Source organism: Corynebacterium sp. LK33 (assembly GCF_014334955.1).
GTDB classification, from domain to species: domain Bacteria; phylum Actinomycetota; class Actinomycetes; order Mycobacteriales; family Mycobacteriaceae; genus Corynebacterium; species Corynebacterium jeikeium_D.
Genome location: NZ_PDGU01000018.1, coordinates 1 through 204,703 on the forward strand (window position 1 = coordinate 1; position 204,703 = coordinate 204,703).

At 59.3% G+C, this 204,703-nt stretch carries 166 protein-coding genes, 6 tRNA genes, 1 other RNA gene, 3 pseudogenes and 1 riboswitch; of the genes and pseudogenes, 104 read left to right on the forward strand and 72 right to left on the reverse strand.

The window, feature by feature from the left end; translation table 11 throughout:
* Positions 1 to 364 precede the first annotated feature (364 nt).
* On the forward strand, positions 365 to 1,180 hold the full coding sequence (locus tag CRD20_RS05300) for a hypothetical protein (RefSeq protein WP_048731909.1): 816 nt from the start codon (positions 365 to 367) through the stop codon (positions 1,178 to 1,180).
* A gap of 38 nt (positions 1,181 to 1,218) precedes the next feature.
* Here the strand turns inward: CRD20_RS05300 and CRD20_RS05305 are convergent, their stop codons facing one another.
* On the reverse strand, positions 1,219 to 1,635 hold the full coding sequence (locus CRD20_RS05305) for an iron chaperone (protein WP_187404988.1): 417 nt from the start codon (positions 1,633 to 1,635) through the stop codon (positions 1,219 to 1,221).
* 59 nt (positions 1,636 to 1,694) lie between these two features.
* Between CRD20_RS05305 and CRD20_RS05310 the strand changes: the two genes are divergently transcribed.
* Positions 1,695 to 3,077, forward strand: a complete 1,383-nt coding sequence (locus tag CRD20_RS05310) for a DHA2 family efflux MFS transporter permease subunit (protein ID WP_187404989.1) — start codon at positions 1,695 to 1,697, stop codon at positions 3,075 to 3,077.
* On the opposite strand, the gene CRD20_RS05315 is transcribed toward CRD20_RS05310, so the two are convergent.
* Together CRD20_RS05315 and CRD20_RS05320 are read right to left on the reverse strand one after the other, a co-directional pair.
* Positions 3,061 to 3,753 carry an AAA family ATPase gene (locus tag CRD20_RS05315; protein ID WP_187404990.1) on the reverse strand — a complete coding sequence of 231 codons (693 nt, stop codon included), beginning with the start codon at positions 3,751 to 3,753 and terminating at the stop codon, positions 3,061 to 3,063. The two genes, CRD20_RS05310 and CRD20_RS05315, sit on opposite strands and share 17 nt — an antisense overlap.
* The gene (locus CRD20_RS05320) at positions 3,750 to 4,763 is read right to left on the reverse strand and encodes an App1 family protein (protein WP_187404991.1); all 1,014 of its coding nucleotides are present in this window, start codon (positions 4,761 to 4,763) and stop codon (positions 3,750 to 3,752) included. Before CRD20_RS05320 ends, CRD20_RS05315 begins: the two co-directional genes overlap by 4 nt.
* A gap of 93 nt (positions 4,764 to 4,856) precedes the next feature.
* On the opposite strand from CRD20_RS05320, the gene CRD20_RS05325 reads away from it, so the two are divergent.
* A complete protein-coding gene (locus CRD20_RS05325) occupies positions 4,857 to 5,183 on the forward strand; it encodes a transglycosylase family protein (RefSeq protein ID WP_005511827.1) in 327 nt (108 codons plus the stop codon).
* Here CRD20_RS05325 and CRD20_RS05330 read toward each other — a convergent pair.
* Positions 5,180 to 6,409, reverse strand: coding sequence for an HNH endonuclease signature motif containing protein (locus CRD20_RS05330; protein ID WP_187404992.1), 1,230 nt, complete (start codon positions 6,407 to 6,409; stop codon positions 5,180 to 5,182). The two genes, CRD20_RS05325 and CRD20_RS05330, sit on opposite strands and share 4 nt — an antisense overlap.
* A 296-nt stretch (positions 6,410 to 6,705) precedes the next feature.
* On the opposite strand from CRD20_RS05330, the gene CRD20_RS05335 reads away from it, so the two are divergent.
* Entirely contained in the window at positions 6,706 to 7,227 is a 522-nt protein-coding gene (locus tag CRD20_RS05335; RefSeq protein WP_187404993.1) for a GNAT family N-acetyltransferase, read from the forward strand.
* Here the strand turns inward: CRD20_RS05335 and CRD20_RS05340 are convergent.
* Positions 7,184 to 8,101, reverse strand: a complete 918-nt coding sequence (locus tag CRD20_RS05340; RefSeq protein ID WP_187404994.1) for an FAD-dependent oxidoreductase — start codon at positions 8,099 to 8,101, stop codon at positions 7,184 to 7,186. The genes CRD20_RS05335 and CRD20_RS05340 overlap by 44 nt on opposite strands.
* Positions 8,102 to 8,155: 54 nt before the next feature.
* On the opposite strand from CRD20_RS05340, the gene CRD20_RS05345 reads away from it, so the two are divergent.
* Positions 8,156 to 9,154: an LLM class oxidoreductase gene (locus CRD20_RS05345; protein ID WP_070602192.1), complete on the forward strand. Its 999-nt coding sequence runs from the start codon at positions 8,156 to 8,158 to the stop codon at positions 9,152 to 9,154.
* Here CRD20_RS05345 and CRD20_RS05350 read toward each other — a convergent pair.
* Positions 9,138 to 10,175, reverse strand: coding sequence for an aldo/keto reductase (locus tag CRD20_RS05350; RefSeq protein WP_070642774.1), 1,038 nt, complete (start codon positions 10,173 to 10,175; stop codon positions 9,138 to 9,140). The genes CRD20_RS05345 and CRD20_RS05350 overlap by 17 nt on opposite strands.
* A gap of 145 nt (positions 10,176 to 10,320) precedes the next feature.
* Here CRD20_RS05350 and CRD20_RS05355 point away from each other — a divergent pair, with 145 nt between their 5' ends.
* The 3 genes from CRD20_RS05355 to CRD20_RS05365 all read left to right on the forward strand — a co-directional run bounded on the left by CRD20_RS05355 (position 10,321) and on the right by CRD20_RS05365 (position 12,657).
* Positions 10,321 to 11,649: a PepSY domain-containing protein gene (locus CRD20_RS05355; protein WP_187404995.1), complete on the forward strand. Its 1,329-nt coding sequence runs from the start codon at positions 10,321 to 10,323 to the stop codon at positions 11,647 to 11,649.
* A gap of 79 nt (positions 11,650 to 11,728) precedes the next feature.
* Positions 11,729 to 12,214: a hypothetical protein gene (locus tag CRD20_RS05360; RefSeq protein ID WP_187404996.1), complete on the forward strand. Its 486-nt coding sequence runs from the start codon at positions 11,729 to 11,731 to the stop codon at positions 12,212 to 12,214.
* Positions 12,215 to 12,321: 107 nt separating this feature from the next.
* Positions 12,322 to 12,657: a YciI family protein gene (locus CRD20_RS05365; protein ID WP_049189837.1), complete on the forward strand. Its 336-nt coding sequence runs from the start codon at positions 12,322 to 12,324 to the stop codon at positions 12,655 to 12,657.
* A 1-nt stretch (position 12,658) separates the two neighbouring features.
* Here CRD20_RS05365 and CRD20_RS05370 read toward each other — a convergent pair whose 3' ends face one another.
* The 3 genes from CRD20_RS05370 to CRD20_RS11165 are packed head-to-tail and all read right to left on the reverse strand — an operon-like array spanning position 12,659 to position 14,725.
* A complete protein-coding gene (locus CRD20_RS05370) occupies positions 12,659 to 13,510 on the reverse strand; it encodes an SDR family NAD(P)-dependent oxidoreductase (RefSeq protein WP_187404997.1) in 852 nt (283 codons plus the stop codon).
* Positions 13,507 to 13,998, reverse strand: a complete 492-nt coding sequence (locus tag CRD20_RS11160) for a hypothetical protein (RefSeq protein WP_255468732.1) — start codon at positions 13,996 to 13,998, stop codon at positions 13,507 to 13,509. The genes CRD20_RS05370 and CRD20_RS11160 overlap by 4 nt, the downstream gene beginning before the upstream one ends.
* Complete coding sequence (locus CRD20_RS11165) at positions 13,940 to 14,725, reverse strand: trans-acting enoyl reductase family protein (protein WP_255468733.1); 786 nt, start codon at positions 14,723 to 14,725, stop codon at positions 13,940 to 13,942. Before CRD20_RS11165 ends, CRD20_RS11160 begins: the two co-directional genes overlap by 59 nt.
* Positions 14,726 to 14,831: 106 nt before the next feature.
* On the opposite strand from CRD20_RS11165, the gene CRD20_RS05380 reads away from it, so the two are divergent.
* Complete coding sequence (locus tag CRD20_RS05380) at positions 14,832 to 16,040, forward strand: MFS transporter (protein ID WP_049193393.1); 1,209 nt, start codon at positions 14,832 to 14,834, stop codon at positions 16,038 to 16,040.
* A gap of 200 nt (positions 16,041 to 16,240) precedes the next feature.
* Positions 16,241 to 17,455: a Fic family protein gene (locus CRD20_RS05385; protein WP_070642790.1), complete on the forward strand. Its 1,215-nt coding sequence runs from the start codon at positions 16,241 to 16,243 to the stop codon at positions 17,453 to 17,455.
* 14 nt (positions 17,456 to 17,469) lie between these two features.
* Here CRD20_RS05385 and CRD20_RS05390 read toward each other — a convergent pair whose 3' ends face one another.
* Both CRD20_RS05390 and CRD20_RS05395 read right to left on the reverse strand, forming a co-directional pair.
* Positions 17,470 to 17,856 (reverse strand): Rieske (2Fe-2S) protein, encoded by a 387-nt coding sequence (locus CRD20_RS05390; protein ID WP_049172555.1) that lies wholly within the window; start codon positions 17,854 to 17,856, stop codon positions 17,470 to 17,472.
* 30 nt (positions 17,857 to 17,886) lie between these two features.
* Entirely contained in the window at positions 17,887 to 18,609 is a 723-nt protein-coding gene (locus tag CRD20_RS05395) for a YggS family pyridoxal phosphate-dependent enzyme (protein ID WP_070642767.1), read from the reverse strand.
* An 84-nt stretch (positions 18,610 to 18,693) separates the two neighbouring features.
* Here CRD20_RS05395 and CRD20_RS05400 point away from each other — a divergent pair, with 84 nt between their 5' ends.
* Complete coding sequence (locus CRD20_RS05400) at positions 18,694 to 19,860, forward strand: glycosyltransferase 87 family protein (protein WP_255468736.1); 1,167 nt, start codon at positions 18,694 to 18,696, stop codon at positions 19,858 to 19,860.
* 12 nt (positions 19,861 to 19,872) lie between these two features.
* Here the strand turns inward: CRD20_RS05400 and CRD20_RS05405 are convergent, their stop codons facing one another.
* Complete coding sequence (locus CRD20_RS05405) at positions 19,873 to 22,290, reverse strand: ATP-dependent RNA helicase (protein ID WP_187404999.1); 2,418 nt, start codon at positions 22,288 to 22,290, stop codon at positions 19,873 to 19,875.
* Between the two features lie 43 nt (positions 22,291 to 22,333).
* On the opposite strand from CRD20_RS05405, the gene CRD20_RS05410 reads away from it, so the two are divergent.
* The 4 genes from CRD20_RS05410 (at position 22,334) to CRD20_RS05425 (ending at position 25,463) form a co-directional block, all read left to right on the forward strand.
* Positions 22,334 to 23,227, forward strand: a complete 894-nt coding sequence (locus tag CRD20_RS05410) for a cation diffusion facilitator family transporter (RefSeq protein WP_187405000.1) — start codon at positions 22,334 to 22,336, stop codon at positions 23,225 to 23,227.
* Positions 23,228 to 23,336: 109 nt separating this feature from the next.
* Positions 23,337 to 24,284 carry an alpha/beta fold hydrolase gene (locus CRD20_RS05415; RefSeq protein ID WP_147719279.1) on the forward strand — a complete coding sequence of 316 codons (948 nt, stop codon included), beginning with the start codon at positions 23,337 to 23,339 and terminating at the stop codon, positions 24,282 to 24,284.
* Positions 24,285 to 24,296: 12 nt separating this feature from the next.
* A complete protein-coding gene (locus CRD20_RS05420; RefSeq protein ID WP_150961297.1) occupies positions 24,297 to 24,797 on the forward strand; it encodes a methylated-DNA--[protein]-cysteine S-methyltransferase in 501 nt (166 codons plus the stop codon).
* Positions 24,798 to 24,800: 3 nt separating this feature from the next.
* A complete protein-coding gene (locus CRD20_RS05425) occupies positions 24,801 to 25,463 on the forward strand; it encodes a nitroreductase family protein (RefSeq protein ID WP_187405001.1) in 663 nt (220 codons plus the stop codon).
* A gap of 11 nt (positions 25,464 to 25,474) precedes the next feature.
* Here CRD20_RS05425 and CRD20_RS05430 read toward each other — a convergent pair whose 3' ends face one another.
* Positions 25,475 to 27,535: an FAD-dependent oxidoreductase gene (locus tag CRD20_RS05430; protein WP_049193381.1), complete on the reverse strand. Its 2,061-nt coding sequence runs from the start codon at positions 27,533 to 27,535 to the stop codon at positions 25,475 to 25,477.
* Positions 27,536 to 27,718: 183 nt separating this feature from the next.
* On the opposite strand from CRD20_RS05430, the gene CRD20_RS05435 reads away from it, so the two are divergent.
* Complete coding sequence (locus tag CRD20_RS05435; RefSeq protein ID WP_187405002.1) at positions 27,719 to 28,480, forward strand: SDR family oxidoreductase; 762 nt, start codon at positions 27,719 to 27,721, stop codon at positions 28,478 to 28,480.
* Positions 28,481 to 28,504: 24 nt separating this feature from the next.
* On the forward strand, positions 28,505 to 29,236 hold the full coding sequence (locus CRD20_RS05440) for an SDR family oxidoreductase (RefSeq protein WP_187405003.1): 732 nt from the start codon (positions 28,505 to 28,507) through the stop codon (positions 29,234 to 29,236).
* Positions 29,237 to 29,318: 82 nt separating this feature from the next.
* On the opposite strand, the gene CRD20_RS05445 is transcribed toward CRD20_RS05440, so the two are convergent.
* Positions 29,319 to 31,016: an AMP-binding protein gene (locus CRD20_RS05445; RefSeq protein WP_016421788.1), complete on the reverse strand. Its 1,698-nt coding sequence runs from the start codon at positions 31,014 to 31,016 to the stop codon at positions 29,319 to 29,321.
* Between the two features lie 540 nt (positions 31,017 to 31,556).
* Complete coding sequence (locus tag CRD20_RS05450; protein WP_083307899.1) at positions 31,557 to 32,414, reverse strand: HNH endonuclease family protein; 858 nt, start codon at positions 32,412 to 32,414, stop codon at positions 31,557 to 31,559.
* 314 nt (positions 32,415 to 32,728) lie between these two features.
* Between CRD20_RS05450 and gltB the strand changes: the two genes are divergently transcribed.
* Together gltB and CRD20_RS05460 are read left to right on the forward strand one after the other, a co-directional pair.
* Positions 32,729 to 37,351, forward strand: coding sequence for a glutamate synthase large subunit (gene gltB, locus CRD20_RS05455; protein WP_187405078.1), 4,623 nt, complete (start codon positions 32,729 to 32,731; stop codon positions 37,349 to 37,351).
* The gene (locus CRD20_RS05460; protein WP_187405004.1) at positions 37,344 to 38,885 is read left to right on the forward strand and encodes a glutamate synthase subunit beta; all 1,542 of its coding nucleotides are present in this window, start codon (positions 37,344 to 37,346) and stop codon (positions 38,883 to 38,885) included. Before gltB ends, CRD20_RS05460 begins: the two co-directional genes overlap by 8 nt.
* A gap of 8 nt (positions 38,886 to 38,893) precedes the next feature.
* Here the strand turns inward: CRD20_RS05460 and CRD20_RS05465 are convergent, their stop codons facing one another.
* Positions 38,894 to 41,461 (reverse strand): multicopper oxidase domain-containing protein, encoded by a 2,568-nt coding sequence (locus CRD20_RS05465; RefSeq protein WP_255468738.1) that lies wholly within the window; start codon positions 41,459 to 41,461, stop codon positions 38,894 to 38,896.
* A gap of 651 nt (positions 41,462 to 42,112) precedes the next feature.
* Between CRD20_RS05465 and CRD20_RS05470 the strand changes: the two genes are divergently transcribed.
* From CRD20_RS05470 to CRD20_RS05495, 6 genes are read left to right on the forward strand one after another with little or no spacing between them, the layout of a single operon-like run.
* On the forward strand, positions 42,113 to 43,990 hold the full coding sequence (locus CRD20_RS05470) for a polysaccharide biosynthesis protein (RefSeq protein ID WP_187405006.1): 1,878 nt from the start codon (positions 42,113 to 42,115) through the stop codon (positions 43,988 to 43,990).
* A gap of 18 nt (positions 43,991 to 44,008) precedes the next feature.
* Positions 44,009 to 45,253, forward strand: a complete 1,245-nt coding sequence (locus CRD20_RS05475; RefSeq protein WP_187405007.1) for a hypothetical protein — start codon at positions 44,009 to 44,011, stop codon at positions 45,251 to 45,253.
* Positions 45,254 to 45,256: 3 nt separating this feature from the next.
* A complete protein-coding gene (locus CRD20_RS05480; protein ID WP_187405008.1) occupies positions 45,257 to 46,447 on the forward strand; it encodes a glycosyltransferase family 4 protein in 1,191 nt (396 codons plus the stop codon).
* The gene (locus CRD20_RS05485) at positions 46,447 to 47,625 is read left to right on the forward strand and encodes a DegT/DnrJ/EryC1/StrS aminotransferase family protein (RefSeq protein WP_187405009.1); all 1,179 of its coding nucleotides are present in this window, start codon (positions 46,447 to 46,449) and stop codon (positions 47,623 to 47,625) included. Before CRD20_RS05480 ends, CRD20_RS05485 begins: the two co-directional genes overlap by 1 nt.
* Entirely contained in the window at positions 47,622 to 49,190 is a 1,569-nt protein-coding gene (locus CRD20_RS05490; RefSeq protein ID WP_187405010.1) for an O-antigen ligase family protein, read from the forward strand. Before CRD20_RS05485 ends, CRD20_RS05490 begins: the two co-directional genes overlap by 4 nt.
* Before the next feature lie 10 nt (positions 49,191 to 49,200).
* On the forward strand, positions 49,201 to 49,851 hold the full coding sequence (locus CRD20_RS05495; RefSeq protein ID WP_187405011.1) for a sugar transferase: 651 nt from the start codon (positions 49,201 to 49,203) through the stop codon (positions 49,849 to 49,851).
* On the opposite strand, the gene CRD20_RS05500 is transcribed toward CRD20_RS05495, so the two are convergent.
* Both CRD20_RS05500 and CRD20_RS05505 read right to left on the reverse strand, forming a co-directional pair.
* The gene (locus tag CRD20_RS05500; protein WP_187405012.1) at positions 49,835 to 50,530 is read right to left on the reverse strand and encodes a NeuD/PglB/VioB family sugar acetyltransferase; all 696 of its coding nucleotides are present in this window, start codon (positions 50,528 to 50,530) and stop codon (positions 49,835 to 49,837) included. The two genes, CRD20_RS05495 and CRD20_RS05500, sit on opposite strands and share 17 nt — an antisense overlap.
* A gap of 58 nt (positions 50,531 to 50,588) precedes the next feature.
* Positions 50,589 to 51,116: an HPP family protein gene (locus CRD20_RS05505; RefSeq protein WP_187405013.1), complete on the reverse strand. Its 528-nt coding sequence runs from the start codon at positions 51,114 to 51,116 to the stop codon at positions 50,589 to 50,591.
* Positions 51,117 to 51,279: 163 nt separating this feature from the next.
* On the opposite strand from CRD20_RS05505, the gene CRD20_RS05510 reads away from it, so the two are divergent.
* Both CRD20_RS05510 and CRD20_RS05515 read left to right on the forward strand, forming a co-directional pair.
* Complete coding sequence (locus tag CRD20_RS05510; protein WP_005510922.1) at positions 51,280 to 51,573, forward strand: RNA-binding S4 domain-containing protein; 294 nt, start codon at positions 51,280 to 51,282, stop codon at positions 51,571 to 51,573.
* A gap of 3 nt (positions 51,574 to 51,576) precedes the next feature.
* Positions 51,577 to 52,458 carry a VOC family protein gene (locus tag CRD20_RS05515; protein WP_005510913.1) on the forward strand — a complete coding sequence of 294 codons (882 nt, stop codon included), beginning with the start codon at positions 51,577 to 51,579 and terminating at the stop codon, positions 52,456 to 52,458.
* Between the two features lie 3 nt (positions 52,459 to 52,461).
* Here the strand turns inward: CRD20_RS05515 and CRD20_RS05520 are convergent, their stop codons facing one another.
* From CRD20_RS05520 to CRD20_RS05530, 3 genes are all read right to left on the reverse strand, one after another.
* The gene (locus CRD20_RS05520) at positions 52,462 to 53,226 is read right to left on the reverse strand and encodes an NYN domain-containing protein (RefSeq protein ID WP_070652688.1); all 765 of its coding nucleotides are present in this window, start codon (positions 53,224 to 53,226) and stop codon (positions 52,462 to 52,464) included.
* Positions 53,227 to 53,345: 119 nt separating this feature from the next.
* Positions 53,346 to 54,530: an isocitrate/isopropylmalate family dehydrogenase gene (locus CRD20_RS05525; RefSeq protein ID WP_187405014.1), complete on the reverse strand. Its 1,185-nt coding sequence runs from the start codon at positions 54,528 to 54,530 to the stop codon at positions 53,346 to 53,348.
* A 45-nt stretch (positions 54,531 to 54,575) separates the two neighbouring features.
* A complete protein-coding gene (locus CRD20_RS05530) occupies positions 54,576 to 55,124 on the reverse strand; it encodes a neocarzinostatin apoprotein domain-containing protein (RefSeq protein ID WP_187405015.1) in 549 nt (182 codons plus the stop codon).
* A 203-nt stretch (positions 55,125 to 55,327) separates the two neighbouring features.
* Between CRD20_RS05530 and CRD20_RS05535 the strand changes: the two genes are divergently transcribed.
* Genes CRD20_RS05535 through CRD20_RS05550 form a run of 4 tightly spaced genes read left to right on the forward strand, consistent with a single transcriptional unit; the run spans position 55,328 to position 58,995 of the window.
* A complete protein-coding gene (locus CRD20_RS05535) occupies positions 55,328 to 56,401 on the forward strand; it encodes a hemin ABC transporter substrate-binding protein (protein WP_187405016.1) in 1,074 nt (357 codons plus the stop codon).
* Positions 56,402 to 56,412: 11 nt separating this feature from the next.
* Entirely contained in the window at positions 56,413 to 57,492 is a 1,080-nt protein-coding gene (locus CRD20_RS05540; RefSeq protein WP_187405017.1) for an iron ABC transporter permease, read from the forward strand.
* On the forward strand, positions 57,492 to 58,316 hold the full coding sequence (locus CRD20_RS05545) for a heme ABC transporter ATP-binding protein (protein ID WP_016421809.1): 825 nt from the start codon (positions 57,492 to 57,494) through the stop codon (positions 58,314 to 58,316). The genes CRD20_RS05540 and CRD20_RS05545 overlap by 1 nt, the downstream gene beginning before the upstream one ends.
* Complete coding sequence (locus CRD20_RS05550; RefSeq protein WP_187405018.1) at positions 58,309 to 58,995, forward strand: heme oxygenase (biliverdin-producing); 687 nt, start codon at positions 58,309 to 58,311, stop codon at positions 58,993 to 58,995. Before CRD20_RS05545 ends, CRD20_RS05550 begins: the two co-directional genes overlap by 8 nt.
* Positions 58,996 to 59,039: 44 nt before the next feature.
* On the opposite strand, the gene CRD20_RS11170 is transcribed toward CRD20_RS05550, so the two are convergent.
* The 4 genes from CRD20_RS11170 to CRD20_RS05570 form a co-directional block, all read right to left on the reverse strand.
* Positions 59,040 to 59,513: a hypothetical protein gene (locus CRD20_RS11170; RefSeq protein ID WP_255468739.1), complete on the reverse strand. Its 474-nt coding sequence runs from the start codon at positions 59,511 to 59,513 to the stop codon at positions 59,040 to 59,042.
* Positions 59,514 to 60,150: 637 nt separating this feature from the next.
* Positions 60,151 to 61,914, reverse strand: a complete 1,764-nt coding sequence (locus tag CRD20_RS05560; RefSeq protein ID WP_187405020.1) for a phospho-sugar mutase — start codon at positions 61,912 to 61,914, stop codon at positions 60,151 to 60,153.
* 10 nt (positions 61,915 to 61,924) lie between these two features.
* Entirely contained in the window at positions 61,925 to 62,575 is a 651-nt protein-coding gene (gene deoC / locus CRD20_RS05565; protein ID WP_187405021.1) for a deoxyribose-phosphate aldolase, read from the reverse strand.
* A gap of 106 nt (positions 62,576 to 62,681) precedes the next feature.
* A complete protein-coding gene (locus CRD20_RS05570; protein ID WP_070862555.1) occupies positions 62,682 to 63,968 on the reverse strand; it encodes a thymidine phosphorylase in 1,287 nt (428 codons plus the stop codon).
* Positions 63,969 to 64,137: 169 nt separating this feature from the next.
* Here CRD20_RS05570 and CRD20_RS05575 point away from each other — a divergent pair, with 169 nt between their 5' ends.
* Positions 64,138 to 64,557 (forward strand): cytidine deaminase, encoded by a 420-nt coding sequence (locus tag CRD20_RS05575; RefSeq protein ID WP_049189792.1) that lies wholly within the window; start codon positions 64,138 to 64,140, stop codon positions 64,555 to 64,557.
* 45 nt (positions 64,558 to 64,602) lie between these two features.
* Positions 64,603 to 65,820: a NupC/NupG family nucleoside CNT transporter gene (locus CRD20_RS05580; RefSeq protein WP_048732023.1), complete on the forward strand. Its 1,218-nt coding sequence runs from the start codon at positions 64,603 to 64,605 to the stop codon at positions 65,818 to 65,820.
* Between the two features lie 35 nt (positions 65,821 to 65,855).
* On the opposite strand, the gene CRD20_RS05585 is transcribed toward CRD20_RS05580, so the two are convergent.
* The 3 genes from CRD20_RS05585 to CRD20_RS05595 all read right to left on the reverse strand — a co-directional run bounded on the left by CRD20_RS05585 (position 65,856) and on the right by CRD20_RS05595 (position 70,508).
* Entirely contained in the window at positions 65,856 to 67,049 is a 1,194-nt protein-coding gene (locus CRD20_RS05585) for a YihY/virulence factor BrkB family protein (RefSeq protein ID WP_370545976.1), read from the reverse strand.
* Positions 67,050 to 67,258: 209 nt separating this feature from the next.
* Positions 67,259 to 68,215, reverse strand: a complete 957-nt coding sequence (locus CRD20_RS05590; RefSeq protein ID WP_187405022.1) for a sugar-binding transcriptional regulator — start codon at positions 68,213 to 68,215, stop codon at positions 67,259 to 67,261.
* 259 nt (positions 68,216 to 68,474) lie between these two features.
* Positions 68,475 to 70,508, reverse strand: a complete 2,034-nt coding sequence (locus CRD20_RS05595) for a M13 family metallopeptidase (protein ID WP_187405023.1) — start codon at positions 70,506 to 70,508, stop codon at positions 68,475 to 68,477.
* A gap of 106 nt (positions 70,509 to 70,614) precedes the next feature.
* Here CRD20_RS05595 and CRD20_RS05600 point away from each other — a divergent pair, with 106 nt between their 5' ends.
* On the forward strand, positions 70,615 to 71,565 hold the full coding sequence (locus tag CRD20_RS05600) for a glycoside hydrolase family 25 protein (RefSeq protein WP_187405024.1): 951 nt from the start codon (positions 70,615 to 70,617) through the stop codon (positions 71,563 to 71,565).
* 27 nt (positions 71,566 to 71,592) lie between these two features.
* Here CRD20_RS05600 and CRD20_RS05605 read toward each other — a convergent pair whose 3' ends face one another.
* From CRD20_RS05605 to CRD20_RS05640, 8 genes are all read right to left on the reverse strand, one after another.
* Positions 71,593 to 72,621, reverse strand: a complete 1,029-nt coding sequence (locus CRD20_RS05605; RefSeq protein ID WP_187405025.1) for a TIGR00730 family Rossman fold protein — start codon at positions 72,619 to 72,621, stop codon at positions 71,593 to 71,595.
* 40 nt (positions 72,622 to 72,661) lie between these two features.
* Positions 72,662 to 76,060, reverse strand: a complete 3,399-nt coding sequence (locus CRD20_RS05610) for an arabinosyltransferase domain-containing protein (protein WP_187405026.1) — start codon at positions 76,058 to 76,060, stop codon at positions 72,662 to 72,664.
* 132 nt (positions 76,061 to 76,192) lie between these two features.
* Entirely contained in the window at positions 76,193 to 78,226 is a 2,034-nt protein-coding gene (locus CRD20_RS05615; protein WP_187405027.1) for a galactan 5-O-arabinofuranosyltransferase, read from the reverse strand.
* A gap of 74 nt (positions 78,227 to 78,300) precedes the next feature.
* Entirely contained in the window at positions 78,301 to 79,755 is a 1,455-nt protein-coding gene (locus tag CRD20_RS05620) for an MATE family efflux transporter (protein ID WP_070429115.1), read from the reverse strand.
* Positions 79,737 to 80,798 (reverse strand): cysteine synthase family protein, encoded by a 1,062-nt coding sequence (locus CRD20_RS05625; protein WP_187405028.1) that lies wholly within the window; start codon positions 80,796 to 80,798, stop codon positions 79,737 to 79,739. The genes CRD20_RS05620 and CRD20_RS05625 overlap by 19 nt, the downstream gene beginning before the upstream one ends.
* Before the next feature lie 18 nt (positions 80,799 to 80,816).
* The gene (locus CRD20_RS05630) at positions 80,817 to 82,205 is read right to left on the reverse strand and encodes an alanine racemase (RefSeq protein WP_076772194.1); all 1,389 of its coding nucleotides are present in this window, start codon (positions 82,203 to 82,205) and stop codon (positions 80,817 to 80,819) included.
* Positions 82,199 to 83,191, reverse strand: coding sequence for an ornithine cyclodeaminase (locus CRD20_RS05635; RefSeq protein WP_070429116.1), 993 nt, complete (start codon positions 83,189 to 83,191; stop codon positions 82,199 to 82,201). Before CRD20_RS05635 ends, CRD20_RS05630 begins: the two co-directional genes overlap by 7 nt.
* Positions 83,188 to 84,156 (reverse strand): TauD/TfdA family dioxygenase, encoded by a 969-nt coding sequence (locus tag CRD20_RS05640; RefSeq protein WP_069359687.1) that lies wholly within the window; start codon positions 84,154 to 84,156, stop codon positions 83,188 to 83,190. Before CRD20_RS05640 ends, CRD20_RS05635 begins: the two co-directional genes overlap by 4 nt.
* A 164-nt stretch (positions 84,157 to 84,320) precedes the next feature.
* Here CRD20_RS05640 and CRD20_RS05645 point away from each other — a divergent pair, with 164 nt between their 5' ends.
* The 5 genes and pseudogenes from CRD20_RS05645 to CRD20_RS11310 all read left to right on the forward strand — a co-directional run.
* Positions 84,321 to 85,853, forward strand: coding sequence for an ABC transporter substrate-binding protein (locus tag CRD20_RS05645; protein ID WP_035010183.1), 1,533 nt, complete (start codon positions 84,321 to 84,323; stop codon positions 85,851 to 85,853).
* Between the two features lies 1 nt (position 85,854).
* Positions 85,855 to 86,802: an ABC transporter permease gene (locus tag CRD20_RS05650; RefSeq protein ID WP_069359686.1), complete on the forward strand. Its 948-nt coding sequence runs from the start codon at positions 85,855 to 85,857 to the stop codon at positions 86,800 to 86,802.
* The gene (locus CRD20_RS05655; RefSeq protein ID WP_187405029.1) at positions 86,799 to 87,590 is read left to right on the forward strand and encodes an ABC transporter permease subunit; all 792 of its coding nucleotides are present in this window, start codon (positions 86,799 to 86,801) and stop codon (positions 87,588 to 87,590) included. Before CRD20_RS05650 ends, CRD20_RS05655 begins: the two co-directional genes overlap by 4 nt.
* A gap of 20 nt (positions 87,591 to 87,610) precedes the next feature.
* Positions 87,611 to 88,097 (forward strand): annotated as a pseudogene (locus CRD20_RS11305) (ATP-binding cassette domain-containing protein); the annotation flags it as partial.
* Positions 88,098 to 88,462: 365 nt separating this feature from the next.
* Positions 88,463 to 89,053: pseudogene (locus CRD20_RS11310) on the forward strand (ABC transporter ATP-binding protein); the annotation flags it as partial.
* 41 nt (positions 89,054 to 89,094) lie between these two features.
* On the opposite strand, the gene CRD20_RS05665 reads toward CRD20_RS11310, so the two are convergent.
* The 3 genes from CRD20_RS05665 to CRD20_RS05675 all read right to left on the reverse strand — a co-directional run bounded on the left by CRD20_RS05665 (position 89,095) and on the right by CRD20_RS05675 (position 91,692).
* On the reverse strand, positions 89,095 to 89,856 hold the full coding sequence (locus tag CRD20_RS05665; RefSeq protein ID WP_069359684.1) for a decaprenylphospho-beta-D-erythro-pentofuranosid-2-ulose 2-reductase: 762 nt from the start codon (positions 89,854 to 89,856) through the stop codon (positions 89,095 to 89,097).
* 25 nt (positions 89,857 to 89,881) lie between these two features.
* Entirely contained in the window at positions 89,882 to 91,351 is a 1,470-nt protein-coding gene (locus CRD20_RS05670) for an FAD-binding oxidoreductase (RefSeq protein WP_005510894.1), read from the reverse strand.
* Between the two features lie 113 nt (positions 91,352 to 91,464).
* A complete protein-coding gene (locus CRD20_RS05675) occupies positions 91,465 to 91,692 on the reverse strand; it encodes a hypothetical protein (protein ID WP_048761551.1) in 228 nt (75 codons plus the stop codon).
* 19 nt (positions 91,693 to 91,711) lie between these two features.
* Here CRD20_RS05675 and CRD20_RS05680 point away from each other — a divergent pair, with 19 nt between their 5' ends.
* The 6 genes from CRD20_RS05680 (at position 91,712) to CRD20_RS05705 (ending at position 98,463) form a co-directional block, all read left to right on the forward strand.
* Positions 91,712 to 92,365: a hypothetical protein gene (locus CRD20_RS05680; protein WP_049189782.1), complete on the forward strand. Its 654-nt coding sequence runs from the start codon at positions 91,712 to 91,714 to the stop codon at positions 92,363 to 92,365.
* Between the two features lie 51 nt (positions 92,366 to 92,416).
* Positions 92,417 to 93,400 (forward strand): hypothetical protein, encoded by a 984-nt coding sequence (locus CRD20_RS05685; RefSeq protein ID WP_049189781.1) that lies wholly within the window; start codon positions 92,417 to 92,419, stop codon positions 93,398 to 93,400.
* A 78-nt stretch (positions 93,401 to 93,478) separates the two neighbouring features.
* Complete coding sequence (locus CRD20_RS05690) at positions 93,479 to 94,012, forward strand: GtrA family protein (RefSeq protein ID WP_053093006.1); 534 nt, start codon at positions 93,479 to 93,481, stop codon at positions 94,010 to 94,012.
* A gap of 18 nt (positions 94,013 to 94,030) precedes the next feature.
* A complete protein-coding gene (locus CRD20_RS05695) occupies positions 94,031 to 95,953 on the forward strand; it encodes a glycosyltransferase (RefSeq protein ID WP_016421829.1) in 1,923 nt (640 codons plus the stop codon).
* A gap of 10 nt (positions 95,954 to 95,963) precedes the next feature.
* Positions 95,964 to 97,178: a hypothetical protein gene (locus CRD20_RS05700; RefSeq protein WP_187405030.1), complete on the forward strand. Its 1,215-nt coding sequence runs from the start codon at positions 95,964 to 95,966 to the stop codon at positions 97,176 to 97,178.
* 154 nt (positions 97,179 to 97,332) lie between these two features.
* Positions 97,333 to 98,463 (forward strand): hypothetical protein, encoded by a 1,131-nt coding sequence (locus CRD20_RS05705; RefSeq protein WP_187405031.1) that lies wholly within the window; start codon positions 97,333 to 97,335, stop codon positions 98,461 to 98,463.
* Positions 98,464 to 98,783: 320 nt separating this feature from the next.
* Here the strand turns inward: CRD20_RS05705 and CRD20_RS05710 are convergent, their stop codons facing one another.
* The 3 genes from CRD20_RS05710 to CRD20_RS05720 all read right to left on the reverse strand — a co-directional run bounded on the left by CRD20_RS05710 (position 98,784) and on the right by CRD20_RS05720 (position 101,842).
* On the reverse strand, positions 98,784 to 99,890 hold the full coding sequence (locus CRD20_RS05710) for a glycosyltransferase (protein ID WP_070429125.1): 1,107 nt from the start codon (positions 99,888 to 99,890) through the stop codon (positions 98,784 to 98,786).
* A gap of 154 nt (positions 99,891 to 100,044) precedes the next feature.
* Positions 100,045 to 100,827 carry an ABC transporter ATP-binding protein gene (locus tag CRD20_RS05715; RefSeq protein ID WP_187405032.1) on the reverse strand — a complete coding sequence of 261 codons (783 nt, stop codon included), beginning with the start codon at positions 100,825 to 100,827 and terminating at the stop codon, positions 100,045 to 100,047.
* Positions 100,828 to 100,873: 46 nt separating this feature from the next.
* A complete protein-coding gene (locus CRD20_RS05720) occupies positions 100,874 to 101,842 on the reverse strand; it encodes an ABC transporter permease (protein ID WP_224433580.1) in 969 nt (322 codons plus the stop codon).
* A gap of 471 nt (positions 101,843 to 102,313) precedes the next feature.
* Between CRD20_RS05720 and CRD20_RS05725 the strand changes: the two genes are divergently transcribed.
* On the forward strand, positions 102,314 to 103,582 hold the full coding sequence (locus CRD20_RS05725; RefSeq protein ID WP_187405033.1) for an aminotransferase class V-fold PLP-dependent enzyme: 1,269 nt from the start codon (positions 102,314 to 102,316) through the stop codon (positions 103,580 to 103,582).
* A 16-nt stretch (positions 103,583 to 103,598) separates the two neighbouring features.
* Here the strand turns inward: CRD20_RS05725 and CRD20_RS05730 are convergent, their stop codons facing one another.
* Complete coding sequence (locus CRD20_RS05730) at positions 103,599 to 104,567, reverse strand: NAD(P)H-quinone oxidoreductase (RefSeq protein WP_048732059.1); 969 nt, start codon at positions 104,565 to 104,567, stop codon at positions 103,599 to 103,601.
* 197 nt (positions 104,568 to 104,764) lie between these two features.
* Here CRD20_RS05730 and CRD20_RS05735 point away from each other — a divergent pair.
* From CRD20_RS05735 to CRD20_RS05755, 5 genes are all read left to right on the forward strand, one after another.
* Positions 104,765 to 104,849: transfer RNA gene (locus tag CRD20_RS05735), tRNA-Ser, on the forward strand.
* A gap of 540 nt (positions 104,850 to 105,389) precedes the next feature.
* A complete protein-coding gene (locus CRD20_RS05740; RefSeq protein ID WP_187405034.1) occupies positions 105,390 to 106,163 on the forward strand; it encodes a hypothetical protein in 774 nt (257 codons plus the stop codon).
* Between the two features lie 62 nt (positions 106,164 to 106,225).
* The gene (locus CRD20_RS05745; RefSeq protein WP_187405035.1) at positions 106,226 to 106,954 is read left to right on the forward strand and encodes a hypothetical protein; all 729 of its coding nucleotides are present in this window, start codon (positions 106,226 to 106,228) and stop codon (positions 106,952 to 106,954) included.
* A gap of 286 nt (positions 106,955 to 107,240) precedes the next feature.
* On the forward strand, positions 107,241 to 107,984 hold the full coding sequence (locus CRD20_RS05750; RefSeq protein WP_187405036.1) for a hypothetical protein: 744 nt from the start codon (positions 107,241 to 107,243) through the stop codon (positions 107,982 to 107,984).
* A complete protein-coding gene (locus tag CRD20_RS05755; RefSeq protein WP_224433578.1) occupies positions 107,977 to 108,870 on the forward strand; it encodes a hypothetical protein in 894 nt (297 codons plus the stop codon). The genes CRD20_RS05750 and CRD20_RS05755 overlap by 8 nt, the downstream gene beginning before the upstream one ends.
* Positions 108,871 to 108,884: 14 nt before the next feature.
* Here CRD20_RS05755 and CRD20_RS05760 read toward each other — a convergent pair whose 3' ends face one another.
* Complete coding sequence (locus CRD20_RS05760; protein WP_187405037.1) at positions 108,885 to 110,024, reverse strand: histidinol-phosphate transaminase; 1,140 nt, start codon at positions 110,022 to 110,024, stop codon at positions 108,885 to 108,887.
* Between the two features lie 211 nt (positions 110,025 to 110,235).
* Between CRD20_RS05760 and CRD20_RS05765 the strand changes: the two genes are divergently transcribed.
* The 5 genes from CRD20_RS05765 (at position 110,236) to CRD20_RS05785 (ending at position 116,287) form a co-directional block, all read left to right on the forward strand.
* Positions 110,236 to 110,327 (forward strand) — tRNA-Ser (locus CRD20_RS05765).
* A gap of 3 nt (positions 110,328 to 110,330) precedes the next feature.
* Positions 110,331 to 110,406 (forward strand) — tRNA-Arg (locus CRD20_RS05770).
* Between the two features lie 604 nt (positions 110,407 to 111,010).
* Complete coding sequence (locus tag CRD20_RS05775) at positions 111,011 to 114,658, forward strand: phosphoribosylformylglycinamidine synthase (protein ID WP_187405038.1); 3,648 nt, start codon at positions 111,011 to 111,013, stop codon at positions 114,656 to 114,658.
* Positions 114,659 to 114,890: 232 nt separating this feature from the next.
* Positions 114,891 to 114,963: transfer RNA gene (locus tag CRD20_RS05780), tRNA-Arg, on the forward strand.
* 334 nt (positions 114,964 to 115,297) lie between these two features.
* Positions 115,298 to 116,287 carry an LLM class flavin-dependent oxidoreductase gene (locus CRD20_RS05785; protein ID WP_187405039.1) on the forward strand — a complete coding sequence of 330 codons (990 nt, stop codon included), beginning with the start codon at positions 115,298 to 115,300 and terminating at the stop codon, positions 116,285 to 116,287.
* 47 nt (positions 116,288 to 116,334) lie between these two features.
* Here the strand turns inward: CRD20_RS05785 and CRD20_RS05790 are convergent, their stop codons facing one another.
* Positions 116,335 to 117,183 (reverse strand): CoA transferase, encoded by an 849-nt coding sequence (locus CRD20_RS05790; protein ID WP_187405040.1) that lies wholly within the window; start codon positions 117,181 to 117,183, stop codon positions 116,335 to 116,337.
* 9 nt (positions 117,184 to 117,192) lie between these two features.
* Positions 117,193 to 118,218, reverse strand: a complete 1,026-nt coding sequence (locus CRD20_RS05795; protein ID WP_187405041.1) for a prephenate dehydrogenase — start codon at positions 118,216 to 118,218, stop codon at positions 117,193 to 117,195.
* Between the two features lie 38 nt (positions 118,219 to 118,256).
* On the opposite strand from CRD20_RS05795, the gene CRD20_RS05800 reads away from it, so the two are divergent.
* From CRD20_RS05800 to CRD20_RS05810, 3 genes are all read left to right on the forward strand, one after another.
* The gene (locus tag CRD20_RS05800) at positions 118,257 to 118,814 is read left to right on the forward strand and encodes a tRNA adenosine deaminase-associated protein (RefSeq protein WP_187405042.1); all 558 of its coding nucleotides are present in this window, start codon (positions 118,257 to 118,259) and stop codon (positions 118,812 to 118,814) included.
* Positions 118,756 to 119,334, forward strand: coding sequence for a tRNA adenosine(34) deaminase TadA (gene tadA / locus CRD20_RS05805; RefSeq protein ID WP_370545991.1), 579 nt, complete (start codon positions 118,756 to 118,758; stop codon positions 119,332 to 119,334). The genes CRD20_RS05800 and tadA overlap by 59 nt, the downstream gene beginning before the upstream one ends.
* A gap of 135 nt (positions 119,335 to 119,469) precedes the next feature.
* Positions 119,470 to 119,658: a CsbD family protein gene (locus tag CRD20_RS05810; RefSeq protein WP_005510930.1), complete on the forward strand. Its 189-nt coding sequence runs from the start codon at positions 119,470 to 119,472 to the stop codon at positions 119,656 to 119,658.
* A gap of 108 nt (positions 119,659 to 119,766) precedes the next feature.
* Here the strand turns inward: CRD20_RS05810 and CRD20_RS05815 are convergent, their stop codons facing one another.
* Positions 119,767 to 120,747, reverse strand: coding sequence for a diaminopimelate dehydrogenase (locus tag CRD20_RS05815; protein WP_070603636.1), 981 nt, complete (start codon positions 120,745 to 120,747; stop codon positions 119,767 to 119,769).
* 233 nt (positions 120,748 to 120,980) lie between these two features.
* On the opposite strand from CRD20_RS05815, the gene CRD20_RS05820 reads away from it, so the two are divergent.
* The 5 genes from CRD20_RS05820 to CRD20_RS05840 all read left to right on the forward strand — a co-directional run bounded on the left by CRD20_RS05820 (position 120,981) and on the right by CRD20_RS05840 (position 127,929).
* Positions 120,981 to 121,071, forward strand: a tRNA-Ser gene (locus CRD20_RS05820).
* Positions 121,072 to 121,497: 426 nt separating this feature from the next.
* A complete protein-coding gene (locus CRD20_RS05825; protein WP_187405043.1) occupies positions 121,498 to 124,542 on the forward strand; it encodes an MMPL family transporter in 3,045 nt (1,014 codons plus the stop codon).
* A gap of 61 nt (positions 124,543 to 124,603) precedes the next feature.
* Positions 124,604 to 125,905 (forward strand): tRNA guanosine(34) transglycosylase Tgt, encoded by a 1,302-nt coding sequence (tgt, locus tag CRD20_RS05830; RefSeq protein WP_187405044.1) that lies wholly within the window; start codon positions 124,604 to 124,606, stop codon positions 125,903 to 125,905.
* A 268-nt stretch (positions 125,906 to 126,173) separates the two neighbouring features.
* On the forward strand, positions 126,174 to 127,136 hold the full coding sequence (locus tag CRD20_RS05835; RefSeq protein WP_187402556.1) for an ABC transporter ATP-binding protein: 963 nt from the start codon (positions 126,174 to 126,176) through the stop codon (positions 127,134 to 127,136).
* Positions 127,137 to 127,149: 13 nt separating this feature from the next.
* Positions 127,150 to 127,929, forward strand: a complete 780-nt coding sequence (locus tag CRD20_RS05840; protein ID WP_187405045.1) for an ABC transporter permease — start codon at positions 127,150 to 127,152, stop codon at positions 127,927 to 127,929.
* A 60-nt stretch (positions 127,930 to 127,989) separates the two neighbouring features.
* Here the strand turns inward: CRD20_RS05840 and CRD20_RS05845 are convergent, their stop codons facing one another.
* Positions 127,990 to 128,766, reverse strand: coding sequence for a queuosine precursor transporter (locus CRD20_RS05845; protein WP_187405046.1), 777 nt, complete (start codon positions 128,764 to 128,766; stop codon positions 127,990 to 127,992).
* Positions 128,767 to 128,892: 126 nt separating this feature from the next.
* A complete protein-coding gene (locus CRD20_RS05850; RefSeq protein ID WP_224784318.1) occupies positions 128,893 to 129,036 on the reverse strand; it encodes a hypothetical protein in 144 nt (47 codons plus the stop codon).
* Between the two features lie 315 nt (positions 129,037 to 129,351).
* Between CRD20_RS05850 and gluQRS the strand changes: the two genes are divergently transcribed.
* A complete protein-coding gene (gluQRS, locus tag CRD20_RS05855) occupies positions 129,352 to 130,293 on the forward strand; it encodes a tRNA glutamyl-Q(34) synthetase GluQRS (protein WP_187405047.1) in 942 nt (313 codons plus the stop codon).
* Between the two features lie 264 nt (positions 130,294 to 130,557).
* Here the strand turns inward: gluQRS and CRD20_RS05860 are convergent, their stop codons facing one another.
* A complete protein-coding gene (locus CRD20_RS05860) occupies positions 130,558 to 130,905 on the reverse strand; it encodes a DUF4288 domain-containing protein (RefSeq protein ID WP_016421859.1) in 348 nt (115 codons plus the stop codon).
* Between the two features lie 142 nt (positions 130,906 to 131,047).
* Between CRD20_RS05860 and CRD20_RS05865 the strand changes: the two genes are divergently transcribed.
* From CRD20_RS05865 to recR, 16 genes are all read left to right on the forward strand, one after another.
* A complete protein-coding gene (locus CRD20_RS05865; RefSeq protein WP_016421860.1) occupies positions 131,048 to 131,500 on the forward strand; it encodes a flavodoxin family protein in 453 nt (150 codons plus the stop codon).
* A 68-nt stretch (positions 131,501 to 131,568) separates the two neighbouring features.
* Positions 131,569 to 132,807 (forward strand): Nramp family divalent metal transporter, encoded by a 1,239-nt coding sequence (locus CRD20_RS05870; RefSeq protein WP_187405048.1) that lies wholly within the window; start codon positions 131,569 to 131,571, stop codon positions 132,805 to 132,807.
* Positions 132,808 to 132,922: 115 nt separating this feature from the next.
* A riboswitch (SAM riboswitch) is annotated at positions 132,923 to 133,043 on the forward strand.
* A 10-nt stretch (positions 133,044 to 133,053) separates the two neighbouring features.
* On the forward strand, positions 133,054 to 133,407 hold the full coding sequence (locus CRD20_RS05875) for a hypothetical protein (protein WP_187405049.1): 354 nt from the start codon (positions 133,054 to 133,056) through the stop codon (positions 133,405 to 133,407).
* A gap of 94 nt (positions 133,408 to 133,501) precedes the next feature.
* The gene (locus CRD20_RS05880) at positions 133,502 to 135,022 is read left to right on the forward strand and encodes an AMP nucleosidase (protein WP_187405050.1); all 1,521 of its coding nucleotides are present in this window, start codon (positions 133,502 to 133,504) and stop codon (positions 135,020 to 135,022) included.
* A 120-nt stretch (positions 135,023 to 135,142) separates the two neighbouring features.
* A complete protein-coding gene (locus tag CRD20_RS05885; RefSeq protein ID WP_187405051.1) occupies positions 135,143 to 136,321 on the forward strand; it encodes an HNH endonuclease signature motif containing protein in 1,179 nt (392 codons plus the stop codon).
* Between the two features lie 37 nt (positions 136,322 to 136,358).
* Entirely contained in the window at positions 136,359 to 136,568 is a 210-nt protein-coding gene (locus CRD20_RS05890) for a heavy-metal-associated domain-containing protein (RefSeq protein ID WP_070603629.1), read from the forward strand.
* 20 nt (positions 136,569 to 136,588) lie between these two features.
* Positions 136,589 to 138,799 (forward strand): cation-translocating P-type ATPase, encoded by a 2,211-nt coding sequence (locus CRD20_RS05895; RefSeq protein WP_187405052.1) that lies wholly within the window; start codon positions 136,589 to 136,591, stop codon positions 138,797 to 138,799.
* Positions 138,792 to 139,139, forward strand: a complete 348-nt coding sequence (locus CRD20_RS05900) for a metal-sensitive transcriptional regulator (protein ID WP_065421667.1) — start codon at positions 138,792 to 138,794, stop codon at positions 139,137 to 139,139. Before CRD20_RS05895 ends, CRD20_RS05900 begins: the two co-directional genes overlap by 8 nt.
* A 174-nt stretch (positions 139,140 to 139,313) precedes the next feature.
* Positions 139,314 to 139,399 (forward strand) — tRNA-Ser (locus CRD20_RS05905).
* A gap of 233 nt (positions 139,400 to 139,632) precedes the next feature.
* Positions 139,633 to 139,727, forward strand: an RNA gene (gene ffs / locus CRD20_RS05910) — signal recognition particle sRNA small type.
* A gap of 317 nt (positions 139,728 to 140,044) precedes the next feature.
* The gene (locus CRD20_RS05915; protein ID WP_187405079.1) at positions 140,045 to 141,514 is read left to right on the forward strand and encodes a SulP family inorganic anion transporter; all 1,470 of its coding nucleotides are present in this window, start codon (positions 140,045 to 140,047) and stop codon (positions 141,512 to 141,514) included.
* 125 nt (positions 141,515 to 141,639) lie between these two features.
* Positions 141,640 to 142,911, forward strand: coding sequence for an aminotransferase class I/II-fold pyridoxal phosphate-dependent enzyme (locus CRD20_RS05920; RefSeq protein WP_187405080.1), 1,272 nt, complete (start codon positions 141,640 to 141,642; stop codon positions 142,909 to 142,911).
* A gap of 34 nt (positions 142,912 to 142,945) precedes the next feature.
* Positions 142,946 to 143,671 carry a suppressor of fused domain protein gene (locus tag CRD20_RS05925; protein WP_187405053.1) on the forward strand — a complete coding sequence of 242 codons (726 nt, stop codon included), beginning with the start codon at positions 142,946 to 142,948 and terminating at the stop codon, positions 143,669 to 143,671.
* 30 nt (positions 143,672 to 143,701) lie between these two features.
* Positions 143,702 to 146,725, forward strand: coding sequence for a DNA polymerase III subunit gamma and tau (locus CRD20_RS05930; RefSeq protein ID WP_187405054.1), 3,024 nt, complete (start codon positions 143,702 to 143,704; stop codon positions 146,723 to 146,725).
* Between the two features lie 114 nt (positions 146,726 to 146,839).
* Positions 146,840 to 147,163 carry a YbaB/EbfC family nucleoid-associated protein gene (locus tag CRD20_RS05935; protein ID WP_005511884.1) on the forward strand — a complete coding sequence of 108 codons (324 nt, stop codon included), beginning with the start codon at positions 146,840 to 146,842 and terminating at the stop codon, positions 147,161 to 147,163.
* Positions 147,164 to 147,200: 37 nt separating this feature from the next.
* Positions 147,201 to 147,827: a recombination mediator RecR gene (gene recR / locus CRD20_RS05940; RefSeq protein WP_005511888.1), complete on the forward strand. Its 627-nt coding sequence runs from the start codon at positions 147,201 to 147,203 to the stop codon at positions 147,825 to 147,827.
* Positions 147,828 to 147,869: 42 nt separating this feature from the next.
* Here the strand turns inward: recR and CRD20_RS05945 are convergent, their stop codons facing one another.
* Genes CRD20_RS05945 through CRD20_RS05955 form a run of 3 tightly spaced genes read right to left on the reverse strand, consistent with a single transcriptional unit; the run spans position 147,870 to position 151,418 of the window.
* Positions 147,870 to 148,682 (reverse strand): type 1 glutamine amidotransferase, encoded by an 813-nt coding sequence (locus CRD20_RS05945; protein ID WP_070429221.1) that lies wholly within the window; start codon positions 148,680 to 148,682, stop codon positions 147,870 to 147,872.
* Positions 148,683 to 150,032 carry a MurT ligase domain-containing protein gene (locus CRD20_RS05950; protein ID WP_187405055.1) on the reverse strand — a complete coding sequence of 450 codons (1,350 nt, stop codon included), beginning with the start codon at positions 150,030 to 150,032 and terminating at the stop codon, positions 148,683 to 148,685.
* Between the two features lie 60 nt (positions 150,033 to 150,092).
* The gene (locus CRD20_RS05955) at positions 150,093 to 151,418 is read right to left on the reverse strand and encodes an exonuclease domain-containing protein (RefSeq protein WP_187405056.1); all 1,326 of its coding nucleotides are present in this window, start codon (positions 151,416 to 151,418) and stop codon (positions 150,093 to 150,095) included.
* Between the two features lie 365 nt (positions 151,419 to 151,783).
* Here CRD20_RS05955 and CRD20_RS05960 point away from each other — a divergent pair, with 365 nt between their 5' ends.
* The gene (locus CRD20_RS05960; RefSeq protein WP_187405057.1) at positions 151,784 to 152,824 is read left to right on the forward strand and encodes a hypothetical protein; all 1,041 of its coding nucleotides are present in this window, start codon (positions 151,784 to 151,786) and stop codon (positions 152,822 to 152,824) included.
* Between the two features lie 118 nt (positions 152,825 to 152,942).
* Here CRD20_RS05960 and leuA read toward each other — a convergent pair whose 3' ends face one another.
* Positions 152,943 to 154,760: a 2-isopropylmalate synthase gene (gene leuA / locus CRD20_RS05965; protein ID WP_048733191.1), complete on the reverse strand. Its 1,818-nt coding sequence runs from the start codon at positions 154,758 to 154,760 to the stop codon at positions 152,943 to 152,945.
* Positions 154,761 to 155,154: 394 nt separating this feature from the next.
* Between leuA and CRD20_RS05970 the strand changes: the two genes are divergently transcribed.
* Together CRD20_RS05970 and CRD20_RS05975 are read left to right on the forward strand one after the other, a co-directional pair.
* Positions 155,155 to 157,788, forward strand: coding sequence for a YhgE/Pip domain-containing protein (locus tag CRD20_RS05970; protein WP_187405058.1), 2,634 nt, complete (start codon positions 155,155 to 155,157; stop codon positions 157,786 to 157,788).
* A complete protein-coding gene (locus CRD20_RS05975) occupies positions 157,788 to 160,085 on the forward strand; it encodes a YhgE/Pip domain-containing protein (RefSeq protein ID WP_187405059.1) in 2,298 nt (765 codons plus the stop codon). Before CRD20_RS05970 ends, CRD20_RS05975 begins: the two co-directional genes overlap by 1 nt.
* A 6-nt stretch (positions 160,086 to 160,091) precedes the next feature.
* Here the strand turns inward: CRD20_RS05975 and CRD20_RS05980 are convergent, their stop codons facing one another.
* Positions 160,092 to 161,129 (reverse strand): class C sortase, encoded by a 1,038-nt coding sequence (locus CRD20_RS05980; RefSeq protein WP_187405060.1) that lies wholly within the window; start codon positions 161,127 to 161,129, stop codon positions 160,092 to 160,094.
* A 156-nt stretch (positions 161,130 to 161,285) separates the two neighbouring features.
* Positions 161,286 to 162,323, reverse strand: coding sequence for a DMT family transporter (locus tag CRD20_RS05985; protein WP_370546004.1), 1,038 nt, complete (start codon positions 162,321 to 162,323; stop codon positions 161,286 to 161,288).
* Between the two features lie 473 nt (positions 162,324 to 162,796).
* On the opposite strand from CRD20_RS05985, the gene CRD20_RS05990 reads away from it, so the two are divergent.
* The 6 genes from CRD20_RS05990 to CRD20_RS06015 all read left to right on the forward strand — a co-directional run bounded on the left by CRD20_RS05990 (position 162,797) and on the right by CRD20_RS06015 (position 169,768).
* Entirely contained in the window at positions 162,797 to 164,062 is a 1,266-nt protein-coding gene (locus tag CRD20_RS05990) for an aspartate kinase (protein ID WP_048733180.1), read from the forward strand.
* A 9-nt stretch (positions 164,063 to 164,071) separates the two neighbouring features.
* A complete protein-coding gene (locus CRD20_RS05995) occupies positions 164,072 to 165,112 on the forward strand; it encodes an aspartate-semialdehyde dehydrogenase (protein ID WP_070601293.1) in 1,041 nt (346 codons plus the stop codon).
* 812 nt (positions 165,113 to 165,924) lie between these two features.
* On the forward strand, positions 165,925 to 166,881 hold the full coding sequence (locus CRD20_RS06000; protein ID WP_016421885.1) for an iron-siderophore ABC transporter substrate-binding protein: 957 nt from the start codon (positions 165,925 to 165,927) through the stop codon (positions 166,879 to 166,881).
* Between the two features lie 51 nt (positions 166,882 to 166,932).
* On the forward strand, positions 166,933 to 167,928 hold the full coding sequence (locus CRD20_RS06005) for an iron ABC transporter permease (RefSeq protein WP_222865141.1): 996 nt from the start codon (positions 166,933 to 166,935) through the stop codon (positions 167,926 to 167,928).
* Positions 167,925 to 168,977, forward strand: a complete 1,053-nt coding sequence (locus CRD20_RS06010) for an iron chelate uptake ABC transporter family permease subunit (protein WP_016421887.1) — start codon at positions 167,925 to 167,927, stop codon at positions 168,975 to 168,977. The genes CRD20_RS06005 and CRD20_RS06010 overlap by 4 nt, the downstream gene beginning before the upstream one ends.
* Positions 168,974 to 169,768 (forward strand): ABC transporter ATP-binding protein, encoded by a 795-nt coding sequence (locus CRD20_RS06015; RefSeq protein ID WP_016421888.1) that lies wholly within the window; start codon positions 168,974 to 168,976, stop codon positions 169,766 to 169,768. The genes CRD20_RS06010 and CRD20_RS06015 overlap by 4 nt, the downstream gene beginning before the upstream one ends.
* On the opposite strand, the gene CRD20_RS06020 is transcribed toward CRD20_RS06015, so the two are convergent.
* Together CRD20_RS06020 and CRD20_RS06025 are read right to left on the reverse strand one after the other, a co-directional pair.
* On the reverse strand, positions 169,765 to 170,688 hold the full coding sequence (locus tag CRD20_RS06020) for a siderophore-interacting protein (RefSeq protein ID WP_016421889.1): 924 nt from the start codon (positions 170,686 to 170,688) through the stop codon (positions 169,765 to 169,767). The genes CRD20_RS06015 and CRD20_RS06020 overlap by 4 nt on opposite strands.
* A gap of 111 nt (positions 170,689 to 170,799) precedes the next feature.
* Positions 170,800 to 172,054 (reverse strand): annotated as a pseudogene (locus CRD20_RS06025) (IS3 family transposase).
* Between the two features lie 455 nt (positions 172,055 to 172,509).
* On the opposite strand from CRD20_RS06025, the gene CRD20_RS06030 reads away from it, so the two are divergent.
* From CRD20_RS06030 to CRD20_RS06065, 8 genes are all read left to right on the forward strand, one after another.
* Positions 172,510 to 173,157 (forward strand): hypothetical protein, encoded by a 648-nt coding sequence (locus CRD20_RS06030; RefSeq protein ID WP_016421892.1) that lies wholly within the window; start codon positions 172,510 to 172,512, stop codon positions 173,155 to 173,157.
* Between the two features lie 927 nt (positions 173,158 to 174,084).
* Positions 174,085 to 177,096, forward strand: a complete 3,012-nt coding sequence (locus tag CRD20_RS11235) for a VaFE repeat-containing surface-anchored protein (RefSeq protein WP_187405062.1) — start codon at positions 174,085 to 174,087, stop codon at positions 177,094 to 177,096.
* A 9-nt stretch (positions 177,097 to 177,105) separates the two neighbouring features.
* Positions 177,106 to 177,873 carry a class F sortase gene (locus CRD20_RS06040; protein ID WP_187405063.1) on the forward strand — a complete coding sequence of 256 codons (768 nt, stop codon included), beginning with the start codon at positions 177,106 to 177,108 and terminating at the stop codon, positions 177,871 to 177,873.
* A gap of 175 nt (positions 177,874 to 178,048) precedes the next feature.
* Positions 178,049 to 178,408 (forward strand): hypothetical protein, encoded by a 360-nt coding sequence (locus CRD20_RS06045; RefSeq protein WP_005511660.1) that lies wholly within the window; start codon positions 178,049 to 178,051, stop codon positions 178,406 to 178,408.
* Between the two features lie 669 nt (positions 178,409 to 179,077).
* On the forward strand, positions 179,078 to 180,712 hold the full coding sequence (locus CRD20_RS06050) for a SpaH/EbpB family LPXTG-anchored major pilin (protein WP_049190894.1): 1,635 nt from the start codon (positions 179,078 to 179,080) through the stop codon (positions 180,710 to 180,712).
* Between the two features lie 237 nt (positions 180,713 to 180,949).
* Positions 180,950 to 181,963: a class C sortase gene (locus CRD20_RS06055; protein WP_222866229.1), complete on the forward strand. Its 1,014-nt coding sequence runs from the start codon at positions 180,950 to 180,952 to the stop codon at positions 181,961 to 181,963.
* A complete protein-coding gene (locus tag CRD20_RS06060) occupies positions 181,956 to 182,885 on the forward strand; it encodes a prealbumin-like fold domain-containing protein (protein WP_187405064.1) in 930 nt (309 codons plus the stop codon). The genes CRD20_RS06055 and CRD20_RS06060 overlap by 8 nt, the downstream gene beginning before the upstream one ends.
* Complete coding sequence (locus CRD20_RS06065; protein ID WP_187405065.1) at positions 182,885 to 186,115, forward strand: SpaA isopeptide-forming pilin-related protein; 3,231 nt, start codon at positions 182,885 to 182,887, stop codon at positions 186,113 to 186,115. The genes CRD20_RS06060 and CRD20_RS06065 overlap by 1 nt, the downstream gene beginning before the upstream one ends.
* 107 nt (positions 186,116 to 186,222) lie before the next feature.
* Here the strand turns inward: CRD20_RS06065 and CRD20_RS06070 are convergent, their stop codons facing one another.
* Both CRD20_RS06070 and CRD20_RS11190 read right to left on the reverse strand, forming a co-directional pair.
* On the reverse strand, positions 186,223 to 186,855 hold the full coding sequence (locus tag CRD20_RS06070) for a trypsin-like serine protease (protein ID WP_187405066.1): 633 nt from the start codon (positions 186,853 to 186,855) through the stop codon (positions 186,223 to 186,225).
* Positions 186,856 to 187,208: 353 nt separating this feature from the next.
* Positions 187,209 to 187,343, reverse strand: a complete 135-nt coding sequence (locus CRD20_RS11190) for a hypothetical protein (RefSeq protein WP_255468742.1) — start codon at positions 187,341 to 187,343, stop codon at positions 187,209 to 187,211.
* Between the two features lie 324 nt (positions 187,344 to 187,667).
* On the opposite strand from CRD20_RS11190, the gene CRD20_RS06080 reads away from it, so the two are divergent.
* The 5 genes from CRD20_RS06080 to CRD20_RS06100 all read left to right on the forward strand — a co-directional run bounded on the left by CRD20_RS06080 (position 187,668) and on the right by CRD20_RS06100 (position 190,500).
* Positions 187,668 to 188,195, forward strand: coding sequence for an Asp23/Gls24 family envelope stress response protein (locus CRD20_RS06080; RefSeq protein WP_016421902.1), 528 nt, complete (start codon positions 187,668 to 187,670; stop codon positions 188,193 to 188,195).
* 65 nt (positions 188,196 to 188,260) lie between these two features.
* Positions 188,261 to 188,458, forward strand: a complete 198-nt coding sequence (locus tag CRD20_RS06085; RefSeq protein ID WP_005511694.1) for a hypothetical protein — start codon at positions 188,261 to 188,263, stop codon at positions 188,456 to 188,458.
* On the forward strand, positions 188,455 to 189,510 hold the full coding sequence (locus CRD20_RS06090) for a hypothetical protein (protein ID WP_187405067.1): 1,056 nt from the start codon (positions 188,455 to 188,457) through the stop codon (positions 189,508 to 189,510). The genes CRD20_RS06085 and CRD20_RS06090 overlap by 4 nt, the downstream gene beginning before the upstream one ends.
* Positions 189,497 to 189,952: a hypothetical protein gene (locus tag CRD20_RS06095; RefSeq protein WP_049192916.1), complete on the forward strand. Its 456-nt coding sequence runs from the start codon at positions 189,497 to 189,499 to the stop codon at positions 189,950 to 189,952. The genes CRD20_RS06090 and CRD20_RS06095 overlap by 14 nt, the downstream gene beginning before the upstream one ends.
* Positions 189,949 to 190,500, forward strand: coding sequence for a hypothetical protein (locus tag CRD20_RS06100; protein ID WP_049192917.1), 552 nt, complete (start codon positions 189,949 to 189,951; stop codon positions 190,498 to 190,500). The genes CRD20_RS06095 and CRD20_RS06100 overlap by 4 nt, the downstream gene beginning before the upstream one ends.
* 59 nt (positions 190,501 to 190,559) lie before the next feature.
* Here CRD20_RS06100 and CRD20_RS06105 read toward each other — a convergent pair whose 3' ends face one another.
* The 4 genes from CRD20_RS06105 to CRD20_RS06120 form a co-directional block, all read right to left on the reverse strand.
* Positions 190,560 to 191,138, reverse strand: a complete 579-nt coding sequence (locus CRD20_RS06105) for an RNA polymerase sigma factor (protein WP_070606938.1) — start codon at positions 191,136 to 191,138, stop codon at positions 190,560 to 190,562.
* A gap of 109 nt (positions 191,139 to 191,247) precedes the next feature.
* The gene (locus CRD20_RS06110) at positions 191,248 to 192,681 is read right to left on the reverse strand and encodes an ABC transporter permease (RefSeq protein WP_187405068.1); all 1,434 of its coding nucleotides are present in this window, start codon (positions 192,679 to 192,681) and stop codon (positions 191,248 to 191,250) included.
* Positions 192,668 to 193,405, reverse strand: coding sequence for an ABC transporter ATP-binding protein (locus CRD20_RS06115; protein WP_187405069.1), 738 nt, complete (start codon positions 193,403 to 193,405; stop codon positions 192,668 to 192,670). The genes CRD20_RS06110 and CRD20_RS06115 overlap by 14 nt, the downstream gene beginning before the upstream one ends.
* 9 nt (positions 193,406 to 193,414) lie before the next feature.
* Positions 193,415 to 194,488, reverse strand: coding sequence for a hypothetical protein (locus CRD20_RS06120; protein ID WP_187405070.1), 1,074 nt, complete (start codon positions 194,486 to 194,488; stop codon positions 193,415 to 193,417).
* Positions 194,489 to 194,849: 361 nt separating this feature from the next.
* Here CRD20_RS06120 and CRD20_RS06125 point away from each other — a divergent pair, with 361 nt between their 5' ends.
* Complete coding sequence (locus CRD20_RS06125; RefSeq protein ID WP_187405071.1) at positions 194,850 to 196,379, forward strand: catalase; 1,530 nt, start codon at positions 194,850 to 194,852, stop codon at positions 196,377 to 196,379.
* A 155-nt stretch (positions 196,380 to 196,534) separates the two neighbouring features.
* On the opposite strand, the gene CRD20_RS06130 is transcribed toward CRD20_RS06125, so the two are convergent.
* The 8 genes from CRD20_RS06130 to CRD20_RS06165 form a co-directional block, all read right to left on the reverse strand.
* Positions 196,535 to 196,891, reverse strand: a complete 357-nt coding sequence (locus CRD20_RS06130) for a hypothetical protein (protein ID WP_038627405.1) — start codon at positions 196,889 to 196,891, stop codon at positions 196,535 to 196,537.
* 139 nt (positions 196,892 to 197,030) lie between these two features.
* Complete coding sequence (locus CRD20_RS06135; protein WP_187405072.1) at positions 197,031 to 197,330, reverse strand: hypothetical protein; 300 nt, start codon at positions 197,328 to 197,330, stop codon at positions 197,031 to 197,033.
* Between the two features lie 599 nt (positions 197,331 to 197,929).
* Positions 197,930 to 198,271 (reverse strand): monovalent cation/H(+) antiporter subunit G, encoded by a 342-nt coding sequence (locus CRD20_RS06140; RefSeq protein WP_187405073.1) that lies wholly within the window; start codon positions 198,269 to 198,271, stop codon positions 197,930 to 197,932.
* A gap of 24 nt (positions 198,272 to 198,295) precedes the next feature.
* Positions 198,296 to 198,586: an MnhF protein gene (locus tag CRD20_RS06145; protein ID WP_187405074.1), complete on the reverse strand. Its 291-nt coding sequence runs from the start codon at positions 198,584 to 198,586 to the stop codon at positions 198,296 to 198,298.
* Entirely contained in the window at positions 198,586 to 199,065 is a 480-nt protein-coding gene (locus CRD20_RS06150; RefSeq protein ID WP_187405075.1) for a Na+/H+ antiporter subunit E, read from the reverse strand. The genes CRD20_RS06145 and CRD20_RS06150 overlap by 1 nt, the downstream gene beginning before the upstream one ends.
* Positions 199,065 to 200,606: a monovalent cation/H+ antiporter subunit D family protein gene (locus CRD20_RS06155; protein WP_255468745.1), complete on the reverse strand. Its 1,542-nt coding sequence runs from the start codon at positions 200,604 to 200,606 to the stop codon at positions 199,065 to 199,067. The genes CRD20_RS06150 and CRD20_RS06155 overlap by 1 nt, the downstream gene beginning before the upstream one ends.
* A 23-nt stretch (positions 200,607 to 200,629) precedes the next feature.
* On the reverse strand, positions 200,630 to 201,112 hold the full coding sequence (locus CRD20_RS06160; protein WP_070546318.1) for a sodium:proton antiporter: 483 nt from the start codon (positions 201,110 to 201,112) through the stop codon (positions 200,630 to 200,632).
* Positions 201,109 to 204,273, reverse strand: a complete 3,165-nt coding sequence (locus CRD20_RS06165) for a DUF4040 family protein (protein ID WP_187405077.1) — start codon at positions 204,271 to 204,273, stop codon at positions 201,109 to 201,111. Before CRD20_RS06165 ends, CRD20_RS06160 begins: the two co-directional genes overlap by 4 nt.
* Between the last annotated feature and the right edge of the window lie 430 nt (positions 204,274 to 204,703).

A 204,703-nucleotide genomic window follows, 5' to 3' on the forward strand; every position in this document is an offset into this window, starting at 1 on the left:
CCATAAGTCGTCGGATGCGTCGGCCAGCTAGCATCGCAGCCAGCTCGCGAGAAGAGGAGCAAAAACCTCAAAAACTGATTTTGTATTGAAAGCAGTAGAAAACTTGAATAGTTTTGAGATGTGCACGAGGGTAGTCGGCCCTATCTCTTAGCTGGCTGTAATGCGGTGCGCATCCCCATCTGGGGCATTGATATAGCGATGTTCAGTCATGAAATTGATTCACGGTCATATTTTGACGATCATTTGGTACCTGTTTATATCGTGAAAAATCAACCCAAGAATGTGTAAGAAGTATTAAGAGAGCTTGCATGGTGAGGAATCTTCTTCCGGGGAAAACCTGACAATTCATAATCGGAGGGCAAGCGTGAAAAGTGTATTTAGAGCAATACTGTTTACCGCAATTATTTTTGAAGGAGTTCTTTTCCTTCTTATGAATGTGGTATCTGGTTTGCCGGGTTGGGTATTCCTGTTGCCGCTGGTGGTGATGGTTGCGGCTTTTCTCTTGCTGTTTGGGGGTATGTGGCAAGACTATCTCAGAAATGGCAGGTCATGGGCTGCTTCACTGTCCGAGACGGCGAAGAAATTTGGTGTACCTCGAAAAATACTAGCGCTACTCGTTTCGGAAGTTGGTTCACTGATAGCTGCTTTCGCATTCTTTAGGCCTCAGAAAAATGTCGACAGTGAAGTCAGAGCCTTCACTGTACATAGAAACCTTCGAACTGTTGTTTTTATGATACTGGCGCTAAGCGTTGTAGAAATCAGCATTGTGCATTTTGCCATTTCTAATGCACTTTGGCGATATTTATTGCTGGTAATTAGTGTTTATGCCGTAGTTCTTCTATCTGGATTTTACGTAACTGTTCGGGACCATCCGCATCTCATAACACCGCAAGGACTCGTACTGCGAAATGGGCGAAGGCTTATTTGCGAAATTCCGTGGTCACAGTTACGTCATGCGAGCTCCGTAACGGCAGGTGAAGGAGGGGACATAGCAATTGACGAGGACGGCAATCTCAGGGTGCCTGTTTTGAGTGAAGTGAACGTCAGATTAGAAGTGGATTCGCAAGTCGTGGCAGAAGATCTTTACAAGGGGCTAATGACCGTTTTCTCGATTGAGATTTACTGCGACGACAAAGACGCATTCCTCCGCAATCTCGCTGAGGAAAGGAATGCTCATTAAATGCTTGGCAGCTTCCAGGTCTGGTAATCAATCCCGGCCTATCGCCAAAACTTGGTCATCCCGCGCTTGTCCTCGATGTTGAACTCAATCATCTTGGCCAGCAGGTCCAGCGGCATCGACTCGGCCTTGCCATCTTTTGGCCAGGGGAAACGGACCATCATTTTTCCGTAGGAGAGGCCGCGGGCATCGAAGTCGTCGGAGAACTTTTCAATGCCGTCGCGTTCCGGGGCGATCGCCATGTGTTTCTTGGCGTAGGAGAAACCGATGATAAAAGTGCCATCGAGCGTGAACATCGGCTGATTCCAAGCAATGCGAACGCCCAGTTCCGGGTACTTTTCATGGACCCATTCCAGGACCTCGAGAGCGACAGCGCGCTGCGTGTCATCATCTACCCGCGAGAGGTGATCGGCGAAGAACTCGGCGATGGTTTCTTCGGTCATATGCTGAACAGCCATGCCTTGGATTTTACTGTGCCCTCAACTAATAGCCGAGCCATCAACTAACATGACTCCGAGTGGCTACAGATTTGAATACTCAGTTTGATCCCAAAAAGGCGTGGCCAGCGCTATGGACCGTTTTGCTCGGCTTCTTCATGATTCTGGTCGACGCCACCATTGTCACCGTTGGTATCAACACCATCCAGCATGAACTGGGCGGTGAGCTCAACCAGGTCATGTGGGTGACCAGTGGTTATCTGCTGGCCTATGCCGTGCCGTTGCTCATTACTGGCAGGCTCGGTGACCTCTGGGGAGTCAAGCACACCTATGTAGCGGGCCTGGTTATCTTCGTGTTGGCGTCGCTGGCGTGTGGGTTGGCGCCGTCGTTAAGCATGCTGATCATTGCCCGCGTGGTGCAGGGACTGGGGGCCGCGCTGCTGACGCCGCAGACGATGGCGCTGATTACGCAGATGTTTCCGCCGGCGCATCGTGGCGCGGCGATGGGCCTGTGGGGTGCGGCGGCCGGAATTGCCTCGCTGACGGGGCCGCTGGCCGGTGGCGTGTTGATTGAGCTGCTGAGTTGGCGCTGGATTTTCCTCATTAATGTGCCGATTGGGCTGATCGGGCTCGTCTTTGCGTTCCGCTATCTGCCGACATTTGAGACACACCGCAACAAGATTGATTATCTCGGTGTTGTACTCAGCGCGATTGGTATGTTCCTGCTGGTCTTCGGCATTCAGGAGGGGGAGAGTGCCGGCTGGTCCGGTTGGATCTGGGCACTGATTGCCGGTGGCGTGGTGGTTCTTGGACTATTCACCGCGTGGGAGGCCAAGACCACGGCCGAACCGTTGATGCCACTGTCCCTTTTTAAGGATCGCAACTTCACCATCTCCTCGCTGGCGATTGCTGTGACGGGGGCGCTGGTGGTCGCGGTTGGTTTCCCAATCATCCTCTTCGCCCAGAATGCTCGCGACCTATCGACCATCCAGGCCTCACTACTGCTCGTGCCGCAGGCGGTCATTTCCGGTGTCATGGCACCGTGGACTGGGCGAATGCTGGACCGGCTGGAGTTCCGCGAGTTCGCGCTGATTGGTTTTGGGTCCTCGCTGGTGGGCATGCTTGGGTTCCACTACCTCATCCACGAGGACCTCTCCGTGCTGTGGCTGCTGCTGCCGGGCGCCGCATTCGGTGTGGCAAACGCGTTTATTTGGGGCACGCTGTCGACGGCTGCCACCCGCAACATCGACCCGTCCCTCGCTGGTGCCGCCTCCGGTGTGTACAACACCATCCGCCAGATTGGCAGTGTGCTGGGCAGCGCGCTGATTGCTACCGTCATGGCCGCAGCTCTCAGCAGCAACCGTGGCGACTTCACCACCGCCATGAGTGACGCGATGTGGTTGCCGGTGGCACTGTCGGCCCTGGGTGTCGTGGCGGCGCTGGGGCTTAAGAATCCGAAGTAAAACGCTCCACCATGTAGTCCGCGATGCCGACGGGATCGGCTAGGAAATCCCTGGTTGCCCGTACCGCGAGGGTGTCTTCGAAGTGGGTGGTGTCGGCGTCGTCAAGCGAAATAATCGTTGCTTCTGGCGCGGCGAGCAGGATGGGGGAATGCGTCGCCATGATGATTTGTGCGCCGGCTTCCGCGAGCGCGCCGAGGCGGCCGAGGAGTTCCAGCTGGCGCAGTACCGACAGGCCGGCTTCGGGTTCGTCGAGGAAGATCAGTGATTCGGGGCTGAGGCGGCGTTCGGCTAGCGCCATGATGGATTGGCCATGGCTCATTTGGGTGAGGTCGGCCATTTCTCTGCCACCTGGTAGCTGCCCAAGCGACTCGTAATAGCGCGCGAGGTTCAGATGCGCGTCGCCGCGAAAGAAGAACGTGTCCGGGGGATTGCGCCTGGTCAGCGCCAGCGGGACCGGGGAGGTGCGCTCTTGCGTCTTGTACCGCGAGCCGCCGTCCGTATCGACACCCATCGCCGACGCCAACGCCTCCAGCACCGTCGACTTTCCCTTGCCGTTTTCGCCGGTCAGGATGGTAATCGGCGTGGTGAAGGTCATGGGGAAGGGCAGCGCGAGCTTTACGACGTACGCCGGGAGCTCGGCATCATCGTGAATACGGGCATGACGGAGATAGATCATGGTTGCGGCAGCTGGTCAATCTGTTTGAGCAGTTCATAGCCGTCGGCGCCCTCGATGAACGGGACCTCCTTGTTCTCCAGTTTTTCAATTGGCACCGCCGTGCCGTGAGAGAGCACGTGCTCGCTGGGAGTGAGGTTGCGGATTGCGATGGCCGCGACCTTGTCGGGATGCTCCGCCGCGGCCGTGCCGTAGATGAGCGGGTCGTACTGGCCATCATCGCCGACGAGAATCCAGTTGATTTCGGGGAAGTCAATAAACAGGTCGCGAAGTCGCACCTTCTTGTGTTCCTTGCCCGAGCGGAACAGGCCGGTGGGCGTTGGCCCCCAATCGGTGAGAAGCAGTGGGCCCTTCGGCAGGTTGTTGCGGTGCAGGAACTTTTTTAGGGTGCTGAAGGTGTTCCACGCTCCGGTGGAGAGATAGATGACGGGAACGTCCGTGTCCTCGTCGGTTTTGCTCGCGTAACGACGACGGAGTTGCGCATAAAACTCGCTGAAGCCAGCGACGGCCTTGCGCTCGTCTGTCTCCTTGACCCAGGAGTTGTAGGCGGCGATGAGGGCGCGCGGCAGCATGGTGACCAACACGGTGTCATCAATATCGGAGACGATGCCGTATTTGGTCTCCGGGGAGAGGATGAGGACCTCTGCAGGAGTGTCGTTGATGGTGATTTCGTGCCAGCCGGGTTCCAGGCCGTGATTCCGAATCAGCACCTCGATGTAGCCGTTGCTATCCGTGGTGGTTTCCACGGTGCGATTGCCGGCAGTGATGGTGACGGGAAAGTCCGCGAGTTCGACGGTAAAGAACTGCCAAAATCCGCGTTTTTTGTTTCGTTCTTCGTCTCGTTTATTGGCCGGATCCTTCAGGAGGACACGGCCGAATACGCGAACGCGCTCTGCATTTCCGTACCCGGTGAAACCGATGATTTCCGGTTCCCAACCAGCGTTTTTGGAACGCTTGGCGGCCAGCGCGTTGATCCTTCTTTCGGTCTTGCGGACGACATCTGCCACGGACATGCTTTCCAGGATACGGGTTGACAGGACGGGGGAGGGTGCGCGTAGGTTGGTCGCCCAAGAGAAAAGTCAACCCTTTAGGAGTGTTCTCTCTTTATGCGTTTTTCCGGTAAGTTCATCGCATCCGCCGCTGTGGCAGCAGGCATGATTGCTGCCCCGACCGCCGCCGCTAACGCTGCATCAGTCAGCGCCTGGGATCAGGTTGCGGCTTGTGAGTCCGGCGGAAATTGGCAGACCAATACCGGTAACGGCTACTACGGCGGACTGCAGTTCTCGCAGCAGACCTGGAGTGGCCACGGCGGTGACCAGTACGCACCGACGGCTGACCAGGCCACTAAGGAGCAGCAGATTGAGATTGGCGAGCGCGTGCTTGCCTCCCAGGGTGCTGGCGCATGGCCGAACTGCGGTGGTCCGCTGGGTTAATCCTCCCCATCATCAAAGACCAGATCTGGCACAGCCGCGAATGACAGCCACCACTTCATGTAGTGGTCATGGCGTGCTTTCGTCTTCTGAGTAGCGCGTTTGTCAAAAGTCTGTCGGCCGAACCCGGCTAATGGTCCGGCCGGGACGGTCGCCGCGGTAACGCCGTCGGCAGAGGACCACACCTCTGAGCCGTCCTCATAAGCGGTGATATCCCAGAGCTTGTGGGTTTTCAGGTTGTGGTGCTTCCTGCATAGGCAGTGCAGATTCTGCGTGTCGGTGGGGCCACCGGCTTCGGGGGCTTCCTGGTTGTACGGCGCGATATGGTCAATATCGCACTTATATGCTGGGACTTCGCAGCCGGGGAAGCGACACGTGCCGTCGCGACCGTGGACGCGGGCGACCTGCGCTGGAGTTGGACGGTAACCATTGGTGGCGCTGTCTGCTGAGAGGCGGACATGCGTCACCTTTTGCATCCACTCTTCCGTGACCAGCGCGCCAAGCCAGCCGGCGCCGTCCAGCCAGGCATCATCACTGTGGGGCTCGCGGAAAACATTGAGCACAACTTCCGCATTGGTGCGCTGGTGGATGAGTTCCACAAATGCATCCGCCTGCGTCATTTCCTCATTCGCGCGGAAGACCGTTTCAATTGCGCACATGGCAAAATAGGCGCGGTCCGGCCGCAGGGTGAGAATGATTTGGGAGTAGCTGTCGGGACGTTCCACCAGAGTCACCGATTCCGTATCGGTGATGGTGGGAATTGTGCCGTCGGCACGAGCGCGGTCATCCAAATCCGCAGCAATATCACCAATTTTGGTGGTGAGCGTGCGAGGACCAATCATTGCTTGACGACGCTTCCGTGGCGTAACCAATGCCAGAATCTTCTTCTCTGCATCGGGTATTTGATCAGGCTCGATGCCGACCACGCCATGTGCAATGATGCCGAGTTGTCGCATGGACAATGCACAGCTTTCCCGGGCATATTCCGCCAACTGTGGCATTTTCTCCAGCAACAGGCCAATGTCACAGATACGCAGTGCCTCACTGCGAGTGATTCCCAACCGAACGCTGATGCGAGCGGCATGGTTTTCAACGTCATCATCACCTGCAGGGCAGCAGGCTTCAATTAACTCAAGTTGGGCGCGGTTGGTAGCCCGCGCGAGTGCTGAGAGCTCATCTTCAGAATTCTCATGAGCCCAATATGGTTCGGGTACTTGTTCGGACTTCATTGGATCCCCCTGGTGCTCCAATGGTTGTCGGTTTTCTTTCGAACTTACTTGCTATCTTACAGACGCTTTTCTGGCTTGTAAAGAGAAATGAAAGAGAATTTTGAGGAGTTTTCGAAGGTGGTTAGTCGACCATAAAAGCACATTGTACCTGGGTGTTTGTGGGTTGTTCGCGGGGTGGCGTACCAAAATACAAATAAAACACCCGTTCGAAAACGAAAGCTTGGTAATCTCGCTTTCATAAAAGCGGAGCTGTAGAAAACAGCACAGAAACAGCGCAGACAGCGGGGAGTAAAACCATGATCATCCGGCACGCAACGCGGGACGATGCCGCGGCAATCGCGGAGATCTACAACGAAGCCGTAATCAACACCGTCGCCATCTGGAACGATGACACCGTCAGCGCGGAGAATCGCATCGCATGGCTGGAGGCGCACTGGGACAAGGGCTACCCGGTTTTCGTCGCCACGCTTGACGACGAAGTCGCTGGGTATGCCACCTTTAGCGATTTCCGTGACTTCGACGGGTTTCGGTACACGGTGGAAAACTCCATCTACGTGCATCCGAACTTTCAGGGTCGGGGGATTGGCGGCGCACTGTTAAGCGCGACCATCGATGCTGCTTGCGAGGCGGGAAAGCATGTCTTGGTTGCGGCGATTGAAGGCAGTAACGAGGGATCGATAGCGCTGCACAAAAAGTATGGCTTCCAGTGTGTTGGACTGCTGCCGCAGGTGGGGGCGAAGAACGGGCGCTGGTTGGACATGATGCTAATGCAGGTCATGCTGACAGACGGGCAGCCACCCGCTCGGCCGCGCGCTTAGCGAAGGGGCCAACGCCCATAATCGTGGCGGCACCGGGGCCAACCCAGTCGCCGTAGCCGACGAACTCGATGAGGTCAGAGTTGACGCTGCGGAAAGGGCCGAGCGCTGGGCGGAAACCGGTGCACCAGATGAGGTGGTCCGCGTGGACGTCGTCAAGCGAAGAAAACATGGGCGTCCAGGTGAGTGCGCCGGAGTCGCGGGCTTTGCGGACGGGCGGTAGGACAACGATGTCGCCGATGCTGTCGGTGGAGCCCTGGCGGTAGCGTTTGAACAGGACGCGGCCGTCGACGTCGTCGGGCATCCAGCGTGGTTCGTGGCGGGTGAACCAGGTGGTGTCGATGTTGGAAAGTACCAGTTCAGAGGCTATTTGTGCGCCGGAGTTCGCCGCGCCGACAACGGCAACGCGGGAGCCTTCGAATGGCTCGGGACCTGGGTAGTTGGTCGAATGCCACTGTTTCGCGGTGGTCGTGCCGGGGTAATACGGGACGAAGGGCCGGTTGCCGGTGGCGGCGATGAGCTGGCGGGATTCGAAGTCGCCGGCATCGCTGGTGAGGTGGAAGATGCCGTCATGGGAGACGTGCGTGACGGTGACCGGGCGCTGAACGCGCAGTTCGTAGCGCTTTTCGTAGGAGCTGAGGTATTCAATCACGTGGGAAGCGGGCGGGAAACCGTCATAATTGGGCATCTGGATGCCCGGAAGGTTGGAAAAGTCCGGGGTGGAAAAGAGCGTCAGTGAGGGCCAGACATTGCGCCAGGAGTCGCCGGGAGCGGGCTGATTGTCCAGAATGAGCGGATCAATGCCGCGTTTGTGCAAGTAATAGGCGGTAGCGAGGGCAGCTTGGCCGCCACCGACGATGATGACATCCTCAAGCATGTTTCCAGCTTAACGACGAGTGCCGCACCTCGAGCTGTACTACCGTGGAGCACCATGAGCTCGCTGTTTGACCTTTCGGACAAGCCCATCGACGAACTACCCGGTTACCAGCGCACATTCGCGCCGGGCCGACTCACGGTAGGGCTCAGCCTGCCCATCGAGCAGGATGCCGAAGCCGAGCCCAAGGACGCGCTGAGCAACCAGATTCGGCTGATTCAGAAAGTCGAACGCGCAGGCATCGCGGCGGTGTGGGCACGCGACATCCCGCTGCGCGTGGAAACATTCGGCGACGTCGGCCAGGTCTACGACCCCTGGATGTACCTCAGCTACATCGCCGCACACACCACCGACATCGCGCTCGGCACCGGTGCAGTCGTCGTGCCCTTCCAGCATCCGCTGGTGATGGCCAAGCGCGCTGCCACCCTGGACAGGCTTTCCGACGGCCGTTTCCTCTTCGGCGTCGCCACCGGTGACCGACCCGAGGAGTTTCCCGCCTTTAACCAGGACAAAGGCAAGCGGGGTGAGCGTTTCCGCGAGCATATCGAGGTCTATGAAAAGGCCCTCAGCACCAGCTACCGGCCTATCCGGTGGTCCGAGGGCAAGATGGGCGGATCCGATGTGGTGCCCAAGCCGCTGGCCCGCCGAGTTCCGCTGTTGGCCACCGGCTCCTGTCAGCAGAGCCTGGAGTGGAAGGCCGCGCATACCGACGGTTGGTTCATGTACCACAAGGGTTTGGAGATGCAGAAGAAAAACATCGCCAACTGGCAGGAGGCGGTGGCTCAGGAGTGCGGTGAGGACGTGTTCAAACCCTTCCTGGAATCACTGTGGATTGACCTGCACGAAGACCCCGACGCACCCGCGCAGGGCGGCCACTTCGGGTACCGCCTTGGCCGCAACAAGCTCATTGAACTGCTGCAATCCCAGCGCCAGCTCGGTATTAATCACGTCAGCATCAACTTCCGTACCTCTAAACGGGATGCGGAAGAACAGATTGATGAGTTGATTGAGTATGTGCTGCCGGCGCTCGATGAGCTCCCTACACAGACTCCGTAGCGCCCTGCCACTGATTAATCCCGCGGTCGACAGCCCACTTGTCGATCTCCGCGAGTTCTTCATCGCTAAACGGTGCAGCGTCCAGGGCGCCGAGGCTGTTCTTCAGCTGCTTCACCGAGGATGCACCGATCAGGGCTGAGGTCACTTCGTCACGGCGGAGCACCCACGAGATGGCCATCTGTGCCAGGGACTGGCCTCGTCGTGAAGCAATGGCGTTGAGCTCGCGGATGGCGGTGAGCGTGTCGTCGTTGAGGAACCCCGAGTTCATCTTGTGCGCCCCGAGACGCGAGGACTCCGGCACGCCATCCAAGTAGCGGTCGGTGAGAAGCCCCTGCGCAAGCGCGGAAAAGGCGATGACGCCCATGCCTTCGTCGGCGCAGGTTGCCAGCAGCTCGTCCTCGATCCAGCGGTTGAACATGGAGTAGCTCGGCTGGTGAATGGTCAGCGGTGTGCCCAGCTCACGGGCGATTTTCTGCGCGCGGCGAGTGAGCTCGGGGGAGTAGGAGCTCACGCCGACGTAGAGTGCGCGACCCGACCGGACGAGGAAATCGAGGGCGGCGACGGTTTCCTCGATAGGCGTATCCGGGTCGGGGCGGTGGTGGTAGAAAATGTCCACATAATCCAGGCCCATGCGCTTCAGCGAGGCATCGCAGCTGGCCACGAGGTACTTCCGCGAGCCGCCGAAGCCGTAGGGGCCATCCTGCATGTACCAACCGGCCTTGGAGGAAATAATCATTTCATCGCGGTAGGGAGCGAAATCCTTGGCCATGATGCGACCGAAATTCGCCTCCGCAGAGCCCTGCGGTGGGCCGTAATTGTTGGCGAGGTCGAAGTGCGTGACGCCGTGGTCGAACGCGGTGCGCAGGATTTCACGCTGCGTCTCGAGCGGTCGGTCATCACCAAAGTTATGCCAAAGTCCCAGTGTAATGGCTGGAAGCTTCAGCCCTGTACTGCCGGAGCGGTTGTACGGCATCGTCTCATAGCGGTTTTCATCGGCGCGGTACACGTCTGGGTAAGCCATGTCTACGAGGGTACGCGTGCTTAACGACGGGTAGTTGCGCACAAGGTGGCCGACAACGAGGCGCGTGGCCGAATGGCTACCCCTGGAAGTAATAAAAGTGAGCTTGCTGGGGAACAACTGAGGCAATTCGTCCGACTAATAAGGCATGACTTCAATAGCCACAGGCGATGCCGCTGGAACGCCAGCCGCAAACCCCGTCGCACAGACTCAGAAAAATGGTGGGCCACGAGCATTACTGCACCGAATCCATGTCGTTGCAGGCATCCTCGTTGCGCCACTACTTGTTATTGCAGCTATCACAGGCGTGGCGTATGCCCTCGCCCCGAGCATAGAAAAGGTGGTTTACCACGAAGAACTAACTGCAACATCGAGCCTTCCCGCACAACCACTGGAAAAGCAGGTTGAGGTCGCGCAGCGCGTGCACCCTGACCTGCCGGTGACCGCGGTGCAGGTCCCGGAAAAGCCGGGGCAGACAACGCGAGTGATGTTCAATGACGAGCAGCTGAAGTCGGAGTCCTACCGGCATGCGGTGTTCGTTGACCCAGGCGACCTGAGCATCAAGGGTGACCTGGTGCAATATGGTTCCTCGGCGGCGCTGCCACTGCGGGCGTGGATCTCGGAAGGGCACCGCAGACTCTGGATTGATAGCAACTTTGGTCGCCTCTACTCCGAGACGGCAGCATCCTGGATGGGCGCACTGGCCATTGGTGGCCTCTGGCTCTGGTGGGATCGTTCGCGTCGCAAGCGGACACAGGGAACGAGTAAGAGGGCGCATCATATGCGTCGTCACGCGAATGTTGGCGTGGCGGTTAGCGTTGGACTTCTGTTCCTGACCGTCACCGGCCTGACGTGGTCGTGGGTGGCTGGAACGGGCATCGCAAAGCTGCGCGAGACGATGGACTGGTACGCACCGAAACCAGCCATGACTGCGACTGCACCAGCGAATTATGACTGGTCAGAGGCAGATAGTGTTATGAACCTCGCACGTGTCGAGGGCCTGTCCGGGAAAGTCGAACTGACACCACCGGAGGCTGGCACGGTGTGGATGGCCAAGGAAGCCCGCGAGGAATGGCGGATGGGCATTGAGACCGTCACCGTTGACGGCTCGACCGGAGCGATGGTCGATCGGATTCATTTTTCGGACTGGCCGCTGCCGGCGAAACTGACCGAATGGCTGATTAACGCGCACATGGGCATCCTGTTCGGGTGGGTGAATCAGCTGGTCCTGGCACTGATCGGTGTCGCTTTGTTGGCGATGATTGTGCGCGGATACGCCATGTGGTTTGGGCGCGGTCGAGGTGGCCGACCTGGCAGGCTCCCGGCGCCGACGCGTTGGCGGGACATTCGCCCGGGAGTTGCAGCGGCTGTTGTGGCATTGCTGATTGCCTACTCGGTGGTTGCACCACTGTTTGGTGTGACTCTCGTTGGCTTCGTGATCGTTGATTGGGTCTGGCGGAAGCTGCGGAGAGGTTAGTGTAGGTTCTGTCGCCTTCGGGTTCCCTGTACCTAACGGCGTGGTAAGACCCATGAAAAACACTCAGGAGGGTAAACGCATGACAAGGTATTGGGATCACAGCGGCAGTATTCACAAAGACGACGGCCAGGAAGACTGGTGCGTTTACAATCCGTCTTTGCGTGATTGGGAGCGCACCCCGCGTGCTAAGGAAGCCTACGACAAGGCAGGACAAGACTCGTTCGACCCCATCACCGAGCAACAGGCACTCGCTGAGATCGCAGAGCAGCAGGAACGCTACAACAAAAAGATTGAGAACAAAGTCAAGGAACTGCGCGCGAGAATGAAATCGGTCGGTGCGCAGGCCAGGCAGACCACCGAACAGCCGTATCCAACCTTTACTGAGCAGTCCGCCGCATACCGTGAGGGCGCGCAGGCCTATAACGAGGGCAAATCTTGGCGCGATAACCCGCATGCCCCCGAGTCAGGTCTAGCCGCCCCGTGGCGCATGGGTTTCAATACCCGCAAGCAGCAGGTAGCGGAGATTAGGGCACAGCGAGCCGCCGCTGCGCAACAGGAGAACTAGACCCTGGCCGCAAAAACGCTCAACCAAAGCTCTAAATTCCCCGCAAATTCCCGGTTCCAGCCCGCTCAATCTGTTACACTTAGCAAAACGAAACTCAGGAGCTTGGTGTGCAGTACTTTTTCACGGTCCATGGCCGCAGAGATATCAACGCGTATGACTCTGATGAGGAAATGCACGCTGCCTTTGAACGGATTGGACGCTTCAATCAGAAGCTCCAGGACGAAGGTCACTGGGTTATGTCCGGCGGGCTGGTTCCGCCGGAGGATGCCATGACGGTGCTGCCGGATGGTTCACATAGCGATCTGCCGTACTACAACGCGATGACGTTCCCGTCAGCTTTTTGGATCGTCCAAGTCGCAGACGAGCAAGAGGCCATTAACCTAGCCCACGAAGCCGCGGAGGCGTGTGCGCAGGCCGTCGAGATGCGCGCCGTCGCCGATTAACTCACCGTAGGCCGTGCACCCGGCGCATGATGGTCAACATCGCTTGCGTCGGGATTCGCCGCATGAAGGGCACTGCAACGCTTGCCGACGACCCCCGCGCCACTAGAGCCAAAGGTCGCTCGGCAGCCACTTCGCGCATAACCACCTCAGCAATCTCAGAAGCGGGAATGCCATCTTCCTCATTGGCATTCAACTTCGTCAGCATGCAGTGGACATCAGCAGCGTAAACGGAGCCCTCATCGCCATACGTCGTCCGACGTGTAGAAATCCCCGTGTTGATGGCACCCGGCTCGACAACCGTCACCCCAATACCGAACTGCGCGACTTCACCGCGCAACGAAAGCCCGAAGCCGCGGATAGCGGCCTTCGTCGCCACGTAAGAAGAACGGTAGGACAGCGGCAACCCGCCGAGCATCGAGCCAACCAGCACAATTCGGCCACGACCGGCCTCGCGCATGCCGGGCAGCAGCTGCTGTAACAGCTCCACCTGCCCCAGAACATTGACTTGGAAGAGACGCTCAAGCGCCTCGCGGGGTAGCTCCTCGAAAGCGCCCGACTGGCTCTCACCGGCGTTGGCGACGACGACGTCGTAAGGCCCGTGGGCGACCACAGCAGCGATGTCGTCGGCGCTGGACATGTCGAGCGCCACCATCTGCACGCCCTCGGGGTGCGGCGCCTCCGCGCCCCTGCGGGACGTACCAACGACCTCGAAACCGGCCTCGACCAGTGCCTCCGCGCATGCCCAGCCGATGCCGGAGGAAGCGCCGGTCACTAACGCACGGCCGCCACCTACACTCGGCAGTTTCGGTCCGCGGGTGAGATTCGCAAAAGCACCGGTCAGGCCACCAATCATCGAGCCTGCACCGCCTCAATGGTCATGCCGCCCGCGCGGAGACGGCGGGACAGGGCGTCGCCAAGCGCGACAGTAGGAGTGAGCACGCCGGTAGCGTCCGGCAGATCGTCGTGGACGAGTGCGAGGGCGGCGCTGGAAATCATGATCGCGGTGCCTGCGTACCCGGGGTCTTCCTCGAGAGACACCTTGGAACGCCAGTGAATACCGGAAGTATCGACGGTGTAGGCCTCGATGGTGAAGCGTCCCTCGGCCTGTTCTTCAGCGCTCGGGCCCTCACCCGGCTTCGGCAGCTTCTTATCAATGAGCTTGGCCGTCGGCTCAAATGCCATCGCCGCCAGCGCCAACCTGCAGACAGCCGCGAAAATATTTGCGCGCACGAAAGCTCTCGGACCATGGCCGACATTGAGTAGCTCGCGGTAGCGGAAGGAATCACCGTAATCCGCCAGCATCGCCGAGCGCTGAACAATGCGGGTGTTGAACGGCGACATGAAGAAGGGTGCTCGCCAATGGCGGCGGAAGCGCGCCGGGCGCAGGTCGACGCCGGAACTTACCTTGGTCGGGACCCGGCTCAGCCAGGGCGTACTGATCGGCGATGATGCGACGCAGCTTGGGGTCCTTCTTGGCCTGTGCAAGCTGGACACGGACCGAATCGATGGTGCCACCGGAGACACCGCCCTTGACGTGCTTGAACAGCAGGGTTGTCTCACCGAGCTTGGTGTGGGCCGCCTCGTGGAGCTCGCGGACAGCGACGTCGGAAGGAATCGAGTCGAAGCCGCAGGAGTGGACAATCTTCGCTCCGGTCTGCTGCGCTACCTCGTGGTTATTCGCGATGGAGTCGTGGACGAACAGCACCTCGCCACACAGGTCGACGTAGTGAGTACCGGCCTTGGCGCACTCGGCCACCAGGGTGCGACCGTACTTCGCGTACGGTCCCACAACGGTCAGCACCACCTTTGTACTGGCCGCAAGCTCAGCCACCGCCGGCTGGTCGGCAGCATCCGCAACAATGACCGGCCAGTCCAATACGCCTGCGTTCTCCGCGACGTCGGCAAGCTTCTGGGCGTTCCTGCCTGCGAGCGCCACCTTCGTCTGACCGGCGTGTTTAGCCAGATAGTCCACAATCAAACGGCCCACGAAACCCGTGGCACCGTAGACGACGATGTCGTACTCGCGGTCGTGATTGCGACTCTGTGGCTGTGCGGAAGAAGTAGTCATGCCTACGAAACTAATAAAACGAAAGCGATACCGCGGGCGAATTAAAAAGGTTTTCTGAATCCGTGTATTCAGCGAGGGGTTTGGAGGGAGGGCTAACGTAGGACAAGTGACTAGCGCTAACGAAAACCCCGAACAGATCGAAGGACTGCGGCCAGAAGATCCCGGATTCCGCCGCGCGCTTATTGCTGTGCTTTTCGCTGGCCTGGCATCGTTCCAAGCGCTCTACGCAACGCAGGCGCTACTGCCCACGCTTTCCGACGAGCTATCGGTCGACCCCGCCACCGCCGCGCTGACGGTATCCGCCACCACCGGTGGCTTGGCCTGTGCGATTATCCCGGTGTCCATTTTGTCGGAACGCTTTGGGCGCAGGCGCGTCATCGTCATCAGCGCATTTGTGGCAACGCTACTGGGGCTCGTGGTGTCAATCGCGCCGGGCATCGGTTCGATGATTGCGCTGCGCCTATTGCAGGGCATTGTTATTGCCGGTGTGCCCGCAGTGGCTATGGCGTATGTCAGTGAGGAAGTCCACGCCGACCACGTCAGTCGCGTGATGGGGCTGTATATCTCGGGCACGACGGTCGGTGGCCTGCTCGGCCGTATCATTCCGTCCATTGTGCTGGAGTTCGCCTCCTGGCGGGTGGCGATTGCGGTCTCGGCGACGGTGGCGTTCATCTTCGCCATTCTGACCTGGTACTTCCTGCCGCAACAGCGCAGGTTTAAGCCGAAGAAACTGTCGTTTGCAGGGGAGGGGCAGGCCATTGCGCGACACTTGCGCGACCCGCGCATCCTGGCGCTGTGCGCCCTGGCGTTCCTGTTTATGGGAGCGTTTGTCTCCCTGTACAACTACCTGGGCTTCCGGCTGGGCGATAAGTTCGGGCTCTCCCCGGCACTGGCAGGGTTCGTATTTATTCTCTACCTGTCGGGCACGTGGTCGTCGGCACGCGCGGGTGTGTGGGCGAAGACGGTGAGCCGCCGTCGCCTCATCGCCATTGCGACTCTGGCGGCGTGCATGGGCCTGGGGCTGGCGCTGCTGCCGTGGCTGCCCGCGCTGATCGTGGGCGTGCTCGTGTTCACGGCATCGTTCTTCGTGGCCCACTCGCTGTCCTCGTCCGGTGTGGGGCTGGTGGCGCAGCGCGACCGCGCCGAGGCATCATCGATGTATCTGTTCAGCTACTACGCGGGCTCGTCCATTGTCGGTTGGGTATCCGGCATGGTGTTCAGCCGCTTTGAGTGGGCAGGGCTGATTCCGTGGCTGGTGGCGCTGTCCTTCATCGCGGGCGCGTGTGCCGTAGCGGGGTTGAAGCCGAGGCGCTAAGGGTAACGCGGTAGGGGGAAAATCGCCAGCAAGGTACATTTAGACACCAAGAAACGAACCCTTAATGTAAAAAACGGTGATTTTTTACATTAAGGGTTCGTTTTTAGGGCACTATATGTAGAAAGCATCATGTAAAAAGCATTGGAAACAGAAGGGGGAGACTCGCCGTGAAGCACTATCCGCTTAAGAGGATCTTCCACATGTCTGCACACGATGCGGAACAGGCAGTGGAGAGCGAGTACCAGTCACGCAAAGACTCCCCGTCGACGATTCAGTGGCACTTTCCGCTGGGGCAGTGGCCACTCTTTTGCTGCATTACAAGCGATCTCGCAGCCAGGGTTGAAAAGATTCTGTCTCTAGAGCTGCAGATTTCACAGTTGTGGAATCGTCTGCCGGGTGCCGCGCGGACTCACTATCTCTTCAATCTGCTCCTGGCCGAGGTGGTAGCCACCAATGAGATTGAGGGGATTCACTCCACACGGCGAGAAGTCGCCGAGGCGTTGGACAACACTTCGGGAACCCAGCACAAGCGCTTTCATGAGTTCAGTCAGCTCTATTTCCGGCTGGCAAACGATGAGCGGATTGAGTTTCCGACAACGCTCACAGGGATCCGGCAGCAGTACGATCAACTTCTCGGCGATGAAATTGCCAGCGAGGATGAGTTAGACGGTGAACTCTTTAGAGCATCAACGGTCACGATTACCGATGGGCAACGACAGATTCATCGCGGTGTTGAAAGTGAAGCTGCCATTCACCAACTTCTCAATGAGTTCCTGGAAACGGTGAATTCCTCAGAGGACAATCGGCTTATTCGAATCCTGGCAAGCCATTTCATGTTCGAGTTCGTTCACCCGTTTTATGACGGCAATGGTCGGATGGGGCGTTTTCTGCTGTCAGTGGCTTTGCGGGAGACACTCTCACCTGCCACAGCGCTGACTATTTCTCGCCAACTCGCTGAGGATAAAGCGAAGTATTACAAGGCTTTTACCACTACGGAAGACCCAATGAACCGGGGCGAAGTCACGTTCTTCGTCGAGGTGATGGCTGATGTCATTCTGAATGCTCAGCAGTATTTGCTGGAAGAGCTGCAGATGAAGTCCCACCAGTGCGAGAAGCTTGAACAGCGGGTAGCTGAGCTAACCAACTCGCCCGAGCAGGCACTGTCCGTGTCACTGACAGACAACGAAATCGGGACGCTGTTTGTCCTGGCACAGGTTCGGTTGTTCGGACCTGATTATGGAATCAAGCTCGAACACGTCGCCGACACCATCGGCAAGGAGAAGCGGACAGCGCGAAAGTATCTCGCCGAGTTAGAGGCTCAAGGACTGGCAACGCCGACGAGCCGTCGCCCGCTGCGATTCCAGCTGGCGCCGGCTGGCGTAGACCTTCTAGGCCTTGAACCCACCGAACACTAATCTGCTTCCGGAACCTACTTCTGGCCCACAATCAGCTCAGTGCCTTCGGCTGAAAGCGATGCCTGGCCAGCGGGCTTACGCGACGGGCCAGAAACAACCTCACCAGTAGCAATGTCAAAGTGAGAGTTGTGGTTCGGGCAAATCATCACACCATTGCTGACCTCGGTGATACGGCCATTCTGGTGCGGGCACGAGCTGGAGAAAGCGGCGAACTTGCCTTCCTCCGGCTGCGTGACGACGTAATTGCCGATCACCACACCGCCGCCAACCGGAATGTCGGCAGCGTCAACCTTCTCCACCGCAGACTTTGGTGCACAAGCGGCTACGAGTGCGCCAGCGGCAGTGGCGGCAGTTCCCAGGAGGAAACGACGACGGGAGCACGGGGAGACATCAGAACTCATGGCATTGAGATTACCTCTATTTCGCGACCTTTATTTCTGATAGGAGCGCTCACCGAAGATGGCGCGTCCCACACGCACGGTGGTCGCCCCCTCGGCGATGGCTTCGCGGTAGTCGCCGGACATACCCATTGACAGTTCGTTGAGGCTGACACCCTCCGGCAAATCCCCGAGCAGACTGTCCCGCAGCTCCCGCAGCTCCGCGAAGGTCTCGCGCACATTCGGATCATTCTGGGCCGCGATGGTCATAAACCCGCGCAGACGCAGGTTCGGGTATTCGCCATCGGGGCCAAACATGCGGACAAACTCCGCCGCGTGGCTCGGCGCCAGACCCGACTTCTGCGGCTCGCGGGAGGCATTGACCTGAATCAGCACATCGAGCGTGCGCTCGGAATCGGCCAAGCGACGCTGCAGTGCTCCGGCCACCTTCGGGCGGTCCAGAGCCTGAAACTCATCAGCACAACTGACCAAGTGGCCGGCCTTATTCGTCTGCAGTGGACCAATGATGGCCATATGTGGTGCCTTGTCGCCGAAGGCCTCCCGGAATGCCTCCGCCTTGGCCACCGCTTCCTGGACGCGGTTTTCCGCCAGGCCAGCGCAGCCGGCTGCTGCGAGCTCCGGCCAGGATTCCACCAGGGCGTCGACAGGCACAGTCTTGCTGACGGGCAGCAGGCGGACCTCGGAGGGCTGGCGCCCAGCTCGTCGGCAAGCGTCGTCGATCTCGGAGCGAACCTTGCGATAGTTTTCCACGAACATACCTCCCACTCTAAGGCCTGAGTAGGAAGAACTGTGCGGTAGTGTCGAATCATGCTCATGGACAGACTCTCGACGCTTTCCGTCATGCAGAGACGGATCTTGGCAATTGTATTTGGGCTGGTGTCGCTGGTCGTTGTCATCGACCTCATCTATCTTGCGGCAACTGCCTACATGATGGATCTCGAGGTCTTCCAAGACGCCGGCTGGGCACTACGACGAGACCAGGATCTCTACTCACCAGAGTTTCCCACTAGATCAGGTTTCCGCTTCATCTACCCACCGTTTGCGGCGCTGCTGTTTTACCCGCTGACCTGGGCGGGGCCGGTGACCCTGCAGATCATCTGGACATTCGCCACGGTGGCGGCGGTGTGGGCGATGCTGTGGATGGTCTTCACTCGTCTCGGCTCTGAGCGTCCGAAGCTGATGGCTACCTGCGTGCTCGGTGTTGTGATGCTACTCGACCCGTTGCGCGCCAACGTGCTCTTTGGGCAGATCAACGTCTTCCTCGCGCTGCTGGTGGTCTCCGATGTGCTGGGCTTTTTGCCCAAGAAACTGCGTGGACTGGGCGTGGGTATCGCGGCGGGTATTAAGATCACCCCCGCGGCATATGCGCTGGTGTTCCTCATGCGCCGTGACTTTGCGGCCGTGGCCAAGAGCTTCTGCTGGTTCCTGGCGACCGTCGCTATTGGTTTCGCCGTGCGCTTTAAGGAGTCCATCTACTTCTGGACCGATGAGTTCTTCGCCGGCAACCGCGGTGGCGCCCCGACCTATGAGGCCAACCAGGCGTTCAGTGGTCTGCTCGCCCGCGCCGGGGTGGAGGGTACCGCGCTCGATGTTGGCATCTACGGTTTCTTCCTCATCGGTGCCATCGCCGCCGCCTTCGTGGCGTGGATCTACCACCGCAATGGTTATGATGTCGCAGCCCTTGGTTTCGCTGCGCTGGCGGTCAGCTTCGCCGGGCCATATGCGGTCAGTCACCACTGGTCGATCGTCATGGTTTTCGTGCCGCTGGTGCTCTTCGTCCGCGAGATCGGGCACATTATTGTCGGCACCCTGTTCATGATTGCCAACTGGTGGGCACCGTACAAGGTGTTCGTGGGCAATGACTTCGGCCACGCTGCCAATGTGGGGCAGTGGTTCTACGGCAACATGCAGGGAATCATGGGCGGCGTGCTCTTCTTCACCTGCCTGGGCTACGCAATCTACCTCTGGCGCAAGCCCAGTCGCGTGCGGGCACAGGCAGCTGCTTAACGACGGGCTTGCTTAACGACGACGCTTCGTTCTCGCAGTAGCCTGCTCCTCCCACGGGTTCTCCGGCCACGGGTGCTTGGGGTAACGGCCCCGCATCTCGGAGCGAACCTGTGCGTAGGCGCCATTCCAGAAACTTTCCAAGTCTCCAGTGACCGCGAGTGGTCGCTGAGCCGGTGACAGCAAATGCATTGTCACCGGCTTTTCCAATACCTGCGGGGTCTCCGCCAGGCCGAAGCACTCCTGCAACTTCACGGCGAGCACAATCTTTGCCTCAGGGTCCGTGGGGTCCTCCGGGTACTCTAGGCGAATCTTCGAACCGGAGGGGACCTCCAGGCGTTCGGGCACCAGCCGGTCGAAGTCCGAGGCCTCCGGCCAGGGCAGCAGGCGGCGGAGGTGCTCGGCATCTAGCTTGGGTGGGGTCGGACGGTCCAGCTCACCAGCGAAGAGAAGCTCTGTCTGGGCCGCGAGCCCTGCGGGGGAGACATCCGGCCACGGAGCACCGCGATGAGCGTGGAGAAAGGCCATGCGGCGGCGGAGCTGTTCGGTGTCGCGGTCGAGGTTGGGGGAGGCGTCGGCAAGCGTGCCGGCAAGCCAGGCGGAGTTGGCGGCGATGCACTGCTCGGGCGTCGGGGAGACCTGGCGGGAGGACAGTTCGATGGCGCCGAGCAGGTCGCGCTCGCGGGCACGAACGCGGCCCTGTTCGACGCGCGCCGTGGTTTCCGTGTGGGCGAGGTGGCCGGCGGCGAGCATGGCGATTTCCAGGTCAATTGCCTCGCCGTCGCGGATGAGCGCGCGCCCGTGGGAGAGCCGCGAGATGTCGGCGGCCGCAATCCACTCGTGGCCGCGCAGGTCAGAACCGCGGGCGAGTTCCGCAGCGGTGCCGCCGGTGAAGAGGTATTCGTCGGAGTTCGCACTGCGGCGTCGCCCGATGAAATCCGGCCACGCCAGGGCCGTGACCAGCGCGGGGATGTCCGAGGGCAGCAGGTTGGCGGGGGCCTCAGTATCCAGCTCAATGCGGCGCACCTGCTTGGCCAAGCCGCGGGCATCGGTGAGTTTCTCCACCGCGCGTGCGACCGCGCCCGCGTGCTCCGGCATCATGGCCGTAGCCGTCAGCAGCGCGCGTCCCATGCGCGGATGCACCGGCAGGGTAGCCAGAGTACGGCCGAGTTCCGTGATGTCACCGTCCTCATCAACAGCGCCCAGACCAGCCAGAATGCGGTTTGCGACCTCCGCGTGGTGGGGTGGTGGGGCGTCGAGAAGCTTCAGTCCCTGCATCCCAGGCGTGCCCCACGCGGCGGCGTCGAGGAGCGCTTGGGTCAGGTCGGCGACCTCGATTTCCGGCGCGGGCCAGGCGGGAAAGGACGCGAATTCCGACTGGGAGACGCAGCGCACCACTATGCCCGGGCCCTCACGTCCCGCTCGGCCTGCGCGCTGGTTCGCCGAGGACTGCGCACACGAGCTGGTGACCAGGCCGGAGAAGCCACGCGCGATGTCGAGTCGCGGTCCGCGCGCGAGGCAGGCGTCGACAACGGCGCGCACGCCCGGCACGGTCACGGATGATTCCGCAATCGCGGTGGACACAATTACGCGTCTACCATCCGCTTGCCGACGGAACACGCGGTCCTGCTCCTCGGAGCTCTGCTGGCCGTGCAGCGTCAGCACCGCCACCTCCGAGGAATCCGCGATATAGCCTGCGCAGCGTTCCACCTCGCGGATGCCGGGGAGGAAAACCAGCACATCACCGGCGGCTTCTTCCGCGAGTGTGCTGGCCTGGGCGGCAACGTGCTGCAGGAAGTCGTCGGTCACACCGCGTGCATCCAGCCGCTGCGGAAAGGGCGCGTAGCGGATGTCCAGCGGAAAGATCTCCGCCTCCGCCGCCACAATGGGGGCCGGGGTGGAGGCGCCGAGCAAGGCCGAGAACTTCGGCGCGTCCACCGTCGCCGACATAGCGACAAGGCGCAGGTCATCGCGGATATCCCGCAAGTCGCGCACCATCGCCAACACCAGGTCGGTGTCCAAGCCGCGCTCGTGCACCTCGTCGATGAGCACCGCGCTGGCATCCACGTCGCTGTCGCGCAGCAGTCGGCGCAGCAGCACACCGGGAGTGACAAACTCCACGCGGGTGGCGCGGGAAACTTTTGCGTCGCCACGCACCGAGTAGCCAACTTCCTCACCGAGCTTGGTGCCCGACAACTGCGCCAACCGTCGCGCCGCCGAGCGCACCGCCACGCGCCGGGGAGCCGTGACCACAATGCGGCCGCCCAGGGTGTTGGCCACCGCCGGTGGAACCAAAGTGGTCTTGCCGGTACCCGGTGGGGCCTGGACTACTACGTCGTGGTCGCGCACGGCGTCGGCAAGCGAGGCGAGCTGCGACGCGAACGGCAGGCCTGCAGAAATGTTCTGCAAATTGAACTGGAAATCGGTGCTCATAGAACTGGTAGTAACTCCGGAAAGGCGGGTAAAATGCCTGCATATGCAGGACTTATCTCGTTTTGGTTGGCTTTCAGTGGGGGCGGCGGTCGTCACCATCGCGCTGAAGTTTTGGGGCTACACTCTGACCGGATCGGTGGGCCTGCTTTCCGACGCGACGGAGTCGATTGTCAATCTGGTTGCGGCAGTTGTCGCAATTATCGTGCTCAAGGTTATCGCGCGGCCCGCAGACCGCGACCATGAGTTCGGCCATTCCAAGGCAGAGTACTTCTCGGCCGGGCTGGAAGGTGCCATGATCTTCGTGGCGGCGGCGGCCATTATTTATGTCTCCATCGAGCGGTTGGTGAACCCGCAGCCGATTGAGCAGATTGGCCTGGGCCTCATCGTGACCGTGATTGCCTCGGTGATCAATGGTGCGGTGGCGCTGATTCTGCTTAAGGCCGGGCGCCAACACAACTCCCTGGCTCTGACCGCCGACGGCAAGCATCTTATGACCGACGTGTGGACCTCCGCCGGCGTTCTGGCGGGTGTGGCGCTGGTGTGGGCTACCGACCTGTGGTGGCTCGACCCGATTATCGCGCTGGCCGTGGCTGTAAACATCCTGGTCGCTGGCTACAAGCTGCTGCGCGATTCCGGTAACGGCCTGATGGACAAGGCCATGGAGGGCGACGACCGCGTGGCGGTGGATGAGATTTTGGCCTCGCACCGTGACCGGAGTCGTGGCATTGACGTCCACGAAATCCGCACTCGCGAGTCGGGGCATCAGAAGTTCATTGAGTTCCATGTGCTGGTGCCGGGCGCGTGGAGCGTGGAGCGCGGTCACGATGTGCTTACCGCGATGGAAAATGAGCTGCGGGAGCGTTTTCCAGGTGTGCATATCTCCTCGCATCTGGAGCCAATTGAGGACGAACGCGCCTATGGGGATGTGCAGTTGTAGCGCGAGTGAGGCAAATTCCACGAAAGCGCTGAAAGTGATGAGCCTTACACTTTAAGATTGTGTATACAAAATCATGCACTGTTTAAGTCCACTCGAAGGAACTGCATAAATGACCTCCGAAGCCTCAACCACTTCCACTGGGGATAGCCGTTTTTCCGCGAAGAGCCCGAAGTTGCCGGAGCCGTGCCCTCGGCAGGACATCATTATTCCGGCTAATGACCGCGTCCTGCTGCGCGGAACCATGTTCCGCCCGAAGGAGAACCCAGAGAACATTCCCAACGGCATCATCACCGTTCACTCCGGTACCGGTGTGCCGCAGGGTTTCTACCACCGTTTCGCTGAGACCGTGGCAGAAAAGGGCTACGGCGTTATCACCTATGACTACCGCGGAATCGGCCAGTCCGCTCTGAAGACTGACCAGAACAATGAAGACATCCGGATGTCGGACTGGATTACCAAGGATATTCCGGGTGTGATCGAGTGGGCCAAGGAGACCTACCCGGACGTGCCGCACTTCGCTGTCGGCCACGCGGTTGGTGGTCACGGCATCGTCTACGCCGGCTCCGAGGGCACCTATGACGCAGCGGCGTTGGTCAACTGCCGCGGTATGCGTATTTCCAAGGTGCCGTCAGTGGCGGGCAAGGTCCGCGCATTCTTCATCTTCAATATTCTCGGCCCGATTAGCGGTTTCATTACCGGCCACATTCCGGCGTCGGCGTGGCGTCTGGCTGTTGAGCCGCCGAACGGTGTCATGCGTCAGTGGGCTCATTGGGCTCGCAAGGAAGGCTACTTCTTCGACGATTCCGAGTTCGACTTCGCTAACCGCTTCTCCAAGGCTCCGCAGCCGTTCCTGTCCATCCGCGTTCCAGATGATTACTGGACTGAGGAGTCCTCGGCAGACCTGATTACCAATGTGATGAGCTCTGCTGAAAAGATTGAAAAGCGCCAGGCTCAGCCGGCTGGTGGCAAGGGCGTGGGCTACGGTGGTTACTTCCGCTCCGGTCACGAGAAGGAATGGGACGAGCTGCTGGCCTGGTTCCAGGCCAACAAGGGCTAAGTAGGAGGTTTCATGGCGGTTGCCCAGGTAGAAACGCCCTTCGGGGCGCTTGGAATCGCCACCTCCGCTCGCGGGGTCGTCGAAGTCAATCTCTTAGGCCCCGTGCTTGACGACGACCCCAGCGCCGCCGACCCCGAAGCGCAGGCGGTGGCGGAACAGGCAGCGCAGCAGTTCCGCGAGTACTTTGCCGGGCAGCGCCGCGAGTTTGCGCTGCCGCTGGACTGCGACATATTCACCCAGGATTCTTTCCGCGCTCGTGCGCTGACGGCACTGCGCGACGTGCCGTATGGCCAGGTTGTGACCTACGGTGAGCTCGCTGAAATGGCCGGCTCACCCCGTGCCGCCAGAGCTGCCGGCTCGGCCTGTGCCACCAATCCGCTGGGCATTCTGATTCCCTGTCACCGCGTGGTGCCCGCCAGTGGGGGAGCGGGGTCTTTCGGATCTTATGCCGGCGGCCGCGAAATGAAGCGCTGGCTGCTCGAACTCGAAGGTTGGCAAACAGTTATTCTTTAATGCATGACTTCGCATTCTCCGCGTGACCAGTTCGCCACCGAATTTGAGAACATCATCCGCAACCGCCGTGCCACGCGCGTCTATGCTGACGAACCGCTTGACGACGCTGACGTGCGCCGCCTCCTGGAGCTATCTCTGGAAGCTCCCAGCGCCTTTAACATTCAGTCTCGGGCTATCGTGCGCATCGAGGACCCTGAGGTGCGCCAGCAGGTAGTGGAAGCTGCCGGTGGTCAGAAGCAGGTTGCCAATGCGCCGCTGCTGCTCGCCTTCATTGGTGAGCCGACCGGCTGGAAGCGCGGTATTCCACGCCTGGTTGAGGCCAACAAGGCGACTGGCCTGTGGGACGAAGTTGCCGCTGCCGATCGGGAAGCCTCGATGACCTCCTTCCATAAGGCCCGCGAGGAAAAGGGTCTCTCCCGCGAGTTCGCAATCCGCGACGCTATGATTGCCGCTTCTTTCGCTATGGTCACTGCCAGCGCCTTTGGTTGGGCTAGCTCCCCGATGACGGGCTTTAGTGAGCAGAAGGTCAAGGAAGCTATCGGTGCTGGTGACACCGATGTGGCGGTAGCGCTGTTGCTGGCCATCGGTGTCCCGGGTGAGTTCCCGGCTCACCCGGGACGTTTCGAGTTCGAGCAGCGCGCCTACACCGACCGCTACGAGGCGTAGCAGCCCTAGCCCTACAGCGCGAGCGCTACCTCGACGGCCTGGCGGATGGCACGCTTAGCGTCCAGCTCAGCGGCCACGTCCGCGCCACCGATGATGGTGACATTGGAGTTATCGCCGGTGACGCTCTCGCGATCCTTGCCGCCCAGGCAGTCCAGATTGGATACCTGACCAGTACAGACAATCACGTTGTCAACTGCGATGACCTGTGGTTTTTCATCGATGGTGATGTGCAGGCCCTCGTCATCGATACGGTTGTAGGTGACGCCGGTGTACTGCTTGACACCGGCCTTCTTGATCTCCGCACGGTGAACCCAACCAGTGGTCTTGCCCAGGCCCTTACCGATGCGGGAGGTCTTGCGCTGCAGCAGGTGCACCTCGCGCTCGACCTCAAACTCCTCAGCTGCGCCAGAGACCGTGCCCGGCTTGGTCAGACCCGCGCGGAACTCCGCAGGGTCACCGACGCCCCAGGCGTCCTTCCAGGCTTCGATGGTCTGGTTCGGTTTGCGAGTGAGGTATTCACACACGTCCACACCGATACCGCCAGCACCGATGACGGCCACCTTGTTGCCGGCCTGCTTCGCACCCGAGAGCAGTTCGTCGTAACGAATGACCTTCTCGTGGTCGATACCGTCAATGCCCGGGATACGCGGGGTAACACCCGTGGCCACAATCACGTGGTCGAACTTGGCCTTGAGCTCGTCGACGTCGGCACGCGTGTTCAGGTGAACCGGAACTTCGAGCACCTCCAGGCGACGGGAGAAGTACTTCAGCGTCTCGCCGTAGTCCTCCTTGCCCGGAATCTTTGCGGCGAGGTTGAACTGGCCACCAATCTGGTCGGCGGCTTCGAAGATTTCCGGGTGGTGACCGCGCTGAGCTGCGGCTTCCGCGAAAGCGAGTCCGGCCACACCAGCGCCGATGACGGCGACGCGCTTGGCCTTGTCCTTTGACACCGGCACGGATACCAGCTCGGTTTCGTAAGCCGCCTTTGGGTTGACCAAACAGGTGGAGCGCTTGGCCGCGAAGGTGTGGTCCAAGCAGGCCTGGTTACAGGCGATACAGGTGTTGATCTGGTCAGCTCGACCATCGCCCGCCTTGATGGCGAAGTCTGGGTCAGCCAGCAGTGGGCGGGCCATGGAAATCAGGTCCGCATTGCCGTCAGCGAGGATCTTCTCCGCAACCTCGGGGCGGTTGATTCGGTTGGAGGCTGCCACCGGGACGTCGACAAGCGAACGGAGACGACCCGTCAGGTCCGTGAATGCGGCGCGCGGCACGGACGTAACGATGGTGGGGACGCGTGCTTCGTGCCAGCCGATACCGGTGTTGAAGACATCGACGCCAGCCTCGACCAGACGCTGCGCGAGTTCAGTGGTCTCTGACCAAGTCTGGCCGTCTTCCACCAGGTCAAGCAGCGAAATGCGGTACTGCAGCAGGAAGTCCTCGCCCACCTCGGCGCGAATGCGACGGACAATTTCGATGGGCAGGCGCATGCGAGCCTCGGCGCTGCCGCCCCAGTTGTCCGAGCGGTGGTTAGTGCGCTCGGCCAGGAACTGGTTGAGCAGGTAACCCTCGGAGCCCATAACCTCGATGCCGTCGTAACCAGCACGTTTCGCGAGCTTCGCGGCGCGGACATAAGCGCCGATAGTGCGCGAGACATCAAAGCCGGTGAGGCGATGAGCCTTAAACGGGCTAATCGGCGACTGACCGGTATTGGCGGAGCGAGCCAGCGGGCTGTAGCTGTAACGACCGGCGTGCAGCACCTGCAGCACGATGTGGCTGCCGTGGGAGTGCACGAGGTCAGTAACGCGGCGGTGATTGTCCGCCATGCGCTTCGACGCCATCATCGAACCGGCCGGAGTCAGCCAACCCTCGATGTTGGGAGCATAACCGCCGGTGACGATGAGCCCCACGCCACCTTCGGCGCGCCGACCCAGGTAGGCAGCCAGCTTGGGGATATCACGGGTGCGATCTTCCAGGCCGGAGTGCATTGAGCCCATGATGATGCGATTGCGCAGAGTTAGAGGACCGACGTCGAGAGGGGAGAGAAGATGTGGGAAGTGAGGCTGGTCAGACATGCAACCAGTATCGCGGTTTTAGCAGCTGCGTATGAGGTGAATCGGGAAAATTCCTGCACAGTTTTATATACGTTTCACGTGGAACATCAGGTGTAAAGCACGCGCAGTCTTCGGCGCAGGAGGGTGTCGTATGACTACAGTCGGGAATATCAGTAGACGCATGTAGCAAGGAGTTAAGCCCCCATGACCTCTGAAACTTCAACTAATGGCAAGAAAGTAGCTGTAGTTACCGGTGCTTCTTCCGGTATTGGTGCAGCCACTGCCAAGCAGTTCGCAGCTGAAGGTTTCCGCGTCGTGCTGGGAGCCCGCCGCGAGGACAAGCTTGAGGCTGTCGCGGAGGAGATTCGTGCTGCCGGTGGTGAAGCGACGGTCTACAAGGTTGACGTCACCTCTGACGCCGATGTGGCGGCGCTGGCTAAGGCCGAACCGCGCGTCGACGTGCTGGTTAACAACGCCGGTGGCGCCTGGGGCATGGAATCGGTTGAAGGCGCTGTCGAGGAAAAGTGGCGCTGGATGTACGAGGTCAACGTGCTGGGCACCCTGCGCGTCACCCGCGCACTGCTGACCGCATTGAAGTCCACCAGCGGCATTGTGCTCACCGTCGGCTCGATTGCCGGCCGTCAGGTCTACACCGGCGGTGCAGGCTACAACGCAGCCAAGCACGCTGAGCGCGCCCTGGTGGAAGTCCTGCGTCAAGAGGTTGCTGCCGATGGCGTGCGTGTCACCGAAATCGATCCGGGGCGCGTCCACACCGACTTCTCACTCGTGCGTTTCGACGGCGACGAGACCAAGGCCGCAGCGGTCTACGACGGCGTTGAGTCGCTGACCGCCGATGATGTTGCCGACATCATTGTGTTCGCGGCCACCCGTCCGAAGCGCGTCAACATTGACTTCCTGCAGGTGACCCCCATCGACCAGGTGGGCGGCGCAAAGCCGAAGAAGTAAACCGACTACATAGAGGAGCCGTACATGAGCATCGATATTGCCGCTGATACCAAGTTTGCCCTGGTCACGGGTGCAAGCCGTGGTATTGGCTTGGCGGTCGCCAAGGATCTCTCCCGTGATCACCATGTCATTGTGGGCGCTACCAGTGCTGAGTCTGCCGAGAAGGTGGCGTCGCAGTTGCCGTCGGCAAGCGTATTCGTTGCTGATCTGGGTGATACCGACGCCGTAAACGCGGAAGTGGCAAAGCTGTTGGAGGCGCTCGGTGGGCGCGGGCTGGATGTGCTCGTGCACTCGGCGGGCGTGTACGTCGATGGGGACGTGGCGGAGGTTTCGCGTGCGGACTGGTCGCGAATTATGGACATCAACGTCGTCGCCGTCGCCGACCTGACACGCCAGCTGTTGCCAGCGCTGCGCAAGGCGGAGGGCACGCTGGTGACAATCAACTCGGGCTCGGGATTTCGCGCTTCAGCTGGTACTTCGCCGTATGCGGCGTCGAAGTTCGCGCTGCGGGCCTTCACCGATGCGCTGCGCGAGGAAGAGCGTGGCGCGGTACGAGTCAGCTCCGTGCACCCCGGGCGCGTCGATACCGATATGCAGGTTCAGCTGCAGTCGAATTGGCACCGTGATGATGCGGATTGGCGTTACGACGGAACGAAGTTCATGCGGCCTGAATCGATCGCAGCCGCAGTACGTCTGGCCGTTGATACCGGAGCGGATGCCAACGTGGATGAAATCCAGGTGCGCCCGCGCGGATAGCCGCGCAAAAGGTAGCTGAGACAAGCAAAAAGTGTGCCCACCAGGCGGATAGCCGGTGGGCACACTTTCGTGTGCAGGCTTCTTACTGAGCGTCCAGATTCAGGCGCTCGTGCATTGCCTTGACCTCGCGCGGGACAACCTTGCCGATGGCGTTGCGCGGCAGGGAGTCGACGAAGAAGACGCGGTCCGGAGTGGAGTGCTCGGCCAGAGTTTCGCGGACGTACTCGCGCAGCATGTCCTCGGTGAGGTTCTTGCCGGCCTCATTGTCCTCGCGGACAACGTAGAGGAACAGGTCAGCGAAAATCTCGTCGTTTTCGTTGCTGCCGTGGCAGAAGACATCGGCGATGCCCGGCACCGGGCCCAGAATTTCTTCGACCTCGCGTGGGAAGACGTTCTCGCCGCCCTTGATCACCATGTCGTCGGAGCGACCACAGATGTACAGGTAGCCGTCCTGGTCGATACGGCCGAGGTCACCAATCTGGAACAGGCCATCGACGGTGGTGAACTTGTCCTTCTTGTTCAGGTAACCGATGAAGGAGAGCTCCTGAGCGGTGTGGATCATGCCAACCTCACCCGGCTCGACCTCCTTGCCGTCGTCACCCAGGATGCGAACCTTGGCGCCAATTGCCGGGCGACCTGCGGAGTCCGGGCGGGCTGCGAGGTCCGCGCCGGATGCGATGGAGCACAGGCCGGCCTCGGTGGAGCCGTAGAAGTTACAGATAACCGGACCGAAGCGGTGAGTCAGCGCGGAGACGAGCCAGCCCGGGATGGCGTTACCAGAGGAGACAATGAAGCGGAACGGGCCAATCTTGCGGTTCGGCTCCTCATCCAGAACATCCTTGATCTGGCGCAGGAAGAAGGCCGCGGAAATCATGCCGTTACAGCCGTACTGTTCACACTGGTCAACAGCCTTCTTCGGGTCGAAGACACGCATGGTGACAATGGTGGAGCCGGTAGCCATGCCAATCAGCACATTTGCCCAGCCCCAGGCGTGGAACATGGATGCGGACTGGTGAATGACCATGTTGCGGCGCCACGGAATACGATCGGCGATTGCACCCACGGTTGCCGGTGTCTTGGGCTCATTGCGCAGGACACCCTTCGGGATGCCGGTGGTGCCGGAGGACATGATGATGATGCGTCCCTGCTCCGGCTTCGGATCTAGCTTGGCGTTCGATGTACGACCTTCTTCAATGAGGTCTTCCATGAACACGAAGTTCTTGCCCGCGTTCTTGCGGGTCTCCGGCTTGGTCACGGAGGTAATAACGACGGTGACATCGTCGAGGTCTTCTGGCAGGTTGCCCAGGAACTCGTCATCGACGAACAGGAACTTGGCCTTATTCTGGTCAACGACACCGCGAATCTGAGTCGGGCCGGAGCCGATGTTCATCAGCATAATTTCGGAGCCGATGAATCCCTTGATGGCCATCGGCAGGATGATGCCGCGGCCGTTGCGTGCGATAACGCCGAAGCTGGACTTCTGGGTCATGCCACGGTCCATCAAGGCGCGAGCCAGGGCGTGAGAGTTGTCAAGCAGCTGAGAATAGGTGAGTTCACCGTCATCGTCGACAAGGGCGAGGCGATCCGGGTAGCGCAGCGCACTCATGGAAATCAGGCTGGCGACGGAGAACTTCAGGCGACGCAGGTAATCGAGAATCTTCGGCGCCGTCTTCGGAGTCATGTACAGGGCACCAGTACGCAGGAGTGGTGGAATCGACTGGGCAAAAGCCTTGATTTGGAGCCCAAGTGGTACTTCCGGAGCCTTCATTTCAGCTGCCATGGGTGAGAATCCTCCAAGATGATGGACAAGCGATTAATAGCGCCAAGCGACTCTTTAGTCACACTGACACCATCAGTCACGGTAGTGCGATTTTGTAACAACCAGACTTTAACAAACCTGTGCCGCGTCAAAAAGTAGTTTCCACGAAGAAAAGTAAAAAATACGCAGTCGGCGTGCGCAATGCTTTACGATGGGTACCTTTTCGCGTACGGGCTCAAGGATACAGTGTTATCAAACAGTTATAAACCGACAGGAAGCAGTGAATATAACGAAATGATAACACTGTGGTAACGAATTCAATTCTGATATTGACGTATATAACTCTATGAACCCAGGGGTTTTCGGTTGGTTTGTTTGACGGGGCGGGCAGTGGCTGAATGGCGGTCGCCCCCAGAAATTAGGGGGCTAGGAATCTTCTGAAAAATAGAAATGTTCGCGACTAGGAGAGGAAAGAGGTTGCGAGCGCGTAGCTGAATAGGTGGCATATTCGCCGGCTTGAGCCTCGGTGTGTGGCATCGGTGAGCGCCGGAGGAAGTTGCCCTAATTCAGGGTTAGGGCGGCAAGTGCGGGCTCATCCTCTGGTGTGCAGGTAGAGAGCCAACGGTCGATGGCATCGTACTCCGCCTGTGTGAGCCACAGGTGGTATTTCTGTTTTACTGCCACCTGGCGAGCGACATACTGGCAGCGAAATGGCTTATTGGCGGGTACCCAGGATGCGGCATCGCTATCCCGCTTCTGTTGATTGGCGGGGCCATCGACGGCCAAGAGGTTGAGGGGGTCATTGGCAAAGTCCTGCCGAACCTCGGGCGGGAGTTGCTGTGCCCCCTTTTGCCAGGCGTCGCTTAAGGCTACGACATGGTCGATTTGAACGGCAGAAGAGGTATCGCGGCCACGCTGGAACTCAATCATCGTGCCGGTATAGGGATCCAGTAATTGCCCTGAAAGCACGACGCAATCGTGGCTATTTGGTTTGTACTCCTTATTAATAAGGTCACGATTCAAAATATCGTTTCGCGTGTCACATCCGTTGTGCCCAAACTCGGCAGAGACGTCGTCGCTCCAACGTTGCCCGAACTCATCGCGCGCATAGCCGGTTTTCGGTGCGCGCCCTTTTACCTCCAGCTGGTTGAGGGCGCTACGGATGCCGTCGATAGGCGATGTGCCGGGCGCTGGGGTGTCCGGGGCGGCGGGGGCGTGGGGCACTTCGGGAATCTCGGGCGCGGGTTCCTCTGGCTCGGGCGTAAATGCGGGTGCCGGTGCCGGGCTGTATGACTGGCTCTCTGGAGTGGGGGCTGTGGGAGCCGTGCAGCCGCTGAGGATTGTCGCTGCGCCGATAAGGAGGGCGAGGCCCTGCAGTGGCGAGCGGAAACGACGGTTGGCGAGCATGGAGCTAACCATAGCGGTGGGGACGGATTGGGTATGGAGGGAGGTTTGCTAAAGAATCGAACAATTGTGCGTAGTTAGCGGGGGTGGTAGCTCGATTAGGGGGTTATGGCGTTAAAGCAGGTAGTGAAAGCCCGATTTTAGTCGAACGGGAAGGGCATTCTAGCTCCTTCGGGGGTGGGTAAATATAGCCAGTTCCCTAAATACGTATTGCAATACGCCTAGATGAAAGTGCATTGTTAAAACAGTTGGAAATATAGATAACCCGTGTCCCCCAATTGGCACATTGCACCTACAAGGGGAAAACAGCCATGACAGCTAAGACAGCCATGACTCTGACCGAAACAGCGACCACATTGCCTCGTGGTCCTCAGAGGGAAGGTCTCTACCACCCGTCGAACGAACATGATGCGTGTGGCGTGGCCTTTGTTGCCGACATTTACGGTCGCCAGACCCATGGCATTGTCGAAAAGGGCATTCAGGCACTGGTCAACCTCGACCACCGCGGTGCCGCCGGCGCTGAGAAGACCACCGGCGACGGTGCCGGCATTCTCATTCAGGTTCCGGATGCCTACTACCGTGCTGAGCTGAGCAAGGAAGGCGTTATTTTGCCGCCGGCCGGTACCTACGCCACCGGTATTGCGTTCCTGCCGCAGTCGCGCATGGCCACCCTCGATGCCATCCGGGCTATTGAAGATATCTGCGCCGAAGAGGGCATCGAGATCTTGGCATGGCGCGATGTGCCGATTAACGCTGACGGGCTTGGCCAGATGGCTCGCCAGGCTATGCCGGTGCTGCGTCAGCTCTTCGTTACCGCGAAGGACTACGAGGGTCGCCAGCTCAGCGATATCGATCTCGACCGCAAGATGTTCTTCCTGCGTAAGCGCTGTGAGCGTGAGCTGGGTGAACAGGGCGCCGGCGAGGGCTCTGGTGGCGACACCGTGTATTTCCCGTCGCTGTCCAGCCGCACGATCGTCTACAAGGGCATGCTGACTACTCCGCAGCTGAAGGATTTCTACCTTGACCTGCAGCAGAAGGAAGTCACTTCCGCGCTCGCCATCGTGCACTCGCGCTTTTCCACGAACACTTTCCCGTCCTGGCCGCTGGCACACCCGTACCGCTACGTCGCTCACAATGGTGAAATCAACACTGTGCGCGGCAACGAGAACTGGATGCGCGCCCGCGAGTCGCTAATTCGCTCTGGCAAGCTGGGCAACATCGACCGCGCGCTGCCGGTGTGCGACCCCAACGGTTCTGACACTGCGCGTTTCGACGAGGCCCTGGAGTTACTGCATCTCGGTGGTCGTAGTCTCCCGCATGCGGTCATGATGATGGTTCCGCAGTCCTGGGAGCACGACGACAATCTCAGCCCGCAGGTTCGCGCGTTCTACGAGTACCACGCCTGCCTGATGGAGCCGTGGGACGGCCCCGCTGCCATCTGCTTTACCGACGGCCAGGTCATCGGTGCCACCCTGGATCGCAATGGTCTGCGCCCGGGGCGCATCTGGGTGACCGACGAGGGCCTGGTGGTGATGGCCTCCGAAGCTGGTGTCCTGGATATCCCGCCGGAGCAGATTGTGCAGCGCACACGCGTGCAGCCGGGGCGCATGTTCCTGGTGGACATGAAGGCCGGTCGCATTATTGAGGACAAGGAGATTAAGTCCACGCTGGCCGCTACCGGTCCATACGAGGAATGGATCAAAGAGGGCCTGGTCGACATCACCGACCTGCCACGAGAGCGCTACCAGTACATGCCGCATGCCCGCGCGGTGTTGCGGCAGCGCGTCTTCGGCATCACCGAGGAAGACGTTGACCTAATCATCCGCCCGATGGCACTCACCGGCGCGGAGGGCCTGGGTTCGATGGGTTCGGACACGCCAATCGCGGCACTGTCCAACCGCCCCCGCATGCTGTTCGACTTCTTCTCGCAGCGGTTTGCACAGGTGACCAACCCGCCGCTGGACTCGCTGCGCGAAAAGTCCATCACCAGCATGAATACGTTGCTGGGGGCAGAGACCAACATCCTGGAGCCCACTGCCGATGCCGCGCGTCGCATCCGGCTTGAGCATCCAATCCTGGACAACCACGACTTTGTCACCCTGTGCCAGGCGGGCAAGAACGAGGAGTACTCCGAGTTCCGCGCCGAGGTCATCTCTGGCCTGTACCCGGTCGCCCGCGGTGGCCGTGGCCTGCGCAACGCTATCCGTCGTGTTCGCCGTGAGGTCTCTGAGGCCATTGACCGTGGTGCCCGACTGATTGTGCTGTCTGACCGTGAGTCCAATGAGCGCTTTGCCCCTATCCCGTCGCTGCTGCTGACCTCCGCGGTTCACCACCACCTGGTGGAGGAGCGCACTCGCACGCGCGCCAGCCTCATCATTGAGGCTGGCGACGCCCGCGAGGTGCACCACATGGCCATGCTGCTGGGCTTTGGTGCCGATGCCATTAACCCATACATGGCTTTCGAAACCATCGATGAGCTGCGCATGAAGGACCAGCTCGGAGCTCTGACGTTGGATCAGGCCTGCTCGAACTACTGCAAGGCTGCCTCCAAGGGCGTGCTGAAGGTCATGTCCAAGATGGGTATCGCCTCACTGCAGTCCTACCGTGGCGCTCAGCTGGCCGACACCGTCGGTCTGTCGCAGGAGTTCCTGGACGAGTACTTCACCGGCGCTGTTTCTCCGCTGGAAGGTATTGGTCTCGACGAGGTCGCAGAAGATGTTGCCGCCCGTCACCGCAGCGCATTCCTTCCGCGTCCGGAAGAGCAGGCACACCGTGAGCTGGATCTCGGCGGCGAGTACAAGTGGCGTCGCGAAGGCGAGTACCACCTATTCAACCCGGAGACAATCTACACGCTGCAGCATGCGACCCGCACTGGTCAGTACGCGGTCTTCCGCGACTACACCAACAAGGTTGATGAGCAGACCAAGCAGCTGGCAACTCTGCGCGGCATGCTCGAGTTCGCCTCGGACCGCGAGCCAATCGACATTGATGAGGTCGAACCGGTCTCGAGCATCGTCAAGCGTTTCTCCACCGGCGCAATGAGCTATGGCTCCATCTCTGCGGAGGCACATGAGACGCTGGCCATCGCTATGAATCGCCTGGGCGCCATGTCCAACTCCGGCGAGGGCGGCGAGGACCCAGACCGTTTCGAAATGGAGGCCAACGGCGACTGGAAACGCTCTGCCATCAAGCAGGTCGCATCGGGCCGCTTCGGTGTGACCAGCCACTACCTGTCCAACTGCACCGACATCCAGATCAAGATGGCCCAGGGTGCAAAGCCCGGCGAGGGTGGCCAGTTGCCACCGAACAAGGTCTACCCGTGGATCGCGGAAGTCCGCATCACCACCCCGGGCGTGGGGCTAATCTCGCCGCCACCGCACCACGACATCTACTCAATCGAGGATCTGGCACAGCTCATCTACGACCTCAAGAACGCCAATCCGCGCGCCCGCATTCACGTCAAGCTCGTCTCCGAGCAGGGCGTGGGCACCGTCGCCGCTGGTGTCTCGAAGGCGCATGCCGACGTCGTGCTGATCTCCGGCCACGATGGCGGCACTGGTGCCTCGCCACTGACCAGTCTCAAGCATGCTGGCGGTCCGTGGGAGCTGGGGCTCGCTGAAACCCAGCAGACCCTGATGCTCAACGGGCTGCGCGACCGCATCCGCGTGCAGTGCGATGGCCAGCTCAAGACCGGTCGTGATGTCGTGGTCGCGATGTTGCTGGGCGCTGAAGAGTTTGGTTTTGCCACCGCTCCGCTGGTGGTTGAGGGCTGCATCATGATGCGCGTCTGCCACCTGGACACCTGCCCAGTCGGTATTGCCACCCAGAATCCGAAGTTGCGGAGCAAGTTCACCGGCCGTGCCGAGCACGTGGTCAACTTCTTCACCTTCATCGCCCAACAGGTCCGTGAATACCTCGCTGAGCTGGGATTCCGTACCATCGATGAAGCGGTCGGACATGCCGAGTGCCTGCGTCCGCGCAAGGATCTGGGCAACCTTCCGCGCGTCGCAAAGCTTGACCTGGAGCGAATCCTGCACGTTGCCGAGAGCCCCTTCTTTGCGGACCAGGATTCCTACTGCACGAAGGCGCAGGACCACGGCCTTGAGGGCGCGTTGGATGAGCGCCTCATCGACGAAGCGCAGCCCGCGCTGCGTACGGCGCGCGCGAATGGGCTGGCGCCGACACCGGTATCGCTGCACCACGCCATCAGCAATGTGAACCGTTCCGTGGGCACGCGCCTGGGGTATGAAGTCACCAAAGTCGCAGGTAAGCAGGGGCTTGCCGACGACTCCATCGTCGTCAACCTGCTCGGTTCCGCCGGTAACTCGCTGGGCGCGTTCCTGCCGGCCGGTGTGACCATCAAGCTGGAGGGCGATGCCAACGACTTCGTCGGCAAGGGCCTGTGCGGCGGCAAGATTGTGGTTCGACCTTCACGTTCGGCCCCGCCGACCGCGGATGTGGCTACCGACACCATTGCCGGCAATGTCATTGGTTTTGGTGCCACCAGCGGTGAAATCTTCGTCCGAGGCACTGTCGGTGAGCGCTTCTGCGTGCGTAACTCCGGTGCTACGGCCGTGGTCGAGGGCATCGGTAACCACGGTTGTGAGTACATGACCGGTGGCCGCGTCGTGGTGGCTGGTCCGGTTGGGCACAACTTCGGCGCCGGTATGAGTGGCGGTATCGCCTACCTGCTGGATAACGAGGCGACGCGGGCGAACATCAACACCGAGTTGGTCGATATCGTGCCGCTCGATGATGAGGACATCAGCTGGTTGGAGGCCACGCTGTCGAAGCACCGCAAGCTCACGGGTTCTAAGACTCGGTTCCCGGCTGCACAGTTCATCAAAATCATGCCGCGTGATTACGCCCGAATTCTCGACGTAGTCGCGAAGGCAAAGGACAACGACGCTGACATCAACGAGGCAATCATGGAGGCAGTAACCAATGGCTGATCCGAAGGGGTTCATGAAATTCCAGCGCGAAGAGCCTGCTCATCGCCCGGTTCCGCTGCGTCTGATGGACTGGAAAGAGGTCTATGAGGAGGCTAGCGACGGGCAGGTGCAACAGCAGGCGACCCGCTGTATGGACTGTGGCGTGCCGTTTTGTCACTCGGCCTGCCCGCTGGGCAACATCATTCCGGAGTGGAATGACTTGGTTCGTCAGAACCGCTGGCACGAGGCTTTCGAGCGCTTGCACGCCACCAACAACTTTCCAGAGTGGACCGGTCGTCTGTGCCCGGCTCCGTGCGAGGGCGGTTGCGTGCTCGGCATCAACGACGATGCGGTGACCATTAAGAACATCGAGCTGGCCATCGTTGAACGCGGCTTCGATGAGGGCTGGGTGCAGCCGATTGTGCCGACTTTCGACACGGGCCAAAACATCGCTGTCATCGGCTCCGGGCCAGCGGGCCTTGCTGCAGCACAGCAGCTTACTCGCGCCGGGCATGATGTCACGGTCTTCGAGCGCGACGACAAGATTGGTGGCCTGATGCGCTACGGTGTGCCGGACTACAAGATGGAGCAGCGTTTCCTCGACCGCCGTCTCGAGCAGATGGAAATCGAGGGCACTGAGTTCCGCACCAACATCTCACCGACGGCTGCTGACCTGGCCGATTTCGATGCAGTGGTCCTAGCTACCGGCGCGTCGCTGGCTCGCGACCTGCCCGTCGATGGCCGTGATCTGGAAGGTATTCACCAGGCTATGGAGTACCTGCCGGGAGCCAACCGCGTTGCCGCAGGCGAGCTCGACATCCCGCCGATTGATGCCAAAGGTAAGAAGGTTGTCGTCATCGGTGGTGGCGACACCGGCATCGACTGCTTCGGTACCGCGCTGCGCCAGGGAGCGGCGTCCGTCACGCAGTTCGATATTCGCCCCCGTGCACCGAAGTCCCGTGCGGCGTCGACTCCGTGGCCGATGTACCCGCTGGTCTGGCGCGTAGCGACTGCTCACGAAGAAGGTGAGTACACCATCACCGGTTCCGAACCGCCAGAGGTTACCGAGGCGCTCGGCCTTAACGCTCGCGTCACCGGCGAGACCCTGGGCAAGCGCGTCTTCAACGTCAACACCGTCTCCTTCCACGGCGAGGACGGTCACGTGACCGGCCTGTCCGCCAACGAGGTCGAGGTCATCGATGGCAAGCGCGTGCCCATGGAGGATACGGATTTCGAACTCGATGCCGACCTAGTTCTCATCGCGCTGGGCTTCTCCGGTCCGGAGCGCGGAGGTCTGCCCCATGAGCTGGGGATTCAGTTCAACGATCGCGGTGTGATGATGCGTGACGACGACTACCTCGCCGTGCGCAGCGACATCGAGCAGAACTTCGACGGTCCGGTGTTCGTGGCCGGTGACAATGGCCGCGGGGCCAGTTTGATTGTGTGGGCTATCGCCGAAGGCCGCGCCTGCGCCGAGGCTGTGGACCAGTACTTGATGGGCGAGTCCAATCTGCCGCGCGCTGTCGAGCCGGAGGATGCTCCAATTAAGTTGTAAGCCCTGGTTTAGTTCACCACTATGTTGCCGCGTGCCCCCATTTCGGCATGCACCATCTGGTGGTCGACAAAGCGGTACGTGCCTGGCTCCGGGAATTCGGCCTCAACATAACCACCCTGCGCGGCACCGAGGTCAAGGGCTTGGGCACCGCCCACGCCGTCGTCAAGCAAAAGCGCGCCCTCCTTGTACACGCGATGGAACTGCGTGCCGACGATATGGAAGCTCGTGCCCTTGTTGGGGCCGGCGGCAAGTACCCAGAAACGTACCGTCTCACCTGCGCGAATGCGAATTGGGTGGGTGAGATACTGGTCGGGGTAGCCGTTGAACTTGTAGATATCGGGGTCCTCGGCCATGGTCTTGTCGGCGTCGGGGCCGTCCTCGCCCCAGTAGCTTTCCGACTGCACCAGAAGAACCTCGTGGTCAACATCAGTGAGATTCGGTGGGTCGATGATGACGGCACCGTGCATACCGGCAGCGATGTGCATGGACATGGGCATGGTTGCGCAGTGGTACATCCAGATGCCCGCGCGGTCAGCACGGAAGCGGTACTCAAGCTTCTCACCAGGGGCGATGTCGCGCATTGGCTCGTCCGGCGAAACAATGCCGGCGTGAAAGTCGATGGAGTGACTCATGGTGCCGTCATTAATGAGCGTGACGACGAACTCGTCGCCCACCTTGCCGCGCAAAGTTGGCCCCAGCGGTTTGCCGTTGTAGACCCAGTGCTGCTGCTCGACGCCAGGGGCAGCGTAGCCAGTGAATTCGCTGGCCCGCAGCGTGACGTGGTGAACCGTGGCGTCCTCGGCGGGTTCTAATAGCGGGTTGATGGTGGGGGAATCCGGGCCGGGTAGCTCGCCGACATTCCCGAGTGCGCCTGGCGTGGCATGGCCGGAGTGGCTGCCGTGCTCGGTGCGGTGTGAATGATCCGAACCACCTGCATTAACTGTGAGCGTCATGCCCATCTGGCGGTGGCCAGCAATGGTGCACCAACCGTCAATGTCGCCAGGGACGACCGGCACTTCGATGGTGGCGGAGTCGCCGGGGGAGACTCGGCCGGTGTCCTCGCCGGTGGCCAAGCGCAGATCGTGGACTTGGGAATCCGCGTTGACCATGGTGATGACCAGGCGGTCGCCGGGGTTCGCCTCAATGACGTTCGGGGTATAGGTCATATCGTTGGCAGTGACCGTGACCTCGACGGTTTCTCCGGTGGGCGCAACATCACCGGTGGTTTCAATGCTGCTCGTACCACCACCGCTACCGCTCAGCGCAACGCCGACGGTTACTACCAGGCCTAATACAGCCAGAGCAGCGGTAGTTTGAGCACCGAGACGACGCGCGGTTGCTTGCAGCTCGACCAGCTTCGGCGATGCTTCCTTGTTAGCTCGTGCCTTCTGGCGTTCCTTCAGGGCACCAATCTGTGCCTTTGCGGCCCGGCCGACAAGCGGTAGGTAGGACACTAATGCGAGGGAGACCAGCGCGGAGACCGCCACCTTGGTCCACGACGGCAGTGGTAGCAACCACAGTGCCAGACCAATATTGATGGTCGACCAGCGGAATGCGCCCGCGCGGTCAAGTTCCTTCATACCGGCTGAGACTGGACCAGCACCTCCGCCGATGGTTGCGGGCAGGAGTTGGCTCATCATGCCGATTAGCAGTTGTGCACCGAAACCGATTACCAGCGGCAGCGTGAGGGATGAGATTACGAAGCCGTCGTCAAGCGCCTTGACTGTGGCGACTGCGAGTGTGCCGATTAGCCATACGATGGCGGCCGCGACAGACAGCGCCGGGTAGCTGAGGCGGTCGCGGGGGTCTTTAGCGACGGTCATGACGTTGTGCGCCCACGGGATGGCGGCTATGACCCAGCCGATAGTGATGATGCCAAGGCCGACCGAGGCGATCCAGTTGATGCTGGTCAGTGCACCGATCGCGGTAATCGCGATACCTATGAGCTGTATTGCTAGTGCCAGCTTCGGGCGGGAATGCGGCGACATCTGGGTTCGCCACAGCGCTGGGAACATGGTGACGAGCGTGCCGCAGGCCGCGAGCCCGAGGAAGCCAATGAGGTTGACGGCTTCGTGTGCCAATAGGAGGTCGTCGTGAAGCGCTTTGCCCTTCGGAGATGCGAGGATGGCGCCGAGTGCAGCGCCGATGGGCAGTAGGCATGCCGACGCGACGTAGTGCGCAACGGAGATGGCGAATGGCCGATCGCGCTTCGCTACCAGGTCGCGTCCGAGGGAAATCGCATGCCATGCGACGGCGACGCCGACGACCGCCGCGCCGACGATGGTCACTGGCCACCAGTCACCGAGCTTGCCGACGACCGTTGCGACAATACCTACGTTGAGCAGGTAAATATTTGCCAACTGAATCTTCCGATTGCCAACGGGCACGTCGATTTTCAGTAGCTTTTCGGTGAAGTGGCGGCCCCAGATGAGGATGGAGTTGGTGACGGCGCCGAGGGTAAAGAGATGCACCAACAGCCAACGGCCATCGGTGACGAAAGGGTGAATGAGTGCTGCCACAATGATGGAGGCGAACCACCAGCGCACTGGCACACCGGCCTTGCGATGCCAGGACATGCGGCGCTTCTTGCCAGGCTTAGTAGGCGGTTTGGTTGTGGGGGATTGGGGTTCTGGTGTGGCGTGCGACGACATATATCAATAATACGCATACTGGGTGCGCATTTAATATGGGCGCATGTAAGAGTGCTTTTATTTGGTCGGGTCTTCGCCGTTTTTGTGGGCCTGCCAGAACTATGTGGTCTTCTGTGTCTGACCCATCCGGTTTTGAATCAGCATCAGGGTAGTAAGGAAGGGCTTCCGGGTGATGAAAGCGCGTGCCCGACGCGTTGATGATGTGCTCACGGGGAAGTGTAACCCTTTTGTCAAAAAAGATTGTTTGAGTATTCACGCAAATACTTCCTTGAATAAACATCTCAATAAAGGGGTGATTGTGCATTAATTGCAATCGTCAGGAAGTGGTTACGTTAGAAGCTAGTTTGTACAGCTAGTTAGATGAATGTAAACAGATTGAAGCTTCAGTAAGCAGTTGGTGAAACGTTGTTTTACCAGGGAGAATGATGAGTGGTAAAGGTGGCTTTTTGGCTACCCGAACGATGGGGTAGCCCTTTGTAGTAGGGGGCTGTAAATGTAGTTCATATCGCATAGTATGCCAAGCCTGTGGAACGCATTGTGCGTAAGAAAATTTAACCAGCAGTAAAAGGCATAAGAATGTTTATCCGAGACTGGAAGCAGCTCGCCTGGTGCGTATTTGACGTACTCGCCTGGCTGATTGCGCTGTCCGCCGCTAACGGAATCGTCCGCGGTGAATTGGTATCTTTCTCTGAAATATCAGGCACTAATTTTTTGGTTGTCGCTGTCGCCGTGGCCGTCATCGTCCTGCTCGGCCTGCTGCTCGGGGAGTACACCAACCCACAACGCGTATGGCCCGGCAGTCGAACTGAAGATATTGTTCTGCTGAGCATCAGCATGGGCGGCGCTACCGCAGCCACTGGGTTAGCTCAAATCCTGAAGACCTTCCCGGAAATTGCGTGGTACGTTCCGTTCGCAGGCGGCTGTGTCGCAACTTTGGCAAGTATCTATACCCGAACTCTCGCTCGCTGGATTACCAACAACTTTGGCTCCCGTCAGACGGATGATCGCTTGATTGTTCTCGGTGCAGGCCGTCGAGCCAAATTCTTTATTAACAGCCTTACGGATTCCGGTATCTCCCGTGAGAACCGCTTCCACTTGGTTGGAATCGTCGATCCCAAAGAAAGCGGCGAGAACCATATTTCTCGTATCCATGGTCTCCGCGTGATTCGTGGAATTGATCAGCTGGGTGAGCTCGCATCGCGTACTTCGGCGCAGTCGGTCATCATTGCGACTGATGAGCCACTGTCCACTGAGTGCATCAACGTCCTCAACCACATTTGTGAGGAATCGTCGCTGCGCCTGCTCATTCTGCCGCCGGTGGAAGAGTACTCGCGCCACCGTGGTGCTGTCGCTACCTCGCAGGTGCGCGAAATTAACATCGCCGACCTCATTGGCCGTCAGCCTCTGCACCTGGATGAATCCAAGGTCGCTTCCATAATCCGCGGTAAGAAGGTGCTGGTCACCGGCGCTGGAGGTTCTATCGGTTCCGAAATCTGCCGACAGGTTCACCGCTTTGAGCCGGCAGAACTGATCATGCTGGATCGCGATGAGGGCGGCTTGCATGCCACGCAGCTGTCGCTGACGGGTTCGGCGCTTCTCGACGGCTCCGATACCGTCCTGGCTGATATCCGTGACGCGGAAATGCTGACGCAGATCTTCACCGAGCGCAAGCCCGATGTTGTCTACCATGCTGCAGCTCTCAAGCACCTGCCACTGCTGGAGAGCTATCCCGCAGAAGCAGTGCAAACCAATGTAATCGGAACCCAGAACGTCCTGGATGCAGCGGCTGCGGCTAACGTTTCAACCGTTATTAATATTTCCACGGACAAGGCTGCGAACCCGGCCTCGATTCTGGGTGAATCCAAGCGCGCTGCGGAACGTCTGACTGCGCACATGGGGAAAACTCACGAAGGTGTCTGGGCATCTGTCCGCTTCGGTAACGTGTTTGGCTCGCGCGGTTCGGTCATTACGACTTTCCAGCGTCAGATTGAAGAGGGCGGCCCGGTGACGGTGACGCATCCTGACGTTCAGCGCTACTTCATGACCATTCCGGAGGCATCGCAGCTGGTGCTGCAGGCTACCGTTATTGCAGAGTCCGGTGAGACTCTGGTGCTGGAGATGGGTAAGCCGGTCAAGATTGCTGAGCTGGCGGAGAACCTCATTAGGCTCCATGACGCAGACGTAGAGATTGTCTACACGGGTCTTCGTGACGGTGAGAAAATCTCCGAGGACTTGGTTGATGACCGCGAGGTTCCCAAGATCGGTGATCGTCATCCGCTAATCACTGAGGTACGTGTTGAGCCGGAACGGCTGAATTCGCGGATTCTCCCGTGCACACATAATCACGATGCTGCACGTCGTTGGCTTGCAGAGCACGGTGGGGCGCAAAGCAGTATTGAGGCGCATCCCACCGGTGCACAATCACTTGCAACCGCTAGCTCGAAAGCAAAATAGTTAGGATGACTCCCCACCGTGACAACCACCAGCTCCTCTAACTCCGGGCAGCTGGCGCAAAGAGTTCGAACAGTTGCGACGATTTCGGCAGCTTCAGCGCTCGCCGCAGTCGTCGCCTTTGTGGTCAGTATTCTTTCCGCGCGAGTGCTGGGGCCCGCCGGTCGAGGCGAGGTCGCTACCGTTTTGCAGTTCGCCTATATTGTGGCGCCATTCGTCGGATTTGGGGCCGATCGGCTTTTGCTGCGCCGCGATGATTACGACCACGGTCTCATTCCGAGTGGTTTCGCCATGACTGTGGTCGCTCTGATTGCCTGTGCCATCGCAGGAGTCGTCTACGGACCGTGGACGGCAATGGCCGGCGTCGTCGCCTTGGTTACCGTGTCATTTTCCATGGTCCGTGCCATGGCTATCAGCCGCCATCGAGTGTCCTTCTTCGTCGCAGTATTCGTCGGTTTTCAGGGCTCAGTACTGCTAATAAGCGCTGCGCTCTATTTCGCCGGAGTCGAGGACTGGCGCTGGTGGGCTGCGGCCTATATCTTCCCGGCACTGCCACTGGCAATCTGGTCGCTAGCGAAGTCACGCAAACACACCGATTCTCGTGTTGGCGGAGTGGTAGAGACGGCACGAACAAATGCCCCATTCATCGCATCGGGTCTGGGGCCGTTGACGACCACACGCTTGGGTCGCGTTTTGCTGCCGGCGCTGGCCTCACCGGCGTCGTTAGGTCTTTTTGTAGTCGTGGCGACGGCGACGGAACCGCTGTACTGGATCGCGCAGTCAGTCGCCGATCAGCGCACCAGCGACCAGAGGGGTCGCGAACTCACCCCATCTCGTGTGCTCCGACACCTTGGCATAGTCACTGCAGCGTACGGAGCACTTGGTGCGCTCGGTGGGGTGGCACTCTACTTCCTTATCGTGCCGGTATTCGGCCATGAGTTTGAGCCTGCCCGGGAGTTGGTGCTGCCACTGACTATCGCGGCCGTGGTGCTCGGCTGCTACCGACACCTGTGCGGTGAAATTCTCGGCAGTGACAATCCCCGTCGAATTGGCCGAGTGGAACTTATTTCCGCCGTCATCGCTGTCATTTGTTACCCGATTGGCATTCTTCTCGGAGATGCCCTCGGTCTCGCGTGGACCAGCGCAGTTGTCTATTTTGCAGCAGCCGTGGTCGCGGTAGTGGCGCTAATGCGGCCAAGCGAAGGCCAGAAGAATCCATCAACTACCACCGAAGAACTCCCCGTCGACGTAATCGAGGAAGCCTAAACAATGCGAATCACTTATATCCACCAGCACTTTGTTCTCCCCGGTGAGCCGGGTGGTTCCCGACCCTACGAGTTTGCGCGCCGAATGGCCGCCGCAGGCCACGAGGTGACAATGATCTGTGGTCGCGATGAGGCCATGGATAAAACTGTTGATGGTATCCACGTGCGTCGTCTAGCGATTCCGTACCGCAATGAAATGTCGAAGCGCGAGCGTATCGTCAGTTTCTTGAACTTCCTGGTGCGCGCCTCCGCGGTCGCTGCCCGTGTGCCTGCCGACGTGATCTACGCGTCCTCGACCCCGCTGACTGTGGCGGTTCCGGGAATTGTGGCGAAGTTTACCCAGCGTACGCCGTTGGTGGCGGAAATTCGTGACCTGTGGCCAGAGGTGCCGATCAAGTTGGGCTACCTCAATAATCCGGTGGCAATTTTCCTGGCCAAGCAGCTGGAGAAGGCATTTTATGCGGCATCGAGCGAGGTCGTGGCGCTGTCGCCGTCGATGGCCGATGGCGTCAAAGAGGTCGCTCCGAAGAAGCGCGTGACCGTGATTCCGAATGCGTCGGACTTTGAGCGTTTTGATGTCCCGGCCGAGCAGCGTGCTGCTTTCCGAAAGGAGCAGGGCTGGGGCGATGACGTGGTAGCTGTCTATGCCGGTGGTTTTGGCATGTCCTACCAGCTGGAGTGGCTTGTGGATTTGGTGGCGCAGCTGCGTCGTGATGGCGTGGAGAATGTGCGTTTTGTCCTGCTGGGGCAGGGAAGCGACTCGGACGCGTTGTACCAGCGCGCCGAGAACGCTGGCCTCAATGCCGATGCGATGTTCCTTGGCCGTCAGCCGAAGGAAGATGTCGCCAAGTACGTGTCTGCCGCCGATATCGCGCTATCGCCGCTGCGTGATGACCCCTGCCTGGAGGGCAACTCCCTGAACAAGGTCTTCGATGCCATGGCCGCATCGCGTCCGGTGGTGTTCAACCACGGTGGCTGGCTGGAGGAAGCTGCAACCGAGCACGATGCCGGTTGGCGTCTCTCGCGCGATATTCCGACCGCGGCCAAGCGATTCGCTGAGATCATCTCCGACCGCGATGAGCTGCGTGCAGCTGGACAGCGCAACCGCGAACTGGGTGAGAAGCGTTTCGCTCGTGACAGCCTGTACAACCAGCTCATCGAGGTGCTCAACCGCGTCCGAAAGGTGCAGAAGTAATGACTAACGCCGACGCTAACAAGCCCAATGAGCGGATCTTTCTTTCGCTCGCGACAGTCACCGAAGCAGAAGAGCAGGCCGTCGTTCGCGCACTCCACTCTGGTTGGGTGGCTCCGTTGGGACCCGAGGTAGACGCGTTTGAAGCGGAGATTGCCAAGCGCTGCGGTGTTGAGCACGCGCTCGCGCTGTCTTCCGGTACCGCTGGTCTGCACTTGGCGCTGCTTGCGCTGGGGATCGGTGAAGGCGACTACATTCCGGTTTCCACCATGACCTTCGCGGCCACGACCAACGCCATCGCTTACGTTGGCGCTACGCCGGTGTTTGTCGATGCGGCAGAGGACGGAAACATCGACCCTGAACTGCTGCTCCGCACCGTCGATGAGCTGCTTGCCGAGGGCAAGAGCGTTCCCGCCGTGATGATTGTGGACCTCTTTGGCCGCTGCGCCGATTACCCGGCCTTCGCGCCACGCCTGGAAGAACTCGGCATCGCGCTCATCGAGGACGCCGCCGAGGCGCTCGGTGCCAGTGTCGATGGTCAGCCGGCCGGCAGTTTCGGCCGTGCCGCCGCGCTGTCTTTCAACGGCAACAAGATTATGACCACCTCCGGCGGTGGCATGCTGCTGTCCAACGATGCCGATCTCATCGCTCGCGCGCGCTACCTGTCCACCCAGGCGCGTCAGCCCGTCGCTTGGTACGAGCACACCGAAATCGGCTACAACTACCGGCTTTCCAATCTCCTTGCCGCACTGGGGCGGGCGCAGCACTCGCGTCTGGACGGCATGATTGCTCGCCGCCGCCAGATTCGCGATGCGTACATCGATCTGCTCTCCTCGCTTGACGACGATGCCCCTGGTAAAGGTACCCGCTTGCTCTCTGACTCCGACGAGCGTTTCACCGAGAACTGCTGGCTGACCTCGATTGTGCTGCCACAGGAGGCCGTCGACAAGGGCGTGCTGACCCCGGACAGCGTGATTGCAGCACTTGGTGAGGCCAAAATTGAGGCTCGTCACCTGTGGAAGCCGATGCACCTGCAGCCGGTGTATGAGGGCGCGCGGGCGACCATCAACGGCACTGCTGAGAATCTTTTCTCCCGCGGCATTACTCTTCCTAGTGGTCCGGCGCTGGACGATGACGACGTCGCGCGGGTGATTGGTGTTTTGAAGGAAGTGCTGGGATGACTCCTACAGAGGTAGCTGGAGAAGCTGTAAAACAGCGAAAACCAATACTGCAGTCGCTGTTTATTGTGGTGGCCGCGGGAATGTTTGCTGGTGTTCTCTACGTTGGCGACACGACGATGAAGGACGTCTCTTCGGCGCTTCCTGATCTCTCTCTTGCATTGCCGATTTTGGTAATCGTTGCAATCCTTACAGCCATCGGCACCCCAGAAGCGCAGCGCCAGAGTTGGCTGAATGCGATGAAAGGCGCTGGCAATGTAAAGCAGTGGCCGATGGCCGTGTGGGCATTAGTGGCTTTCTATGCCTGGTTGTTCTGGATGATGCTGTCCGGACTGTGGGCCCCCGAAGCTGCCGAAGTTGCTCCTGTCGTTACTGCGTTGATAACGCTTGGGCTCATCGCCACGATGTCAGCAATACTGTTCTATTTGCATCCTCAGGCACTGGTATGGCTGTGGTTAGCAGTAGCCATTTGCTCGCTTATTTTTCTCTACGGTGGCATTACTGGTCCGAAATATGTCGGGCGCATGACGGCGTTCGGCGGTGGACCGAATGTCTTTGCCCGTTTCATGCTGTACGGCATCGCGGCAGCTGTGTTTTTCATGCTGTGGCGTAAGTTCATGTGGGCAGCTCTCTTGTTCGCTGCACCATTTGCTTACGGTCTCGTTGCGTCGGGAAGCCGCGGTGTACTGGTTGCTACCACCGTGGTAGTCCTCTTTACCGCTATAGCTGTGTTTTTTCACTGGGGTTGGAAGTGGGCGACTGTTTTTTACGTCGCAGTCGCCGCAACGGTCGCGTATGGATACTCGCGGTTCATCGCAGGTACCGAGATTGAAGAGTACTTTAAGACGCGCTTTATCCAGTTGACCTTCGAAAAAGAACATGATTCCGGACGCGGTCATCTCCATGATGAAGCTTTCCGAATCATGGGTGAACACCGCATCTTTGGTGGAGGCCTGCATAGCTTCGTTGTGCTGTCGACACCGAGGTCTTCACGTCCATTGGAGCATCCGCACAATATCTTCTACACAGTCGGATCTGAAGCGGGTGTCATAGGTATCGGTCTGTTTGTGATTGTGCTGGTTGTGCTGGCAATCGCCTGTCGCCACCTATTCAAGTTTCTTCAAGCTGGTCTGACCGCAGCTGTGGCGTTAGCGGTTCTTGTGGCACAGGTTTTTTCCGGCTACTACTACGATTCCCGTTCGCTATGGCTATTTGGCTTTGCAGCAGCATTTACAATGCTGAGCCTACGGCGCCGCGCGCAGGACACAGCATCGGCAGAACCAGAGTTGGATGAGCAGCCGCAACCAGAACCCGCAGCCGAGCCCGAACCAGTCATGGTCACCGATACCGCGGAGCCGGTTGTGCCGGAGCTGGAGCCAGCGGTGGCCGTCGTCAAGCAAAGTGCGCCTGACAACCAGAATGACCACAAGAAACTGCGCGTTGCGGCAGCGTCGTTTGCCGCGGCCGGTGCAGTGGGTGCAATCGGATGGCTGGTCAGGAACCGTTCCAATGCGGAAGTCGATGCGCGTGCTGAAAAGCTCTTGCGCGAAATGTTCAACGAAAAGTAGGAGATGACCAATGGATTCACCGAGCATCCGCGCGCAACGGGTAATTAAGCGTGGCGTCGACATCGCGGCATCTGCAGCAGGCTTGATTGTGCTGTCGCCAGTTATGGGCGCTACAGCTCTGGCAGTGCGACTTTCCATGGGAAAGCCAGTCCTATTCCGCCAGGAACGCCCGGGCCAGGATGGTGAGCCGTTTAATATCCTCAAGTTTCGGACGATGCACCACGTCAATCCGGCAAAGGGGCTTGTCGACGATGCGTCCCGCCTCACGGAGGTAGGAAAATTCCTTCGGTCCACAAGCTTGGACGAACTCCCGGAGCTCTTTAACGTTCTGCGTGGAGACATGAGCCTCGTTGGCCCGCGCCCGCTGCGCATGAAGTACCTAGAGCGCTATTCGCCGCGCCAAGCACGCCGTCATGAGGTGACACCGGGAATTACGGGGCTTGCCCAGGTCTCGGGCCGCAATGGCATCACCTGGGAAGAACGTTTCGAGTACGACGTGCAGTACGTGGATAATTGGTCGCTCCTGCTCGATGCAAAGATTCTGCTCGACACGATCTTGGTGGTGCTCAAGCGCGAAGGGATCTCGGAAGAGGGGCAAGTGACTATGACCGAGTTCACCGGTTCGTCGGAGAAGGACGTCTCGGCTAGCGCAGGTTCTTAATCACACTTGCAGGAACACCGGCGACAACGGTGTAGTCATCGACATCGCTAGTAACTGCGGCTCCGGATCCGATGTACGCTCCCTCGCCAACGGTGAGGCCGGGGTTGATTACGGAGTTGGCGCCTAGGGTGCAGGCTTCGCCAAGCGTGACAAAGCCCGACACGGCATTGAGCGGGAAGATTGTGCAGTAGTCCCGCAGCACCGCATCGTGGCCAATCGTGACATTCATATTGATTTGGGCGTGCTTGCCTACCTCAATATTGCAGGTCAGGCGCGCTCCGGGGCAGATGACGGTGCCCTCGCCGAGCGTGACCAGCGCGCCGATGCTGGTGTCTGGGTGGACCAGAGTCGCAGGCACGAGCCCTTCGGTATCTGCGCGTTGCGCAATCGAACGTCGAGCTGCGCCGCTGCCGATTGCGACTGTGTAGTAGACCCCCTCGGGTAAGTCCGCGAGGATTTCGGTTTTGCCCAAGAGTTGCACACCCATTTTGTGGAAAAAGGTCATATCTGGGGTGCCATCATCAATAATGCCTAGGATTTCCCACTGCGGTGGTAGGCCGTTGGCTGCTGCGTAGTCGTTGATGTCCTTGATGAAGCTGACCACGTTTCGCCCAAAACCACCAGCGCCGACGATGACAATCTTTTCGGTTGTCGCGTTGTTGATCCACTGCTTTGGCATGAGTGTCATTATCCCACTGATAGCCGTATTTAGCCGGAGTGCGTGACCCCGAATCCACCTACCACCAGTAGGTGGGATACCGAAGGCCGCGCAGTCGATTTGCGAGGATGCCAAGCACCACGATCATGATTGACGAAGCGAAAATGAAGCCTATGAAGCGGAAGTCGTTGGCAAGCCCATGGCCGTGTGGCATTAGCACGGTGACCATAGCGGTAGCGGTGGCAGGGGAGTGCGCCGCGCGAGCAAGAAGCATGAGCGCGAAGGCAACGCCGGCGGCAACCGCTGCAGCAATGATGGTCGAACCCAACATGTGCAGAGTTGCGATGCCAGTCGTGCAGCCGATGAGGTGTCCGACCACGACATTTCGTGGCTGAGCCAGGGGTAAGTTCGGTGCGCCGACGATAAGTGCCATGGCAGCGCCAATAGGGGGCAAAAATAGCAGGTCAGAGACAGAAGTTGAGATGAGCGCCAGGGTCATCAGCGGCAGGCTCACGGCTACCGAGGCGGCGATAATATGGCGCAGCGGAGGGCGAGGTGGCGCTTCGCTGGCAATCCGGAGCCGCTTCGGGGACCGTGAATTAGACATGAGAACGATGTTAGGGTGTGCTGCCTCATCCGCGTCGCGGTTCGAGGTTTTTATCGAAATAGAAGTTTAAATGGGGTGGCTCCCAGGTCTCCCAAGCCTCCAAAGCCGAACCAGACCCGAACCAACCCCGACCATTTTCACCGGATATGACACACTTAAGGGCATGGAGCCTATCGATGTCGCAATCCGGGATGAGTCCATCCGTCTCGGGCAATTCCTGAAGTTGGCAAACCTGGTGGAAACGGGCGGTCTGGCCAAGGAACTCATTGCCGAGGGCCAGGTCAGCGTGAACGGTGAGGTCGACACTCGCCGTGGCAAGGTGCTGCGTCCAGGGGACGTCGTCTCTGTTGCCGGTATGTCGGCACGCGTGGCCACCGCCGATGAAGTCGATGATGACTACTTTGATGAGGCCACCGCCGACGATGACTTTGATCCTGAAAAGTGGAGGAACTTGTAACTCATGCCCGCATTTCCCGCCGAATTTGGCATGCCCCTGCGCGTAGATCTGCTCTCCGCCGCACCGCGTAAGACCGAGCGCTTCTACCGCGGCGTTCTTGGGTGGGCTTATCGCAATACCGCGCCAATCCATGAGGATGCCCGCGAGGCATCCGCTGGTCGCCGCGTTGCCATGCTGTCCGGAATGCCGGTGTCGGTGCTGCTTGAGGCCGATAAGGACGCTGAGGATGCCTTCGTCAACCAGTGGCGCGTGAATTTCCATGTCGACTCCGCCGCTGGTGCCGTCGAGAAGGCGCGTGAGCTCGGCGCCGAGGTCTTCCAGGAACCGACCCCGCTTGTCGACGGATCCACGATGGCCGTCGTTTCCGACCCCGCCGGTGGCCTCATTGGACTTTTGGAACAGCCGGGTGAGCAGGCCTTCATTGCAGCGGGCGAGCCCGGCACCCCGGTGTGGTTCGAGCTGGTCGCAGGCCCGGAGGAGACCTTTGAGCAGGTCGCGGACTTCTACCACAACTTCTTTGGCTGGGAAATCGCAGTGCGCAACAAGAACGAGCACGGCACTTTCGCAGTTGCGATGGAAGACGGGGCGCCGTTCGCTGGCTTGGTAGCCAGCTCGGTTGCTGCACAGACCGATGCGGCAGATAAGAGCTTCGTTGGCTGGCTGGCCTACCTTGGCGTGGAGAACATCGACACCGCTGTCGCCAAGGCTGAGGAACTGGGCGGTTCCGTGCTCGTTGCCCCGCAGGCTACCGAGTTCGGCCCGCTGGCAACCGTGCAGGATCCGTGTGGTGCGGCAGTTGTACTCTGCGAGGTGCCGCTGCCACCGGAGGAGGACATCCGCGAGTCCGACCCGCTGGAAGGCATTGACCTCAGCCAGTTCCAGTAGGCGCTAGAGCTCTTCTTCGTCGTCCTCAGGGTCCTGTTTTCCGGTGTAGTTAACGTGTAAAGGATCGTCTTCGTTTTTGGGTGGTTTGCTTACGCACTCGCGAATGCCATCAATGTGTTCGCTAAGGCTATCGGTAATCGGGGCCCACATCGGGTCGAGAATGAAATCTATCCCAGATCTGCGGGCATGTTTGGCTGCAGGGACGAAATCACTGTCGCCCGAAATCATGATGATTTGATTTACATGTCGTTGTTCAGCAAGAGAAGCGATGTCGAGACCGATTCGCATGTCCACTCCTTTCTGAGAAATATCAAGGGTGAAATCATTTTCGGTCAGCTGTGAAACATCGATAGTGCCACGGCAAAGCTTCTTGAGCGGAGCCTCTTTTAGGGTGTACCCACCTTGAGTTTCAAGAGGCTCTCCTCTTCTAATCGCAACCTTTCGTTTTTTAGCCAATGCAGCGAAGAAGTCATTGGTCCAGGTAAAAAGTTCACTTTTACCAAGGTTGACTTGCTGCTGGAGCAATGGGTGATAAACAACCCGCTGTGACGGTGGGCAGTCGTAGTAAAAGATTCGGTACAGTCCAGCGCGCGATTCACGTATATGGCGATGGCAGTACTTGACCAGTTCATCAGCGCGATCCTCTGCGGTCTTATGACCAAACAGTGTTGCCGCACGTTTGCGGTAAAAGCCACCATCAACAAGCACTGCTGTAGTGATCTCGCGTAAAGGCACAGCTCGCGCAGCACTATATCTGTTTCTACTCATATTTCTTGGCCCTCCCCCTATGAGTAATCCCAGTCATCGGCGCTCTCCTTATCGGCGGAGGGTCAACGGCTGGGATTGATAGCAACCACTTTAATTGCGCTTCTTAATTGAGTCAATGCCTACAACCCCAGCTCCGCCCGCACCGCAGCCACAAAGTCGCTGGTAGTTGCGGTGCCGCCGAGATCCAGCGTCGGCGCGGTGCGAGTCGCGGCGTAGACGGCCTGGCGCAGCTTGGCAGCGGGCGCAAGTTCTGAGGTCGGTGCCCCAAGGTGCTCCGCGCACATAGCCGTAGAGAGCAAAAACGCAGCCGGGTTGGCAATGCCGCGCCCGGCAATGTCCGGTGCCGAACCGTGCACCGGCTCGAAAACCGCGAAGTTGTCGCCCACATTCGCCGATGCCGCCAGCCCCAGCCCGCCAATCAGGCCTGCGCCGATGTCACTGAGGATGTCACCGATGAGGTTTTCCGCGATGATGACATCAAAGCGCGCTGGGTCGGTCACTAGCTGCATTGCCACGGCATCCGCATTGGCAAAATCGAATGTGACCTGCGAATACTCCTCAGCCACCTGCTCAACTGCCCCGCGAATCACACGCGCAGAGTCCCGCAGGATATTCGGTTTGTCCGCCACCGTCACCGTCGGCGTGGCCTCCGAATCGGGGTTTGCCGCCTGGCGCGCGAGAGCCAACTTGGCCGCCTGTCGCGCAAGGCGGTGCCACGCAAAGGACGTCGTCACGCGCAAAGAAACCGCAACGTCGCCACGCTTATCGACGGCGCGGGCCACCGTCGAGTCCTCTGCCACCTCTGCCCACAGGTGGTGGTGCGGGGAGTCGGCCGGGGCGTCGTGAGGCGGAAGGAGATAGTCGTGGCTGTAGAGGCCCTCGGTGTTTTCGCGAACGATGGTGAAGTCGGCAGTCGCGCCGGGCAGGGTGACCGGGCGGATGTTGGTGAAGAGATCGAGGCGCTGGCGCAGCTGGAGAACAGGGGAGCGGTAGATCAGGCCGGTATCGCGCAGATGCGGTGCTAGTTCTTCCTCGGCCTCGCGAGCAGGCTTCGAGGTAATCGCCGCGAGCAGAGCGGCGTCGCTGCGTCCGAGTGTTTCCCAGGTTTCCTGCGGGACGGGATTGCCGTGCGCGCACCACTGGGACCAGCCAATTTGTGCCTCTGTCAGCTCCCAGTGCGGGAAGACATCGGCGATGAGTCCTCGGCAGGCATCGGTGATTTCAGGGCCGATGCCGTCGCCGGGCAGGAGTGTGATGCGGCGCGGTGCCGCTTCTAAAGCAGTCGCAGGCTGGTCGGTTTCCATGGCTCTTAGCCTAGGACTGCGACGCCTGCGCGTGTGTGGTTTGGCCTACTTAGCGAAAGTAACCGGGATCTCGGTGATGTCCTCGAAGCCCTCGCTGTGGTCACCGAAGAGCTTCAGCACGCAGTCCTGCTGGGTGCAGTCCACGGCCTCGCCGGTGGGCACAACGCTGAGCTCGAAGTGTGCGGTGTTGTCGTCGGCGATGGTGGTGGTGCCGCCGGACTTCTTGGTAATCCACTGCTGCGACTGGGTGCCGGCACTGCGGTCACCGGTGCAGTCCGGGACGGGGTTGCCTGGAGCCTTCTCGGCGGCGCAGAGTGCGGCGTAGTAGCCGTAGTCGGGGTCGAGACCAGACAGGTCGACGGAGATGACATCGCCCTCGGAGAGGTCGTTGACCGGCTCGGCCTCCATGGTTACTTCGCCGGCGCTGGCGTCGGTTTCTTGATCTGCAGCCGAGCTGGTGGTCTCCGAGGCGTTGGCAGCATCCTGCGCGGCATCGGACGCGTCATCTGTGCCACAGGCGGCGAGAAGTGGAAGTGCGGCGACGGCCGGAACAGCCAGGAAAGCCGCGCGACGCTGGAGTGTACGAGTAGTCATAGGAGGTAACGTCCTTCCGAAAAACTGTAGAAATTACTATCTTTATTTAAGGGTAGGCTAACCTAGAACTAAAAGATAGCCTAAGATTCTTTGGGTGAGTAGAGCAAAGTCCTTTCTAAGCTCTTTGTTACTAGTGTTAGTCGTTATTTAGTCATTCTTTTTGTCGTCTATCTCCGTGCAGTGTCAGCTCACAGAGGGGGAATATGTTCACCGTGCCTGCCTGTCGCGTTCGCAGTCTTGCCGGAACACTGCTGAGTGTTGTCCTAGTCGCAGGACTAGTCGCCTGTGGTTCCGATGATGCCGCGAGGGAGGGGGCATCGTCGTCAAGCGCTGGCGTGACGACGGTTCCGCGCGCCGACAACGTTTCCGCTCACGGTGCCGCGCATGCGAACCTACCTTCGGAAAACCCCGAAGTGCTGCTGAAAGACCCGAAGCCGGCAGAAGATAAGGACTACCAGCGTATTCTCACGCTTGACCGGGCGGGAGCACTCAGCCGAGCGGTCTACACGCTTGGCCTCGGAGACCGTCTGGTGGGGCGCGACGCCACCTCCGATTTCCCGGCGGTAAAGGATCTGCCGAACCTCACCATTGGCGGACATGCAGTCAATGCTGAGTCGGTGATGAAGCTGAAGCCGGAGCTCATCATTACCGATGGCACGATTGGCCCTAGCCGTGTCTTCGACACGTTTGAAAAGGCGGGAATCACTGTCGTCCATGTGTCGGACGAGCGCACTCCCGAGACCATCAACACGCTTATCGACGAGGTTGCGGGCGCAGTCGGCCTGGCTGACCAAGTTCGCCCGGTGAAGGAGCACCTGGACAAGGAGCTGGCGGCTGCGACCGAGTACGCGCAGGCCAAGGCCGATGGCCGCAAGATGATGATCCTGTATGTGCGCGGAACCGGTGTGGCCATGATTGCGGGACCGGATTCTGGTGGGCGTTCTCTGATTACTCGTCTCGGCGGTGTCGATGCCGGTGAGGGCGTGGGTATTGAGGGTGCGTTCACGCCTATTACTCCGGAGTCCCTGATTGCTGCGGCTCCAGACACCATCCTGGTTATGTCTGGTGGCCTGGAGTCCGTCGGCGGGATTGAAGGCTTGAAGGAAATCCCGGGCATCGCACAGACCCCGGCGGGCCAGAATGAGTCCGTTGTGGACGTGCCCGATTCGCAGCTGCTGTCCTTTGACTCGCAGTCGCCGCGTGCGATTCGCGCCATTGCGGATGCTCTCTACGGTGGCGGTGCTGGTGATGGCGCTGACAAGACTGCGGGAAAGTGACTGGCTGAGCAATGCAGACAACCGCGAACAAAACTAGTCCGTTCAGACAGGTGGCCGTTTTCATTGGACTCGCCCTAGCGCTGGTGCTGGCAATAGGTTGGTCGGCCTCCGTGGGGCAGTTCGGCGCTACCGTCGGCGAATCACTGAGCTCAATGGTGAGGCTAGTGTTCAATGGCGGTCTCGGTGACGCGCCAGAGCCCATCGACACTGTGCTGTGGCAAGTGCGACTGCCGCGCATCGCGCTGGCCTGCCTCGTTGGCGCGGGGCTCGCCCTCGCAGGTGTGGCGCTGCAAGCGGTGTTCGGCAACCCGCTTGCCGAACCCGGCCTCATCGGCGTTTCCTCCGGCGCCGCGGTCGGCGCTGCCACCGCCACAGTTTTGGGCACCGCCGCCGGGCTTTCCGGAGTGCTCGGCGGAGTGTTGAGTGTCTTCGCCAGCAGCTGGGCCATTGCGGTCTCAGCTTTTATTGGTGGCGCGGTAGCCACGGCTATTGTGGCCGCCAATGCGCACGGTGGCCGCGATATCGCTCGAATCATTCTGGTCGGTGTGGCTGTGAACTCCATCTGTGGTGGTCTGGTTTCGCTCCTGACATTCGTAGCCTCCACGGCTGCCCGCGACCGCATTGTGTTCTGGCAGATGGGCTCGTTTGCCAGTGCCACCTGGACGCAGGTTGTCATTATTACGTTGGTGACAGTTCCGGCCGTGATTGCCATGTGGGTCAGCTACCGCAAGCTGGACATTCTGAGTCTTGGTGAAGCGCAAGCCCGCCACCTGGGTATTAACGTCGTCACGCTGCGTCGCGCCATCATTTTTGGCACGTCCCTGGTCGTGGCGGCTGGAGTGGCATTTTCCGGCATCATCGTCTTCATCGGCCTGGTCGTGCCGCACGCTGCACGACTGCTGCTGGGACCAGCGCATCGCACGCTGATTCCCGCATGCATCCTCGGCGGCGCGCTGGCCACAACGCTGGCCGACCTCGCGGCCCGCACCATGATCACCGGTGCGGACCTGCCGCTGGGAATGCTCACCTCGATTGTCGGTGGCCCGCTGTTCTTCTGGCTGCTCCTGCGTTCGAAGAGGGCGGTGCACTAATGGAAATTCACTCTGGCCTGGGCATTTCTGCCGAAAATGTCAGCATCACCCTGGATGGTCACCGCATCCTCAACGATGTTTCCGTGGTCGCCGAGCCCGGAAAAGTCACCGCGCTGGTCGGCCCGAATGGTGCCGGAAAGTCGACACTGCTCGCAGCGCTTTCCGGCGACCATGAGCTCAGCGGCGGCGACGTCCGGATCGGCGAGCACTCCATTGCCGAGCTCTCCATCGCCGACCTGGCCCGCTACCGCGCTGTCCTGGTGCAGAGCCAAGAACTGTCCGTGCCATTCACCAGCCGCGAGGTCATCGACTTCGGACGCAACCCCTGGGGCTGCCCGAACGAGGAGCTGCTCGCGGAAGTCATCACTGAATGCGACGTCGCGCACCTCCTTGACCGGGAAGTCCCGACCCTCTCCGGCGGCGAGCGCGCCCGCGTCCACAGCGCGCGCGTGTTCTACCAGGACACTCCCGTCGTACTTCTCGACGAACCGACCGCGGCTCTGGACCTCCACCACGCCGAAAAAATCATGGGAATGATGCGCGCCCGCGCGGCGGCGGGCAAAGCCGTGGTTGTAGTCCTGCACGATTTGTCCGCCGCAGCGGCGTATGCCAATCACGTTGTGGTGGTGGCGCAGGGGCGCGTCGTAAAGCAAGGCCCGCCTGCGGAAACCCTGGATGCACAGACCGTCAGCGAAGTCTACGGCATCGGTGTGGAAGTGCTTCAGGACTCCGCGGGCAACCCAGTGCTGGTACCTCAACGCGCGGACAAAAACCTCTCACCCCAGTCTCCGAACCTCGCAGAGAAAGAAGAAAATCATGGTTGAAAACACGATTAAAAAGGATGACAAGCTGGCTGCTCAGCCCTTGGCAGAGCGACTCAAAGTGGAGACTGCGGGTGTCCACAGTGAAGCGGAAAACTCCGACTTCATGTCGAGACTGCTGGCGGGTGAACTGGACGCGCAGGCGGCCATCGATTTAACTGGTCAGCTCTACTTTGTTTACGAAGCGTTGGAGCAGGCAGTGCGGTCCACTGCGGAGTCGCCGCAGGTCAGCGCGGTCTACGATGCGCAGCTGGAGCGCCTGGAGGCTCTGGAGGCCGACCTTGAGCATTTGGTGGGGCCTGGATGGCGGGAAAAGATCTCGCCTGTGGAGGCGACAAAGAACTACGTGGCCGAGCTTCGTGAAATCGAAAGCAACGGCAACGCCAACGCCGCATTGGCGCACCATTACGTTCGCTACTTGGGTGATCTTTCTGGTGGTCAGGTAATTGCGTCCATGCTGGCCAAGCACTACGGCATCGGTGCGGAGGGAACCCGATTCTATGACTTCTCCGCTATCGGAAAAATTAAGCCCTACCGCGACGGCTACCGACGGAGTCTGTCTGAGCTGGGCATTTCGGATGCCGATAAAGATGCCGTGGTTGACGAGGCGAAAAAGGCATTTCGTCTCAACCGGGCCATTTTCCACGACCTAGACGGCGGCCTAGACGACGCTGTGGCGTAGGTCGCGGACTGGAGTGCTGTGGCCGTGGCGGTGGGCGGTATGCGTTAGCCGATGTACACCACTGCGTTACGGCCACCCGTGCACTTGATGTTGCTGCCAGCAGGACGGCACCACATGTTGTAGGTCAGGCCAGTCGTTGGGCTGTAGGCCGTGATGGTGCCGGATTCCGCACCAGTGGAATTGCGATAGCGGACGTAGGCGCTGTGTACATTTCGAACGAACGGATCGCTCGTTGAGGACGTGCCCTTCCATGCGCTGGAGAGGTTGCCGCCAGCCAGGCCCGATGAGCGAGACGAGCCCGAATTACCGGATGAGCCACTCGAATCTTGAACAACCACGGTCTCAGTCTGCGTGACCGGTGGGTTGGGCTGGCTCGAAGCATCGGCAGCGGCCTGTGTAGTGGCAGCCGTCTGTGTGTCGGCCGCAGTTACCGAGTCATCTTTACTCAGGGTGACATAAAGTACCGCGCCAACCAGGCCCAGCAGGACCACGACCAGCACTGAAATGAGCGCAATCATTGCGCCGGAAGTACCTGATCTTTGCTGCGGATACGCCGGGGCTGTGTAAGCGAAAGTTGGTGCCGGCTGCCCAGCGAATTGGGGCTGCGGCTGTGGTTGGGGTTGAGGTGCCTGGTTCGGGTACACGGGGCCGAAAGAACCGGTGGAAGGATTCGAATTGTAGTTGGGGTCTGAGCTGGGGAACTCGTTATGCGACATGCTGGACGTACCAATCACGAGGAGGAAGTGTTCCCCCTGTGATGAGCCCAACCCGCGTAGCGAATGGTGTTCCATCCCCTGGGGACACGGTTAACGGCTTTTATTGTATTACTGGGAAAACTGTAAAGCATGTTAGGAGACGCATGTTGTCCGCAAAATGCGGCAAGGACGGGTTTAGCTAGACCCGAAATGAGGTGGTGAGCTTCAAATGAGGTTGTGACCATCGAGAAACTGCCTAAGTTTATGTCAGTTTCGGCACTAATTTCTGCTTGTTTTTGTCATAAACCTAGTCAGTAACTCATGAGCCGGTCCAAGACTCCGGGCTGCATATGTGAAACTGGGGCGCGCGTGAAACCCCACGGCCATTTTTCGGCCGTTTCGTTCATGCGCACCCCAGTTTGTTGCGAGGTGTAGCTGGTAGCTGGTAGCTGCTTAGTGGCTACATCCCCAGGATTTCCTTGAGCTCGGCCTTAATCTGGTCGAGCCGCTCGGCCGCGGCCACGTGTGGAATCGCGGACGAAGCGACCGGCAGCACGACTTCCAGGTAGCACTTCAGCTTCGGTTCCGTGCCGGAAGGCCGGGCAATGACGCGGTCGTTGGCCTCGGTGAGGATGAGAATGCCGTCGGTAGGAGGGATGTGATAGCTCTCGCCCTTGGCATCGACCATGTCTAGGCCATCATTCATGTCCGTGACCTGCGTGACCTTCGAACCAGCCAGTTGTGCAGGCGGGTTGGCGCGCAGAGTGTCCATGCCCTTGGTGATCAGCGAGCGGTCCTCGACACGGAAGGTCAACGGTGCGGTCTTGTAGAGACCATGGGCACGGGCGACATCATCCAGAAGGTCCTGGATGCCAAGACCCTGGCCCTTCAGTCGCGCCACCGCGTCGGCGACACGCACCGCCGCAGATACGCCGTCCTTGTCTCGCACGACTGCCGGGTCAGTGCAGTAGCCAATGGCCTCCTCGTAGCCGAAGACGAGCCCGTCCACACCAGCAATCCACTTAAAGCCGGTCAGTGTAGCGCGATAATTCAGTCCGTGACCTGCGGCAATCTTGCCCAGCAGGCGCGAGGACACAATCGAGTTAGCCATTGTGGCCGGAAACTCTGCGCCCTCATCATTGGTCACGGTCGCAATCCCACGGGCCTCGGCATCCGCAGCGATGACTTCACCCAGAAACGCACCGATGTCATCGCCGGAGAGCTGTCGCCAGCCGCCATCGACGCCGCTGTCCGGAATAGCTACCGAGCAGCGGTCCGCATCCGGATCAGCCGCGATGATGACATCCGCGTCTTCGTCACGTGCCAGCTCAAACGCAAGATCCAGTGCACCGGCTTCCTCCGGGTTCGGGAACGATACCGTCGGGAACTCCGGATCCGGCGCGAACTGCTTCTCGACCACGCTGACATTCGAGAAACCTGCCGCGTTCAGTGTGCGCACGATGGTCTCGCCGCCGACGCCATGCATCGGGGTGAGGACAATCTTCGCTGCCTGCTTCTCTTCGCTTGATGACGTCGTTGCGAGCGCAGCCGCCCGTTTCACATAGGCGTCCAGTAGTTCAGGACCAACCTGCTCGACGGCATCGAAGTCACGCGGGACCTCATCAGCCGGTGGAGCAGCGGCGATGGCGTCCGCAATTTGCTTGTCATGGGGCGCGATGATTTGGACGCCTCGGCGGGAATCCGACTCCACCGCGCGGCCACCGAGGTAAACCTTGTAGCCGTTGTCCTTCGGTGGATTGTGGCTGGCCGTGACCATGATGCCGGCATCGGCATTGAGGTGGCGCACGGCAAAGGCGGTCACCGGTGTGGGCAGCTGCTGTGGCAGAGCCAGGGCCTTGCCACCGGCTGCGGCGACAACCGCGGCGGCATCGCGGTGAAAATCGGCGGAGCCGTGGCGGGCATCGCAACCAATGACCACGGTGAAGTCGTCGCCCACAATGTTCTTCAGATGCGCAACCAGGCCAGCGGTGGCACGGATGACCGTGGCACGGTTCATGCGAGACTGACCAGCGGCAACGACACCGCGAAGACCTGCAGTGCCGAATTCGAGTGGCCCGGCGAAACGGCTTTCCAGCTCGGCAATCGCATCGGGGTTGGCGGCCTTGGCTTCGTCGTAAAGCGAGGAGAGCTCAGCGGCGGTGGCCGAGTCCGGATCGTGGGCGATCCAATCGGTGATGGTGGCTTGTAGCTGTTCGGAGAGCATCGGGGTTCGCCTACTTCAGACCGTCGAGGACAGCGGCGGAGGAAGAAAGGCCCAGGCGAGAGGCGCCAGCGGCGATCATTTCCTCAGCGGCAGCGGCATCGCGGATACCGCCAGAGGCTTTGACTCCAAGGCGGTCGCCCACGGTTTCGCGCATGAGTTTCACGGCGTGAGCGGAAGCGCCGCCAGCTGGGTGGAAACCTGTGGAGGTCTTGACGAAGTCTGCGCCTGCGGACTCGGAGGCCTTGCAAGCTGCGATGATTTCCTCATCGGTTAGGGCGGCCGACTCGATGATGACCTTCAGGATCTTGCCCGGAATGGCATCGCGAACAGCCTTGATTTCAGCCTCGAGGTCGTCGAAGCGGTGCTCCTTGGCGAAGGCGATGTTAATGACCATGTCGACTTCTTCAGCGCCGTCGGCCACAGCGCGAGCGGCTTCAGCGGCCTTGACCTCGGCCTTTACCGCGCCGGAGGGGAATCCGACGACAGTGGCGATGTGTAGGCCCTCAGGCACCTCGACTGGGAGCTGCGAGGGGGAGATGCAGATGGAGTAGGTGCCGAGCTTGGCGGCCTCGGCGATAAGAGCCTTGACTTGGTCAGAGGTGGCTTCTGGCTTAAGCAGGGTGTGGTCAATCATCTTGGCAACGTCAGCGCGGGAAGTCATGGGAGAAATCAAGTCCTTTCGGAAATTTGGGAGAGAGCGTCAAGGTAGGGAGGTGGCGGGCTCGGGGCGGGGAAGTGGCGCCGACGCGAGCCCATCAGTAATTTTTCTAGGACACGCGATCGAGGATAATCTCGTGCTCGGCTGTCGGCGCGGTGTCGCCGATTTCAATGCCTGGCTCGATGGACTCGAGAGCGCGCTCGAACTTATCCGGAGTTTCAGTGTGCAGCGTGAGCAGCTTCTGGCCCTTGACCACCTTGTCTCCCGGCTTGGCGAAAATCTCAATACCGGCAGTGGCCTGCACCGGATCATCCTTACGAGCACGTCCTGCGCCCAAGCGCCAGGAACCAACGCCGAGAGCCAGTGCATCCAGCTTGGTCAGGTAACCGTCGGCCTGCGCAACCACATCGTGCGTGTGAGGTGCCACCGGCAACGCGGCATCCGGATCGCCGCCCTGAGCGCGGATCATCTTCTTCCACGAATCCATTGCGCGGCCGTCCTTCAGAGCCTGCTCCACGTCGGCATCGTGCACGCCGGCCAGCTCCAGCATGTTTCGGGCCAGTTCACAGGTCAGCTCCACGACGTCCGCGGGGCCACCGCCAGCGAGAACCTCTACCGATTCGCGGACCTCGAGGGCGTTGCCGATGGTCAGGCCCAGCGGAGTGGACATGTCCGTCAGTAGCGCGCGGGTGTTCACGCCCGCATCGTTGCCCAGGTCAACCATGGTGCGGGCCAGTTCGCGGGCCTGATTTAGATCCTTCATGAAGGCGCCCGAGCCGACCTTGACATCCAGCACCAAGCTGGAGGTGCCCTCCGCAATCTTCTTGGACATGATCGACGAGGCAATCAGCGGAATGCAGTCCACCGTCGAGGTGATGTCACGCAGCGCGTAAATCTTCTTATCCGCAGGTGCCAGGCCCGCACCGGCTGCTGCGACGACCGCGCCGGAATCCTCCAGAATCTGCATCAAGCGGTCATTCGGAACATCAGCCTGCCAGCCCGGAATGGATTCCAGCTTGTCCAGGGTGCCGCCGGTGTGGCCGAGGCCGCGGCCGGACAGCTGCGGGACGGCTACGCCGTAGGAGGACACCAGTGGGCCCAGCGGCAGCGTGATTTTGTCACCGACACCACCGGTGGAGTGCTTGTCCGTGGTGGGCTTGCTCAGCGATGCGAAGCTCATGGTCTCGCCCGAGTCAATCATCGCCTGAGTCCAATCCACAATCTCGCGACGGTTCATGCCGCGGATGAAGATGGCCATGTTCAACGCCGCCATCTGTTCATCGCCCACGACGCCGCGAGTGTAGGCATCAATGACCCAGGAAATCTCTTCCGGACTGAGCTCACCGCCATCACGCTTTACCTTGATGACGTCAACTACATCGAACTTTTCAGCCATTGTTCGCTCCTTTTATAGGCGATTGTGCTTAGCGATATTGGTCTTGTGAACTCTGCTGATTCCGATTATCATCAGCACTAGAACAAATGTCAATAGTTAACTTTCCATTTGTACCCACATAAGTATGTTTGCATAAACACCTCGAACAGGCTCGGGGAGGGAGAGCACAATGTCTCACATCTCAGACGAAGAATTACTGGCTAAGGCCTACGCAGCCACGGAAAACTCGTACGTCCCCTATTCAGGTTTTCCGGTCGGTGCCGCACTTCTGCTTGACGACGGCACGGTGGTCACAGGCTGCAACGTGGAAAATGCATCCTATGGCTTGACCAACTGCGCAGAGCGTACAGCCGTGTTCCGCATGGTCGCGGAGCACGGCGGCAACCATAAGATTGCGGCCTGTGCCATTGTCGGGCGAAAGGCGGCACCGTGCCACCCCTGTGGTGCCTGTCGGCAGGTCCTGCACGAATTTGGGTGCAAGCGTGTCATTGTGGAATCCGAGCGCCCGGAAAATGGTGGTTTAGGCGCTCCGGCCAGCATCGACTTCGAAAAAATTCTCCCTTACGCCTTTGGTCCCGAGGACCTGTAGGCATCATCACCGCAGCCTCTTTTATCAAGAAAGAAGACCTTAGTCATGGATAGACTGCAAGGCTTACTGGGCATCATCCTCGTCATCGGATTTGCCATTGCTATCTCAAAGAACAGGAAAGCCATTAACTGGCGCACACTCGGCGTTGGCCTGCTGCTGCAAGCGGTGTTCGCGCTGGTAGTGCTGAAGTGGGAACCCGGCTTCCAGGCGTTGAAGAGCGTGGCCGGTGCCATTGAGAAGATGATCGACTTTACAAATGAGGGCACCTCGTTTGTCTTCGGTAATCTTTTCGACGGCACGGGTAAAAACTTCGTCTTCGTGCTCAACGTGCTGCCAGTGATCATCTTCCTGGGCGCGGTCCTCGGCGCCCTCTACTACCTGCGGGTAGTGCAGTACTTCGTTGAATATGTCGGGTCCGCACTGAAGTTCATTATGGGAACCTCGAAGGTGGAGTCCGTCTTCGCTTCCACGGTGATTTTCCTCGGGCAGTCGGAGGCTCCGCTCGTCGTTAAGCCGTATATTCCGAAACTGACCAAGTCGGAGCTGTTCGCATGTATGTCGGGCGGTTTTGCGTCGGTGGCCGGATCGACCTTGATCGGTTACTCCCTGCTCGGTGCGCCGTTGGAGTACCTGCTGGCGGCATCGGTAATGAACGCGCCGGGCTCGCTGCTGATTGCGAAGACTTTCTGGCCGGAGACGGAGGAATCCGATCTGGATGCGTCGGTGAAGGATGTCCGCGACACTGAGTCGAAGAACGTCATTGACGCGCTAGGATCGGGTGCGTTGGCCGGCGGTCGTATCGCTGTGGTTGTGGCATGTCTGTTGATTGCGTTCATCGCTGTGATTGCGATGCTGTCGGCCATGATTGGCGGCATCGGCGGCTGGTTCGGTCAGGAAAACTGGTCACTGGAGGGGCTGTTCGGCCTAATCTTCGCGCCGATTGCCTGGTTGATTGGTGTGCCGTGGGAGAACGCAGGGCTGGTCGGTAGCTTCATTGGTGAGAAGACGATTCTGAACGAGTTCGTCGGCTACACCTCGTTCTCGGAGCACGTCGACTCGCTGGATCCGAAGTCCATCATGTTGGCGACCTTCGCCCTGGCTGGCTTCGCCAACCTGTCTTCCATTGCAATTCAGATCGGTTCCTTCGGTGCGCTATCGCCGGAGCGTCGCGGTGAGATTGCCAAGAACGGTCCGCTGGCGCTGATTGCGGGTCTGTGCACCAACCTGCTCAACGCTGCAATTGTGGGTGTGATTGCGCTATAGCTAGGTGCTTGCTGTGTGGTTAGTTACTGGCCCTGCTAGTCGATCTTCTGGAACGGATCGGTAGCAGGGTCAGTCTCAGCAGCGGGCTGCGAGGAAAAATCTTCAGTTGCTTCTGCTGGCATTTTATCCAGGCGGTCGGGTTCCTCAGTTCGGAATTCGGCCGCCTGCTTTTCTAGATTCTGATGGATCTTCTGCTCGCCCTCGGCGGCCGCGGTAGCTCGGGGTGGAAGCTGGATGTATCGCTCTGCGGGCAGGCCGGCGCGCAGTTGGCGCATCCTCTCAACCTCGGCATCCAGCTTAAAGCCGAAGACCACGACGACATTAATGCCCCAAAGTGCAGTCATGAGAGCAATGACGGCACCCATGGCGCCGTAGGGGTTTGATGCCGCAAAGTTGAACAGGTAAAGCTGCAATGCCTTGCCAATAATCAGCGAGCTGATAATTGCCAGTGCCGAACCGGTACTGAGCCAGCGGAATTTGCGCATGCGCACGTTCGGTGTGAAGTAGTACAGCGAGCCAATCAGAATCATCGACATGACGATAATGACCGGCCAGCGCAGCCAACTCCAGACGGAGATGCAGAAGTCAATGACCTGTCGCGTGGTCGATTCAATGCCCAACGGGCGGGCAACCGGTTCGACGATGGTGATAACTAGCTGGTCATTGACAATAATCGCAATAAGCAGCACCACCGTGCCAATGAGCAGCAATAGCGTAATGGCGACCATGAGCAGGTGGTAGCGAATTAGCGTGCGACCTTCGGAAACGCCATAGATGGAGTTACCCGTGCGCGAAAATGCGCGCGTGTAGGCCGACGACGAAATCAGCGCGAAGATAATACCGATAGTCAGTGCGACAAGACCGCCCGTGGCGGAGCCGATAATCGTTGAGATGACATTGCGAATCGGTTCGGCATACTCAGCTGGAATGTAGCTGCGGATGAAATCCTCGGTCAGTCGGTTGAGGTCTTCTGTATAGCCGGCCAACATCAGCGTGGCAATTGAGTAAATCGCAAGCAGTGCGGGTGCGAAGGTTAGCACCGTGTAGTAAGTCAACTTCGCGGCAGCGTCGAAACCGAGCTCCAAGAAAAACTCGATACCCGCACGCTTGAGAGCGTAGAGCGCTCCTTTCCATCCCACGGATGGCAATTTCTTCGCGGACTGAGCAAAAGATGCATCTGCCGACTCGTAGGCCTGAAGTGTGTGCTTGATCTGCTGTGCTGGTGACACCTAAAGAATCGTCCTCTCCGACCGAACAGCGGCTGCGGTACGTGTGCGACATATGCGCTGACATGCAGGCTCGCTTAAGTCTATCGGTCGAAGAGGGCAGAGGCGCTTCTCAGACCCGGGTGTCAGTTCTTTGTACTGATGCGTCCCGAGACGGCTATTCCGTGGCAGAGGGAGGGGCAGGGGCTAGACGGTGAGACTGGCGAGCCCGGTCAGTCCGATGAGTCCGATGAGTCCAGCGAAAGTAGGCGCTCGGCAGTGGCATCGTCAATGACCAAGTGAGTGGCCAACTTTGTTCGAAGGGCCACATCGATAGCCTCGGCCTTGTGTGCGCCACCGGCCACAAGTACCCGAGTGGGGATCCGGCGCAGGTCAGAGAGGCTGATACCTACCGTGCGGGCATCGACCTCTGGCAGCGCAATGCCACCGTCCGGGCGGTAGAAGCGTGAGCAGGCATCGCCCACTGCGCGCTCCACGAGTAAGTCCTTTTCGGTTGCCGACAGCTGCCCCAAGTTCAAGGCCAGTGAATCATGGTCGACTGCGCCGACAGTGAAAACGGCAATGTCCACCGTCCGGCCAAGCGCCAATACGCTGGCGATGAACCGATCCTGTTCCACGATGCGCTTGGTCTCGACCGAATCGAAAATCACCGGCAGCGGCAATGTGCGGGCATAGGCATGGAAAGCGTGGCAGAACCCGCCAATAGTGCGGATGTCATTCGTCGACTTATCGGAATGACTCATTCCGCCCTTGAGCTGCACAATTTCCACGCCCGAGACATCCTTGGACTTCAGTTGCGTGGATACGGAGTACATGGTCTTACCCCACGAAACACCGAGAAGGGTACCGTCGACCACCAGCTCGTCGAGAAGCTCGGCGCCCACACGCCCCAACTCGCGGAGTAAGACTGCGTTGCCAGCGCGTGCCGGTTGCGCCAGGCGCACATCGTTGAGCTGGTAGCGATCCCGCATCTGCGTCGCGGTCTCTGAGGCTTCCTCGCGCGGGTCGTGGATTTCAATGCGCACGTAACCGCGCTCACGGCCAAGGTTGAGCAGTTTAGAGACCGTTGGGCGGGAAACCCCGAGTTCGGTTGCAACCTGAGACTGTGTGAGCCCCTCGCCGTAATAGAGCTTGACGGCGGTGAGTGCTTGGATGTCGCGGGTGTCCACAGCGGCCTCCTCCAGCAAGAGCACTTAGTAAGCGCACTTGTAACAGGAACCTCGCTTGATTGGGACCCTGCCCGACTTGGTCATCGGGAAAGCGTGCGCCTCACCTGTGATTTTAGTTCCACGTTTGCAAAAACAAAAAGTCAGCTTTTGCATTTGTAGTAAACGGTGAGGCATTTGCTGTCCCCGGAGGCTGCGGAAGGCATCGGAGAGCCCGGAAAGCATCGGAGGATAAGGCAGCGCAGGTTGAGTTCCCGCAGAATTACCAGATATTCACGCGCTCATTCGGCTCACGCCACATGCCGTCCCCCGCTGAAGTGCCGAAGGCCTCATGGAACTCATCGATGTTGCTGGCAATGACGTTGCAGCGGAACTCCGCTGGTGAGTGCGGGTCGATGGCAAGCAGCTGGCGTGCAAACTCCGGACGAATCTTGGAACGCCAGACCAGTGCCCACTGCTTGAACAGGTCACGGTAGGTCTCGGGGGTGTCCTCCAGCCCGAGCTCCTTCCCGCGGGCAGCGAGGAAACGTCGGAAAGCGACGACGGCAATACCAAGCCCGCCCAAGTCACCGATGTTCTCGCCCAGGGTGAAGCGACCATTGACGCCGGGCAGGTCAGCGCCCTCCTCGGCCTGCTCGCGCAGAGCCTGCGGAACCAGGCCCTCGTACTGGTCCACCAGCGCGGAGGTCAGCTTCTCAAAAGCTGCACGATCCTCATCGGTCCACCACTGGTGAAGGTTGCCGTGACCGTCATACTGCGAGCCCTGGTCATCAAAACCATGCCCAATCTCGTGACCAATAACCGCACCGATGCCACCGAAGTTCTCCGCCGGAGAAGCGTCCGGTGAGAAGAACGGCGACTGCAAAATCGCAGCCGGGAACGTGATGTCATTGACCACTGGATTGTAGAAGGCATTGACCGTCTGCGGAGTACCATGCCACTCATCACGATTGGCCGGGGTGCCCAGCTTTGCCACCTCATAATCATGCGCAAAAGCGCTGGCAGCGCGAGCATTCTCCATCAGTGAATCCCCGAGCTCCATCGCCGAGTAATCACGCCAACGCTCCGGGTAACCAATCTTGGCCTTAAATAGCGACAACTTCTCCAGCGCCCGCTCCTGCGTCGCCTTCGTCATCCACGGCAGCTCCGAAATGCGCTCCCGGTACGCCGCCAGCAGGTAGTCCACCAGTTCCAAGACCTGCTCCTTGTACTCCGGTGGGAAATGCTTTTCCACATACAGCTTGCCGACGTCATGTCCAACCGTCCCGTCCGCAAAGGCAACACCACGCTTCCAGCGTGCACGCTGCTCGGTCGAACCCTGCAAGGTGCGGCCGTAGAAGTTAAAGCTCTCCGCAGAGAAGTCATCCGACAGGTAGGCGGCACGCTGGTGGAGGACGCGCCACAGTGCCCACAGGCGCAGATCTGCCAGGTCAGTGTCCTGCCACAGCTTGCTTAAGTGCTCGAAGTACGACGGCATCATCACCACGATGGTGTCGATGGCAGTCTGGTTCGTCTCATTGACACCGGTGGCCGCGAGCCACTCCGCGACCGGGAAGCCGGTGGGGAGGTCAGAAATGGCCGTCTTGTTATAGGTCTTCAGTGCATCGCGGGTATCGACCACATTCCAGTGACCAGCGGCAATACGCTTTTCAAAAGCCACGATGCGCGCCGCCGCAGCGGCCGGGTCCACCAACTCGAATGCAGCAAGCGCGGTGGAGAGGTTCCCCGCGCCGTCGTCATGCGAGGAGAGAAGCTTCAACATAGCGGCAACATGCTGTTCATAGGCAGCGAGGGTGTCGGCGTGACCCGGCTCGCGGTAGTAAGCCTCATCCGGGAGGCCGAGACCCGACTGCAACAGATAGAGAGCGTCCAGGTCCGAGCCAGAATCCTTCTCTACCCAGTACCCGAGCGCACCACCGACACCGAGGCGGTCGAGGCGGCCGAGCGCCAACGCCAGCTCATGCGCGTTCTCGGCGGAGGCAATCATTTCTAAATCCTGCGCGAGAGGAGCTGCGCCGGCGTTATTAATAGCGGCTTCGTCCATAAAAGAGTTGTACAAGCGAGCGACGCGGGAATTCGGATCCGCATCGGCGGCAGTGGTGATGAGCTCGCGGACGTTTTCCTCCGCCTCATCCCTCAGCTTGTAAAAGGCGCCATCGATGGGGCGGTCAGCCGGGATGACGTGATTGTTAATCCACTCACCGTTGGTGGCCAAGTAGAGGTCATCCTGCGGGCGAGGAGTTGTTGAGAATTGGGACGTTGCGGACTGGGTCTCAGTATTAGTGCTATTTGTCATGCCGCCAGTCTAGGGGCAAGGGCGGATTGAAGCTGTGACTGGAGGGGTGGAATAAGTTTAGGCTTACGAATGGGGCTGAAGTGGTTTAGGGGGTAAGGTGCAAACCATGAAATTTCTTCCACTTTCCGCGACCGCGGTGCTGAAGCGACGCCCGGGACGCGCCACTTTGGCAAGTATCGTGGCCGTTGCGCCGCTGACCTTGGGTGCTATTGCACCGGCAGACGCGCAACCCCAGGACGCATCTGCACACTCCAACCCGTCCGCTGCTGATTCCAAGGGCTCGCTCGACTTTTTGACTGTTCAGGAGTCGCAGGGCTCTGATGCCAACGGTTCGTCCACTAACTCTGAGTCGAGCGCTGAGTCTCAATCCACCGAGAATGCATCGTCTAACTCGGCGCGCACCGGCTTCCACATGGGGCCGACCGGCGTGGACGTCTCCAAGTGGCAGCGCCCGGGTGGCGTCGCGCTGAAATGGGACGAGGTCGCAGCCAGCGGCCAGAAGTTCGCTTTCATCAAGGCCACCGACGGTGTCGAAGGTGACCAGAAGTACTTCCTCGAGGACTCCATTGCTGCAGCGAAGGCCGGTCTGTATGTGGGCAGCTACCACAAGGCACACCCGGATCGCTCCGCAACCGCGCAGGCTGACCAGTACGTAGAAGCACTGCAGCAGCGCGATGAGCAAATCTCCACAGACAAGACACTGCCGCCGGTGCTGGACATCGAGCTGGATAATGGCCTCAACCCGACCCAGTTGCAGAAGTGGACCAAGGACTTCCTCGAGCGCGTAGAGGAAAAGACCGGCGAAACCCCGATGATTTACACCTACCGTTGGTTCTGGCAGAACCCGATGGGTAACTCGACCGACTTCACCGACTACCCGCTGTGGCTCGCCGCCTACGAAGACAGCGCTCCGACCTCACTGCCGGGCGGTTGGGAGAGTATGGCCTTCTGGCAGCGTTCCTCCACCGGCCGCGTCGATGGCATCCCGACCAACGTGGACGAGGACGTCTTCAACGGCACCGAAGCTGAGCTGCAGCAGCTGGCTGCTGCTCACTAGCAGGATGTTGTGGGGTCTGGGGTCGGGCTAAAACTTCGTCCGCCCCGCACGCCACGCAATCAACGCAGGCAGGAGCCTGTCGACGTCGTCGACGACAATAAGCGCATCGAGAAGCTCCGGCCGCACAAAACCCGCATCCACAACGTTGCGGAGCAGAGCCAACAGCGGCTCCCAAAAGCCCGAAGGACCCAGCAACGCCACTGGCTTGGCATGAATCCCCAGGTGCTGCTGGGTCCACACTTCGAAGAACTCCTCCAGCGTGCCCGCGCCGCCGGGGAGCGCAACAAAAGCATCGCCAAGCTCATACATGCGCGACTTGCGGTCGGCCATAGTCGCAACAGTTTCCAGGTGAGTCAGCCGCGGATGGGCAATTTCCTTCTTGACCAGGACCTCGGGGATGACACCGGTGACACTGCCGCCGTCGTCAAGCGACGCGTTAGCAACCGTTCCCATAAGACCAATCGCCGCGCCCCCGTAGACGAGCTCCACCCGATTTTCCGCGAGTGTCTGGCCGAGGCGTTCGGCGGTGACGCGCCAGGCGGGATCGTTGCCGAAGCCGGAGCCGCAGAAGACAGTCAGTGACGACAGTGCGCGCTGTGGCTGCTCACGGCCAGCGGCAAGCTGGGGCAGCTCTTCGCGGAGCTTCGGCAGAGTGGTTTCGACCAGCATAGGGGCGATTTTCCCGGTCGGTAGCCAGGGGTCGAGCCAGCGAACCTCTTCAATTTCGGCGTGGGGCTGAACGTTCGCCAGCTCATCGGTGAACTCGCCGACATAGCGCACATGGTGGCCGACGACCTCGAAGCCCGCCTCGTTGGCGGCGGCCGCACGGGCGATATTCCACGGACGCAACAGCGATAGGTCGATGTCCACGCCGAGCTCCTCGGAGACCTCGCGAGCGGCGGTGACCTCCGGGCGATCGACGGACTCACCCGGCTCGAACTTGCCGCCGGGCAGCATGAACGTATCCGTACCCCGCTTACGAACGCACAAAACCCGCCCCACCGGGTCAGTCACAACCATTGCGGCGACAACGATGGAACGGGTTTGTGCAGTCACTCGGGCTCCTTAGGTGAAGGAGGCACCGAGGCTCTTTCGCCTAGGGATCCTTCACAATCATCTTCCCGGGCGAGTATAGACCCGAGCGAGTGATATCTTCATACTCAATTTCGGCGACATCCGGCTTGACCTTGTCCTTATTCGGACGTGGCGAGAGCTTCTCGACGGAACCCCAGTCGCGGCGCCAGTCGTTCTTGAGGTAAGTCGGTACGGACGTAGCCTCATTCACAGCGTCGGAGAATCCGAGCGGACCACCGCCATCGACCGACTGCCAGACATCTGCACCGACGACCTTCAGGCCACGGTCCGGAGTGATGCGGTATTCCGGAAGCTCTGCGACACCTGCGTAGTGGTCGAACGGACGCTGGCACGGGAACTGGAAGGCAACCGGCCAGTCCGGGATAGTCGCAGTTTCCGGCGAAATGACATCAGTCATCGACTGCAGCTCGGCCAGGCGCGGCGGGGTCAGTGCCAGCCACTGATCCTCGGAGACGTCATTGTCCTCCGCGACCAGTCGCACAGCGGTCGCTCCCTCTGGGATCTCCTCGGTCAGGAAGCGCAGGTTACGCCAGGTCGGAGCAGGGCCGATATCAATCGGCTCCGACTCGGAGAGGACCTCGAAGCCATCCTCGTCGCCGCCCTTGCGACCGTACTCTGCCACCAGCTTGCGACCCTGCTGAGCCACACCGTTGATGTCGTGGTGGAAGATACGGCCGGCCGCCGATACGACGAGTAGCGGGTGGTCCTCGTCAATCTCAGGCAGCTGGAACCAGGAAGTTTCCAGGCTTGCAGGACGCTGAATGTCCTCGGAGTAGGAGCCAAGCACCGGCACCTTATCCGGATCCAAGCCAAATGGCAGCTCGACCTGCGAGCCGTTGACACCCTTGTCGGCGCGCTTGCCGCCGTCGGTGCCCGACGCGGAACCGCCCTCAACTGTGGCTTCCGGATCAGTAGATTGATCATCAGTGTCGGCAGTACTTGCCTGGCTCTGGCTGGTGTCCACAGCTTCGGCCTTCATGTTTGACGGGACGCCGTTCGGGTCGAAGCCACGGTTCTTGCCGCCACCGCGCAGCGATTCCGCTAGCGGCTTGCCATCGACGGTATTCAGGAAGCCATCGTTCGGATCGGTTTCCATCAGCACATCGCTCGCCATATTACATGTCTGACCAGCCAAGGAGCGGATGTTGCCCGCGGCGACCGAGTATGCCGGGTACTGCGACACTGCGCCCTTGCCCAGCGAAGCCACCATGAACATCGTCACCAGCAGCGTCGTCACCGCAATCGGGGACGATGCAACTGCATTGATGCGGCGCGCGCGTGCCGACTTTTCCTGCGACTTCGGCTTGGTGCGGAACTCCTGGACGAAGTTCATTACGGCACCAGCCAGCAGCAGTAGCAAGGCCAGAGCCAATACTGCTGAACCCAGCTGGTGGCCGCGCAACTGAATAGTCTTGTCGAACCACGGCACACCGTAGGACGACACATACCACCAGCCGTTAATACCCATCAGCGAGAAAGCGAGGATGAAGGTGATACCACCGGCAAAGAACAGCTGGTTGCGCGGGTTACCTGCTACCCAATGGCTAATGGCCATGGCGGCAAGTGCTGCCAGGGAAGCCGCGATGCCCGCGTATACGCCGAAGTGGTGCGTCCACTTTGTCGGCGTGAAGGTCAGGAAGAACATGGTGCCGATGAACATGAACACCAGGCGTGCCGACGGGCCGGCCAGAGCCCCCGGAACGGTGCGGTGACGAAGCAGCGCGGCAATCGTGATGCTCAAGCACGCCAGTGCAATCAGAACCGGGAAACGACGCGGGAAGGCGCCGTCGACCGACTGCAGCACCAGCCAGTAGTAGCGGACGTACTCGTTGTACCAAGGCTCCGACGGGCCGATGATGCTGCGGACGCGAATGGACTCGCGGACCGTGGCCAAAGTCTGGTCGCCGAAGACACCGACCAAGATGGCGGTGCCGGCAGCCAGGAACGGTGCAATCTGCATCAGTGGGGCCTGCCAACCACCACCGAGAGCCTTATGGCGCTCAACGACAATGCGCACCAGCATCGGGATGCCTGCGAGCAGGGCGGCAACTGCCATTAGGCCCGTTGGGCCCGAGCCCAGTGCCAGCGTGGCGATAACCACTGCGACTGCAGCTGGCAGCAGGCGTCGAGTTAGAATTGCGCGCTCGATAAATACCCAGGTCAGCAGGGATCCCAGAGCAATGACCGGCTCCGGGCGCAGTCCGTTGTTGTACGGCAGCCAGAAGGCCAACAGCACACCAGCAGCAGACCAGTAGGCCACCCGGCGCTGGGCAATCTTCTCGCCGAGGCGCGGGATAACCATTCGGGAAATAATGAACCACACCAGCAGTGCGGACAGCAGCGCAGGAAGTCGCATCCACAGAGACGAGGTGGACACCTTCACCATCAGCGACAGCAGGTCGTAGTAGGGGCTGCCGAACGGTGACTCAGGAGCGCCGAACCAACGGTAGTAGTTCGCCATGTAGCCCGACTCGTCGGAGACGCGCGCCATGGTGAAGATGTAACCGTCATCGGAAGTGTTGCCACCGATGAAGTGCCAAACAACCAAAATCGTGCCAACCAGGATGTCCAGCGGAGTCGGCTTCAACGCACCGCGCTTGAACAGCGGAGTGAAGGAGGAACCGTCGATACGGTCAATGCGAGCTAACGCGACCAGAGAAGCCAGCGTCAGAAGCAGACCCAAGTACATGACGATGTACTTCACCACTGTCGGGTGTGAGGTGTAGCGGGAGTCGATGTTCATGTGGACATCGAGTCCATCGGCTACGGCCTTGGCCGCGTCGCCGTCAGCGGGCAGGTCAGTGTAGATACCGGTGACCTGCGGGCGGTAATCGCCCTGTGCGGTGGCGGTGAGCTTCTCACCATCTGAGTTCTTGGCGCCGTCGATGTTGACGGTGGTCTCATGCTCGTTTGAGCGGATCTCCAGGATCTTGCCCTTGTTGCTGGCAAGCTCCTTCTTATCCAGGCTCATCACCACGCTGTCGCGCAGAATGACGTCGAGGCCGTCCTTGCCCGAACGCACCATCAAGCCCCGTTTAGTCGGCTTATCCGCGGTCGGCGGGATAGTCGACAACAGGGTTGTCCGCTTGTCGGAAAGTTCATCCGTCAGCGACAGAGGCAGATCGACGCTCAAATCCAACGGTGCCTGCGCCATGAGTGGCGCATCCACTGAGTTCAGTGTGTCGCGCTGAGGCCAAGACACGGAGGACTGAGTATTCACGACCGGGAGGAACGGTGTGATGACAAAGCAAATGAAACCGACGATTCCAGCGATAATCGCTGTCCAACGAGTCAGCGTCGTAGGAGAGGGGCCGTCCATAGGCGGTCTCTCCACGCGGTCGATGGTCACTTCGGGTGAGCCGTCGACACTTTCTTTGATTTCTTTAGTTTCGGCAGTCACAAGGAAAGATACTACGGTAATTGGCGTTTTTCTTTGAGTTTGCAACGCGAAAGTTACATCACAGTTTCCACATTAGTAACAGGAATCACGTTTATAGCAGGGGATGGCCGCCCAATACCTACTTGCCAATACCTACTTGCGAACCGCCACTACGAACGGGCCGACCTGGTTTAGCTCCCAGTGCTTCTCAAATGCAGAGCGGGCAAAATTCAGGCTCCGGAAGACCACATTCGGATTGTTCGGATAGATATCATCCGCGATGTCCAACGTCAGTGGAGCGGCATCCTCGCCATCAGGTGTCTCAACCTCGCCCCGCAGCACAATGGCATCCGGTCCGCGCCACGGCGTTTCATCCATGGCCTGCACGAGCTCATCGGGATCGCGAATTTCCGACCATTCCTCCAATGCCTGATTACGGCGGTCAAACTCACCCAGAGGGTTAGCGTAGTGGCTGGTCAGTGCCTGGAATCCATACCAGGGATAGAGTGCTTGGAAATTCTTCTCATCCGTCAGCACCACTGTCTGGGCCGGATCGAGCCCGGCCTCCTTCAGCGTTTGGTCCACCGCTGAGTACCACGCCCCGGCATTCGGTGGGAAGCGGTCCGCGCGCTCGCCGTTACCGTCGGTGTCGGTATGCGCCAAGTCGATGGCGCCATGCAACTTATTCGGAATCGACTGCGCGTAGCCAATGCCCGCCAGCAGCAAGACTGCCGCCATTACCGCGGAAACGCGCTTGGCAATGTGAGCTGGTGCCGCCTGCGGCCAATACTTCTCGATGCCGTTGAGACGGGCGTCGGCAAGCGCGACCACACCAGCCGCAATCAACATGAACGTAATCGGTGCGGTGAGGCGGAACCCCAGCAGCGTGCGTCCGAGCAGCGTCGCCACCATCGAGGCCACTACCCAGCCATAGAGCACCAGCGTGCCCAGGCCGAGCGCGCGGGCATCCGGCTCCGTGGCGCTGACCAGCATGCGCACGACGCCGATGAAACACAGCACACCGATTACGCTGGCGGCGAGCATCGGCAAAGGCAGCTGCGCGCTCTCCGGGGGCAGGTAATGCGTCGCTGTCGCGCCCGAGCGCGGTGCCCCCGTCACAACCGCCAGCATGTACGGACCCCACACCGTCGCCGCAATCAGCATCGATCCCACGCCCATAATGATCAGGCGCACTACAGGCATCCACGAGCTTGACGACGTCCACGCGACCACGGCCAACACGACCACAATAAGCGCGCCTACGGCAGTGTAAAGAGTGTAGAAAGTCGCAGAAATACCCAGGAAGACGAGCACGCCAAACATGGCGGACCAAGCGCCGGTGAGACCGCGCCAGGCCATCACGGTCATCGCCGGAAGACCCATAGCAACGACTGCGGCGTAGGGCTCATCGGCGACAGTGGCCAGGGCGACGGCCGTGGTTGTCAGCGCAATGCCAGTGGCTACTGGCAGGGAGCCACTCAGGCGTTGCCACACCGGAATCAAAACACAGCCAGCAGCGGCGAGTGTCATCAACGCCCAGGGCTGGAAGACCTCCCAGCCGGCAATGCCCAGGATATTGGCCAGGCGTCCGCCCAGGAAGAACCAACCAGCGGGGTAGAAAGACGGGATGTCGATGTACGACATGTCATGCAGGCCAGGCTCCGCGGCCATCCTGGTGAGGTATTCAGTGCGGAACTCCTGGTCGACAGACAGACCGTCTAACCACAGCTTGGTCGAGCCCAGCGGCAGGCCGACGGCAGAGACCACCAGAATGGCCGGTGACATGTAAGCCATCAGGTACGTCAACCACGTTAGCCACCGGGGGCGATTGTCTTTGCCCTTGGTGGCGAAGAAATACAGCAGGACGGTGGTGAGCGTCAGCGTGATGACAATCAGCGCTGTTGCGACCGCCCTGGTCAGCTGCGAGCCGCCAAAGGCCGGCAGTGACAGGCGGTGGAACACAAACCAGGACGCCAGAGCGATAACCGAACCGCCCACAAGCGCTGCGACCAGGTAGAGGAGGGCAGCCTTGAGGGAGAGCTGGTCATCATTGAAGATCTCGTAGCGATCTTCGTCGGTGAACTCGCCTGCGAGCCGGTTTGTGGAAAACTCTGTAGTTTCGTCAAAAGCTGGCGAAGCCTGTTGGGCTTCGCTGCATGATGAGGTGTCGGCCTGCTTGTCAACCATGCTTTTAAGTGTTGCACACGAACGTGAACGACCGGATACCTGCGACGTGGATATCGCTTTGAGGGACGAGTTCTTTAGAGTTTCACGGTAAGGTCTTTACGCGTCGCGAGAAGGAAAGCTCTCCAAAGGATTATTGAAGAACTGGCAAGCCCGATGACCAATCCCCACCACACCCCGTGAGGCCCTAGACCGATGGGAAAAGCAAGTATTAAAGCAGCTGGCAAACCTATAATCCAATAACCAGTGAGGGATGCCTTCAAACCAGTAGTGGTGTCGCTAATCCCGCGCAGGAGACCGATAGCTATGTTTTGTGCAGTATCGACAAATTCCATCACTGCGCCAATAGCCAACAACCCCAATGCGATGCTTAATGTCTCGGTGGCATTGGATTTCTCGGAGCTGTTTATAAATGGGGAAAGTACGAGGCGGGGAGCGCAAAGAAAGCTGACGGAAGCAACAGCAACGATGGCAGCCATCATCGTTTGAGTTCGAATGCCGACTTGGCGTGCAAGGGAGTTGTCATTCAGACCCCAAGCGCGACTCACAAGAATAGAGCTGCCGTGGGAGAACCCAACACCAATCTGGAAAACAATAAAGGTTATTTGATAGACGACGTTGTGCGCTGCGAGTGCTTCTGTGCCAAAGGATCCCATGACCATCGCCAGCACAGAAAACATGCCCGCTTCGGCTCCGTAGGTTGCTGAGACTGGAAGCCCCAGACGAAGCTGAGTGCGGACGAGGTGACGGAGCCTTCCGTGCATCGTGTCTCTGTCGGCACTCCAGAAATCGAGGGCAAGAAAAGTTGAGAGGTCGGGATCTCGGATGGTGATTCGCAGGTAAATTAGGGCCGACAATAAATGAACCAGTGTGGTGGACAGTCCAATACCTAGCAGCCCCAATGCAGGAATAGGCCCGAACCCGAAACCGAGTGCGTAGTTCAATGCTGCATTCACTACAATCATCGCCACGGTGATGTGCAGTAGAGATTTTGGTTTGCCGAGGCCTACACAAAACTGACGGGAGACTTGGAACCACAAACAAGGAACAAGACCTGGCGCGAGCAACCACATCATGGAAGTGGCTGCGGAACTAATCTCAGCGGACTGGCCGAAAAACGGTAGGGCGTAGGCAATCGCCATCAGAACCAGTGCTCCCACTAGACCGCTGACAGTTGCTAATAGCCAGCCGGTGCGTGAGAGGTTGCGAATTTCGCGTTGCAGCGTAGCGGCAGATAGTTCGGAGTCCGCTCGCTCGCGAGATTTGCTTTCGTAGAGTGAATGAGCCGACGCAATTCTATTGCCCAGCGGTGTTAATAGGCCCACGGCCATTGTGCGTATCTGGTTAAACCACACAACTGCCAAACCTCCGCCAGCAAGAGCCCCGAGGCTAAGTTGGCCCATCATGAAAGTGTCGGTGGTTGAAATTGCGATATTCGCAAGCTGTGTGCCGGCAAGGGGAAGAGACAACGCCAAAATCTGGCGGTTTAGTTTCTGAGAGGTAGCTCCGGGCACTACTTTTCCTTCGACCATGAAACTCGTGTTGAATTTAGCGAAATTGGGCTTTCCCCAGCGCGCAATGACATAACTTGTTCCCAAATTTTGGACTCGAGAGCTACATCGAGCAAATCGCGTTCGGCCATCCACTCATCGTTGAACACGGTATCTAGATACTTTTCCCCTCCATCGCACACCATGGTCAATGATGTAGAACCAGCGGGAAAGCTCGGTAGGAGCTCGAGGGCTGCTATTACGGCTCCGCCAGCAGATCCTCCCAGTAGAAGCCCCATGTGCTTTCCGATTGTTCGGCATGCAGCGAAAGCTGCTTTGTCGGATACCTTTGCTCCGTAGTCGAGTAAGTCGTAGCGAACTGAAGTGCCGATAACTGCACCTTCGGGGGTGCCCGTTCCAGATTGCCAATAGTCGTGTCCAGGAGCACCGAATGCAATGGAACCTTCCGGTTCGACGCCTATAATAGTGGGACGGTGTCCCAATTGATGGAGACGTTCAGTAACTCCAAAGAGGCTTCCACCTGTGCCTACGGCACTAATGATATGAGTCGGACTTTCCCCAAGATCATTCAAAATTTCATCAGCTGCAGGGTAATAACCCATCGAGTTTGCGACATTGTCATGCTGCTTCATGAATACCCAGCCGTGTTGTTTGCCGAGCTCCTCAGCATGGTTTTCTCTAGCCGATGTGGCGAGCGAATCGTCATCTTGATTGGAAACGAAGCACATCTGTGCATTCATTGCACGCATGGAGTTCAATTTATCTTTACAAGAATGATTATCGACGACTGCTACGAAGTCGTATCCGCGCTCAAGTGCAAGAAGTGCTAAGCCCTGTCCAGTATTACCGGAAGTCGATTCAACGATAGTGCCATGCTCTTGAAGTCGGTTATCCTGCTCTGCCGCCTTAATCATCGACTGGGCCATCCGGATTTTCGCACTTCCAGTTGGGTTGAATTGCTCGAGCTTAAGCAAAACGCGACTTTTCTGGGGAGTACAGACAAGCTCGAACAGAGGAGTATTGCCAATGAGTTGAGACATCTGCGTATAAATTCTTCTTGGCATCTTTATTTGGCCTCTGTTCTAGCGATCTTCCGTGATGGTCATGGTGACAGGATTAAAGGCGTATTTCTGAGGAATCCGATATCCGTGGAAAGCAGACTCGTTCGAGTCCATTTGATACCCGGCTGTGTCGGGATAGACTAGGAAATCTCCAGGTCGAGGCCTGTCGGGGAGTTGAATCATTCTTTTGCTGAGATAATCGCTGTCTAAGCACGTTGATCCGGAAACTGCTGTTGCGGTAGCTACTCCCGAGTCGATAATGACTCCGTTACGCACAAGATATGGGTCCGGATAATACTCCGAGTTGAACCATTGCTCTGAGAGGCTGAGACTAGTTCCACGTACGACAGTTACTGTCCGTGCAGCATTGGGCAATGCGTGACACGAAAGAACAGGAAAGAAACTAGCACCCGCGAACTGGCATAAAGACCGTCCAGGCTCTGCCAAAATCTTTATGTTGTGACGATGAGCGCGCTGAGCCATGGAGTCCGAGCTGCGTCGAGTGGACTCCATATCTCGACGTGTCAGTGGGCGATGTTGATTAGCTATAAACCGTAGTGAGTATTGTCCGGATAAAGGTGATCCGAACGGATATTGGTCTTTAGGTTTATCCGAATCTATGAACATTTCGTTTTTTAGTCGAGATTGCAGGTTTCGCCAGACTCCATACTCGACTGAGCTTGTGGGAAATCCACCTCCAATGGAAATAGTGTCGGCCCGTGGAGACAGGGAGCGCACCTTGAGTAGGGTGTCGATTGCCAGATGCGACATGTTTATCCTCTCGTGGAGGTCATAACCGTTGCAGTGGAAACTTAGGCCGGTAATTTCGATGTTGGCACGGCCTTGGCTAAGACGAGCGGTTAGAGACAAGGCGGTATCGATGCTCATACCAAACCGTGTGGAGGGGGTTTGGTTCGCAATCCGGAGAAGAACTCGGAGCTGATTAGGCGTATCGATTTCGTCGACAAATTGGGAAATTATTCTTGAATCTACTTCATTGGAAATAGTTAGAGTTGCATCGTGGCAAACTGCCAAATGGATAAGTTCTCGACTCGGTGTAGCACCAGTAATGATTAATTTATTTCCTGGTACACCAGCGGCCAGAGATGATTGGAACTCTTCTACGCTGGCGACATCGATTCCACTGTCGAAACCACGAAGAGCACTCAGTGCTATCTCGCGACTGAAGTGCGCGGACTTATTTGCCTTTTTGCCAAATCGAATACCGAATTTAATGCCGACTTCCTTAGCGGTTGTATGCCAGGCTGAAAGTGTTTGAGCAAATTGGTTTGGGCAAAGGACATGAAAAGGGGTGTCGGAAAGCTCAGCAATGAAGTCAAGTTTCCCTGAGCCAATCAGAGCCGTTTGCCAGCTTGGAACATCAATCTTGCATGATATGGCACTTACCACAGGGATATCTCCGTCCCGAATCCCTGCTTAAGACCTTCCTTGGCGAGGATTTGGCCGACAGCGATATCGGTTAGAACTAGTCCGCTGTTATAGCAAAACGTAGTTTCGTCAATACGAGGCAGTTTGCGCCCTTTGCGGAGCAAATCGGATAGTTCGGCATGGACATTCGGCAACCGACCATCGGTGTCAGCGTAATCGCGACCGGTAACATTCATCTGTTCGATACTCGTCGTGATGACTCTGCTCGCTTGATGACAGATATCAGGGGCGATTCCGTAGCCCACAACAACGACGGTTGCGTGCCGGGGAATATCGGATGCTGTGACAGTACAACGAGTCTCAGGTCCAGCGGCCCCGATAATGAGATCACAGTTTGAACTCACAGTTGTAGGATCGTCTACAATCTTGATTTTTATTTTTCGGCCAAGCTTCACTGCTGCTGTTGATGCAATCTTGGCGCCTTTCTCTAGTCCCACGCTGTGGCTGCCGGCGAGATAAATCGTGTTTAATGTTTCAAAGGTTTCAAGGAGAAAAGGGGCTGCGTTTTGTCCTTGGGTTCCCGAACCGATGATGAGAGCGCTCTGAGGAATTGCACCAGCATACTGTGCCAACAGCGCTGAGACTGCCGGGGTTCTGAGAGTTCCTGCCGCAGCGCCGTCGAGAAGTGCAATAGGATATCCGCTGGAATCGTCGTACAGTGTGAGGGTCGTGTAATAGCTTCTATCCCTGGCGCTTTGTTGGTGAGTTTTGCTCCAATGGGTATAGGAAGTCTTGAATCCGACGGAATTTGAAGAACGACTTCTGCCGACCATCGAGTAACTCACGCTTTCAGGTACTTCAACTTTGATTTTCCCTGGGCACAGAGTTCCTGGCTGGTCGAGCTCGATGAGAGCGGATTTCACCGACTCGAGTACGGACTCGGGTGAAATTTTTATTTGAGCTAGTTCTGATCTGCTGAGGACGGTCAGGTTAGTTCGCTGTTTCATAGGATTTCACCATCCATAAATCGGATGTGTTGGCCGTAGCCGGGTTCGTTGATTTCATTGATGGGGCGTGTGTTTTTGGTTCCCATAATGTTGATGCGTAGCATCCAGCGGTCGGTCCCGTCGTAGTTGGCTACGAAAGGTACTCGTCCGTGGGCGCATCGGTCATTGTTGATGATGACCATCTGACCTGGCTTTATAGGCACCGTATAGGTGACAGTGTGAAGAGCCTGTTGAAGCTTCTCAAATGCCTCCCACCACTGTAAGGTTCCAGAATTTTTGTCTGTGTAGGCGGGGTCAAACCGCATGCCTAAATTGCCATCAGTTTTCCAGATTGATGTCATGGCAGTAGGAGCTGCATATTCGTAATCACCGTAAGATGCATCTGGAATAATGATGGCTCCGTCCCCGGTTAGAATTTTTTTCGAATCTACATCGAGTAGATGCCATGCTTCATCGATGGGGGCCAGCGTAGTGCCGACATTTTTGGGGTTACGAAGACCAAATAAAGCGAAGTGCGTCGCGCGCCGCGGATGAAAAGCATCTTCTGTGTGCAGAGTCAATGTGGTGTTGCTGCTGGCGCCAACTTGCTGGTTCTCCTGGCTGCGGGTCGGCACCAAGTCTGTGGTGATACGGCCTTTCTGCTGTCCGAACCATCCGAATGGGCGACCGACAGCGCTAGCGATGATCGCAAGAACGAATCTCCAGGTTCGGACCTTGCCAACGCATTCCTGCCACGTGGCTGGGGTAGGTCCGTGAACTGCAGGGAAGGGAAGTCCATGGATGGAAGTGGCATGGGCAGTAGGGGAGAGCAGAATTAGTTCTTTCAGTTCCTCCAGCTCATCAGTCAAAAGATGATTGATGGCATTGTACGAGTCGGGAGAGCTAATCTTCTGTGTCGCAGCCAGTTCGTCGGCAGCTTTAACGATCCTGTGTGAGAGTTCTTGGCTCAGGTGCAAATGCTGCATGGCAGAGAGATTAGGTGGGGGTAGCCTATGCTGTAAAGGGTGACCTAGGTAATTATTCTTAAAAGAATTTCGTTAGTAGGCTTGCCTAAGCTTTACTGCTGCTGTAGTTGTTAGCTATGTCTTTTCTCCTGTGGGCAGTCTTTCTTAGAGATTAAGGAACCATCATGACCAATTTTTCTCGACGCCAATTCCTCGCTGCAATGGCAGTTATTGGGACAGGCACTTTTCTGACGGCGTGTACGTCACGAGAGTCGACGGCAGGGGATGGGGCTGCCAGTGGGGATGAAGTCGAAAACGTTAATGTGCTGCGTGTTGGGGCTCTCGGGAAAGCGGCAAGCGCTCAACGAGACCCTTACCAGCTTTTGCCTAATGATTCAGATATGCTTATTAGCTCCCTGATCTGGGAGGCTCTGACGGTGCCGGGCGAGAAAGAAACTGTAGTGCCACGCCTGATGCAGGAATGGAAACAGAATAATCCGACTGAGTGGGAATTTATGATTGCCGACGGTGCTACCTTCCATGATGGTTCCTCGGTCACATCTGAAGATGTCGTGTGGTCGTTGAAGAAGATGCTTTCGGATGAGGAAAACTCATTCCGGCTTCCAGTGATGCCTGATAGCATTCGTGCTGCTGGAGCCAACGTCGTTGTGATGGAAACTGCGGAACCGAATTCACAGCTTCCGATGCTTGCGCGATTGATGACCTTCGTGATGAAGAAGGGTTCCTCTGCTGAAAAGCCCATTGGATCGGGGCCGTTCCAGCTGGTCAGTTGGGAAAATGGTTCTGCTAAGCTCAAGCGTTTCGATAACTATCACGGAACAGTAGCAGGAGTTGCTGAGGTCCATGTCATTCCATTTGAAGACTCCACCGCAATGACTAATGCGCTGTTGTCCGGGCAAATTGACTTAGCTCAAGCTGCGGGTCCTATTGCGGCCCGATCCGTCGAAGGAAATGAAGATATAAAGATTGTGCGCCGGATGAATGACTCGGTTATTCCACTAATCATGCGTACCTCAGATGGGCCTTTCTCAGATGTGAAAGTTCGTCAGGCGCTGCGCCTTGCAGTTGATCGGGAGCAAATCATCCAACGAGCTCTCTCCGGTTATGGAACCCCTGCAAACGACATTCTTGGAACGGCAGATTCGAACCTGGATTCTTCGTTAGTGCGTAAGCGTGACGTTGTGAAAGCGAAGAATCTCCTCCAAGAGGCAGATTTTGACCTTGAGAAAACGTATGACTTGTACGTTACCCCTGAGGCTCCGGGTCAAGTAGAGGCGATGAAGGTTATCGCTGATCAGGTGAAAGAAATCGGCATGACTCTCAATGTAGTGGAGCAGGATTCGGGTACTTTCTACGACGAGACATGGACCAAGGCAGACCTATATTGTGGCTATTGGGGAACTAATGATTCTGTGCTCTTCTTCGCTGGGAAGGTTCTCGACGGTGACGCGGCCTCTAATGAGACCGCATTTGATGATGCTGAATTCAACGAGATTTATGATCAGGTACTGGAAAGCACCGATACTGAGAGAATTAACCAGCTAAGCCGCCAGCTGCAGAAGATTGAGTTCGAGCGATCCGGGTATCTGGTCTGGGGTGCATCTGACGGAGTCGATATTGCGAGAGCTAATTTGAGTGGTCTGCCTAAGGCTCCAGGCTATGGTCGTGTCCTTCTTGAAACCGTCCAGAAGGCTTAGTGTGCCAGCGGAAATCGCGCGTTGGCTTATTCCTCGGCTGATAATTCGTGGAGGCTTACTTTTCGCAGTTCTCGGACTTGTTTTTGTAGCGATTGATTGGCTGCCCGGTAATGCTGCCTCCGCAATCTTGGGCGCAAACCGGACCCCGGAAGCTCTGGCAGCGCTAGAAAGAAACCTGAATCTTGATAAGCCGCTTATGGCCCGCTTCCTGAGCTGGCTGGGAAGTGCGTTTGCGGGCGACTTTGGTACTTCCGTAAACGGAGTACCGATTATTAATCTGCTGAGTTCAGCGCTGCCTGTGACGCTGGCAACAACTGGTATGGCATTTTTAGTCACTGCTGTTCTTTCGGTAGCAATCGCCATTTTTTGGGCTTCACGTGCTGAAAGACCCTGGATTTCGCACATTATTGACCGATCGACAGTGGCATTAATTGCGCTACCAGAGTTTGTCGTTGGTGTGTTTCTGGTAGCGGTATTCTCTCTCTGGCTTGGTTGGTTTCCCGCGGTCACTATTACCGCGGAAGGCTTGCCAACCCAGATAAGTATGTACGCATTACCGGTTATGGCGCTGGTAATTCCTCAGGCGGCCTGGAATTCGAGAATGCTTTTCGCAGCGTTCGAGGATGCTTCTCACAACACTGCGGTCCGCAATGCTGAGCTAAACGGAATCGTGGGAAATCAGCTGGCACTTCGACATATCCTGCCGCTATCCGCACCGACATTTGCTACTTCAATGGCTACAACAGCAGGTGTTTTGATAGCAGGGACAGTCACAGTCGAAGCGTTATTTAACCATCCTGGAGTGGGGCTTTTGGTGTCTAATGCAGTCGCGCAACGGGATATCTCGGTGATTCTTGCCGTACTTGCTGTAACAGGGGCGATCATATTGGTGTTGCTGACTGTGGCAGATGCAATAAAAGTCGCATTCACCCCGAAGGTGCAACTATGATTCGAAGGTTTTTAGCGGGGGCCTTTATCGCCCTAGTGTTAGGCGGACCGGTCGCTGCTGGTTTGTTTGGCATTGAACTGTCGGCGCATGGCGTGCCCTTCGCTAACGGTAACGAGGAGGGTTTCCTAGGAACAGAACACCTGGGGAGAAGCGTGGGCGCTGCAGTGCTTGTCGGTGGCCGGTCCTTGGTCGTAACTGCAATTATCGTCGGTTCTTTGACCACGGCATTTGGCGCTCTATTCGGTATCTTGGGGTCGCTAAAGCCAAAACTGGGCTTCTTTATTGAAGCAGTGGCGGATGTCACCATCTTGGTGCCCGCAGTAATTCTTTTGCTTTTAACCGCAGTCTTGTATCCCAATGGTGGGCTACCAGCGCTTATTGGTGTTTCGGTTGTGGTGGGTACGCCTTATGCTGCCCGTGTGGTCGCCGCCGCCACCTATCCCGTTGCTAACGCTGGTTATGCTCAGGCTGCGCTGGGCAGTGGCGTATCGACCGTCTCGATAATCTTGCGGGACATCATTCCCAATATTTCCGCAGTACTTCGTTCGGTATGGAGTCTTCGCATTATCGAAGCGCTGTATGTGCTGGCTACGGCGAGCTTCCTTGGGGTCGGGAGAAGCCTCGGTGAGTTTGCATGGTCAGCGATGGTGCGGGATAACGCGAGTGGAATATCACTGAACCCCTGGTCAGTACTTGCACCAGCCGCCGCGTTGGCAGCGACATCGATTGCTGTAGTGGCCCTGATTAATGGGAGGCAGAAGGAACCGAAGGATGTGCCGAGCTCGTGATTGATGTAGATATTTCCGTGATGCAAAGCGGGCACGTTATCCTACCCCGCACAGTGCTCACTGCCCGAGCGGGTGAGATTACGGTTTTAACTGGGGTGAGCGGCTCCGGGAAGACCTCACTTTTAAAGGCATTGATTGGTGCGGTACCGGAGAGATCGGAAGTAATTGGTGGGGTTTCTGTCGAGTCCAGTGAGTGGCGAGATGTAAACCCGCTGGAGCTTCCATCATGTGAATTAGCTCATTTTCGCCGTGAGCACATTGCTTTCGTAGGACAGGATCCGGGCGCCGAGTTGCCACCATTGATGTCAGTAGCCCGGATGCTCCGGGAGCTAGCTCCAGCGGCCGACGTTGCAGCGTTGCTGCAGCGTGTAGATCTTCCAGCCAGCATTGCTTCCCGACGTATTCACCAGCTTTCTGGTGGACAGCAGCGACGGGTGGCACTGGCTCGGGCACTATCGCGTTCGCCTGAAGCCATCGCTCTTGATGAGCCCTTCGCCGGCCTTGACTCCGATACTTCGACGGTAATCGCTCATCTGCTAAGAGGCATCGCGGATAGTGGCGTTACGGTCATTTTCACCGCCCACCAGGTTCCTAAGCTTGCGATTTGCATTGACTCGGTCGCGGCTGTCGGGAATGGAACGGAAAAAAGCGATTCGATCACCCAGCGCGTGGAACGCCAGAGTGTAGAGACGACTTCTGGCCACAGCCCGCGTTCAGTAACGAAAGGCATCCAGGTCACAGAACTCTCCAAAGCCTCGATTGGTGAATCTATGCCGGGGGCGGGGGCAGGGGCGGGCGCGTCTCCAGTCTTAAGAGTTTCCAACCTGAGCTGCGTGAATAATGAACGCGTGACTCTTTTTCAGGGCCTCTCTTTCGCTGTACAGCGTGGCACTATGGTTGGGGTCAAGGGACCGTCGGGAAGCGGAAAGTCGACACTACTTCGGTGCCTAATCGGGCTAAACCACGCAGAGTCGGGTGAGATTGAATGTGCTGGTGTAACTCGTGAAGCTAAGCGTACATGGCCACGGAAGAATCGTTTGATGATGCAGATAGTTCCGCAGGATCCTGCCTCTACGTTGAACCCGAAAATGACCGCACTCGATGCCGTAGCGCGTGCAGCCCGGGTGTCGGTAAGGGGACGCCGTGACGCACGCCGAGCGGCAATAGATTTGCTCGATAAAGTCGGTATCGATAAGCAGCTCGCACAGCGTAAGCCAAGTGGACTCTCTGGAGGGCAGAGGCAGCGTGTTGCAATCGCACGTGCTCTAGCCGTGCGCCCAAAGCTCCTGCTCTGCGATGAAATTACCTCGGCGCTTGATTATCAAGCAGCGACCAAAGTGATGAGCGTTCTGCAAGAACTCAACAGCGAGGGAATGGGCATAGTTCTAGTCAGTCACGATGATGAGCTGCTGCAATCGTATTGCTCCACGGTTATCCCAATTGGAACTGCAGCTGTGGGTTGAGACCAAAGCCCTGCTATTCGGGTCTTGGTCCCCTCCAGACCTTAAATAGGCAGCTTCTTGAAGATCGGGCGCGGAATGTGCTTCAGCACCATCATCACCAGCTGGAATGCTGGCGGAGCCCAGACCAGGGTCTTGCCGGCCTCGACGGACTTCACCGCGAGCTTGGCGACATCTTCCTTATTCACAGTCAGTGGCGCCTCGTCCACGTCAGCGGACATACGGGTACGGACCTGGCCCGGGCGGATAACCAGGGTCTTGACGCCGTACTCCTCCAGGGCCTCACCCAGGTTCAGGTAGAAACCATCCAGGCCGGCCTTGGTGGAACCGTAGACAAAGTTGGAGCGACGTACGCGCTCACCAGCAACGGAGGACATGGCAATGAACTGGCCGTGGCCCTGCGCCTTGAACTTCTGACCAACCAGAACACCCATCGACATCGCACCGGTGTAGTTGATGTTCGCAGCCAGGACCGCCTTGCGCTGGTTCTGCCAGAGCTCCTCGGCGTCGCCAAGCATGCCGAACGCGACGATGCAGATATCCACGTCGCCGTCAGCAAATGCCTTCTCGACGACCTCCGGGTGGGAGTCGAAGTCCGTTGCGTCGAAGTCGAGGGTGACCACCTCGGAAGCACCGGCGGCCTTCATCTTCTCAGCGGAGGCCTCGCGCAGCGGATCGTTCGGCAGGGAAGCCAGGATGACCTTGGCCGGGCCCTTCTTCAGGAACTCGGCGGTAATAGCCAGGCCGATTTCACTGGTGCCGCCGAGCAGCAGGATGGACTGGGCAGCGCCTACAGCATTAATCATTGGGGCTTAAATCCTCTCGGTTCTTTTAGTGCAGTTCCAGTCGACGCGACATGTCAGAGGCGAAGACACCGTGCGGGTCGATCTCGTTGCGGGTGTCCAGCCAGCTCTGCATCTCGGGGTACATCTGGTGGAAGTTAGCGGCGGAAGTGCGCGACTCCTTGGCCAGGTAGAGGCGGCCGCCGAACTCCATGACGCGACGGTCGAGGTCGTCCAGGAACTGGCCGAGACCCGGCTTAATCGGGAAGTCCACGCAGACGTTCCAACCCGGCATCGGGTAAGACAGCGGAGCGCGATTACCCTCGCCGAACAGCTTGAACACATTCAGCGCCGAGTAGTGGCCGGAGCGCTGGATATCGCGGACAATCTCCTTGAACGGCTCGACGGCCTCGCGCGGAACAACGAACTGGTACTGCAGGAAGCCCTTGGAGCCATAGCCACGGTTCCACTCACCGATGAGATCCAGCGGCTGGTAGAACTGCGTGAGGTTCTGCACCTGGTTCCGGTAGGTACCGGACTTCAGCCACCACAGCTCACCAATGCTGATCATGGTCAGCTTGTTCATGGTGAAGGACGGGAAGATATCCGGCACGGTCACCAGCTGCGGAGCGTTGAACTTCAGCGGGTCCTTGGCCAGCTTCGGGGCGTATTCCTCCAGCTGAGCCAGGGTTGCCAGCGAACCGCGGGAGATTGCGGCGCGTCCCAGCTTCGGCTCCGGCGAGATGGCATCGAACCACGCGGAGGAGTAAGTGAAGTTCTCCTCGGAGCCATCGGAGTGGAACTCGATGGTCTCGTCCAGAGTGTGGGTCATGTCGCCATCGGCGATGAAGTAGGCCGTCTCGGTCTTGGTCATCTTGATCCGAGCGCGGACAATAATGCCGGTCAGGCCCATGCCACCGACAGTTGCCCAGAACAGCTTGCCGTCCGGGTCATCCGCGGAGCCCTCCGGCTCGAGGTGCAGAATACGGCCATCAGCGACCAGCAGCTCCATCGACAGCACATGGTTGCCGAAAGAACCTGCGGAGTGGTGGTTCTTACCGTGAATATCCGGACCAATGGCACCACCGATGGTGACCTGGCGAGTACCCGGCAGTACCGGCACCCACAGGCCGTAGGGCAGCGCGGCCTTCATCAGCTGATCCAGTGTGACACCGCCGTCGACATCAACAATCGCCGACTCCTGATCAATGGAGTGGATCTTGTTGAGCTTCTGCATGTCGATGACCAGACCGCCCGAATTCTGGGCGGGGTCGCCGTAAGAGCGGCCCATACCGCGGGCAATCACACCGCGGCGCAGGTGGGCAGGCTTGTCGGAGTTCTGGTCTGCGACAGCCTTGACGGCGTTAACAATTTCATCCAAGTCCGGCGTCGACAGCACCTGGGACTTAGCGGGGGCAGTACGACCCCAACCGGTCAGGGTCCTGGCTTCTGTGTGTACGGCTCCGTAGGCACCGTTCGAAGCATCGGTGCTGGACTTGCCGTTAGTGTTAGTGGACATCAAGGCTAGGCTACCCCCTTGCACCGGCTCCGTCGCCCGTGACGCTCCGAGGTGTTGGTCACGCTTGAGGCCGCGCACGGGCCGTCGGAAAGCGAACGAAATGTACGGAGAGGCTATAGATCCATAATTTTTCGGATCTCTTCCGGCAGCATTTCCTGCGAGGTGATCTGCGGGCCGTCGTATGCCTCGAGTGCGCGGTAGACCTGTGCGCGCTCTGCGCTGTCGAGGATGGGCAGTTCCTCGGCGAACAGCATGACCATCTGGTTCGACAGCGGGGTATTGGTGTACTCGGCGGCCATGTTGATGGTTTCACGCGGCTTCTTCTTAAAAAAGTCGAACATGCGATAAAGGCTACCCCGCGTGGGATCCGTCACTCGCGATACCATCAACCTCATGACTTCCACGCCTGCTGCTGCTCCGCAGACCCTTGCCGTATGTAGTTCCACATCGCCCGTTGTCATTTGGCATGTGGAGCTCTCGCCGTCCTTTGCAGGCGAGAGGTTGTCGGGTGCATGGCTGGTGGATCCGCTTGACGACGGAGCCCTGGAGACCGCCACCAATCTGCTCACCGGTTGCTTTGTTGCGTCTGTGACCGCGGGCGATGGTGACGGTGACGCTGCGGCAGAGAGTGCAGAGAGCGCTGAGGGGGCGGACCTGCTATCGCATGCGATTGAACAGGCAGGGGCCACGGTGATTGACCTGACGGCATCCGTGGCCGGCATTCGTGACCACATCGGACAGCTGCGTGCTGCCGCGAAGGAAGAGAAGGCCAAGCCCGGCAAGGGAAATCTGACGGAGCCGCGGTTCCCCAAGGTCAACGACGTAGAGGTTATTGATTTTCCGCATGTAGGCGAAGAAGTCGCAGGGCCGGTGCTGGGGCTTGCCCGCGGGGTAGAAGAGCTGGTGGCGCAGTGGACCGCGGTGGAGTCGCAGCGCCTGCGTCGCAAGTACTTGGTAGAGCCGTGGGGTGCGGAGCCGCGCCAGATTCCGCTGGTAAAAACGCGCGCATTGTAGCGAGTTTTTGCCATCCAGGCCACATTGTTTTTCCTGCGTACGCTGTGAGGTATGGCAGCACAGACCGATAACGTAGTCGCCTTCCCAGGCGTTCGCGTGGCCACGGAACCGGCCACGCTCATTATCGGTGCCTCTTTAGAGGAAGAACCGTGCAGTGCCCACCGCGTCTTCGGGGTCAATGACCAGATGGATCTGCGAAGCCTGTCCCGCGTGTTAGCAGTCATCTTTGGGTGGGGCGAGGAAAGCGTGCCGACGAAGTTCCATTTGCCCGGCTCTGCGGTGGAGTCTGCGGCGCAGCTGGTGACTGGCGGCAGACCCGCAGCGGTCGGAGTCGTCGATGTTCCCCTGTCCACCACAGTTGCCGAGGTGCTGCAAAGTCCCGGCGATACCCTTATCTGGCAGTGGGGCCTGTGGGAACATACCTTGCAGGTCAGAGAAGCTTTTGCCCGCGATGAGGCCACCCCGGATGCCCTGTGCATCGGTGGCTCGGGTTCAATCCGCGCACTGGGGGATGTGGACGCGGAGGAGCCGGTAGATATTGCCGCAATCAATAGGGAATTGACCGGACGGGACTCTATTCAAAATACGCTGGCCACCGCTCGTGCCGATATCGTGGACATCATCGAGAGGTCGGGGGTGTTTGAATTCGTGCCCCTGTTACAGGCTCTGGACCTGCAGAGGTCGGAAGCAACCGCGCTGGAATTGACCGGGGAGGCGGGGGAGAGCGTCGTTAAGCGATTGCGCGCATTGCCTATAGAGGACGCCGAGAAAGACCCAGCCGGGCACGATGCGGCGTTGGTGGAGCTGCTGTGTTTGGCGGCGCTGACCTCGGATGAGCTGCGGCATGATGTGGCGGCGCATGTCATGGAGCGCCTCGGTTGGGAGAGCGACGAGGGCATCCCGCTATCCGGCGAGGATGTGGAGGAATTGGCGGCGGCTAGCTGGGCGGAGATGAGTGCGTTGGGCCTAGCTGGGGAGGATGCGCTCTCGCCAGTGGAGCGGCTGGATCTGCTGCGTGAGGCGCTGCGGCGTTAGTTCGTTTCTCCTCTTTATTGCCTCTTCATGTTCGCGCTGGCTGTTTGTTAGCTGGCCGGTGGCCTAGAATTCCTAGGCGTGTCAGCGAATGAAACAGCAAATGAAAACCCGAACCGCGACAACGGCAAGCTCGGAAACGGCTCCCACGAAAACGGTTTTGTCGTAGAGGACTCGGCCGCAGTGCCAATGGCGACGGAGACCAAGGACGAGCACGGACTGAAAGTGCAGATGATGCGCTTTATCATCTCCGGCGTCATCGCGGCGGTGGTGGACTTCGGCCTGACGTTCATCATGCTCAACGCCTTCGGGGCGACCAACTTCTGGGGTAAGACGGTCGGCTGGGTTTTCGGCACGATTACGGCGTACATCATTAACAGCCGCTGGACCTTCAAGTCGAAGTCCTCGGCGAAGAAGGTGCTGGCAGTTGCGGTGCTGTACCTGATTACCTACGCCACCCAGGTCGGCATCTTCAACGTGTTGCAGCCCTGGCTTGTCGAGGCCTGGGATTGGAACGCGCAGTGGGCACAGTTCGGCGCATTCGTCGTCGCACAGGGCGTTGCGACGGTAATTAACTTCATCATTCAGCGTGTATTCATCTTCCGTGTGAAATAGCGCGATACGCTGGGGGACGTGACTTCGACTGCTTCTAATAAGGAATCCACTCAGCTGACCGCCGAAACCGATGTTGACATGCTGACTATTCAGCGCGTGCTGTTTGCTCCGCCCGCAGACTGGGTGGAGCCGGATTTGTACTACCGAGTCGAAGGCGTTGGCGCCTACGACAGCTCGGTGCAGGCCACCCGTAACTCGATCACGCTCGGTCGCCACACCGTGGTGCGCACTGACACCTACTTCGGTCGCTTCCGAGCTTCTTACTGGCAGCGCTGGACCTCAATTAAGCAGGTCGAAATCCGTGCGCGCGTGGTCGGTTCCGCGCGTGTGCTGGCCTACACCGAAGATATTGGGGGCCACCTCCGCTTGGAGGACTCCTGGGCAGCGGGCGGCTCGGATGCCGACGGCAACTGGACCGGTGAGCACTCGCCAATGTCGGGCTCTGCCAATGAAGAGGTGCGTCTGACCGTCCCGCTGGACCGCTTCGCCGATGGCGGTGCCATTCACCTGCGCTTCGACACCGAGGACGCAGGCGCAAAGATTTCCGATGTCCGCTATGTTGTGCCCAAGTCGGCTATCAAGCGCGATATTCCGACTGACCTGGTCATTTGTTCCTACAACCGACCGGTTGACTGTGCTCGAACCGTCGCCACGCTGGCTGAGGACCTGCCAGCCCTTGAGCGCGTTCGCACCATCCGCGTCGTTGACCAGGGCGAACAGCACCCGGCCGACGAAGCCGACTTCATCCAGGCCAAGGAGATCCTCGGCGAGCGCCTGAACGTTGTCCACCAGCCGAACCTCGGCGGCGCCGGCGGTTTCTCCCGCGGCATGCGCGACGCCACCGCTGCGGGCGACTGCATGGTTCTGCTTACCGACGACGACATCCGCCCCGAGCCCGAAACCACCCTGCGCCTATCCGCCCTGGCCGTATGCGCGGAAAAGCCGATGCTGCTCGGTGCGCAGATGCTCTTCCTGTTCAACCCGACCAGCCTCTTCCGCACCGGCGAGACGTACAACTGGAAGGCGCTGACGGTCGAGGAGAACGACCCCAAGTTCGGTTATGCCGACGTGGACGTGCGCAAGTACCACCAGCTGCGTCGCCTGGGCGTTGACTACAACGCCTGGTGGACCTGCCTGGTGCCGTCCGAGGTCATTAAGAAGATTGGTCTGGCGCTGCCGCTGTTCTTCCAGTACGACGACATCGACTACGGTTTCCGCGCCGCCAAGGCCGGCTACCCGACTGACACCATTCCGGGCGCAGCCGTTTGGCACGCCGATTTCTACTGGAAGGACATCGAAAACGCCGCCCAGTACTTCGGCCTGCGCAACTCCCTCATCGCCGCCACAATGCACGGCGATGTCACCGCAAAGGACATGGTCAACGTCGCTTCACGACGAATCCTCTCGAACCTGGTCTCCATGCGCTACGGCCTGGCCTGGACGCAGATGGAAGCTGTTCGTGACCTGCTGCGTGGACCGGAGGTGCTGAAGAACGCATCGCAGGGCGACTTCGCTCGCATTTCTGCTGGTCGAAAGAACTTCCCGGAGACTGAGCTGCTGCCGATGCACGAGATGCCGGGTGGTCTGACCCCAGTTCGTCCGCCGTCACACGAGATTTCCAGCGAAAACAAGACGATGGCCAAGCGTTTGGCTTATACGCAGATGGGTAAGAAGCGCCCGGGGCCGGTGGCTGTGGCCTTCGAGGACTCCTTCTGGTGGCACATTTCGACCTTCGACGACGTGTGGGTTACCGATGCCTCCCAGAACGGTGTGCGTCACCTGGTCCGCGACCTGGATAAGGAAAAGTCCATGCGCGCCGAGACCATCAGCCTCATGCGCGAACTGTCCTCCAAGTGGGACGACCTTGCGAAGCAGTGGCGTGCCGCCGTGCCATCTTTGACCAGCGAAGACAACTGGGAAAAGTTCTTCCAAGGCGAGTAGTTCTTCAATCATGACCACGCACACACCCACGCCTTCGACTAGCTCAGGCGACAAAACACGCAAACAGCTCATCACGATCCTGGTGCTGCTGGTGTTGATTATCCTTGCGATGGCCGTGTTCCTAATTGCCAAGATTTCCGGGGACCGAAGTGGCGGTTCGGCGGTTACTGAGAGCAGTGTGTCGTCGTCAAGCGAAAATGGCGATGCGCAGGGACAGGAGAAGTCCCCGGCTCAGGTGCAGGCGGAGAAGGCCGTCGTTGTGTACAAGCAGGTGCTGGCGAATCCAGCGCCACTGCAGACTTTTGTCGGGGAAGTTAGCCCTGGTGGGGCGATGTCGTATGCGCTCGTGCATCTTGATGATGGGTGCGTGCCCGAGCTGGTGCTGAACTATGGCACAAGTGCGATGAGCGCCGAAATTGATGCGATTGGTGTCTACGGCGTTGACGAAAATGGTCAGGAAATTCAGTTTCAGAATTCCTACCATGACGGCGTGACTTCTGTGGGCGGTGTACGTCGCGCTCTTCAGCGAGCTACTGGTCAGCCGGGTATGTTCTCGTTTTCTGCAGAGAGGATGGGGCGCGATCAGGAAGATTTGCTGGTGACGCGCCAGGGCAATGAGCTGGTGGAAACGCCTGCGAATCCGGGTGCTGGGGAGTTCGAACAGTTTAACTGGATTCCGGCTGACAACCTGGATGTCATCGAGGCCATTGCTGCTGGTAATGACTGCGCGCCGAGCTCGGGCTCGGGCTCGAATGGCGCTGGCGCTGATGGTGGTAACCGTGGCAACGGTGGCAACGGTGGTCCGAATCCGACGGCGGGGCAGCAGGCTTCGGGGTCTGGGGCTGGTTCGGGTTCGCAGTCTGGGGCTTCGGACTCGGATTCTTCGGCGACAACGTCTGGAGCCAATTCGATTACGGGAACCGTGAAGGTTTTCCAGACCAAGGCAGATGTTCTAGCCTATGAGCAGCGCCAGGATCCTAACCCCGGTTCACCGGACAGGGGACCTTACGCAATCTTGATTCTGGACCAGCCGACCGAAGTTACTGCACAGCTGTCCGGGCAAAACGGACCGGAGACGCGCACGATTGAACAGGCGATCGTCAATCCGGCACTGCACAGCGATGGCGAGCGCGCCACTATTACCTTTTCGGATGATGAATACTATTGGCCCTCTGATCCCGGAGTTCCTTTTGGTATCCGTCTCGAGGATGCACCAAGAGGTTAACGTTTGACAGTTATCCACAGCCGCCAAATTGTCCACAGAAACGGGCAATTCGGCGGCTTTTCTTCTGCCAATATTCACGGAGTCAGCCATAAATGAAGGCACTAATTCCACGCGTGAATTCCTGTAGCCGACCTCGGGGAGCGTGCCTAAACCAATGCCTAACTGGACTTACGATTCCGATGGCCTCATCCACGCGGCTTCGCAGAAACAAATCAAGCATCCTTGTGAATATGTCAGTGCCAAGTCAGAGCTGGATAATCTGCACGGCCACGTCGAAAGCACAAATATTCGAGATGGATCCCTGCTCAGACTGGCGTACGGCACCTACATCGAGTGCTCTCGCTGGAATGCGCTGTCAGCATTCGAACGTTTTCAACTACAGATAAAGGCACTGGTCAAGCCAGGTTCCGGGACAATCATTACGGGCGAAGCAGCCGCTGCGTTGCATGGCATCCCGTTGCTTGTTCGAAATGCCACAATCGCGCTTGCCAATTCCGGCCTGCGCCGACCTGGCGGCGGATTGCGCCATGTCGGTGGCAAAATCCTCGAACAAGACATCGTTCGCATTGGTGGGCGCTGCGTTACCGATGTGCCGAAAACCGTCATCGATATTTGCCGCACCAGCGAGTCCGAAAACGGGCCAATCATCGTTGACACCGCTCTACGACAGTGGTGTGACCTCGAAGAATTGCGTACAGTCCTCACAAATTACCCACGTTCGCCGGGGACCCGTCGCGCCCGCGAGCTACTTCGAACTGCCAGCGAACACAGCGAAACTATCGGTGAGTCAATCACAAAGAAATGCATAATCGACTCAGGAATTGCCACGCTTTACGACGAAAAATGCGTGCTCATGCAGCAAGTCGAGTTCTATGACAGTGAAGGATTCATTGGGCGCGTCGATTTTTATGTGCCTCATCTGAATTTGATCATTGAGTTCGATGGGCTGACTAAGTATTCCGGTGGCGGGGTAGCAGCTACGGAGACTGTGCTTCTGAAAGAGCAAGCTCGTGAGAAGCGTCTGCGAAACCTCCACTTAGATGTACTCCGCTTCCAATGGTCACAGGTCATTAATGGGGACTGCGTGGAGGTCTTGCGACAGTTCGCTATTCGGCAGAGGCAGCGCATTCAGGCAGGTGGGTTGGTATTTTCGTCCGAAGTTGGGCGTTTTCGTCAAGCCACTGTCCCGTATAAAGATCGGCAGCTCCGTGAGTCCAGAATCCAGGAGCGTAAGCAGCGTTTGCAGCTTCTGGAAAATGAACCGACCTCGCGCGACTCAGGCTAAGTTCAGCTGCTGACCTATTGCAATTGTGCTGACTTATGGCCAACTTTCCGCCACTTGTCGATGAGTTTTCAGGACTTATGGCCACGCTGTTGGCCTGGCCCGCGCACTTATCGTAGGACTATTCACTTATGCGCAGGCTGTAGCGCATCGATGAGTGAATACCTCATCGATATGTCAGTGGAGGAGAAGGGAACCAGGGGTTAGGTAACACTTTTGCGCACTGAGCACTCGAAATGCGGACTACACGACCCGGGAGAGGTCAAATATGCAGGCCAGTGCCACAGCCTCAGCCCCACCAACCCCAGCGCCCCCAGCCCGAACTACTTCGACTTCGGGTCGAAGCGCTCGAAGTTCTCCGCGCGGCCCTGTTTCAGTAGCTTGAACCAGCGGTAGAAGCCGCGGACATCGCGACGCTGGACCAGGAAGAACCAGCCGAAGCGCAGGAACTCCTGTGGCATGAGCTTGCGCATGCCGGGCTGGCTCATCAGGTAGCCGCGGTTGCGGTAGGTGAAGTAGCGCTTGAAGTCATTGGTCGGGTACTGCGTGTGCATCTTGCCGCCGAGAATGGGCACAAATTCACCCGAGCCGGAGGGGTGCAGGTAGGCCGTCGTCAAGCATGTGCCGAACCGGAGGCCGGAGCGGACCAGGCGGCGGTGGAATTCGACCTCGTCGCCGCGGATGAATAGGCGGTAGTCGGGAACGCCGAGCTGTTCCAGCGAGCGGGCGCTAAACAGCGCGCCGTTGAACAGGGATGCGATGCCGGGCAGGAGGTCGTGGTTGCCGTCGATGGTCTCGAGGTCGCTAGGCAGTTCGAGCCCGGTCGCAGCCTTCTGATCTGCGAAATTGGTGAACCACTTCGTGCCCTCGGAGTCGCGTACTTCCGGGAGTTTGGGGTTGATGCCGCTTTCGAAAAGCTCCTCGCGATGACGACGCCACACCAGCCCGCGGCGCAGGGGAAATGCCAGCTTGTTCGGGGCCTTAATATCGCAGACCACCGGCGAGACAGCGTCGAGCTGGTGGCGTCGCGCGCAGCTGTGCAGCGCCTTCAGCACGTAGGAGTCCTCCGGGCGCCCGTCGTCATCGGCGCACCAAATCCACTCCGCGCCCAGCGACAGCGCAGTCAGCATGCCCAGTGCGAAACCACCAGCGCCGCCCAGGTTCGTCTTAGAACCGACGTAGTGAATCTCCGGCGCCGATCCGCTTTCCGACGACTGCTGCGCCGCCACCTGCTCAGCGAGCTCCTTGACCTTCGGGTCGTTGCCGTTGTCGACGATGATGAGCCACTTCGGCATGTGGGTCTGGCTGGCAACGATGGGAAGCGATTGACGCAGGTCCTCGATGCGGTTGTGAGTCACCACGATTGCGGCCGTTGCTGCTTCATCGTGCTTTGGGTGGTCAGCCGAGTTTTCGCTCACTTCGTTCTCCATCGGGGACGTACCGTTTATTACTGTTTTTATTGCTGTCTATCTTGCCATGTTGCTCCGGGTGAGCAATTCGCCAACCACCCGCGCCGCCCGCAATCTGCCCGCGAGCCGCCCGCTTGGCCACTATGGACCCGCGCCCGGACTCCCGGCGAAGCTACTACCGTCGCTGCGCGAGCACGCGGCGCACCTGGTCGGCGGCCTCTTTACCTTCGTAGGCTTCGACCACTTCGTCGACAAGCCCTGCCTGTCGAACCGTACCGTGATCAATCCACAGCGCCGTGTTGCACAGCTGCGCCAGGAACTCATTTGAGTGCGACGCAAACACCAGCAGACCGGAGCGGTCGACCAATTCGGTCAACTTCGTCCGGGCCTTCGCCATGAATGCGGCGTCGACGGCTCCGATGCCTTCGTCGAGAAGCAAAATCTCCGGCTCAATGGACGTGACCACGCCGAGCGCCAGTCGCACGCGCATACCGGTGGAGTAGGTGCGCAGTGGCATGTGCAGGTAGTCGCCGAGTTCGGTGAATTCTGCGATTTCGTCGAGCTTGGATTTCATCTGCTTGCGCGTCTGCCCCAGGAACAGACCGCGGATGATGATGTTTTCCAGACCTGAGATCTCCGGGTCCATGCCGACACCGAGGTCGAACACCGGAGCCACACGGCCGCGCACATCGGCGGCACCGCGCGTGGGCTCATAGATGCCCGACAGCAGTCGCAGCAGCGTGGACTTACCCGCGCCGTTGTGACCTACCAGGCCGACGCGGTCGCCCTCACGCAGGTGGATGTTGATGTCCTTCAGCGCCTCAATAACCACGACGTTGGAGTCATTGCGGCCAATCGCACCACCCGCGGCGCCGAGGAACGCCTTCTTCATCGACCGCGATTTGGCGTCGAAAATGGGGAAGTCAACGCACGCGTTGTAAGTATCAATGCTGACCATGCTTATCCCTTGCTAGTTCTATTCGCTTTACGACGGTCCTTGCGGCCTAAACCCAGTAGCTCACGCGGGAGCGCCACAGGCGCATAGCCCCGAGTGCCAGCAGCAGGCCGACTGCGGTGCAGGCGAGGACAATCCACCAGTGGTAGGTATCCACCGGCTGGCCGGTCAATGGGGCGCGGATGATTTCCAGGTAGTGGAACAGCGGGTTGATCTCTGCGATGCGTGCGCGTTCGGCGACGGCACCGCCCTGTTCCTCCAGCGTCTTGGTGGTCCACACAATCGGAGTCATGTAAAACACCAGCTGAATTAGGGAATCCAGCAGTGGTGCCACGTCGCGGTAGCGCGTAGCGATGATGCCGAAGAACATCGTCACCCACACACCGTTGACCACCAGCAGCGCCATCGCGGGGATGACCAGGAAGAAGTTCCAGCCCAAATCCGGCCGGAAGACCAGCACGAGGATCAGCCAGATCACCATGTTGTGGGCCAGGAAGAGCAGCTGCCGCCATACCAGCCTGTAGACGTGAACGCTCAGCGCGCTGGGCAACTGTTTGATCAGGCCTTCGTTTTCAATGAAGACGGTTGCGCCCTCGCGCACGCAGCCGGAGATGAATCCCCAGATGATCAGGCCAACGGTCACGTGTGGCAGGAAGAACGCCAGCTCCTGCTGGAACAGCAGCGAGTACAGCAGGCCGAGAGCGAGGGCCATGGCGCCGGTGGCAATGGTGATCCACAGTGGACCAAGCGTGGAGCGGCGGTACCGCTGTTTGATGTCCTGCCAGCCCAGTTGCAGCCACAGCTCGCGCTGGCCGAAGCCGATAGCTAGATCCCGCCAGGCAGCGCCCATGGTGCGGGAACGCGACTTGAAAGCCGGTGCCTCGCCTGTTGCGTCAGTTATGCGCGCAATGTCGCGACGGAGAGTTTCCTCCGTGCGGATAGCGGAGCCATTGCGCACAGTATTGGCCGGCTGGTCGGCTGCAGCTGCGGATTGGCGATCATTTTCTGCGTTAGTCACGTCTCCAAACTACTAGCTAGGGCGGTTTAGATTGAATACCGACGGCACCGGGCGAGCCATTATTCCACGTCGTGACGGCGAACAACCGTCGCGTGGGGTGGTCGTCATTGGTGGTGACGTGGTGCTTCTGAGGCTGTTTCCACGGTTGGTTATGCGACTGGTTATGTGACCCTGGAAAACTTACATACAATCGCCGCTGTAACTGCTTTATGGCATGCAGCTGGTGCATATGGTTCACGCATCGGGAGTGCTTGCGCATGGATACAGGCAGGAAAAGTTCGGCCAATTTTAAGCAACTGCTAAAAAGGGATAAAGATTATCCTATATGGGGTTGCTTCGATAGAATTGGCTCCAACTAAGATGTGCAAGCGATACACGGTTCGGGGCATGAACGCTCGATTCGTGGGTGATTGCACAGTTAACTCTGAAATAGATATCGCAGCTTGAATTCGAAACCGGGAAAGGGTTTTCATGGCCTTCGATGTGCCGACAACCAGGGGTGCTTACTCGTCGCTTTCCGACGGGTGGACATACCTCAATGCGGGTCAACGCACCCAGGTACCCGAGCGTGTCCAGGCTGCGATGATTTCTGCATTTCGCAATGCGCAGAAGTCCCTTCCTGGTGAGACTGGGGCGGGAGCTCATGGCCAGTCGCGCAGCTCGGGCGTTCCCGCTGCAGCGGAACTAACCGCCAGTGCGCGCCGGGCTTTTGCCGATCTCACTGGTGGCCCGGTCGCCGGCGTGGTGTTGGGATCTTCGCGTGAGGTGCTCATGGAGCAGTTCACGTCCGCAATGAGTCGACGCTTGACGCTCGGCTCTAACCTGGTGATTTCTCGCATTGGTTCGCAGGTCGTACACGCACCACTACGCCGAGCAGCCAATCTCTACGGAGCTCAAGTCCGCATTGCTGAGGCTGACTTGTCCTCGGGTACGTTGCCGTCCTGGCAGTTCGACGAGCTCGTAGACGAGCACACTCGCCTCGTTGTCGTCCCGGCCGCGGATCCGTTCGTTGGCACCATTGCCCCGGTAGCTGACATTTCTCGGCGGGTGCATGAGCACTCCAACGCCTGGGTGTTGGTTGATGCCTCGGATATTGTCGCCTATCGCGATGTGTCGATGAGCAAGCTGGGCGCCGACATTATGCTGGTTGACGCCTCCGTGCTGGGCGGGCCTGAGGTCGCAGCTTTGGTGTTCAAGGATCCCGAGATGTTCGAGCGCATGACGTCGTTAAGCTATGTGCCGAATGTGCGAGGCGTCGAGCGGATTGAGGTTTCCCCGGTGTCGCCGGCATTGCTGGGCGGGGTGTCGGAATCGGTGCTGCACCTGGCATCGCTGGATAGCACGGCGAGGGGGTCGCGTAGGCATCGCATTGAAACGGCGATGCCGCAGGTTTCTCGCTACTTGACGACGTTGTCGGAACGCCTAATTGCGGCGTTGATGACCCTGCCGCGGGTGTACATCATCGGCATGGATACCGAAGATGATTCTTTCGCGAGTGTGTCGCGGGCACAGCACATTCCGCGCGTTAGCTTCCTCGTCGATGGGGTGTCGGCGAAGGTGGTCGTGGACAGGCTGCTGGATAATGGCCTGGTGACCAGCATTGTTGATGCATACGAATCGCCACTGCTGGAGGCCATGGGCATCGATGAGGCTGGAGGTGCCGTGGGAGTTGGCCTCCAGCCGTTCAATACGCCGCACGACATTGACCAGCTCGTGCGCGCAGTTGCCTCGCTCGGTTAACTAGGTAGTCAGCTAACTAGACGGTCAGCACAATCTTGCCGCTGACCGCGCCGCTGTCGAGCAGCTCGTGGGCCTTGGCTGCGTCACGCATATCCATGACCTCATGAATTTGAGGGGTGACGGTGCCGTCGGCAAGCATTGGCCAGATGGTGTCCTCTGTGGCGTTGACGATGCGAGCCTTGTCAGCGAGATCGCGGTAGCGCAGGCCGGTGGCGGTGATGGAGCCGCGCTTGCTCAGCAGGCGGCCGATGTTGAGCTCTCCCTTAACGCCGCCCTGCATGCCGATGATGACCAGGTGGCCGTCCTTCGCCAGGGCCTTGACGTTTCGGTCGAGGTATTTTGCGCCCATGATGTCCAGAATGACGTTGGCGCCACCCTCAGCTGCAACGATTTCCTCGAAGTCCTCTTCCTTGTAATTGATGAGGATGTCGGCGCCGAGCTCCTTGCACTTAGCCAGCTTCTCCGCCGAACCGGCGGTGACTGCGACGCGAGCGCCGAGCCGCTTGGCCATCTGAATAGCGAAAGTGCCGATGCCGCCCGCGCCACCGTGGACCAGCAGCAGGTCACCTTCCTTGAGGCCGGCAATCATCACGACATTCGAGAACACCGTGCAGGCAACCTCGACGATGGATGCGGCCTCGGTGAAGGAGTAGCCATGTGGCAGGGGGAGAATCTGGCCGGCCGGGACTGCGACCTTTTCGGCGTAAGCGCCACCGGAGAGAAGGCAGCAGACCTCGTCGCCGACTTTCCAGCCCTGGGAGTCCCCCTTGACCTCTTCAATGACACCCGCGCACTCCAGGCCGAGGGTGTCGGTCACGCCTTTCGGTGGCGGGTAGTGGCCAGCGGCCTGCAGTAGGTCAGCGCGGTTTACGCCAGCGGCTTTGACCTTGACCAGCACCTGCCCATCCTCGAGAGTCGGTTCCGGAGCATCGGCCCATTCCAGGGCGCGGGGGTTGGAAAGATCAGTCTGAATGATTGCCTTCATAGTCTTCAAAGGTAATGCAAAAACTGGTTATGCACGCGGTATTTCAAGCTCTTTTGCAGTTAGCAAAAATAGTTATGTCTGTAGAGGTGGATGCTTGGGGTGCGGTTTCCGATGAAGGGCTTGCGAAAGGTGCTGGCAAGGGGTGTTATGAGGGCGTTTGCTGCCTTACGGCGGTATGCGGTTATGATGTTGGCGTTGGAAGTATGGCAGAGCGGCCGAATGCACTGGTCTTGAAAACCAGCGAGGGTCACACCTCCGGGGGTTCAAATCCCTCTACTTCCGCAGCTGGGAGCCCTCGGTAGATCTTCTACCGGGGGTTTCTCCATTTCTCCTAAAAGTTGGCGTATGTACTGAGGTCGGCGACGGATAGTTGGACCTTTGGGCGGTTTTCGTGGTTAACCCCGTTATGGGGTGGTCGGACGGGCATGTAATTGGGCTCTTTGGATACCCCTGAACAGCGTTACAGGGGGCAAGCTGGGGTGTTTTGTCGCGGGATGGAAAATGGGGTCAATTTCGGCAGCGGTGGGAAACGGCCATTTCAGGGCAGTGCGTATTTCTATAGTTAAAAGTATTCCAGCCGGCCCAAACCTGTAACGCATGTGCGGACATGTGACTGGCGTGACTGATGTGGCGACATGGTTTTCGATTTTTAGGTTGATGTTCGAAAAATGGCTACTTGTTGCCGCCGTCGATAGGTGTCGTATTAACTATCGCCAAGTGAATCGCACGCCGATGCATCACGCGTGCATTCCTGCTGGAGAACCGCCATGTTGGCCTACTCCGACCACAAGTCTTCGCATCGTTAAAAGGAGCCCGTGACAGATGGCAACTCGCACCGTACGTAACCTCAGCATTGCTCGCATTGCTGCACTCTCTCTAGCCGCAGGTATGACCTTTGCGGGATTCGGTAATACCGCACATGCTCAGGAACTGCCGAGCATTGATTCCATCACTCAGACCGTCACCGACGCCATTGGCGAAGTCACCGGTACTGGTTCCTCCAGCGCGACGCATAGCTGGAAGAACTCCAATGTCATGCGATCTGTTGAGGTTAATGGTGTCGCTGGTGCCGTCGTAAAGCCCGGTGATGTCGTGACCTTTACTCTGACCTACACGGACAACAACATCTGGGGTGCGAAGTCCTACATTCAGCGCATGACCGATGTCATTCCGAATGGTCTGCAGTACGTGGCCAACTCGGCGACGTACAAGGTCGGCGACGATGAGTGGGCGAATCCGAACGAGTCAGACAAGTGGCTGGAAATCGTTAACAACGGTGCGGTGGAGTTTGCAGCCGACAGAATCACACAGGCATGGGGTTCCCCGACCACGTCGACTGTGAATTTCAAGTGGAAGTACCGCGTCACGGACGCAATTGCCGACGGTGCGTTGAATACCGGAACCGAAATCCACTTCAACCCGAGCAATTCGGTGGAGAAGCTGCATGACATGGGACCGAAGCTCACTGTGAAGCGGGAGGCGCCGGCTCCGGGTGTTCCGGGTGGCTCGCTGGGCTCCCCGAGCCTGCAGTCGCCGAGCCTGCCGTCACCGGGCTTCCAGTCCCCGGGGCTGCCGTCGCCGGGCATTAACCGCTAAGTAGTTTCCATCTGCGCACTTTCATCTCGATAGTTCTCAGGTCTCACAGAAAGCTTCTCAACATGTACAACGCACACGCCCAGACCACTAAGGCCTCTCGTCCGCGACGTCGCTCCCGTACCGCCATTGCCGCAGTTACCATCGCAGCTGGCTTGACCTTCGGTTTCGGCGCTCCGGCCATGGCGCAGTCCCCGGGTCTGCCCTCGCCGAGTCTGAACTCGCCAGGACTTAATTCGCCTGGTCTGACCCTGCCGGGCTCGAGCGCCCCGAAGAAGAAGCTCGGCACCATCGGTGGCCCGGCATGGTCTGCTGATGTTTACTCGCAGATTATCCGCGGTAAGGAGGTCCGACCGGGTGACGAGGTCACGATCCGTATTGAGGTCGTCGGTGTCAACGGCAACGCCAAGCTGCGGGGAATCGGCCACAACATCCCGGCTGACTTTGAGCTCGTTCGTGTGACTCGCCAGTCGCAGGACAATATCCTCGGCGGCGGTATTTACACGCTGAAGGAGGGGGAGTACGTCAACACCGAGCGCAACGGTAATCGTCAGGTGCGCCTGTCCTGGACGGAGGGCGGCTTCCTCGGTGCCTTCAAGGACAACCCGACTGTCAGCAGTTCGAAGTCTGTCTCCGTTGACTTCACGTACCGGGCTCCGGACTACGAAGGTGAATTCGACAACGGCGGCTACGCCCACGTGGGCGCGCTTTTGAGCCCCAACGAGAACTGGGTCGTCGGCGGCGAAAAGGTAGTCGTGAACAAGAATGCGAAGCCGTCGTGGTGGCCGTTCTAACGACTGTTCTAGGTCGCGATTAGCGGCAGTTCTCCAGGGATGAGTAAAAACTTCCCCAGATAGAGAGCGAATTACAGAACGTAAACCCCCGAGCGCATGCGGTCGGGGGTTTCGTGTGTCCGAAATCTGCCACAGGTAATTTTGCGGAGGTAATTTAATTGCTCCGACCAACGTGTACTGTGGCCTGAAACAATACGGGCAAATTGCTAAAACCGGTAAGCTCGGTCTTGCTGTAATACAAACCCAGCGTCATGCTGGCGGACGGTATTGAGGAAAAGGTCGAACAATGGCAACGAATCGGAGCAACCACTCGGACGACTCGTTCGGTGAGTGGAGCATAAATCCGGGCACGTCAGATGATCAACCGTCCGCTGATACGCCGGCAAATGCGTGGAGCGCTGTGGACGGGGCACAGTGGGAGCAGCCTGAGGGGCAGACTCAGTATCTGCAGCAGCAGTATTCACAGTCCCAGCAGCCTGAACCATACCGCCCCGCCCCCTATGTTCCAGGTCCGCAAGCTGGTCCGGCTGCTGCGCCGAGCAATGACAACAAGGGGCTGACCATCGCGGTTATTGTCCTGGCGCTCGTTGCGGTCGCTCTCTTCGTCGGCGCAATGGCATACTTCTACTTCTCCGACTCGAAGGGAGTGAATTCGGCTGGCAGCAACTCGCCCCAGTCGGTTCAGTCCGCTAGTGCTGAGGGTTCCTCCACCTCGTCGACCGCTGAGCAGAAGCGTCGCGCTGAAGGGTTCCAGCCGCCATCGAACTGGCGTCACTGCTCCGGCTCGGGCGATCCGGGTGATTTGAACTTGGTATATGCAGAAGATGTCGGCGGTAACACTACGACCTGCCAGTTTGCCACCAACGTGCGCAATTCCTTCGTTGAGCAGTATCAACTTACGAAGAAGCTTAACGGTACTGTCACCGCTAGCAGCCCAACAACTGGCAAGACATACAGCATGACCTGCCGCGATAACGGTGAGGTTGTCACTTGCACCGGCGGTACGAATGCGACGGTGCACATTGTCTAAACGTCTCCGAGTAGCTCTCGCCGCAACCGCCGTCGTCACGCTCGGCCTTAGCGCCTGCACCATCGGCACCGATTCGGCGGACATGCCGTCGCCGACGCTGTCCAATCCGCTTGACGACGGCCCCGGCGGAGCATCCTCCGACGGGAAAGTTGTGCCCGGTGAGATGCCTCGCGAAGTTGTCGAGGCAGTGAAGTCCGCGCAAAAGGAACTCGGTGGTCTGGCCGGCGCCGCTCTGGCAACGCCGGATAAGGATTCCGAAGTGGTTTCCACGGGCGACTTCAAAACGGGTCCGGCCTGGTCTACCTCCAAGGTGCCCATCGCGGTGGCTTATGTGCGCCAATCGGGCGTGGATTCCCTGGTCGAAGCCGCAATCACGGTTTCCGATAATGATGCGGCTGAGTCCATGTGGTACTCCCTGGGTGATGATGCGACCGCAGGCGCGACCACCGACGAGATTCTCCGAGAGGGCCACGACACCCGCACCGTCATGGGCACTGACCGCATCCGTGCGGAATACACCGTCTTCGGGCAGACACAGTGGGATTTGCGCGACCAGGCTATTTTCGGCGCCAATTTGCAGTGTATCGAGGCGGGCCCAAAGGTCGCTGACCTCATGGGGCAGATTGCCGACGAGCAGTCCTACGGCCTCGGACGCATCCGCGGTGCCCACTTCAAGGGTGGGTGGGGCCCAGATGATGAAGGTGTCTACCTTGTGCGACAGTTCGGCTATCTGCCGGGCAAGAAGCCGGGCACCTTCGTTGGTGTCGCTATCGCAGCCCAGCCTGACGACGGCACCTATGAGACCGGCCAGCAAATGCTTGACCGCATCGCAAAGGCGATTGAGCGCAGCGGTGGCGCGACCACCGGCCGCGCCGGTAGCTGCTAGCTGAGCGATAGCTGCTAGTGCTCAATTCCTAGCGCAGCCAGCAGCTGCGAGGTCTCTTCCTCAGTAGTGATGGTGATACGAGCGCCTTCGCCGGCAAAGCAGCGGATGAGAATGTTGCGCTGCGCCAGGAAGTCACCGAGATCCGTGGTGGTGGCCACCGAGACGTCGTCAAGCAAAGAGAGATCCGCAATCCGACCCTCGTCAATCCAAATGAAGTTGGCCTGCGAATTCGGCAGCACCGTCTCGCGGCCGGTGGCGGCATTGATGGCCTCGGTGACCGCGACGCGCTGCGCACGGACCTCAGCAATGCGGGCGGTGAGCTCTTCCTGTGCGTCGAGCGAGGTGAGCGCGGCAATCTGCGCGAGAGTGTTTACGGAGAAGGGGATAGCGACCTTATTCACGGCCTCCACAAGCTTCTCCGGGCCGAACATGTAGCCCACACGAAGCCCGGCCAAACCGTAGACCTTGGAGAATGTGCGCAGGCCAACCAGGTTGGGGTAGGTATCCAGCAGCTCATGCGCCAACGGGGTAGCAGCATGAGTGGCCTCGTCCACCAGCTCGATGTACGCCTCGTCGAGAGCGACCACAACATCGCCCGGAACCTGCGCCATAAACTCCGCGAATGCCTCGCGAGTGATGGTCGTGCCCGTCGGGTTATTGGGATTACAGACGAAAACCAGGCGTGTGCGGCCGGTGATAGCGGCAGCCATTGCCGAAAGATCATTGCGACCCTGCGCATCCAGCGGCACCGGCACCGGAGTAGCCCCAGCGACGCGAGCGAGAATGGGGTAGGCCTCGAAGCTGCGCCACGGGAACACGACCTCATCCCCATCCGCACAGGTGGCCTGCACGAGCTGCAGGCACAGAGCGGAGGAACCGCAGCCGACCGCGACCTGCTCCATGGGCAGACCCAGATGCTCGCCGAGCTTAATGCGCAGGTCAACCGCGCCCATGTCCGGGTAGCGGTTCGGGCTGGTGGTTGGGTCAGCGATGGTCTGCGAGATGGCCTCCACCACCGAGGGCAGTGGCGGTTGGGTCATTTCATTGGACGCGATCTTCAGCGCGCCGGGCACAGCCTTGCCCGGGACATAGGCCGGAACCTGCTCGAGGTCGGCACGGGTTTTGGGCTGAACTGAAGATGCATCGTTGGTCATAGGCCTAACTGTAGAACATGGCCCGGATTGGGCAGTACAGAATCCCCGCAAAATCCCAAGGTGTGGTCGCTATTTGTGGCGCCGTATTTGGTGGCTCCGCGGGTGTTTTGCTTTTCAATTCTTGTGTTCTGTAGGATTGGCTGCGGTTATTTGGTCTCGTCCACGCAATGGCGAACAGCTTTGCTGAAGCGGGATCGATGCCAGTGGTTTTGGAGGCGTGCCAGAGCGGCCGAATGGGGCTCCCTGCTAAGGAGTTGCCTGTCTTGCGACGGGCCGGAGGTTCGAATCCTCTCGCCTCCGCCACACGCGCCCGTAGCTCAACGGATAGAGCATCTGACTACGGATCAGAAGGTTAGGGGTTCGAATCCCTTCGGGCGCACCATGTAGACCCGCACCTTGTAGGTGCGGGGCTTTTTGTTTTTATTACCTGGCAGTGCAGCGCGAGCCGGGGCATTGCGGGGCGGGGCAGCGCGGTCCTTCACTTGTGGCCAGGGTTCGGTCACTTATCGATGGTTTCTCGTGGCCTGTCGATGGTTTTGCGCCACTTATGCGCGCGCTGTGGGTGCTACGTGTGCACTTGTCGATGCGCTGTTCACTTGTGGCCAGGCTATAGCGAATCGATAGGTGAACTATGCATCGATAAGACAACGAACCAGCTCCCTTGCTTCAGCAACGCGCAGCAACAGGTAGCAAAGCGCAGCAACAGGTAGCAAAGCGCAGCAACAGGCACCAACCCGGACCTGCCGACCGACTCGCCACCTCCCTGAGCCGCCACGGCCGTACCTCCAACACCCCCGCGCAGCCTTTGCCCGACCGAATCCGATTAGCCTGACCTTGTACTTGGTCAATCGGGGCTTCCGCCCTGCGCCGCCTCCGCCCCGCGCCGCCCCGCGCCGCCTCGCACACCGGGGGACATTTTCCTATCCTGAACAGTTGCAATAGACTTAGACCCCGGTTGCCCTCCCCGTATTTCGATAGGAGCCTTGATGGACGCCCGTCTAGCCGTTCGCCGTAAGCCCGAGTTCCGCAATGAGGAAGCTACGCTGCTGTCCTCGATCGGCCAGGACGGCGAGGTGGCAATCTACTATCTCTACGATGCTTTCGATGCGACGGAGGAGGATCTTGTCGCGCTGCGTGAGTCGGTAGTTGCTGATTCGCGTGTCGACGAGCTGGTCGAGCTCCCGGCCCCCGCCGAGCTGGGGAACTACCTTGCTGTCGAGCCGCTTCCTGGCCAGTACGACCAGCGTGCCGATGCCGCCGAGCAGGCCCTGCGCCTGCTCCGCCCGGAAACGCAGGCGCAGATCACCTCGGCAACGCTGTATGTTTTCGATGCTCCGGTGAATGACGCCGTGCGCTCCTTCCTCATCAACCCGGTCGAATCGGGGGAGAAGAACCTGAGCGTCCTGCGCCGTCCGAGCATGGGCGAGATTGAGCCGCTGAAGGAGTACCCGGGCTTCACCGAGCTGGATGACGAAGGCCTGGCCGAGCTGCTCGCAGCCGACGGCATGGCCATGTCGCTGGCCGACCTGAAGACCATCCAGGATTACTTCCGCTCCGAGGGCCGCACTCCGACCGAGGTAGAGCTGTCCGCGCTGGATACCTACTGGTCGGACCACTGCCGCCACACCACCTTCAACACCGAGCTGACCTCCATCGAGAACAACGAGCCGCGCTTTGCCGCGCAGTTGGATCGCGCGCTGCGTCGCTACGACGAGCTGCGTGAGCTCAACGGTCGCACGCACAAGCCACGCTCCTTGATGGACATGGGCACCATCATGGGCCGCGAACTGCGTCGCACGGGTGTCATGGATGACCAGGAAGTCTCCGAAGAAATCAACGCCTGCTCCGTCTACGTCGACGTCGAGGGCGATGACCGCAAGTGGCTCCTTATGTTCAAGAACGAGACCCACAACCACCCGACCGAGATCGAACCGTTCGGTGGCGCCTCGACCTGTCTCGGTGGCGCAATCCGCGACCCGCTGTCGGGTCGCTCGTGGGTCTACCAGGCCATGCGTCTGTCCGGCGCAGGTGACATCAACACTCCGCGCGAGCAGACCCTCGAGGGCAAGCTGCCGCAGCGCGATATTTCCTCCCGCGCCGCAGCCGGCTACTCCTCCTACGGCAACCAGATCGGTCTGGCCACCACTGGTGTGCGTGAGCTGGTCCACCCGGGATACGTCGCTAAGCGAATGGAACTCGGTGCCGTCGTCGCCGCTGCCCCGGCAGACAACGTCAAGCGCCTCGAACCTGCGCCGGGCGATGTGGTGATTATGCTCGGTGGCCGCACCGGCCGTGACGGCGTCGGCGGTGCGACCGGCTCGTCGAAGGCTCACGATGAGGACTCGCTGGGCCGCTCCGGTGCCGAGGTGCAGAAGGGTAACCCGGTCAACGAGCGCAAGATTCAGCGCCTGTTCCGCCGCGAGGATGTCGCTACCAAGATTGTCCGCTGTAATGACTTCGGCGCTGGTGGCGTGTCCGTTGCGGTCGGTGAGCTGGCTGACTCCATCGACATTCACCTCGAGCGCGTGCCGCTGAAGTACGCCGGTCTGAATGCCCGCGAGATTGCAATTTCCGAGTCCCAGGAGCGCATGGCGCTGGTCGTGCGCCCGGAGGATGCGGACTTCATCATCGCCGCCGCTGCCGAAGAAAACATCGAGGCCGTCGCGCTGGCCGACATCACCGATACCGGTCGACTGCGCATGTTCATGGGCGACGAGGTTGTCTTCGACCTCTCCCGTGAGTTCATCGACACCAACGGCGCCGACCGCGCCCAGAACGTCGAGATGGTTGCTGCGGAGGGCGGCGTCGTAAAGCAGGCTCCGACGAGCGTACTGGAGTCGCTGCGTGCGGCGACGGCGGGCTCCCAGGAGGGCATGATCGAGCAGTTCGACTCGACCGTCGGCCGCTCCACCGTGCTCATGCCGTACGGCGGTGCGACGCAGAAGACCGACGAGCAGGCGTCGATCCAGACGCTGCCGGTCGATGGCGGCACGAGCACCGCGTCCATCATGACCTGGGGTTACTCGCCATCGCTTGCCGACGAGTCCCCGTACCTCATGGGTTCCTACTCCGTCGTGGAGGCACTGGCTAAGCTCGCAGCGGCCGGTGGCGATCCGCGCGGTGCCTGGCTGAGTGTGCAGGAGTACTTCCAGCGCCTGGACCAGGATCCGAAGCGGTGGGGCGAGGTCGCGCAGGCTCTGCTTGGCCTGCTGGAGGCTCAGGATGGCTTCCAGGTTGCGGCTATTGGCGGTAAGGACTCCATGTCCGGCACTTACGGCGAGGACCTGCACGTGCCGGCGACCCTGGTGACCTTTGCGGTCGCTGCAATGGACGAGACCGACGCTGTCTCTGCCGCAATCCCGGCCGGTAACTTCGACCTCTACCTGTTTGCGCACAAGCCGCTCGAGTCCGGGGAACCGAACTACGAGCAGCTCAACGAACTGTTTGCTGCCGTGCGGGAGCTGCGCCCGGCTGCGGCCTCGGCTGTTACTAACGCGGATCTGGCTGCGACCCTGGTCAACATGGCTGTGGGCAATGGCGTGGGCCTGGAGGCATCCCTTCCGGAGGCTCCGCTGGGTTCCATTGTGGTGGCTGTTCCGGCTGGTCAGGATGTTGAGGGTGCTGTTGAGGGTGCTGTGAAGATCGGTGCCACCGACGAGTCGGGCACGCTGCGCTTCGGTGAGGAGTCCTTCACTGTCGCCGAGGCTCTGGAGGCAATGGAGTCCGGTTACCGTGAGGTCTTCCCGCTCAATGACTACGAGGGCGAGGCCCTGCCGGAGTTCGCTAACCAGGTCAGCGAGACCAAGACTGACCTGCAGAGCCCGGGCAAGAAGGATGTCCACGTGTTGCTGCCGGTCTTCCCGGGTACCAACTCCGAGTACGACATGGCCGAGGCATTCGTCGCTGCTGGCGCTACCTACGAGTTCCACGTAATCCGCAACCTGACCCCGGCAATGCTGGCGGAGGACACGAAGGCGTTCATCGAGAAGCTTCAGGACTCCGACATCCTGGCATTCTCCGGTGGCTTCTCCCTGGGTGATGAGCCGGACGGGTCCGCCAAGTTCATCGCCGCGTTCCTGCGTTCCGACGATGTCGCAGCCGCCGTCAAGGAGTTCGTGGCCGACAACGGTCTTGTGCTCGGTATTTGTAACGGTTTCCAGGCGCTGGTCAAGTCCGGCTTCCTGCCGTACGGCGACCCTGCGCAGCTCCGCGAGGACTCGCCGACCCTGGCCCACAACCGCCAGCTGCGTCACGTGTCCCGCATCGCCACCACTCGCGTCGCGACCGTGAATTCCCCGTGGCTGCGCGGTTTCGAGCCAGGCCAGACCCACTTCATGCCGGTTTCTCACGGTGAGGGCCGTTTCGTGGTTTCCGAGGACGAGGCTCGCCGCCTGTTCGAGGCCGGTCAGGTCGCTTTCCAGTACGTCGATGCCGACGGCGTGCCGACGATGACAGCGCCAGCCAACCCGAACGGTTCTTCCTACGCCATTGAGGGCATTGTCAGTGCTGACGGCAGGATTCTGGGCAAGATGGGTCACCCTGAGCGTTTCCGCGAGGGCTTGATGCGCAACATTCCGGGTATTGGTGAGCAGGACATCTTTGGCAACGCTGTCCGCTGGGTCCGCGGCGAGTAGTTCCTCGGTTTCTCCGTTACCTCGGTCAGGGGTACCTCGGTCGGTCCTGTTCGGATAGGCCGGGGTAACCGCTACGAAACCTGTTGTTAATGTGCAACGAATATGTACTTGAATAAGTGCCGAAAAGGTTGCTTGAACAGGCGATTTTGTAAAACTTAGCAGGATGAGTAAAGTATCTATTCGTTGCAGGGGCCGAGGGAATTACCCCAGAGTCGCTGAATAACAACAAAATGCGCCCGTAGCTCAACGGATAGAGCATCTGACTACGGATCAGAAGGTTAGGGGTTCGAATCCCTTCGGGCGCACAACGCAGACCCGCACCGGTAAGGTGCGGGTCTTTTTGTCTGCCCGACTTATCGATGGTTTTCCGGCACTTATGCGCGCGGTATTGGCTCTGCCTGCGCTCATATCGATGAGCTATTCACTTGTGGCCAGGCTATACCTCATCGATATGTGAATACCTCATCGACAAGTGAATACCGCCCACGAGCCATCCATGAGCCCGTCCACCCGCAAGCCGCCCACGATCCACCCACGAGCCACCCGCACCCGAATCCCCAAAACCCCAACCCCCAGCGCCTCAGTATTCGAAGCATCTCAAACTCGCAATATCCGCCTAACGGTCTAGACTGTGGAACCATGATTCGTACTGAGTCCATTCTTGACCTTGCTACCGTAGCCTCGGGGCAGTCCCACGCCGACGCCCTACAGGGCTCCATCGATTTGGCGCAGACAGCGGAAAAGGTTGGTTATCAGCGTATTTGGTACGCAGAGCACCACAATATGAACTCCATCGCGTCCTCGTCGCCGGCAGTTCTTATCGCAGCCGTGGCTGCAAAAACCGAGAGCATCACCCTCGGCTCCGGCGGCGTCATGCTGCCGAATCATGCACCGCTGACGGTCGCGGAACAGTTCGGCACGCTCGCGAATCTGTACCCGGATCGCATCGAGCTGGGGCTTGGTCGCGCGCCGGGCACGGACCAGGCCACGATGCGCGCGCTGCGTCGTGACCCGCGTTCGTCCGATTCCTTCCCGCAGGATGTGCAGGAGCTGCGCGGTTACCTCTCCGACGAGTCGCTGATCAAGGGCATCAACGCGATTCCAGGCCGCGGCACCCATGTGCCGCTGTACATCCTGGGCTCCTCGCTCTTTGGTGCTCAACTCGCAGCGGCGCTCGGCTTGCCGTACGCGTTTGCTTCGCACTTCGCTCCGGACGCGCTTCGCGATGCCATCGCGGTCTACCGCGAGCAGTTCCAGCCTTCTGAGCAGCTGGATAAGCCGTACGCTTTTGCGGCCATGAATGTGATTGCGTCGGAAAGCGAAGAGGACGCGCAGCAGCAGTACTTCGCTACCCGCAGGAACATGGTCAGGCGGTTCCTGAGTCGCGGTGGGCATCACCTCACTGACGATGAGGCGGAGATTCTGATGGATACCCCGCAGGGGCGTCAGGTGCAAAATATGTTCCGTCACACGGCGGTCGGCACGGTGGCGCAGGTGCGTGAGCAGATTGCGCAGTTCGGTGAGTACTCGACGGCGGATGAGCTGATTGTGGCTCATCAATCGCTGAAGGTTCCTGACCGGCTGCGTTCGGTGGAGCTCACCGCGGAGGCCGCGGGGCTGACGGCGTAAGGCTCCAGGCCCCGACCCCCGAGGCGCGCGGCCTTAAACTGACCCGCTTACTCCACTGCAGCCAGCGGCAGCGACTTTTCGCTGGCAATCTGCATGATTTCGGCGTTGGTGCGCTCGCGGAGGAAATCCGCAAGCTCCTCGCGGTTGCTCGCGCGTGTGGCCTCGGTCAGGGCGGCGGCAAAGTGCGGCTCCAGCGCTGCCACGGCCACGTAGCCGTCGGCGCTGGGGTAGAGGCCGTACGTCCACAGGCCGCCACCGAGTAGTCCGCCGGGCGCCGTCATGCCGTACTTCAGCGGCGCGGCACCGGCCTCACCCGCCTGCTTCAGGCCAATGCGGCAGTGCAGTCCAGGCTGCTTTACGACGTCCGCCCCAGCACCCGCCCGCTTAATCAACCCGGCAAGGGCAGCGGTGACCGCAAAGTGTGCACCCAGGATGTCGCCCAACAGCACCGGCGGCATGGCCGGGGGCGTGAGGGTTCCGGCCTCCGCCTGATAGGTCAGGTCATGGCCAGGTGTTTCCGGAGCGTCGGTGTCACCGACAATGTCGATATGCACCGGCCCATTCGGGCGCTCGTGGAGCCCCGCCAGCCCCATGCGTTCCAGCGCGGAGGGGCGAACCGAGGTGATGGCCACATCGGCCTCATCAATCAGCGAGCTCAGCTGTGCGCGGCCCTCATCGCTCTTCAGGTCCGCCTGGATAATCTCGTGACCTGCGGACATAGCTTCATACCAGGGGCGGCCGAAGGAACCGAGCGGGTCGCCTGTGGGTGGTTCGACCTTAATTACCCGGGCACCTAGCTGGCCCAAATGCTGGGCGGCCAGTGGTCCCGGAACGTTAATGGCGAAGTTGACGACAGTGATGCCTGCGAGGCTGGTGTGCAGCTCGGGGGAAAACATAGTTCCACACTAGAACACATCTACCTGCCCGCCGACGCTTTCGGCCAACTTCAACTGGTTGATCCAGTCGCCCTCGCCGACGCGCAGTCGGAAAATCGGGCGGTGAGCGGGGCGGGCCTCGTAGCGGACACGGGCAATCTGACCGGTTTTGGCCAGGTCCATAGCGGTTCCCTCGGTGGCCAACTGGGTGCGCGCGGCGGTGAGGCGCTCGATGACGTCGTCAAGCGCGGCGAGCACTGGTTCGGTGTTGTTCTCGCACCAGGACATGACCATGTCGGGAGCAGCGGCGGCGACGCGAGTGCAGTCGCGGAAAGAGCCGGCCGCCAGCGAAATGGCCAGAGGACCACCGGCTTCACCGGCGGCGGCAATTGCGTAGGCTGCCAGGTGTGGCATGTGGGAGATGCGGGCGACGCTAGCATCGTGGTGGTCGCTCAGCGCTGGAATGAGCTGACTGCCAAGAGCTGCTCCCAAGTTGGCGACCTGCGAAAAGACCTCAATCCAGCGCTCCGGGACGGGCTCGCCCGCAGCGTCGGCAGCGGCTGCCAGGTCGTAGGTGATGACCCAGGGGGCGCCGTCGAAAAGCCCTTCGAGCGTGGCGGACCAGCCCGCCTGCGCGGAACCGGCCATCGGGTGCGCGCCGACGAAGCGTTCCTCCATCCCGCGTGCGGCGACCTCGGCGGCGACGGCCGCCTTCACGGAGACGACATCCGTGATGCCGCAGCTGGGGGCGTGCTCGTTGATGGCGTCGAGCATTGTGCCGACGACTGTCATGGGGGTGCCGATCACGATGAGTGCGCCGCTGGCCTCAGCGCGTTCGAGAGTGGCCTGAAGATCCGTGCTGGCATCGAATCCCTCCTTCGTGGCTTCCTCGACCGTCGCGGACGAGCGATTCCAACCGAAGCATTCGACGTTATGGGCCCGCAGATCGCGCATCATGGAGCCACCGATGAGGCCCAAACCGAGGATGCATACCGCGGGTAGTTGTGCAGCTGACAGGGAGGACGAAGCAGGGGAGGGGGACTCGAAATTGCTCACCTGACAAGCATGACATACAGCGACTAGCGTTGTGGGTTATGAGCACGACCTTTTCCGGAGGGTACACCTCCGATGACGACCGCTCGTTCGCGGTTGCCGTAACTATGGGTGAGCGCGGTTGGCGCGTCGTCGACCTTGGCGATGGCGCCACCGATTCGCTCGCTGACGCTGCACAGGCGCTGCGCAATCTGCGTTCGGAACGCGCTGCTGTCGGAATGCTCAATATCGACGACGACTACTTTATTCTCGTGCGCCAGGGCGTCGGGTCGCTGCGCGTTGTGCTTTCCGACGCTACCGCTGCCGTCACCGATGACATTGCGGCAGATGTGTTTGACGAGCTGGATCTGGATATCCCCGACCTCGACGAGGACGAGCTCGACGATGTCGACGCCTGGGCTGAAGGAGACATGGATATCCTCGCTGACCTGGGATGTTCGGAGGAAGCCCTGGAATCCATCTGTGACGATCAGTCGCTGTGGGCGTCCGAGCAGCTTCTGGCCATTGCCGAGGAACTGGGGTGCGCCGAGGAGCTGGCCGATGTTGCCGACTTGGATTACGACGGCGACGATGATGACTTCGACCCCTATGACGACTAGCTCTGACAAAGGTCATCTGGCCGGGCGGCCAAGCGCGCTACCCCGTCGAAAACAGGACATTCTCGACGAAGAGTGGATGCGCCTGGCTATTGCCGAAGCTGCTCACACGGCACCCGGGGATGTGCCGGTGGGAGCTGTGGTCGTGGATGCCGAGGGCAAGGTTGTGGGCCGGGGTTCAAACCGTCGGGAAGCTGATGGTGACCCGCTTGCCCACGCCGAAGTTATTGCGTTGCGCGAGGCCACCCGCGTCGTTGGTGACGGCTGGCGGCTGGAGCAGTGCACGTTGGTCGTGACGCTGGAGCCGTGCGTGATGTGCGCCGGCGCGTGCGTCATGGGGCGCGTGGGGCGCGTGGTCTTCGGCGCGTGGTCGCCCAAGACCGGCGCGTGCGGCTCTATCGCCGATGTCATCCGCGATCCCGCCCACGCATTCACGCCGCAGGTGCGCGGGGGTGTGCTTGCCGACGAATGCTCCGTTTACCTGCGGGAATTCTTCGAACGGCAACGGCAGTTGGAAGCGTGAGCGGGGTCACAGTTAGGTCACAATTCCCGTCGTGGCTGTGACGGGCCTTCATTTTCACGTACCGTCGGAACTGGTGGAGCTGCTAGACGGTGGCTCTAGAGAATAGATAAGTCGTTTACATAGGAGGCTTACATAATGAGCGAGCTGCAGAACAAGGCCGACGAGCTGGGCGGCAAGGTTAAGGAAGCTGCTGGCGACGCCGTTGGCAACGACGACCTGGCAAACCAGGGCAAGGGCGAGCAGGCTGCTTCGAAGGTCAAGCAGGGTGCTGAGGACCTGAAGGACAAGGCCACTGAGACCCTGGGCAAGCTGACTGACAAGTAGAGCGCTTAGTTCTCGGGTAGAGGTAACCCCAACCGTCTCCGCTTCTGATATGCGGAGGCGGTTGGGGTTCTTTGTGTTTCGATGGCCGGCTGCCAGCGTTGGGGCTGGTTACAGCTTCTGGGCCACCAGGTCATCCAGTGGTTCGGCGGACAGTAGGTACGGGGCGATCTCGAAGACGGTACGGGCACCGGTCTCGCCGGCCTGCTTCAGGCGGTAGGCAGCGCGACCGTAGGCAACCTGGACAGCTGCGGTGAAGTCGGGGTTGCGCTCCAGGTCGAGGCCGAACTCGATGACGTGACCGGACGTACCGGCCTGGCCGCGGGTAATGACCTGACCACCGTGCGGCATGCCCTGGTGGTCGCGGTCGAACTCCTCCTCGGAGATGAAGTCCACGATGGTCTCGTAAGGGGCAAAGTAATCCGGCATGGTCACGATGGTTTCGCGGATCTGCTCCTTGAGCTTGGCGTCCTCGTCGGCGTTGCCGGTCTCTTCAGCGACGACGAAGCAGTGGCGCAGGTGGCATTCGTTGCCCTTCAGGTCTGCGCCCTCGCCCTTCTTCACGGCCTCGATAGCTTCCGGGTTCGGCTTGGTGTACTGGACACCCTTCTTCACTCCCGGCACACGACGCACGGCATCGGAGTGGCCCTGCGACAGACCCGGTCCCCAGAAGGTCATCTGGTCTGCGCCCGGCAGGATAGCAGCGCCCAGGACGCGGTTCAGGGAGAACAGGCCCGGATCCCAGCCGGTCGAGATCATGGCGATGTTGTCACCTTCGCGGGCGGCGGCGTCCATGGCCGCGCGGTGCTTCGGAATCTCGTGGTGGTTGTCGTAGGTGTCGACCGTCGTAAAGTTCTTTGCCAGCTCAGGAGCCTGCTCCGGGACATCGGTGGCCGAGCCGAGGCACACGAACAGCACGTCTACCTCGTCCTTGTACTTTTCGACATCCGCCGCCGGGAGTACGCGGGCCTCAGTGTCCAGCGAATCGCGACGGGAGAAAACGCCGACGAGTTCCATGTCCGGCTGGTCAGCGATGACCTTTTCGACGCTGCGGCCCAAATTGCCGTAGCCGATGATGGCGGAACGAATCATGAGGGAGAACCCTTTCTGTGTGGCTGTACTTCTGTGTTTAAGTTTCTAGATTTCAAGCTACAGACTATTCCTTCATATCTCAGCGGGTGTTGGCCGCCCCGAATAGTGCGGTGGAGGGTTGACGGGCTTGGGGTGGCGCAGGTTGTAGTGCGCCGAGAGCGGCTTAGCGAAGGCCTGGGCGCCCTGACCTGGGGATTTGGTAGATAAAGGGGCTACCTGTAACGTTTTCTAGCGGTGACGTGTCCGAGCGGCCGAAGGTGAAGCACTCGAAATGCTTTGTGCGGTAACCCCGTACCGAGGGTTCAAATCCCTCCGTCACCGCCAATAAAACCCCCGGTGGTTCCTTTAATTAGGAGCCCCGGGGGTTCTGCATTTAATCGGCCCTGATTGTCTGGGTGTGGTGGAGGTGTGGGAGGTGTCCGTCGTAAAGCGGCAAATGGTGAGGCGTCCGACCTGGAGCACCTAAATCACAAAATTAACATCAGTAACACACACCCCATTGTTCACGTTTATCCGGGAAGTCCGCTACTCTTAGCAAAAGTATTTCCGGTTTTTATGTCGTGCCCGCCCCCAGTGACCGCGTCAGCGCCAGAGTTGATGTTGGCCAATCCGGGGTGGTCGCTAGCATCGGAGTAGCGAAGAGGCTTCAAACTGCAGGTGAAGTCCGAGGGAGTGCTTGGGTAGCGCGAACTTGGGGAAGCTGCAGTTGGGGGCGGTCCAGGCGAATATTAGACGTAAGGGAAACTTGACATGGCAAAGGCCTTGTTCAAACTCGGCAGGTTCTCCTACCTGCATAAATGGACTGTGATCATCGCGTGGTTCCTGATTTTGGCGGGGCTGGGCGGTGCAGTTGCCGCATTCCAGAAGGGGTTCATCGACCAGTTCTCGATCCCCGGCATGCCGTCGGCAACGGCTTCACACGTGATTGAGGAAAAGTTCCCCGATGTTCCGAACCCAATTCGAGAGCAGCGTATTTATGTCGCCTTCGAGGCCCCCGAGGGGCAGAGGCTCGATGACCCACAGAATAAAGAAGCTGTTGACCAGGTCATTAACGGCATCCGCGACAATGTCGGCCAAATCGCCGACGATTTGCAACTTCACAACCCGGTAGACCTCAATCCGAAGATGCAGGCGATGGTCAAGGAACAGGGCATGGCCGCCGGCCTGCCCAAGGATGTCGCCGAGGCCGATGCCAATGCCATGCGTACCGTGTCCGATGACGGTCGCTACGGTATTTCCACCTTCGTATTCGATGCCAAGATGCCGCAGGACATCGAGCCGGAGAATATGCAGGCGCTTCTCGACGCGATGCAGGCCGGTCGTGACGCAGGTATCAAGGTCGAGGCTTCTGGCCCGGGCATGCAGCCCGCGATTGAGGTAGCTCCGACCTCGGAGATTATCGGTGTGACCGTGGCGTTTATCGTGCTGGTTGTCACCTTCGGCTCTCTGGTGGCTTCGTTCTTGCCTATTGTGACGGCGGTAGTGGGCATCATCATCGGTGTCTTTGGTGTGACATTGATGACCGCATTCACTGACGTCAACTCGATTACCCCGGTGCTTGCCGTCATGTTCGGCCTGGCTGTCGGTATTGACTACGCACTGTTCATCCTCTCTCGCTACAGGGCAGAAAGAGCCCGAGGGATGACCAACGAAGACGCCATCGGCATGGCTACCGGTACGGCGGGCTCCGCTGTGGTTTTCGCTGGCCTCACTGTGATCGTTGCGTTGGCAGCGCTGACGGTTGCCAAGGTGCCGTTCATGTCCCTGATGGGTATTTCGGCGGCAATCACGGTGGCCTTCACAGTGCTGGTCTCTCTGACCCTGCTGCCGGCAGTTATGTCTCTGCTGGGCGACAAGGTCTTCGCTGGTCGCGTGCCCGGTGTTGCCGGCAACCCCTCGCGTAATGCGCGCAAGGGACGCCGCTCTTCCTTCTTCGGCGAGATGACGATGGGGCGCCGTTGGGTCACCTTCGTGCACAAGGCCCCAGGGTTGTTCCTGGTCGGCTGTATCGTCTTGCTGTTGGCGTTGGCCTACCCGGCCATGCACTTGAAGCTGGCGCTGCCGTCGGACTCTACTGCGGCGAAGGACAGCACGAACCGCAAGGCCATCACCATGATTGAAGAGGGCTTCGGCGCGGGACGTAATTCACAGCTCATCATTATTGCCAAGTCGGATGATGTGAAGCCCGACGCACCGGTGCTCAAACCACTTATCGAGTCCCTGAAACAGACCAACCCGGAACTCTCTGACATCGAGGCCGCCCGTAAGGCTTCCTATAGCTACGCTGTCGACCAGTTCAAATCCAATGTCGGTGTCGAGCACATCCAGATGATTGGCATGAATCATGACGGCACTGCGGTCAAGATGATTATGACCCCGAAGTCGGGTCCGCTCGATCCTGCGACCAAGCAGCTGATGAACGCGGTGCGCGATCAGCAGAAGCAGATTGAGCAAACCACCGGCCTATTCACCGGTGTCACTGGCCTGGTTCCTATCGAAATTGACATCACCGACCGTCTCCAGGGCGCAATGCCGCTCTACTTGGGCGTTGTCGTGGGGCTGGCAGTGATCCTGCTGCTGATGATTTTCCGTTCCCTGATGGTGCCGGTGACTGCTGGCGTGGGCTTCTTGCTCTCTGTCGCAGCCGCATTCGGTGTCACGGTGGCATTTTTCCAGGATGGCCTCTGGGGTGTGATTAGCACTCCGGGGCCGCTGGTCAGCTTTGTGCCAATCTTCCTCATTGGTGTGACGTTCGGTTTGGCCATGGACTATCAGGTCTTCCTGGTTTCCCGCATGCGCGAGCATTACACCCACAACAAGGGTGAATCCTCGCCAGAGTCGAAGTACAACGCGGTCGAAGAATCGGTCGTTGAAGGCTTTACTCTCGGCGCTCGTGTGGTCACGGCCGCTGCGATTATTATGATCTCCGTCTTCGCGGCGTTCGCCGGGCAACCCCTGGCGATTATCAAGGTATTCGGTTTCGCGCTGGGTGCCGCAGTGCTTTTCGACGCCTTCGTTATCCGCATGACCTTCATCCCGGCAGCCATGTTCCTGCTTGGCCGCGCTACCTGGTACATGCCGAAGTGGCTGGACAAGGTGTTGCCTTCTGTGGATGTCGAAGGCTCTGCCCTGGAAGAGGTTTCCGAGGAGCTGGTGGAGAAGGGCCGCCGCGAGCGTATGGCTCGCGGTGAGTCCCTGTTGCCCGAAAGCGAAGGCGCTGGGCGTGGCTTTGGCGACGTTGACGCTGACGCTGACGAGGACGAAACAGACAGTGCCGATGGTGAAGTCGGTGCTGGCGCGGCAGGTGCAGCGGGCGCGGCCGCTGCAACGGGCGCAGCTGGTGGTACTGCTGTGGCTGTCGTGACCAAGAAGCGTAACCGCTGGATTCCGAAGCGGAAGAAGGCAAAGCTGAAGGAGCCCGAACCCGCTGACCAGTCCGAGCATGCCGAACAGTCCGCGCGCACTGAGCAGGCCGAACTGTCCGCTCCGACGGCGCCAGCTGAGCCAGAGCAGCCGGCACAGCCAGAGCAGGCGGAGCAGGCAGAGTCGACCGAACCGACCGAACAGCTCATGCAGCCCGAACCAGCTGAATCAACCGACGCCCAGCCGAACCCGGAAAATGCCAAGGACATCGAGGTCCGCCCGTACTACAGCCCGGCTCGTAAGCGGAAGAAGATCACGGTTGCGGAACTGATGAGGCGCGAAGGACTCGAAGAGGAAGCGCCACGTCGTAGCCGCGCCGTGTGGGACCCGGAAAACGCGGCCCAACCCGAGGAAAACGACAGCGCTGAGTAACTCGCGAATAGCGCCCAGGTAACCTCAAGGCATTAGCACTGGACCACAACCAAGGAGCTTCATGTCGCAGTCGAGGACGACGGGCTTTGACGTCGTAAAGCAAATCGAAGGCGCGCGCGGACGTGCTGGCACCATCCACACCCCGCATGGCGATATTGCTACGCCGGCGTTCATTCCGGTCGGCACGAAGGCGACCGTGAAGACGCTCACGCCAGAGCAGGTGCGGTCCACGGGCGCGCAGGCGATGCTGTCGAATGCGTACCACCTGTACCTGCAGCCCGGCGAGGAAATCGTCGACCAGGCCGGCGGGTTGGCAAAGTTCTCCAACTGGAACGGCCCGACATTCACCGACTCCGGCGGATTCCAGGTGCTCAGCCTCGGCGCGGGCTTTAAAAAGACCCTTGCGATGGACGTCACCGGCATGCAGAAGGATGACATCGTCGCCGAGGGCAAAGAGCGCAACGCGTTCGTCGACGAGGACGGCGTGACTTTCCGCTCGCACATCGACGGCTCCGAGCACCGCTTCACGCCGGAGGTGTCCATGCGTATTCAGCACGCGCTGGGCGCCGACATCATGATGGCGTTCGACGAGCTCACCACGCTGATGAACACCCGCGGCTACCAGGAGGCATCCGTCGAGCGCACGCACCGCTGGGCGCGCCGTTGCCTGGAGGCTCACAACGAGCTGACGATTTCGCGCGGTCAGGTCGATGCGCATGTTCATTCGCTTGACGACGGCCAGTTGCCCATCCAGCAGTTATTCGGTGTCGTGCAGGGTGCGCAGTACGAAGACCTGCGCCGCAAGGCCGCCCGCGGGCTGGTGGAGCTCTCCCGCGAGTTCGAGGATGCCGGCCAGCTGGGCTTCCACGGCTATGGCATTGGTGGGGCGATTGAGAAGCAGAATCTGGGCCTGATCTGCGGTTGGGTCAACGACGAGCTTCCCGACGACCGCGCCCGCCACCTGCTGGGGATTTCCGAGCCGGACGATATTTTTGCCGCTGTCGAGGCCGGTGCCGACACCTTTGACTGCGTGGCTCCGACGAGGCTTGCCCGCCGTGGTGGTGTGTACACGCTCGATGGCCGGATGACCTTGACGAATGCCCGCTTCAAGAACGACTTCCGCCCCGTGGATGCGGAGATGCCCTCCTACACTTCGCTGAATTATTCCCGGGCCTACCTGCATCATCTGTTGAAGGCCAAGGAGTACCTGGCTGGCACGCTGTGCACGATTCACAACCTGTTTTTCATGGTGCAGCTGGTGGAGAACATTCGCGCTGCGATCCTGGAGGACCGGTTCTTCGAGTATCGCGATGAGTTCATGGGCCGCTACTACGCCAACGGTGGCCGTGCGGTGGGGAATTAGGAGTCGGCTGGGGGCTGGGGTGTGCTGGGGAGTGCTTGGGTCGGTTGGGCTGTGGCTGGGCTGGGGCTAGGCTTCTGCCTTTTCGCACTTCACGACAGCCATGTCACCTCATGCCATCTGTGGAGATGGCATGAGGTGACACCAGTGGCGTGAAGTGGCAGGGAACACCCGAATCAGTCCAGTGGCGTGAAGTGACGGCTGGGCGGGCCCGGGGGGAAGCTCAAAACTAGACCTAGCTCTACTGCGCGAGGCAGTCTCAACCGGCATCATGGAGGGCATGATCACGGTTGAACGACTCAGCAAGAAGTACGGTTCGAAATTAGCCGTCGATGACCTGTCCTTCACCGTTCCCGACGGTGTCGTGACAGGTTTTCTCGGCCCAAATGGCTCCGGCAAGTCCACCACCATGCGCTGCATGCTGGGCCTCGATGCCCCGACCACGGGCCAGGCCTTGTTCACCGGAACGGATTCGCAGGGCAACACCTACAGCAACCAGCCCTTTTCCACGCTGAAGAATAAGCCCAGCGTCGCGGGCGCAATCCTGGATGCGACGTGGCACAACAAGGCTCGTTCGGGCCGTGCTCATCTGCGGGCCCTCGCCCGCGGCGCCGGCATCCCCGACACCCGTGTGGAGGAGTGCCTCGAGCAGGTCGGTATGACCGAGGCGGCGAAGGACAAGGTCGGCGGCTATTCGCTGGGTATGAAGCAGCGTCTGGGAGTGGCGGCGGCTCTGCTCGGCAAGCCGCAGCATCTGATCTTGGATGAGCCGGTCAACGGCTTGGACCCGGAAGGCGTCTCGTGGATGCGCCACACCATCAAGGCCCTGGCAGCACAGGGCTGCGCTGTTCTCGTGTCGTCGCACCTCCTTTCCGAGATGCAGCTCACCGCCGACCGCATTGTCGTCATCGGTCGCGGCCGCATGATCGGCGAGTACACCATGGACGAATTCCTCGCCGACGGCACGGTCGTCGAAGTTGAGGTCGATGATCCGGCTCGGCTGCTGCAGGCGTTGGGGCCGGTGGCGCGTGGGGTTGACGTCGATAAGCAATTGCGCATTCCGCTTTACGACGGCATCAGCGAGCAGCAACTCCGCCGCGACATCGCAGCCGCTGCCCTGCGTGAGGGGCTGCTGGTGACGCGGTTGAACACGAAGCGCGACAACCTAGAGGAAAAGTTCCTGGCTGCGACCCAGGAATCGCAGGAGTACCGCGCGCAGGCGATTGGGCAGTAGGGGAGTGACTGAGATGAGTTTTGGAAACGCTTTGCGGTCGGAATGGATGAAGCTAGCCAGCCTGCGCGGTACGTGGGTGTATGTGGTGCTGTTGGTCGGCTCGATAGCTGGGCCGATGGTGGCTTTCAGCATGGCGGCCGACGTTGGTGCGACAGCTGATTGGGAATTGCTGCTGTTGGGGACGGTGATCTTCAACATGATCGTGATTGCCTTTGGCGGCTCCACCCTGGCGGGTGAGTACAACGATCAGATGAATGCGCATGCGTTCTTGACGCAGGATCGAAGGAGTTTGTGGCTGGCCGCGCGGATGACGCTGACGCTTGTGTTGATTGCTGTCTGTTGGGTCATTGGTGTGGCGCTTGCTTGGTTATCGGTGACGGTTTCCCCGCGCGTGGAGTTCAAGGGCGGCGACGCTGCCACGGACATGCTCGCCGGAGTGCTTGGCTTTGTTGTGTTTGGGCTGATCGCGATGTCGCTGGGAGTGTTGACGCGCTCGCGCGTGGCCGCTGTCGCCATTCCGCTGGTGTGGATCCTGGTGGTGGAAAGCATGCTGGAGTTCGCGGCGCTCGCGTATGCGATTTTCCGGCCACTGTGGCTGGCCACGCCGGGTGCACGCATTCAGCAGTTGTCAACGCAGCTGGGCGGTCTGATGGCAAACCCGGAGAATCCACGCCTCGGGTTTGAGGCTGGGATGACGCAGCCGATGTGGTTCAACATCGTGGTGCTGGTGGCCTGGATCGTTGTGGCGGTTGGCGTTGCTCATTGGGTCAATGCCAAACGGGATGTGAAGTAAAAAGCAAAAAGTGCCGCGATTTCTCGCTTCTAAGGCGAGGTCGCGGCACTTTTTTCGTCGTTAAGCGGGAACGCGCGTGTCGTAGTAGCCTTCGCGGCGCTTGACCCACGCGATGACGGCGTAGGTGACTGGCATGACTACAATTTCGACGGCGGTCTTCCAGATGAAGCCGACGATGACATAGTTGACGAAGGTGCCCCAGGTGTCGATGCCGATCGCGGTGGCGGCGATGGAGCAGAAGATGAGCGTATCGACGAACTCGCCGACCACAGTCGAGCCCATCAGGCGCGCCCAGAGGGCCTTTTCGCCCGTGCGCTTCTTAATGGCGTTGAGCGACCAGGCGTTGAGCAGCTGGCCGACGACATAACCGGCCAGACCTGCGAGAACAAGCTGCGGGACGGTGCCCAGGACGGTGGCGAATGCTTCCTGATTTTCGTACCACGGTGCCGCCGGGAGCTTGATGGCGGCAAAGAAGCAGAGCATTGCGCCGGCGAGGATGGCGAAACCGGTCCACACGGTGCGGCGGGTGGCTTTGTAGCCGTAGCACTCGGAAAGCACGTCGCCGATGACGTAGCTCAAGGGGAAGAGGAAGAAGGCACCGTCGGTGGCCAGGCCGAAGATTTCCACGCCCTTGGTGGCGGTGATGTTGGAGACAATCAGCACGCCAATGAAAATGGCCGTGAACATAGGGTACAGCGATTTCGGTACCGGGATGTGGCGTGGCGTGGTTGCTGTGGATTCGGACTTTACTGCGTTCTCGGGCGCGTGCGAGGTGCTCACAGCGGCAGCCTCGGCGTTGCCCGGCCCAGACTTGGGCAGGTTTTCGTTATTTGTCACGGGAGGGAATGTTACCTGCCGCTTAGGGCTCCAAGCGAGCGCCGATGAAGTCTTCGAGGCCGACTTTGCCTTTCATCCTCTAACTCCTGTGGGTTTGAGTCCGCAGGAGTTAGAGGATGAGCGGGTTTAATTATTTGTTTTCTTAGCTCCACGCTTACTGCGCATTCCATTAACAATAAATGTAAAACAGCTTACAATCAGGCTGCCAAGAGCGATTAAGCAGTAGAGCAGCGCGCGATCTGTCTTTGCCGTAATAGCTGCTGTACTCATAACGGCAGTCTGGTTAGCTAGTTTGCTCAATGTGTACATCCCATTTGCGATGCCCAGGAGACAGAGGAGGCTCACGACTAGTCCGATAATGGAAATCGATGCTAGCCAATTTACGCGCAAACGTGATGACATTGTTCTCCTCTAAAAGATCCGCTTACAAAAAGTCACGCATACATTAACCCTTGATTTTATTGAAAGGTCATGAATGCCTTTCGAGTAAAAGATGAATTTCCTCCAAGATGATTTGAGTTATTCAACCGGAAATCTTTCCCCAAGATTTCAACTATCATCTTGGGGTCTCGCTAACATATTCCTGTGACCAGTTCCCAACGGTTGACTAATTTCACTTTACCCACCGGCCGCTACGCCCCTTCGCCGACCGGTCGGCTGCACCTGGGAAACCTGCGCACCGCAGTTCTCGCCTGGGCGCACGCCCGCGCGCAGGGTGGCCGCTTCATCGTGCGTATCGAAGATATCGACCGCCAGCGCTCCCGCCCCGAGTATGAGGTGCAGCAGCTCGCCGATCTCGAGGCCATCGGCATCGACTGGGATGGCGCCCCGGTCCGCCAGTCAGAACGCTCTGACCTGTATGAATCCGCGCTCGCCGACCTCACGCAACGCGGCCTGACCTATCCCTGCTTCTGCACGCGCCGCGAAATCCTCGCCGCCTCCTCCGCGCCGCATGGCGTGCCAGGTCAGTATCCCGGCACGTGCCGTTCGCTTGACGACGAGCACCTCGCCGCGAAGAAAGCCGAATTTGCGGCGGCGGGGAGAAGACCGTCGATACGCCTGAAATCGCAGGTGACTGAGGGGACCGCGACCGATGAACTGTATGGCGAGATTACCGCCCCGATCGATGACTTTGTCCTCCAGCGTGCCGATGGCATGTGGGCCTACAACCTCGCAGTCGTCGTCGACGATGCCGAGCAGGGGGTGACCGAGGTCGTGCGTGGCGATGACCTGATGTCCTCCGCCCCGCGTCAGGCGTACTTGGCTGGTCTTTTGAGGTACGCGACGCCTTCCTTCGTGCACGTGCCTCTGGTGGTGAACTCTGAAGGGCGGCGGTTGTCCAAGCGTGATGGCGACGTGACTCTCGGCGAGGTGCCCGTGGATGCAGCGCAGCGGTGGATTCTGGATTCGCTCGGTGGCGGTGTTGGTAGCGATGGTGGCGGTAATACAGAGATCGACTCCATCGCTGACCTCCCGGAAGCCCTACGCGCGGGCATGAAAATTCCTCGCGAACAGGTGATTTTCTAGGGGCTGCCGAGAACTACGGCTAGTACATACGTTAGGGGCAAGAGTGCGAATGCAACTAGTGCCGCCACGATTGTCAAACCGTTTGCCCGGGCCTTCAGTGCTGCAAGAAAGCTAACCAGGCCGAATCCGAAGACTCCGACGGCGAGGGGGATTGTCCAGGCATCGGAGAGCGCAGTGCTGACGAAAAACAGTCCAATGTAGCAGGTCAAGGCTAAGAGAAGTGCAGCAACTGCAAAATTGCGGGAGCGGTTCATGATATGGGTCTTAGGATTCCGCTAGAGGATCTTTGCCACCTAATTTCATTTCGAAGCGTTTGTAATCCTCGAGGGATGCGAAGTGGCGAGAATAGATGTCGATGTCTGTATCGACGCGACCGTAAAGAGCGGGGGCGACATCGACGATGTGGCGCAACGTGACAGATCCTCCCGAGTGGGAAGGATCTTCTGGGGCTAATTCATTTTCGTGGGCTAATGCTTCGACCTGCGCGTATGCGGCGCTATCAGAATCGGCAAAGACAATGTATAAGTCCTCACGGAAGAAGCTCTCATTCGCCGAGGTTGAATCTCTTTGCTTTGTTAACTCAAAAACTGCAATTCCGATGTATGGTTCCATCTATTTTTCCGTTCTTCGATTGCCCCCTAGTTCAGTACGAATTTGAGGCTTTCTTACTGGACGCCACGTTTACTCGAATTGATAAACATTGGATTGTTGCTGAAACCTGCGCTTACCCTATCACTGCCGATACCCTCGGGACATGCCTACTCTTCTAGTCGTCCACCATTCCCCGACCCCGCTCCTGCAGGAGGTCTTAAGTCACGCGCTCGAGGGCGCCAACGATCCCGCGCTAGAGGGCGTGGATGTCAAGGTTGTCGAGGCTCTCGACGCCACCATTGACGACCTGACCAGCGCCGACGCCATCCTGCTCGGTACCTCCGCCAACTTCGGCTACATCTCCGGCGCGCTCAAGCACTTCTTCGACACCACCTTCCGGGAGGCACAGGAAGTTACCAAGGGGCTGCCATTTTCCTACTGGATCCGCGGCGGCTTCGACACCACCGGCGCGGAAAACGCCATGAAAACCATCACGACCGGCTACAAGTGGGAGCTTGCGGCCGAACCCGTCGTGTTCGTCGGTTCGCTTGACGACGACATCTCCGACCGCCTGGTAAATCTCGGTGGCACCATGGCTGCCCAAATTTTGGGCTGATTGAAGATTTAGTGTCGAGGCCGTGAAATAATGGCCGGGTGAATGATTCAGGGGCACAAGGGTCGCAAGTGACGTCATCAAGCGAGAAAAACCGCAAGCCCATGATGAGTCTGCTGGGGCCTGCGTTTGTGGCGGCGATTGCCTACGTGGACCCCGGAAATGTGGCTGCGAACCTGTCTGCGGGCGCGAGCTACGGGTATCTGCTGCTGTGGGTGCTGGTCGTGTCCAACCTCATGGCGATGGTTGTGCAGTATCTGTCGGCGAAGTATGGCCTGGTGACGGGGCGGTCGCTGACCGAAGGCGTTGCCGACCGCTTCGGTTCGAACCGGCCGGGGCGGCTGGCGTACTGGGTGCAGGCCGAGATTGTGGCGGCAGCGACGGATGTGGCGGAAATTATTGGTGGCGCCACCGCGCTGTATCTGCTCTTCGGAACGCCGATGCTGCTCGGTGGTGTCATTGTCGGTGTGGTCTCGCTGGGGCTGTTGTTGCTTCAGGGTGGGCGTTCGCAACGCACTTTTGAGGGCGTGATTGTGGCGTTCCTGCTGGTCATTACGGTGGGGTTCCTGGCCGGGCTGTTTGTCACGGGCTTGAGCCTCGGGGAGATGGCCAACGGAATTCTGCCGCGCTTCCAGGGCGCGCACACCGTGGTGCTGGCGGCGTCCATGCTGGGCGCGACCGTGATGCCGCATGCGGTCTACCTGCACTCCGGGCTGGTGCGCGACCGCGAGTACAAGGTGGAAGATGACGCCTCGCTGCGCCAACACCTGCGTGCCACGCGTATCGATGTCTTCGGTGCGCTCGTGCTGGCCGGGTCGGTGAATATCGGCATGCTGTGTCTTGCGGCCGAAGCGCTCCCGGGGGTGGAGGGGACTGACTCTATCGAAGGCGCCCACGCCGCTGTGACCAGCGCACTTGGTCCCGTGGTGGGCATACTTTTCGGCGTTGGGCTGTTGGCCTCCGGGCTGGCGTCGTCCTCTGTCGGCTGCTACGCCGGCGACCTGATTATGCGTGACCTGTTGAAAGTGCACGTGCCGATGCTGGTGCGCCGCATAGTCACCATCATCCCGGCGCTGCTCATTATCGCCAGCGGCGTGGAGCCGACGTGGGCGCTGGTGCTCAGCCAGGTGGTGCTGTCGATTGGTATCCCGTTTGCGCTGGTTCCGCTGGTGCGCATGACCTCCTCGCATGCCGAGATGGGTATCTGGGCCAACACCCCGCTACTGCGCCGGGTCGCGTGGGTTATCTGCGGACTCATCATCGCGCTCAACGTGGCGCTGGTGGTTCTGGTGCTGATGGGGAAGGGGTAGTCAGCGGGCGAGGTGGAAGGCGGTAGCTTTCGGGAGTGGAAGGTGGGGGCTTCGTCGTAAAGCGTGCGGGAGATGGTAGACAAAGCTGTCTAGTTGGTGTTAGGGTGGGCGACACGATCACAAGATATCGACGAGAAATGGCCTTTGACAGCGTCGATAGGCAACCGCCCGATTCGCGGACCCGGTGCCCCAAAGGAAGATCAGCCCCACAGACCGCCTGCGGGGAAGAGCGAATAGGAGCGCAAAATGCACACCACAATAAGCGACGTCCACATCATCCACCTCAGCCGTCACACCGCTGACCTCCTCGTCGACGGCCGACCCGTCGCCATCCGGCTGCAAGAAGCCGACATCGCCCCCCACTCCCGGAATCTCGTCCAACTCCCCGTCGACCCCGCCTTCTACGCCACCCTCCGCGGCCAACAACGCGCCGACTACCTCAGCGCCCACGTCCGCGACGGCGTGCGCTACGGCCGCATCCTCTGGCACGAGCTTGACGACGGCCGCCACTTCCTCACCATCCCCACCATTGGCGGCTACCACGTGCACCAGGTCTTTGAGGTCCGCCGCAGCCGCGAAGGAGTGTGGAGCCGGCACTGAGCTTGGCTTGGTGGGCGCGGCGTGATGGACGTGGCGTTGCGTTGATGAGCGCGGCGCGGATGCGAACGGGAACCTCTCCACCTAGCCTTGGACTATGCAGGTACGAGACTCCGCAACACCCCCGTTCTGGCCCACCGAAGGCGAAGGTGACTTCTACACCGACGCCGCCGCAGCCGTCGACCGGCTCACCGAAATCCACCGAGCGGGAATGGCCTACCTAGTCGAGCAGTACACCGCCGCCACCGAAGGAAATTCCGGGAGTGGGCCGGTGCGCGCCTACTACCCCGAACTACGCTTCACCGTCCCGGCCGGCAGCGCCGTCGAGGATGTCGACCCCTCCCTGTCGCACGGCTTCGTCGACCGCCCGGGAGTGTATGCCACCACCATCACCCGCCCGGTGATGTTCCGCACCTACCTCATCGAGCAAATCAACGACCTGCTCGCCAATCACGGCGGCGAAGTCGAGGTGCGCGTCTCCGACCAGCCCATCCCACTCCGGATGTGCCGCGGCTTCGATGCGGCCGCCGAAGAAGCGGCGGGGAGGGAGGGGGCGTCGGCAAGCACGTTGGCGGCAGTGGAGAAGACATTCACCCCCATCGACTCCGCCTGCATCGACGACACCATCGCCGACGGCGAAGCCGACTACCTGGGCCTTCTCATCAAACCTTTGAGCCTCTTTACCGCCCAGCGCATCGACCTCGCCCTCCAGCGACTCGAGCATTACACCGGGTCGCACGCCGCCAACATCCAGCGCTTCGTGCTGTTCACCAACTACCAGCTGCACACGGACGTGTTCCTCGAATACGCCGCCACCCTCACTCCCGGAAATCCGCACGGGTACACGGCGCTGGCGTGCCCGGGTGGGCAGCGCTACGACATCGGCGCCATCCCCACTCCCGGAATTTGCCGCCAGCACGCGCACGCCTCGCAGATGCCGGCGTACCACTTGCTTCGCGACGACCAATGCGGCATCACCATCATCGACATCGGCGTCGGCCCCTCCAATGCCAAAACCATCACCGACTGCCTCGCCGTCACGCGCCCGCACTGCTGGATGATGGTCGGGCACTGCGCCGGCCTCGACGGTCGCATGCGCATCGGCGACATGATTCTCGCCAACGGTTACGACCGCGCCGACGGAGTCCTCGACAACTACGTGCCCCTGGAAAAGCCCATCCCACCGATTGCGGAAATTCAGCTCGCCGTCACCAACGCGCTCGCCCGCGTCTCCGGACTCACCGGCGATGAGCTGAAAAAGCGTCTGCGCACCGGCACCGTGCTGTCGACCTCCGACCGCAACTGGGAGTGGCGCTCTCAGGCCGACCTCTACCGAGAGCTGCAGAAATCCACCGCCATCGGCGTCGAAATGGAATCCGCCACCATCGCCGCCAACGGCTACCGCTTCCGCGTGCCCTACGGCGCGTTGCTCAGCGTCTCCGACATGCCGCTGCACGACAAACCCAAACTCCCGAAATCCGCCCGCGAGTTCTACCAGTCCTCCAAGGAAGAGCACCTCATGGCCGCCGTGCGCGCGTGCGAGGACATGGCCGCGGCTCCCGACACCCTCCACTCCCGGAAATTACGTCGGCCGGTGGGAGAGGTCGCGTTCCGGTAGGGCACTTTCGGGAGTGCGTCGTCAAGCCCGTTTGTGCAGATTGTGCATGCTTTACGACGGCTGTGGACAACGCCAAAAAGCGATTGAAGCCGCCCACTCCCGGAAACTAGCCTTAGCCCCATGACGACATTGGGACTGCTCAGCGCGCTGGCGACACGGGGTATTGACGTGCTCGCGGACCTGCGCGCCGCACTCCCGGAAAAATCCACCGGGCACCGGGAGTTGGCAGCCAGCATCGGCTTCGACCCCTTCCGCCTCAAGCGCCTGCTGCGCTGTGCCGAGCGGCTGTTCGGCACCGTCGAGGGCGATGTGGACGTCGAATCCCGCGACAAGGCCGTCGCAATCGCCCGGGAGCTGAAGCTGTCGCTGGACACGGTCATGCAGATCGACAAGCGCTCCGGGCAACTCAACAACGTCGAAATCCGGGAGTACTACCGCCTGGACTTCACCCGCGCCGCCGCGGCCTACGACTTCGAGGGCCTCGACACCTACATGCGAACCAAGGTCAAGGAGCTCAACCACACCGACGAGCCGCCGCAGCACCTGCGCGCCCACGTCTCCCGGAATCCGGACATCCGCGGGATGAAGCATCTGCAGGTCACTGGTCCGGCGAACATGATTGACGACCTGGTCGCGCCGCTGACCGTGCGCGCAGCTGAAATCGCCAAAGCGCACGAGGATTACACCCGGGATCGGTGCGTCGGTCAAGCGCTGGCAGAACGCTTGGCGCACGGGTCGGAGGGGCCGCTTGACGACGTCGACAAGCTCCGTTACCAGCCCGCGCTCATCGTAACCGCGCAAGACATCGTGGAGTACAGCCCGCGGTTTGCGGCGACCTCCAACGGATCCGTCCTCACTCCCGGACAATTCGTCGAGGCATTGCTCGCGGACACCGGCTGGGTGCTGGTCTACGACGAGCACAACACTCCGACCGACCTACTCCCGATACACAACCCGCGCCTGGCGACGGAGGAACAGCGCATCGCGATGATCCTCGACAACCCCATCTGCGCGTGGCCCGGGTGCCCGCGCCCCGCCCACGCCGGGCAGGCCCATCACCTGGTCGCCAGGAAAAACGGCGGCGCCACGACTATGGAAAACATGGTCATGACCTGCAAAGAACACAACGCTGCCAACGATGACGACAGGCAAGGCCTCAACGGGCACCTCGAGCGTGACGACGGCTCCGGCGCGGTCTACCGCCACCCGCCGTCTCCGCACGCGCCGCCCGAATTCAACCTTGCCTTCCCGACAGCTCTCGCGGGGCGGGCCTACTCGGGCTACCGTCAACGCGAATAGCTTTACAGAAATACCCATAGGGGGTATATCTTGGGGTATGGCTAATCAAACTTTTACTGTTACTGGCATGACATGCGGACACTGCGAGGCATCGGTGCGGGAGGAAGTCTCTGAACTCCCGGGAATCACTGATGTCCAGGTTGACCGCTCCCGGAATTTCCTTTCCGTGACCTCGAATGCAGACATTGACACCGCTGCCGTAATCGCAGCAGTGGATGAAGCTGGCTACAAGGCGGTCGCAAACTAAACCCCCAAAGAGGAAAGCGGATGTCTGAGCAGCAACTTCTCATCCTTGATATCCCCGTCGGCGGGATGACGTGTGCGTCGTGCGCAAACCGTATCCAACGCAAGCTGAACAAACTTGATGGCGTTAACGCGAGCGTGAACTATGCGACCGAGAAGGCGCATGTGGAGGCGCCGGCGGACATCAACCCGCAGCAACTGATCGACACAATCGTGGCAGCGGGGTACACCGCTGAGCTTCCGCAGGAGGAGCCCGAACAGGAACCGGGTGCTGCTCCCGAAGGGAAAGACCGGGAGCTGGAAGACCTGCGCAACCGAGTCATCGGCGCTGTCATCCTCACCGCTCCCGTCATCGCAATGTCGATGATCCCTGCCCTCCAGTTCACTAATTGGCAGTGGCTGTGTCTCACGCTCTCGGCGCCGGTCTTTGTGTGGGCCGGCTGGCCGTTCCACCGCGCGACACTGAAGAATCTGCGTCATGGCGAGGTCACCATGGACACGCTGATCACTATGGGGACGACCGCTTCGTTCCTCTGGAGTGTGTGGGCGTTGTTCTTCGGGCGTGCCGGGCTGCCGGGGCTCAAGCACGAGTTCCACTTCACGGTCACTCCTGGTGATGCCGATATGAACATCTACCTCGAGGCGATGGCCGGCATCATCATGTTTGTGCTGATTGGTCGTTACTTCGAGAAGCGCTCCAAGCGCAACGCCGGTCAGGCACTCCGGGAGTTGATGAAGCTTGGCGCCAAGGATGTCTCCGTTCTCGAAAGTTCGGGAGTGGAGAAGCGGCTGCCCGTGGAACAGCTCCGTCCGGGAGTGGTGTTCGTCGTTAGGCCTGGTGAGAAGATCGCGACGGATGGCGTTGTCGTGGAGGGCGCGTCGGCGGTGGATGCGTCGATGCTGACCGGCGAGCCGATGCCTGTCGAGGTCGGCCCTGGCGATGAGGTGACGGGGGCGACGATCAATACGTCTGGGCGGCTGCTTGTGCGGGCAACGCGCGTGGGCTCGGAGACGCAGTTGGCGCAGATGGCGGCGATGGTCGAGGCGGCGCAGACGGGTAAGGCGCCGGTGCAGCGGCTGGCGGATCGGGTTTCGGGAGTGTTCGTGCCCGCCGTCATCGCGATCGCCGCGGTCACGCTGGGCGCGTGGTTGTTTACGGGGCACGGCGCGAGTGAGGCGGTCACGGCTGCGGTCGCCGTGCTCATCATCGCGTGCCCGTGTGCGCTTGGCTTAGCGACGCCCACAGCGCTCCTGGTCGGCACGAGTGAAGGTGCCAAGGTTGGTGTGCTGCTGCGTGGCCCGGAGGTGCTGGAGTCGGCGCGGAAGGTCGACACGGTTGTGCTGGATAAGACCGGCACGGTGACTACGGGTGTGATGGAGCTGACGGAGGTCCCTCCCACTCCCGAAAATCTGCTGCCGCTTGCTGCTTCGGTGGAGGCAGCGTCGCATCACCCGATTGCGCAGGCTATTGTGCGTGCGGCGGATCCGGATTCTCTACTCCCGGTTTCGGATTTCCGGGATATTCCGGGAGTGGGGGTTGAAGGCACCGTGGATGGCCACCGCATCGAGGTCGGTCGCTCCGGGGAAAATTCCGGGAGTGGGGGGACGGTGGTTGCGGTGCGCCGCGACGGCGAGCTCCTGGGCACGTTGGAGGTGTCGGATTCGGTGAAGCCGACGTCGGCGGCTGCGGTCGCGAAATTCCGGGAGTGGGGGGTGCGGCCGATTCTGCTGACCGGCGACGCCGCCGACCCGGCGTTTCGGGTCGCAGATGAGGTCGGTATTGCTCGCGAGGATGTGATTTCGGGAGTGATGCCGGAGGATAAGGTCGCGACGATTGAGAAGTTGCAGGCTGGCGGCGCGTGTGTGGCGATGGTCGGCGATGGCATCAATGATGCTGCGGCTCTTGCGCAGGCGGATTTGGGCATGGCGATGGGCACGGGCACCGATGTGGCGATGGAGGCTGCGGATATCACGCTGGTGCGTGGTGATTTGTTGGCGGCTGCGGATGCGCTGCGGTTGTCACGCCGGACGCTTCGCACGATTCGTTCGAATCTTTTTTGGGCGTTTTTCTACAACGTTTTGGCAATTCCCGTCGCCGCGCTGGGGTTGCTGAATCCGATGTTGGCTGGCGCTGCGATGGCGTTTTCGTCGGTTTTTGTGGTCGGCAACAGTCTGCGTCTGCGCGGTTTTTCTCCGAGTCAACCAGCTATTCAAAAAGGAGTAACTCATGAGTGAGTCTTGTTGTTCGTCGCAATCGCATTCGCTTGACGACGATTCTTGCTGCCATGACACCACTGATCCCGGTTATCTCGTGGAGAAGCGGCGTTATGAATCCCGTATCCGTCGCATTGAGGGGCAGGTTCGTGGCATTGGTCGGATGATTGAGAACGAAGAGTACTGTATCGATGTTTTGACCCAGATTTCGGCGGTGAATTCGGCGTTGAAGTCGTTGGCGTTAACTCTTCTGGATGCTCACCTCCATCACTGTGTGGTGCATGCGGCTGAGGGCGGCCCGGAGGAGTTGGACGCCAAGCTGGAGGAGGCCTCGGCGGCGATTGCTCGGCTGGCTAAGTAACTCCCGGAAAAATTCCGGGAGTGGGGGGCGAAACAGCAGTCGGCAGTCGGCAGCCGGAGTTGGTTGCTGTTGGTTGCACCGATTGCGCGGGAGTGCCGCTTCAATGCCTCGTTTTCCCTGGTAGGGGGAGCGTTTTGGGAAAATGGGGTTTGTTGGGTAGTCTTTAACGACGTTGGAGGATTCGACTAGCGGCCTATGTCACACGCCTGGAACGCGTGCGGGAGTCACATCCCTCGTGGGTTCAAATCCCACATCCTCCGCAGAGTGAAAACCCCCGGTTTACGCCGGGGGTTTTCTTGTATTTATGCAGGTGAGTGGATTTGCAGTGTATGCCGGGGGCTGCGGGGAGGCGGGGAACTGTCATGAATGCTGTCACGAAACTGGTGACGAATCCGTGGTGGCAACGCCCTGATTAGTGTGGCAGTTCTTCGCTGACCGGTGCGGCGAGCGCTAGCAGTGTGACTTTTTGCGTGGGCCTGTAGTAGGCTGTCTTCACGGATCCCATGTGGCGTCCATCTCGTGAACTCCCCCAGGGCAGGAATGCAGCAAGGGTCAGCGAGCTCTGACGGGTGCGTGGGGTCCCCTTTTTTTATCCCCGGCGTTCTTCTGGCACTTATGGCTAGGTTTCGGGCACTTGTCGGCGGTTTCCTGTGACCTATCGATGTTTTTTCGGCACTTATCCCCGCGATATTGGCCAGGCCATTTCACCTATCGATGAGCTATTCACTTATGGCCACGCTGCAGCGCATCGATAGGTGAATACCTTGGCCACAAGTGGTCGCGTTCGCTGGTCTGGAAGAATACTGTGCATGAGCGATGCAGACGACACGCGAGTACCACCACAGACAACACGAGAACCGCTAGAAACACCAGAACCACCCGAAACCCGAGAAACCCCAGCCCCAATGGGCGTGTGGGGCTCCTTCCGGTTCGCAGTTTCTTCACCGAAGCGCCTGCGCACCGAGCTGCTGGCCGGTGCTGCGGTGTCGTTCGCGCTGATCCCCGAGGTCATTTCGTTTTCCATCTTGGCGGGCGTGGACCCGGCGGTGGGGCTGTTTAGCTCGGTGATTATGGCCATCGTGATTGCCTTTACGGGTGGTCGCCCGGCCATGATTACTGCTGCCGCTGGTTCGGTTGCGCTCGTCGTCGCGCCGTTGTCGCGGACGTACGGGATGGATTACCTCATTCCAACGGTGCTGCTCGCGGGTGTGTTGCAGATTGCTTTTGCGGCGCTGGGTATCGCTAAGCTGCAGCGTTTCATTCCGCGCGCGGTCATGATTGGCTTTGTTAACGCGCTGGGTATCCTCATTTTCACTGCGCAGCTCGAGCATCTCATCGATGTGCCCTGGTTGGTGTATCCGCTGGTCGCTCTGGGTATTGCGATTATGGTGTTCCTGCCCCGCGTGTTCACCGCGATTCCGGCTCCGCTGGTAACGGTGATCGTCGTCACGCTTGTTGCGGTGTTGGCGAATTGGCGCGTGCCGAACGTGAGCGATATGGGCGAGCTTCCGGAATCCCTCCCGCAGCTGCTGATCCCGAATGTGCCCCTGACCTGGGAGACTCTGCAGCTGATTGCGCCGTATTCGGTGGGCGTGGCGATTGTCGGCATCATGGAATCGCTGATGACGGCGAAGCTCGTGGACGACATCACGGATACGCATTCGGACAAGACCCGCGAGACGTGGGGGCTGGGTGTGGCGAACATCGCGGGCGGTTTCTTCGGCGGTATCGCTGGCTGCGCGATGATTGGTCAGACGATGGTGGGTGTGAAGGAATCGTCGGGACGCACTCGCTTGACGACGCTCTTTTCCGGTGTCTTCCTGCTCATTCTGGTCCTTCTGCTCAGTTCTGCAGTTGGAGTGATTCCGATGGCGGCGCTGGTTGCGGTGATGGTCGTGGTGTCGGTGGACACGGTCGATTGGCGCTCGATCTCCCCTCGGACGTTGCGCCTGATGCCGCGTTCGGAGACGGCGGTGATGCTGGTGACGGTCATCGCTACGCTGGCGACGGATAACCTCGCCATCGGCGTGATTTCGGGTGTGGTCGTGGCGTCGCTGATGTTCGCGCGCCGTGTCGCTCATCTGGTCAGGATTGAAGTGCTTGACGACGATCCCAGCGCCCACTCCCGGACGTACAAGGTGCGGGGTCAGTTGTTCTTCGCCTCCAGTAACGACCTGGTGTACCAATTCGACTACACCGATCCTGCGCAGCGGATTGTCATCGATATGTCGGAGGCTGAGATTTGGGATGCCTCCACGGTGGCGGCGTTAGATTCCGTGAGGGTCAAGTTTGCTGACCGGGGCAAAGAGGTGGAAATTATCGGCTTGGAGGGGCCGAGTAAGCAGCGTCTGGATGCGCTGTCGGGGAAGTTGTAGAAATCCCAATCCGGGGTATGCCTTACACTTGGTTGCAAAGCCGGATGCGGCGCGGGGAAAAAGTTTTCCGTGCCAGTTTTGTCAGGTTTTAACTTATGTCCGATACCTGGGAGGGTGCGTACACCATGGCCGTGGATTCCTTCGATGTTCAGCAGTTGGCGGCACACAAGGATGAGTTTGCGAAGGCATATGAGGAACTGAAATCCCGTAACCTCGCACTGAATTTGACTCGTGGTAAGCCGTCGTCGGAGCAGCTCGATTTCGCAAACGCCCTGCTGGGTCTCCCGGCGCCGGATTACATTTCGGCTTCTGGGGAGGATGTCCGCAATTACGGCAACGCCAAGGGCATTACTGATATCCGCGCTATCTGGGCAGAACTGCTGGATCTGCCGGTGGAAAACGTCCTGGCACAGGATGCTTCCAGCCTGAACATCCAGTTTGACCTGATTTCGTGGGCCATGCAGTTCGGCAACGTGGACTCGGAGCGCCCGTGGAACGAGGAGCCGGTGCTGAAGTGGCTGTGCCCGGTTCCGGGGTATGACCGGCACTTTGCTATCACGCAGCACTTCGGCATTGAGATGATCCAGGTGCCGTTGAACGAAGACGGTCCGGATATGGATGTCGTGGAGAAGCTGGTGGCCTCCGACCCGCAGATTAAGGGCATGTGGAATGTCCCGATGTTCTCCAACCCGACGGGCGTGACCTACAGCGCTGAGGTCTGCCGCCGTCTGGTTGAAATGGAGACTGCCGCTCCGGATTTCCGTCTGATGTGGGATAACGCCTACATGGTTCACACGCTGACGGATGAGTTCCCGGAGGTTCACAACGTCATTAAGTGGGCGGAAGAGGCCGGTAACCCGAACCGCGTGTGGGCTTTCGGCTCGACTTCGAAGATCACCTTCGCAGGCGCTGGCATTGCTTTCTACGCTTCCTCGGACGCCAACTTGGAGGATTACCTCAAGCACGCTGGTATCCGCGGCATTGGCCCGAATAAGGTCAACCAGCTGGCTCACGCCAAGTTCTTCGGTGACGCGGAGGGTGTGCGCGAGCAGATGCGCCGTCATGCAGGTTCGCTGGCTCCGAAGTTTGAGAAGGTTCTGCAGATTCTGGATGAGCGCCTGACGGAGTACGGCGTGGCAGAGTGGTCGAAGCCGACCGGCGGTTACTTCATCAACCTCGACGTGGTTGATGGCACTGCTCGTCGCGTGGTGGAGCTGGCTAAGGAGGCCGGCATTGCGCTGACCGGTTCTGGTTCTTCCTTCCCGCTGAAGCAGGATCCGAATGATCGCAATATCCGCCTGGCACCGTCGCTGCCTCCGATGGAGGAGCTCGAGGTTGCTATGGATGGCGTCGCTACCTGTGTGCTGCTCGCCGCCGCTGAGAAAGCGACTGCGTAGGCCAAGTAAGCCAGGTAGGTCGGGATAGGACTATATGAACTTCGAAGAGACGAAGTTTTGGATCTCCGGGCTTTTCCCCGGAGAACCCCAGGTCGGCGAGTATGTGACGGAGCTGCCGGCCAGTGGTCGGCACGGGCAGGAACACGATTCGGCTCCGCTGCGGGTCGCTGAGTTCTCGCTTTACGACGGGCCGGACGGCCAAGCGAACGAGCGTCGTCCGGAAACGGCAGCCGCCACCGTGGAGTTGGGCCGCAACTACTGTGGTCTGACCGGCGCAGCAAAGACGGATATCCGCGTGGAGCTCTTCTCCGTCGCATACGCTGATTTTCCCGTGGCCACCATGGTCGCGGCCGCGGGAGCGCTGGTGGAGGAAGAACCGGAGTTCCTGTCGCCAATTCCGGGCCGTGTTATTCCGAATGCGGTGCGGCTGGCTGCCGATCAGGTGGCCGAGGTAGGGGAGTCGTCGTCAAGCACTGCCTTTACCGTGGCGCACGTGCTGTGCACGGTGCCGTATGTGTGGAGCGACGGGGTGCCGAATGTGTCCGAGATGCCGGGCAAAATCAGCCTGCATGAGGGCGATGTGGAGTCGCCGCAGGGGCGCATGACCACGATGACGCAGCTGGTGCCAATTACGGATGCGGAGCTGGTGTTTTATGAGCAGCAGGGTCCGCAGGCGTTGATGCAGAAGTTGGCCGAGGTGGACGCTGACCTGCGGGATTGGTGCCGTGAGTCGGTTGTTGCCCAGGAGGGTTCGAACTAGCCGGTCCGGGGTGGAAGGTAGGCTGAGCACGTGGCTCTGTATAGGAAGTATCGTCCGGCATCGTTCGCCGAAGTGGTGGGGCAGCGGCACGTAACTGACCCGCTGTCGGCGGCGTTGGAATCTCGTGATGCGCAGGGGCGTCCCAACCGCATTAACCATGCGTATTTGTTCTCCGGGCCGCGTGGCTGTGGCAAGACCTCGTCGGCGCGCATTATGGCGCGCAGTTTGAACTGTGCGGAGGGGCCGACGGCGACGCCGTGTGGCCAGTGTGCGTCGTGTCGTGCGTTGGCGCCGGGTGGTCCGGGCAATTTGGACGTTATTGAGCTGGACGCGGCTTCCCATAACGGTGTGGAAGATATGCGTGAGCTGCGGGAAAAGGCTATCTTCCAGCCGGCGGAGTCGCGCTACCGCATCTTCATTATTGACGAGGCGCATATGATTACCGCCTCGGGTTTCAATGCGCTGTTGAAGATTGTGGAGGAGCCGCCGGAGCATCTCATCTTCATTTTTGCGACCACGGAGCCGGAGCGTGTGCTGCCGACGATTCGCTCGCGTACACACCACTATCCGTTCCGGCTTTTGACCCCGCCGGATATGCGCGGGCTGCTTGAGCGTGTGGTCACGGCCGAGGGTGTGCGGGTAGAGCCGGACGTGTATCCGCTGGTCATCCAGGCCGGTGGCGGTTCGCCGCGTGACTCGCTGTCGGTTATGGATCAGCTCATTGCTGGTTCCGGCACCGATGGTGTGGATTATGAGACTTCTGCGGCCATTCTCGGTGTCACTGACAGCGTAATCATCACGGATGCGATTGAGGCGCTGGCGGCAGGCGATCGCGCGGCCATGTTTAGCGTGGTCGGGCGTGTGATTATGTCGGGCCAGGATCCGGCTCGGTTTGCCTCGGATCTGCTTGGCCGGGTGCGTGATTTGCTGGTGCTGTCCGCAGTGCCGAATGCGCTGGAGCAGGGGCTTGTAGAGATTCCGGAGAGCCAAATCGACGGTGTCCTGGAGCAGGCCGGGACAATTCCCCCGGCTACCCTGACGCGCTTCACGCAGGTGCTCTCTGACGGCCTGCGTCACTTCCGCGGCGTGACTTCGCCGCGCCTGCTGCTCGAGGTCCTGTGCGCGCGCATGCTCCTGCCCGCCACCGAAGATTCGGTGGAGTCGCTGCTGCAGCGCGTAGAGGCGTTGGAACACGGCAGGCCCGCGCTTGCCGACGGCTCGGGGGTCGCAACCCCCGCAGCGGCACCGGCGTCTTCCGCCGCGGGGTCGGGGTCGGGTGCGGCTGAGGCCGATGCTTCGCCGATGCAGTCTGGCCAGTCGGCTCGTGAAGCGTGGCGCCAGCGGAATGCCCAGCGAAAGAAAGGGGCGCAGGCCCAGGGCAGTCGTGCTGGGCAGGCAGCGTCAGCGCAGGCACCGTCGCAGCCTCAGGCTCAGCCGGAACCTGTTCAGCAGCAGTCTGCACCAGCGGCACCGGTGTCGCAGGAGTCGGTAACTGAGCCGCAGCCTGCACCAGAAGCATCTACTGCGACCGCTGAGCAGCCTGCACAGCCTGCACAGCCTACGCCGGCCGAATCAGTTGAGCAGTCTCAGCCGGCCGAACAACCGCAGCATCCTGAATCGGCTGAGCAGCCGATGTCCGAGGAAGAAGCTCAGGCGGAGAAGATTCGTGAGTTCCGTCGGAAGATGGCGGAGCATGCCCGCATCAGCGAGCAGCAGACTCGGGCGCAGCTTGCGCAGGAGCGTGAGCAGCAAACCCGCGAGCGTGAGGGGGAAGGCGGCTCGATGTCGATTGTCGAGGAAGAGCCAGTTGTCTCTGCCTCGCCAGCTCACTCTGAACAGCCAACTCAGGCCGCCCAGCCAGCGCAATCAGCCGAGTCGGCAAGGCCAACTCAGGCCGCCCAGCCCGAGCAACCAGTCCAGCCTGAGCAGCCAACGCAGACTACTCAGGCACCAGAATCGCAGCCGGCGCCGCAAGTTCAGCAAGCACCAGAGCCAGCACCGCAACCGCAACCGGAACCAACACCACAGCCGGAGCCCGAACCTGCACCCGCCGGTATCGAGAAAATCCGCGAGCACTGGCAGGAGATTCTCGCAGCAGTCGACGGACAGCATGCGTTCCCCATTCGCGTGCTGGCCGAGCAGGCGGTACCGCTCGATGTCGAAAACGACACGCTCGTCATTGGACACAGCACAGGAGCGCTCGCTACCAGGCTCAATACGCCTGATTACGCTCAGGCACTATCCACTGCCGTGAAGCAGGTGACGGGCTTCAACGGCCAGGTGCACTGTGTCGTCGGTACGCGCCCGCGCGCACCGCGTTCAACAGCTACTGGTGGTGGTTCCGGGGAGGATGATTCGTCGTCAAGAGGTTCGTCCTCGCCGAACGACACCGCCCCTGCACCGACCCCCGCAGCACCAGCGCAACCAGAGACATCTGAGCAGCAGGTACAGCAGGAACAGCAGACGCAGTCAGAGCCAGCACCGCGCCCGCAGCGGTCATCGACATACGCATCCGTTGTTGAGCGCCGTGCCAAAATCGAAGCCGCCAAGCGTGCTGCGATGGGACAGCAGGCAGGTCACGACCAGCCGGCTCAGCCACATCAGTCACGTCAGCCAAGCCAGCCAGCTCAACCGAACCCGAACCCGGCCCAGCAACAGCCGCAGCAGCCAAACCAGCCGCAGTCATTCCTGCGCGCGGCACAAGCAAACGCACAGGCCAATGCCCAAGCGAACGCTCAGGCCCAGGCCAATCAGGATTCGGGCTTCGGCGGCGTCCCACTGCCACCAGAGCCGATGGAGGAGTTCGCTCCACCAGAGGGCGCAGAGGGCGCAGAGAGCTACGGTTCGCGCAACCCGTCCAACTACAACTCCAACGCCAACACCAACTACAACCCGGTTCCCCAAACCCCGCAGGACAACAACTACGAAGAGGACACCTCCGAGTACTTCGAGGCCGCGAACGAGGTCGGGTCTCTCGATCACCGCTCGCTAAAGGACGTGGTCATGGAGATGCTGGAAAAGGAGCTGGGAGCCAAACCGCTAGAAGACCGCTAGAGCCGTTAGAATGGGGCGGCGATGCGCGTCGTAAAGCATGGGCGATGAGCCTTAGAAGCGTGCGCGTAACTACAAATCAGCACGTAAAGAGCACAATAGTTAGGAACATTAGTTATGACTCAGCCAGATATGAACGCAATTCTGCAGCAGGCACAGCAGATGCAGGCACAGCTGCAGGCAGCTCAGCAGGAGATCGTCGCTTCCACCATCGTCGGTGAGGCCGGCGGCGGTCTGGTCAAGGTGACTATGCAGGGCTCGGGCGAGGTCACGGACATCGCCATTGATCCGAAGGTCGTTGACCCGGAGGACGTCGACGGGCTGCAGGACCTGGTTCTCGCTGCTTTCCAGGACGCTACCGCTAAGGTGCAGTCGCTGGCGGAGCAGAAGATGGGCCCGCTGTCCCAGGGCTTCGACGGTCTCGGTGGCCTCGGTTTCTAAATTAGCTTTTCAGACCAGTATTTGTAGGTAATTATCATTGTTCGAGGGACCACTCCAAGATCTCATTGATGAGTTCTCGCGCCTGCCGGGCATCGGCCCGAAGTCAGCTCAGCGTATCGCTTTCTACCTGATGAAGGCGGAGCCGGAGGACATCGGCCGGCTCCAATCCGCGCTTGGTCGGGTGCGCGAGGGTGTGCAATTCTGCCGGGTCTGCGGCAATATTTCGGAAACCGACGTGTGCCAGTACTGCTCGGATACACGGCGCGACCGAGGTTTGGTGTGCGTCGTTGAAGAGGCGCGCGATATCCAGGCCATCGAGCGCACGGGGGAGTACAACGGTCGCTACCACGTGCTCGGCGGGGCGCTCGATCCGCTTGGCGGCATCGGTCCGAACGAGCTCAATATCCGCACGCTGCTGCAACGTATCGCAGGCGTGCTTGACGACGTCGACGAGACCCAACCCCCAGAAATCCACGAGGTCATCATCGCGACTGACCCCAACACCGAGGGCGAAGCAACCGCGACCTATTTGGCCCGGCTGCTGCGGGACTTCCCGGATCTCGAGGTCACTCGGTTGGCCTCCGGCATGCCACTGGGCGGGGACCTGGAGTTCGTCGATGAACTGACCCTGTCCCGCGCGCTGACGGGCCGGCTGAAGGTTTAGCCGCCGTCCAGTCAGCCCGGCCGGCCGCGCGAAACTACAAAACTAGCGCTCGCTCTTCGGACGCGGCTTGGACAGGATGCGCTCTTCGCGCAGCTTATCCACGACCTCGAGGTCTAGCGGAGCCAGGCTCGACAGGTCCTGGTTGGTAGCGCGGGCCAGCAAAAGATCAGCCAGCTGCGGATTGCGAGCCAACACAGGTCCGTGCAGGTAGGTACAGATAATCGAACCCTGCACCGCGCCTTCGGCGCCACCGGTCGGTGTGAGTGCAGAAACGTCCACTCCCGGAGCAATCCCGGAGTCCGCCTGCTCCACTTCCGGGCCGGTATTGCCCACACCACGGACAACCCGACCAAGCGGCTTCGCATCGGCACCCAGGGTCGTGCGACCCATGTGGTTTTCGAAGCCAGTCAGTGGGCTGGCGTCGACGTCGTCAAGCAAACCGTTCGTGGGATCGACGAGCGTGCAGATTTCGCCGATCGCGCGCGACTCCAGCGAATCGGTGGTGCAGTCGACAAGGCCGAGACCTGCGACGTCGCGTCCGCCCGCGCGGAAAGAATTGCCGAAAATCTGGAAGCCCGCGCAAATCGCGAGGATCTGCTTCCCGGCCTCGGCTGCCTTTTTGATGCCGCCGTCATTGATCAGATGCTCCACCGCGATGGTCTGTGCGACGTCCTCGCCGCCGCCGACGGTGTAGATATCCAGGTCGGTGGGGACGGCATCGCCCAGCTTGATCGGGACAATCTCGGCGTCAATCCCACGCATCCGCGCGCGTTGCCGCAGTACCAGCGCATTTCCATCATCGCCGTAGGTGCCCAGCACGTCCGGGAGGATCAGGCCGATAGACAGCTCACTCATTTACTTTTCCTCCTGTGCTCGTTCGATGTCGCGCTTCAAATCGCGAAAGGCGGTGTAGTTCGCCAGCACCTCAACTCGGGTAACGCTTGACGACGACTCCCGCGCCTCACACGACCGGATCGCCTGCAGCGGATTTGCGACCAACCTCGCATCGATGCCCGCATACAGCAACCGCACCGCGAGGTCAGTTCCGCGTTCGCCCGCGGACAGCACATCCATGCCGTCGAAGTCCTCGAAGCGGACATCCCACAGCCAGGACAGATCCTCGCCGTCAGCAACGTGACCGTTGACTGCGATGACCACTGCATCCGCAGTGCGGTCGACCATGGACAGCGCCTCCTGCCAGCCGGCCGGGTTCTTGGCCAACAGCATGCGCACGTGCTTCTCGGCGCCTTTGTCATCTCTCACAACCATGGTGGAGTAGCGGCCCGCAACGTTGTCGACGGTCTCGGTAGCCCGGAGGGATTTCTCCAGGTCCGCGCCCATATCGGCAGCGCCCGCGATCGCCAAGGTGGCGTTGCCGCGGTTGGCATTGCCCGGCAGCGTGAGGTTCATCGGCAGGGTGTCGCCGGCAGGCGTGATGACGCCCTCCGCAGTGATGCGGTAGTCCGGCTCTGGGCGCTTGAACTCCGAGCCGTCCGGAAGTGGCTTCACGGCGTACCAGTTGTGGCCGTCCTGGATGATGGGGCCGCCGGTGCGCGGGGAAGAGGTGGCATCGTTGGTCCAGCCACCGCCCGCGGAGACCCAAATAACCTTCTTGGCATCCCACGCAGCCGACGCGATGAGTGGGTCGTCGCAGTTGGCGATGACCGTCGCCTGCGGGTTAGCGTCCACCGCAGCGCGGAGTGTGGCCTCAATCTTGTTGATCTCGCCGACGCGGTCGAGCTGGTCGCGGGAAAGGTTCAGCAGCACCAGAACCTGCGGTTTCAGATCCTCTGCGATGTGCGGGACGTGCAGCTCATCGACCTCCAGGACCAGGCTGTCCGCATCGGGAGTGGCGAGCAGCGCGGAGATAATACCCGCGTCCATGTTGTCGCCGCCCTCGTTGGTGGCCACGTTGTGGCCAGCGGCGCGCATGGCGGCCGCGAACATACGGGTGGTGGTGGACTTGCCGTTGGTGCCAGTGATGATCGCGGCCGGGCGTCCCTTGCCGAGGGAAGCCAGAATGCGCGGGTCAATCTTCTGCGCAATCAGGCCACCGATCATGCCACCCGCGCCGCGGCCGGACTTCCGGGAAGCCCAGGTGGCGGCGTGAGCGGCGGCAGTCGCAAACCGAGCGCGCAGGCTCGGGGAGCTTGTGCGGTCGCGACTGTGGTCACTTACGTCGTTATGTGAAGTGCCTTCTTTCATAACTGTGTATTTTACTGTGAATGATTCGCAGAACGAATGCGCTGGGCAAAAGCCCTAGCCCTACTTCTCCATCTCACCGACCAGTCGCAAGAATGCCTCATCGGAAACGATCGGAATGTCCTTCCGGTGGGCATGCATGGCCTTGCCCGTCAGTTGATCCGGAGTCACATCCGCAGGTCGGTTACACACCAGCACCGACGACTCCCGAGTGACCTTCTCCGAGTACGCCAGCCCAGCCCGCACGCCCGCCGCAATCAACTCATCCGGGTCCAGCGACACCTCTGGCGCCACGACGAACTCCATGCCCTCCGCGAGCTTCCGCCCCGGCGTATAACGGCCGGGGTTCTCCACGGGGCGCGGTGCCTCCATCGCGTCGACACGCACTGCCGAGCGCTGCAGGCCCACAATGTCCTCGCGCAGCTGGTCGGGCGTGTACATGTTCAGGGTTGCGCCCTCATCGAGCCCGCCCTGTGCGCGGAACAGCGCAAGCGTGGTGGTGACGTCATCCAACGTCCGCACTCGCTCCGGCACCGAGATGCCAGCAATCGATGCCTCGGGCGAAGGCACATCGAGGCCATAGGCGCGCGCGACGGCGCGCAGGCGTGCGTCGTCAAGCCGTTTGCCCTGGCGACGCGCCGTTTCCAACGTATCGGCAATCCGTGCGGGCGCCGGAATCCGCGCGACGCGAGTGCGCGTACGACGACGCCCCCGCTTATTCCGCACGGACCGCTCACGATTCGCTTGACGACGGGCCCTCTTGGCCTCGGCAACTATAAAACCCCAGACCAGCGGCGCATTATGAGCAACCAACGTGCGTCCATCGAGCGCGTGCGCGAGCTTGGCCTGGATCACCCCGAATTTCGGAGCCCCCTCGAAGTCCGCGGGCTCGAGGCCGTGGAGGTGTGTCGGGCCGGGATCTTCGGTGGGATTGATGACGACATGCCAGGTGTCCACGATGTTGCCGCTGCTGTCGGCGGTGGATACTCCCAGACTGACCAGCCGAGACGTCTTGGGGTGGATGCCCGTGGCCTGGATGGACACGATTGCGTAAGGAGCTTCCTCCGCCGACGAGAACTGTTTGTGCTCGTCAGCGGCCTTTGTTGCGGCGGTCTCGGCTGTGGCCGGTGTGGGTGTGCCAGCGGTACTCGCGCCGGTTGCGGTTGCGCCGGTAATAGCCGCGCTGGTCGTGGCCGCGTCGGTGGTGGTTGAGGCCGGCGTAGCTGCGTTGGTCGTGGCTGCGTCCGTTGTGGTGGAAGCCGGTGCTGTTGGTGGTGTTTTCGCGCCCGCTGCCGACGCGCGTTGAGAACGGCGACGATTCCGCCGCCGCCTCTTCGTCTGAGAAGAGGTCCCAGTCGCTTTGCGCTCCTCGCGCGCCGATTCAGTCATGCCTCAAGACTAGCGGGTGCGCTCACCCGCGGAGAAAGTGACTAGGTTTATGACACTTTGAGCACAAAATTTGCCACGAAAGTGTCATAAACCTAGTCAGTAACTTGGGCACTAGCTCGGCCTCAAGCTCAGAAGGACCGGGGGATCCGGTCACACGGGTCCCGTAAACCACGCAAACTACAAAAACCACGCAAGCCCCAATAGTTTTTCCCCCGACTGGGTGCTCAACCGAAAAGGAATGGAACCGCGAGGGTAATTTCCGCGCCTTATTAAATAGGGGCCACAAAACAGCGCCACAAAAATAGGGACGAAATAACTACCACGGGGCAACAGCCACAGGACAACAACCACGGGGCGGGGGAGAAATGGTCAACAAGAAACGCAAGCAACTGGTGGCGGACCAGTTTGGAATCATTAGGCCGGATGACCAGCCGGGGAATGGATACCGCGAGGTCGCAAGGCAAGCGCGGGCCGGTTATCTGGAGCGGCTTTGCCGAGGTCACTATGTAGTCGCGCACGCCTGGGAGGGGCTCCACCGCGAGAAACGCCTGGCTATTACTGCTTTGGCGGTGGTCTCCGAGACGTCGTCAGGCGTCATTTCGGGAGCTGCAGCGCTGGCCTTGCACGGTTCGTGGGTGCTGGTGCGCGATGCGAAGATTGTGGTCGTGGGCGGGAGTCAGGAGTTCCACGGCATCGACTATTGCATGCGCCTGCGCTCGGAGATCCATCTGGATCACACGCAGGGGCTCGCGGACCGGCGGGTCGCGGTGCTCGCGCGTGCGGCCTTCGATGAGTGTCGCGTCCGGTTCAGGCAGAAGGGGCCGGAGTCCGTGTCGTGGCGGGCGGCGGTGTTGGCTGTCGAGGGTGCGCTGCGGCATGGCGCCACGCGCGATCAGCTTGAGGAGCTCCCGGCGCATTATCCCAGCGTGCGGGGCCAAGAGCTGTTTCATCGTGCGCTCGCGGTCTGTCATGGTCGTTGCGAAACGCCCGGTGAGGCGCTGACTAAAGCCGCTCTTCTCGAACTCGGCCTGAAATTCCACGAGCAAGCCGAAATTTGGTCGCGCGGCACCAGCCACGATCCGCCGCACTTTCTCGCCCGCGTGGATTTTTATATCCCCGACCTGCTGCTTGTCGTGGAGTTCGATGGTCACATTAAGTATTCGGCGAGCGAGGTCGCGCCGACGCCCGAGGCTCAGTCCGAGCTGCTCACGCGGGAGACTTACCGCGAGCGTTCGCTGCGCGCAACGGGGCTGGATGTCGCGCGGGTGGTGTGGAAAGAGGTGGAATTGCACGCAGTTCGCTTATCGACGCTCCGTTCAATCCTGATCGAGCGCGAACGCGTGGTAGCCGCAGGTGGGGTGACTTTCCGTGCGGATGTGCGCAATGCCGGCCCGTTGATTGGGTAGTGGGGCCGAGGGGCCGCTGGATAGTTTGCCCCAAAAAGAAACTGACTAGGTTTATGACACTTTGAGTACAAATTTTGCCACGAAAGTGTCATAAACCTAGTCAGTAACTATGTGGAGTTTAAGCCAGTGCGCGGTTGACCGCGCTGGTGACTGCCTTCAGCGATGCGTAGGTGATGGAACCAGCGATGCCGGAGCCCCAGACCTTGGTGCCGTTGACATCTGCGAGGACGTAGGCCGCAGCCTCGGCGTCGTCACCTGCGGTGCGAGCGTGCTGGACGTATTCCTGAACCTCGACGTTGATGCCGAGCTTCTCCAGGGCGTTGGCGTAAGCGGCCAGCGGGCCGTTGCCGACACCCTCGACGGTCTGCTCCTTGCCCTCGTAGACGATGTGAGCCTTGATCTTGGTGGCGTCCGACTCGTTCTGAGGGGCATCGACAGTCAGGGCAATCTGCTCGAGCGGAACCTCGCGGTCCAGGTACTCACCTGCGAAGATGTCCCAAATCGCCTTGGAGTTGACCTCGCCGCCCTCGGCATCGGTGACTGCCTGCACAACGGACGAGAACTCGACCTGCATGGAGCGCGGCAGGTTCATGCCGTGGTCCGTCTTCATGATGTAGGCCACGCCGCCCTTGCCGGACTGGGAGTTCACGCGAATAACGGCCTCGTAAGAACGACCGACGTCCTTCGGGTCGATGGGCAGGTAAGGAACCTCCCAGGTCACCGCGCGCAGGTCCTCGTCGGAAAGCTCCTTGACGGCAGCGCCCGGGCGGACCTTGTCTGCCATTGCGTCGAGGCCCTTGTTCACGGCGTCCTGGTGGGAACCGGAGAAAGCGGTGAAGACCAGGTCGCCGCCGTACGGGTGGCGCTCCGGAACGCGCAGCTGGTTGCAGTACTCGACGGTGCGGCGGATCATATCGATGTCGGAAAAGTCGATTTGCGGGTCGACTCCCTGGGTCAGCATGTTCAGGCCCAGAGTGACCAGGCAGACGTTACCGGTGCGCTCGCCGTTGCCGAAGAGGCAGCCCTCGATGCGGTCAGCGCCGGCCATGTAGCCCAGCTCAGCGGTGGCGATGCCGGTGCCGCGGTCGTTGTGCGGGTGCAGCGACAGAATGATGGAGTCGCGGCGGTTGAGGTTGCGGTGCATCCACTCGATGGAGTCTGCGTAGACGTTCGGAGTGATCATCTCCACGGTCGACGGCAGGTTGATGATGATTGGGTTGTCCGGAGTCGGGTCGATGACATCAACCACGGCGTCGACGACTTCCTTGGCGTACTCAACCTCGGTGCCGGTGTAGGACTCCGGCGAGTACTCCCAACGCCAGTTGGTGTCCGGGTAGTCCTTCGCGATGGTTTTAATCAGCTCCGCGGCGTCGGTGGCAATCTTCTTGATTGCGTCCTTGTCCTTACGGAACACAACATCGCGCTGCAGAATCGAGGTGGAGTTGTAGAAGTGAACGATGACGTTCTTGGCGCCGGCACATGCCTCGAAGGTGCGGCGAATCAGGTGCTCGCGAGCCTGAACCAGAACCTGGATGGTGACATCGTCCGGGATCATGTTCTTCTCAATGATCTCGCGCACGAAGTTGTAGTCAGTCTGGGAAGCGGACGGGAATCCGACCTCAATTTCCTTGTATCCCATCTGGACCAGCAGCTCGAACATGCGGCGCTTGCGCTCCGGGCTCATCGGATCAATCAGCGCCTGGTTGCCGTCGCGCAGGTCGACGGCACACCAAACCGGTGCCTTAGTAATGCGCTTGTCCGGCCAGGTGCGGTCCTTCAGCTGGAAGTCCTGAACTTCCTGGTCGTAAGGCAGGTAGCGGTTGGTTGCCATCTGGGAGTTGCGCTGCTTATTCCAAGCAGGCTGTCCTTCCGGAATCTCGCCAGCAGGAGTGGAGATTACAGAAGGAGCGGAAATAAAAGCGTCGGAAGGAGACATGTTGTGGGCCTTTCTAATTCGGACTTTTCTTGTAGGCCGGCACAACTTACCCCGCGACGGGGAGCCGGCCTTAAACCCAAGCCCCGCCGCGGCATAGAAGCAGTAGTCCGCGTTGCATGTGATGTACCTTACCCCGATGGTTATATGAATTTCATCATTCGGGGGTTTTAGTGGGGGAAATATGCTCGGGTTTCTGTGCTGTGGGGTTCCGCGGGGTGAAAGGCGTTGCCGGCGGCCCGCACCCAACTCATCTCGGTCACGCCAACCACCCCGCACCCAACCCACCCGCTTCACCCGCCCAACTCATCTCGGCCACGCCACCCACCCCGCCAATCGATAGTTCTAAAACTAGTACCAATGTATTTAGCGGGGTAAAGATGATAGCGTCCTTAAGGTGCAAACTAGCTGGTCTATTCTTAAGCGAGACTTGCGCCGTCTCCGCAATAGCCCAAGAGTGTGGGTAATCATCATCGGCGTGATGATCACCCCTGCCTTGTACTCCTGGTTCAACATCCCGGGCTTCTGGGATCCGTACGAGCACACCGAGAACATCGGTGTGGCAATTGTGAATGAGGACAAGGGCGCGAGTTCCTCGGTTACCGGAAGCCTCAATATCGGTAACCAGGTGGTCAAACAACTAAAACAAAATCATGAACTGGGCTGGCAGTTCCCCGATGCCGAGAAGGCAGACCGAGATCTAAAGCGCGGCAAGGTCTATGCCGAAATCACCATTCCGCCGAATTTCTCGCAGGAAATGGTTGACCTGATTCAAGGGCAGGGGCATCCAGCAAAACTGACTTACCGCGCTAACCAGAAGATCAACGCGATCTCGCCGCACATCACGGCGCAGGGCGCGTCCGGTATTGATGGTCAGATTTCCGCTTCCTTTAATAAGGAGATTGCGAAGGCGGTCACCGAGGAGGTTAAGGAAGCTGGCGGCCTGCTGCAGGGCCGGTTCGATGCGGCTCGTCTCAATTCCGCTGACGCTTTCCAGGATGTCGCTGATGCGGTTGCCAATAGCCGCGATGAAGTCGGTGCTATCCAGGAGCAGATTGGCGATCTGCAGCCGACGATTGCGCAGATCAAGAAGACTCTCAGCAGCGTGGACACGGCCCTCGATGACGCCCAGGATGCGTTGACGCAGGTGCAGGCGATTACTGGTGAGCTCAACAATGAGGTCCTGAATTTCTCCGCGGATCTCAACGATGCCTACTTGCAGGGCAGCACCGCTCTGGTGGAGGGCACCGGCAACGCCAACGCCGCGATTGGCGCGATGACTGGCAATCTGCAGGGCGCAATTTCCCGTTCGGATTCTGCGACGGCTGCGGCGGAGGACATCGTCAACCAGGCGGATCAGGTCATTGGTGGGCTGAATTCCCTGCTGGAGGCCAACCCGCTCAACGGCCCGGATAAGCAGGCAATCCAGCGCACCATCGATGCGCTCGACGAGAGCAACGCCACCAATAAAGAGCTGGTGGAGGGCCTGAAGAACGTCTCCGGCTCGGCACAGGGAACTCTCGACTCCCTCAACGCCACCAGCGAGGCATTGGCGCAGGCCACTAAGGACGGCAAGGCCGCCTCGGATCAGATTCGTCAGGCGTCCCAGGACGCACTCCCGCAGTTGAGCAAGGCGCTTAATCAGCTCAACGCGCGCGTGGGTTCGTACGCGGCGGCGCTTGGCGCGCAAAAGGACACCGTCAAGGAAACGTCCGCGCTTCTCGACGCTACGAGTGGGCAGCTTTCTGCTGCGGATCAGGTCCTCGAGAGCTTCAAGGCCGACCTTGATGGCGTACGCGATGGCCTGGAAACCGCGCGTCTCGATGTTCTTACCCTGGGTACCACCGAAGAGCGCGAAGCCATGAACATGGTCAATGACCTCGACCCCGAGGGAATTTCGCAGTTCCTGAGCGATCCGGCCGAGATCCAGACTGAGGCCGTGTTCCCGGTGGATCACTACGGCTCGGGTATGGCGGCGCTGTTTACCAACCTGTCGTTGTGGATTGGTGCGTTCATCCTGATTGTGATTTTCCGCGTGGAAGTTGATGCGGAAGGTTTCAAGGAAATCACGGTCGGCCAGGCGTACATGGGCCGCACCTTGCTACTGGGCATCATCGCTATTTTCCAGGCGCTGATTGTCTCTATCGGTGACATCGTCATTGGTGTGCAGCATGTCAGCGCGGTTGCGTTCGTCCTCACCTGTGTCGTGGTGGAGTTGTGTTATCTCGCCATTATTTACAGTTTGGTGGCGGCGTTTGGCCACGTGGGACGTGGTATTGCCGTAGTGCTCGCGTTTATTCAGATTCCTGGCGCCGCCGGTCTCTATCCAATTGAGATGACCCCGGACTTCTTCCAGGCGCTGAATCCGTTCTTGCCGTTGACCTACGGCATTGATGCTCTCCGCGAGACCATTGGTGGTTTCTACTCGAATTACTACCTGAAGAACATGCTCACCTTGATGGCCATGGCAGTGGTCGCCTACGTGGTCGGTTACTGGCTGCGCCGCAGCCTGTCCTCGGTCAATGTCTTGGTTAACCACCAGCTTGAAGAGGGCGGACTGGTCAACAACGAAGAAGTCCACCTGGTCGGTAGCGGATACAAGCTCAGTGACCTCGTCTTTGCGCTGCGTAACCGCGAGGAGTACCAATCGCGAGTCGACGAGCGGATGGAGAATCTGCGTGGCAGCTACACGCTGTTCATGCGCATGGCCATTGGCATCGCCGTGGCCGCCCTGGTGGTGCTGGGTATTTTGGCCCGTAACTACCCGGATCAGAAGGCCCTGTTCTTCGGTCTGGCTTGCCTGTTTGTGCTGCTCTGCCTCGCCTACATCGCGGTGCGCGAGTACGTCAAGCAGTCTGTGATTCACGCCCAGGAGCTCAGCGAGATGTCGGAGGAGGAGCTGCGCGCCTACATGGAGCACCAAACTTCCCATCCGCATGCGTACTCGCTGGAAAATGCTGGTGATTCGTTTGAGCCACAGGCGAAGGTGTCGTCGGCAAGCGTGAAGACTTCCCCAGAAGGTGAAGCCTAATGAGAAACATTCTTGAAATTGTGCGGAATGACTTTCGGGTGATCCGTCAGAACACGATGACCGGCATCATGGTTTTCGGTCTGGTGCTGATTCCGCTGCTGTTCACCTGCTTTAATGTGCTGGCCAGCTGGGAGCCGTTTGAGAACACCGAAAAGCTGAAGATTGCGGTCGCCAGTAATGACCGTGGTCACCGCACGGATATCGGTGCGATTGACGTCAACTTGGGCAATGAGGTGCTGTCGAAGCTGAGCCGTAACCACGACATTGACTGGCAGATTACGGATTCTGAGGATGCCATCGACGGCACTAAGTCCGGTGACTACTACGCGGCAATCGTGCTTCCGGAGAACTTCAGTACCGAACTGATGACCTTCTACGTCCGGGGCACCAAGGCGCCGAAGCTGACGCTCTATACGAATGAGAAGAAGAACGCGCTTTCGTCAATCATTACGAGTAAGGGCGCGAGTGGCGTTATTCAGGAGATTGACAAGAACTTCACGCAGGTCGTCGCCAGTGTTGGGCTGGGCGCGATCACCTCGCTGGATGAGTACCTGAACACCTCGGACTCCAAGCAGGCACTGACGCGCGTGCAAAACCGCGTTGATGACACCGCCGCGCGACTGCGCTCCGGTGCGCAGACTGCTCGTTCGCTGTCTACGCTGGTGGAAACCACCGTGCCGCTGGTGGAGACCGCGGATTCCATTTTGGAAAACGCTGGTGCGCGGATGGACATTCTGCGCAATGGTTCGGGGGACGGCAATGTCGCTGGCGATCTGGAGGCCGCGGTCGGGAATGTTCGCGGCTCGGTTAGCACGGCGCTCGACGCAACGCAGGCGAGCTACGAAGGCGTGCGCGACCGCGTCAACGAGCTTGTCGACGGCACCCAGGCCACCAGCGGCGCGACCGCGGATACCTTTGACGCGATGGCGGCCAAATTCGGCCAGCAGGCCGATGGCCTGACTGCGATGCGCGACCGCCTGGAGGACACCGTTGGGGCAGTGGTTCCGGGTGTCGCCAAGCCGGGCTATGACCGCGCGATTTCCGATCTGAACACCTCGATTGCTCGCACCCGTGGGCTGCAGGAGAGTTTCTCCGCCGTGGCGGCGGATTTGCGTGGTGGCCGGGATACGGGATCGTCGATAAGCCAGGCGAAGGACGCTTTCACGGCTGCGATTGCCGCTGTGGAAAATGCCAAGAACTCCTACGAGCAGAACCTGCGCCCGCAGATCGACGCACTGTCGGAGCCGGTGTCGCGTCTGAGCAACGACATCGAGGTCATTGGCGAGGACATTCGCGGCATCCGCAGTACGATTTCCGGCTCGCCGGTGGATACGCTTCGTAAGACCAGCGCTGCCACAATGGGCCTGAGCAACCGTTTTGATGATCTGGCCGCTCGCTTCGACGAGATTCACAACGCGCTGGAAGAGGCGAAGGACACCGGGGACCTCTCGCGAATTGCTGAGGCCGTCGGTGATGATCCAAGTGCCCTGGCAGCGCAGTTGGCCGCGCCGGTGCAGGTCGAGGAGGATCCCGTCTTCCCAGTCCAGAGCTTCGGTGCGGGTATGGCGCCGTTCTATGCGACCCTCGCGCTGTGGATCGGTGCGCTGCTGTCGTCGGTGCTGATCCGCACCACGGTCCGTAGCCGCGGCGGTCAGAAGGTCGGCGATGATGAGGCCGAGAATGTGGTCAGCGATGCAGTCGATGATGCGCAGGGCGATGCAGCCAGCGATGAAATCGACGAGCCGACCAGTGACGCACAAATCAACGCTGCGCAGGCCGATGACTACACCCGCGTCGAGAAATACTTCGGCCGGTTCGCCACCTTCGCCAGCGTGGGCCTGGTTCAGTCCACACTGATGGTGTTGGGACTCCAGGTGTACGTGGGCATCGAGCCCGCACACCGATTCCTGATGCTGCTGGCCGGCTGGGTGATTTCGCTGGTGTTTATGATGATCGTCTTCTCGTTCGTCTTCACCTTCGACAACGCCGGCAAGGCCATCTGCGTGCTGTTGCTGGTGATGCAGGTCTCGGCCGCAGGTGGCGCGTATCCGCTGCCGCTGGTGCCACAGTGGGTCCAGAACATTAGCCCTTGGCTGCCGGGTACCTACGCGATCGATATGTTCCGCAGCTCCATCGCCGGTATCTACGAGGCAGACTACTGGAAGCTGATGTTCATGTTGGCGCTGTTCATCATCCCGTCGCTGATTCTGGCGCTGGGCCTTCAGCGCATCTTTGAAAAGGGAATCAACGAGATCAAGAACGCAATCGAGGAGACGAAGGTGATGGGCACCTCGTAAGGAGGCCTAATCCTCTGCCTCGTCGCTCTCGCGCTCGGCTTCCGGTTCGCCCTTGCCGTCGCGCGAGAGCTTCCGCAGCCACCAAATCAGCAGCGCAATGATCACCGCCGCTGCTGCCAGGATGGCCCACATCCACCACTGCCACTGCGAACCGCTGCCGTCGAACACGGACTCCTCGTCAGGATCCATCGGCACCTGGTGCCCCGTCACCAGCAGTCGGTGCGTGTTAATGCCGTAAGGCGTGCACGTAATCAGGGTGATCAGGTCTTCTCCGGGGACGCGTCGTAAAGCATCGGTTTCATCCGGCTTTACGACGGCTACGTCGTGGACCTCATACTTCAACTTGTGACCCGCGACTGCGATGTAGAACGCGTCGCCCTTCTTGACCTTGTCGAGGTTGTCCCACAGCGTCGCATTCTGCAGACCCGTATGCGCCGACAGCGACGCGTGACGACCTTCACCCTCGCCCACGCCGCCGACCGGGAAGTCGGTGCCGTAGAGGTGACCGACACCGCGTGAAAGCGACTTTTCCGAAGTGCCGTGGAAAATGGGCAGGTCAGAGTTGATGGACGGGATGACGATGCGGCCGAGCGCGTCGGTCTCGCCAAGCACGTCGAGGTAGTGGCGATAGCGCTGGTACTCCGGGGAAGACTCGTCATCGGAGGTGGTCCAGGCATCGCCCGGATTGACCTCGCCGAGGCTGGCGTTGTACTCGTGGGCCTCATTCCAGGCGGTGTCCAAGACCTCAGGAGGAGCGGATTTCTCCAGCTTGGAGTACTCATCTGCGGCGCGGGCCTGCAGGAAGTTGTTCCACTGCGTTGCGACAACCGGGTACAGCAGCACGCCCAAACCGCCAATGATCAGCAGCAGGGCGATGATGGTGTTCGAGTTGAGCTTCTTGCCCTTTTGGGGCTTTGCTTTGGTGTTGGTTGCGGCGGTTTTGGTTGCGGCGCTGGTGCTGTTTGCGCGTTCGGACTTCCGCTTAGATGTCGGTTTGGGTGCCCGCTTGGAAGTTGCCCGCTTGGAATGGGAATGACGCCCCATCGAGTCCTACCTTTGGTGACCTTGTGCATAGCGGCCACGGGTCTTTCTCACCAGGGACAGTTCCCGGGCAGGGATAGCCAGGCCGACAAATCGCTAACGACTTAATAAGTGCACATACCAATTTAGGTCATGCAACCCGGGAGAGCTGAACTCTACTCACCGTGCTGTGGCATCGGTGGAATCTGTGGTGGTGTTTGCGGTGCTTGTGGTGTCGGTGTCTGCGGTGTTTGCGATGCTTGGGGCGTCGGTGGTCGCGGTGCTTGGGGCGCTTGCGGCGCTTGTGGAGGTGGCCTCTGCCGGCCGAGCCGCCAGGGCAATAGTGGCAGAAATCATGGTTACCAGTGCGATAAACAGCGCTACCCATTGCACACCAACTGCCTGGAAGCGCTCACCAAGAACGATGTATCCCAAGCTGAAGGCAACGATCGGTTCCACGACGGTCATAGCTGGCAGCGAAGCCTGCAACGGCCCCGCGTTAAAAGCCGCCTGCTGCAGGCCGACGCCAATAACCGCCAGTGCCACAAGCAGCCAGAGTTCCCAGGAGAGCAGGAGCTGGACGAGCCCGTCATTGACATAAGTATCGACCACCGACTTAGACAGCAACGCGACGAAGCCGTACAGCCAGCCGGTTGCCGTACCGAGTAGTAGCGCCTTCGGGTTCTGGCGCAGCACTCCGCGCTGTTTGGTGTCTGAGTCGCCACCGGCGCCGGTGCCGGTGTTGGGCCACTGAACTGCAGCGGCATAAAGCCCGCAGGTGACCACGCCACCGACGGCGAGAGCCCAACCCCACAGGTAAGTGGGGATATCGGTGGAGCCGGCAGTCGGCTTGCCGAGCAACACCAGCGTCGCCACCGCAAAAGTAAGCGCCACGGACCAGATCATCTCTGACCGCGAAATCCGCCGACCGTTGACCTTCGCCGCCAGCGGGAGCGTGAGCATCAGCTTCATGACCAACAACGGCTGCACCAGGAGCAACGTGCCAAATGCCAACGCCGCGACTTGAAATACATACCCGGCAATTGCCAGACCCGAGCCCAGCCACCAGCGCGGCAGCTTCAGGGTCTTTGCCACTCCGCGAAGTGTGCTGGTGCCCTTTTCCAGTGTTCCGGAGAGGTTGTGGCGGATGACGGTTCCCCACGCGATGCTGAGTGCGGACAGCAGTGCCAGTATCGCGGCGAGAAGGTCATTGTTCACGTAGGAGATGCTAGGCACGCAACACTTGTCATGTCCACTTCGCAGGGGTTGGGCGGGCAGTGCTTGGTGCCCGCAGCGCCTCGGGAATTAGCTGGTTCGGCCGAGAAGCTGACTGAGCTCGGAGCCCGGGAGTTAGGGAGTGGAGCTGACTGAGCCCGGAGTTCCTGGCACAGTACCGAGAGTTACTGACTAGGTTTATGACAGTTTCGAGGCATTTTATGGCCTGTTTTTGTCATAAACTTAGTCAGTTTCACATTTGCAGCCCGCAGCAGCGTCCGATCCACACCCAACCCACACCCGAAAACCGGCCACGATACCCCGCAAACCCCCACGCAACCCGATCCAAACCCTCCACACAACCCCCGCAAGCTACGTTTTGGTAACCCACTATGTAATTACGAATGCGACTCAAGTAAATTGAGTCAATAATAGTTACGTGCATATAGTTGCCTAGTTTTTGGAGGTTGCCGACCATGGCACTGGTTGTGCAGAAGTACGGTGGTTCATCCCTGGAGAGCGCCGAACGCATTCGTCGTGTTGCAGAACGAATTGTGGAAACCAAAAAGCAGGGCAATGACGTCGTGGTTGTCTGCTCGGCAATGGGCGACACCACCGATGAGCTTCTGGACCTCGCTGAGCAGGTCAACCCGGTCCCGCCGGGACGCGAGATGGACATGCTCCTGACCGCCGGTGAGCGTATTTCTAATGCGCTGGTCGCTATGGCAATCGCAAGCCTCGGCGCATCGGCCCGTTCTTTTACCGGTTCGCAGGCCGGCGTAATTACTACGGAGCGCCACGGTAACGCCCGCATTGTCGAGGTCACTCCGGGCCGTGTCCGCGAGGCTCTCGACGAGGGCCACATCTGCCTGGTGGCCGGTTTCCAGGGTGTGAACCGTGAGACTAAGGACGTCACTACGCTGGGCCGTGGCGGCTCGGATACCACTGCGGTTGCTCTCGCAGCAGCGCTGGAGGCAGACGTCTGCGAGATTTATTCCGACGTGGATGGCGTGTACACCGCAGACCCGCGCATCGTGCCGGATGCCCAGCGCTTAGACACCATTTCTTTCGAGGAAATGCTGGAAATGGCCGCGGTTGGCGCGAAGATTTTGCAGCTGCGAAGTGTCGAATACGCCCGCGCGTTTAATGTCCCGTTGCGTGTGCGTTCGTCGTATAGCAATGAACTTGGCACCCTTGTTGATGGATCGATGGAGGATATCCCTATGGAAGAAGCAGTGTTGACCGGTGTGGCGCATGACCGCTCCGAGGCGAAGGTGACCGTGCTGGGCATTCCGGATGATCCGGGCCAGGCGGCGAAGATGTTCCGTGCTGTTGCGGATGCGGAAATCAACATCGATATGGTGCTGCAGAACGTCTCCACCGTCGCGGATAACCGCACTGACATTACTTTCACGTGCCCGCGCGAGGACGCTCCGAAGGCGATGGCGTTGCTGAAGAAGCTGCAGGCTGACAATGACTGGAAGGACGTGCTTTACGACGATCACGTGGGCAAGGTGTCCTTGGTCGGTGCTGGCATGAAGTCCCACCCGGGTGTGACTGCGACGTTCTGTGAGGCGCTCGCTGATGAGGGTGTGAATATCGATCTGATTTCCACTTCTGAGATTCGTATCTCGGTACTGGTTAATGACCAGGATGTCGACAAGTCCGTGAAGGCTCTGCACGACGCTTTCAATCTCGGTGGCGACACTGAGGCTGTTGTTTACGCTGGTACTGGACGCTAAGGAGTTTTCATGACCACGATTGCTGTTGTTGGTGCCACTGGCCAGGTTGGCCGCGTGATGCGCACTCTGTTGGCGGAGCGTAATTTCCCGGCCGATAAGGTTCGTTTCTTCGCTTCTGCTCGTAGTGCGGGCAAGGAGTTGGAGTTCCGCGGCGAGAAGATTGTTGTCGAGGATGTCGCGGCTACTTCTGATGAGGATCTGAAGGGCATTGATGTCGCGGTGTTCTCCGCTGGCGGCACGCTGTCGAAGGAGCAGGCTCCGCGTTTTGCGGCTGCTGGCGCTGTTGTTGTTGATAACTCGTCGGCGTGGCGTAAGGATCCGGAGGTCCCGTTGGTGGTCTCCGAGGTCAACCCGGATGCTTTGCAGGACATCCCGAAGGGCATTGTCGCTAATCCGAACTGCACCACGATGGCCGCGATGCCGGTGCTCAAGCCGCTTCACGACGAGGCCGGGTTGCAGCGTCTGCGTGTGTCCTCCTATCAGGCCGTCTCGGGGTCGGGCCTTGCTGGCGTGAATACTCTGGCTGGCCAGGTGCGCGAGAACATCGACAACCTGGAGAAGCTGACCACTGATGGCTCGGCTCTGGTTGCGGAGGACTTCGGTCCGTACGTCGCACCGATTGCTTTCAACGCGCTGCCGGTGGCCGGCAACTTTGTTGATGATGGTTCGCTGGAGACCGATGAGGAGCAGAAGCTCCGCAATGAGTCCCGCAAGATTCTGTCTATCCCTGAGCTGGCTGTTGCTGGTACTTGTGTGCGTGTTCCGGTGTTCACTGGCCACACGCTGGTGATCCACGCTGAGTTTGAGAATGCTCTGTCCGTGGAGAAGGCTACTGAGCTGCTGGAGTCCGCGCCGGGCGTGAAGGTCGTCGACGTTCCGAATCCGCTTGCTGCCGCTGGTGTGGATGAGTCCCTGGTGGGTCGTATCCGTGTCGATCAGTCGGTTCCGGAGGGGCGTGGCCTGGTGATGGTTGTCTCTGGCGACAATCTGCGTAAGGGCGCTGCTCTGAATACCATCCAGATTGCGGAGTTGTTGGTCGCTGACCAGTAGTTGAGCGCAGTACTTGAGAGCGCAAAAAGTTAAGCCTCGGCACTTAGCGAACTTCGTGCTCTCAATGACAACTACTCCCCACTAGTCGGTAACTGATTTCTCAGTCCAACTAATGGGGAGTAGTTCACATTGTTGCGGTAGGGGGCCTATTTTTTCTTATTGACGCCCACGCTTTCCGCTTGGCTGCAGCGCCAGCGGAATGTGAGATTGTGCGAGCGCAGTGCTGGGGGGGGGATTGCGTCACGGGAGGCGCCGGCGCCCTATTTGGCGGCGTGAGGATGTGCAGATGTCGCTAGACCGGGGATGCGTGGCCGACGGCGCCGTATTTGGGGCGCTAGCAGGGGTGAATGTCGCTAGAACGGGAATGCGTTAAAGACACTGATTTGCAGCTCCGCAAAACTGCAGGTCAGGGAATTGTCGCAAAATTCGGAGGCGCGCCTGTGCTGACAGATTCCCGTTCTAGCGACATTTCGACCTTCGAAGTGCAACTTTTCCGACAGTTGGTGCCACGAGTTGCAATAGCGCGAGCATCTCGGCATTGAGAGCCAGGGTGGCTAGGGTGGCCAGGGCGGTGACAGTGGCCAGGGTGGCTAGGGTGGCCAGCGTGGCGACGGTGGCCAGGGCGGCGATGGAGTCGGTAGCGGCCGAGCAGGAAGCGGACTAATTTAGGGTAGCCTGTTGTGTGGTTAGCCTTACCTGTGTAATATAGGCTCGATTGCTGTGTTGGCCGTAGCCGAAAGAGGCCATCAGTCTCTTGGGGCTACGGGTACTTTACAGCGTTTCAAAGAGTTCCTTACGCGTTAGGTTTTCACATGTTTCGAAACAATTCGCTGACCCGTCGAGCGGCGCTGAAGACCGCCGCTGTCTTGGCAGCATCCACTCTTGTTCTGTCTGGTTGCTCCCGAGGCGACGACGCGGCGGCGTCAAAAAATGAGGGCACCGGGGACGAGCGCATCGCCGCAGTTGGCCTGGGAGACAGCGATACCTTGCTCGCTCTAGGCATCCAACCAGTCCTCGTAGCGCCCTGGGGTGCTGAGGGAGATGTTGATGCATCTGGCGTCGGCCCATGGGCTACCGAAAAGCTCGGCGACAACAAGCCTGAAGTGGTTTACGGTACTGCCAACGGATTCACTGCTGAAATCCTGGAGAAGATCTCCGCCGCTGATCCGGACAAGATCATTGCGGTGAACTCTGCCGTAGACGCGCAGGCGAAGAAGGCGCTTAATGACATCGCCCCAACCACCGTTAAGCCAGACGGTGCCACGGACTGGCAGATCCCCTGGCGGGATCAGGTCAACCAGATCGCCGGCGCTGTAGACAAGCAAGAAGAAGGCGACAAACTCGTCGAAGAAACGCAGAAGGCCTTCGATGATTTCCAACAGCAGCACCCTGAGCTCAAAGGCAAGCGTGCGGCTATCGTCATGCCTTATCAGGGAAAGATCGGCCTGTACACCTCCGGTGACGGTCGCGGGCAGTTTATCAAGAGTCTGGGCTTCGAGATCCCGAAGGAGCTCGAAGGTAACGGGGGCGAGTTCTACCGCGACATCGCACCTGAGAACTACAGCGACCTCAACAACGTCGATTACCTCTTCATCCTTGATTACCAGGGTGCCGCCGATACCTTGAAGAAGGATCCAACATTCAGCAAGCTGGACGTTGTTCGCGAAGGCAAGGTCCGCTGGATGGACGAAAACGTGGGCAATGCAATGAGTATGCCGAACCCATTGACCATCCCCTGGGCAGTCGACAAGTTCTCTGACGCAATTTAATTGAAAGTGTCCGTTTCAAGAACTCGACATTCTTTGGTGTTTTCCCGGCGTTTGCTTACTTCGGCCGCACTCGTTGGCTTGGCTTTGCTGCTGCTTGCCTCCCTGTACTTGGGTTCCAAAGATCTTTCCATTGGCGAAGTGACCAGCATCCTCATGCATGGTCCGCACCCATCTACGCAATCCGGCATCATTTGGGACTTGCGCGTTCCGCGCACCCTCTTGGCTGTGATCACAGGCGCAGCCCTGGCTATGGCGGGTGCCATTGCTCAGAGCTGGACCCGCAACCCCCTGGCAGATCCCGGCATTATCGGCGTGAACGCTGGAGCAAGTTTCGCAGTCGCTGCGGCACTGACCTTGGGCTGGGCAACGACGGTCGGGGAGCGGACACTTGTAGGGCTCGTCGGGGCGGCCGTCGCTGCCTTAATCGTGCTGTTGATTTCCCGCGTATCGCGTAACCCGCTAACTCTGGTACTCGTGGGCGTGGGAGTTACCTTCGCCCTGCAAGCGGCCACGAATATGCTGAGCCTCTATTCTTCCGACACCCTGGAAGGGCTCCGCCGCTGGACCGTTGGCTCTACAGCTGGGCGGGGTATGGAAGACGTGGCCTTAGCTGCTTTAGGTCTAGCACTAGGTGCTCTATGTGGTGCGCTTGCAGCACGCCCGCTGGATCTACTTGCGATGGGAGAGGACTCCGCCCGTTCCCTTGGCAGCTCGCCCACGAGAACCCGCTTGTTGGCTGCCGCAGCGGTGATCATCCTCGCCGGCTCGGCGACAGCCACTGTGGGGCTTGTGACATTCGTGGGCTTCGCCGTGCCACACCTACTACGCCCGTTTACCGGCCCGTCCCTGACTCGCCTCTTGCTGCCGACCGGCATTGTTGGTGGCGCGGCTGTGTTGCTAGCCGATATTGTGGGCCGCTTCGTCCTGCAGCCTAACGAGCTGGAAATGTCCATTGTCTTAGCTATTGTCGGTGCCCCAGTGATGATTCTGGCGGTGCGACGTAAGAAGAGTTCACCGACCTCGAATGACTCGGAGCTGACGATATGAGCGATATGACGTCTATCCGTAGTATTAAGCGTTCACGAAGCAGACGCGTCCTGGCGGCTTCGGCAGGGTTCGCCCTCATAGCGGCTCTTTGTTACTGCTTAATCCTGGGGCAAGGAGCGGTGAAGCTCAGCCCGATGGAAGTCATCGAGGTTCTCACCGGTGGGGGCACACAGCAAGCAATCAACGTGGTGTGGGATCTCCGCCTGCCTGTAGCAATCGCTACCGTTCTGGTCGGCGCGGCTCTAGGGCTGGCAGGTGCGTGGACTCAGACCATGGCCCGCAATCCGCTGGCCAGCCCGGACATTCTCGGTGTATCCGGCGGCGCGGCGGTTTTGGTTGTGGCGGGCACCGTAGTTACCCGCCCTGCATGGAGTGAGGGGGTGCCGACGTTCTGGTGGCGTGCTGCACTCGCTTTGCTTGGCGCACTAGTGATCGTTGGTTTGCTCGTTCTACTCGGTGGCTTCGGGACGTCGCAGCGCGTAGTGGTCATCGGCCTGGCACTGTCTTTCCTCACGCAGTCTTTAGTGCAGTATCTCCTGCTCCGGGCTGACTTAACTCGTGCCACGGATGCCCAAACTTGGCTCGCTGGGTCTACCGGCTTTGTGCGTATGGAAGCTTTGTTTCCTATGGTGTTGGGCCTGTTGCCCTTCGTAGTTTTAGGCCTTTGTGTTACGCGCGATGTCCCTCTTCTTTCTCATGATGACGCCACCGCGTCCACACTTGGGGTAAATGTCACGAGGGTGCGCGCTATTTTGCTCATTGCCGCAACGGGCATTGTCGCGGTGGTGGTTTCCTTTGTCGGCCCAATTGGATTCGTGGCACTATTGGCTCCTCAGCTGGCCAAGCTGGTGGCCGGAACACCCACGCCCCATCCGTTGTGCTCTACTTTTGCAGGCGCTGCTCTATTAGCTGCGTGCGCCGTCGTGGCGGGCGCACTGCCATTTACATCCCCTGTGGGTTTGGTTACCGCCATCATCGGTGGCCCCGCGTTGGTGTTGCTTGTGTGGTTGGCGGCCCGTCGCGGAACTCTGAAAGGAATGGTTCAATGAACGTTCAAGTTGATCACGTCACCGTGGGCTACAACGACGGCCCAAGCATTGTTAAGGACGTGTCTTTCACTGCAGAGCCCGGGAAGGTCACCACGCTCTTAGGCCCCAATGGTTGTGGCAAGTCGACGTTGCTCAAGACGCTTTCTCGGCTGCTTGCTCCCGCCGAAGGACGGGTTCTTGTAGAGAAAAAGGACGTGCATAGTTTGCGGTCGCGCGAAGCCGCCCAACTAATTGCGCTTTTGCCACAACACCCGCTGTGTCCGGCGGGATTGACCGTTGGAGAACTTGTGGAGCGCGGACGGCACCCTTATCGTCGATCGCTCTGGGGTGGGGGAGCGACGGCGTCAGAAGATAAAGAAAAAGTGCGCGAGGCGCTGAAGAAGACGAAGGTTGACCATCTTGTTGCCCGCGACGTGGCGGAGCTTTCTGGCGGCCAGCGGCAGCGGGTCTGGATGGCGATGGTGTTGGCGCAGGATACGCCAATTGTGCTGTTGGACGAACCGACTACCTACCTAGATCCGGCACATGCGATAGAGATTCTAAGTATCGTGCGGGAGCTCGCTCAAGAGGGCAAGACGGTGATTACCGTACTTCATGATCTTGGCCTGGCGGGAGCTTTTAGCGACGAGATGATCGTCATGAAGGAAGGGGAAAAGATCGCCGAGGGTTCTCCAAAGGAGGCTCTGACGGTGGATGTGTTGCGCGAGGCATATGGCCTGAATGCCGAGGTGTGGGAAGATCCCCGCGGTATGGCTCCGATTATTGTGCCGCGAGGGATTGTGGCTAATTAAGGCCGTGCCCTGCCTAGGAACCAATAGGGGCACCACTGCACGGATTCGCTATTGAGGCCCCAGGTGTGAATTGCGTGGCGCCGTACTTCCTTGCAGAGCTGTCCTTCACCCGCGACCCAGACGTACTTCGACTGTGTTGCGGGGTGTTCGGCACGGTCCAGTTGCTGTAGGTGGGACATCACTGCCGTGCTGAAGTCCGTTGTAGCGCTAAACAGCACTTCTAGGCTGCCCAGCTTGCTCTCCCAGTCGGCGACGAGGGATGGCTCGAGGTCACCATGGTTCTCGGCGACCACTACGAGGTGTATGTCGCGCAACTGTTCCGGGGCAAACGCATCCGCGTAATCCAAAATGGCGCGAACGGAAGGTACGGCAGATGGGTCTGCGATAAGTGTTTGTGAACTTTGCGCGCGGTGCCAGAGGCCCTGGCATGTCCAGATGCCTACCTGGTCGCCAACACGAGTTGCAAGAGCCCAGGCGAGCCCTGGTCCGACGTGCTCATCCTTTGGATTTTTGACGCCATGTGTCGCCACGTCGAAAGTTATCTGTCCGCACTCGGGATCGAGTGAGCGTACGGTGTACCAACGTAAATTTGGGCGTTGGGTCTCCGGCATGGCTGTAACGCTTGCGCGGATATTGGCGCCACCTCCGTGGAGGGGTAAATGGAGATTCTCGCCGGGCTTAGCCGGCATAAAGAGGCCAAAGAATTCGTCCGGGCCGGAAAGCTGAAAGCCGACTAGCTCGGGGGAGCGGATGACAATCCTCTGCAGGTTTTCTGCCGGGGCGCTGACGTCATAAACAGTGGCGCGGATGATTCGATGGTGCGGTTCAGAAGGGGCGGCCAAGAGTAGGTGGTCAGAAAAGGCCGCGCGGTAGGCGGAAGTGTTCGTCGGAGTGTTCAGGGTAACTGGGTTCGAGGTCATAGTGGGAGTTAACTTACCCTTACCTAAAGCAAAAGTGAAAGGGTGAGGGGCAGAAAAAGCCCCGCGGGGATCCGAGGTGAACTGGTCCCCGAAAGTTGGACTGGTTTAACTCTAGGCGGTTAGGGCTTCAAGGGTCTGATTTCGATATTGCATCGGGGTCAGGCCCTTGAGTCGTTGTTGGACGCGTTCGGTGTTGTACCACTGAATGTACTCGTTAATCGCCTGACTGAACTCTGCGACAGTGTCGAAGACTTCTCCGTGGTACATCTCGGTTTTCACGTGCCCGAAGAAATTTTCCATGACCGCGTTGTCGTAACAGTTGGCTTTACGCGACATCGACTGAACACCACCGTTGTCGCCAATCAAGTTGCGCCAGGACGAATGCTGGTACTGGAAACCTTGGTCAGTGTGCATCATCCACCCGGGTTCAGGCGCACACGTGTTAATCGCCTTAGCTAAAGAATCGGCGGTCAACGCTGTCGACGGCGATGTAGCCACGGTGTGGGCAACAATTGAACGGTCGAACAAGTCCATCACCGGTGACAGGTAGACCTTGCGGCCTGCGACCCTGAACTCGGTGACGTCGCTGACAAAGACGGCATTTGGCTTATCCGGGGTGAATTTGCGGTCAAGCTTGTTGTCAGCAATGTGGCTGATCGTCCCGATGTAGGAAACATAAGGCCTGCGCTGGCGAATCTTAGCTCGAAGACCCATCTCGCACATGAGTTTGTAGACGAGTTTGTGGTTGACCACCCAGCCCTGGTTGCGTAGGTCAAGCAGCACTCGCCGGTAGCCGTAGCGATGCTTGTTACGCTCGAAGCTTTCCCGAATCGCTTGCTTGAGAACGGCGTGCTTATCTGGCTTACTGAGTCGTTGCTGGTGGTAGAAGAACGTCGACCGTGGGATACCCGCTGCCTCTAGGAGATATTCCAAGCGGTGGTGAGACTTGAGGATGACAATCGCCTGGACTTTCAGGCGCGTCCCTGATTCCTCAAGTCCCGCAATTTTTTTAGATAAGCGTTTTCGGCCCGCAACCGTTCGTTTTCGCCACGCAGCTTGTCTTCCTCCGACAGCGGCTTCGGCGTGACCGAGCCTTTAGGCCTGCCCTTCGGCTTCGGTTTCAACGCGTCATCGCCGTCTTTGCGCCATTTCCACGACCACCCCCTGACCAGCTGCTGTGATGACAGGCCAAATTCACGCGCAAGATCCATCGCTGTCTCGCCAGCAAGGTGGCGTTGGACAACTTCCTTCTTGATCTCAAACGAATACTGCTGCTTAGTCGGTTTCTCCACAAGACATAGCCTGCCATGCAGCACAAACCGACAATAGAGCCGGCGCGCAGCGTGTTTGGAGACACCCAGAGCATTAGCAGCGGCTCTATAGCCCATGCCCTGCTCAAAAAGCTCAACCAACTGCTCGCGCTGATATTCACTTAGCGAACTTCGTGCTCTCAATGACAACTACTCCCCACTAGTCGGTAACTGATTTCTCAGTCCAACTAATGGGGAGCAGTTCATTAGGTGCCGAGGCTTTTCTGCTGGAAAAGGCGAGCCTGGTTTGGGGTGACCAAACGGCTAGCAATGTGACCCGTGACATGCGACGTTTGGGCATAAGTGCAGGTTAAATTTTGCCGTTATTCTGTTTCCAATTTCCTGGCTGAAGTGGGTCGAATTTCTATATTGTGACCGTTTTTCATCACCGGTACGGTTTTCGTGTGAGCACGGCAGTGGCCGCAAAGGAGAAGGCGAGAAGCCCTTTACCTTCAGCTCTGGGCATCGCGCCACACCATTTATCTACACTTCATTTTTCTAAAGGATCATCATGGATAACCTGTGCAATATCTGCGAACTGATTTCCTCCTTGCCAGCACCGGCTCCGCTGCCGGTACCTGAGTTCAACGTGAACTTCCCGGAGGGCCCACTGGTTCAGGTCGACTCACTGTTCCCGAACTTCCACTCTCTGACTGAGGGCGGCAACCTGGGTCTGCAGAACGTCGGTGGCGATCAGGACAACGCTCTGCAGAACGTTGGCGGCAACCAGGGTCTCCAGAACGCTGGCGGCGATCAGCTGAACGGCGGAGACCAGATTGGCGGCGACAAGCTGGAGAAGGGCGATAAGGTCGGCGGCGACCAGGTTAACGACAAGGGCCAGATTGGTGAGCGTCAGTCCGGTTTCCAGACCGGTGGCCAGGACCAGAGCCTGCAAAACGTCGGTGGCGACCAGGGTCTGCAGAACGGTGGCCAGGAGCAGGGTCTCCAGACCGGCGGTAAGAACCAGAATGGTCTCCAGACCGGCGGCCAAGAGCAGGGCATGCAGACCGGCGGTAAGAACCAGGGTGGCCTCCAGACTGGCGGCCAGGAGCAGGGTGCCCAGACCGGTGGCAACAACCAGGGTGGTCTGCTGGCCGAGGACGGTGCAGGTGACAACCTGCCAGTCGACCTGGACCTCACCGGTGCAAAGGCTATCTAAGACCGTCTAAGCCGACTTAGGCACTGCACTGCGCAGCTGTTAGCTTGCGCGGCGATTAGCGCGTAACAGCGCACGAGCGCCTTCTCACTCCTTGTGGAGTGGGGAGGCGCTTTCTTGCGTTTATAGCTGGCGACGTGGGGTCGATCCGAGTTACTGACTGCGTTTATGACAAAAATGGCCCGAAAAATGGCTTGAAAGTGTCATAAACTCGCACAGTTTCACATTTGCAGCCCTCTATTCAGGCGCGATTTACATAACGTGATCTGCTGGAATGTCTTGAATCAGACCCATTTTTGTCTATTAACTGCAGATGGAGAGGGCTAGGGCGGAGAGGCAAATATTTATGCAGCCGCAATTAAGGCACAATTATGTGGCTTATTAAATGCGCCTAGGGGGTTTTTGCAAATGGCTCAGAGGTGTCATTATTGCGTCCGGAAAATTATTGGGGTGCATTTTCATTAGGTGGGGGTGGGGTGTTGGCTGTGCCTTATCTCACAATTATAAGAATCGTGACATGGGAGACATTTCAACCCGAATTAATGGGTGGAGATTTATTGAAAAATCTTCATATCTGCAGGTAATGGAGGTTTATCTGGGCTGAATGGCTAGGCGTCGTAGAGGAAGGTGGAACGTTAGTATTTGCCCGGTATCCATACGGCTACCCCTGAAAAAATATGCAAACAACAATTATCGACATTGAAATAAAAGGAAATAGGGGTGCCAATTAAATGGTCTAACAAACATAAAATGTATTTGTTATATTCGGGGGCGGCCAACGCTATAAATGAGAATTAGAAGGCGATGTCAACTGGGCTACCTGTGATGGGGGCTGGAGACGCTTATGCGTGGTCATTGATTGTTAATTGAAGGCTGGAAAGGTAGCGAAAGGTGTATAACGCACTGAAATCGAAGGAAGGGGGAGGGCTCATGTTCGGTCGTTTTACAAACGAGAAGCGCTGGTTGGCGCTATTTAGCTTCATGGCTGTGCTCGCTCTTTTCTTCGCTAAATCTCCAATAATTGCGCATGCGCAGGATGCAGAAGACACTGGCGAAACCCTGACGATTCAGAAGATTCTGAGTGTTCCTGGAACCGTTAAGGGTGTTGAAGCCAATGGAAATGTCCGTGATTTTGGGCCACTCATTGCGGCATTTGACGAGGCTGCAACACCATTTGGTAGCCACAAAATGGGTTACTGCATTGAGGCCAGCGTCGCCGGTGATCTTTATGACACCGGTCGTGTGCAGAACTTCAGTCAGTTCTCGCGCAGTACAGATACCAATAACAAGCTGCGGAACGACTTTGACCGATACCGGAAGCTCAACTGGATTGCTCACCAAGGTTCTCCAGCTGTTGGTTTGGATGAACTGGGGAAGGCAGCTGGAGTTAAAGGACGTCTGAATGTGCTGGATGCCAATAACGCAACTCAGTTCGCTCTGTGGCACTTCTCCGATGACATTGACTTCTCCCAGGGCATTCACAACCCATCGACGAAGGCTGTCTACGACTACCTCACTGGTCCGGCTAACGTCGGTCAGGGCACCGTCGACGGTACGAACCGCACTGGCTACATTTTCAACAATGGTAAGAAACAAGACATCATTGTGATTGACAATGTCACTCCGTCTTCCGGTGAAGTTCCGGCAGAGCCGACGAAGCCGTCCGAGCCAGAAAAGCCAACCGAACCGGAAAAGCCGACTGAGCCGGAGAAGCCGACTACACCGACCACGCCTGCGGAGACCACGACCCCGTCCGAGTCGACCAAGCCGTCTGAGCCAGAAAAGCCGACCACGCGTAAGCCGTCGATCTCCACTCAGGCTCGCCTGAACGGCAACAAGATTGTTGCGGGCGCTGTGGTTAAGGACATCGTGAAGTTCACCGACCTGGTTCCGGGTAAGAACTACCGCCTGGACGCCACCCTGGTGGACAAGACCAATGCTGATCGCATCCTGGGTACCGGAAGCGTCGAATTCACTCCGGAGACCTCTTCGGGTGAGCAGGCTGTCATGATTACCGTCTCCGATGATGTAGATGAGCCGGTTTCCGCTGCTGTTGCATTTGAAAAGCTGACCTCGACAGAGGTCACCGCCGATGGCCAGGACAACACCGATGGTCAGCGGGTAGAAATCGCTACCCACGAGGACATCAACGACGCAGCTCAGACCGTTCACGGCGAAAAGCCGGATCAGCCGTCGGCCTCCGAAGAGACCCCGACGAGCGAAGAGACGACCGAGGAGACGACCGAAGAGACAACGGAGCCGTCGTCCAGCGAGACCACTACTTCTGAGACCAGTGAGTCTGAGACTCCGACGACGTCGGAAAGCGAAGAGCAGCCGAGCTCGTCGCCGACTACTCCTAACACCTCCGAGTCCACGAAGCCGGCCGCTCCGACGGAACCGACCGAGCCGACTGACAGCACTGAGTCGCAGACCACGGAACCGACCGAGCCGACTGAGACTACCGAACCGTCTAAGCCGAGCGAGCCAGCTGATACGCCGCTGGAGCCGGAGCTGCGCACGGTAGCCGAGCTTCAGGGCAACCGCATTGAGGCTAATGCCAAGGTCGTCGACACCGTACATTTCGAGGGTCTGGTCCCTGGTAAGAACTACACCCTCTCCGGTGAACTGGTTAATAAGGCTGATGGCTCTGTGATTGGTCATGGCGAGGCGACGTTCAAGCCGACGTCGGCAAGCGGTACTGTGACTGTCACTCTTGAGGTGTCTGACTCTGTTAAGACTCCTGTTGCTGAGGCTGTCGTGTTCGAGCACCTGACCTCTGATGAGGTCGACTCGACTGGTAAGGAAAGCGCTGGTCAGGTCAATGAGATCGCTGACCACGCAGATATCAATGACGCAAGCCAGACCGTGACTGGAGAGGTTCCGGAGAAGCCGGAAGACACCCCGACTGAGGAAAGCGAAACTCCGTCCGAGGAGACGATCGCACCGGAGACCAGCTCGACTGAGCCGACCACGTCCACGGTTCCGGCAACGCCGAGCGACGATGAGCCGTCCGAGCAGCCGGAGACGACACAGCCGGAAGAGCCGTCTGAGACGACAACTCCGTCTAAGTCCGAGTCCGAAAAGCCGAGCAAGCCGACGAAGCCTGCCCAGCCGGAAAAGCCGTCCAAGCCGACCAAGCCTGCCCAGCCAGAGAAGCTGTCCAAGCCGACCAAGCCTGCCCAGCCGGAAAAGCCGTCCAAGCCGACGAAGCCTGCCCAGCCGGAAAAGCCGAGCAAGCCGACTAAGCCCGCTCAGCCGGAAAAGCCGAGCAAGCCGAGCCACCCAAGCACCCCAGCGCAGTCTGAGGACAACCCAGCCATCACGACTACTGCCGGTATTGCCGGCAAGGCTCTGGTTGAAAAGGGTGCTGTCGTCATCGACACCGTGCACTTCACTGGCCTGAAGCCGGGCACGAAGTACACGTTGACCGGTGAGCTGATGTGCAAGGAGACGGGCAAGTCCACTGGCGCTAGGAGCCGCCTGCACTTTGTGCCGACGGCATCCGCCGGCACGGTTGATGTTCCGATCATCATCACCGACGGCGACTGCGCTTCTCAGGTTGCCTTCGAGACTCTGACCGATGCCAATGGCAAGGAAGTTGCTGTCCACAAGGACATCAACTCTGCGGAGCAGACTGTCACGAACGGCAAGACCCCAGAGAACACGCCATCTGAGCAGCCGAAGGATGAGGGCAAGCAGGGCACGCCTAACGACGATTCCTCCGCACCGACCAGCGACACTGCCACCCCGAACACTGTGATTAATCAGCACTCGGAGCAGAACAACACCAACGTCACCATCATCGGAGGCACTGGCCAGGATAAGCAGAAGAACCACGGAAAGCCGTTGGCTCCGAACTCGGAACGACGTGCAATTAGTTCGGTTCCGTCTGGCCCGACCGGTTTGGCTACTCACGCTCTGCCGACGGTAGCCACCAACTAAGGAGATTCCATGACCGATCAGTTTGGCTCGGACGAGACCGGAAAGGAACCTGGAAATGCTCCAGGTTACGAGCCCGGCATCGATCCGGAAACCGAAACCGGCGCACTCGGCCACGTTGATCCGTTTGGCCAGGATGAAGACCAGGCCGACAGCCAAGTCGAAGACCTGCAGGACGTGCCTTGGTGGAAGCAGCCAAGGGTGTATATCGCCGCTATCGCATTAATCGGCGTTATCGCTCTGCTGGTGATTGCCCAACTGCACCGCAATGATTCGGCGCTCGAAGGTGCGCAAGAGAATCTGCCCACTCCAGCACAGGGTTCTCGGGGAGCTGTGCACGAGATGGAGATGCTCATTGACGGTAAGTCGGCTCCGATTGATTTCGTTCAGCTGACTGATCAGGGATCTCTGATTCCTCCGACCGACGTTTCGCGCCTGGGCTGGTATTCCGCCTCCGCGATTCCCGGTGAGAAAGGTGCTGCTGGATCGTCCGTCATTACCGGCCACGTCAATGAGGTGGACCAGGGCGATGGTTACGCTGCACGTTTCGCTGACCTGAAGGCTGGTGACACTGTCACGGTGAAGGTAGATGGCGAAAGCCGAGACTTCACCGTCAGCAAGGATCCAATCCAGGTGGTCAAGGGCGCCCAGATGCCCGAGGCTGTCAACGACGCAGTTGGTGAGAACCGCTTGGTCCTCATCACCTGCGGAGGCGAGTTCGTCGGCGGCACCTTGGGTTACGCCGACAACATCATCGTCGAGGCCACTCCAGTGCGCTAATCCAGTGCGCTAGATCAGAGCACTAGGGCGCTGGGGCTCAGCCTCAACTAGTTGACCAATTTCATTGGCTGTGGCTGTTGAACGCCGTCGAACAACGGCGGCGCCGGCAGTCGCAGAAAAACACAGAACAAATCTGCAGAAACCCTGCAGAAACACAGAAGATAAGGAAGTACCTATGAGCATGTTGAAGAAAATCGGTGTCTGGGGTGTGGGCGCACTCGTGCTTGCCGCTCCGGTTGCCACTGCCGCACAGGCAGTAGCTGCACCTGCAAACTCTGCTGACACTGCAGTTGTCGCTCCGGGCAAGGGTGGGTTCCTCCACTCGGGCAAGCTAGCCGTCAACCGCTACGTCTTCGAGCTTGAGCACCGCGATGGCAAGGACTACGTCAACATCACCTTCACCGGCGATCACAGCGCTGACGTGCAGATCATGCCGGATGGCATGACCCCTGAGGGCAAGAAGAAGGTCGATCAGATTGGTGACGTTCTCAAGCTCAACGGCTACAACGATGTTCACTACTGGGCGGTTCTCTAAACGCCTCTTGTGACGCCACAGCGCGCCCCGTGTCGCTTACTGCCTCTGTGCTTTACAGGTCCTAGCACAGGGTGGTGCACCGCGGGGCGTTTTGCTTCAAACGGTTTTTGCTTTCGCTTACCGACGATGCTGTGACAGCAAACACAAGAAGGTTGATAAGTCCTCATTTTCCCGGCGTGCTCTGCGGCGGTAATGGTTAGACATAGGAGCCATCGCTATAGGGCAATTGCCTACCCCCATTTTTGGGTGGGTTTGATTGTGTGGGGAATTGAGAGGGGTTTGGCTGCGATTGGAAAAAACCGCTGTGACCTCGATAAAAAGATATTAATCTCTTGCAATTCTTATGTTTGTGTAGGTTTCTTGGATGCTTGGTTTGGCGGTGTGTAACCGTCGGGTATCGATTGGAAGTGAAACGAGTTAAGTTATTTATAAGCGGTTCACTGAGCGCTATTAACTGAGCGAGCAATGGGCTTGAACTGCAATGTTTCAGCCAGTAAACGTTAAAGTTCATAACGCTTAGGCTTAAAAGGTTAGACAGACTGGTCTTTCCCTTAAGGAAAATCTCAGTTTTGGCAAGTCGGGGAACGTTGGTGTCGCCGTCTGGAGTGAATCGCGAGACGTATTGAAGCGTGTCGCTTCATTTTGGACTTCTGTAAAGGACCTGTTTTCGTGAATAAGTTCTCTCGTACCGCCCGCTCGGTAACCTTCGCTGCCATCGTCGGTCTGTCGATGGGCGTCTCCGCCCCGGCTGCAATCGCTCAGGACACTGCCGTCAACCAGGCTGCCGGCAACTCCCCTCTGGTAAATAAGGACGCCAAGGGCTCGCTCACCATTCATAAGTTCGGTAACCCGACCAGCGAAGGTCAGCCGTCTGGTACCGAAGCTGACGTCCAGGACGTTATTGCCAATGGTGGCGAGAAGCTCGCAGGTGTCGGCTTCACCGTTTACAAGATCAACAAGACTGCAGATGGCGCTACCCCCATCGATGTCACCACCAACGAGGGTCTGCTGGCTGCTTCGAAGCTGAAGGCTGGCGAGTTCGCTACTGGTACCCAGGCGACTCAGGCTCTGATTGACAACGGTACCCTGACGCAGGTCGCAACCGGCACGACCGACCAGGACGGCAAGTGGAACGTTGGCCAGGATCTGGCTCTTGGCGCTTACCTGGTTGTTGAGACCGGTCCGAAGGAAGGCTATGACCCGGCTGTTCCGTTCATCGCTTTCGTTCCGATGACCAGCAATGGCAAGGTAGGCGACGAGACTCAGGGCACCACCTGGAACTACGACGTTCACGCATTCCCGAAGAACTACAAGGATGAAGAGCCGACCAAGACCGTTAAGGACAAGGACCAGAACGCCGGCGACAAAGCGCTGGTCTACACCGTCACGGGTACCGCTCGCCAGCTGAAGCCGAACACGGAGCGTACCCAGTTCCAGATCACTGACCAGATTGACCCGAAGCTGGAAGTCACCAAGGTTGATGTCAAGGTTGTCAAGGCAGATGGTACGGAGCGGGCTCTGTCCGAAACCGACGACCGCGACGGTAAGTTCTTCGAGGGCAACAATGTCGATGTCAACCTGAAGCCAGACGTTGCAAAGACTCTTGGTACTGGTGACAAGGTCGTCGTTACCATCACCACCACGCTGAAGCCGCAGTTCAAGGAAGCTACCGACATCGCGCCGAACACCGGTTTGGTCTTCCAGAACAACCCGGACGGTTCCGAGAACAGCACTCCGAAGGAGACTCCGAAGGTCAAGACCTACTGGGGTGGCGTGCAGTTCAAGAAGGTTGATGGCGACCGCAACGCTCTGGAAGGTGCCGAGTTCCAGATTGTCCGCCAGGCTGCTGGCCAGAAGTGCTCCGACATTGACACCACCAAGAAGGACTCCTGGACTCCGGTTAACGGCCAGCAGGGTGACGAGGTGAAGACCACCTTCGTCTCTGGCCAGGACGGTATCGTCAAGATTACCGGTCTTCACGTCAACGACTTCGAAGACAACGCTGAGGTTGTCGAAGGCGAACAGTCCCACTACTGCCTGATTGAGACCAAGGCTCCGAAGGGTAAGGAGCTGCTGCCGGAGGCACTCGAGTTCAAGCTGGTTGCTAAGCAGACTGCCCCGGAGCGTGTTTACGAGCTGGCATCCGTCCAGGTCGGCGCTAACCCGGGTGAGGTTGTTAACTCCGACGACACCACCCCGAACCTGCCGATGACCGGTGGTGCCGGTGTTGGCATCCTGGCTGCTATCGGTGCAGCTATCGTCGCAGCTGGTGCATGGTTCGCCCGCCGCGGTTCCAAGAACTAAATCCGAGTAAAGGCTCGGCCACTGGAGCGCTTTAGCTCCAGTGTTGAGGGAATAGCGTGCGTTCAACAGCGCACGCCATTCCTGTAGTTTGCGCATCACTGAAATTACTGTTGCGGCCTTTCGATGTGCTCTTTTTCAACAGCAGGCATCTCTACGCCGGTGAGAAAGAGAAAGGCCACATCCCTTTTTGATTGACTTCTTGGGAGTTCCTCCGTGGGTAAACACTCTGCGTCTACTCTGACGCGGGACGCATCAGCTGAGCGGCCTGAACAGCCTGAGCAGGCGAAAAAGAACAGCATGGTTCTCCCCGCAATTTTGGTGATTGTGGGCTTGCTTGTGATGCTGTACCCGGTTGTCTCCACGGCATTGAACAACTACGGCACCTCTAAGGCGGCCAAAGAGTTTGCCAAGCTGGAAAAGTCCGTACCCCAAGAAGTTAAAGATGAACAGTGGGAACGCGCTCACGCTTACAACGAGCGCCAAACCACCGGCCCGATTCTGGACCCGTGGCTTAACGAAGTTAATGACCACAACCCCGAGTACGCCGCTTATCTCGATCAGCTAAACGCTACCGACGTGATGGCGCGTCTGATTTTCCCAGAGATTCAGGCCGACCTGCCGATTTACCACGGCACCAGTGATGAGGTGCTCGCCAAGGGGCTCGGACACCTATACGGATCCGATCTTCCAGTCGGCGGTGTTGGAACCCACTCCATCATTACCGGTCACACCGGACTTACTAACGTAACGCTCTTCGATAACCTGCGGAAAGCAAAAGAGGGAGACGCCTTCTATATCCAGGTCGCAGGTCACAAGCTGAAGTACGAAATTGATCAAATCAAGGTTGTACTTCCGCATGAGACCGATGATCTTCGTCCCGTTGACGGCCAGGACTACATCACCCTCATCACTTGCACCCCTTACGGAATCAACACGCATCGTCTGCTAGTGCGTGGGCACCAAGTGCCGATGGATCCGTCGGAAAGCAATGTCTTCGACCAAACGCACGGAGCTGGATGGCAGTGGTGGATGTACGCCCTGCTCGTAGCGGTGTTTGTGCTTGGCACAGGCTTTGCGTGGTGGCTCTGGCGCCAACGCCTCGACGCCGACGAAGAGCTTGACGACGACGCCGAGAACGCGGACGTCGAGACTGCTGATGGCGACGCAGACAGCGATGAACTCGCTGACGGCAGCGAATCAGCGTCCGAGGATAATAACAACACTTCGTGGTGGGAAAACGACAATGAATAAATATTTGACATCCACCTGGAACCGGATAGCTGCGTTCTTAGCTGCCTGCGCTCTGGTTGCAGTGATGGGTGCAATCGGCGCGAATGACGCCAACGCGGCCAGGATTGTTGGACGCGTGGACGCTCCGGGCGTTTCAGCAACGAGCGGCACTGACATTGTGCGAATTACCTTGAGCCCAGGAAACCCGGACGATGATAATTCGTCGGCATCGGGCTCTATTTCTGGCGTGACCATTCATCTGGAACGTCTCAAGGGAATCTCGCCGGCGAGCCAGCAGGACCGCGAGAAGGTGGAAAACGCCACCGCAGCTGAGCTTGCCGAGTGGCCGAAAGACCTCCACTTCAGCCAGGTCACTGACGAAAACGGCTCTGTTAAATTCAGTGATTTGCCGGAGGGCATCTATCTTGTGACCTCGACGGCTCCGAATGACAGTTACCGGGAGATCAACTCCTTCTTGGTATCGGTGCCGTTCTACGGTGCGGGCTATGACTCCACGCCGGTAGAGGGCGTCATTGTGGCGAAGTCGCATAAGCCGGGGGAGACGCCACCACCGTCGACACCTCCAACGACTCCGCCGAAGACCCCTCCGACAACGCCACCGGGAACACCGCCGACTACGCCGGGAACATCGACCCCGCCGAAGACGCCTCCGACGACGCCGACAACTCCGACAACTCCGGGTGAACCGGGAACCTCGACGACAACGTCGACTACTTCCATGCCACCTGGTGAGCCTGGTACCTCGACGCCTTCGGGCTCGTCGGGTTCATCCTCAAGCTCGGGAAGTAGCGGAGGATCTGGCTCCTTGGCACTCACCGGTGTGCAGGTAGCAGGGTTGGTAGCCGTCGCTGCTGCACTAATCGGCGGAGGATTCGTCGTTATCGCTGCTAGCAAGAAGAACTCAGAAAGTGGGAAGAACTAATGTTTTCGACAACATTCCGCTTGCCGGATTCAATGCGAACTACGCTTCGCATGTTCTTGGCTGCTTTGCTAGCGGTAGCTCTCGTTGTCAGCGGTCAGGCTTTTGCTCCCACCGTGCCGCAGGCACAGGCGCAGACGGAGGTCATTCCGACGTCTCCGCCGAAGTATGAGTTTAAGAACGTTAATAGTCGCCCCACTCCTGATTACGAGTTCACAATCGACAGCGATGCGACTATTGACAGCCTGCAATTCAATGTTGGGGGCTCAGGGTATCTTCAGGAATATACACTCAAGATTAATGGGAAGAAGATTGCTCCGCAGATTACCCCGAGTGGCAATCCCCGACAGGCGCCGCTTGAAGTTGTGCACAAGGGTTTGAACGAAGCAGTAAAGGCGGGCGACAAAGTCACGCTGAGCCTTCGCTATACTACCCAGAAAGCAACTGGCGACGTGGCCATAACCCTCCGCGGTACTCCCGACGGCTCTACTGAGCCAGGCGACCCAAGTGAGCCGACAGATCCGTCAACTGACCCGACGGAACCTACCGATCCTACTGACCCAACGGAGCCGACTGACCCCACTGAACCCACCGAGCCGGAGGATCCGGAGCCAGAACCCGGAACCGTAACTCCCGCGGACCCAACGCTTGTCGATCCCGCGACTGCACCGGAGTGCGTGGAGAAGGCTTACATCAATATCCCGGACACTAAGGGTGTTGATTACTACCTCAACGCAGAGAAGAAGCCGGCTGGCCCCCACGTCTACGAGCAGAACAAGCCGGGTACAGTCAAGGTCACTGCGGTGGCACAGCCAGGGTTTAAGCTCGCTCCGAACGCACGCACTGAGTGGACTTTCAACCTGAGCGGTGAGGTAAAAGACTGCTCAGATTCTCCCGAAGACCCCAAACCACCGGCTGTCGAAGGGCGTCACTTTGATGCCATCGGTCACGAGTTTGCAGTCAAAGCTGACCCAGTAGATCCGAAGAAGCCCAATGCCTTTACGGCTAAGGTGACTGAGGAATCTCACATGAAGTACGCAACCGTGCGTATCGAGACTGACGCGACCTTCTTGGACCCGCAGAAGTACAATCTCACCCTGGATCAGATTGAGCCTGGTGTGACCTTGCAGAAGCGCAACGTCAATATTGGCAATGGCTTCATCACTATGGAGGTCGTGCCGGTAAAGGATGGTAAGCCGGTTGGCTCTGCCGTTGTGCCGAAGGATGCGGTTTTCACCTTCACTAATAATCTTTCGCAGAACAAGAATTTGAAGGTCACCCTCGATGTGTATGGAGAGAAAAAGGACGAGCCAAAACCACCGGAGATTATCTCGCCACCAGATGGAGCCAAATGGGTGCATGGGCGAGTCCCTAACCCGCCGATGCCACAGCGTTGTGGTCTGCGTATTGCTGTAGTAGCAGACCTTTCGACATCGCTCCGTTACGCAGATACTGATGGTTTCGAAGCATCTAAAAAGGCCGCGAATGCATTTATCGATTCCCTGCAGGGCACTCCAGCCGAGCTCGGCATCTATAACTTCGCAAGTGACGGTCCGGCTAATCAGGCTGGAACGACACACGGTCAGAACCCACCATATATTTCAATGCTGTCGGAGCAGGGCGTCCAGCGAGCAAAGGACGTAGTTAAGAACTGGAGCTATAACGCAAATAACAGTGCTACGAACTGGGAAGCGGGCCTGAAGCAGGTCAAGGATAACGACTACGACGTGGTGTACTTCATCACTGATGGTATGCCCACGACCTCCTCGACAATCAAGAGCAAGGGCATCGGTGGTGAATTCGTTCAGGCTAGTGCTCTCAACGACGCAATCAAAGCATCCAACGAACTCAAAGCTGCCGGTACCCGTGTTGTGCCGCTCATGGTCGACCTGACTCTTGGCGGGCGAAGCAGCCAACGCCCCGTTGTAACGAATGATCTGGTGCTCAAAGACGCCAAGCGCATTGGCTGGCAAGCAGATCCGGGACAAGCCCCAGGCCTCTACTACAAAATTCGAAGTGATCACCCGAAGGCTTCGCACGCCAATTACATCAACACCGACACCATGGCGAATCTGAAAATGGCGTACGACGCGGCAGGCAACCAGGCCCTGCAGGTGTTTGAACGGATGCCTAATGGGAGGTTAAACACAGTTACTTCGGACATGTCTAGGTGGACCTACGGTGCACGTGGTGTCAAGACCATGGGCGAGGATATCTCGGGCACTGGTGACACGGTGAGGGTGTCTAACTACAGCAATCTTGCGGAACAGATGAAAACAATCGCCCAAGACGTAACCACACGATGCAACGGTGTAGTGAAGGTCAAGAAGAGGATTGTCGATGAAAACGGCAAGGTTCTCGAAGACGGTGCCCCTGGTTGGGAGTTCACCCTGTCCGCAAATAACAATGTCATCGGTTCTGGTAATGGCCCGTTGGTTCACCAGTCGATGAAGGTGACCTCCGGTTCTGAATCCGATAAGGGTACTGCATCGTGGAACATCGAAAGCGAGAGGGAACAGTCGCTGGTTCTGACTGAAACGCAGAAGCAGGGCTACACCTTGTTCCGTCGCGGTGACACCTTGGATTCCACCGGTGACTACAACGCCGTATGTACTCAAACCCGCGACGGGAAAACCTCACCTCTCAAGGTGGAAAATGTGGGCGAGTTTGGTTTCCGTGTAAAGATGTCGGAATCCAATAAGGTCCTGTCTTCCATTTCCTGTGTTGTCGATAACTACGAAGCGCCGGACACCAAGCCAGGCAAGCTGACCTTGGAAAAGGCGGAGTACGTCGATGGTGAGGGAGTCAAGATTCTACCGGGACTTGGTGGTGCAACCTTCGATATCTACCCCTCGGCTGGTGGGCAGCCGGATTACAGTGGAGGACCGGTCTACACCATCACGCCTGATCAGAAGTCAATTGAAATCACTGAGACTGGCACTTTCTACCTTGTAGAAACGAAGGCGCCGGCAGGACTTAGCCTGCTGCCAGAGCCAGTAGCTTTTGAAATCTCAATTGACCAAGAGACTAAGGAGTACACCATCTCGGTGGTAGGCGGCAGTAGCCCGCTTATCAAGGCCGAAGGCTCCGGCGAACTCATGATCATGCAGGTGACCGACACCAAGACCGGCAAGCTGCCAAAGACCGGTGGAAACGGCGTCCTTCTCTGGACACTGTTTGGTGCGGTAATCGCAAGCTGCGGTTGGTTCTGGACTCGCCGCCAGCAGTCCTAATAACAAGAATGGGTTCTGTGCAGTCGCCTGCACAGAACCCATTGGGCAGCACAAAGAACAAGACTCGCGTCCCACCCATCAGTAAGCCCTACGCAAACAAAGCCCTCTTACCAGGGTGAGTTAGCGGTGATATAGGAACCAAGCTGCTGCCCGTTCCCATCGATGATGTTCCAGGTAGTCGATACAACGCCGACAGCGCCTGTTTCCGGAACCCATACAGGGCCACCGGAATCGCCTCGTTGAGCGTGTACGTTCTGAACCTGTAGAGCGTTGTCCTCGATTTGGTATGCCTCGCGATCAGCGGCTAAACCGCAGGAAACTCTCCCCGTAGTGTTTCCGTATATGCAGACTGTCTCGCCAGTTTGAACATCTGTGGGGGATAGCATTGAGTCGCCCGAATACGAATTCTCACCGGCAGTAGCGGGGTCGTCAAGCGAGACAACTCCAATATCGTTCCCCGTATCTAGTGAATGGTCATATGTGGGAGACGGTTGGAAGACACCAATTTTCTGAAATGTCCCATCCGTCACTGTGTCTCCCTCTTGTCCACAATGACCTGCTGTGTAGATTTGCGAATTGGTCTTGTCGACATAGCCAGCTGTACAGACACTAGCTTGTGGTCCATTAGCGTGAATGATGACTACTGGATCACCTTGGTTAATGGTGGCGGCGTAGGCGGGTAGTCCGGTTGTAGCGGTGATAACGGCAGTGACAGTGAAAATCCATGAAGGTCTATTCATGGGGAAATCTGCTCCTCAGTGAGTTGGTCGGAGGCGGCCCAAAAACTGGTTGTGGCGTTTTCAGGCCGCGCATTGAAAAGCATCTCCTCAGGCTGCGGTTCCTAGAGGGCGAATACGAACGCGCAAAGTAAGCGTCCAATCATCCTAAAGATGCGTAAAAACAAAGCTAATCTCGTCGAGAAAGATGGAACGTATGCGTGTCGGGCAGTTCATATACCCGTTTCGTATCGCGAATATAAGGAAATATATAAACCTATCAGTTAAGACAGAACCTACGCTCAAGTGGTTAATCATGCGCGATAGCGTTCTAAAAATGGGGTAGAAGAAAGGCCAACGCCCATTGGGGAGCGGGGCTAAACAGCAGCTGAGTCGCCGCTGGCGCTGTCGCCGTCGTCAAGCGCGGCAACCAAATCGCGGTGCGCACGAGTTCCGATCGTGGTCGGCATTAACACACCGCTGAAACGTGGAATCGCGCTGCGAGTTGCCACTCGTTATACAAAGTTGTCGAATTTGTTAGCAAACGGCTGGCACGTGGGGTTCGTTCGTGATGCCAGAACGGGAAATGAGAGGTCATATCCTGCCGTCAAGCAGGGATAATCTAGAAATTACAGAGCTCTCCGTGATGCCGGGGAAGAAGGGTACATCAAGTCTGTAATCCAGTTTTCTAAGAGCCTTTCATAACGAAATCCCTGCTGGAGGGGCTCTCTCGCAGTCATGTACTCCTAGTCGCACTGCAGGTTTCCTGTGGCGGCTATAGCATCGGCATTGTCCAGACATTTCGTCTACAACACTGAGAACAGGAACGGCACATCATGGCTGACAACGCAAAGAACACTGCTAAGAACACCCCGGCAACTCAGGCTGGCTCGGACTCCGCGAATAAGGGAACCGGCCACGGCCACACTTCTATCGACGACAGCGTCGTCTCCAAGATTGCCGGTATCGCTACCCGCGAGGTCTCCGGTGTCTATGACCTTGGCGGCGGCATGGATCGCTTCGCTGGCTCCGTCCGTGAGTTTGTTTCCGGCGGCAGCGCCAACGTATCCCAGGGAATTGCTGTTGAGGTCGGCGAGCGTCAGGCTGCAGTCGACGTCACCATCATTGCCGAGTACGGCGTTGCCATCCACGAGCTGGCTGAGGCTATCCGTCAGAACGTCATTAGCTCCGTTGAGCGTATGACCGGCCTCGAGGTCACTGAAGTCAATGTCGATGTTTCCGATGTCCACACCGACTACCAGACCCCGCAGGAGCGCGAAGAAGAGGCCGCTAAGCAGCGCGAAGAGCAGCGCAAGGCCATCGCGGCTGCTAACGAGCCCAAGGAACAGCCACGCGTCCAGTAGTTGACAACTATTGCGCGTCGGAGCAGGGCAAGATGGGTAGTTAGGCCCGTATAAAGGGGAATTTCATGTTCGATAATTACACAAAGACCTTCGCGACGATTGCCGTTGTCCTGTGCTTCGCCGCAATGATTGGTGGTTTCACGGGTTTTCTTGCGGTTATTGCCTTCGGAGGTCTGGCCGGTGCAGCCGGTGCGGTACTCGATGGCAAAATCGATGCGCCCGAACTCAACCGTAAGTTCAACCGAGGAGGCCGCCGACGGTGACTATCCACGTTCCAGCAACGCGTGGCACCACCGTCGTAAGCGAAAAGGCAATCCGCCGCATCGTAGAGATGGCCGTGCGCGCGGTTCCCGGCACCCTCGACCAATCCCGTGTGCTCGGGCGCGACTATCCAATTGTCTCTATCGATAGTGAGATTGCCCCTAGTTCTGCCACGACCAATGCCGTTAGTGCAGTTCGAGTCGCAGTTCGCGCCGTTGCATCATGGCCGGCGCCGACAGCGGAAATTGCGGTGCGCATTCGGTCCAGCGTTGCCGCCTGGCTCGCTGATATGGCCGGTCTTGAAAATGTCACCGTCGATGTTGACATCGACAGCGTCGAACCCGGGCACGTGCGTGTCACCAGAGAGGACTTGGCGCACTTTTCGGATCACCCCCAGCTGACACCTGTCCGGGTGAATCAGCAGGTAGTAGCCGCCCCGCAGGTGCGGTGGGTCCCAGAAGTGCAGTCCATCGCTGTACCGACACCGCAGCCAGTGCGCAGTATTTCAGTACCGCAGCCACAGTCAGTGCGCAGCATTACTCCAGTGGCACCGCAGCCGGTACGCAGCATTACTCCGCCGCGTCCAGAACGAGTACGCAGTGTCCCAGCGCCTGCTCCACAACCGGTGCGCTTCATCACGCCGCCGAAGCCGCAACCAGCCCGACGCATTGTTGCACCACCGCCGCTGCCAGTGACTCGCACCTCGGCACCGAAGCCGGTACCGGTGCGTCGCACACCAACTCCACGGCCAATACAACTGCGAAAAGTCGCAGCACCAAAGCAGACGTCCTTGGTACAGGTGAGTGTCCCCCGGCAACCAAAGCTGCGTCCGGTACGAGTGCCGTCGCCACGCACAATTAGCGTTAAGACGCCACGACCAGCGCTACTGCGGCCGGTTAAAGCGCCGCGTCCAACCCGGTTGAAACAAGTTCGCGCACCGCGACAGGAGCAGCTGCGCCCGGTATCCGTGCCACAACCACGTACCGTGGTGGTAAGCACGCCAGAGCCGCGCCCACTGAAAAAGATTGAGGTGACACCCTATGACGCCGACTGAGAGGTCATCGGCCGCGGTGGTCTCGGACGAGTCAGTCGAAACTCGCCAGGGACGTGACCCGCGTCAATCACCAAAGGTCCGCGGGCTGGGAGTTTTCGCCGGTCTGTTGATGATTGCAGCGGCCATAGTCGCAGGTAGAGAAGCAATCATTAGCGCCAATAGCTCAGGTGACACCTCATGGTTACAACCGGTATTCGACTGGTTCAGCAACCCACAGGGCTCAGCCGCGTCATGGGTGTTGCTCCTCGTCGGAATCCTCGCTGCAATCTATGGGCTGGGACAGCTCATCGCGGTGTTTCTTCCCGCCCCGCGCCGGTATGTACGCGTCGATGACGATGGCAACCTGCCAGTGTGGATGCATAAGTCTGACTACCAAGAAATCCAGAATGGCACGGCACTTGCTTCCGGAACTCACGGCGGATACGAAGGTGATGACAAGTGAAAACATCAGTAAGCGTATTCGACCGAATTGTGTTGTTCCTCTTCTCAGCGCTGTTACTACTGGTAGCAACATGGGCGATTGCTAGCTACCTCGATGTCGCTCCTGCACAGTGGCTTCATGACACCGGGCGGATGGAATCCTGGGGAAAACTACCTGAGCAAAGCTGGTATGTTCCCGTCCTCGGTGTAATCACAGCGATTCTAGCGGTGGTCGGCTGCAGCCTGGTGGTCGCTAATCTGCGATCGCACCGGTTCAGCACGGTCGCCGCATCGGAATCACAGGAAAAGTTAGGAGAGATTTCGCTGCCGGTCGCCGATGTTGCCGATGCGGTGTGCACCGATCTAGAGCGCAACGCCCACATCAACCAGGCGGATTCACGGGTCTACCGGGATAATGGAATACCCACCTTGGAAGTGACTGTGGCAATGCCACCGCAGGCGAGCCTCCCCGCCGTTGTAGCTGCCCTGAAAAACGCGGAGCGTGAAATGCGTGATGCCCTCGGCCATGCGGATATCGCCTCGACCTACAAAATCGAACTGGACCGTTAGTTAGCCTCGCGGGAGAGACAACCTACAACGGCTAGCTACGTCCCCTGGACGGAGCGGGTCTAAACAGCTGCAGAGTCGCCGTTGACACTGTCGCCGTCGTCAAGCGCGGCAACCAGATCGCGGCGTGCACGGGCGACACGGGAGCGAATAGTGCCCACGCGACAACCTGCGATTTCTGCGGCTTCCGCGTAGGAGTAACCCAGCACCTGCGTCAGAATGAGTGCCTCGCGGCGTTCTTCCGGCAGCTGCTCCAGCAGCACGCGGGCGTCGGCGAGCTCTGACCACGACTCGCCAGTCGTAAACTGCTCGGCAGCGTTTTCTACTTCCACCGCAGACTTCTTCGGGCGCGCCGAATCATGGCGGACCGAATCCACCCACACGCGCCGGGCCAGCGACAACAGCCAGGTGCGGGCAGAAGAACGCGCCGCAAAACGGGGAAGTGCCCCCATGACACGCAGATACGTCTCCTGCGTTAAATCATCCGCAGCATCAACGCCGCCGAGATGTGCGACCAGACGCCACACGTCCTTCTGCGTCAGCCGCACGAACTCCGTCAGCGCAGCCTGATCACCGCGACCGGCTTTCAGCGCCAGCTGCGTGATGTATTCGTCATTAGAGACGAGGCGTGCGGGAGTCATGGCAATAGCTTAGCAACTTAAAACCTAAAGATAATTCGCCTGGCTGCACGTGGCCTCACCTGCAAAAAGCAGGCGGCAACGCAGCCAGGCGAACTACGGGGCTGAAGTGTTAGAAGCGGATGGCGTCGATGGGCTTGACGCGGACTGCGATGGTGGCCGGGATAATACCCGCCAGCGCGCCCACGAATGTCGCGACCAACACGCCGATTACAGCGGCCGTGACGGGGTAGGCCACGGCACCGGTCTCCAGAGGCAACGCCAGCATCTTATCCAGCGGCAGCTGCTTGACCGTGATGATCGAGGCAATCACGCCAACCACGCCCGCCACCGTCGTGGCGACAATCGACTCCAGGAACACAGAGATAAAAATCCGGCCTGCCGACGCGCCCATTGCGCGACGAATACCAATCTCACGGACGCGGTGGCCAATGGTGACAATCGAGACCGTGAGCAGCCCCAATGCGCCAAGCGCAATCACAATGCCACCGATAATGCCCAGCGCAGTGGTGATGGTGTTATTCATCTCCTGGGAAATCTGCGTGTCCTTCTCCGACAGGGAGGTATTCACCTTCCAGCTGGGGCCGAGCTCCGCCTGGAAAATGTTGTGCAGCGCCTTCTGGTTCTCCTTCGCGGACTCTTCAGGCGTTGCGACGAGAAGTTGCGGCTCACCCACCTGTCCCTCGTAGCCGGCGTTGAGGAAGGAGTCATAGTGCGTGACAATGCTCGGGGCGTCCCACGAACCCAGGGACTTATACACTCCCACCACGGTGAAGGTGGTGTTACCCGTTTCCTTCAACCTGAAGGTTGGATGGTCGGCTAGTGCTGGGTTGCCGAGACTTTCGTAGAACTGGTCGTTGACCACGACGGGGTTCATCAAGCGCTGCCCATCGGCATCTTCCAAACGGCGTCCCTGCACGATGGTGCGGGCGTAGATATCGAACCAGCCCGGGTCAGCGGCAATCAGCTCGGGAGTACCTGGCGAAAAACACTCGTAATCATCCGGAGCGCAGTCATCCATATTGTGCTCAGGTGTCGCTGGCTGCATGCGAACTCGCGACCACAAGTTGGCATGGGTGGTCTCTACCAGGCGGTGAGCAGCAGTGGAAAAGGCGTCATTGATAGACCCGTCCGGGTTGATGACGCTCAAATCGTCCGGCCCGTTTCCACCGGTGCCCTCGCCGCCGAAGCTTCCAAAGCTATCGGCCATCGTGCCATCGCTGAAATCGCCGCCGAAGCCGCCATCGCCGAAGTCACCGCCATCCTCAGAACCGGAACTACCCGCTCCGGCAGTCAACGTGACCGTGCCGGCGATACCCGTGCTCTGTGCGGTGACCGCATCCTGAGAGCTGGTGAGAATATTGCCGAGTGCAATGACTGTGGTCATCGCCCACACTGCAGCAGCCACACTGACCAGCGACAGCATGATGCGGCCACGGTTAATGCGCAGCTCATGCCAGGCTTCCAGCAGAGCGCCGAGATAAGGCGTTGCTGCATAGAGGAAGGAAGGCCGTGACTTCGATTCGGTTTCTTTATTCGTCGTCATCAGCAACCTCCTCCAATTCGTGCACGGCGTTGGCAGCAGATAGTAGGACGGAGTCGGCGTGCAACTGACCGTCGCGAAGCTCAAGCACCCGATCGCCGCGCTCGGCGACCTCAAAATCGTGCGTAATCAGAATCAACGCAGCGTTGTTTTCCGCCGCGACTTCTTCGAGCAGATCCATAACAATCTTGCCGGTGTCGACATCGAGCGCACCGGTCGGCTCATCGGCAAGAATGAGCTGCGGTTGGCGCACGAGCGCGCGGGCAATAGCCACACGCTGCTGTTCACCGCCGGAAAGCTGCGAAGGCGTGGCCTCTAGACGATCTCCGAGGCCGACGCGCTCCAGCATCGCGGCAGCAAGCTCGGTGCGGTTCCAGAACTTCTCGCCCCGGTCGTACATCAGCGGAACCTCAACGTTTTCCAGTGTGGTGCGGGAGGGGAAGAGGTTGAACTGCTGGAAGACAAATCCCAAATTATCGCCACGAAGTGCGGCGCGTTTCCTGTCCGACAAGGTGGAAATATCAGTGCCGTCGAACGTGTACGTGCCAGAATCCGGCAAATCGAGCATGCCAATGATGTTCAGCAGCGTTGACTTACCCGAACCGGACTGGCCGACAATGCTGAGGTGCTCACCGCGCGGCACTTCAAGGTCGATGCCTTTCAAAATAGGCAACTCCTCGCCGTTGGGGAGCGTCACTGTACGAGTGACTTCGGTCAAACTAAGCATGGAGCGGGCCTACTTTTCAGCGCCAGCGTCATCGCCGGACTCATCGAAGCCAGTGTCACTGCCGTCGCCGGCGGACTCGTCCTTGTAGGAAGGCACGTACTCCAAAACCTGCTGGCCTTCCTTCAGGCCGCCCTTGATCTCAATGAAAGTGCCATCGTTGGCGCCCAGCTCAACCTTGATCTTGGTGGGCTTTCCGCCATCCTTAGCCGGGGCGTAGACAACACCTTCGCGGAAGCGTCCCTCTACAGCGGTAACTGGCAGCGCTGGGACCTCCGAGGTGGTGCCGCTGCCAAGAATCAGCGTTGCGGGAACACCTTCGTAGACAGTCTGATCTGCGGGAATATCGCAGCGCAGCTGTGGGCCGCCCGAGGAATTTCCAGCAGCGGCGGCACCCATGCCAGCGCCGTCCGCGGCGCCAGTGCTCTGCGAGCCCGTGCCACCTGCCGCGACAGTCTTGACCGAATCACACAAAAACGGTGCCGGGCCATCGGTGATGGCGAGGCGGCCGTTGTTAATCGAGTCGCCCAGTGTGTACAGCTGGCTCGGCTTAATAGGTGCGACGGCGTGGAAGGTATTCGGTGAAATCGTGCCAATCTCCTGCCCAATCTCAACCGTCTGGCCGATGACGATATCCCACTGCACAGTGCCGGAAGCCTTAGCGGTGATGTTGCCCCAGGTCACGGTAGTTTCGGGTGCGGCAGCTGCGGCATTTTCATCATCGGAATCCGCGCTGCCGGAGGTGCTGGCAGCCTCAGAAACCGAGGTCTTCTTCACCTGGAGCAGGTTTTGTCCTGCTACCGCGTTGCCGCCGCTGTTGACGTAGGCGTCGGTGATTTCACCAGAAGCGTTGGCGCGGATCACGGTGGGCTCGTCCGGGACGATGGTGGCAGACAGCTTCTGCGTGTTATTGATCCGCTGAGGGGATAGCTCCGTGGTGGGTTGGGAGAAATCACCGGTTGCTTGCGCAAAGTCCTCGTCGTTAGCGGGGAAGAATGCGATCTTGAGAAGTGCAACGGTTGCCAGCAATGCCAGCGTGTACTTGAAGATTGTGAGCGCTTTGGCGCCTCTCCCTTGTTTTTTCATGTCTGCAGAAGTATCCGATCAGAATCCAAATTGACAGCGTGGTACGCGACAAATCCTACCCGTAACCCGCGCGGGCGGCGGTAGTGCTGGCTATACCTTTTATTCAGTGCTGATAGGTATTGCATGAAAGCGCAGTAAGTGCTTTTCGACGGTGATTGTGTGCGGGTTTGGTCGAGAAAAATCTGTCTTTTTTGGGTCGAGTGTTCGTCGCCGCGATAGCGAACCTAATCGGACTAATAATTAAGTCCACATATCAATCGCGGGGGACTGATAGGAAAAATATGAAACTTCGTGTAGGGTGGAAAACATCAGGGCATGTTGTGACTGTCATCTAGCCCTTGTCTTTAGGAGGAAACGCCCCATGTCCAATCTCTATGAAGGCTCCAATGGTCCGACCACTCGTCTCAACGGCGCGCCGGTTCCTACAGAGCAGCACTCGCTAACCAACGGTCCACAGGGAGGTATTAACCTCCACGACGTCCACCTGCTGGAAAAGCTGGCGCACTTCAACCGTGAGCGCATCCCGGAGCGCGTCGTTCACGCTAAGGGCGCAGGTGCTTTCGGTGAGCTGACCATCACCGAGGATGTCTCCAAGTACACCAAGGCTGCTGTCTTCCAGCCGAACACGGTCACGCCGATGCTGGCACGATTCTCCACTGTCGCTGGTGAGCAGGGCTCCCCGGATGGCTGGCGTGACGTGCGCGGATTTTCGCTGAAGTTCTACACCGAAGAGGGCAACCTCGACATCGTGGGCAACAACACGCCGGTGTTCTTCATCCGCGATGGCATTAAGTTCCCGGACTTCATCCACTCTCAGAAGCGTCTGCCGGACACGGGCCTGCGCGATGCCAATATGCAGTGGGATTTCTGGACTGCTTCTCCGGAGTCCGCTCACCAGGTCACTTACTTGATGGGTGACCGTGGTATTCCGAAGGACTTCCGCCATATGGACGGTTTCGGTTCCCACACCTATCAGTGGATTAACGCTGAAGGGGAGCGCTTCTGGGTTAAGTACCACTTTAAGACTCGCCAGGGCTGGGACTTCCTGACGGATGATGAGGCCGCCGAGCTGGTTGGCGAAAACACCGACCACGCTCGCCAGGATCTTTTCGAGGCAATTGAGCGCGGCGACTACCCAACCTGGGACGTCAAGGTGCAGATCATGCCTTACGACGAGGCCGCCAGCTACAAGGTGAACCCGTTCGACCTGACCAAGACCTGGTCCCAGAAGGACTACCCGCTGATCCCGGTCGGCCACTTCACCCTGAACCGCAATCCGGGCAACTTCTTTGCCGAGATTGAGCAGGCCGCTTTCGCACCGTCGAATACGGTCCCGGGTGTCGGCTTCTCCCCGGATAAGATGCTGCTGGCTCGTGTGTTCTCCTACGCTGATGCGCACCGCTACCGTCTTGGTGTCAACCATGACCAGCTGCCGGTGAACCAGCCGCGCTGCCCAGTGAATTCCTTCTCGCAGGATGGCTACGGCACCTACCACTACGCTGACCCGAACCTGCCGGTTCATGGCTCCAACGCCGCCGGACGCGGCCCAGAGGCCGATACCGCGGCTGCCGCTAAGGCTGCTGGCTGCCCAGTGCGCTCCGGTCACGCAGGGCAGGTTGACGCTGGCACCTTTGGCCAGTGGGAGAGCGTGGGCGAAGAGTTCTACGCGGGCGCCTACGTGCAGCACCCTGAGGATGATGACTTCTCGCAGCCAGGCGACCTTGTTCGTAACGTGATGGACGATGCCGAGCGTGATCGTTTGGCAAACAACATCGTCGGTGCGATGCAGGGTGTTTCCCCAGAGGTGGAGCAGCGTGTCTACCAGTACTGGACCAACGTTGATTCCTGGCTCGGTGCCGAGGTGGAAAAGCGCTTCAAGGCAACGAAGTAAGTACGAAAAGCGTTAGCCCTGCAGATGGTCAAACCAGCTGCAGGGCTAACGCTTTATTTAAAACTTCTGTCTGTGCATGACAGCCACGGCTTTGTGGTTGCCTGCACGCCGACCCGTTTGGGGCGGCTAAGGAACAACCCTAAGTGTGAGCTGTTTTAGGCACCGATGCCCGGCATGCTCGGGGAGCCGTTGAAAATCGACTTCGGAGCAGCTGCGGCCTCGTCAGCCTCGTCAGCCTCTTCGGCGGACTCGGACACCTCTCGGCCCTGTTCGGCAGCGTCGGAGACACTATCAGCCTCAACACCACTGACGTGGGTGGAGTTGTCATTGTGTGTGGACTGATCGTTCGTGATGTTGATGTCCATGAAGTCGCGGCCGAACGGAGCGTTCCAGTCGCCGGTTTCCAGGAGGGTCAGATCACCATCGATGGTCGGGTTAATCTCGAAGGTGACGTTGACGGTCGGGCCGGAAGGCATTGCTTCCAGAACCTCAACGATAGGAGTGACGTCCATTTTTGGTGTTCCTTTAGACAGTAACGAAATGAAAAATATCGGTTTTAACTGAACAATAAACCGCAGTCTTTTTTAGAGACTCGCGGTTTATTGTGTCAAGGATTGGCAGAGTTATTGTCCTGCCATGAAGCCCGGGAGCTTACTTGCCGATGCCAGAAATGGTCGGGTTCAGGAAGTCGAAGTCCTTGGACTGGTCGACGTGGGTCTCCGGGTTCAGGAAGTCGGAAACCTCGACATCGTGGGAGTCGTGGGTGGAGTGGTCGTCGGTGACGGAGATGTCCAGGAAGTCGTTACCGAACGGCAGGTTCAGGTCGCCACCAACGTTGGCGAAGTTGACGTCGTTGCCAGCGATCTGCTCGAAAGCCGGCAGCGGGCTCTCGACGGTAACTGCCGGAAGAGCTTCGAGGATGGTTGCAATATCTTCTGCGGAGCAGGACATGAGAAAATCCTTAGGTTCTCGGGGGTAAAGATTTTGAGTCGCTCTTGGCGATCTCACAGAAATTAAGTTAACCGATGGGGCAAGGGGCTGCAATGAAAAAATAAGTGCCTCGGTCAGTTGTCGGTCGGTTGCGTCCCCTGAAGCTCTCTCACATTCATTCAAAAAGATTGGCAAGAGGGCGGTTTTGTGACGGTCGGGACGGCCCCGGGATGCGCCGCAATGTTTGATGACAATGGTGTTGTTTTCTTAAAATTTACCAAGATTGCATTGATTGTTTTGTTCTTGGTGTCGCAAAGGTGCAGGCAAACGAAGAATTTATGAAAAACGCTAACTAAAGCAAACCTAAGTAAGGGAAACCAAAGTTTAGTTAACGGCAAAAACTGCCACTCAATTTAGGGGCACAAAATGGGCTAGGTAGCCGTCCATAATCCATGAGAGCTAAGTCACATTGTGGGTATCCAAAAGTGGGAGAGATATACCCCCTTTTGGGTAGGGCGGATAGCTGAATGGGGGGTGCTGGGGCGTGCTGAGAGGCCGCTCTGAAACCGACCGGCAACGGCCCGGTAACGCCGTATTCAGGACGTTTCCCGCGCCGCTCGTTACCGCTCCGGCGCGTAGTCCTCAGCGGAGCCGTCACGGGCACCCAGCACTGCGCGTCCAAGTACCTCGGAGGCGACGGTAGCGACGACCAGGACAGCAATAATGGCCAGAACGGCGGTGAGGGTTTTGCCCCAAGTCAGATCGCCCTGGTCGGCCTCTAAGACCAAGTTGGCAATCACCAGCGCGGGGATGCCCACCATGATTCCAGCGGAAAGCTGATTCAGCCGGCTCAAGGCATCTTTAGAGCGCCACATGGCCACGCCCGCCAGGAGCAGGTACAAAGATCCGCCGATGACCAGCACGGCAAACAATATAGTTACAAGAATTGAAGCGATACTCATATTGCGATTCGTCCTTAATCGGTCTTAGCGGCGGCCACGGGAAATAACTCGGGCCAGGCCAACAGTCGACAAAATGCCAAGCAGACCCGCCAACATTGCAATATCGAAAGTAATGGCCGTAGTTCGCAGCATGGCAGTTGTGAGGAACACTCCCACCATGGGGTAGAAGGCGGCGTCGGCAAGCACTGCGCGTGAGACATTGCCCTTGACCCGGAAGATCAGCACCACGCCCACAAGCAGCGCCACCGAGCACAGAGCAATGCCAATGCCGCTAATTACCTGTACTGCGGTGGGATCGATCAATGTGTCATTCATTAGCGTGCTCCTTTGTCTTCGCCATCGGAGGCAACGCCATCCGGCAGCGGTAGACCACGTTCGACCTCGGCAGCAACACCGACGACGGCATCCGGGTCAATGAAATGGTCTGCGTTGTATTCCTCGAAGACGAAAGCCTTCGGGCGGGGGACATCGCGGAGGCTGGGAACGAGGTGCTCCTCCATGTCGTAGAGGGAGTCGTACAGCGCGTCCAGGTCGGCACCGAAGATTGCGTGGATGATAAACAACCGTCCCGCATCGGTCTCACGGACACCGCAGACTAGCGTGCCAGGAGTCATAGTGATGGACTCGGCAAAGAGAGTGACCTCAAGGTCAGACGTCACACGCAGCGGCAGCCCAATGAGCACTGGCTGCTGCTTCTGGTTCGGGCGCAGCGTATCGCGCACCACGTCCGTCGCAGCCACAACAACCTGCCAGACCAGCCAGAGGGAATAGCGGATAACATGCAGGAACTTCATCAGTAAATACCTCCGATGGCGTTTTCAACCCCGCCGAGTGTGGCCTCGCGGTAGCCATCAATATTCAGCAGCGCATCAGCCGCACCCGTGGTCGCCCAAGTGACGGCGCCGACCGCGACGAACATGGCCACAGAAACAATTGCCAGCATGGCGGACGGCGCAACCAGCGCGCCCGGAACGCGAACCGAATCATCCACGCCCTGCATGGGGCGGCCCCAGAAGACCGCACGCCACAGCCGAATCATGGCCAGCAGCGAGCCCAGCGAGGCCACGATGATTGCGGTGATTGCAACAATCGAGCGGGCATCGCCAGTAGCGGCAGAGGCGAAGACAATGCCCACCTTGCCCCATACACCGGAAAAGGGTGGGAAACCCACAATGGAGAAGCTCATTGCCGCCATCACCCAGGCAACTGCCTGGTCGCGGCGGGCAAGCCCAGAAAGCCTGGAGAGCGTACCCGTACCGTAGGTCTCTTCCACCGCGCCGGAGCCCAGAATGAGGGCGCCGACAGTCACCATGTGGTGGATTGCGTAGAAAATACCCGCAGCCAGGGCAGCCTTGGCGCCGCCCCCGTCGTTAGCGTCCGTGAACGCCAGCACAATCAGAATGAACGGCATACCCGTGACCATCTGGTAGGCCAGCACCTCACGCATGGTGTTCTCCGCGAGACCAGCAAACGCGCCGACCAGCATCGAGATCGCCATGATGATAATGATCGGCCAGTGCCAGGAGGGATTCATGCCCACAATCACGACGTAAATGCGGAAGAGCATGTACACCGCAACCTTCGTGTGCACCGCAGAGAACAGTGCCATCACCGCAGGGCTTGTCGACGGGTACGTCCTCGGCAGCCATGTGTGCGCCGGAACCAAACCAGCCTTCACACACAGCGCAATGATGACAATGCCCAGCGCGACCACACCCGTGCCGCCGGGGCCGCCCTCGCTGGCCATGTCGGCCAGCATTGCGATGTTCACATTGCCCGCCGAGCCGTAAATCAGCGCGACACCAATCAGCAGCACCGTGGAGGTCAAGAGGTTGACCAGCACGAAGTTACGGCCAGCAGCCAGGCGGTGCCAGGTACCGGTTACCGCGATCAGGCCATAGGACGGCAGCAGCATGACCTCCATGAACACGAAGAAGTTGAACAAATCGGCAGTCAGGAAAGCACCCGACATACCGGACAACATCATCAGCGTCAGGGAGGGGAAGAACCGCGAAGTGTTTTCGCCCGCGACGTGGGCGAACCAGTTACCGATGGCAACCACAGCCGCGGCCACACCCAGCATCAGCATGGAGAACGTGTCCGCCAAGAAAGGAATCGAGATACCACCGGGGAACGCGCCCACACCGTGGCCGACCGGGCCGTTGTCAGCGACGTAGAACATCACCCAAAACGCAGCCAGCGACGACAGTGCCGGAACGGCGATGCCCATCGTCGCGCGCATCCACAGCTTCGGCAGAATGGCTGCGACCGCCGACAGAATCAGCGGCAGTGCCGCAAACAGCGGCAGTAGCGAAGACAGAGTTGAAGGGGACATTGCAGAGGTCATTGCAGAGGCTTCTACCATTTCTCGTCACCGCCGAATGTGGTCTCGCGCGGGAACTTATTCGGAGCCGAAGAGACCCCTGGGGTGCCGGTGACCGTGGAATCCGAGTCCGACGGAATGTGCTTACCCGCACGACGACCAGCCGTCGACAGCTGTCGCATAGCCTCGCGGTCCTCATGGATACGAGTGTCGTCATCGCGGCCCAAACCAGACAGAGCCAGCATGAACGCGGTGACGGCCATGGTAATCACGATGGCCGTCAGCACGAATGCCTGCGGCAGCGGGTCAGCCATCTGCTCGGCAGCGCCAGCGCCCGCAGTGGTCTCGTTGCCCAGCAGCGGTTCGCCGCGCCAGGCGCCGACACCCGTGGACAAAATAATCAGGTTGGCGGCATGGGAAATCAGAGTCATACCGATGATGGTGCGCAGCATGCCGCGCTGTAGCACCAGGTACGTGCCACCGCCTGCGAGGACGGCAGCCATGATGGCGATAATCACTTCTTGGCCTCCTCAACGGTGGTATGAGCTGGGGCGGGGGCTGGAGCGCTCTCCGCTTCTGAGGCGAACACGCCCATCTCCGGCGGCACCCGCAAGCTTGAGCGGTCTGAGTAGAGATCCTGCATCACATCGTCCGACCCGGTCACACCAGGACGGTTCGGGCCGCCCAGGAGATTCAGCGCGGTTGCCACAATGCCGATGACGGCCAGGTACACGCCGACGTCGAAAAGCAATGCCGTGGTGAGGTGCTGACCCAGGAACTCGCCGTACAGCGGTGCCAAGAACGACCCCTTGGCGAAACCGATGAAGCCCGTGCCGATAGCCGTGATGACACCCGCAGCGCTGAGCACTGCCGGGATCTTCTCGCCAAAGACCAGCTCGTCGCGGTCCTTGGACAGGTAAATCAGCATGACGGCAGCGGCGCCAATCAGCGCCGCGTTGAAGCCGCCGCCCGGAGCGGTACCGCCGCGGTAGAGAACCACAGCGGACAGGGCGAACAGAAGCGGAGCCAACCAGCGGACCAGCCAACGCATCATGATGGAGTTCAGAGCGGGCTCCGCAAGCGGGGAAGGCTGATCGAGCAGGTGCGGGAAGCGAGGCATAGACGTGACAACCGCCGCCATCGCGACACCCGCCATACCGAGAACCGCCAGCTCACCCATGGTATCGAAAGCACGGAACTCAACCAGGATCACGTTGACAATGTTGGTCTCGCCCGTGACCTTCTCAGTGTTATCGATGTACCACTGCGCGACCTCAGGCATCTGACGACGGCCAGTGAGGAACCACACCGCGCCGAACGTAGCCAAGCCCACGGCAACTGCCACAACCGCCGCCGAGGCACGGCGGTTCTTCGAGGTCTCAGAGAACGCACGCGGCTGGAAGCGCAGCACCAGCATCATCAGCACGACAGTCAGGATTTCCACCATGAACTGCGTCAATGCCACATCCGGTGCGCCCAGCAGGAGAATCTGCAGCGTGACACCAACACCGGTGACGCCGAGCAGCACAGCCGCCTGCAAACGGTTCTTCGCCCGAAGCGTGGCCCACACGCCAATCACGACAACAACCAGCGGAATCAGATCGGTCAGGTGATCGATGCCGTCGATCTTCGGCAGCACCGGAGCGCCCCCGACACCCGGAGCGATTGCAATAACCAGGGCGTACACCGCGAGCAAACCAAGCAGCGGCAACAGGTGACGCGATGGCTGATGCGAACGCGCCACCTTGCCCATCGCGCGCCCCACACGCTGCGAGACGCTCAGCGACGCGTTGATTGCCTCCACACCAGTGAACGGGAAGAGCTTGCGGTCTGCCATGACGGCGCCTACGCGGGCACGAGCGAAGATGAAGCCCACGCCGACAGCCAGCACAATCACAGAGATAATCAGCGGCACATTCACGCCGTGCCACAGGCTCAAGTGTGATTCCTGAGTCGTGCCAGCCGGAAGCTGACCGACCGTATCGGCCACGCGGTCCAGCGGGCGGTTCAAAATAGCGCCGGCAGCGAAGGCGGCTGGAAGGCTAAGCACGCCAGGGATGGCAGCCGGGAGCCACAGCGAAATTGGAGCCTCAGTGATGTGGTCCACGTTGCGCGGACCATCCACAAATGCACCGAACACCAAACGTGCCGAGTACGCGAAAGTACCAATCGCACCAATCGCCGCCACCGTCAGCAGAATGACGACACCGGTGTTGCTGAGCGGCGCACCTTCGAATGCGGTCAGCATGCCTTCCTTCGACATGAAGCCGAAGAACGGCGGAATTGCCGCCATCGATGCCGCACCGAAAATCATCGAGCCAAAGCTCCACGGCATCTGCTTCCACAGCGGACCGAGGCGACGAATATCGCGCGTGCCTGCCTGGTGATCAACCACACCAGCCATCATGAACAGCGAAGACTTAAACATCGCGTGCGCAATGGTGTGCACAACCGCAGCCATAATCGCGAACTTCGTGCCCACACCAATCGTGGCGACAATCCAACCCAACTGCGAGACCGTCGAGTACGCAATCAGCTTCTTCAGGTCAGTCTGCTGCAGCGCAAAGTAGGCCGTGGCAACAGCCGTCCACATACCCATGACGATCAGCAGCAACTGCCACACGCGCACGTCCGCGAAGACCGTGGAAAAACGCATCAGCAGGTAAACGCCTGCCTTGACGACGGCCGCAGCGTGCAAGAAAGCCGAGACGGGAGTTGCCGCCGCCATGGCCTCTGGAAGCCAGGCGTGGAAGGGGAACTGAGCTGCCTTCGTGAAAGCGCCCAGGGCCACCAGCGCGGCAATGAGGCTGCGCGCTGCCGGGTTGGCCTCCCACTCAGGCGAAGCCAAAACCTCGGTGAGATTCGTGGAACCGGTTAGCCACACCGCACCGCCGAGGGCGGCCAGAAGCAGCAGGCCACCGGTGAAGGTCAGCAGGAGTGTGCGCAACGAGCCCAGCTCGCCCGACGAGCCCGACCTTGCAATGAGCAGGAACGACGCCATCGAGACCAGCTCCCACCCGATGAAGAGGAGCATGATGTCGTCGGCAAGCACGAGGAGCAAAACCGCCAGCATGAACGCCGTCATCAGGACGTAGAAGCTCATCGCGGATTTCTTCGGCGGCAAATACGCGGTGGAGTAGATGAAGACTATCGAGCCCACCAACAGCGCCAAGAAGCTGAACACCATGGAGAGGGGATCGAGCTTCAGCGCAAACGCCGCGTTCAGTTCCGGGGACCAGACGCGGGACCAGGTGAAGGTGGTGCCGTCGAGAATATCGCCCGTTACACGCGAAAGCTGGACCACCGACGCGAGAAAAAACGCGACGATGGGCCAGCCTGCGTGACGACCAAGGAGCTTCACAAACAGCGGGGTCAGCGCCAGGGCAACCGCGACCAACAGCGGGACCGAAAGGAGGGTCAGGCTGTTGGTGGAGGTTTGGGCAGCTTGGGCTGCTTGGGCTGCTTGAGCTGCGAGCGTTGTTGCGTGCTCTGCGGAGCTGCTTGCTTGGGCGGTAATCGTTGCCGGGGCAGAAAGAACGGAATCTAAAGAATTCAATGTTGCCGATACGCCGCCGGACGCAAACTCAGAAGCCAATGTCTGGTCTGGTGGTGCGGTCGCCGACGGCGGACTGGCTGTAAAGGAGCTGGCTGATGCCAGAGCTGCTGCCAGGTGCGTCACTTGGGGGCTACTTTCACATTGCTGTTAAAAAGGTTCGTACTTCTACAGACTAACAGCCACGAAATTGCTTCACGCGGGGTGAAAGGGGCATTTGGGGGAGCGGGGAAAGTCTCTGTGGATCCAGTAGTGAAAATACATAGGAACGAGTGATGAACGGGGCGTCGGTGGGAGTTACTGACTGCGTTTATGTCTGGTGACGTTGGATTGATCCGAGTTACTGACTAGGTTTATGACAAAAATGGCCCGAAAAATGGCTTGAAAGTGTCATAAACTCACACAGTTTCACATTTGCAGCCCCGGAGTTTTCGGGTTGACAGTTTTGCCACGTAACTCCGGGCTGTGGTGCTGCCGCAGTTGGGGCCTGACTAGTCGCTACCTTGAGAACTGGACGCACTCTTTGGCTATCAACCCGGAACGGCGGCGAAAAGTA

What these genes read in the sequence shown, in the direction of transcription:
- CRD20_RS06060 (WP_187405064.1), top strand. Translation starts at nt 181,956, where the DNA reads ATGAATAAATATTTGACATCCACCTGGAACCGGATAGCTGCGTTCTTA.
- CRD20_RS05705 (WP_187405031.1), top strand. Translation starts at nt 97,333, where the DNA reads ATGCCTAACTGGACTTACGATTCCGATGGCCTCATCCACGCGGCTTCG.
- CRD20_RS05670 (WP_005510894.1), bottom strand. Translation starts at nt 91,351, where the DNA reads ATGTCCACTAACACTAACGGCAAGTCCAGCACCGATGCTTCGAACGGT.
- CRD20_RS06070 (WP_187405066.1), bottom strand. Translation starts at nt 186,855, where the DNA reads ATGAATAGACCTTCATGGATTTTCACTGTCACTGCCGTTATCACCGCT.
- CRD20_RS05790 (WP_187405040.1), bottom strand. Translation starts at nt 117,183, where the DNA reads ATGTTTTCCCCCGAGCTGCACACCAGCCTCGCAGGCATCACTGTCGTC.
- CRD20_RS05465 (WP_255468738.1), bottom strand. Translation starts at nt 41,461, where the DNA reads ATGTCCTGGCATCGCAAGGCCGGTGTGCCAGTGCGCTGGTGGTTCGCC.
- CRD20_RS05535 (WP_187405016.1), top strand. Translation starts at nt 55,328, where the DNA reads ATGTTCACCGTGCCTGCCTGTCGCGTTCGCAGTCTTGCCGGAACACTG.
- CRD20_RS05785 (WP_187405039.1), top strand. Translation starts at nt 115,298, where the DNA reads ATGATTCGTACTGAGTCCATTCTTGACCTTGCTACCGTAGCCTCGGGG.
- CRD20_RS05955 (WP_187405056.1), bottom strand. Translation starts at nt 151,418, where the DNA reads ATGACTGAATCGGCGCGCGAGGAGCGCAAAGCGACTGGGACCTCTTCT.
- CRD20_RS05570 (WP_070862555.1), bottom strand. Translation starts at nt 63,968, where the DNA reads ATGGCTGAAAAGTTCGATGTAGTTGACGTCATCAAGGTAAAGCGTGAT.
- CRD20_RS05935 (WP_005511884.1), top strand. Translation starts at nt 146,840, where the DNA reads ATGACTCAGCCAGATATGAACGCAATTCTGCAGCAGGCACAGCAGATG.
- CRD20_RS05715 (WP_187405032.1), bottom strand. Translation starts at nt 100,827, where the DNA reads ATGGTCAGCATTGATACTTACAACGCGTGCGTTGACTTCCCCATTTTC.
- CRD20_RS05500 (WP_187405012.1), bottom strand. Translation starts at nt 50,530, where the DNA reads ATGCCAAAGCAGTGGATCAACAACGCGACAACCGAAAAGATTGTCATC.
- CRD20_RS05945 (WP_070429221.1), bottom strand. Translation starts at nt 148,682, where the DNA reads ATGAGTGAGCTGTCTATCGGCCTGATCCTCCCGGACGTGCTGGGCACC.
- tadA (WP_370545991.1), top strand. Translation starts at nt 118,756, where the DNA reads ATGTTGCCGACTTGGATTACGACGGCGACGATGATGACTTCGACCCCT.
- CRD20_RS05390 (WP_049172555.1), bottom strand. Translation starts at nt 17,856, where the DNA reads ATGAGTTCTGATGTCTCCCCGTGCTCCCGTCGTCGTTTCCTCCTGGGA.
- CRD20_RS05435 (WP_187405002.1), top strand. Translation starts at nt 27,719, where the DNA reads ATGACCTCTGAAACTTCAACTAATGGCAAGAAAGTAGCTGTAGTTACC.
- CRD20_RS05345 (WP_070602192.1), top strand. Translation starts at nt 8,156, where the DNA reads ATGAGCTCGCTGTTTGACCTTTCGGACAAGCCCATCGACGAACTACCC.
- CRD20_RS06120 (WP_187405070.1), bottom strand. Translation starts at nt 194,488, where the DNA reads ATGAAAAAACAAGGGAGAGGCGCCAAAGCGCTCACAATCTTCAAGTAC.
- CRD20_RS05975 (WP_187405059.1), top strand. Translation starts at nt 157,788, where the DNA reads ATGAGAAACATTCTTGAAATTGTGCGGAATGACTTTCGGGTGATCCGT.
- CRD20_RS05810 (WP_005510930.1), top strand. Translation starts at nt 119,470, where the DNA reads ATGAGCGAGCTGCAGAACAAGGCCGACGAGCTGGGCGGCAAGGTTAAG.
- CRD20_RS05355 (WP_187404995.1), top strand. Translation starts at nt 10,321, where the DNA reads ATGACTTCAATAGCCACAGGCGATGCCGCTGGAACGCCAGCCGCAAAC.
- CRD20_RS05315 (WP_187404990.1), bottom strand. Translation starts at nt 3,753, where the DNA reads ATGATCTATCTCCGTCATGCCCGTATTCACGATGATGCCGAGCTCCCG.
- CRD20_RS05620 (WP_070429115.1), bottom strand. Translation starts at nt 79,755, where the DNA reads ATGGTCGAAGGAAAAGTAGTGCCCGGAGCTACCTCTCAGAAACTAAAC.
- CRD20_RS05890 (WP_070603629.1), top strand. Translation starts at nt 136,359, where the DNA reads ATGGCTAATCAAACTTTTACTGTTACTGGCATGACATGCGGACACTGC.
- CRD20_RS05575 (WP_049189792.1), top strand. Translation starts at nt 64,138, where the DNA reads ATGTCTCACATCTCAGACGAAGAATTACTGGCTAAGGCCTACGCAGCC.
- CRD20_RS05615 (WP_187405027.1), bottom strand. Translation starts at nt 78,226, where the DNA reads ATGGTTGACAAGCAGGCCGACACCTCATCATGCAGCGAAGCCCAACAG.
- CRD20_RS05510 (WP_005510922.1), top strand. Translation starts at nt 51,280, where the DNA reads ATGGAGCCTATCGATGTCGCAATCCGGGATGAGTCCATCCGTCTCGGG.
- CRD20_RS05485 (WP_187405009.1), top strand. Translation starts at nt 46,447, where the DNA reads ATGACTAACGCCGACGCTAACAAGCCCAATGAGCGGATCTTTCTTTCG.
- CRD20_RS05530 (WP_187405015.1), bottom strand. Translation starts at nt 55,124, where the DNA reads ATGACTACTCGTACACTCCAGCGTCGCGCGGCTTTCCTGGCTGTTCCG.
- CRD20_RS06015 (WP_016421888.1), top strand. Translation starts at nt 168,974, where the DNA reads ATGAACGTTCAAGTTGATCACGTCACCGTGGGCTACAACGACGGCCCA.
- CRD20_RS11165 (WP_255468733.1), bottom strand. Translation starts at nt 14,725, where the DNA reads ATGACTACTTCTTCCGCACAGCCACAGAGTCGCAATCACGACCGCGAG.
- CRD20_RS11170 (WP_255468739.1), bottom strand. Translation starts at nt 59,513, where the DNA reads ATGATTGCGCTCATTTCAGTGCTGGTCGTGGTCCTGCTGGGCCTGGTT.
- CRD20_RS06000 (WP_016421885.1), top strand. Translation starts at nt 165,925, where the DNA reads ATGTTTCGAAACAATTCGCTGACCCGTCGAGCGGCGCTGAAGACCGCC.
- CRD20_RS06155 (WP_255468745.1), bottom strand. Translation starts at nt 200,606, where the DNA reads ATGTCCCCTTCAACTCTGTCTTCGCTACTGCCGCTGTTTGCGGCACTG.
- CRD20_RS05405 (WP_187404999.1), bottom strand. Translation starts at nt 22,290, where the DNA reads ATGAGCACCGATTTCCAGTTCAATTTGCAGAACATTTCTGCAGGCCTG.
- CRD20_RS06110 (WP_187405068.1), bottom strand. Translation starts at nt 192,681, where the DNA reads ATGACGACGAATAAAGAAACCGAATCGAAGTCACGGCCTTCCTTCCTC.
- CRD20_RS05725 (WP_187405033.1), top strand. Translation starts at nt 102,314, where the DNA reads ATGGCCTTCGATGTGCCGACAACCAGGGGTGCTTACTCGTCGCTTTCC.
- CRD20_RS05515 (WP_005510913.1), top strand. Translation starts at nt 51,577, where the DNA reads ATGCCCGCATTTCCCGCCGAATTTGGCATGCCCCTGCGCGTAGATCTG.
- CRD20_RS05400 (WP_255468736.1), top strand. Translation starts at nt 18,694, where the DNA reads ATGCAGAGACGGATCTTGGCAATTGTATTTGGGCTGGTGTCGCTGGTC.
- CRD20_RS06125 (WP_187405071.1), top strand. Translation starts at nt 194,850, where the DNA reads ATGTCCAATCTCTATGAAGGCTCCAATGGTCCGACCACTCGTCTCAAC.
- CRD20_RS05740 (WP_187405034.1), top strand. Translation starts at nt 105,390, where the DNA reads ATGGCAACTCGCACCGTACGTAACCTCAGCATTGCTCGCATTGCTGCA.
- CRD20_RS05430 (WP_049193381.1), bottom strand. Translation starts at nt 27,535, where the DNA reads ATGTCTGACCAGCCTCACTTCCCACATCTTCTCTCCCCTCTCGACGTC.
- CRD20_RS05495 (WP_187405011.1), top strand. Translation starts at nt 49,201, where the DNA reads ATGGATTCACCGAGCATCCGCGCGCAACGGGTAATTAAGCGTGGCGTC.
- CRD20_RS05410 (WP_187405000.1), top strand. Translation starts at nt 22,334, where the DNA reads ATGCAGGACTTATCTCGTTTTGGTTGGCTTTCAGTGGGGGCGGCGGTC.
- CRD20_RS05990 (WP_048733180.1), top strand. Translation starts at nt 162,797, where the DNA reads ATGGCACTGGTTGTGCAGAAGTACGGTGGTTCATCCCTGGAGAGCGCC.
- CRD20_RS05305 (WP_187404988.1), bottom strand. Translation starts at nt 1,635, where the DNA reads ATGGCTGTTCAGCATATGACCGAAGAAACCATCGCCGAGTTCTTCGCC.
- CRD20_RS11160 (WP_255468732.1), bottom strand. Translation starts at nt 13,998, where the DNA reads ATGTCGCCGTTCAACACCCGCATTGTTCAGCGCTCGGCGATGCTGGCG.
- CRD20_RS05825 (WP_187405043.1), top strand. Translation starts at nt 121,498, where the DNA reads ATGGCAAAGGCCTTGTTCAAACTCGGCAGGTTCTCCTACCTGCATAAA.
- CRD20_RS06140 (WP_187405073.1), bottom strand. Translation starts at nt 198,271, where the DNA reads ATGAGTATCGCTTCAATTCTTGTAACTATATTGTTTGCCGTGCTGGTC.
- CRD20_RS06130 (WP_038627405.1), bottom strand. Translation starts at nt 196,891, where the DNA reads ATGGACGTCACTCCTATCGTTGAGGTTCTGGAAGCAATGCCTTCCGGC.
- CRD20_RS06115 (WP_187405069.1), bottom strand. Translation starts at nt 193,405, where the DNA reads ATGCTTAGTTTGACCGAAGTCACTCGTACAGTGACGCTCCCCAACGGC.
- deoC (WP_187405021.1), bottom strand. Translation starts at nt 62,575, where the DNA reads ATGACTTCCCGCGCTGACGTTGCCAAGATGATTGACCACACCCTGCTT.
- CRD20_RS05900 (WP_065421667.1), top strand. Translation starts at nt 138,792, where the DNA reads ATGAGTGAGTCTTGTTGTTCGTCGCAATCGCATTCGCTTGACGACGAT.
- CRD20_RS05505 (WP_187405013.1), bottom strand. Translation starts at nt 51,116, where the DNA reads ATGTCTAATTCACGGTCCCCGAAGCGGCTCCGGATTGCCAGCGAAGCG.
- CRD20_RS05700 (WP_187405030.1), top strand. Translation starts at nt 95,964, where the DNA reads ATGACCACGCACACACCCACGCCTTCGACTAGCTCAGGCGACAAAACA.
- CRD20_RS05370 (WP_187404997.1), bottom strand. Translation starts at nt 13,510, where the DNA reads ATGATTGGTGGCCTGACCGGTGCTTTTGCGAATCTCACCCGCGGACCG.
- CRD20_RS05745 (WP_187405035.1), top strand. Translation starts at nt 106,226, where the DNA reads ATGTACAACGCACACGCCCAGACCACTAAGGCCTCTCGTCCGCGACGT.
- CRD20_RS05325 (WP_005511827.1), top strand. Translation starts at nt 4,857, where the DNA reads ATGCGTTTTTCCGGTAAGTTCATCGCATCCGCCGCTGTGGCAGCAGGC.
- leuA (WP_048733191.1), bottom strand. Translation starts at nt 154,760, where the DNA reads ATGTCTCCTTCCGACGCTTTTATTTCCGCTCCTTCTGTAATCTCCACT.
- CRD20_RS05860 (WP_016421859.1), bottom strand. Translation starts at nt 130,905, where the DNA reads ATGGAACCATACATCGGAATTGCAGTTTTTGAGTTAACAAAGCAAAGA.
- CRD20_RS05595 (WP_187405023.1), bottom strand. Translation starts at nt 70,508, where the DNA reads ATGACAAATAGCACTAATACTGAGACCCAGTCCGCAACGTCCCAATTC.
- CRD20_RS05635 (WP_070429116.1), bottom strand. Translation starts at nt 83,191, where the DNA reads ATGAAACAGCGAACTAACCTGACCGTCCTCAGCAGATCAGAACTAGCT.
- CRD20_RS05560 (WP_187405020.1), bottom strand. Translation starts at nt 61,914, where the DNA reads ATGCTCTCCGAACAGCTACAAGCCACCATCACCGATTGGATCGCCCAC.
- CRD20_RS05840 (WP_187405045.1), top strand. Translation starts at nt 127,150, where the DNA reads ATGAGTTTTGGAAACGCTTTGCGGTCGGAATGGATGAAGCTAGCCAGC.
- CRD20_RS06020 (WP_016421889.1), bottom strand. Translation starts at nt 170,688, where the DNA reads ATGACCTCGAACCCAGTTACCCTGAACACTCCGACGAACACTTCCGCC.
- CRD20_RS05580 (WP_048732023.1), top strand. Translation starts at nt 64,603, where the DNA reads ATGGATAGACTGCAAGGCTTACTGGGCATCATCCTCGTCATCGGATTT.
- CRD20_RS05350 (WP_070642774.1), bottom strand. Translation starts at nt 10,175, where the DNA reads ATGGCTTACCCAGACGTGTACCGCGCCGATGAAAACCGCTATGAGACG.
- CRD20_RS05330 (WP_187404992.1), bottom strand. Translation starts at nt 6,409, where the DNA reads ATGAAGTCCGAACAAGTACCCGAACCATATTGGGCTCATGAGAATTCT.
- CRD20_RS05800 (WP_187405042.1), top strand. Translation starts at nt 118,257, where the DNA reads ATGAGCACGACCTTTTCCGGAGGGTACACCTCCGATGACGACCGCTCG.
- CRD20_RS05850 (WP_224784318.1), bottom strand. Translation starts at nt 129,036, where the DNA reads ATGAGTACAGCAGCTATTACGGCAAAGACAGATCGCGCGCTGCTCTAC.
- CRD20_RS05925 (WP_187405053.1), top strand. Translation starts at nt 142,946, where the DNA reads ATGAACTTCGAAGAGACGAAGTTTTGGATCTCCGGGCTTTTCCCCGGA.
- CRD20_RS05425 (WP_187405001.1), top strand. Translation starts at nt 24,801, where the DNA reads ATGACTTCGCATTCTCCGCGTGACCAGTTCGCCACCGAATTTGAGAAC.
- CRD20_RS11235 (WP_187405062.1), top strand. Translation starts at nt 174,085, where the DNA reads ATGTTCGGTCGTTTTACAAACGAGAAGCGCTGGTTGGCGCTATTTAGC.
- CRD20_RS05685 (WP_049189781.1), top strand. Translation starts at nt 92,417, where the DNA reads ATGGCAGCACAGACCGATAACGTAGTCGCCTTCCCAGGCGTTCGCGTG.
- CRD20_RS05880 (WP_187405050.1), top strand. Translation starts at nt 133,502, where the DNA reads ATGCAGGTACGAGACTCCGCAACACCCCCGTTCTGGCCCACCGAAGGC.
- CRD20_RS06150 (WP_187405075.1), bottom strand. Translation starts at nt 199,065, where the DNA reads ATGAAGTTCCTGCATGTTATCCGCTATTCCCTCTGGCTGGTCTGGCAG.
- CRD20_RS05980 (WP_187405060.1), bottom strand. Translation starts at nt 161,129, where the DNA reads ATGGGGCGTCATTCCCATTCCAAGCGGGCAACTTCCAAGCGGGCACCC.
- CRD20_RS05710 (WP_070429125.1), bottom strand. Translation starts at nt 99,890, where the DNA reads ATGGAGAACGAAGTGAGCGAAAACTCGGCTGACCACCCAAAGCACGAT.
- CRD20_RS05815 (WP_070603636.1), bottom strand. Translation starts at nt 120,747, where the DNA reads ATGATTCGTTCCGCCATCATCGGCTACGGCAATTTGGGCCGCAGCGTC.
- CRD20_RS05640 (WP_069359687.1), bottom strand. Translation starts at nt 84,156, where the DNA reads ATGCAGCATTTGCACCTGAGCCAAGAACTCTCACACAGGATCGTTAAA.
- CRD20_RS05950 (WP_187405055.1), bottom strand. Translation starts at nt 150,032, where the DNA reads ATGAAAGAAGGCACTTCACATAACGACGTAAGTGACCACAGTCGCGAC.
- CRD20_RS05995 (WP_070601293.1), top strand. Translation starts at nt 164,072, where the DNA reads ATGACCACGATTGCTGTTGTTGGTGCCACTGGCCAGGTTGGCCGCGTG.
- CRD20_RS05480 (WP_187405008.1), top strand. Translation starts at nt 45,257, where the DNA reads ATGCGAATCACTTATATCCACCAGCACTTTGTTCTCCCCGGTGAGCCG.
- CRD20_RS05360 (WP_187404996.1), top strand. Translation starts at nt 11,729, where the DNA reads ATGACAAGGTATTGGGATCACAGCGGCAGTATTCACAAAGACGACGGC.
- CRD20_RS06065 (WP_187405065.1), top strand. Translation starts at nt 182,885, where the DNA reads ATGTTTTCGACAACATTCCGCTTGCCGGATTCAATGCGAACTACGCTT.
- CRD20_RS05395 (WP_070642767.1), bottom strand. Translation starts at nt 18,609, where the DNA reads ATGTTCGTGGAAAACTATCGCAAGGTTCGCTCCGAGATCGACGACGCT.
- CRD20_RS05525 (WP_187405014.1), bottom strand. Translation starts at nt 54,530, where the DNA reads ATGGAAACCGACCAGCCTGCGACTGCTTTAGAAGCGGCACCGCGCCGC.
- CRD20_RS06095 (WP_049192916.1), top strand. Translation starts at nt 189,497, where the DNA reads ATGACGCCGACTGAGAGGTCATCGGCCGCGGTGGTCTCGGACGAGTCA.
- CRD20_RS05675 (WP_048761551.1), bottom strand. Translation starts at nt 91,692, where the DNA reads ATGTTCGACTTTTTTAAGAAGAAGCCGCGTGAAACCATCAACATGGCC.
- CRD20_RS05760 (WP_187405037.1), bottom strand. Translation starts at nt 110,024, where the DNA reads ATGACCAACGATGCATCTTCAGTTCAGCCCAAAACCCGTGCCGACCTC.
- CRD20_RS05540 (WP_187405017.1), top strand. Translation starts at nt 56,413, where the DNA reads ATGCAGACAACCGCGAACAAAACTAGTCCGTTCAGACAGGTGGCCGTT.
- CRD20_RS06045 (WP_005511660.1), top strand. Translation starts at nt 178,049, where the DNA reads ATGAGCATGTTGAAGAAAATCGGTGTCTGGGGTGTGGGCGCACTCGTG.
- CRD20_RS05920 (WP_187405080.1), top strand. Translation starts at nt 141,640, where the DNA reads ATGGCCGTGGATTCCTTCGATGTTCAGCAGTTGGCGGCACACAAGGAT.
- CRD20_RS05730 (WP_048732059.1), bottom strand. Translation starts at nt 104,567, where the DNA reads ATGAAGGCAATCATTCAGACTGATCTTTCCAACCCCCGCGCCCTGGAA.
- CRD20_RS06085 (WP_005511694.1), top strand. Translation starts at nt 188,261, where the DNA reads ATGTTCGATAATTACACAAAGACCTTCGCGACGATTGCCGTTGTCCTG.
- CRD20_RS05775 (WP_187405038.1), top strand. Translation starts at nt 111,011, where the DNA reads ATGGACGCCCGTCTAGCCGTTCGCCGTAAGCCCGAGTTCCGCAATGAG.
- CRD20_RS06010 (WP_016421887.1), top strand. Translation starts at nt 167,925, where the DNA reads ATGAGCGATATGACGTCTATCCGTAGTATTAAGCGTTCACGAAGCAGA.
- CRD20_RS05385 (WP_070642790.1), top strand. Translation starts at nt 16,241, where the DNA reads ATGTCTGCACACGATGCGGAACAGGCAGTGGAGAGCGAGTACCAGTCA.
- CRD20_RS05835 (WP_187402556.1), top strand. Translation starts at nt 126,174, where the DNA reads ATGGAGGGCATGATCACGGTTGAACGACTCAGCAAGAAGTACGGTTCG.
- CRD20_RS05960 (WP_187405057.1), top strand. Translation starts at nt 151,784, where the DNA reads ATGGTCAACAAGAAACGCAAGCAACTGGTGGCGGACCAGTTTGGAATC.
- CRD20_RS06135 (WP_187405072.1), bottom strand. Translation starts at nt 197,330, where the DNA reads ATGTCCTGCTCCGCAGAAGATATTGCAACCATCCTCGAAGCTCTTCCG.
- CRD20_RS05875 (WP_187405049.1), top strand. Translation starts at nt 133,054, where the DNA reads ATGCACACCACAATAAGCGACGTCCACATCATCCACCTCAGCCGTCAC.
- CRD20_RS05470 (WP_187405006.1), top strand. Translation starts at nt 42,113, where the DNA reads ATGTTTATCCGAGACTGGAAGCAGCTCGCCTGGTGCGTATTTGACGTA.
- CRD20_RS05335 (WP_187404993.1), top strand. Translation starts at nt 6,706, where the DNA reads ATGATCATCCGGCACGCAACGCGGGACGATGCCGCGGCAATCGCGGAG.
- CRD20_RS05865 (WP_016421860.1), top strand. Translation starts at nt 131,048, where the DNA reads ATGCCTACTCTTCTAGTCGTCCACCATTCCCCGACCCCGCTCCTGCAG.
- CRD20_RS06030 (WP_016421892.1), top strand. Translation starts at nt 172,510, where the DNA reads ATGGATAACCTGTGCAATATCTGCGAACTGATTTCCTCCTTGCCAGCA.
- CRD20_RS05750 (WP_187405036.1), top strand. Translation starts at nt 107,241, where the DNA reads ATGGCAACGAATCGGAGCAACCACTCGGACGACTCGTTCGGTGAGTGG.
- CRD20_RS05895 (WP_187405052.1), top strand. Translation starts at nt 136,589, where the DNA reads ATGTCTGAGCAGCAACTTCTCATCCTTGATATCCCCGTCGGCGGGATG.
- CRD20_RS05625 (WP_187405028.1), bottom strand. Translation starts at nt 80,798, where the DNA reads ATGCCAAGAAGAATTTATACGCAGATGTCTCAACTCATTGGCAATACT.
- CRD20_RS05665 (WP_069359684.1), bottom strand. Translation starts at nt 89,856, where the DNA reads ATGATTAATGCTGTAGGCGCTGCCCAGTCCATCCTGCTGCTCGGCGGC.
- CRD20_RS05520 (WP_070652688.1), bottom strand. Translation starts at nt 53,226, where the DNA reads ATGAGTAGAAACAGATATAGTGCTGCGCGAGCTGTGCCTTTACGCGAG.
- CRD20_RS06080 (WP_016421902.1), top strand. Translation starts at nt 187,668, where the DNA reads ATGGCTGACAACGCAAAGAACACTGCTAAGAACACCCCGGCAACTCAG.
- CRD20_RS05655 (WP_187405029.1), top strand. Translation starts at nt 86,799, where the DNA reads ATGATTCGAAGGTTTTTAGCGGGGGCCTTTATCGCCCTAGTGTTAGGC.
- tgt (WP_187405044.1), top strand. Translation starts at nt 124,604, where the DNA reads ATGTCGCAGTCGAGGACGACGGGCTTTGACGTCGTAAAGCAAATCGAA.
- CRD20_RS06040 (WP_187405063.1), top strand. Translation starts at nt 177,106, where the DNA reads ATGACCGATCAGTTTGGCTCGGACGAGACCGGAAAGGAACCTGGAAAT.
- CRD20_RS05445 (WP_016421788.1), bottom strand. Translation starts at nt 31,016, where the DNA reads ATGGCAGCTGAAATGAAGGCTCCGGAAGTACCACTTGGGCTCCAAATC.
- CRD20_RS05320 (WP_187404991.1), bottom strand. Translation starts at nt 4,763, where the DNA reads ATGTCCGTGGCAGATGTCGTCCGCAAGACCGAAAGAAGGATCAACGCG.
- CRD20_RS05450 (WP_083307899.1), bottom strand. Translation starts at nt 32,414, where the DNA reads ATGGTTAGCTCCATGCTCGCCAACCGTCGTTTCCGCTCGCCACTGCAG.
- CRD20_RS05340 (WP_187404994.1), bottom strand. Translation starts at nt 8,101, where the DNA reads ATGCTTGAGGATGTCATCATCGTCGGTGGCGGCCAAGCTGCCCTCGCT.
- CRD20_RS06145 (WP_187405074.1), bottom strand. Translation starts at nt 198,586, where the DNA reads ATGAATGACACATTGATCGATCCCACCGCAGTACAGGTAATTAGCGGC.
- CRD20_RS05420 (WP_150961297.1), top strand. Translation starts at nt 24,297, where the DNA reads ATGGCGGTTGCCCAGGTAGAAACGCCCTTCGGGGCGCTTGGAATCGCC.
- gltB (WP_187405078.1), top strand. Translation starts at nt 32,729, where the DNA reads ATGACTCTGACCGAAACAGCGACCACATTGCCTCGTGGTCCTCAGAGG.
- CRD20_RS05550 (WP_187405018.1), top strand. Translation starts at nt 58,309, where the DNA reads ATGGTTGAAAACACGATTAAAAAGGATGACAAGCTGGCTGCTCAGCCC.
- CRD20_RS05490 (WP_187405010.1), top strand. Translation starts at nt 47,622, where the DNA reads ATGACTCCTACAGAGGTAGCTGGAGAAGCTGTAAAACAGCGAAAACCA.
- CRD20_RS05545 (WP_016421809.1), top strand. Translation starts at nt 57,492, where the DNA reads ATGGAAATTCACTCTGGCCTGGGCATTTCTGCCGAAAATGTCAGCATC.
- CRD20_RS05415 (WP_147719279.1), top strand. Translation starts at nt 23,337, where the DNA reads ATGACCTCCGAAGCCTCAACCACTTCCACTGGGGATAGCCGTTTTTCC.
- CRD20_RS05600 (WP_187405024.1), top strand. Translation starts at nt 70,615, where the DNA reads ATGAAATTTCTTCCACTTTCCGCGACCGCGGTGCTGAAGCGACGCCCG.
- CRD20_RS05915 (WP_187405079.1), top strand. Translation starts at nt 140,045, where the DNA reads ATGGGCGTGTGGGGCTCCTTCCGGTTCGCAGTTTCTTCACCGAAGCGC.
- CRD20_RS06105 (WP_070606938.1), bottom strand. Translation starts at nt 191,138, where the DNA reads ATGACTCCCGCACGCCTCGTCTCTAATGACGAATACATCACGCAGCTG.
- CRD20_RS05440 (WP_187405003.1), top strand. Translation starts at nt 28,505, where the DNA reads ATGAGCATCGATATTGCCGCTGATACCAAGTTTGCCCTGGTCACGGGT.
- CRD20_RS05460 (WP_187405004.1), top strand. Translation starts at nt 37,344, where the DNA reads ATGGCTGATCCGAAGGGGTTCATGAAATTCCAGCGCGAAGAGCCTGCT.
- CRD20_RS05645 (WP_035010183.1), top strand. Translation starts at nt 84,321, where the DNA reads ATGACCAATTTTTCTCGACGCCAATTCCTCGCTGCAATGGCAGTTATT.
- CRD20_RS05885 (WP_187405051.1), top strand. Translation starts at nt 135,143, where the DNA reads ATGACGACATTGGGACTGCTCAGCGCGCTGGCGACACGGGGTATTGAC.